Annotated in this window: 206 protein-coding genes, 1 tRNA gene, 1 pseudogene and 1 riboswitch (2 of these 209 running past the window's edge); of the genes and pseudogenes, 106 read left to right on the plus strand and 102 right to left on the minus strand. The window is 61.2% G+C overall.

All coding sequences use genetic code 11. The features are described 5' to 3' along the window. Positions 1–421, plus strand: partial view of a bifunctional diguanylate cyclase/phosphodiesterase gene (locus ACF6ZU_RS10065; protein ID WP_392892008.1) — the end only. Its footprint begins 3,326 nt before the window's first position; only the last 421 of its 3,747 coding nucleotides appear in the window; its start codon lies off the left edge, out of view; it ends in the stop codon at positions 419–421. Positions 422–436: 15 nt separating this feature from the next. Beyond that, a tRNA-Ile gene (locus tag ACF6ZU_RS10070) sits at positions 437–513 on the plus strand. 221 nt (positions 514–734) lie between these two features. Here the strand turns inward: ACF6ZU_RS10070 and ACF6ZU_RS10075 are convergent. Next, a pseudogene (locus ACF6ZU_RS10075) lies at positions 735–1,261 on the minus strand (hypothetical protein). A 555-nt stretch (positions 1,262–1,816) separates the two neighbouring features. Between ACF6ZU_RS10075 and ACF6ZU_RS10080 the strand changes: the two are divergent. Further along, positions 1,817–2,125, plus strand: a complete 309-nt coding sequence (locus ACF6ZU_RS10080; protein WP_392892010.1) for a DUF3077 domain-containing protein — start codon at positions 1,817–1,819, stop codon at positions 2,123–2,125. A 41-nt stretch (positions 2,126–2,166) separates the two neighbouring features. Here ACF6ZU_RS10080 and ACF6ZU_RS10085 read toward each other — a convergent pair whose 3' ends face one another. After that, positions 2,167–2,814 carry a peptidase M41 gene (locus ACF6ZU_RS10085; RefSeq protein WP_392893764.1) on the minus strand — a complete coding sequence of 216 codons (648 nt, stop codon included), beginning with the start codon at positions 2,812–2,814 and terminating at the stop codon, positions 2,167–2,169. A gap of 122 nt (positions 2,815–2,936) precedes the next feature. After that, entirely contained in the window at positions 2,937–5,291 is a 2,355-nt protein-coding gene (locus ACF6ZU_RS10090; RefSeq protein WP_392892011.1) for a glucose/quinate/shikimate family membrane-bound PQQ-dependent dehydrogenase, read from the minus strand. Between the two features lie 177 nt (positions 5,292–5,468). On the opposite strand from ACF6ZU_RS10090, the gene ACF6ZU_RS10095 reads away from it, so the two are divergent. The 10 genes from ACF6ZU_RS10095 to ACF6ZU_RS10140 all read left to right on the plus strand — a co-directional run bounded on the left by ACF6ZU_RS10095 (position 5,469) and on the right by ACF6ZU_RS10140 (position 16,477). Beyond that, positions 5,469–5,930, plus strand: a complete 462-nt coding sequence (locus ACF6ZU_RS10095; RefSeq protein WP_046029956.1) for an Lrp/AsnC family transcriptional regulator — start codon at positions 5,469–5,471, stop codon at positions 5,928–5,930. A 259-nt stretch (positions 5,931–6,189) separates the two neighbouring features. Further along, on the plus strand, positions 6,190–7,872 hold the full coding sequence (locus tag ACF6ZU_RS10100) for a flavin monoamine oxidase family protein (RefSeq protein ID WP_392892013.1): 1,683 nt from the start codon (positions 6,190–6,192) through the stop codon (positions 7,870–7,872). 12 nt (positions 7,873–7,884) lie between these two features. Next, positions 7,885–8,679 (plus strand): carbon-nitrogen hydrolase family protein, encoded by a 795-nt coding sequence (locus ACF6ZU_RS10105; RefSeq protein ID WP_392892015.1) that lies wholly within the window; start codon positions 7,885–7,887, stop codon positions 8,677–8,679. Positions 8,680–8,727: 48 nt separating this feature from the next. Beyond that, positions 8,728–11,154 (plus strand): pyrroloquinoline quinone biosynthesis protein PqqF, encoded by a 2,427-nt coding sequence (gene pqqF, locus ACF6ZU_RS10110; RefSeq protein ID WP_392892017.1) that lies wholly within the window; start codon positions 8,728–8,730, stop codon positions 11,152–11,154. A 155-nt stretch (positions 11,155–11,309) separates the two neighbouring features. After that, the gene (pqqA, locus tag ACF6ZU_RS10115) at positions 11,310–11,384 is read left to right on the plus strand and encodes a pyrroloquinoline quinone precursor peptide PqqA (protein WP_009045898.1); all 75 of its coding nucleotides are present in this window, start codon (positions 11,310–11,312) and stop codon (positions 11,382–11,384) included. 72 nt (positions 11,385–11,456) lie between these two features. After that, a complete protein-coding gene (gene pqqB / locus ACF6ZU_RS10120; protein WP_392892019.1) occupies positions 11,457–12,368 on the plus strand; it encodes a pyrroloquinoline quinone biosynthesis protein PqqB in 912 nt (303 codons plus the stop codon). 145 nt (positions 12,369–12,513) lie between these two features. Then, positions 12,514–13,266: a pyrroloquinoline-quinone synthase PqqC gene (pqqC, locus tag ACF6ZU_RS10125; protein WP_392892021.1), complete on the plus strand. Its 753-nt coding sequence runs from the start codon at positions 12,514–12,516 to the stop codon at positions 13,264–13,266. After that, positions 13,263–13,538 (plus strand): pyrroloquinoline quinone biosynthesis peptide chaperone PqqD, encoded by a 276-nt coding sequence (gene pqqD, locus ACF6ZU_RS10130; protein ID WP_008024193.1) that lies wholly within the window; start codon positions 13,263–13,265, stop codon positions 13,536–13,538. Before pqqC ends, pqqD begins: the two co-directional genes overlap by 4 nt. Then, entirely contained in the window at positions 13,510–14,685 is a 1,176-nt protein-coding gene (gene pqqE, locus ACF6ZU_RS10135) for a pyrroloquinoline quinone biosynthesis protein PqqE (RefSeq protein ID WP_008024195.1), read from the plus strand. The genes pqqD and pqqE overlap by 29 nt, the downstream gene beginning before the upstream one ends. Beyond that, positions 14,651–16,477 (plus strand): prolyl oligopeptidase family serine peptidase, encoded by a 1,827-nt coding sequence (locus ACF6ZU_RS10140; protein ID WP_392892023.1) that lies wholly within the window; start codon positions 14,651–14,653, stop codon positions 16,475–16,477. Before pqqE ends, ACF6ZU_RS10140 begins: the two co-directional genes overlap by 35 nt. A 101-nt stretch (positions 16,478–16,578) precedes the next feature. On the opposite strand, the gene ACF6ZU_RS10145 is transcribed toward ACF6ZU_RS10140, so the two are convergent. From ACF6ZU_RS10145 to ACF6ZU_RS10160, 4 genes are all read right to left on the minus strand, one after another. Beyond that, positions 16,579–16,737, minus strand: a complete 159-nt coding sequence (locus ACF6ZU_RS10145; protein ID WP_007904205.1) for a YqaE/Pmp3 family membrane protein — start codon at positions 16,735–16,737, stop codon at positions 16,579–16,581. An 84-nt stretch (positions 16,738–16,821) separates the two neighbouring features. Continuing rightward, a complete protein-coding gene (locus ACF6ZU_RS10150) occupies positions 16,822–17,142 on the minus strand; it encodes a helix-turn-helix domain-containing protein (protein ID WP_392892024.1) in 321 nt (106 codons plus the stop codon). Next, positions 17,135–17,491 (minus strand): type II toxin-antitoxin system RelE/ParE family toxin, encoded by a 357-nt coding sequence (locus tag ACF6ZU_RS10155; RefSeq protein WP_392893768.1) that lies wholly within the window; start codon positions 17,489–17,491, stop codon positions 17,135–17,137. The genes ACF6ZU_RS10150 and ACF6ZU_RS10155 overlap by 8 nt, the downstream gene beginning before the upstream one ends. A 242-nt stretch (positions 17,492–17,733) precedes the next feature. Continuing rightward, positions 17,734–19,017 (minus strand): aspartate aminotransferase family protein, encoded by a 1,284-nt coding sequence (locus tag ACF6ZU_RS10160; protein ID WP_392892025.1) that lies wholly within the window; start codon positions 19,015–19,017, stop codon positions 17,734–17,736. Between the two features lie 169 nt (positions 19,018–19,186). Between ACF6ZU_RS10160 and ACF6ZU_RS10165 the strand changes: the two genes are divergently transcribed. Further along, positions 19,187–20,098, plus strand: coding sequence for a LysR family transcriptional regulator (locus ACF6ZU_RS10165; RefSeq protein ID WP_392892027.1), 912 nt, complete (start codon positions 19,187–19,189; stop codon positions 20,096–20,098). A gap of 227 nt (positions 20,099–20,325) precedes the next feature. Here ACF6ZU_RS10165 and ACF6ZU_RS10170 read toward each other — a convergent pair whose 3' ends face one another. The 11 genes from ACF6ZU_RS10170 to bioB all read right to left on the minus strand — a co-directional run bounded on the left by ACF6ZU_RS10170 (position 20,326) and on the right by bioB (position 35,179). Then, positions 20,326–22,104, minus strand: coding sequence for an acyl-CoA dehydrogenase C-terminal domain-containing protein (locus tag ACF6ZU_RS10170; RefSeq protein ID WP_392892029.1), 1,779 nt, complete (start codon positions 22,102–22,104; stop codon positions 20,326–20,328). Between the two features lie 266 nt (positions 22,105–22,370). Next, positions 22,371–24,167: an acyl-CoA dehydrogenase C-terminal domain-containing protein gene (locus ACF6ZU_RS10175; RefSeq protein WP_392892031.1), complete on the minus strand. Its 1,797-nt coding sequence runs from the start codon at positions 24,165–24,167 to the stop codon at positions 22,371–22,373. A 90-nt stretch (positions 24,168–24,257) separates the two neighbouring features. Continuing rightward, on the minus strand, positions 24,258–25,544 hold the full coding sequence (locus tag ACF6ZU_RS10180; RefSeq protein WP_392892033.1) for a GGDEF domain-containing protein: 1,287 nt from the start codon (positions 25,542–25,544) through the stop codon (positions 24,258–24,260). 151 nt (positions 25,545–25,695) lie between these two features. After that, positions 25,696–27,810, minus strand: a complete 2,115-nt coding sequence (locus tag ACF6ZU_RS10185; protein ID WP_392892036.1) for a cytochrome-c peroxidase — start codon at positions 27,808–27,810, stop codon at positions 25,696–25,698. 266 nt (positions 27,811–28,076) lie between these two features. After that, the gene (locus ACF6ZU_RS10190; RefSeq protein WP_392892038.1) at positions 28,077–29,882 is read right to left on the minus strand and encodes a phenylacyl-CoA dehydrogenase; all 1,806 of its coding nucleotides are present in this window, start codon (positions 29,880–29,882) and stop codon (positions 28,077–28,079) included. A gap of 277 nt (positions 29,883–30,159) precedes the next feature. Next, positions 30,160–30,456, minus strand: coding sequence for a pyrroloquinoline quinone biosynthesis protein PqqE (locus tag ACF6ZU_RS10195; RefSeq protein ID WP_392892040.1), 297 nt, complete (start codon positions 30,454–30,456; stop codon positions 30,160–30,162). Positions 30,457–30,578: 122 nt separating this feature from the next. After that, the gene (gene bioD, locus ACF6ZU_RS10200) at positions 30,579–31,259 is read right to left on the minus strand and encodes a dethiobiotin synthase (protein ID WP_392892042.1); all 681 of its coding nucleotides are present in this window, start codon (positions 31,257–31,259) and stop codon (positions 30,579–30,581) included. Continuing rightward, complete coding sequence (gene bioC / locus ACF6ZU_RS10205) at positions 31,256–32,068, minus strand: malonyl-ACP O-methyltransferase BioC (protein ID WP_392892043.1); 813 nt, start codon at positions 32,066–32,068, stop codon at positions 31,256–31,258. Before bioC ends, bioD begins: the two co-directional genes overlap by 4 nt. After that, complete coding sequence (locus ACF6ZU_RS10210) at positions 32,061–32,792, minus strand: alpha/beta fold hydrolase (protein ID WP_392892045.1); 732 nt, start codon at positions 32,790–32,792, stop codon at positions 32,061–32,063. The genes bioC and ACF6ZU_RS10210 overlap by 8 nt, the downstream gene beginning before the upstream one ends. Continuing rightward, the gene (gene bioF, locus ACF6ZU_RS10215) at positions 32,785–33,963 is read right to left on the minus strand and encodes an 8-amino-7-oxononanoate synthase (protein ID WP_392892048.1); all 1,179 of its coding nucleotides are present in this window, start codon (positions 33,961–33,963) and stop codon (positions 32,785–32,787) included. The genes ACF6ZU_RS10210 and bioF overlap by 8 nt, the downstream gene beginning before the upstream one ends. A 160-nt stretch (positions 33,964–34,123) precedes the next feature. Further along, complete coding sequence (gene bioB, locus ACF6ZU_RS10220) at positions 34,124–35,179, minus strand: biotin synthase BioB (protein ID WP_392892050.1); 1,056 nt, start codon at positions 35,177–35,179, stop codon at positions 34,124–34,126. A 92-nt stretch (positions 35,180–35,271) separates the two neighbouring features. Between bioB and ACF6ZU_RS10225 the strand changes: the two genes are divergently transcribed. The 5 genes from ACF6ZU_RS10225 to rarD all read left to right on the plus strand — a co-directional run bounded on the left by ACF6ZU_RS10225 (position 35,272) and on the right by rarD (position 41,175). After that, complete coding sequence (locus tag ACF6ZU_RS10225; protein WP_392892051.1) at positions 35,272–36,012, plus strand: ComF family protein; 741 nt, start codon at positions 35,272–35,274, stop codon at positions 36,010–36,012. 196 nt (positions 36,013–36,208) lie between these two features. Next, positions 36,209–36,973 (plus strand): TOBE domain-containing protein, encoded by a 765-nt coding sequence (locus tag ACF6ZU_RS10230; RefSeq protein WP_392892053.1) that lies wholly within the window; start codon positions 36,209–36,211, stop codon positions 36,971–36,973. 58 nt (positions 36,974–37,031) lie between these two features. After that, the gene (locus ACF6ZU_RS10235) at positions 37,032–38,933 is read left to right on the plus strand and encodes a PhoX family protein (protein ID WP_392892055.1); all 1,902 of its coding nucleotides are present in this window, start codon (positions 37,032–37,034) and stop codon (positions 38,931–38,933) included. Positions 38,934–39,146: 213 nt separating this feature from the next. Continuing rightward, positions 39,147–40,121, plus strand: a complete 975-nt coding sequence (locus ACF6ZU_RS10240) for a serine/threonine protein kinase (RefSeq protein ID WP_392892057.1) — start codon at positions 39,147–39,149, stop codon at positions 40,119–40,121. 166 nt (positions 40,122–40,287) lie between these two features. Continuing rightward, the gene (gene rarD, locus ACF6ZU_RS10245; protein ID WP_392892060.1) at positions 40,288–41,175 is read left to right on the plus strand and encodes an EamA family transporter RarD; all 888 of its coding nucleotides are present in this window, start codon (positions 40,288–40,290) and stop codon (positions 41,173–41,175) included. Between the two features lie 215 nt (positions 41,176–41,390). Here rarD and ACF6ZU_RS10250 read toward each other — a convergent pair whose 3' ends face one another. Then, a complete protein-coding gene (locus ACF6ZU_RS10250) occupies positions 41,391–41,909 on the minus strand; it encodes a glycine cleavage system protein R (RefSeq protein WP_007947710.1) in 519 nt (172 codons plus the stop codon). Positions 41,910–42,445: 536 nt separating this feature from the next. On the opposite strand from ACF6ZU_RS10250, the gene ACF6ZU_RS10255 reads away from it, so the two are divergent. Further along, a complete protein-coding gene (locus ACF6ZU_RS10255; RefSeq protein ID WP_392892062.1) occupies positions 42,446–44,623 on the plus strand; it encodes a malate synthase G in 2,178 nt (725 codons plus the stop codon). A gap of 189 nt (positions 44,624–44,812) precedes the next feature. Here the strand turns inward: ACF6ZU_RS10255 and ACF6ZU_RS10260 are convergent, their stop codons facing one another. Next, positions 44,813–45,259: a response regulator gene (locus ACF6ZU_RS10260; RefSeq protein WP_392892064.1), complete on the minus strand. Its 447-nt coding sequence runs from the start codon at positions 45,257–45,259 to the stop codon at positions 44,813–44,815. 254 nt (positions 45,260–45,513) lie between these two features. On the opposite strand from ACF6ZU_RS10260, the gene ACF6ZU_RS10265 reads away from it, so the two are divergent. The 8 genes from ACF6ZU_RS10265 (at position 45,514) to ACF6ZU_RS10300 (ending at position 54,690) form a co-directional block, all read left to right on the plus strand. Further along, a complete protein-coding gene (locus ACF6ZU_RS10265; RefSeq protein ID WP_392892066.1) occupies positions 45,514–47,454 on the plus strand; it encodes a putative nucleotidyltransferase substrate binding domain-containing protein in 1,941 nt (646 codons plus the stop codon). Beyond that, entirely contained in the window at positions 47,451–48,158 is a 708-nt protein-coding gene (locus ACF6ZU_RS10270) for a PolC-type DNA polymerase III (RefSeq protein WP_392892068.1), read from the plus strand. The genes ACF6ZU_RS10265 and ACF6ZU_RS10270 overlap by 4 nt, the downstream gene beginning before the upstream one ends. A gap of 229 nt (positions 48,159–48,387) precedes the next feature. After that, complete coding sequence (locus tag ACF6ZU_RS10275) at positions 48,388–48,906, plus strand: RNA polymerase sigma factor (protein ID WP_392892070.1); 519 nt, start codon at positions 48,388–48,390, stop codon at positions 48,904–48,906. Next, the gene (locus ACF6ZU_RS10280) at positions 48,903–49,874 is read left to right on the plus strand and encodes a FecR domain-containing protein (protein WP_392892071.1); all 972 of its coding nucleotides are present in this window, start codon (positions 48,903–48,905) and stop codon (positions 49,872–49,874) included. Before ACF6ZU_RS10275 ends, ACF6ZU_RS10280 begins: the two co-directional genes overlap by 4 nt. A 232-nt stretch (positions 49,875–50,106) precedes the next feature. Beyond that, positions 50,107–52,515 carry a TonB-dependent siderophore receptor gene (locus tag ACF6ZU_RS10285; protein WP_392892073.1) on the plus strand — a complete coding sequence of 803 codons (2,409 nt, stop codon included), beginning with the start codon at positions 50,107–50,109 and terminating at the stop codon, positions 52,513–52,515. Positions 52,516–52,587: 72 nt separating this feature from the next. Further along, the gene (locus ACF6ZU_RS10290; RefSeq protein ID WP_392892075.1) at positions 52,588–53,718 is read left to right on the plus strand and encodes a PepSY-associated TM helix domain-containing protein; all 1,131 of its coding nucleotides are present in this window, start codon (positions 52,588–52,590) and stop codon (positions 53,716–53,718) included. After that, positions 53,715–53,909 carry a hypothetical protein gene (locus ACF6ZU_RS10295; protein ID WP_392892077.1) on the plus strand — a complete coding sequence of 65 codons (195 nt, stop codon included), beginning with the start codon at positions 53,715–53,717 and terminating at the stop codon, positions 53,907–53,909. Before ACF6ZU_RS10290 ends, ACF6ZU_RS10295 begins: the two co-directional genes overlap by 4 nt. Before the next feature lie 151 nt (positions 53,910–54,060). After that, positions 54,061–54,690, plus strand: coding sequence for a glutathione S-transferase (locus ACF6ZU_RS10300; RefSeq protein WP_392892079.1), 630 nt, complete (start codon positions 54,061–54,063; stop codon positions 54,688–54,690). 211 nt (positions 54,691–54,901) lie between these two features. Here the strand turns inward: ACF6ZU_RS10300 and creD are convergent, their stop codons facing one another. The 4 genes from creD to ACF6ZU_RS10320 form a co-directional block, all read right to left on the minus strand. Further along, a complete protein-coding gene (gene creD, locus ACF6ZU_RS10305) occupies positions 54,902–56,278 on the minus strand; it encodes a cell envelope integrity protein CreD (RefSeq protein ID WP_392892081.1) in 1,377 nt (458 codons plus the stop codon). A gap of 175 nt (positions 56,279–56,453) precedes the next feature. Further along, positions 56,454–57,872, minus strand: coding sequence for a two-component system sensor histidine kinase CreC (gene creC, locus ACF6ZU_RS10310; protein ID WP_392892082.1), 1,419 nt, complete (start codon positions 57,870–57,872; stop codon positions 56,454–56,456). Further along, entirely contained in the window at positions 57,872–58,552 is a 681-nt protein-coding gene (creB, locus tag ACF6ZU_RS10315; protein WP_392892084.1) for a two-component system response regulator CreB, read from the minus strand. Before creB ends, creC begins: the two co-directional genes overlap by 1 nt. A gap of 74 nt (positions 58,553–58,626) precedes the next feature. Then, on the minus strand, positions 58,627–59,133 hold the full coding sequence (locus tag ACF6ZU_RS10320; protein WP_392892086.1) for an ATP-dependent zinc protease: 507 nt from the start codon (positions 59,131–59,133) through the stop codon (positions 58,627–58,629). Positions 59,134–59,438: 305 nt separating this feature from the next. Between ACF6ZU_RS10320 and ACF6ZU_RS10325 the strand changes: the two genes are divergently transcribed. Continuing rightward, a complete protein-coding gene (locus tag ACF6ZU_RS10325; RefSeq protein WP_392892088.1) occupies positions 59,439–60,326 on the plus strand; it encodes an acyltransferase in 888 nt (295 codons plus the stop codon). 1 nt (position 60,327) lies between these two features. Here ACF6ZU_RS10325 and ACF6ZU_RS10330 read toward each other — a convergent pair whose 3' ends face one another. Continuing rightward, positions 60,328–60,876, minus strand: a complete 549-nt coding sequence (locus ACF6ZU_RS10330; protein WP_392892090.1) for a DUF2780 domain-containing protein — start codon at positions 60,874–60,876, stop codon at positions 60,328–60,330. A gap of 149 nt (positions 60,877–61,025) precedes the next feature. Here ACF6ZU_RS10330 and ACF6ZU_RS10335 point away from each other — a divergent pair, with 149 nt between their 5' ends. Beyond that, the gene (locus ACF6ZU_RS10335) at positions 61,026–61,658 is read left to right on the plus strand and encodes a sigma-70 family RNA polymerase sigma factor (RefSeq protein WP_392892092.1); all 633 of its coding nucleotides are present in this window, start codon (positions 61,026–61,028) and stop codon (positions 61,656–61,658) included. Beyond that, on the plus strand, positions 61,655–62,329 hold the full coding sequence (locus ACF6ZU_RS10340) for an anti-sigma factor domain-containing protein (RefSeq protein ID WP_392892094.1): 675 nt from the start codon (positions 61,655–61,657) through the stop codon (positions 62,327–62,329). Before ACF6ZU_RS10335 ends, ACF6ZU_RS10340 begins: the two co-directional genes overlap by 4 nt. 184 nt (positions 62,330–62,513) lie before the next feature. On the opposite strand, the gene fdhA is transcribed toward ACF6ZU_RS10340, so the two are convergent. From fdhA to ACF6ZU_RS10380, 8 genes are all read right to left on the minus strand, one after another. Then, positions 62,514–63,713, minus strand: a complete 1,200-nt coding sequence (fdhA, locus tag ACF6ZU_RS10345) for a formaldehyde dehydrogenase, glutathione-independent (RefSeq protein WP_392892095.1) — start codon at positions 63,711–63,713, stop codon at positions 62,514–62,516. 224 nt (positions 63,714–63,937) lie between these two features. Further along, entirely contained in the window at positions 63,938–64,795 is an 858-nt protein-coding gene (gene purU / locus ACF6ZU_RS10350; RefSeq protein ID WP_392892096.1) for a formyltetrahydrofolate deformylase, read from the minus strand. Between the two features lie 169 nt (positions 64,796–64,964). Beyond that, positions 64,965–65,597, minus strand: a complete 633-nt coding sequence (locus ACF6ZU_RS10355) for a sarcosine oxidase subunit gamma (RefSeq protein WP_392892098.1) — start codon at positions 65,595–65,597, stop codon at positions 64,965–64,967. A gap of 145 nt (positions 65,598–65,742) precedes the next feature. Next, positions 65,743–68,760, minus strand: a complete 3,018-nt coding sequence (locus ACF6ZU_RS10360; RefSeq protein ID WP_392892099.1) for a sarcosine oxidase subunit alpha — start codon at positions 68,758–68,760, stop codon at positions 65,743–65,745. Next, positions 68,757–69,086 (minus strand): sarcosine oxidase subunit delta, encoded by a 330-nt coding sequence (locus tag ACF6ZU_RS10365; RefSeq protein WP_008035036.1) that lies wholly within the window; start codon positions 69,084–69,086, stop codon positions 68,757–68,759. The genes ACF6ZU_RS10360 and ACF6ZU_RS10365 overlap by 4 nt, the downstream gene beginning before the upstream one ends. 14 nt (positions 69,087–69,100) lie before the next feature. Further along, a complete protein-coding gene (locus tag ACF6ZU_RS10370) occupies positions 69,101–70,351 on the minus strand; it encodes a sarcosine oxidase subunit beta (protein ID WP_007947735.1) in 1,251 nt (416 codons plus the stop codon). A 23-nt stretch (positions 70,352–70,374) separates the two neighbouring features. Beyond that, positions 70,375–71,628, minus strand: coding sequence for a serine hydroxymethyltransferase (gene glyA, locus ACF6ZU_RS10375; protein WP_008035038.1), 1,254 nt, complete (start codon positions 71,626–71,628; stop codon positions 70,375–70,377). A gap of 282 nt (positions 71,629–71,910) precedes the next feature. Continuing rightward, on the minus strand, positions 71,911–72,621 hold the full coding sequence (locus tag ACF6ZU_RS10380; protein WP_392893770.1) for a TraX family protein: 711 nt from the start codon (positions 72,619–72,621) through the stop codon (positions 71,911–71,913). Between the two features lie 133 nt (positions 72,622–72,754). Here ACF6ZU_RS10380 and ACF6ZU_RS10385 point away from each other — a divergent pair, with 133 nt between their 5' ends. Continuing rightward, positions 72,755–73,795, plus strand: a complete 1,041-nt coding sequence (locus ACF6ZU_RS10385; RefSeq protein WP_392892103.1) for a low specificity L-threonine aldolase — start codon at positions 72,755–72,757, stop codon at positions 73,793–73,795. Between the two features lie 373 nt (positions 73,796–74,168). After that, the gene (locus ACF6ZU_RS10390; protein WP_392892105.1) at positions 74,169–74,993 is read left to right on the plus strand and encodes an SDR family oxidoreductase; all 825 of its coding nucleotides are present in this window, start codon (positions 74,169–74,171) and stop codon (positions 74,991–74,993) included. A gap of 134 nt (positions 74,994–75,127) precedes the next feature. On the opposite strand, the gene gbcB is transcribed toward ACF6ZU_RS10390, so the two are convergent. Continuing rightward, positions 75,128–76,228 carry a glycine-betaine demethylase subunit GbcB gene (gene gbcB / locus ACF6ZU_RS10395; protein WP_392892107.1) on the minus strand — a complete coding sequence of 367 codons (1,101 nt, stop codon included), beginning with the start codon at positions 76,226–76,228 and terminating at the stop codon, positions 75,128–75,130. A gap of 283 nt (positions 76,229–76,511) precedes the next feature. Here gbcB and gbcA point away from each other — a divergent pair, with 283 nt between their 5' ends. Then, positions 76,512–77,807, plus strand: a complete 1,296-nt coding sequence (gbcA, locus tag ACF6ZU_RS10400; protein WP_392892109.1) for a glycine-betaine demethylase subunit GbcA — start codon at positions 76,512–76,514, stop codon at positions 77,805–77,807. 763 nt (positions 77,808–78,570) lie between these two features. Here the strand turns inward: gbcA and ACF6ZU_RS10405 are convergent. The 8 genes from ACF6ZU_RS10405 to ACF6ZU_RS10440 form a co-directional block, all read right to left on the minus strand. Then, positions 78,571–79,734: a retropepsin-like aspartic protease gene (locus ACF6ZU_RS10405; RefSeq protein ID WP_392892110.1), complete on the minus strand. Its 1,164-nt coding sequence runs from the start codon at positions 79,732–79,734 to the stop codon at positions 78,571–78,573. Between the two features lie 79 nt (positions 79,735–79,813). Next, positions 79,814–80,380 (minus strand): GNAT family N-acetyltransferase, encoded by a 567-nt coding sequence (locus ACF6ZU_RS10410; RefSeq protein WP_392892111.1) that lies wholly within the window; start codon positions 80,378–80,380, stop codon positions 79,814–79,816. Positions 80,381–80,539: 159 nt separating this feature from the next. Beyond that, entirely contained in the window at positions 80,540–81,310 is a 771-nt protein-coding gene (locus tag ACF6ZU_RS10415; RefSeq protein WP_392892113.1) for an electron transfer flavoprotein subunit beta, read from the minus strand. A gap of 15 nt (positions 81,311–81,325) precedes the next feature. Then, positions 81,326–82,546 (minus strand): electron transfer flavoprotein subunit alpha/FixB family protein, encoded by a 1,221-nt coding sequence (locus ACF6ZU_RS10420; RefSeq protein WP_392892115.1) that lies wholly within the window; start codon positions 82,544–82,546, stop codon positions 81,326–81,328. Further along, positions 82,546–84,495, minus strand: a complete 1,950-nt coding sequence (dgcB, locus tag ACF6ZU_RS10425; RefSeq protein WP_392892117.1) for a dimethylglycine demethylation protein DgcB — start codon at positions 84,493–84,495, stop codon at positions 82,546–82,548. The genes ACF6ZU_RS10420 and dgcB overlap by 1 nt, the downstream gene beginning before the upstream one ends. A gap of 155 nt (positions 84,496–84,650) precedes the next feature. Next, positions 84,651–86,711 (minus strand): dimethylglycine demethylation protein DgcA, encoded by a 2,061-nt coding sequence (gene dgcA, locus ACF6ZU_RS10430; RefSeq protein ID WP_392892119.1) that lies wholly within the window; start codon positions 86,709–86,711, stop codon positions 84,651–84,653. A 15-nt stretch (positions 86,712–86,726) separates the two neighbouring features. Next, entirely contained in the window at positions 86,727–87,257 is a 531-nt protein-coding gene (locus ACF6ZU_RS10435; protein WP_008033249.1) for a DUF5943 domain-containing protein, read from the minus strand. Positions 87,258–87,335: 78 nt separating this feature from the next. After that, on the minus strand, positions 87,336–88,313 hold the full coding sequence (locus tag ACF6ZU_RS10440) for a dipeptidase (RefSeq protein ID WP_008033250.1): 978 nt from the start codon (positions 88,311–88,313) through the stop codon (positions 87,336–87,338). 221 nt (positions 88,314–88,534) lie between these two features. Between ACF6ZU_RS10440 and ACF6ZU_RS10445 the strand changes: the two genes are divergently transcribed. The 3 genes from ACF6ZU_RS10445 (at position 88,535) to ACF6ZU_RS10455 (ending at position 89,817) form a co-directional block, all read left to right on the plus strand. Then, positions 88,535–88,936: a lysozyme inhibitor LprI family protein gene (locus ACF6ZU_RS10445; RefSeq protein WP_392892122.1), complete on the plus strand. Its 402-nt coding sequence runs from the start codon at positions 88,535–88,537 to the stop codon at positions 88,934–88,936. Between the two features lie 108 nt (positions 88,937–89,044). Beyond that, positions 89,045–89,368, plus strand: coding sequence for a helix-turn-helix domain-containing protein (locus ACF6ZU_RS10450; RefSeq protein ID WP_392892124.1), 324 nt, complete (start codon positions 89,045–89,047; stop codon positions 89,366–89,368). A gap of 32 nt (positions 89,369–89,400) precedes the next feature. Further along, a complete protein-coding gene (locus tag ACF6ZU_RS10455) occupies positions 89,401–89,817 on the plus strand; it encodes a DUF3010 family protein (protein ID WP_392892126.1) in 417 nt (138 codons plus the stop codon). Positions 89,818–89,927: 110 nt separating this feature from the next. On the opposite strand, the gene ACF6ZU_RS10460 is transcribed toward ACF6ZU_RS10455, so the two are convergent. Then, entirely contained in the window at positions 89,928–90,875 is a 948-nt protein-coding gene (locus ACF6ZU_RS10460) for a GlxA family transcriptional regulator (protein ID WP_392892128.1), read from the minus strand. Positions 90,876–91,084: 209 nt separating this feature from the next. On the opposite strand from ACF6ZU_RS10460, the gene ACF6ZU_RS10465 reads away from it, so the two are divergent. From ACF6ZU_RS10465 to ACF6ZU_RS10490, 6 genes are all read left to right on the plus strand, one after another. Then, positions 91,085–92,029 carry a choline ABC transporter substrate-binding protein gene (locus ACF6ZU_RS10465; protein WP_392892130.1) on the plus strand — a complete coding sequence of 315 codons (945 nt, stop codon included), beginning with the start codon at positions 91,085–91,087 and terminating at the stop codon, positions 92,027–92,029. A 73-nt stretch (positions 92,030–92,102) separates the two neighbouring features. Further along, entirely contained in the window at positions 92,103–92,990 is an 888-nt protein-coding gene (locus tag ACF6ZU_RS10470; RefSeq protein WP_392892132.1) for a 3-keto-5-aminohexanoate cleavage protein, read from the plus strand. 134 nt (positions 92,991–93,124) lie between these two features. After that, complete coding sequence (locus ACF6ZU_RS10475; protein WP_392892133.1) at positions 93,125–94,090, plus strand: L-carnitine dehydrogenase; 966 nt, start codon at positions 93,125–93,127, stop codon at positions 94,088–94,090. A gap of 130 nt (positions 94,091–94,220) precedes the next feature. After that, a complete protein-coding gene (locus tag ACF6ZU_RS10480) occupies positions 94,221–94,697 on the plus strand; it encodes a thioesterase family protein (protein WP_392892135.1) in 477 nt (158 codons plus the stop codon). A gap of 13 nt (positions 94,698–94,710) precedes the next feature. Next, entirely contained in the window at positions 94,711–95,874 is a 1,164-nt protein-coding gene (locus ACF6ZU_RS10485) for a gamma-butyrobetaine dioxygenase (protein WP_392892137.1), read from the plus strand. Positions 95,875–96,255: 381 nt separating this feature from the next. Further along, the gene (locus tag ACF6ZU_RS10490) at positions 96,256–96,522 is read left to right on the plus strand and encodes a hypothetical protein (RefSeq protein ID WP_392892139.1); all 267 of its coding nucleotides are present in this window, start codon (positions 96,256–96,258) and stop codon (positions 96,520–96,522) included. An 84-nt stretch (positions 96,523–96,606) separates the two neighbouring features. Here the strand turns inward: ACF6ZU_RS10490 and ACF6ZU_RS10495 are convergent, their stop codons facing one another. Beyond that, the gene (locus ACF6ZU_RS10495; RefSeq protein WP_008033265.1) at positions 96,607–97,710 is read right to left on the minus strand and encodes a GlxA family transcriptional regulator; all 1,104 of its coding nucleotides are present in this window, start codon (positions 97,708–97,710) and stop codon (positions 96,607–96,609) included. A gap of 513 nt (positions 97,711–98,223) precedes the next feature. Further along, a complete protein-coding gene (locus ACF6ZU_RS10500) occupies positions 98,224–99,600 on the minus strand; it encodes an L-serine ammonia-lyase (RefSeq protein WP_392892141.1) in 1,377 nt (458 codons plus the stop codon). Between the two features lie 435 nt (positions 99,601–100,035). On the opposite strand from ACF6ZU_RS10500, the gene ACF6ZU_RS10505 reads away from it, so the two are divergent. From ACF6ZU_RS10505 to choV, 3 genes are all read left to right on the plus strand, one after another. After that, positions 100,036–100,983: a choline ABC transporter substrate-binding protein gene (locus ACF6ZU_RS10505; RefSeq protein WP_017341206.1), complete on the plus strand. Its 948-nt coding sequence runs from the start codon at positions 100,036–100,038 to the stop codon at positions 100,981–100,983. A gap of 66 nt (positions 100,984–101,049) precedes the next feature. Next, entirely contained in the window at positions 101,050–101,895 is an 846-nt protein-coding gene (gene choW, locus ACF6ZU_RS10510; protein ID WP_392892142.1) for a choline ABC transporter permease subunit, read from the plus strand. After that, the gene (gene choV, locus ACF6ZU_RS10515; RefSeq protein WP_392892143.1) at positions 101,892–103,070 is read left to right on the plus strand and encodes a choline ABC transporter ATP-binding protein; all 1,179 of its coding nucleotides are present in this window, start codon (positions 101,892–101,894) and stop codon (positions 103,068–103,070) included. The genes choW and choV overlap by 4 nt, the downstream gene beginning before the upstream one ends. A gap of 198 nt (positions 103,071–103,268) precedes the next feature. On the opposite strand, the gene ACF6ZU_RS10520 is transcribed toward choV, so the two are convergent. Further along, positions 103,269–105,218 (minus strand): BCCT family transporter, encoded by a 1,950-nt coding sequence (locus tag ACF6ZU_RS10520; protein ID WP_392893772.1) that lies wholly within the window; start codon positions 105,216–105,218, stop codon positions 103,269–103,271. A 378-nt stretch (positions 105,219–105,596) separates the two neighbouring features. On the opposite strand from ACF6ZU_RS10520, the gene betI reads away from it, so the two are divergent. The 9 genes from betI (at position 105,597) to yccS (ending at position 119,310) form a co-directional block, all read left to right on the plus strand. Further along, positions 105,597–106,190: a transcriptional regulator BetI gene (gene betI / locus ACF6ZU_RS10525; protein WP_027926636.1), complete on the plus strand. Its 594-nt coding sequence runs from the start codon at positions 105,597–105,599 to the stop codon at positions 106,188–106,190. 60 nt (positions 106,191–106,250) lie between these two features. Beyond that, on the plus strand, positions 106,251–107,723 hold the full coding sequence (gene betB, locus ACF6ZU_RS10530; protein ID WP_392892146.1) for a betaine-aldehyde dehydrogenase: 1,473 nt from the start codon (positions 106,251–106,253) through the stop codon (positions 107,721–107,723). Positions 107,724–107,874: 151 nt separating this feature from the next. After that, positions 107,875–109,578, plus strand: coding sequence for a choline dehydrogenase (gene betA / locus ACF6ZU_RS10535; RefSeq protein WP_392892147.1), 1,704 nt, complete (start codon positions 107,875–107,877; stop codon positions 109,576–109,578). A 241-nt stretch (positions 109,579–109,819) separates the two neighbouring features. Continuing rightward, positions 109,820–111,262: a TldD/PmbA family protein gene (locus ACF6ZU_RS10540; RefSeq protein ID WP_392892148.1), complete on the plus strand. Its 1,443-nt coding sequence runs from the start codon at positions 109,820–109,822 to the stop codon at positions 111,260–111,262. Then, positions 111,262–112,599: a TldD/PmbA family protein gene (locus ACF6ZU_RS10545; RefSeq protein ID WP_392892149.1), complete on the plus strand. Its 1,338-nt coding sequence runs from the start codon at positions 111,262–111,264 to the stop codon at positions 112,597–112,599. The genes ACF6ZU_RS10540 and ACF6ZU_RS10545 overlap by 1 nt, the downstream gene beginning before the upstream one ends. Before the next feature lie 112 nt (positions 112,600–112,711). Then, positions 112,712–114,139, plus strand: coding sequence for a multidrug transporter subunit MdtD (gene mdtD / locus ACF6ZU_RS10550; RefSeq protein ID WP_392892151.1), 1,428 nt, complete (start codon positions 112,712–112,714; stop codon positions 114,137–114,139). 105 nt (positions 114,140–114,244) lie between these two features. Then, positions 114,245–115,582: an ATP-dependent RNA helicase DbpA gene (dbpA, locus tag ACF6ZU_RS10555; RefSeq protein ID WP_392893774.1), complete on the plus strand. Its 1,338-nt coding sequence runs from the start codon at positions 114,245–114,247 to the stop codon at positions 115,580–115,582. Between the two features lie 142 nt (positions 115,583–115,724). After that, positions 115,725–116,903 (plus strand): NAD(P)/FAD-dependent oxidoreductase, encoded by a 1,179-nt coding sequence (locus tag ACF6ZU_RS10560; protein ID WP_392892152.1) that lies wholly within the window; start codon positions 115,725–115,727, stop codon positions 116,901–116,903. Positions 116,904–117,126: 223 nt separating this feature from the next. Further along, on the plus strand, positions 117,127–119,310 hold the full coding sequence (gene yccS / locus ACF6ZU_RS10565) for a YccS family putative transporter (protein ID WP_392892154.1): 2,184 nt from the start codon (positions 117,127–117,129) through the stop codon (positions 119,308–119,310). A gap of 116 nt (positions 119,311–119,426) precedes the next feature. Here yccS and ACF6ZU_RS10570 read toward each other — a convergent pair whose 3' ends face one another. Continuing rightward, on the minus strand, positions 119,427–120,164 hold the full coding sequence (locus ACF6ZU_RS10570) for a substrate-binding periplasmic protein (RefSeq protein WP_392892155.1): 738 nt from the start codon (positions 120,162–120,164) through the stop codon (positions 119,427–119,429). Positions 120,165–120,420: 256 nt separating this feature from the next. Here ACF6ZU_RS10570 and ACF6ZU_RS10575 point away from each other — a divergent pair, with 256 nt between their 5' ends. Then, a complete protein-coding gene (locus ACF6ZU_RS10575; RefSeq protein WP_392892157.1) occupies positions 120,421–120,873 on the plus strand; it encodes a GNAT family N-acetyltransferase in 453 nt (150 codons plus the stop codon). Between the two features lie 111 nt (positions 120,874–120,984). Here the strand turns inward: ACF6ZU_RS10575 and ACF6ZU_RS10580 are convergent, their stop codons facing one another. The 3 genes from ACF6ZU_RS10580 to ACF6ZU_RS10590 are packed head-to-tail and all read right to left on the minus strand — an operon-like array spanning position 120,985 to position 123,958. Further along, entirely contained in the window at positions 120,985–121,281 is a 297-nt protein-coding gene (locus tag ACF6ZU_RS10580; protein WP_008033286.1) for a helix-turn-helix domain-containing protein, read from the minus strand. Positions 121,282–121,296: 15 nt separating this feature from the next. Continuing rightward, positions 121,297–121,788 (minus strand): M48 family metallopeptidase, encoded by a 492-nt coding sequence (locus tag ACF6ZU_RS10585; protein WP_392892159.1) that lies wholly within the window; start codon positions 121,786–121,788, stop codon positions 121,297–121,299. A 46-nt stretch (positions 121,789–121,834) separates the two neighbouring features. Next, positions 121,835–123,958, minus strand: a complete 2,124-nt coding sequence (locus tag ACF6ZU_RS10590; RefSeq protein ID WP_392892161.1) for a putative bifunctional diguanylate cyclase/phosphodiesterase — start codon at positions 123,956–123,958, stop codon at positions 121,835–121,837. Positions 123,959–124,278: 320 nt separating this feature from the next. Here ACF6ZU_RS10590 and ACF6ZU_RS10595 point away from each other — a divergent pair, with 320 nt between their 5' ends. Continuing rightward, a complete protein-coding gene (locus ACF6ZU_RS10595; RefSeq protein ID WP_392892163.1) occupies positions 124,279–124,947 on the plus strand; it encodes a polysaccharide lyase family 7 protein in 669 nt (222 codons plus the stop codon). Between the two features lie 129 nt (positions 124,948–125,076). Here the strand turns inward: ACF6ZU_RS10595 and fba are convergent, their stop codons facing one another. The 6 genes from fba to tkt form a co-directional block, all read right to left on the minus strand. Then, entirely contained in the window at positions 125,077–126,141 is a 1,065-nt protein-coding gene (gene fba, locus ACF6ZU_RS10600) for a class II fructose-bisphosphate aldolase (RefSeq protein ID WP_008081027.1), read from the minus strand. A gap of 237 nt (positions 126,142–126,378) precedes the next feature. Then, complete coding sequence (locus tag ACF6ZU_RS10605) at positions 126,379–126,711, minus strand: MliC family protein (protein WP_392892166.1); 333 nt, start codon at positions 126,709–126,711, stop codon at positions 126,379–126,381. Between the two features lie 56 nt (positions 126,712–126,767). After that, positions 126,768–126,989 carry a hypothetical protein gene (locus ACF6ZU_RS10610; protein WP_392892168.1) on the minus strand — a complete coding sequence of 74 codons (222 nt, stop codon included), beginning with the start codon at positions 126,987–126,989 and terminating at the stop codon, positions 126,768–126,770. 34 nt (positions 126,990–127,023) lie between these two features. Next, entirely contained in the window at positions 127,024–128,187 is a 1,164-nt protein-coding gene (locus tag ACF6ZU_RS10615) for a phosphoglycerate kinase (RefSeq protein WP_392892170.1), read from the minus strand. A 12-nt stretch (positions 128,188–128,199) separates the two neighbouring features. Then, on the minus strand, positions 128,200–129,252 hold the full coding sequence (gene epd, locus ACF6ZU_RS10620) for an erythrose-4-phosphate dehydrogenase (protein ID WP_392892172.1): 1,053 nt from the start codon (positions 129,250–129,252) through the stop codon (positions 128,200–128,202). Between the two features lie 174 nt (positions 129,253–129,426). Beyond that, positions 129,427–131,424, minus strand: a complete 1,998-nt coding sequence (tkt, locus tag ACF6ZU_RS10625) for a transketolase (protein ID WP_392892174.1) — start codon at positions 131,422–131,424, stop codon at positions 129,427–129,429. A 260-nt stretch (positions 131,425–131,684) separates the two neighbouring features. On the opposite strand from tkt, the gene ACF6ZU_RS10630 reads away from it, so the two are divergent. The 4 genes from ACF6ZU_RS10630 (at position 131,685) to ACF6ZU_RS10645 (ending at position 136,307) form a co-directional block, all read left to right on the plus strand. Next, positions 131,685–132,680 (plus strand): ArsR/SmtB family transcription factor, encoded by a 996-nt coding sequence (locus ACF6ZU_RS10630; protein ID WP_392892176.1) that lies wholly within the window; start codon positions 131,685–131,687, stop codon positions 132,678–132,680. Positions 132,681–132,698: 18 nt separating this feature from the next. Continuing rightward, entirely contained in the window at positions 132,699–133,889 is a 1,191-nt protein-coding gene (metK, locus tag ACF6ZU_RS10635; protein ID WP_008033298.1) for a methionine adenosyltransferase, read from the plus strand. A gap of 258 nt (positions 133,890–134,147) precedes the next feature. Continuing rightward, positions 134,148–135,821 (plus strand): NAD-dependent DNA ligase LigB, encoded by a 1,674-nt coding sequence (gene ligB, locus ACF6ZU_RS10640; protein ID WP_392892179.1) that lies wholly within the window; start codon positions 134,148–134,150, stop codon positions 135,819–135,821. A gap of 90 nt (positions 135,822–135,911) precedes the next feature. Beyond that, complete coding sequence (locus tag ACF6ZU_RS10645) at positions 135,912–136,307, plus strand: DUF1090 domain-containing protein (protein WP_392892181.1); 396 nt, start codon at positions 135,912–135,914, stop codon at positions 136,305–136,307. 128 nt (positions 136,308–136,435) lie between these two features. Here the strand turns inward: ACF6ZU_RS10645 and ACF6ZU_RS10650 are convergent, their stop codons facing one another. After that, entirely contained in the window at positions 136,436–136,885 is a 450-nt protein-coding gene (locus ACF6ZU_RS10650) for a c-type cytochrome (protein WP_392892183.1), read from the minus strand. Positions 136,886–137,013: 128 nt separating this feature from the next. On the opposite strand from ACF6ZU_RS10650, the gene ACF6ZU_RS10655 reads away from it, so the two are divergent. Next, a complete protein-coding gene (locus tag ACF6ZU_RS10655; RefSeq protein ID WP_392892185.1) occupies positions 137,014–138,198 on the plus strand; it encodes a murein transglycosylase A in 1,185 nt (394 codons plus the stop codon). A gap of 130 nt (positions 138,199–138,328) precedes the next feature. Here the strand turns inward: ACF6ZU_RS10655 and ACF6ZU_RS10660 are convergent, their stop codons facing one another. Both ACF6ZU_RS10660 and ACF6ZU_RS10665 read right to left on the minus strand, forming a co-directional pair. After that, a complete protein-coding gene (locus ACF6ZU_RS10660) occupies positions 138,329–138,712 on the minus strand; it encodes an MAPEG family protein (protein ID WP_392892187.1) in 384 nt (127 codons plus the stop codon). 40 nt (positions 138,713–138,752) lie between these two features. Next, positions 138,753–139,586, minus strand: coding sequence for an EamA family transporter (locus ACF6ZU_RS10665; RefSeq protein ID WP_253433134.1), 834 nt, complete (start codon positions 139,584–139,586; stop codon positions 138,753–138,755). Positions 139,587–139,899: 313 nt separating this feature from the next. On the opposite strand from ACF6ZU_RS10665, the gene ACF6ZU_RS10670 reads away from it, so the two are divergent. Further along, on the plus strand, positions 139,900–141,069 hold the full coding sequence (locus ACF6ZU_RS10670) for an MFS transporter (RefSeq protein WP_392892189.1): 1,170 nt from the start codon (positions 139,900–139,902) through the stop codon (positions 141,067–141,069). Positions 141,070–141,244: 175 nt separating this feature from the next. Continuing rightward, positions 141,245–142,510 carry a cation:proton antiporter gene (locus ACF6ZU_RS10675; RefSeq protein WP_392892191.1) on the plus strand — a complete coding sequence of 422 codons (1,266 nt, stop codon included), beginning with the start codon at positions 141,245–141,247 and terminating at the stop codon, positions 142,508–142,510. On the opposite strand, the gene ACF6ZU_RS10680 is transcribed toward ACF6ZU_RS10675, so the two are convergent. Together ACF6ZU_RS10680 and ACF6ZU_RS10685 are read right to left on the minus strand one after the other, a co-directional pair. Further along, positions 142,511–143,392, minus strand: coding sequence for a formate/nitrite transporter family protein (locus ACF6ZU_RS10680; RefSeq protein ID WP_392892193.1), 882 nt, complete (start codon positions 143,390–143,392; stop codon positions 142,511–142,513). A gap of 171 nt (positions 143,393–143,563) precedes the next feature. Beyond that, positions 143,564–143,956, minus strand: coding sequence for an acyl-CoA thioesterase (locus ACF6ZU_RS10685; RefSeq protein WP_008033312.1), 393 nt, complete (start codon positions 143,954–143,956; stop codon positions 143,564–143,566). 198 nt (positions 143,957–144,154) lie between these two features. Next, a riboswitch (S-adenosyl-L-homocysteine riboswitch) is annotated at positions 144,155–144,253 on the plus strand. Positions 144,254–144,276: 23 nt separating this feature from the next. Between ACF6ZU_RS10685 and ahcY the strand changes: the two genes are divergently transcribed. The 4 genes from ahcY (at position 144,277) to ACF6ZU_RS10705 (ending at position 149,821) form a co-directional block, all read left to right on the plus strand. Continuing rightward, positions 144,277–145,686, plus strand: coding sequence for an adenosylhomocysteinase (gene ahcY / locus ACF6ZU_RS10690; protein WP_392892195.1), 1,410 nt, complete (start codon positions 144,277–144,279; stop codon positions 145,684–145,686). A gap of 192 nt (positions 145,687–145,878) precedes the next feature. Then, entirely contained in the window at positions 145,879–146,724 is an 846-nt protein-coding gene (gene metF / locus ACF6ZU_RS10695; RefSeq protein WP_392892198.1) for a methylenetetrahydrofolate reductase [NAD(P)H], read from the plus strand. A gap of 193 nt (positions 146,725–146,917) precedes the next feature. Next, positions 146,918–147,733 (plus strand): substrate-binding periplasmic protein, encoded by an 816-nt coding sequence (locus ACF6ZU_RS10700; protein WP_392892199.1) that lies wholly within the window; start codon positions 146,918–146,920, stop codon positions 147,731–147,733. 222 nt (positions 147,734–147,955) lie between these two features. Beyond that, the gene (locus ACF6ZU_RS10705) at positions 147,956–149,821 is read left to right on the plus strand and encodes a DEAD/DEAH box helicase (protein ID WP_392892201.1); all 1,866 of its coding nucleotides are present in this window, start codon (positions 147,956–147,958) and stop codon (positions 149,819–149,821) included. Between the two features lie 258 nt (positions 149,822–150,079). On the opposite strand, the gene ACF6ZU_RS10710 is transcribed toward ACF6ZU_RS10705, so the two are convergent. The 3 genes from ACF6ZU_RS10710 to ACF6ZU_RS10720 all read right to left on the minus strand — a co-directional run bounded on the left by ACF6ZU_RS10710 (position 150,080) and on the right by ACF6ZU_RS10720 (position 153,267). After that, the gene (locus ACF6ZU_RS10710; RefSeq protein WP_392892203.1) at positions 150,080–150,667 is read right to left on the minus strand and encodes a YceI family protein; all 588 of its coding nucleotides are present in this window, start codon (positions 150,665–150,667) and stop codon (positions 150,080–150,082) included. A 32-nt stretch (positions 150,668–150,699) separates the two neighbouring features. Beyond that, positions 150,700–151,251: a cytochrome b gene (locus ACF6ZU_RS10715; RefSeq protein ID WP_392892204.1), complete on the minus strand. Its 552-nt coding sequence runs from the start codon at positions 151,249–151,251 to the stop codon at positions 150,700–150,702. Positions 151,252–151,503: 252 nt separating this feature from the next. After that, positions 151,504–153,267: a flavin monoamine oxidase family protein gene (locus ACF6ZU_RS10720; protein ID WP_392892205.1), complete on the minus strand. Its 1,764-nt coding sequence runs from the start codon at positions 153,265–153,267 to the stop codon at positions 151,504–151,506. Between the two features lie 222 nt (positions 153,268–153,489). Here ACF6ZU_RS10720 and ACF6ZU_RS10725 point away from each other — a divergent pair, with 222 nt between their 5' ends. Next, positions 153,490–154,896, plus strand: coding sequence for an adenosylmethionine--8-amino-7-oxononanoate transaminase (locus ACF6ZU_RS10725; protein WP_392892207.1), 1,407 nt, complete (start codon positions 153,490–153,492; stop codon positions 154,894–154,896). A 169-nt stretch (positions 154,897–155,065) separates the two neighbouring features. Then, the gene (locus ACF6ZU_RS10730) at positions 155,066–155,785 is read left to right on the plus strand and encodes a 16S rRNA (uracil(1498)-N(3))-methyltransferase (RefSeq protein WP_392892209.1); all 720 of its coding nucleotides are present in this window, start codon (positions 155,066–155,068) and stop codon (positions 155,783–155,785) included. Positions 155,786–155,870: 85 nt separating this feature from the next. Here ACF6ZU_RS10730 and ACF6ZU_RS10735 read toward each other — a convergent pair whose 3' ends face one another. Further along, entirely contained in the window at positions 155,871–156,488 is a 618-nt protein-coding gene (locus ACF6ZU_RS10735) for a hemolysin III family protein (RefSeq protein WP_392892211.1), read from the minus strand. A gap of 221 nt (positions 156,489–156,709) precedes the next feature. On the opposite strand from ACF6ZU_RS10735, the gene ACF6ZU_RS10740 reads away from it, so the two are divergent. Next, entirely contained in the window at positions 156,710–157,624 is a 915-nt protein-coding gene (locus tag ACF6ZU_RS10740) for a LysR substrate-binding domain-containing protein (protein ID WP_392892212.1), read from the plus strand. A gap of 113 nt (positions 157,625–157,737) precedes the next feature. On the opposite strand, the gene madM is transcribed toward ACF6ZU_RS10740, so the two are convergent. The 17 genes from madM to pilG form a co-directional block, all read right to left on the minus strand. Beyond that, the gene (gene madM / locus ACF6ZU_RS10745; RefSeq protein WP_392892214.1) at positions 157,738–158,502 is read right to left on the minus strand and encodes a malonate transporter subunit MadM; all 765 of its coding nucleotides are present in this window, start codon (positions 158,500–158,502) and stop codon (positions 157,738–157,740) included. Position 158,503: 1 nt separating this feature from the next. Then, positions 158,504–158,920 (minus strand): malonate transporter subunit MadL, encoded by a 417-nt coding sequence (gene madL, locus ACF6ZU_RS10750; protein WP_008026228.1) that lies wholly within the window; start codon positions 158,918–158,920, stop codon positions 158,504–158,506. 65 nt (positions 158,921–158,985) lie between these two features. Continuing rightward, on the minus strand, positions 158,986–159,897 hold the full coding sequence (mdcH, locus tag ACF6ZU_RS10755; RefSeq protein ID WP_392892217.1) for a malonate decarboxylase subunit epsilon: 912 nt from the start codon (positions 159,895–159,897) through the stop codon (positions 158,986–158,988). Next, complete coding sequence (locus ACF6ZU_RS10760) at positions 159,894–160,514, minus strand: malonate decarboxylase holo-ACP synthase (RefSeq protein WP_392892218.1); 621 nt, start codon at positions 160,512–160,514, stop codon at positions 159,894–159,896. Before ACF6ZU_RS10760 ends, mdcH begins: the two co-directional genes overlap by 4 nt. Next, positions 160,508–161,311 (minus strand): biotin-independent malonate decarboxylase subunit gamma, encoded by an 804-nt coding sequence (gene mdcE, locus ACF6ZU_RS10765; protein ID WP_392892220.1) that lies wholly within the window; start codon positions 161,309–161,311, stop codon positions 160,508–160,510. The genes ACF6ZU_RS10760 and mdcE overlap by 7 nt, the downstream gene beginning before the upstream one ends. Beyond that, entirely contained in the window at positions 161,308–162,159 is an 852-nt protein-coding gene (locus ACF6ZU_RS10770) for a biotin-independent malonate decarboxylase subunit beta (RefSeq protein WP_392892222.1), read from the minus strand. Before ACF6ZU_RS10770 ends, mdcE begins: the two co-directional genes overlap by 4 nt. Continuing rightward, positions 162,152–162,451: a malonate decarboxylase subunit delta gene (locus ACF6ZU_RS10775; RefSeq protein WP_392892224.1), complete on the minus strand. Its 300-nt coding sequence runs from the start codon at positions 162,449–162,451 to the stop codon at positions 162,152–162,154. Before ACF6ZU_RS10775 ends, ACF6ZU_RS10770 begins: the two co-directional genes overlap by 8 nt. Further along, complete coding sequence (locus ACF6ZU_RS10780) at positions 162,451–163,326, minus strand: triphosphoribosyl-dephospho-CoA synthase (protein WP_392892226.1); 876 nt, start codon at positions 163,324–163,326, stop codon at positions 162,451–162,453. Before ACF6ZU_RS10780 ends, ACF6ZU_RS10775 begins: the two co-directional genes overlap by 1 nt. Next, the gene (mdcA, locus tag ACF6ZU_RS10785; protein ID WP_392892228.1) at positions 163,326–164,996 is read right to left on the minus strand and encodes a malonate decarboxylase subunit alpha; all 1,671 of its coding nucleotides are present in this window, start codon (positions 164,994–164,996) and stop codon (positions 163,326–163,328) included. Before mdcA ends, ACF6ZU_RS10780 begins: the two co-directional genes overlap by 1 nt. A 198-nt stretch (positions 164,997–165,194) precedes the next feature. Then, positions 165,195–165,641 carry a hypothetical protein gene (locus ACF6ZU_RS10790; RefSeq protein WP_392892229.1) on the minus strand — a complete coding sequence of 149 codons (447 nt, stop codon included), beginning with the start codon at positions 165,639–165,641 and terminating at the stop codon, positions 165,195–165,197. Next, positions 165,604–166,233 carry a nucleotidyltransferase domain-containing protein gene (locus ACF6ZU_RS10795; protein WP_392892230.1) on the minus strand — a complete coding sequence of 210 codons (630 nt, stop codon included), beginning with the start codon at positions 166,231–166,233 and terminating at the stop codon, positions 165,604–165,606. The genes ACF6ZU_RS10790 and ACF6ZU_RS10795 overlap by 38 nt, the downstream gene beginning before the upstream one ends. 71 nt (positions 166,234–166,304) lie before the next feature. Next, positions 166,305–166,772: a chemotaxis protein CheW gene (locus ACF6ZU_RS10800; protein WP_392892231.1), complete on the minus strand. Its 468-nt coding sequence runs from the start codon at positions 166,770–166,772 to the stop codon at positions 166,305–166,307. Further along, entirely contained in the window at positions 166,765–172,764 is a 6,000-nt protein-coding gene (locus ACF6ZU_RS10805; protein WP_392892233.1) for an Hpt domain-containing protein, read from the minus strand. The genes ACF6ZU_RS10800 and ACF6ZU_RS10805 overlap by 8 nt, the downstream gene beginning before the upstream one ends. 37 nt (positions 172,765–172,801) lie before the next feature. Next, complete coding sequence (locus ACF6ZU_RS10810) at positions 172,802–174,859, minus strand: methyl-accepting chemotaxis protein (protein ID WP_392892235.1); 2,058 nt, start codon at positions 174,857–174,859, stop codon at positions 172,802–172,804. Positions 174,860–175,006: 147 nt separating this feature from the next. Further along, the gene (locus ACF6ZU_RS10815) at positions 175,007–175,540 is read right to left on the minus strand and encodes a chemotaxis protein CheW (RefSeq protein WP_392892236.1); all 534 of its coding nucleotides are present in this window, start codon (positions 175,538–175,540) and stop codon (positions 175,007–175,009) included. A gap of 10 nt (positions 175,541–175,550) precedes the next feature. Beyond that, positions 175,551–175,916, minus strand: coding sequence for a twitching motility response regulator PilH (gene pilH, locus ACF6ZU_RS10820; RefSeq protein ID WP_007897961.1), 366 nt, complete (start codon positions 175,914–175,916; stop codon positions 175,551–175,553). Between the two features lie 57 nt (positions 175,917–175,973). Continuing rightward, complete coding sequence (gene pilG / locus ACF6ZU_RS10825; protein ID WP_157710352.1) at positions 175,974–176,378, minus strand: twitching motility response regulator PilG; 405 nt, start codon at positions 176,376–176,378, stop codon at positions 175,974–175,976. A gap of 340 nt (positions 176,379–176,718) precedes the next feature. On the opposite strand from pilG, the gene gshB reads away from it, so the two are divergent. The 7 genes from gshB (at position 176,719) to ACF6ZU_RS10860 (ending at position 182,727) form a co-directional block, all read left to right on the plus strand. After that, on the plus strand, positions 176,719–177,672 hold the full coding sequence (gshB, locus tag ACF6ZU_RS10830; protein WP_392892238.1) for a glutathione synthase: 954 nt from the start codon (positions 176,719–176,721) through the stop codon (positions 177,670–177,672). A 77-nt stretch (positions 177,673–177,749) separates the two neighbouring features. Next, positions 177,750–178,649 carry a TonB family protein gene (locus ACF6ZU_RS10835; protein ID WP_392892239.1) on the plus strand — a complete coding sequence of 300 codons (900 nt, stop codon included), beginning with the start codon at positions 177,750–177,752 and terminating at the stop codon, positions 178,647–178,649. A gap of 183 nt (positions 178,650–178,832) precedes the next feature. Next, positions 178,833–179,405 (plus strand): YqgE/AlgH family protein, encoded by a 573-nt coding sequence (locus ACF6ZU_RS10840; RefSeq protein WP_084322404.1) that lies wholly within the window; start codon positions 178,833–178,835, stop codon positions 179,403–179,405. Then, the gene (ruvX, locus tag ACF6ZU_RS10845; RefSeq protein WP_003195067.1) at positions 179,405–179,842 is read left to right on the plus strand and encodes a Holliday junction resolvase RuvX; all 438 of its coding nucleotides are present in this window, start codon (positions 179,405–179,407) and stop codon (positions 179,840–179,842) included. Before ACF6ZU_RS10840 ends, ruvX begins: the two co-directional genes overlap by 1 nt. Before the next feature lie 82 nt (positions 179,843–179,924). Then, positions 179,925–180,428, plus strand: coding sequence for a bifunctional pyr operon transcriptional regulator/uracil phosphoribosyltransferase PyrR (pyrR, locus tag ACF6ZU_RS10850; RefSeq protein WP_392892244.1), 504 nt, complete (start codon positions 179,925–179,927; stop codon positions 180,426–180,428). A gap of 26 nt (positions 180,429–180,454) precedes the next feature. Continuing rightward, positions 180,455–181,459, plus strand: a complete 1,005-nt coding sequence (locus tag ACF6ZU_RS10855; protein WP_095164512.1) for an aspartate carbamoyltransferase catalytic subunit — start codon at positions 180,455–180,457, stop codon at positions 181,457–181,459. Further along, a complete protein-coding gene (locus ACF6ZU_RS10860; protein WP_392892246.1) occupies positions 181,456–182,727 on the plus strand; it encodes a dihydroorotase in 1,272 nt (423 codons plus the stop codon). The genes ACF6ZU_RS10855 and ACF6ZU_RS10860 overlap by 4 nt, the downstream gene beginning before the upstream one ends. 108 nt (positions 182,728–182,835) lie before the next feature. On the opposite strand, the gene ACF6ZU_RS10865 is transcribed toward ACF6ZU_RS10860, so the two are convergent. Next, positions 182,836–183,267, minus strand: coding sequence for an NINE protein (locus ACF6ZU_RS10865; RefSeq protein WP_392892248.1), 432 nt, complete (start codon positions 183,265–183,267; stop codon positions 182,836–182,838). A 250-nt stretch (positions 183,268–183,517) separates the two neighbouring features. On the opposite strand from ACF6ZU_RS10865, the gene ACF6ZU_RS10870 reads away from it, so the two are divergent. Then, on the plus strand, positions 183,518–184,138 hold the full coding sequence (locus ACF6ZU_RS10870; protein ID WP_392892250.1) for a C40 family peptidase: 621 nt from the start codon (positions 183,518–183,520) through the stop codon (positions 184,136–184,138). Between the two features lie 142 nt (positions 184,139–184,280). Here the strand turns inward: ACF6ZU_RS10870 and ACF6ZU_RS10875 are convergent, their stop codons facing one another. Then, entirely contained in the window at positions 184,281–185,315 is a 1,035-nt protein-coding gene (locus tag ACF6ZU_RS10875) for a type IV pilus twitching motility protein PilT (protein ID WP_392892252.1), read from the minus strand. A 57-nt stretch (positions 185,316–185,372) separates the two neighbouring features. Here ACF6ZU_RS10875 and ACF6ZU_RS10880 point away from each other — a divergent pair, with 57 nt between their 5' ends. The 9 genes from ACF6ZU_RS10880 to ACF6ZU_RS10920 all read left to right on the plus strand — a co-directional run bounded on the left by ACF6ZU_RS10880 (position 185,373) and on the right by ACF6ZU_RS10920 (position 192,079). Continuing rightward, entirely contained in the window at positions 185,373–186,059 is a 687-nt protein-coding gene (locus tag ACF6ZU_RS10880; RefSeq protein WP_392892254.1) for a YggS family pyridoxal phosphate-dependent enzyme, read from the plus strand. A 36-nt stretch (positions 186,060–186,095) separates the two neighbouring features. After that, positions 186,096–186,914, plus strand: coding sequence for a pyrroline-5-carboxylate reductase (proC, locus tag ACF6ZU_RS10885; RefSeq protein WP_392892256.1), 819 nt, complete (start codon positions 186,096–186,098; stop codon positions 186,912–186,914). Between the two features lie 24 nt (positions 186,915–186,938). Next, positions 186,939–187,526: a YggT family protein gene (locus ACF6ZU_RS10890; protein WP_392892258.1), complete on the plus strand. Its 588-nt coding sequence runs from the start codon at positions 186,939–186,941 to the stop codon at positions 187,524–187,526. Between the two features lie 183 nt (positions 187,527–187,709). Next, complete coding sequence (locus tag ACF6ZU_RS10895; RefSeq protein WP_392892260.1) at positions 187,710–188,849, plus strand: homoserine O-acetyltransferase; 1,140 nt, start codon at positions 187,710–187,712, stop codon at positions 188,847–188,849. A 7-nt stretch (positions 188,850–188,856) separates the two neighbouring features. Beyond that, entirely contained in the window at positions 188,857–189,477 is a 621-nt protein-coding gene (gene metW / locus ACF6ZU_RS10900; protein WP_392892261.1) for a methionine biosynthesis protein MetW, read from the plus strand. Positions 189,478–189,503: 26 nt separating this feature from the next. After that, the gene (locus ACF6ZU_RS10905) at positions 189,504–189,938 is read left to right on the plus strand and encodes a DUF4426 domain-containing protein (RefSeq protein WP_392892263.1); all 435 of its coding nucleotides are present in this window, start codon (positions 189,504–189,506) and stop codon (positions 189,936–189,938) included. Next, entirely contained in the window at positions 189,935–190,531 is a 597-nt protein-coding gene (rdgB, locus tag ACF6ZU_RS10910) for an RdgB/HAM1 family non-canonical purine NTP pyrophosphatase (RefSeq protein WP_392892265.1), read from the plus strand. Before ACF6ZU_RS10905 ends, rdgB begins: the two co-directional genes overlap by 4 nt. Then, positions 190,528–191,733: a radical SAM family heme chaperone HemW gene (gene hemW, locus ACF6ZU_RS10915; RefSeq protein ID WP_392892267.1), complete on the plus strand. Its 1,206-nt coding sequence runs from the start codon at positions 190,528–190,530 to the stop codon at positions 191,731–191,733. Before rdgB ends, hemW begins: the two co-directional genes overlap by 4 nt. Positions 191,734–191,755: 22 nt before the next feature. Next, positions 191,756–192,079, plus strand: a complete 324-nt coding sequence (locus ACF6ZU_RS10920) for a DUF3392 domain-containing protein (protein ID WP_392892268.1) — start codon at positions 191,756–191,758, stop codon at positions 192,077–192,079. A 129-nt stretch (positions 192,080–192,208) separates the two neighbouring features. Here the strand turns inward: ACF6ZU_RS10920 and ACF6ZU_RS10925 are convergent, their stop codons facing one another. From ACF6ZU_RS10925 to ACF6ZU_RS10945, 5 genes are all read right to left on the minus strand, one after another. Then, entirely contained in the window at positions 192,209–192,991 is a 783-nt protein-coding gene (locus ACF6ZU_RS10925; RefSeq protein WP_392892270.1) for a hypothetical protein, read from the minus strand. Positions 192,992–193,168: 177 nt separating this feature from the next. Continuing rightward, the gene (trmB, locus tag ACF6ZU_RS10930) at positions 193,169–193,894 is read right to left on the minus strand and encodes a tRNA (guanosine(46)-N7)-methyltransferase TrmB (protein ID WP_008026161.1); all 726 of its coding nucleotides are present in this window, start codon (positions 193,892–193,894) and stop codon (positions 193,169–193,171) included. A 9-nt stretch (positions 193,895–193,903) separates the two neighbouring features. Continuing rightward, the gene (locus ACF6ZU_RS10935) at positions 193,904–194,698 is read right to left on the minus strand and encodes a thiazole synthase (RefSeq protein WP_392892271.1); all 795 of its coding nucleotides are present in this window, start codon (positions 194,696–194,698) and stop codon (positions 193,904–193,906) included. A gap of 60 nt (positions 194,699–194,758) precedes the next feature. Then, complete coding sequence (gene thiS, locus ACF6ZU_RS10940) at positions 194,759–194,959, minus strand: sulfur carrier protein ThiS (RefSeq protein WP_392892273.1); 201 nt, start codon at positions 194,957–194,959, stop codon at positions 194,759–194,761. Positions 194,960–195,049: 90 nt separating this feature from the next. Next, complete coding sequence (locus ACF6ZU_RS10945) at positions 195,050–195,421, minus strand: DUF423 domain-containing protein (RefSeq protein ID WP_392892275.1); 372 nt, start codon at positions 195,419–195,421, stop codon at positions 195,050–195,052. Positions 195,422–195,494: 73 nt separating this feature from the next. Here ACF6ZU_RS10945 and mtgA point away from each other — a divergent pair, with 73 nt between their 5' ends. Next, positions 195,495–196,217 (plus strand): monofunctional biosynthetic peptidoglycan transglycosylase, encoded by a 723-nt coding sequence (gene mtgA, locus ACF6ZU_RS10950; RefSeq protein WP_392892277.1) that lies wholly within the window; start codon positions 195,495–195,497, stop codon positions 196,215–196,217. Positions 196,218–196,420: 203 nt separating this feature from the next. Here mtgA and rpoH read toward each other — a convergent pair whose 3' ends face one another. The 4 genes from rpoH to ftsY form a co-directional block, all read right to left on the minus strand. Then, on the minus strand, positions 196,421–197,275 hold the full coding sequence (rpoH, locus tag ACF6ZU_RS10955; RefSeq protein WP_007897890.1) for an RNA polymerase sigma factor RpoH: 855 nt from the start codon (positions 197,273–197,275) through the stop codon (positions 196,421–196,423). 112 nt (positions 197,276–197,387) lie between these two features. After that, complete coding sequence (gene ftsX, locus ACF6ZU_RS10960; RefSeq protein ID WP_392892280.1) at positions 197,388–198,410, minus strand: permease-like cell division protein FtsX; 1,023 nt, start codon at positions 198,408–198,410, stop codon at positions 197,388–197,390. Next, entirely contained in the window at positions 198,407–199,078 is a 672-nt protein-coding gene (ftsE, locus tag ACF6ZU_RS10965; protein ID WP_008026149.1) for a cell division ATP-binding protein FtsE, read from the minus strand. Before ftsE ends, ftsX begins: the two co-directional genes overlap by 4 nt. Then, positions 199,075–200,565: a signal recognition particle-docking protein FtsY gene (ftsY, locus tag ACF6ZU_RS10970; protein ID WP_392892282.1), complete on the minus strand. Its 1,491-nt coding sequence runs from the start codon at positions 200,563–200,565 to the stop codon at positions 199,075–199,077. The genes ftsE and ftsY overlap by 4 nt, the downstream gene beginning before the upstream one ends. A 608-nt stretch (positions 200,566–201,173) precedes the next feature. Between ftsY and ACF6ZU_RS10975 the strand changes: the two genes are divergently transcribed. The 5 genes from ACF6ZU_RS10975 to ACF6ZU_RS10995 are packed head-to-tail and all read left to right on the plus strand — an operon-like array spanning position 201,174 to position 206,521. Then, positions 201,174–202,529 carry a M16 family metallopeptidase gene (locus ACF6ZU_RS10975; RefSeq protein ID WP_392892284.1) on the plus strand — a complete coding sequence of 452 codons (1,356 nt, stop codon included), beginning with the start codon at positions 201,174–201,176 and terminating at the stop codon, positions 202,527–202,529. Continuing rightward, positions 202,522–204,012 carry a M16 family metallopeptidase gene (locus tag ACF6ZU_RS10980; RefSeq protein WP_392892286.1) on the plus strand — a complete coding sequence of 497 codons (1,491 nt, stop codon included), beginning with the start codon at positions 202,522–202,524 and terminating at the stop codon, positions 204,010–204,012. Before ACF6ZU_RS10975 ends, ACF6ZU_RS10980 begins: the two co-directional genes overlap by 8 nt. Then, positions 204,012–204,623 (plus strand): 16S rRNA (guanine(966)-N(2))-methyltransferase RsmD, encoded by a 612-nt coding sequence (gene rsmD, locus ACF6ZU_RS10985; protein ID WP_392892287.1) that lies wholly within the window; start codon positions 204,012–204,014, stop codon positions 204,621–204,623. Before ACF6ZU_RS10980 ends, rsmD begins: the two co-directional genes overlap by 1 nt. 55 nt (positions 204,624–204,678) lie before the next feature. Further along, positions 204,679–205,692 carry a hydrolase gene (locus ACF6ZU_RS10990; RefSeq protein ID WP_392892289.1) on the plus strand — a complete coding sequence of 338 codons (1,014 nt, stop codon included), beginning with the start codon at positions 204,679–204,681 and terminating at the stop codon, positions 205,690–205,692. Beyond that, positions 205,682–206,521, plus strand: a complete 840-nt coding sequence (locus tag ACF6ZU_RS10995; RefSeq protein WP_392892291.1) for an AraC family ligand binding domain-containing protein — start codon at positions 205,682–205,684, stop codon at positions 206,519–206,521. The genes ACF6ZU_RS10990 and ACF6ZU_RS10995 overlap by 11 nt, the downstream gene beginning before the upstream one ends. 121 nt (positions 206,522–206,642) lie before the next feature. Here the strand turns inward: ACF6ZU_RS10995 and ACF6ZU_RS11000 are convergent, their stop codons facing one another. Together ACF6ZU_RS11000 and ACF6ZU_RS11005 are read right to left on the minus strand one after the other, a co-directional pair. Beyond that, the gene (locus ACF6ZU_RS11000) at positions 206,643–207,497 is read right to left on the minus strand and encodes a sulfurtransferase (RefSeq protein ID WP_392892293.1); all 855 of its coding nucleotides are present in this window, start codon (positions 207,495–207,497) and stop codon (positions 206,643–206,645) included. Positions 207,498–207,529: 32 nt separating this feature from the next. Continuing rightward, entirely contained in the window at positions 207,530–208,201 is a 672-nt protein-coding gene (locus tag ACF6ZU_RS11005) for a TetR/AcrR family transcriptional regulator (RefSeq protein WP_392892294.1), read from the minus strand. A gap of 146 nt (positions 208,202–208,347) precedes the next feature. Between ACF6ZU_RS11005 and ACF6ZU_RS11010 the strand changes: the two genes are divergently transcribed. The 5 genes from ACF6ZU_RS11010 (at position 208,348) to ACF6ZU_RS11030 (ending at position 213,104) form a co-directional block, all read left to right on the plus strand. Then, positions 208,348–209,778 carry a coniferyl aldehyde dehydrogenase gene (locus ACF6ZU_RS11010; protein WP_392892296.1) on the plus strand — a complete coding sequence of 477 codons (1,431 nt, stop codon included), beginning with the start codon at positions 208,348–208,350 and terminating at the stop codon, positions 209,776–209,778. 27 nt (positions 209,779–209,805) lie between these two features. After that, a complete protein-coding gene (locus ACF6ZU_RS11015) occupies positions 209,806–210,351 on the plus strand; it encodes a twin-arginine translocation pathway signal protein (protein ID WP_392892298.1) in 546 nt (181 codons plus the stop codon). A gap of 132 nt (positions 210,352–210,483) precedes the next feature. Then, complete coding sequence (locus ACF6ZU_RS11020) at positions 210,484–212,079, plus strand: GMC family oxidoreductase N-terminal domain-containing protein (protein ID WP_392892300.1); 1,596 nt, start codon at positions 210,484–210,486, stop codon at positions 212,077–212,079. A gap of 115 nt (positions 212,080–212,194) precedes the next feature. Continuing rightward, a complete protein-coding gene (coaD, locus tag ACF6ZU_RS11025; protein ID WP_045059801.1) occupies positions 212,195–212,674 on the plus strand; it encodes a pantetheine-phosphate adenylyltransferase in 480 nt (159 codons plus the stop codon). A 178-nt stretch (positions 212,675–212,852) separates the two neighbouring features. Continuing rightward, a complete protein-coding gene (locus ACF6ZU_RS11030) occupies positions 212,853–213,104 on the plus strand; it encodes a YfhL family 4Fe-4S dicluster ferredoxin (protein ID WP_038358877.1) in 252 nt (83 codons plus the stop codon). A gap of 134 nt (positions 213,105–213,238) precedes the next feature. Here ACF6ZU_RS11030 and ACF6ZU_RS11035 read toward each other — a convergent pair whose 3' ends face one another. The 3 genes from ACF6ZU_RS11035 to ACF6ZU_RS11045 are packed head-to-tail and all read right to left on the minus strand — an operon-like array spanning position 213,239 to position 215,272. Next, positions 213,239–213,562 carry a multidrug transporter gene (locus ACF6ZU_RS11035; protein ID WP_392892303.1) on the minus strand — a complete coding sequence of 108 codons (324 nt, stop codon included), beginning with the start codon at positions 213,560–213,562 and terminating at the stop codon, positions 213,239–213,241. A 54-nt stretch (positions 213,563–213,616) separates the two neighbouring features. Further along, entirely contained in the window at positions 213,617–214,429 is an 813-nt protein-coding gene (gene mutM / locus ACF6ZU_RS11040) for a bifunctional DNA-formamidopyrimidine glycosylase/DNA-(apurinic or apyrimidinic site) lyase (RefSeq protein WP_392892304.1), read from the minus strand. Between the two features lie 27 nt (positions 214,430–214,456). Next, on the minus strand, positions 214,457–215,272 hold the full coding sequence (locus ACF6ZU_RS11045; protein ID WP_392893776.1) for an HDOD domain-containing protein: 816 nt from the start codon (positions 215,270–215,272) through the stop codon (positions 214,457–214,459). 313 nt (positions 215,273–215,585) lie between these two features. On the opposite strand from ACF6ZU_RS11045, the gene ACF6ZU_RS11050 reads away from it, so the two are divergent. The 4 genes from ACF6ZU_RS11050 to ilvD all read left to right on the plus strand — a co-directional run bounded on the left by ACF6ZU_RS11050 (position 215,586) and on the right by ilvD (position 221,051). After that, complete coding sequence (locus tag ACF6ZU_RS11050) at positions 215,586–216,782, plus strand: class I SAM-dependent rRNA methyltransferase (RefSeq protein ID WP_392892306.1); 1,197 nt, start codon at positions 215,586–215,588, stop codon at positions 216,780–216,782. A gap of 205 nt (positions 216,783–216,987) precedes the next feature. Next, positions 216,988–218,211 carry an MFS transporter gene (locus tag ACF6ZU_RS11055; RefSeq protein ID WP_392892307.1) on the plus strand — a complete coding sequence of 408 codons (1,224 nt, stop codon included), beginning with the start codon at positions 216,988–216,990 and terminating at the stop codon, positions 218,209–218,211. Positions 218,212–218,364: 153 nt separating this feature from the next. Then, positions 218,365–218,823 (plus strand): transposase, encoded by a 459-nt coding sequence (locus tag ACF6ZU_RS11060; RefSeq protein WP_392893778.1) that lies wholly within the window; start codon positions 218,365–218,367, stop codon positions 218,821–218,823. Positions 218,824–219,209: 386 nt separating this feature from the next. Continuing rightward, positions 219,210–221,051 carry a dihydroxy-acid dehydratase gene (ilvD, locus tag ACF6ZU_RS11065; protein ID WP_392892308.1) on the plus strand — a complete coding sequence of 614 codons (1,842 nt, stop codon included), beginning with the start codon at positions 219,210–219,212 and terminating at the stop codon, positions 221,049–221,051. Positions 221,052–221,253: 202 nt separating this feature from the next. Here ilvD and ACF6ZU_RS11070 read toward each other — a convergent pair whose 3' ends face one another. Then, positions 221,254–222,309 carry a haloacid dehalogenase-like hydrolase gene (locus ACF6ZU_RS11070; protein ID WP_392892310.1) on the minus strand — a complete coding sequence of 352 codons (1,056 nt, stop codon included), beginning with the start codon at positions 222,307–222,309 and terminating at the stop codon, positions 221,254–221,256. A gap of 241 nt (positions 222,310–222,550) precedes the next feature. Here ACF6ZU_RS11070 and ACF6ZU_RS11075 point away from each other — a divergent pair, with 241 nt between their 5' ends. Further along, the gene (locus ACF6ZU_RS11075) at positions 222,551–223,942 is read left to right on the plus strand and encodes an L-cystine transporter (RefSeq protein WP_392892312.1); all 1,392 of its coding nucleotides are present in this window, start codon (positions 222,551–222,553) and stop codon (positions 223,940–223,942) included. Between the two features lie 88 nt (positions 223,943–224,030). Here ACF6ZU_RS11075 and ACF6ZU_RS11080 read toward each other — a convergent pair whose 3' ends face one another. Further along, positions 224,031–224,543, minus strand: a complete 513-nt coding sequence (locus tag ACF6ZU_RS11080) for a dihydrofolate reductase (RefSeq protein ID WP_392892313.1) — start codon at positions 224,541–224,543, stop codon at positions 224,031–224,033. Positions 224,544–224,643: 100 nt separating this feature from the next. Here ACF6ZU_RS11080 and ACF6ZU_RS11085 point away from each other — a divergent pair, with 100 nt between their 5' ends. Continuing rightward, positions 224,644–226,014 (plus strand): DUF2868 domain-containing protein, encoded by a 1,371-nt coding sequence (locus ACF6ZU_RS11085; protein WP_392892315.1) that lies wholly within the window; start codon positions 224,644–224,646, stop codon positions 226,012–226,014. Continuing rightward, positions 226,007–227,383 carry a GTPase/DUF3482 domain-containing protein gene (locus ACF6ZU_RS11090; protein ID WP_392892317.1) on the plus strand — a complete coding sequence of 459 codons (1,377 nt, stop codon included), beginning with the start codon at positions 226,007–226,009 and terminating at the stop codon, positions 227,381–227,383. Before ACF6ZU_RS11085 ends, ACF6ZU_RS11090 begins: the two co-directional genes overlap by 8 nt. A 110-nt stretch (positions 227,384–227,493) precedes the next feature. On the opposite strand, the gene ACF6ZU_RS11095 is transcribed toward ACF6ZU_RS11090, so the two are convergent. Further along, the gene (locus ACF6ZU_RS11095; protein WP_392892319.1) at positions 227,494–227,916 is read right to left on the minus strand and encodes a hypothetical protein; all 423 of its coding nucleotides are present in this window, start codon (positions 227,914–227,916) and stop codon (positions 227,494–227,496) included. A 29-nt stretch (positions 227,917–227,945) separates the two neighbouring features. Continuing rightward, positions 227,946–228,255: the 3' portion of a hypothetical protein gene (locus ACF6ZU_RS11100; protein WP_392892321.1), read on the minus strand. The gene runs 50 nt beyond the window's last position; 310 of the gene's 360 nt are visible here — the last part of the coding sequence; its start codon lies off the right edge, out of view; it ends in the stop codon at positions 227,946–227,948.

Raw genomic sequence — 228,255 nt, forward strand, 5'->3', positions numbered from 1 at the left:
AAACTTCATCATGAGCCAGGCCGAGGAAGCGTTGGCGGTGCTGCATCAACTCAAACACCTGGGCGTTCAGCTGGCCATCGACGACTTCGGCACCGGGTATTCCTCGTTGAGTTACCTCAAACGCCTGCCGTTGGACATCCTCAAGATCGACCAGTCTTTCGTCCGCGGCCTGCCGGATGATCCGCACGATGCAGCAATTGTCCGCGCAATCATCGCGCTGGGTCGCAGCATGCAATTCACCGTGATTGCCGAAGGTGTCGAGACATTGGCTCAGCAGCAATTCCTCGCCGAAGAAGGCTGTGAACAAATACAGGGCTACATCATCAGCCCGCCCTTGCCCGCAGAGGAATTCGCCGCGACGTTTCTTCGTATAGCCGTATCGGATTTTTCGGATAGCACAGCCGAGAAACCGTCGTTATAATCCGCGACCTACTGAGGGCCTATAGCTCAGTTGGTTAGAGCAGAGGACTCATAATCCTTTGGTCCACGGTTCAAGTCCGTGTGGGCCCACCAAACAAAAAAGCCGCGCTGATGACGCGGCTTACGTCACTCACCATGATTGACGTGGATAGCAACTTTCATTAGATTTCACCCATCGAAGCGACTGACCGGATGAGATTGAGCGCTTCCCAGCGGCGAAAGCCGTAACCGCGCAAAGCGGTTCGCAAGTGGTGTCCGGATCTGCTTTACCGTATCGAAGAAGACGCCTATGGCGTCTTTTTTCGTTTCTGTCCCTAGCGCCTGGTCGAACTGGGTTGCCGCAAGTAGACCTTACCGCACAGCAGCATGAAGCTCATTTTTCCGAGTAGCCTCGGCGGTTGCTCGGTTTGGTGATAAGCACTCTCAACCACCAGGTTCAGATCCTGCGGCTTTTCCCTGGCCGCCCGGCGTATCTCGAAGAATATGTGGTAAGGCCCGGCAGGGTCCTGAATCGTCAAGGAGTATGCCCAATTACGCAGGGCTGCTGTCTCTCGGACCTTAGACTGGGGATGGTTCAACCCCTGGATCACCACCGGCAGCCCCAATGACAGCCGATAACGGATTGCACAGAAGGTGCGTGGTCGTCCTGCACTGTCGCTTAGGACTGGCTCACCGGCCGGATGTTTCGCCACCTCATAGCTCTGACTGAAACAATGATTCGTAGATCACGTTTGGCCAATTGACTCGAAACCTTGAAATTGAACGGTTCAAGATGGGAAAAATCATAGGTCTCATCGCCGATGGTCAGAACTGGAAAATAGGCTGTCACTTTAGTCTCCACTCCACCAATCTCGATCCAAGGCTCAACGCCATGAGAAAGAGTCAATGTTCGACAAGAGGCCGCCGCCGTGTATGTCAGGCGCTTCCGAAAATGATGTCCATTACCCGCCCTGAAGCAGATTTCGATCTGATATCGAGACGAGACGTCTAGAACAAGAAAACCGCGTAATACGCGGCTTTTGCATGAGAGGCGTTTGGTTTTGTTTACTTCCGGTGGCGCAATATCGGATGACGCCCGCAGACCTTGTAGGCAAACTCCGAATCGTGTTTTTTGGGCACTTTGATGCCTTGTTGCGCTTTTCTTCGGCGGGATAGTCTCGGGTCGTCGCTGACCATTCAGCGATCGGGCTTGGAAACCCGTCGAACCGAAACGCAACAGCACCCTTCATGAATGCGGGAGCCTTTTCGGCTGCGGTCTTGAATTATGGTGGCTGTGCGTGGGACGCCTTCGGGCGTGCCGGTTTCGTTGGTTCCCGGTTTTCCAACCTGCGCACAGCTGCCACCCATTCGCTTGGAAACGTGTGGGGCAGCTCCTCGAACCGACGGGAGCAACACCATGACAAAAACAGATCCGCTCCACCCTTCAGAACTTCAAACCATCGGCTTCACGCCCTTCCTCTACTGCTCAAACCAGGCACTGTTCCGTGTCAGTCGCGGCGTACCCCTTGCCGATGCTCTCGCCCAAGCCTCAAACCTTCTGTGCCTGACCAAAGAACTGAACATCGACGCTGCCTACGCCAAAGACACCGACCGTTACGCTTGGGCCGCGCATTACCTGGCGTCGATGAGCAAAGCCGTCGTCGATGATGTGATGAAGGTGTTGGAGCGTGGGCCTGACCGGACCGAAACGAAGAGCAAAAAATAACGAGGGATGAGCCCCGGACATTCGGGGCTTTCACATGGTGTTTACATGCAGACACTCAATACTGGAACAGCCCGCACCGCCGGCAACCGCTCAAGCATTTCACGGGTAAAAACGACTTCATACGTATCCGCCGACCTACCCCACTGCTCGACGATGACCATCCGCTCTACCAGCAATAGCGCCAACTCGGTAATCGTATCGGCCAGGTCATCGATGATTTTTTGAGCCCGAGTCCACACGTGATCAGTCATCGCTTTGAGCTCAGCCGCAATACGTTCAGAGGAAGTGGAGTCCGTTTCCTGACAGGTAATGTTGCGCAGCAAATGCTGCAGCTCTTTCACTTTGGCGTAATCCTGTTCCGCGCCTTGCGCGCCTTTCAGGATGGCGACCGCTTTCGACTTGTCGACATGGCTACCGGACACCTGCTTCGAAGACAACGTCTGCCCCATGGCACCCGCCATCAGAACCATCATCCGGGCTTCCAGATACGTGGTCAGCGCTTCCATCGAGGTGATCGGGCGCGCCAACGTGATGGAAGCGCCCCCTTGATGCCGCAGGTCCATGGTCACGGACAGCGTCACGCCGCCCGTTGAAAACCCCAAGGCTCGGGCCATGACGTAGTGCCCCATTTCGTGATGGGCTATCTGCAAGGCGCGGTCTTGTACTGCGGCGGGCATGTTCCTATTCATCTCATCGCCTCGCATCACTCGATTTCGCATTCGACTACGATTGACCATCGCTGTCCATCCCACCCACGCAGCCAAAAAAAACCGCGCAATTGCGCGGTTTTTTCTTGCCCATGATTCAGCCTTTACTTGGGCAAGGCGTACGCAATCACATAATCCCCACGATCAGTCGACTGACGCGCACCGCCCACCGTCAGCAGGATGTACTGCTTGCCGGTTTTCGGTGAAACGTAAGTCATCGGACCCGACTGGCTGCCTACCGGCAAACGCGACTTCCAGATCTCATTACCGTTGCCGGTATCGAACGCTCGCAGGTAGAAATCCTGAGTGCCGGCGAAGAACAACAGGCCGGATTGGGTGGCCAACGAGGCGCCCAGGGTCGGCATGCCAATCGGGATCGGCAAGTGCATGCGGATGCCCAGCGGGCCGGTGTCCTGCACGGTGCCGACCGGGACTTGCCACATCAGTTTGTGGGTCTTGAGGTCGATGGCGGACATGGTGCCAAACGGTGGCTTCTGGCACGGAATGCCGGCCGCCGAGAGGAAGCGTTCACGCATGGCTCCGAACGGCGTGCCTTCCTGCGGCACCACACCCATTTCGATACCACTGGCCCCGGCGCCGATCTTGTCGCGCGGGATCATGTAGTTGGCCAGGCCCAGGCGCATGTCGTTGACGAACATGTAGTTCGTGTTCGGATCAACCGAGACGCTGCCCCAGTTCATCCCGCCCAGCGAACCGGGGAATTGCAGCGCGCGGTCCATGCCCGGCGGGGTGTAGACGCCTTCGTGGCGCATGCCTTTGAACTGGATGCGGCACATCAACTGGTCGAATGGCGTGGCGCCCCACATGTCGGCTTCGGTCAGGGTCTTGTTGCCGATTGACGGCATGTCCACCGAGAACGGCTGGGTAGGCGAGTAACGCTCACCAGGCACGTTACCCTGCGGTACTGGACGCTCTTCGACGCGGGCGATCGGCGCACCGGTTTCTCGGTTGAGCAGGAAGATCTCGCCCTGCTTGGTGACTTGCGCGAGAGCAGGCTGCAGGCCGCCCTTGTCGTCCGGCACGTCGTACAGCAGCGGTTGTGCCGGCAGGTCGAAGTCCCACAGGTCGTGGTGGGTGGTCTGGAAGTGCCAGCGCACCTGACCGGTCTTCACGTCGATGGCGACGATGGAAGAGTTCCATTTGTCATCGAATGCCGTGCGTTGGCCGCCGAAGAAGTCTGGCGTGGCGTTGCCGGTTGGCAGGTAAACCAGGCCGAGTTTGGCGTCGTAGGACATGGCCGACCAGACGTTCGGCGTGCCACGAGTATAAGTCTCGCCAGCCGGTGGGCGTTTGGTGGTGTTCGGGTTGCCCGGATCCCACGCCCACACCAGTTCGCCGCTGCGCACGTCGTAGGCACGGACCACGCCTGGCGGTTCGCCGGTGGAGTAGTTGTCGGCCACGCGGCCGCCAACGATCACCACATCACCTGCGACCAGCGGGGTCGAGGTTTGCTGGTAGTAACCCGGCTTCACTTCGCCCATGTCGGTGGTCAGATCGACCGTGCCTTTGTTGCCGAACGCTTCACACGGCTTGCCGGTTTCAGCATTGATCGCGATCAGGCGCGCATCGCCGGTCGGCAGAAACAGACGTTTCGCACAGGCAGTGGGCTGGTTATCCGACGACACCGGGGTCTCGGAGTAACCCAGGCCACGGCAACGCTGCCAGTTCGGCGCGGTGCCTTGCGGATCGAACTTCCAGCGCTGGGCGCCAGTGTCGGCGTCGAGGGCGAAGACTTTGCCGTAGGCGGTGCAGGTGTAGACCGTATCGCCGATCTGCAGCGGCGTGTTCTGGTCTTCAGCGCCAGCACCGGTGCTTTGCGGGATGTCGCCGGTGCGGAAGGTCCACGCCACCTGCAACTGGTCGATGTTGCCCTTGTTGATCTGGTCCAACGCAGCAAAGCGATTGCCGGCGGTGGTGTTGCCCCAGTGGGCCCAGTCTTTCTGTTCGGTACCCGGCGCGACGGGCGTGACAGCCGGCTCACTGTCGGCCTTGACCACATGGGTCGGCACGAACATGTAGGCCATCGTGGCGACAACGCCCACGCCCAGAATAGCGGCGAGGCCATAGGCGCCACGGCCACCCGTCGCGCCCGAAGCGCGCACCAGCGTCGGATAGATCAGCGCCACGACCAGGCCGATCACGGCAAACGTCAGCACCCGAGAAACCAGCGGCCAGTATTCGAAACCGGTGTCCCAGACGGCCCAGATCGCGGTCAGGATCAGCGCCACGCCATACAGTCGCGCACCTTGCGGGTTACGACGGGCAATCATCAGGCCGGACACCAGCATCGCCAGGCCCATCAGCAGGAAGTACCAGCTGCCGCCGAGCGACACCAGATAACCGCCGCCACCGGCCAGGCCAAGCCCGATCAACGCAATCAGGACACCCAACCCCGCCAGCAACCATTTGCCGCCGCCGGCAGCCCCAGAATTTTTCATGTCGGTATTTATCCCCATTTGTGACAAGCGCGGAATAATGTACGAACTGGTTACTTATGGCAAATTGTCGCAGGCAAAAATGGCATGAACGGTATTGAGCCTAGATCAAACATCCGCTGTTCGAGATGTGCCTGTAACATGCTGAACCATTGATCTGTACCGCTCTGGAGACGCCCCTTGCCCGACATCCGCCCGCCCGTTCTTGACGAAATCGACCGCCAATTGATCGCGGCCCTGCAGATCAATGCCCGCGAAAGCGTGGCCATGCTCGCCCGGCAACTGGGCATCGCCCGCACCACCGTGACGTCGCGGCTGGCGCGGCTGGAAAAGGCCAAGGTGATCACCGGTTACGGCGTGCGGCTGGGTCAGCGGGTTGTGGATGGCGGGTTGCAGGCGTATGTGGGGATTACGGTGCAGCCGCGGTCCGGCAAGGAAGTGTTGCGTCGGCTCAGCGCCATGGCCCAGGTGCAGCAACTGTGTGCGGTGAGTGGCGAATTTGATTATGTGGCGTGGTTGCGCACGGATTCGCCTGAGCAGCTGGATCAGTTGCTGGACCAGATTGGCAGTGTGGATGGTGTGGAGAAGACGACCACGTCGATCATCCTGAGCAGCAAGATAGATCGTGGACAGCCGGTTTAAACACGGATCAAGGTGGGAGCGAGCCTGCTCGCGATGCGATTTACCCATCACTATCAATGTCGACTGACACACCCTCATCGCGAGCAGGCTCGCTCCCACACTGGACGGTGTGCAGCAATGTCTCGTCATTTTGACCAGTTAATTAGCAAAACGACGACACATTGCGTCTTATTAACGTGTTCTACGCTCTCTAGAATGGCTGCCATCTTTTCCTATACTCAGACGCGCACCCCGCGTCCGGTCGCCAGTAAGGTCAGCCATGAACAAGAACAATCGCCATCCTGCAGACGGTAAAAAACCAGTCACCATTTTCGGCCCGGACTTCCCATTCGGCTTTGACGACTGGATCGAGCACCCGGCTGGCCTCGGCAGCATTCCTGCCCACAACCACGGTGCCGAAGTCGCGATCGTCGGCGCGGGGATCGCCGGTCTGGTCGCCGCTTATGAGCTGATGAAACTGGGCCTCAAGCCGGTCGTCTACGAAGCTTCGAAGCTCGGCGGCCGCCTGCGCTCGCAAGCGTTCAACGGGACTGATGGCATCGTCGCCGAACTCGGCGGCATGCGCTTCCCGGTGTCGTCCACGGCGTTCTACCACTACGTCGACAAGCTCGGGCTGGAGACCAAACCCTTCCCCAACCCGCTGACGCCGGCCTCCGGCAGCACCGTGATCGATATCGAAGGCAAAACCCATTACGCGCAGAAACTGGCGGATCTTCCCGCACTGTTTCAGGAAGTCGCTGACGCGTGGGCGGATGCCCTGGAAGCCGGTTCGCAGTTTGCCGATATCCAGCAAGCGATCCGAGACCGTGACGTGCCGCGCCTGAAAGAGTTGTGGAACACCCTGGTTCCGCTGTGGGACGACCGCACCTTCTACGATTTTGTCGCCACTTCCGAAGCCTTCGCCAAGCTGTCGTTTCACCATCGCGAAGTGTTCGGCCAGGTTGGTTTCGGTACCGGTGGCTGGGACTCCGACTTCCCGAACTCGATGCTGGAAATTTTCCGCGTGGTGATGACCAACTGCGACGACCATCAACATCTGGTCGTCGGCGGCGTCGAGCAAGTGCCGCAAGGCATCTGGCGTCATGTGCCGGAACGTTGCGTGCACTGGCCGGAAGGCACCAGCCTCAAGTCGCTGCACCGTGGGGCGCCGCGCTCCGGGGTGAAAAAAATCGCACACGCTGCGGACGGCCGCTTTGCAGTCACCGACAACAACGGCGACACCCGCGAATACGCCGCCGTGCTGACCACCTGCCAGAGCTGGCTGCTGACCACCCAGATCGAATGCGACGAAACCCTGTTCTCGCAAAAGATGTGGATGGCCCTGGACCGCACCCGCTACATGCAATCGTCGAAAACCTTCGTGATGGTCGACCGGCCGTTCTGGAAGGACAAGGACCCGGAAACCGGCCGCGACCTGATGAGCATGACCCTGACCGATCGCCTGACCCGCGGCACTTACCTGTTCGACAACGGCGACGACAAGCCCGGGGTGATTTGCCTGTCGTACTCGTGGATGAGCGACGCGTTGAAAATGCTGCCGCACCCGGTGGAAAAACGCGTTGAATTGGCGCTGAACGCGTTGAAAAAGATCTACCCGAAAGTCGACATCGCCGCGCGGATCATCGGCGACCCGATTACCGTCTCATGGGAAGCCGACCCGTATTTCCTCGGTGCCTTCAAAGGCGCACTGCCCGGCCACTATCGTTACAACCAGCGCATGTACGCGCATTTCATGCAGGACGACATGCCAGCCGAGCAGCGCGGGATTTTCATCGCCGGCGACGACGTTTCGTGGACGCCGGCGTGGGTCGAAGGCGCGGTGCAGACCTCGCTCAATGCGGTGTGGGGGATCATGAAACACTTCGGCGGTGAAACTCACGCCGAGAACCCGGGTCCAGGAGATGTGTTCAACGAGATCGGTCCGATCGCCCTGCCCGAGTAAAAGGAGTTCCAAATGCGCGTAGCCCTTTACCAATGTCCGCCGCTGCCCCTTGACGTCGCCGGCAATCTGCAGCGCCTGCAGCAGCTGGCGCAGGAGGCAAAAGGCGCCGACCTGCTGGTGCTGCCGGAGATGTTCCTGACCGGCTACAACATCGGCGTCGATGCCGTCAGCGTGCTGGCGGAGGTGCACAACGGTGAGTCGGCGCAGCAGATCGCGCGCATCGCCAAAACCGCAGGGATTGCCATTTTGTATGGCTATCCCGAGCGCACCGAGGACGGGCAGATCTACAACGCCGTGCAGTTGATCGACGCCAGCGGCGAGCGGCTGTGCAACTACCGCAAGACGCACTTGTACGGCGACCTCGATCACTCGATGTTCAGCGCCGGACAGGATGATTTTCCGCTGGTGGAGCTCAATGGCTGGAAGCTCGGTTTCCTGATCTGCTACGACGTCGAGTTTCCGGAAAACGCGCGGCGTCTGGCATTGGCCGGCGCCGAGCTGATTCTGGTACCGACGGCGAACATGGTGCCTTACGACTTCGTCGCCGACGTCACCGTTCGCGCCCGCGCGTTCGAAAACCAGTGCTACGTGGCCTACGCCAACTATTGCGGCAATGAAGGTGACATCCACTACTGCGGCCAGAGCAGCATTGCCGCGCCGGATGGCACTCGCATCGCTCAAGCGGGCCTGGATGAAGCACTGATTGTCGGTGAGCTGGATCGCCAGTTGATGGTCGATTCCCGCGCCGCCAATCGCTACTTCATTGATCGTCGCCCCGAGCTTTACGGCGAGCTGAACAAGCGCTGACACCCTGTAATCCGCTAGCATTAGCGCTTCCCTGTTCTGGAAGTGCTCATGCCTGCGCTGAATTCTCCTCGCCCCCACACTGAAACCCTGGCCGACGGTCTGCGAGTGACGCTGCGTCATGCCCCGCATCTGAAGCGTTGCGCGGCGGCGTTACGGGTCGCGGCGGGCAGTCATGATGTGCCATTGGCATGGCCTGGTTTAGCACACTTTCTTGAGCACCTGCTGTTCTTGGGCACTGATCGTTTTCCCACGGAACACGGGCTGATGGCCTACGTGCAAGGTCATGGCGGGCACGTGAACGCGCGGACCAGCGAGCGCACCACGGACTTCTTTTTCGAACTCCCCCTTCAGGCATTCAGCGGTGGGCTGGAGCGCCTGTCAGACATGCTCGCCCATCCACGTATGAATCCGGACGATCAGCAGCGGGAACGGAAAGTGCTGCACGCGGAGTTTGTGGCCTGGTCGCAGGATTCGGCCGCCCAACAGCAATTGGCATTGTTCGATGGGCTTTCGCCAGTCCATCCGTTGCGTGGCTTTCATGCGGGAAACCGTGACAGTCTGCCCGTTGAGCAAGCGGACTTTCAGCAAGCACTGAAGGAGTTTCATCAGCGGTTTTACAAAACCGGGCAGATGACGCTGAGCCTGACGGGCCCGCAGAGCATCGAAGAGTTGAGGCAAATGGCGCTGAGCTTCGGAGCGGCGATTCCTGCAGGAAAAACCGTAGCGCAACAGCCGCCCGTACCGTTGGTGGAAACATCGGAAACAAGTTATCAACAGGCGGGGGAGCGTCGTCTCGATCTGCTGTTCACCTTCGAGTCGTTGCCCCACTCGGCGGCCGAAGCGCTGGCGTTCCTGTGTCATTGGTTGAATTCCGCAAAGCCTGGCGGACTGCTGGCGGAATTGCATGCACAAGGCCTAGCCGAACATTTGAAGGCCGCGCCGCTGTATCAGTTTGCCGGGCAAGCCGTGCTGCACATCGAATTCACAACGACTGAAGCGGGAAGCGTCATCCGCGAGCAACTTCTGGATTGGCTGGGCTTTTTTGCCTCTCGGCAAAATTGGGACAGTCTGCGTGATGAGTACGCCGCCCTGCTCCAGCGCCAGCAACAAGTCAGCGGTGCGCTGCAATTGGCTCGACTGGACAGCGAACAGCTTGAAACCGGGTTATCCGAACAAGGGGTTGCGGCCCTCAAAGACATCCTGAAGCAAATCGGCGCTGTGGATAACTTCAGCGCCGCCTGGCAACTGCCGACGCCCAATCCGTTTTTGCGCGCCGAAGCGCCGCCGCAAAATGCCGGACTGATTCGCGGCCAGACCAGCAAGCACCGTGGCCTGCGCACCTTTGCCCAGGATCGTTCGCGTAGCCGTCGGGAAAGTTCGCCGATGCAATTCAGCCAATCACTGCCGGACAACACGGCGGAAGGGGCGATTTATCTGCGGTGGCGACTCGATGCGGAACCGCATCCCGCGCTTCAACAGCGCCTGGAAAACCGTCTGCAAACACTGCGTGAAGAAGCCCGTCAGGCGGGTGTCGACTGTTCCTTCAGCGCATCGGCCAATGAATGGCTGCTGAAATTGACGGGGCTGCAAGAATCCATGCCCACCGTCCTGGAGCATGCGCTGAAAGAACTGACAGCACCTGACAGCGGCTACTCACAGGATGAACCGAAAAGCCCCACGCTGATTCCAATCAAACACCTGCTGAAGGTGCTGCCCGCTCATTGCCTTGAGCGCACCCGCGTCTCTGATGATGTGCAATCGCTGTGGTCCGACGCGCGTTGGGAAGGTCTGGCGATTGGTCTGTCGGCACAAACTCAAGCGGCCATGGGCCTGGCCCTGAGCCGTGTACCCGGAACAGCGGACACCCAAGCGAACCTGGCGCCCTCGATCAACTCACAGCGCCTGTGGACAAACCTCGACACCGGCGCCAGCGAACACGCGCTGTTGCTGTTCTGTCCGACGGCCACTCAGGAAATCTCTGACGAAGCCGCCTGGCGCTTGCTCGCGCATGTCTGTCAGACACCGTTCTACCAGCGCTTGCGGGTTGAACTGCAACTGGGTTACGCGGTGTTCAGCGCATTGCGCCAGCTCCAGGGTCAGACCGGTATTTTGTTCGGCGTGCAATCACCGAGCGCCGTGCCTCTGAGCTTGCTGGAGCACATCGAACGCTTCCTGGACGACTTGCCCGGGATGATTGACGCCATCGACGAGGCGACATTCATTGCCCAGCGCCAGGCGTTGACAGATCATTTCGACATGGCGGCATTACCCTTCTCTCAAGCCGCAGAACTGCTCTGGCAGGGCAAACAGGGTGGCCGCTCGTCGGATTATCTGACGCAGCTGCCCTTGGCGATTCTGACCATCGACCGCTCGGCCCTGAAGGCCGCTGCCCATCGACTGATCAACGCCGAAGGCGGCTGGCGTTGCCTGGCCAGCGGTTCAGAACCATCAGCGCCCTGGCAAGTGACAAAATGATCATTACCGCTGGTGCAATTAGCTTTTTCCAAGAATGCCGGCCAATCACTTTGAAATTTTGAGTAACATAGCCACCTAACTATCTGAACATCTCCCGCTGGAGGTGGACTATATGTATAGATCTCAACCGTCCCATCACCTGAAGGAGCGCTCAAATGTCCTGGTCCAAACCTGCTTACACCGACCTGCGTATCGGCTTTGAAGTCACCATGTACTTCGCTAGCCGCTAAGCTTGTCCTGCCGTTCAGCGCCTCGGTTTACCGGGGCGTTTTTATTTTCAGCGTTGAAATGATGGAGCGCCCATGTTCGTCCAGATTCTAGGTTCCGCCGCCGGTGGCGGTTTCCCCCAGTGGAACTGCAACTGCGTGAATTGCGCAGGTTTTCGCAGCGGCACCCTGCGGGCCAAGGCGCGGACCCAGTCGTCCATCGCGATTTCCGATGACGGCGTGAACTGGGTGTTGTGCAACGCCTCGCCGGACATCCGTGCCCAGCTCCAGAGCTACGCCCCGATGCAACCGGGCCGTGCCCTGCGCGATACCGGCATCAGCGCGATCATCCTGATGGACAGCCAGATCGACCACACCACCGGTCTGCTCAGCCTGCGCGAGGGTTGCCCGCATAATGTCTGGTGCACCGACATGGTCCATGAAGACCTGAGCACCGGTTTCCCGCTGTTCACCATGCTGACCCACTGGAACGGCGGGCTGAACTGGAACCGCATCGAACTCGACCGCAGCTTCACCATCCCGGCGTGCCCGAGCCTGCGTTTCACCCCGCTGCCGTTGCGCAGCGCTGCGCCGCCGTATTCCCCGCACCGCTTCGACCCGCACCCGGGCGACAACATCGGCCTGATCGTCGAAGACCTGAACACCGGCGGCAAACTGTTCTACGCCCCGGGCCTCGGCAAAGTCGACGCGCCCCTGCTGGAAATCATGGCCGGCAGCGACTGCCTGCTGGTGGACGGAACGCTGTGGGACGACGACGAAATGCAACGCCGTGGCGTCGGCACCCGCACCGGTCGGGAAATGGGCCACCTGGCGCAGAACGGCCCCGGCGGCATGCTGGAAGTGTTGGAGCAACTGCCTAAACAGCGCAAGGTGCTTATCCACATCAACAACACCAACCCGATCCTCGACGAGGATTCGCCGGAGCGTGCCGAGCTGGATCGGCGCCAGGTTGAAGTGGCGTATGACGGCATGAGTATTGTGTTGTAAGACCCGAGACCGCTGCGCGGTCTATCGCGAGCAGGCTCGCTCCCACATTGGATCTGTGTACACCAAACACCTGTGGGAGCGAGCCTGCTCGCGATGAGGCCCGACCAGACAACATCAATTCCGCGGGTGCTCCCGGAGAACCGAAATGACTGACACCGCACTGTCCCCCACCGAATTCGAAGCCGCCCTGCGCGCCAAAGGCGCCTACTACCACATCCATCACCCCTACCACGTGGCGATGTATGAAGGCCGGGCGAGCCGCGAGCAGATTCAGGGCTGGGTGGCCAACCGTTTCTACTACCAGGTGAACATTCCCCTGAAGGACGCGGCCATCCTCGCCAATTGCCCGGACCGCGAGATCCGCCGCGAATGGATTCAACGTCTGCTCGACCATGATGGCGCCCCCGGCGAAGACGGCGGCATCGAAGCCTGGCTGCGCCTCGGTCAAGCGGTCGGCCTCGACCCGGATCAACTGCGCTCCCAGGAACTGGTGCTGCCCGGCGTACGTTTCGCCGTGGACGCCTACGTCAACTTCGCCCGCCGGGCCAGTTGGCAGGAAGCCGCCAGCAGCTCGCTGACCGAACTGTTCGCACCACAGATTCACCAGTCACGTCTCGACAGCTGGCCACAGCATTACCCGTGGATCGACCCCGCCGGCTACGAGTATTTCCGCACCCGCCTGGGCCAGGCGCGCCGCGACGTGGAACATGGTCTGGCGATCACCTTGCAGCACTACACCACGCGCGAAGGCCAGGAGCGCATGCTGGAAATTCTCCAGTTCAAACTGGACATTCTTTGGAGCATGCTCGATGCCATGAGCATGGCCTACGAACTGAAACGCCCGCCGTATCACAGCGTGACCGATCAACGGGTCTGGCATAAAGGAATCACCTTATGAGTTTCGACCGCAGCAAGACCCCGACCTGGCGCCCCGGCTACCGTTTCCAGTACGAACCGGCGCAAAAAGGCCATGTGCTGCTGTACCCGGAAGGCATGATCAAACTGAATGAAAGCGCCGCGCTGATCGGCGGTTTGATCGACGGCGAGCGGGATGTCGCAGCAATCATTGCCGAGCTGGATGCGCAATTCCCCGGCGTGCCGGAGCTCGGTGATGACATCGAGCAATTCATGGAGGTCGCCCGTGCTCAGCACTGGATCGAACTTGCCTGATTCCGTGTCGGACAAGTTACCGCCCAAACCAGAAATCGGCCTGCCGCTGTGGCTGCTGGCCGAGCTGACCTACCGGTGCCCGCTGCAATGCCCGTATTGCTCCAATCCGCTGGATTTCGCCGAGCAAGGCAAGGAGCTGAGCACTGAGCAATGGATCAAGGTATTCCGCGAAGCCCGGGAAATGGGGGCGGCGCAACTGGGCTTTTCCGGTGGCGAGCCGCTGGTGCGCCAGGACCTCGCCGAACTGATCGCCGAGGCGCGCAAGTTGGGTTTCTACACCAACCTGATCACCTCCGGCATCGGCCTGACCGAGCAGAAAATCAGCGATTTCAAAAAGGCCGGCCTGGACCATATTCAGATCAGTTTTCAGGCCAGCGACGAGCAAGTGAACAACTTGCTGGCCGGCTCGAAAAAAGCCTTCGCGCAGAAGCTGGAAATGGCTCGCGCGGTCAAGGCCCATGGCTATCCGATGGTGCTGAACTTCGTTACCCATCGGCACAACATCGACAAGATCGACCGGATCATCGAGCTGTGCATTGCCCTTGAGGCGGATTTCGTCGAGCTCGCCACCTGTCAGTTTTACGGTTGGGCGCAGCTCAATCGGGTCGGGCTGCTGCCGACCAAGGAACAGCTGGTTCGCGCCGAACGCATCACCAACGAATACCGCGCCAAACTCGAAGCCGAAGGGCATCCGTGCAAGCTGATTTTCGTCACCCCGGACTATTACGAAGAACGCCCGAAAGCCTGCATGAACGGCTGGGGCAGTATTTTTCTGACAGTCACCCCGGACGGAACGGCCCTGCCCTGTCACGGCGCCCGACAGATGCCGGTGCAATTTCCCAATGTGCGCGACCACAGCATGCAGCACATCTGGTACGACTCGTTCGGCTTCAACCGCTTTCGCGGATACGACTGGATGCCCGAGCCGTGCCGCTCCTGCGACGAGAAGGAAAAGGACTTCGGCGGCTGCCGCTGCCAGGCCTTCATGCTCACGGGTGACGCGAGCAATGCCGACCCGGTGTGCAGCAAGTCGGAACATCACGGCGTGATCCTCAAGGCCCGCGAAGAAGCCGAGCACGCGACCCAGACCATTGAACAACTGGCCTTTCGCAATGAACGAAACTCACGACTCATCGCTAAAAGCTGAACCTTTCAGCGCTGCCAAAGCCGTCGCGGCCGGTGTCGACTTTGCCGAATTGCAGGTCGGCCGGCATGGCCTGTTCTGGAACGAGTACCGCCCCGAAGACGGCGCCTGCCGGATCTGGCATTGGCGCGAGGGCCAGGCGCATTGCCTGACACCCACGGGTTTCAGTGTGCGCAGCCGGGTGTACGAATATGGCGGCGGAGCGTTTTGCCTGACAGATGACGGCATCGTTTTCGTCAACGAGGCGGATCAGCAGCTGTATTGCCAGTCGCTGCAAGGCGAAACGCCGCAAGCGCTGACGGCCACCGAATGCCGCTATGGCGATCTGCAGTTCGCCCAGGGTCAGGTGCTGGCGGTTGAAGAGCATCGAGACCGGCATCGCCTGGTAGCCATCGATCTGGCGGATGGCGCGCGTCATCTGCTGGCCGAAGGTGCGGATTTTTATGCCGCGCCGACATTAAGCCCTGATGCTCAACGATTGGCCTGGATCGAGTGGAGCCGCCCGCACCAGCCATGGACCGCGACTCGCCTGATGGTCGCAGAACGGCAGCAGGATGGTCGTTACGCTCAAGCGCGCTGCGTGGCCGGTGCCGATGATCGGGAATCGCTGCAACAACCGCGATTCGATGACAGCAATCGTCTGTATTGCCTGACGGATCGAGACGGCTATTGGCAGCCGTGGGTGGAATCCCCGGATGGCCTCAGCCCTTTACCCAGCGTCGCTGCGGACCATGGGCCAGCGCCCTGGCAGTTGGGCGGTTGCACATGGCAGCCTCTCGGCGAAGACGCTTATTTGGCCAGTTGGACCGAACAAGGCTTCGGCCGACTGGGTATTTGCGGAGGTACTGCAGAAGATTTCACCGGGGACTACAGCCGTTTCCGGCATCTCGCACTGGATGAACAGTTCATCTACTGCATCGCAGCGTCGCCGGTCAGTTCGTCCGCCGTGATTGCCATCGACCGCCAGACCCGGCGGGCCAAAGTCCTGGCAGGAGGCATCGCACCGCTGCCCGCCGAGCAGATCAGCGTCCCGCAAACCCTGCGTTACCCGAGCGGTTCGGGGGAGGCCCACGGGTTCTTCTACCCGGCAATGAACGGCGCCGCGAAACCGCCATTGGTGGTGTTTATCCATGGCGGCCCGACATCGGCGTGCTACCCGATGCTCGATCCGCGCATTCAGTACTGGGCGCAACGGGGCTTCGCCGTGGCTGACCTCAACTACCGGGGCAGCAGCGGCTACGGCCGGGCCTATCGCCAGGCGCTGCATCTGAGCTGGGGGGACGTGGATGTGGAGGATGCCTGCGCGGTCGTCGCCCATCTCGCCGAGCGCGGCTTGATCGATAGCGACCAGGCGTTTATTCGCGGCGGCAGTGCCGGCGGCTACACCACGCTTTGCGCGCTGGCATTCCAGAACGTCTTCCGCGCGGGCGCCAGCCTTTACGGTGTCAGCGATCCCGTTGCCCTGGGTCGGGCGACCCACAAGTTCGAGGGTGACTATCTGGATTGGCTGATCGGCGATCCCGACAAAGACGCCGAGCGCTACGCCGCGCGAACGCCGTTGCTCCACGCGAACAACATCAGCGTGCCGGTGATTTTCTTCCAGGGTGAACTCGACGCGGTCGTCGTGCCGCAGCAGACCCGCGACATGGTCGAGGCGTTGCAGGAAAACGGCATTCTGGTTGAAGCGCATTATTACGCGGACGAACGCCATGGCTTCCGCAAGGCCGGGAATCAGGCCCATGCGCTGGAGCAGGAGTGGTTGTTTTATAGGCGGGTGATGGCGCTCGAAGGCTGAAATCGCGTTGCGCCTTTCGCGAGCAGGCTCGCTCCTACAGGTCTGCGTTGCACCTGTGGGAGCGAGCCTGCTCGCGAAGGATTTATCTGACGCCGCGAACCTCAGCGCTTGGCGATGATGTACACCGCATGCACGATCCCCGGGATATAACCGCACAACGTCAGCAGAATATTCAGCCAGAACGCCCCGGCAAAACCGACTTGCAGAAACACACCCAGTGGCGGCAACAGAATGGCGATGATGATGCGAATGAAGTCCATGGGTCAGCTCCTGATTTGAAAGGGGCTCGTGTGAGCCACACAACCAATCGACCTGCGCCGTTCGTCAGGGTTCAGTGCGTTGCTTCAGGCAAGTATTTCCAGACCGTGTTTCTGCACGATGCTTAACAGCTTCAGCGCCATGCCACTGGGGTGTTTGTCCCCTGCTTCCCACTGCTTGACTGTCGACGCGCTGGTGTTCAGATAACGCGCAAAGACTGGTTGGCTGACGTTGTTGCGCTCGCGCAGTGCTTTGATCTGCTCCGCCGGGATCGCTTCGGGCACGGCGGCAAGACAAGATTCGTCGAACTCGCGCATGGTTGCCTTGCTGATTGCGCCGATGGCGTATAAGGCGCTGGCGGACTCATGTACTGATTCCAAGGCCTCGCTTCTGAATTTCTTACTCATGAAATATCTCCAAAAACTCTCTCGTATCCAGTAGGTACTGGACTTGCAACTCCGTCAGTCCCTCGTAAGTTTTCGCCAATTTCCGAAAACCGATCAGATCGTCCTGACTGATATTGCTCTGATCTTTCTTGGCATACAGGAACTGATAAACCCAGTAGCCTCTGCCCTTTGCCACAACAATCGAGCGATGGCGATTGGCATTCAAACGCTTCTTCCAGACACCACCGCCGAGACTCTCCGCCTGGCCCTTGAGCATTTCGCTGAATGCCTCTCGAAGCTCATCATCACCAATCCAGGCCTTACCCGCCTGCATCGCAAAACGCTTGGTCTTGAACAACCTTGGTGGCATCGGCATCCCTTCCAAAAAACATACCACTGAGTGGTATAGAAATCAAAACCAGGAATCCTTCACTGGCACCGGCACTCCCTGCCGGCCTTTTTAAAAAGCCATCGATTTTGCTAACGCTCAAGCGACAAAGTGCATCTGGCAAAACGCCGAGACAAAAAAAACGCCCCACGTCAAAAGAATCAAACGTGAGGCGACGCGTTATACCGCGAGACGGTTCGGAAATTCGTGCAGGAAGCGTCTGATCAGACGGCAATCCCTTTGCGGCATTGCAGCTGCGCGGTGCGCACGCGGGAGAACGCGCGAGCCAGACGCAGGAGCATTTCGTCGATATTGGCATTGCTCACGGTGAGTGCCGGTGTGAAACGCAGGCAATCGGGTTGTGGTGCGTCGAGCAGCAAGCCTTCGTACAGTGCGGCTTTGACGACAGCGTCCGCTGAATCGTCCGACAGGGTCAGTCCCCAGAACAGCCCTTGCCCGCGTAACTCGCCGTGCCCATAGCGGTGCGCCAGGCGCCCCAGGCCTTCGCCCAGGTGTTGACCGGTTTCCCTGACGTGCTGGAGGAAACCCTTGTCCTGCACACTTGCGAGCACCGCAAGACCGGCGGCCGTCATCAGCGCATTGCCATGATGAGTACCCGCCAGTTCGCCGACCTCAAAACAGCAGGCCTTGCCCCGTGCCAGCAATGCCGCCAGGGGTACGCCACCACCCAGGCCTTTGCCGAGCACCACGATATCGGCCCGCACGCCGTAGGACTGTTCCGCAAGCAATGTACCGAGACGGCCGAGGCCGGTTTGCACTTCATCGAAGATCAACAGGATGCCGAGTTCACGGCACAGCCGCTCCACACCCTTGAGGTAATGCTCGGTGGCGGGAATCACCCCCGCTTCGTTTTGAATAGGCTCGAGCATGATCGCGACGGTCTGCGCATCAACCGAGGCGTGCAAGGCGGCAAGATCGTTGAACGGCACGTGGCTGAAACCCGGGAGTTGCGGCTCGAAGCGATTGGTCTGCCGGGAACTGTCTGACGCTGGAATCGTCCCGAGACTACGGCCATGGCAAGCCTGGTTGGCGACGATGATTCGCGATGCACCGCCACGATGTCGCTGCCCCCACTTGCGCGCCAGTTTGATCGCGGCTTCACAGGCCTCGCTGCCGCTGTTTAACAGATACGCCTGATCGCTGCCGGTGCTGGCGCACAGTCGGTCGGCGAGGTTGAGCATGCCGCGGTTATGCAGGCCAAAGCCTGGATTGATCAGCGTTTGAGCTTGCGCGGTAATGGCGTTGACCAGCACCGAAGGGCTGTGCCCGAGGCTATTGGCGCCACCGCCCTGAGAAAAGTCGAGATAAGCGCGGTCGTCACTGTCCCACAACCATGAGCCTTGGCCGCGCACGAAAATCTGTTGTGGCCGCTCGACGCTGGGCATCAGGCACTCGCTGGAGAGTGTGTCGTCCCTGGCAGGCATGAAGGCGTCGGCGGTCAGGTCATCGAGGCAGGGAGCGTGACGCCGTAGACTGAACAGATTCATCCAAAAAAACCTCGTTTCAGGTTTTTTGTCTTGCCTATGCAAACATCCTTCCTGCAAACCGTATTCATCGCGCTTTATGGCCCTGTAAGCCTAGTGAATGCGGTTAGACTAGGCTCAGGCAAGGCCCTGAGCCATTTCGATTTCCAAGCATTTTCGATAAGTAAACCTTATGGATTTCAAACAACTGCGTTATTTCGTCGCGGTCTACGAAGAAGGCCATGTCGGCCGCGCCGCCGAGCGGCTTTCTATCTCCCAGCCGGCACTGTCGCAGCAGATCCGCCAGCTCGAACAACACCTCGATGTCAGCCTGTTCGAGCGCAGCAGTAAACGCCTCTTGCCCACGCTGGCCGCTCACACCCTGTACAACCACGCCCTGCCGCTGCTCGATGGCCTGCAACGAGCGCGCGAAGCCTTGGGCAATTTCAAGGGGCAAGCACTGCGAACCCTGGCCATCGGTGTATTGCAGACGGTTCACACCAGCCTGGTGCCGCAGATGCTTGAACGGGTACGCAAGGCGCAACCGCATCTGGTGGTGCAGATCTATGAACTGACCGGGCTGGAAATCGAGCGACGGTTGCTTAACGGCTCGCTGGACATCGGCATCAGCTACCTGCCACCCCGTCAGCCGGGGTTGCATGGCGTGATGCTGTACGAAGATGAACTGACACTCGTCATCCCGGCTGATCACCCGTTGCGAGAATTCAAGAAAGTCTCCATGAGTCAGGCGGCCGAGCTGCCGATGTTGCTGCTGGGAGAAGAGTTTCAGGTACGACAGATCTGGCAGACGCAACTGGCTAATCTGGGACGACGCCCGCAGGTGCAGGCTGAGCTGAACAACATGGCGGGGATTCTCGACAGTCTGCCTCATACCCGGCTGGCGACGGTCCTGCCCGGTCGCTCGCAGAAGGTGCTGGGCAATGACGAACTGCTCTGGAAGCCGCTGACCGAGCCGCGGGTGCCGTTGAAAGTTGGACTGGTATGTCGCGATGTGCAGCGGCAACAAGCGTCACTCGCCCTGCTGCGCACGTTACTGGAAGAAGTGATGAACGGGCCCGGCGAGCAATCGACCTCCTTGGGCTGATGACTTTTCTGCGGGCAAAAGAAAACCCCGCCGAAGCGGGGCTTTGCAGACTGTTTCCCTGACATCCATTTCACTCCGCCGTCCTGGCAGAATCCTACGTGTCCGTGTTGTTGCTTTGCGCTTCCTGCGCTACGTCCATGAGAAGTAGATTAGCTGTGGATCCAATCTTCATCTATGGGAGAACAGCAGCACGTCATGTAAGCGAATGCTTACATGACGTTACAGTGTCAGAACTGCGCCGCGTCCAGCAGGAATAGCGACTCGCTGCCGGCTTTCACCGACGCACTCAACGAGTGAATACGCGGCAGCAGGCGTGCGAAATAGAACCGCGCGGTGCCCAACTTGCTCGCGTAGAAATCGTCCTGCGCTTCCTTGCCCAACGACGCCTTGGCCATCAGTGCCCACATGTAGGCGTAAGCCACGTAACCGAAGGTTTGCAGGTACTCAACCGAGGCCGCACCGATTTCGTTGGGATTGTTTTTCGCCCGATCCAGCAGCCACGCAGTCAGTTCGTCGAGGGTGGTCACCGCATCGTTCAGCGGCTTGGTGAACTCGGCCAGTTCCGCATTGGCGGTCGCGGTGAAGTGACGAATCTCGTCGGCGAACAGGTTGTAAAACGCCCCGCCGCTGCCGACGATCTTGCGGCCCACAAGGTCCAGCGCCTGAATGCCGTTGGTGCCTTCGTAGATCTGGGTGATCCGCACGTCGCGAACCAGTTGCTCCTGGCCCCACTCACGGATGTAGCCGTGGCCGCCGAACACCTGCTGGCCATGCACGGTGGTTTCCAGACCGAGGTCAGTCAGGAACGCCTTGGCCACCGGAGTCAGCAGCGCTACCAGGTCTTCCGCGCGCTTGCGGGTGGTGGCGTCTTCGCTGAACTTGGCGGTGTCCAGTTGCATGGCCACATAGGTTGAGAACGCACGACCACCTTCGTTCGACGCCTTCATGGTCAACAGCATGCGACGCACGTCCGGGTGGACGATGATCGGGTCGGCCACTTTGTCCTTGTTCTGCGCGCCCGTCGGCGAACGGCTTTGCAGGCGGTCACGGGCGTATTCGACAGCGTTCTGATAAGAGCGCTCGCCCGAAGCCAGGCCCTGGATGCCGACGCCCAGACGTTCGTAGTTCATCATGGTGAACATCGCCGCCAGGCCTTTGTTTGGCTCGCCAACCAGATAACCCACCGCCTCGTCGAAGTTCATCACACAGGTCGCGGACGCCTGGATGCCCATCTTGTGTTCGATCGAACCGCAGGTCGCCGGGTTGCGCGCGCCCAGGCTGCCATCGGCATTGACCATGAACTTCGGCACCAGGAACAGCGAGATGCCTTTCGGCCCGGCCGGCGCGTCCGGCAGTTTCGCCAGCACCAGATGGATGATGTTTTCGGTCAGGTCGTGTTCGCCACCGGTGATGAAGATCTTGGTGCCGCTGACCTTGTAGGAACCGTCGGCCTGAGGCTCGGCCTTGGTGCGGATGATCCCCAGATCAGTACCGGCATGCGGCTCGGTCAGGCACATCGAACCGGCCCAGACGCCGGCGTACATGTTCGGCAGGTAGGCCGCTTTCAGCTCTTCGCTGGCGTGAGCGTTGATCGACAGGCAAGCGCCGGCAGTCAGCATCGGGTACAGACCGAAGGACAGGCTCGCGGAGTTGACCATTTCTTCGACCTGGGCCGAAACGGCTTTCGGCATGCCCATGCCGCCGTAGGCCGGATCGCCACCGACGCCGACCCAACCGCCTTCAGCGTAAGTCTGATAAGCCTGTGGGAAACCTGCCGGCGTGGTGACGGCACCGTCCGCCCAATGGCAACCTTCTTCATCAGCCGCGCGGCTCAGGGGTGCGATGCTTTTACTGGTGACCTTGCCGGCTTCTTCAAGAATGGCTTCAACGGTTTCCGCATCAACGGTGTCAGCCAGCGCAGGCAACTCGGCCCAGAGTTTGGCGACCTCGAACACTTCATTGAGGACGAAGCGCATATCGCGCAGGGGCGCTTTGTAGTCAGCCATGGCAAACCTCGCAGGATCTATACAGTTGAATCGTAGGAAGAGGGAGTTCGTTGGGTCCGAGTGTAACCCAACAACTTTTGCGACACATAGGGTCAGGCTGTGACCGTTTTGTAATTTTTAGTCATTGCGACCAAGAGAGTCGAAACCTGTTTTCTGCTGTAGGAGCGAGCCTGCTCGCGAAAAACCTGAAGACGCCGCCAATATCTGGTTTTACGCGTGATCGTTCACGACCTTCGCGAGCAGGCTCGCTCCTACAGTCTGGTGCGTTATAGCGAGAACAACTCCGCCGGCAACTTCATCAAACAATCGCTACCCGCCTCGATCGCCGCGCGATGGGCTGCCGTGCGCGGCAGCAGGCGCTTGAAGTAAAACTCGCTGGTCGCCAGTTTGCCCCGGCAGAAATCGGCATCGCCGCTGCCCGCATCCAGTTGTGCCTGAGCCACCAGTGCCATGCGCAACCACAGATAGCCGAGGATGATGTAGCCGCTGTACATCAGGTAATCCACCGAAGCCGCGCCGACTTCGTCCGGATTCTTCATCGCTGCCATGCCGACCTGAGTGGTCAACTCGCCCCACTGCTGATTCAACCCGTTGAGCTGCGCCACATAACTGGCGAGCTGCGGATGCCCGGCGTTCGCCGCGCAAAACTTGTGAACGATCTTGGTAAAGCCACGCAGCAATTTGCCCTGACTGCCGAGCACTTTGCGCCCCAGCAAATCCAGCGCCTGAATCCCGTTGGTGCCTTCGTAGATCGGCGCAATCCGGCAATCGCGAACCAGTTGTTCCATGCCCCATTCACGGATGAAACCGTGACCGCCAAACACCTGCATGCCATGGTTGGTCACTTCCAGCCCGGTGTCGGTCATGAAGGCTTTGCAGATCGGCGTCAGGAATGCCAACAGGTCTTCGGCGTCCTGCCGCGTGGTTTCGTCCGGGCTCAGGTGCGCGGTGTCCAGCAGTTGCGCGGTGAAGTAGGTCAGCGCACGGTTGCCCTCGTTGAAGGCCTTCATGGTCAGCAACATCCGGCGTACGTCCGGGTGGACGATGATCGGATCAGCAGCTTTTTCCGGCGCTTTCGGACCGGTCAACGAACGCATTTGCAAACGGTCATTGGCGTATTTGATCGCGCCCTGGAAGCTCGCCTCCCCCAGGCACAAGCCCTGCATCCCGGTGCCGAGACGGGCATGGTTCATCATGGTGAACATGCAGTTCAGGCCCTTGTTCGGCTCGCCGATCAAGAAGCCCTTGGCTTCGTCGAAGTTCAGCACGCAAGTGGCCGAAGCCTTGATGCCCATCTTGTGTTCGATCGAACCGCAGGAAACGCCGTTGCGCTCGCCCGCCTCACCGTCGGCACCCGGCAGGAACTTGGGCACGATGAACAGCGAAATGCCCTTGGTTCCAGCCGGTGCATCCGGCAGTTTCGCCAGCACGAGGTGAATGATGTTGTCGCTCATGTCGTGCTCACCGGCGGAGATGAAGATCTTGCTGCCGGAGATCGCATAGCTGCCGTCCGCCGCAGGCACCGCGCGGGTCTTGATGATGCCCAGGTCGGTGCCGCAATGGGCTTCGGTCAGGCACATGGTGCCGGTCCACTGGCCAGCGGTGAGTTTGCTCAGGTAAGTGTTTTTTTGCTCGTCGGTGCCGTGGGCATGGATGGCCGACATCGCACCGTGGGTCAGGCCGGGGTACATGCCCCAGGAAGTGTTGCTGGACGCGACCATCTCGCTGATCACCAGCCCCAGCGAGCTCGGCAAACCCTGGCCGCCGTAGGCGGGATCGGCCGCCAGGCCATGCCAGCCGCCTTCGACGTACTGTGCGAAGGCTTGCTTGAAGCCAGCCGGCGTTGTCACCACGCCGTTGTCGAAATGGCAGCCTTCTTCGTCGCCGCTGCGATTGAGCGGCGCGAGCACGTTCTCACAGAATTTCGCGCCCTCTTCGAGGATCGCATTGACCATGTCCGGGCTGGCCTCGGTGGCGCCCAGCGCTGCGTAGTTGCTGTGAAAATCGAAGACGTGGTCGATCAGAAAGCGCATGTCGCGCAGGGGAGCTTTGTACTCGGGCATGGCAATTTCTCCGGCAGCAGATCACTTAAACCTACTGCCGCCGACCATGCCTCACAATCACAGTCCAGACGCTGAATGCGCCATCATCACTCAACCCGCAGCCGCCTCGCGCACCGCGCCACGACGGTTCTGCCCGTAAGCGACCACACAGTTTCGCCCGGCACCTTTGGCGGCGTAGAGCGCCTCATCGGCGGACTTGAGCACTTTTTCCGGGTTACGTTGCTCAACGCGCTCGGCGACGCCGATGCTGACGGTGACCGACACACTCGAAGCGGCGGAACCGGAGCGGCGCTGACGCCCCTGCTGATCGTCCTGAGGGCGGTTGTCCTGGTTGCGCAGATGAATGTTGTAGGTCGCGATCGATTCGCGGATCACTTCCAGGTGCGGCATGCACTCTTCGAGGGTCTTGCCCGCAAACACCAGGGCAAACTCCTCACCGCCGTAGCGATAAGCCCTACCGCCACCGCCGATTTTCGACAGTTTGCTGGCCACCAGGCGCAGCACCTGGTCGCCGACGTCGTGACCGTGGGTGTCGTTGAACTTCTTGAAGTGGTCGACATCGCTCATGGCCAGGACGTAATTGCGCCCCAGACGCTGCATGCGCTCGTTCAACGCACGGCGTCCCGGCAGACCGGTCAATTCGTCACGGAAAGCCATTTGATAGGCTTCGTGGGCGACCGCCGCGGCAATCATCAGCATCACTTGGCTGCACATGATGTTGAGGGTGAACGGCAGGATGAAGGTCTTGGGCAAAGCCCAGAACAATCCGAGCAAACCCACCAGCTGCGCGGCATGCAAAGGTCTCGGGTTTCGCCAGTATTGCCAGCTCAGCAGCAGGAACGAAGCGATGAACACCGGGTAGGACAGCTGGATCAAGCTCATCCACGCGCCATGCAGGGCCGGCCAGCGGATTTCCGACAGCCACATCAGCAACGCCTGTGGGTAACTTTGCTCCAGTCCCAGCGCGACACTGCCGACGGCCAGCAACACCGCGAAACGCGCGACCATGTCCTGAAACAGATGGGTGCGTTCCTGCCACGCGGCAAACACCCCGAACAGCAGCGGCAACAGCAGACAACACAGGTGAAAGACCACGGCCGCGTCTTCGCGGACCTTGCCGTTGTCACGGTAATAGTCGGTCTGGGTGTCGAGCAGGAAGTAGGCGATGTACACCGTGACCATCAGAAACAGCTCGCGCTGACGTCGGTAAACCGCGCAATAAGCGCCGCCGAGCAGCAGCACCAGGGTAGGCAGTACGTTGAAGAGCGAGGTGAAAAAGACGTTCAGATCCTTTACGTACGCGGCCGCAAGCCCCGCAATCAACAGAAGAAGTGACGGTAGGAAATGACTGAAACGTACAGCGGAAGAACGCGGCAAGGGTAAAGCTCCGACCCGTCATGTCTATAGATGGCATTGTGCCCACCTCTATAGCGGCAGTCATACTGATTTTCTGAGTGATTCGCCAAGGTTTTTTTGACGCCGCATTACTGACTGCACCCGGACAGCCAGTAATGCACAGCTCATCGCCTCAAAGGTCGTTATAAAACGGTTGCAATGGCCCCTCTGCGGCCGCGCGGCCTTCTGCGCCGACGGGTTTGAGCGTGACCACTGCATCCATGCCTTGGCGAGTGGTGATCTTCGGACTGACCGGTTTTGGCGTCACCGCGTTTTCATCGCCCACATGCCCCTGCGGAATCACCAGCGACGGATGATCGAACGGCGCCTGCTCCCAGGCCACGCGCGGATCGGTCAGGCCGACTTCCATGAACTTGACCAGGGCATCGATCTCATCGGGTGTCAGGTTCAGGTTGGTCATGTCCGGATCAAGGTTCGAAGTGTTGTGCTGATTCACACTGGCATGGTCGAACCCGCTGGTGTTATTGGCCTCCGAGCCCCGCCGGTCGCCGCCGCGGTTGTAGAACTCCATGACCTGTTTGAGCGTGGATCGGCTGCCATTGTGGAAATACGGCCCGGTCAACGCGATGTTGCGCAGGGTCGGCGTCTTGAAGGCGCCATCGACCGCATCGCGAAAGCCGGGATTGGGCTTGAGCGTCGCATCGCAAGGCAAGCCCGCGTTCAGGGGCGCTTCGAAGGTGCACACGTCGACGTCCAGTGGATCCGGGATCTTGCCGCCCTGAATCTGCGAGTTGTATTCACGGGTGAACGCCAGCGGGTTGCCCCAGGCATCGGTCCCACCGAGCGCCAGGTCTTCCGAGGTCGGACGCACGCCGGTGTTGTAGAACCCGTTGTCGTAGAGCGTGGTCAGGTTGTCTGCCATCACCATCCGTTCAATCCGTTCGCGAGGATGGAACAGCAAGCGGCTGCCGGCATTGGTCAGTTCCGCGCCGCCATGGCAACTGACGCATTTACCCTTGCCGAGAAACAGGTTCATGCCCTCGACTTGCTGGGCATTCATCGCTTGGTGATCGCCTTGCAGGTACGCGTCCAGCGGCGCCTGATCGGAAATCAGCGTCGATTCGTACAACTGGATCGCGAGCCCGAAGAACAGCGGAAAGTTGGCCTCCATCTGCGTGTACGGCGCACCACCCAGGGAGACCTGCTGCGTGGCATTCCACAACCGAGGCTGGAAGGCGTTTTTGATCAGCTCACGATAGGTCGGGCGCCGCGCGCCAGACACTGGACCGAGCACCGAATCGGTGGAAGAAATCCGCTGCTGTTTGAGCATCAGCGTGTCGAGCATGCGCCGGCCGATGTCGGCAAAGGTACGCCCGCCGCAGGACATTTCCACCGCGCTGCCCGGCGGGCCCACGGCTTGCGAGGCCGCAGACGCATCGTTGAGCGCCAGCCGCACTTTGGTCGCCACGCCGCTGCGATCACTGGTGACGAAAATCCCGGCATCCGGGTCGCGATTGCCGAAGGGCGAAAAACCGTTGAACACATTGTTGGCCCGGCCGTCCCAGAAATTGCGCACGTTGAAGGCGGCGTTGATCACCGACGGCGCATTACGTCCCGTTGCGCGGCGGACATTGATGCCGCCCACCTGGAAAATGCCGTCCGGTTGCTGGGTGCACTTGTCGAAGCGCGGTTGGTTGGGTTTGACGAAGTTGGCGTCAAACACGCCTTGGGAGCCGATCACGTCATCGCTGGAATAGACGATGGGCGAGTTGCGATCCAGGGGATTGGCCAGCACGTGGGTCGGGAAATCGGTTTTCTTCAGTGTGTAATTCGGGCCGCCCTTGCCGGCGGACAGGGTCGCGTAGGACGCCACATCACCGGGAATATCGGATGCCACGAACGGCTTGTTGAAAATCGACCCCACGTTCGGATTGGTGTGCGCCTGGCCGGGGTTGATCTGGTTGGTGATCCGGTGATCGACGCCGGCGTGAAAGTGGCAGGAGGCGCAGGCGGTGGCGCTGTCGCTGCCGACCTCCATGTCCCAGAACAGCGCTTTGCCCAGGAGGATCGCCGCGCTGCGGTTGAGCACGTAGTCGGTCATCAGGTCGACTTTGCGTCCACCTTCGGTACCAAAGGGATCGGGAGGTGTCATGCCGCGTAGCGATTGCAGCGAGGGGACTTCGGGGACGGGAGGATCCACTTCGGCGGCAGTGGCAGCCATTGCGCTGTGTACGGCCAGCACGATGGGTAAACACAAGGTCAAACGAACGCGTCGACTGAGGTTCATGAGCTTCACCCTGACTGTTGTTATTAAGTTGCCGGGCGTGATGCTTCTTTGAGCAGGACAGTTCTCGTCAGCACCGGTTAATGGGCACGGTGCAATTAATTTGCCACCCCTAATTGAAACATTTTGAATCAATAAACACGGCGACTGGACAGGGCAACTACCCGCATTGCTGGGGAATCGGGCCCGATGTTGGGGAAAAATCGAGCGCAAAAAAAAAACCGCTGCCCCCAAAGGAGCAGCGGTTTTCTGAACGACTGCGTTAAGGCTTAGTAGCCCAGTGCGAAGTCTTCTTCTTTCATGTCCATCAGGTTGTTGGCGCCCGACAGCATGGTTGCAACGTGAGTGCGGGTACGCGGCAGGATGCGCTGGAAGTAGAAGCGCGCGGTCTGCAGCTTGGCGGTGTAAAACGCCGTTTCGGTCGTGCCGGCAGCCAGTTTTTCAGCAGCCAGGCGCGCCATATCAGCCCAGAAGTAGGCCAGGCAGGCGTAACCGGAGTACATCAGGTAGTCCACGGAGGCCGCGCCGACTTCTTCGCGGTCTTTCATGGCAGCCATACCGACCTTCATGGTCAGCTCGCCCCATTCCTTGTTGATGGCAGCCAGCGGCGCGACGAATTCCTGAACGGCTTCGTTGCCTTCGTTGGTCTGGCAGAACTTGTGGACGATCTTGGTGAAGCCTTTCAGAGCCTCGCCTTGAGTCATCAGCACTTTACGGCCCAGCAGGTCGAGTGCCTGGATGCCGGTGGTGCCTTCGTACAGCATCGAAATGCGGCTGTCGCGAACGTTCTGCTCCATGCCCCACTCGGCGATGAAGCCGTGGCCGCCGTAGATTTGCACGCCGTGGTTGGCGGACTCGAAACCGACTTCGGTCATGAAGGCTTTGGCGATTGGCGTCATGAACGCCAGCAGTGCGTCGGCTTTCTTCTTCTCTTCTTCGTCCACGCCGTACTTGACGATGTCGACTTGCTTGGCGGTGAAGTAAACCATTGCGCGGTTGCCTTCGGCGAACGCTTTCATGGTCAACAGCATGCGACGTACATCAGGGTGCACGATGATCGGGTCAGCGGCTTTTTCCGGCGCTTTCGGGCCAGTCAGGGAGCGCATTTGCAGACGATCGCGAGCGTATTTCAGGCCGCCCTGGAAACCGATTTCGGCGTGGGCCAGGCCTTGCAGCGCGGTACCCAGACGTGCGGTGTTCATGAAGGTGAACATGCAGTTCAGGCCTTTGTTCGCCGGGCCGATCAGGAAACCGGTGGCCGCGTCGAAGTTCATCACGCAGGTGGCGTTGCCGTGGATGCCCATTTTGTGTTCCAGGGAGCCACAGGTCACGGCGTTGCGCGCACCGATCGAACCGTCTTCGTTCGGCATGAATTTCGGCACGATGAACAGCGAGATGCCTTTGGTGCCAGCCGGTGCATCCGGCAGGCGGGCCAGCACGATGTGGACGATGTTGTCGGCCATGTCGTGTTCACCGGCCGAGATGAAGATCTTGGTGCCGGAGACTTTGTAGGAACCGTCGGCCTGAGGCTCGGCCTTGGTGCGCAGCATGCCCAGGTCGGTGCCGCAGTGCGGTTCGGTCAGGCACATGGTGCCGGTCCATTCGCCGGAAACCAGTTTGGTCAGGTAGGCGTGTTGCTGCTCTGGCGTACCGTGCTCGGAAATGGTGTTCATCGCACCATGGGACAGGCCTGGGTACATGCCCCACGACCAGTTGGCTTCGCCGACCATTTCGCTGACTGCCAGACCCAGAGACTCCGGCAGGCCCTGGCCGCCGTGCTCGACGTCGTGGGCCAGGCTTGGCCAGCCGCCTTCGACGAATTGCTTGTAGGCTTCTTTGAAACCGGTCGGGGTTTTAACGCCGGACTCGCTCCAGGTGCAGCCTTCGGTGTCACCCACACGGTTCAGCGGAGCCAGTACCTGCTCACAAAACTTGGCGCCTTCTTCGAGAATGGCGTCAACCATGTCCGGAGTTGCGTCTGCACAAGCCGGAAGGCTCTGATAATGCGCTTCGTAGCCGAGCAGTTCGTCACGAACGAAGCGAATATCACGCAAGGGGGCCTTGTAGTCAGGCATAGCGATAAACCTCTGCTGATGTAACCGGGAATGAACGACCGTGTTGATTTGTTGTGACGGTCAAACAGTTGTTTGAAACATACGTTTACGCCTAAATCTTGTCAAGCGCCGATCTTTTGCCGTTCGTCATCGCATTGCACAAATGCAAGACGCACGGCAATACCACGCGGGTGCCCGGGCAACCTGCGGTGTCAGAAAGTTTAGTTGGGGGAGAAGGACTTACACACAAAAACGCCGCGAAAGGTCGCGGCGTTTTGAATGCGGATTCAGCGAAGGATCAGGCGAACGTATCGATCAGCGTACCGAGCATTTCATCGGAAGCCTTCGCGACAGCGACGCCTGCCTCAACCTGAAACTTGCCTTGGGCCATTTCGACCATGTTGCTGGCCAGGTCCGACTGCTGGCTGCGATCCACCGAACGCAGGCGATCGACCTGAGCCTCGGAAGACTGGCTGGTCACCGAACGCTCGATTGTATTGTTGGCGATCTGGCCCGAAGCTTGATCGACACGGTTCTGCCCTGTCTGAATGGTGCTCAGACCGGCATAAAAAGCGGTACTTCCTGAGATTTCCATAGGAGAACTCGTCCCTGCGTAGGATCAATAGCGGCCATTGAACCAGACCGCCCATCAAAAGGCCCGACAAAAACACTAATGGCACAGTGCCTTGTCATAGTTAAAACCATTGTCCCGGCTCTTCAGTCCAGCAAATCCAGTTGAAGATGTTCTGCCACTGCCTCCGCCGTCACCAGCTTCAGTTTCGGCACTCGACCCAGGCATGGCGCGGGGATCCGCTCGGCCAGCGTCGACAGGTTCTCCTCCAGTCGCGAGGTTTTCGAATCGATGATGTTGGCCACCCAACCCGCGAGTTGCAGACCGTCCCGAGCAATCGCTTCAGCGGTCAACAGCGCATGATTGATGCAACCCAAGCGCACGCCGACGACGAGAATCACCGGCAGGTCCAGCGCCATGGCCAGGTCCGACAGGTTGTCCTGATCCGCCAACGGCACGCGCCAGCCGCCAGCGCCTTCGATTAGGGTGAAATCCGCCTGCATCTGCAGAATCTGCTGCATCGGCGCCAAGAGCGACTGCACCGTCAACGCGATGCCCGCCTCACGCGCCGCCAAATGAGGAGCGATGGCGGGTTCGAACGCCACTGGATTGACCTGCGAGTAGGTGAGCGGCACCGAGCATTCGGCCAGCAACGCCAGTGCATCGGCGTTGCGCAGGCCCTTGGGCGTCACATCGCAACCGGAGGCGACCGGCTTGCCCGCCGCCGTGCTCAGCCCCGCCGACCGCGCAGCATGGAGCAAACCGGCGGCGACGGTGGACTTGCCGACATCGGTGTCAGTACCGGTGATGAAATACGCTGCGCTCATAAGGGTTTCTCCAAAACGGCGTACACCACTTGATAAGTCGCCGGCAGGCCTTCGGCCTGACGAAATTGCTCATAGGCCTCGACCAGGCCGAGAATCCGCGCCCGCCCCGTCAAACCGCCCGGCCGACCGGGGTTGAGGTTGTGCGCACCCAGTGCCTTGAGTTCGTGGGTCAGGCTGCGCACGTCAGGGTAATGCAGCACGTGAGGCCGGGTTTGCAGACTCACGACCTGCAAACCGCTGGCCGCACACAACTGCTGATAAGCCCCGAACTCGCGGAAGCGGTTGACGTGCACCATGCCATCCACCTGCCGCCAGCTGTCACGCAGCTCAAACAGCGTGCCCACGCACAGACTAGCAAATGCGAATATTCCACCCGGTTTCAGCACGCGATGGGCTTCGCTGAGCACCGAAGCGAAGTCTGCGCACCACTGCACCGCCAGGCTGGAGAAGATCAGGTCACAGGTCGAATCCTGCAAGGGCAGCCGTTCGGCATCCCCCGCAATGAAATGCGTGGCCCCACCCAATGGGCGCGCGTGATTGAGCATGCCTTCGGCGATGTCCAGCGCCACACCGTGGCTGGCGGGAAAACGCTCGCCCAGCACCCGGCTGAAATGCCCGGTGCCACAGCCCAGGTCCAGCCAGCGACTCGGTACAAAATCGTGCGGCAACCGGCTGGCCAACTGGCTGCCAACGTCACGCTGCAGTTCGGCGACGCTGTCATAGCTGGCGGCCGCACGGGAAAAGGACGCCGCCACCTGGCGCTTGTCCGGCAAACCGCCGGGCAAGGGGGGAAAGGATAAATCAGTCATCACCGGACTCATGCAAAAAGGCCTGGATCGCCCCCGCCACACCGTGAGGGTCTTCCAGAAGAAACGCGTGGCCAGCCTGTTCAATCAGGCCGATTTCGACATCGGGCAGCAACGCCAGCAACTCCCCCGCCGCCTCGGCCGGGACCAACCCGTCGAGCCCGGCGAACAGATGCAGTTGCGGACCACGGAACCCTTGCAACGCCTGACGGGTATCCAGTTGCGCAAGCAGCTCAAGGCCGTTCATCAAGACGGAGGCAGAGGTGTTAGGCGCCCCACCGAGCAACAACCGCGACAACCCGCGCGGGTCTTCGGCACCTTGGGCGCAGAGCAGCGAAAAGCGTTTCAACGTCATGCGCGGATCGGCCTTGCAACCCGCCAGAAATGCGTCGAAGGTCTCGCCCGGCATCGCGCTCGGCCATTGTTCGTGAGCGACGAAGCAAGGATTGCTTGCCAACGTCAGCAAGCCGCAACAACGGTCACCGCGCCGGGCCGCCAACTCGGAAGCGAGCATGCCGCCCAAGGACCAACCACCCAACCACGCATCTTGAGGAATAGTCGCATCGAGTTCATCGAGCCACTCTTCAAGGTCGCTGGATTCCAGCTCCGGCAGCGGCTCGATCTCAACGCGCAGGTGTTCGTCCAGCCCCTGCAGCGCGGCGGCCAAAGGTTCCAGCGGTGAAATACCGAGGCCCCAGCCGGGCAGCAGAATCAGACGATCACGCATGGCTTGGCTCCGCTCCAAGTTGTTGAAAACAATCGGCCAGTCCTTCTAACAATAGCTGCACCTGCGCCTCGCTGTGCGCGGCGGTCAGGGTGACCCGCAGGCGGGCGCTGCCGGCGGGCACGGTCGGTGGTCGAATCGCCGTCACCATCAAGCCGCGCTCGCGCAGCATTTGCGAAAATCGCATTGCACGCCCGGCATCGCCGATCATGATCGGCTGGATCGGCGTGAAACTGTCCATCAGCTCCAGGCCGATCTGTTCCGCGCCCCGGCGGAACTGGCGGATCAGCGTGTTCAGATGCTCCCGTCGCCAATGCTCGGTGCGCAGCAATTCGAGGCTTTTCAGCGTCGCGCAGGCCAGGGCCGGCGGTTGGCTGGTGGTGTAGATGTACGGTCGAGCGAACTGGACCAGGCTCTCGATCAGCTCTTCGCTGCCGGCGACAAAAGCACCCGCCGTGCCGAACGCCTTGCCGAGGGTGCCGACCAACACCGGCACGTCTTCCTGGCTCAGGCCGAAGTGCTCGACGATCCCGCCGCCGTTCGCGCCCAGCGGACCAAAACCGTGGGCATCGTCGACCATCAGCCATGCGCCCTTGGCTTTCGCCGCTCGTGCCAGCGCAGGCAGATCGGCGATGTCGCCGTCCATGCTGAACACGCCGTCGGTGACCACCAGCGTATTGCCGGTGGCCTTCTCCAGACGGCTGGCCAGGCTCGCCGCGTCGTTGTGCAGGTAACGATTGAAACGCGCGCCGGACAGCAAGCCGGCATCGAGCAATGATGCATGGTTGAGGCGGTCTTCCAGCACCGTATCGCCCTGCCCCACCAGCGCGGTGACCGCTCCGAGGTTGGCCATGTAGCCGGTGGTGAACAACAACGCACGCGGGCGGCCGGTCAGATCGGCCAAGGCTTCTTCCAGTGCGTGATGCGGGCCGCTATGGCCGATGACCAGGTGCGAAGCGCCGCCACCGACGCCCCACTTCAAAGCGCCTGCACGCCAGGCTTCGATCACTTGCGGGTGATTGGCCAGACCCAGGTAGTCGTTGTTGCAGAAGGCCAGTAACGGCTGGCCGTCGACCACCACTTCCGGGCCCTGCGGGCTTTCGAGCAGCGGGCGTTGGCGGTAGAGGTTGTCGGCACGACGGGCAGCAAGGCGTGCGGCGAGATCGAAAGACATGCAGGCCTCGACTATCAAATGACACATGACCACTGTGGGAGCGAGCCTGCTCGCGAAGGGTCCATAACATTCAACATTTGTATTGAATGTTAAATTGCATTCGCGAGCAGGCTCGCTCCCACAGTGGCTTTACATTCCAATCAAAGGAATCGGCTTGGTGCTAGACGGCGGCGTTGTAGAACTGCTCGCTGCTCTTCTGCTCCACCAGCGCCTGTTCGATGGCGGCCTGGTGCACTTCGTCGGCGTGCTCTTCGCGCGCTTCCGGCAGGATCCCCAGGCGCCCGAACAGTTGCATGTCCTTGTCGGCCTGCGGGTTGGCGGTGGTCAGCAGTTTGTCGCCGTAGAAAATCGAGTTAGCACCGGCGAAGAACGCCAGGGCCTGCATCTGCTCGTTCATCGCTTCGCGGCCGGCGGATAGGCGCACGTGGGATTTCGGCATCAGGATGCGCGCAACGGCGAGCATGCGGATGAAGTCGAACGGGTCGATGTCTTCGGCGTTTTCCAGCGGCGTACCGGCGACTTTCACCAGCATGTTGATCGGCACCGATTCCGGGTGCTCCGGCAGGTTGGCCAGCTGGATCAGCAGGTTCGCGCGGTCATCGAGGGACTCGCCCATGCCGAGGATTCCGCCGGAGCAGATCTTCATCCCGGAATCACGCACGTACGCCAGGGTTTGCAGGCGCTCGCTGTAGGTGCGGGTGGTGATGATGCTGGTGTAGAAATCCGGCGAAGTGTCGAGGTTGTGGTTGTAGTAATCGAGGCCGGCCTTGGCCAGCGCTTCGGTCTGCTCCTGATCGAGGCGACCGAGGGTCATGCAGGTTTCCAGGCCCAGGGCCTTCACGCCTTCGACCATCTTCAGCACGTAAGGCATGTCTTTGGCCGACGGGTGTTTCCACGCCGCGCCCATGCAGAAACGGGTCGAACCGATGGCCTTGGCGCGAGCGGCCTCTTCAAGGACCTTCTGCACTTCCATCAGCTTTTCTTTTTCCAGGCCCGTGTTGTAGTGACCGGACTGCGGACAATATTTGCAATCTTCCGGGCAGGCGCCGGTCTTGATCGAAAGCAGCGTGGAAACCTGGACGCGGTTGGCATCGAAATGCGCGCGGTGCACGGTCTGCGCCTGGAACAACAGGTCGTTGAACGGCTGAACGAAGAGTGCTTTGACTTCGGCCAAAGCCCAGTCATGACGCAGGGTTGCAGAGGTGCTGGCGCTCATGGGCGTTTCCTTTGTTTTATGCTGGGCAAGCGGTCGGGGGACGGAATACCCACAGACGCGACACGGATGTTCGGCATATTTAAGGAAGAGCGATGCGCTGTCAACCACGATACAAAGGACTGGTTTACATCTGGCTAAAAAACAAACAGTCCTGTTTGCTTTGCAACGAACCCGCCGATGGCACCGCGCCTATCTGCATGGCGTGTGAGACCGAACTGCCCTGGCTCGGTGATCACTGTGAGACCTGCGCCCTGCCGCTACCCGCCGCCGGCCTGACGTGCGGCCAGTGCCTGAAGCAACCGCCGCGCTTCGAAACCGTGATCGCCCCGTGGACCTACGGTTTTCCGGTCGACAGCCTGATCACCCGCTTCAAGCACAGCGCGAAATGGCCATTTGGCCGCCTGCTCGCCGAGCTTCTCGCTCAGTTCCTGCAACATCGCTTCGATGAAGCGCTGGAGCGCCCCGACGCGCTGGTGCCGGTTCCGCTCGCGCTGAAACGCCTGCGCCAACGGGGTTTCAACCAGGCCGCGATGCTGGCCCGCTGGTTGGGCGCCAGCCTGGATATCCCGTGCGAGGAGCAGTTGCTCAAGCGCATTCATGACACCAGCGCGCAGCAAGACCTGAAGGCAGAGGCCCGCAGGAAGAACCTGCGTAATGCTTTTGCCTTGGCACCCGATGCACCGATCAAGGGTCGCCACCTGGCACTGGTGGACGATGTGCTCACCACCGGCGCCACGGCCCAGGCACTGGCCCGGCTGTTGATGGAGGCAGGCGCAGCACGGGTCGACGTTTATTGCCTGGCCCGCACCCCGAAACCCGGTGACGCCACCTGATAAATTCCACACGTAATCCCTGTAGGAGCGAGCTTGCTCGCGAAGGACGTTAACGATGACACGGGGAGCCAGGATAAACGCGGCGCCCCTTAGTCCATCGCGAGCAGGCTCGCTCCTACAGGGTTTCGGTTAACTTGACTCACGGGCCGAGAGCCGCCAACGTCGTGCTCATCGCCACCGCCCAAAGCCTCTCGCCATGTCCTTGCCTACCCTGTTGTCCCAACACATTGTTCGTCGCCCGCAACGCATCGCGCTGCTGCAACACATCGCCGAGCAGGGCTCGATTACCCGTGCCGCGAAAAGCGCCGGGCTGAGTTACAAGGCGGCGTGGGACGCCATCGACGAGCTGAACAACCTCGCGCAAAAACCTCTGGTGGAGCGCAGTGTCGGCGGCAAGGGCGGCGGTGGCGCCAAGCTGTCCAGCGAAGGCGAGCGCGTGTTGCGTCTGTATCAAAAACTGCAAACGCTGCAAGCCCAGGTGCTGGAAGCGGCCGAAGACGCCAGCGACCTCGATCTGCTCGGCCGCTTGATGCTCAGGACCAGTGCGCGCAATCAATTGCACGGCAAGGTCGTGGCGATTGAAGCCCAGGGGCGCAACGACCTGATTCGTCTGGAACTCGCCGAAGGCCTGACCCTCGACGCACAGATCACCCACGACAGCACCGTGCGCCTGGAGCTGGAAATCGGCACCGAAGTCGTGGCCCTGATCAAGGCCGGCTGGCTGGAACTGCTGGCCATCGAGGATGCTGCAACACCAGGACACAATGACCTGACCGGCCGTATCGAAGAAATCCTCGACGCCGACGACGGCCCCAGTGAAGTGCGCATCGGCCTGCCCAATGGCCAGACGCTGTGCGCACTGGCCGAGCCGCTGCACCTGAAAACCCTCGGCCTCGCCGCCGACCAACCGGTGCGGGTGCAGTTCTCGCCTTCCAACGTCTTGCTCGGTACACCGCTCTGAAACATTAGCGTCACTAACGCTCTTTAAGGTGACTGCAAAAACCCGCAGGGAGCCTGATGTGAGCCTATTAGAAGACAACCAATCCACCGACCTCGAGAACATGGTCGGCCTCAGCCGTCGTGGCTTCATCAGCGCGGGCGCCCTGTGCGGTGCCGCGATGTTCCTCGGTGGCAACCTGCTGAGCCGCAGCGTTCTCGCGGCCAGTGTCAGTGCCGGCACCAGCAAACTGCTGGGTTTTGACAGCATCCCCGCCGCCACCAGCGACGCCATCACCCTGCCGCCGGGCTACAAGTCCTCGGTGTTGATCAGCTGGGGCCAGCCTCTGCAGAAGAACGGGCCGGCGTTCGACCCGAGCGGCAACGGCAGCGCCGAGCAGCAGGAAGTGCAGTTCGGCGACAACAACGACGGCATGAGCCTGTTCGAATTTCCCGGTGAAAAAGACCGGGCGCTGATGGCGATCAACAACGAATACACCAACTACCGCTACCTCTACCCTCACGGCGGCATGCCGCAGTCGAAGGAAGAAGTGCGCAAGGCGCTGGCCTGCGAAGGCGTGTCGGTTATTGAAGTGCAGCGCAAGAACGGCCACTGGCAGTTCGTCCAGGGTTCGCGCTACAACCGCCGCATTCACGGCAACGCGCCGATCAGCCTGAGCGGTCCCGCCGCCGGCCACGACCTGCTGAAAACCAGCGCCGATCCGCAGGGCAAGAACGTCCTCGGCACCTTCCAGAACTGCGCCAACGGCAAGACGCCCTGGGGCACCTACCTGACGTGCGAAGAGAACTTCACCGACTGCTTCGGCAGCAGCAATGCCGAGCAGAAGTTCGACGCGGCGCAGAAACGCTACGGCGTGGTGGCCGCCAGTAAAGAGATCAACTGGCACCCGCACGACGAACGTTTTGATATGGCGAAAAACCCCAACGAACTCAACCGTCACGGCTGGGTGGTGGAAATCGATCCGTTCGACCCTCACTCGACCCCGGTCAAGCGCACGGCCCTGGGCCGCTTCAAACATGAAAACGCAGCTCTGGCCGAAACCCATGACGGCCACGCCGTGGTGTACATGGGCGACGATGAGCGCGGTGAGTTCATCTACAAGTTCGTCAGTCGCGACAAGATCAACCACAAGAACCCGAAAGCCAACCGCGACCTGCTGGACCACGGCACCCTGTACGTGGCGCGCTTCGACGCGGGCGACGGCAATGCCGATCACCCGAAAGGCCAGGGCGAGTGGATCGAACTGACCCACGGCAAAAACGGCATCGACGCCAGCAGCGGTTTTGCCAGTCAGGCCGAAGTGCTGATTCACGCGCGCCTCGCCGCCAGCGTGGTGAAGGCCACGCGCATGGACCGCCCGGAGTGGATCGTCGTCAGCCCCAAGGACGGCCAGGTCTATTGCACCCTCACCAACAACGCCAAGCGCGGTGAGGACGGTCAACCGGTCGGCGGGCCTAACCCTCGGGAGAAAAACGTCTACGGGCAGATTCTGCGCTGGCGCACCGACCGTGATGATCACGGTTCGAAAAGCTTTGCCTGGGACCTGTTCGTGGTCGCCGGCAACCCAGGTGTCCACGCCGGCACGCCGAAAGGCGGTTCGTCGAACATCACCCCGCAAAACATGTTCAACAGCCCGGACGGCCTGGGTTTCGACAAGGCCGGGCGCTTGTGGATTCTCACCGATGGCGATTCGAGCAATGCCGGCGATTTTGCCGGCATGGGCAACAACCAGATGCTCTGCGCCGACCCGGTAACCGGCGAGATCCGCCGCTTCATGGTCGGGCCGATTGGTTGCGAGGTGACGGGGATCAGCTTTTCGCCGGATCAGAAGACGTTGTTTGTCGGGATCCAGCATCCGGGCGAGAACGGTGGTTCGACGTTCCCTGAGCACTTGCCTAACGGCAAGCCGCGGTCGTCGGTGATGGCGATTTCCCGCGAAGACGGCGGGATCGTCGGCGCCTGATAAACCCCCATCGCGAGCAGGCTCGCTCCCACAAGGGATCTGGGGTGTTCACAAAATCTGTGATCACATGAGATCCAATGTGGGAGCGAGACCGGCTTGCCGGCGATTGCGCCAGCCCAGACAACACTCATCTCAACCCCAACCACTAAAGACAGCCCGTCTGCGCTACCATGCTTGGCCGGACGCGGCAGCCTGCTGCGCGCAGGAGTCAGCATGGCCCACCCGTTTGCAACCCTTACCCCAGACCTCGTGCTCGATGCCGTCGAAAGCATCGGCTTTCTCAGCGACGCGCGCGTTCTGGCGCTCAACAGCTACGAGAACCGCGTCTATCAGGTCGGCATCGAAGACTCCGAGCCGCTGATCGCCAAGTTCTACCGTCCGCAACGCTGGACCAACGAAGCCATTCTCGAAGAACACCAGTTCACCTTCGAACTCGCCGAGTGCGATGTTCCGGTGGTGGCGCCAATGATTCACAACGGCGCCAGCCTGCACGAACACAACGGTTTCCGTTTCACCCTGTTTCCTCGCCGGGGCGGCCGGGCGCCGGAGCCGGGCAACCTCGATCAGCTGTATCGTCTCGGTCAGTTGCTGGGGCGCTTTCATGCCATGGGTTCGACCAAACCGTTCGAACACCGCGAAGCGCTGGGCGTGAAGAACTTCGGCCATGACTCGCTGACAACCTTGCTGGAAGGCAACTTCATCCCCAAAAGCCTGTTACCGGCCTACGAGTCCGTGGCCCGCGATCTGCTCAAGCGTGTGGAAGACGTTTACAGCGTCACGCCACACCATAACATCCGCATGCACGGCGATTGCCACCCCGGCAACATGATGTGCCGCGACGAGATGTTCCACATCGTCGACCTCGACGACTGCCGCATGGGCCCGGCGGTGCAGGACATCTGGATGATGCTGGCCGGCGACCGCCAGGAATGCCTGGGGCAGTTGTCGGAATTGATGGATGGCTACAACGAGTTTCACGACTTCGACCCGCGGGAGCTGGCGCTGATCGAACCGCTGCGCGCGTTGCGCCTGATGCACTACAGCGCCTGGCTCGCCCGCCGCTGGGACGACCCGGCGTTCCCGCACAGTTTTCCGTGGTTCGGCACCGAGCGGTATTGGGGCGATCAGGTGTTGGCGTTGCGCGAGCAACTCGCCGCCCTCAACGAAGAACCGCTGAAGCTGTTCTAACCCCTGTAGGAACCGGCTTGCTGGCGATGAACGATGACACGGTTCCCCTGAAATACCGCGTTATCGTTCATCGCCAGCAAGCAGGCTCCTACAAAAAGCTCCACGACACATCTATACAACCTCCTTACAATCCCTTCTTTGTTAGCTGCCTAAGCAAGGACTCTGCATGCAAGCCGCCAACCCGCGTCGCGGGTACATCCTGGGCCTGAGTGCCTACATCATCTGGGGCCTTTTCCCTCTCTATTTCAAAGCCATCGCCAGCGTGCCCGCTGTGGAAATCATCATCCACCGCGTGCTCTGGTCTGCACTGTTCGGCGCCTTGCTGCTGCTGGTGTGGAAGCATCCGGGCTGGTGGCGCGAGTTGCGCGACAACCCGAAACGCCTGGCGATCCTCGCCCTCAGCGGCACCCTGATCGCAGCCAACTGGCTGACCTATGTCTGGTCGGTGAACAACGGACGCATGCTCGAAGCCAGCCTCGGTTACTACATCAACCCGCTGGTGAACGTGTTACTGGGGATGTTGATCCTCGGCGAACGGCTGCGGCGCATGCAATGGATCGCCGTGGGTCTGGCGGCGGTCGGCGTGGCGCAACAGGTATGGCAGGTCGGCAGCTTGCCGTGGGTGTCTCTGGTGCTGGCCTTGACCTTCGGTTTCTATGGACTGATCCGCAAGCAGGCGCCGGTCAAGGCGTTGCCGGGCCTGGTGGTGGAAACCTGGATGCTGGTGCCGATTGCGATTGGCTGGCTGCTGTTCAATCAGACGGCCGTCAGTGCTCAGCCTGAGTTCTGGACCACGTCCGAAGCCTGGTGGCTGGTCGCTGCCGGGCCGGTGACGCTGGTGCCGCTGGTATGTTTCAACGCTGCTGCGCGGCATTTGCCCTACACGACCCTCGGATTTCTCCAGTACCTGGCGCCGACGCTGGTGCTGTTGCAGGCGGTGCTGCTGTTTGGCGAGCATTTGTCGTCGAGCACGCTGGTCGCGTTCATCTTCATCTGGGCAGGTCTGGCGGTTTACAGCGTCGATGCGTGGGTAAGTCTGCGCCGCCGCAACTGATCGAAAATTGTACAAACCTCTGCAGACCACGTCCCCCGTGGCCTGCAACCATCCTTCCCAAGGTTATCCACAGCGTGATCCCCGGCGTTTGTGCGCAACTCCTTGAAACTGATGGTTTTTTGATCAGATCCTGAAGAAGCCCGGCCGGCGTGGGCTGGCGGGCTGTCTCTACAGGTTATCCACAGGCAGGTGCACGTTTAACTTGGATAACCCTGTCAGGGTTCGCTGCGCAGGACCAGTTCCACCATCAAATCATCCGCCAGGGTTTCCAGCCGCGATTGCAGCACATCCAGAGACAAGGTCAGCGGCACGGCAAGAATCGCTTCGGCGTGGAACAACGGTTCGCTGCTCATCGGCGCCGGGCGCACTTCCGTCACCAGCCGTTCCAGATTGACCCCCTGCTCACTCAACAGGCGCGTGATGTCGCGCACGATCCCGGGGCGATCATTGCCCACCAGCTCCATCGCAATCGGTTTCCAGGTGCAGGACTGCTCGATACCGCTTTCGGCGATCAGCACGCGGATACCGTGGGCCGACAACGCCTGCAGGGCATCGACCAGTTCGTCGTAGGCCTCGGCCGGCACGCCCACCCGAAGAATCCCGGCAAACTGCCCGGCCATGCGCGACATGCGGCTTTCCAGCCAGTTGCCGCCGTGCTCGGCAATGCACTGGGCGATGCGCTCGACCTGCCCAGGCTTGTCCGGTGCGAAAACAGTGAGTACGAGGTGGTCCATGGCGCAGCCCTCTTTTGTTATAGAAAAAGAAGTATAGGCAAGGGATGTTGCTGCGCTGAATCGGCTGACGCCATCGCGAGCAGGCTCGCTCCCACAAGGGCCTGCGCGATCCTGTGGGAGCGAGCCTGCTCGCGATCGGATCACCGCCGATCAACCTGCGAAAAACAAATCGTGTACAACTTCTTATATTTAACTGGAACAATCTCATGGTTTTTTGAGAACATCCCTATCCCCGACGTGACTGCAATGCGTCACGGGGTCGCAGAACGACGTAATTAGTCTAATTTTCACAACCGCAATTCATCATGTAGTATGCCGCAGCGCGCACTACATAACGTTGGATCGATGTCTGCCACAGGCACGATCGCAGCCCTGAAAGCCCTGTCAGCAAGGCCTCAACGCCGTTGATCGGTTCCATCCCAGCCGCCCGAAATGGCATGTACTGGTGGAAGGGGTTTGTGGTTTAAATAGCCAGAGGCTTCATTGTTAATTTGAAGAGCTGAAAAGCGAAATAGCTGAGCAGAGTGAGGCAAGCAATGACTGAACACGTTCAAGTCGGTGGCCTGCAGGTCGCCAAAGTCCTGTTCGACTTCGTGAACAACGAAGCCATTCCCGGAACCGGCCTCACCGCCGAACAATTCTGGGCCGGTGCCGACAAGGTCATCCATGACCTGGCGCCGAAGAACAAAGCCCTACTCGCCAAACGCGATGATTTCCAGGCTCGTATCGATGGCTGGCACCAATCCCGTGCCGGCCAGGCCCACGACGCCGTGGCTTATAAGGCCTTCCTGCAAGACATCGGTTATCTGCTGCCAGAAGCGGCCGATTTCCAGGCCACGACGCAAAACGTCGATGACGAAATCGCCCGCATGGCCGGCCCGCAGCTCGTGGTGCCGGTGATGAACGCCCGTTTCGCGCTCAACGCTTCGAACGCCCGCTGGGGTTCGCTGTACGACGCGCTCTACGGCACCGACGCCATCAGCGAAGCTGACGGCGCGGAAAAAGGCAAAGGCTACAACAAGGTTCGCGGCGACAAGGTCATCGCCTTCGCCCGTGCCTTCCTCGACGAAGCCGCGCCATTGGCTGCCGGTTCCCACGTCGACTCCATCGGCTACAAGATCGTTGACGGCAAACTGGTGGTCGCCCTCAAAGGCGGCAGCAACAGCGGCCTGCGCAACGACGCCCAGTTGATCGGTTTCCACGGCGATGCCTCGGCACCGACCGCGATCCTGCTGAAGCACAACGGCCTGCATTTCGAAATCCAGGTCGACGCCAGCACCCCGGTCGGCCAGACCGACGCCGCCGGCGTCAAAGACATCCTGATGGAAGCCGCGCTGACCACCATCATGGACTGCGAAGACTCCGTCGCCGCCGTCGATGCCGATGACAAAGTGGTGATCTACCGCAACTGGCTCGGCCTGATGAAGGGCGACCTGTCGGAAGAAGTCTCCAAGGGCGGCAAGACCTTTACCCGTACCATGAACGCCGACCGCACCTACACCGGCGTCGATGGCAGGGAACTGAGCCTGCACGGTCGTTCGCTGTTGTTCGTGCGCAACGTTGGTCACCTGATGACCATCGATGCGATCCTCGACAAAGACGGCAACGAAGTGCCGGAAGGCATTCTCGACGGCCTGGTGACCTGCCTGGCGGCGATCCACAGCCTCAACGGCAACAGCTCGCGCAAGAACAGCCGTACCGGCTCGGTCTACATCGTGAAGCCGAAGATGCACGGTCCGGAAGAAGCGGCGTTCACCAACGAACTGTTCGGCCGCATCGAAGACGTGCTCGGCCTGCCGCGCAACACCCTGAAAGTCGGGATCATGGACGAGGAGCGCCGCACCACGGTCAACCTCAAGGCCTGCATCAAGGCTGCCAGCGAACGCGTGGTGTTCATCAACACCGGCTTCCTCGACCGCACCGGCGACGAAATCCACACCTCCATGGAAGCCGGCCCGATGGTGCGCAAGGCCGACATGAAGGCCGAGAAGTGGATCGGCGCCTACGAGAACTGGAACGTCGATATCGGCCTGAGCACCGGCCTGCAAGGTCGCGCACAGATCGGTAAAGGCATGTGGGCGATGCCGGACCTGATGGCGGCTATGCTCGAACAGAAAATCGCTCACCCGCTGGCCGGTGCCAACACCGCCTGGGTTCCTTCGCCGACCGCCGCCGCGCTGCACGCGCTGCACTATCACAAGGTCGACGTGTTCGCCCGTCAGGCCGAACTGGCCAAGCGTGCACGGGCCTCGGTCGACGACATTCTGACCATCCCGCTGGCGGTCAACCCGCAGTGGACCGCGGAACAGATCAAGAACGAACTGGACAACAACGCCCAGGGCATTCTCGGTTATGTGGTGCGCTGGATCGATCAGGGCGTGGGTTGCTCGAAAGTGCCGGACATCAATGACATCGGCCTGATGGAAGACCGTGCGACGCTGCGTATTTCCAGCCAGCACATCGCCAACTGGCTGCGTCATGGCATCGTCACCGAAGCGCAGGTGATGGAAAGCCTCAAGCGCATGGCGCCGGTGGTTGACCGTCAGAACGCCAACGACGCGCTGTACCGTCCGCTGGCACCGAACTTCGACAGCAACATCGCCTTCCAGGCGGCGGTCGAACTGGTGGTTGAAGGCACCAAGCAGCCGAACGGCTACACCGAGCCGGTTCTGCACCGTCGTCGCCGCGAGTTCAAGGCTGCCAATGGCCTGTAAACGAACGCTGATGCCGTGACAAAAAAAGGCCCTGATCTTCGGATCAGGGCCTTTTTGTTTACGAGTGCAATAACCCTGTGGGAGCGAGCCTGCTCGCGAAGGCGGTGTGTCAGCAAACCACTGTTTCGAATGACACTCCGTCTTCGCGAGCAGGCTCGCTCCCACAGGGGATATGCGAAGCCTGGAGAACTAGGGCTCCATCCCGAGCTCATGCTTGACCAACCCCAGCAACTTGCCGGTATCGATCGGCTTGAGCAGAAAATCCACCACGCTCAAATGCATGGCGGCAATCGCGTCCTTCACGTCGGCATCGCCAGACACAATGATGATCGGCATCGCCGCGCGGACCGATTCGCGCACCTGGCGGATCAAGTCCAGGCCATCCACATGGCCCATCCGCAAATCGGTGATCACCAGGCCGATCGAAGGTTTTTCTTCCAGCATCTTCAGCGCCGTTTCACCGCTGGCCGCGGTCATGCAACGAATGCCATCCAGACCAAGAATTTCCGACAGCAGCTCGCGCGCGTCTTTATCGTCATCGACGATCAGCACCCGTTGCGGCGGCAGGTCGGGTTCCAGCATGACGGCACTCAGCGCCTCGCGCTCGGCGTCACTCAAAATATCGTGGTCGGACATGGCTTTCTCTAAGTGTTCAAATTCATTCCCTAGCACAGTGGTGAGACATCGCTAAGCAGGCACTCAATGTGCACTTCGTCGGATTTATTTCCTATAGGGGAAAGGATAGGTTCTTCCCAAGATTGCGTAAGGTATTTCTGAAGTTTGGCCCCTGACAGGCCCAACCTAGACTTACGTCCAATGGGCACCCAGCGTTCGGGGGCCGACCATGGCTGAGTCATCCGACAACAACAATTCGAAAAAAGACTGCGGTAATGGTTATGAGTAAAGCGGACGCCTTCACACAGGCAGGGAAAACCGCGGTGTTGCAGAACATCCAGGGCACTTTGCAATTCCTTCAGCGTTTCCCGCCCTTCAATCAAATGGAACACGCTCACCTGGCGTATCTGGTTGAACAATGTCAGCTGCGTTTTTATGCGCCCGGCGAGAGCATCATCAAGCCCGCCGACGGTCCGGTCGAGCACTTCTACATCGTCAAGCAGGGCCGCGTGGTGGGCGAACGTCCCCACTCCGCCAAGGGCGGCACCGAAACCACCTTCGAAATCACCACCGGCGAGTGCTTTCCCCTCGCCGCGCTGCTGGGTGAGCGCGCGACCCGCACCGAACACCTGGCGGCCGAAGACACCTTCTGCCTGCAACTGAACAAGCTGGCGTTCATCAAACTGTTCGCGCTGTCCAACGCGTTTCGCGACTTTGCCCTGCGCGGCGTCAGCAGCCTGCTGGATCAGGTCAACCAGCAAGTCCAGCAGAAAGCTGTGGAAACACTCGGCACTCAATATTCACTGAATACGCGCCTGGGCGAATTGGCCATGCGCCATCCGGTGACCTGCAGCCCTATCACGCCATTGCGCGAAGCCGTGACCCTGATGCACGAGCAACAGGTCGGCAGCATCGTGGTGGTCGACGAGCACAAGGCGCCGCTGGGAATTTTCACCCTGCGTGACCTGCGCCATGTCGTGGCCGGCGGCACCAGCGATTTCAATGAAGCCATCGAGCGGCACATGACACGGGCGCCGTTTTTCCTGACGCCGGACCACAGCGCCTTCGATGCGGCGATTGCCATGACCGAGCGACACATCGCCCACGTGTGCCTGGTCAAGGATCAGCGCCTGTGTGGCGTGGTCTCGGAGCGTGATCTGTTTTCCCTGCAACGGGTCGACCTGGTGCACCTGGCGCGGACCATCCGCAGCGCCCAGCGTGTGGAAAACCTGGTGGCGCTGCGCGGCGAAATCGGCCAGCTGGTGGAACGCATGCTGGCCCACGGCGCGTCGTCGACGCAGATCACCCACATCATTACCCTGCTCAACGACCACACCGTGTGCCGGGTGATCGAACTGACCCTCGCGGAGAAAGGTGACCCCGGCGTGCCGTTCAGCTGGTTGTGCTTCGGCAGCGAAGGCCGCCGCGAGCAGACGCTGCACACCGACCAGGACAACGGCATTCTGTTCGAGGCCCGGGATGCGGCCCATGCCGCCGAGATTCGCGGCAAGCTGCTGCCGATCGCGCAACACATCAACCACAGCCTGGCGCTGTGCGGCTTCACCTTGTGCAAGGGCAACATCATGGCCGGCAACCCCGAGCTGTGCCTGTCCCGGGCCGAATGGTCGCGGCGTTTTGCGGCGTTCATTCGTGAAGCGACGCCGGAGAACCTGCTGGGTTCGAGCATCTATTTCGACCTGCGGGTGGTCTGGGGCGACGAGCAAAGTTGCGAGCAGCTGCGTCGGGGCATTCTCGACCAGGTCGCCGACAACCGTCTGTTCCAGCGCATGATGGCCGAGAACGCCTTGCGTAACCGTCCGCCCGTAGGACGTTTCCGCGAGTTCGTGCTGGCGCGCAAGAATGGCGAGAAAGCCACCCTGGACCTGAAAGTCCAGGGCCTGACACCCTTCGTCGACGGCGCCCGGTTGCTGGCGCTGGCTCACGGCATCGAGGCCAACAATACGCTGGAGCGCTTTCGCCAACTGGTGGAAAAAGAAGTCATCGAACGGCTCGACGGTGCGGCATATGAGGAGGCCTACCACTTCATCCAGCAAACCCGCATGCAGCAACATCAGTTGCAGACCCGGGAGAACTTGCCCTACTCCAACCGCGTCGATCCCGACAGCCTCAATCATCTGGACCGACGGATCCTGCGTGAATCCCTGCGTCAGGCCCAACGCCTGCAAAGCAGCCTGACCCTGCGGTATCAGCTATGAGCCTGTTTTCCTGGCTGCGCCCGGCAGGGCCGATGTTGTCCGGCGAATTGCAGCAACGCCTCAAAGACTTGCCGACCGCTGTCGAGCTGGGCGAGTGCAGCCTGCGCGAGCAGCGTTGGGTGGTGCTGGACCTGGAAACCACCGGGCTGAACCTGAACAAGGATCGCGTGCTGTCGATTGGCGCGGTGGTCATTGAAGATGGCGCGATCGACTTCAGTCAGCAGTTCGAGCGCACCCTGCAATGCGCGGACATGAAGCTGGCGCCGAGCGTGCTGATCCATGGCCTGGGCCCGAGCGCGATTGCCGCCGGCAGTGATCCGGCGCAGGCATTGGTCGACTTCATGGAGTTTGTCGGCGACAGCCCGGTGCTGGCCTTTCATGCGCCGTTCGATCAGCACATGCTCGGACGCGCATTGAAAGATCATCTGGGCTACAAGCTGCAGCATCCGTTCCTGGATGTGGCGGACATCGCCCCGCTGCTGTGCCCGCAGGCGCACATCCGCGAGGCGGGGCTGGACGAGTGGATCGACTGGTTCAAGCTTGAGGTGTTCGAACGTCACAACGCCAGTGCCGATGCGCTGGCGACAGCGGAGCTGGCGCTGATCCTGTTCAGCCGAGCGCGGCAGCAGCAGATTCACAGCCCGTTGAACTTGCAACAGCGGGTGAGTCAATGGAAACGCAGGCAGCGGGCGCCGTCCTTCTGAACGACGCACCACCTCCCCTGTAGGAGCGAGCCTGCTCGCGAAAAACTCCCAGACAACACGTTCATTCAGACCGCGCGCGTTATCGTTGACGTTTTTCGCGAGCAGGCTCGCTCCTACAGGTTTTGCGTTAACTTCCGACCTGACCAGTGGCCAATTGCTTAGCTCCCCCGCCTCTGCCACAATCGCGAACAATTCTCGTTAGTTAACACTTCCCAATCGGTGATGCTGCGTGTCGTCAGTCCAAAGCCCCCATAGTGAGCTCGTCGGTGCGTTATATCGTGACCACCGCGGCTGGCTATTGGCCTGGCTTCGACGCAATGTCGCCTGCCCGCAACGGGCCGAAGACCTCAGTCAGGACACCTTCGTGCGTTTGCTGGGCCGCGACCAACTGAACGAACCTCGCGAACCGCGGGCGTTTCTGGTGGCGATTGCCAAGGGCCTGCTGTTCGACTATTTCCGCCGCGCCGCGCTGGAACAGGCCTACCTCACCGAACTGATGCTGATCCCCGAAGGCGAACAACCGTCGGTGGAAGAACAGCAGATGATCCTCGAAGACCTGAAAAACATCGATCGCCTGCTCGGCAAGCTGTCGAGCAAGGCGCGGGCGGCGTTTCTCTACAACCGGCTCGACGGCCTCGGCCACGCGGAAATCGCCCAGCGCCTGGGCGTGTCGGTGCCGCGGGTGCGTCAATACCTGGCCCAGGGCATTCGCCAGTGCTACATCGCCTTGTACGGTGAGCCGGTATGAATCCGGTCAGTTCCAAACCGGTGTCGGCGAGCGTGCTGGACGCGGCGATTGCCTGGCAGTTGTCGCTGGACTCGGCTAATCCGGTGGAGCGCGAAGAGTTCGCCAAGTGGCACGCCGCCCATGAAGAACACGCCCGCGCCTGGCGCCAGTTGGGCATGCTCGACCAACGCTTCAGCGTTGCAAGCGGCCCGGCCCGCACCGCGTTGCTGCAATCGCGCGAAAGCATTCGCCGGCGGGTGCGCAACCTGGGCAGCGGCGTGGCGAGCATCGTCGCAGTGATCGGCCTGGCGCTGTTCGCCGGCGAGCGTTATCTGCCGGTCGATTACTGGCTGGCCGATCAGCGCACCGCCACCGGCGAACAACGCGTCCTGCGCCTGAGCGACGGCACCGTGATCAACCTCAACACCCACAGCGCCGTGGATGTGCGCTTCGATGAGAAGCAGCGGCGGGTGATTCTGCAGGACGGGGAAATCCTCGTCGAAACCGGCCACGGCGATGCCCGGCCATTTATCGTCGAAACCCGCGAAGGCAGCATGCGCGCACTGGGCACGCGGTTCCTGGTCAAGCGCGAGGAAGAAGGCACGCGCCTGAGCGTGTTGCAGTCCGCCGTGGCCGCCCATCCCGAGTCGAGCGCAGAAGAACAGATCCTGCGCGAAGGCCAGCAAGTGCTGATGCGCAGCAATGGCCTGGGGCCCATCGTGGCGACCACCCTCGGTGCCGACGCCTGGACTCGCGGCATGCTGGTGGTGGACAACACGCGCCTGGAAGACCTGGTTCACGAACTCGGTCGTTATCGCCGTGGGCATTTAGGCGTTGCGCCGGAAGTGGCGGACCTGCGGATTACCGGCAGTTTCCCGCTGCACAACACCGACCTGGCGCTGAGCGCCCTGCTGCCGACCTTGCCGGTGCAGATCGAGCAGCACACTCAGTGGTGGGTGACGGTAGCGAAGGCGGATGCCAAGCCCTGACGCGACCACTGTAGGAGCTGGCTTGCCAGCGATGGTCGTGAACGATAACGAGTGCTGACAGGAAAAAAGCGGCGCTTTTGAGTCCATCGCTGGCAAGCCAGCTCCTACAAAGGATCGGCCCGTTCTCATAGGTAATTGCTGAATCGAAATTATTTTCATCCAGCCCTATCACTTTTGGATTTTCGTTCGGCACCTAGGCAATTGAGAAGTATTCCCTTTCAGGAGCCGCTGTATGTCCCGTTCGCTAGACACCTTGTTGCGCCCCAGTTTGCTGGCGGTCGCCATTGCCTTTTGCACTCCCCTGGCCAGCAGCCAACTGATCGCCGCGGAACAGGCATCCAGCGTTCGCGCCTACAACCTGCCCGCCGCGCCATTGGCCAGCACCCTGAACCAGATCGCCAGCCAGTCCGGTCTCGCGCTGTCGTTGAATCCAGCCCTGGCGGCCGGCAAGACCTCCGCGCCGGTCAGCGGCCAGTACGATGCCGTCGGCGCCCTGCGCGCAGCATTGAGCGGCACGGGTTTGCAACTGGAACAGAGCAGCACCGGCACCTACAGCCTGGTTGCCGCGCCTGAGGGCGCCTTGGCCCTGCCGGAAACCAACGTGGTCGGCAGCGCAAATGCTGAAAACGCCTGGGGCCCGGTGGATGGCTACGTTGCCACTCGCACCGCCGCCGGCACCAAGACCGACACGCCGATCGTCGAAGCCCCCCGTTCGATGTCCGTGATCACTCGCGCGCAGATGGAAGATCGCGGCGTTCAAAACCTCGATGACGCCGTGCGTTACATGCCAGGCGTGATCGCCAGCAGCTACGGCAGCGACTCGCGTGCCGACTGGCTGCGCGTGCGTGGCTTCGAACCGACCCAGTTCCTCGACGGCCTGCCACTGCCAAAAGGCTCCTACGCCAACCCGAAGGTTGAAACCTGGAACCTGGAACGCATCACGCTGCTGCGCGGCCCTGCTTCTTCGGTATACGGCCAGACCCCGCCGGGCGGCATGCTCGACATGGTCAGCCGCCGTCCCGATGCGCTCGACAGTCACGAGGTTCGTGCTGAAGTCGGCAGCAACAATCGCAAGCAGATCAGCTTCGACAGCACCGGAAAAATCGATGACGAAGGTCAGTTCCTGTACCGCGTCGACGGCGTGGTGCGTGACAGCGGCATGCCGGTCGACCACAGCGATGACAAGCGTTACAACCTCGCACCGAGCCTGACCTGGAACATCGACGACGACACGCACCTGACCTTCCTCTCGCAGTTCACCCGAGACGATACCGGGGTCAGCGGTCAATTCCTGCCACTGCAAGGCACCAAACTGGCTTCGCCGGCAGGGGCGAAAATCTCGCACCACAAAAATCTCGGCGACCCGGATTCCGATCACTACGATCGCACCTATTACGCACTGGGCTACGCTTTCGACCATCGCCTGAACGATGTCTGGCAGTTCAAGCAAAACCTGCGTTACACCAAAAGTGATCTGGAATTTCAGCAAGCCTATGCCTCGTTCGGTAACTCCGTTTCGGCCGATGGCACACTGGCCCGTCTGGTGGACAAGGTTGACGAAGACATCAGTCAGTTTGCCGTGGACAACAATTTCCAGGCCGACTTCCAGACAGGCCCACTCAGTCACGTCCTGTTGCTCGGGCTGGATCACCAGCGCACCAACACCAACTACCGCTGGCTTGAAGGCAGCGCGCCGCCAAGCAACGTGATCAATCCGGTCCGTGGCGCTGACTTCTCCAACGTCGCCTACGCCACCTTCTATGACTACAACCAGAAGACCAACCAGACCGGTCTTTACGCTCAGGACCAGATATCCCTGGATAAATGGCGCCTGACTCTGGGCGGTCGTGAAGACTGGATTCACACCGGGACGCAATTCAACAACCTGAACGATGCGACCAACACCCAGCGCGACAAGGCATTCAGCGGCAACGCCGGCCTGAGCTACGTGTTCGATTCGGGGATCACGCCTTACATCTCGTACACCGAATCGTTCCAGGCATCGATGGGGGCTGATGCCAGCTCCACCAACTCGTTCAAGCCAACCGAAGGCAAGCAGACCGAAGTGGGCGTGAAATACCAGCCACCGGGCAGCCGTACTCTGCTGACCGCCGCGGCGTTCGATCTGCGCCAGGAAAACGTTTCGGTGACGCAGAACAATGTCACCAGCCAGATCGGTGAGCTGAAAGTACGTGGCGTCGAGCTTGAAGCCGTGTCCGACGTCACCGACAACCTGAAACTGGTCGGTTCCTACACCTACACCGACACCGAAATTCTCAAAGGAGCCGACAAAGGCAACCGGTTCAAACTGATCCCGCGCAACCAGGCTTCGCTGTGGTCTGACTACACCTGGCATTCCGGCTTCCTCGACGGCTTTGGCGTCGGCGCGGGCGTGCGCTACGTGGGCGACACCTACGGCAGCACCAGCAACACGGATAACTCGCATGTGGGTTCATACACCGTGTACGACGCTGCGGTGCATTACGACTTGAGCCGCCTCAATTCGGCATTGGCGGGGGTTTCGGTGGACGTCACCGCGAAGAACCTGTTCGACAAGGACTACATCTCCACGTGCGACGGTTTCTGGTGCTACTACGGCGACGAACGCAACGTGGTCGCCGCTGTGAACTACAAGTGGTAACCGCTTGATTTGATACGCGCTGCAACCAGGCCGTCCTTCGTGGGCGGCTTTGGTATTTCTGAAGGCCTTGAAATGAAAAGCAAAACAATTCGCCGCTGGTCCTTCGTGCACACCTGGACCAGCCTGATCTGCACGGTGTTCCTGCTGATGCTGGCGCTGACCGGCTTGCCGTTGATCTTTCATCACGAGATCGATCACCTGCTGGGCGATGCCGCTGAACTGAAGCAGATGCCGGCCGATACCCCGCAGCTGAATTTGCAGCAGCTGGTGCAGGCGGCGGAAAAGCATCGTCCCGGTGAAGTCATGCAGTATTTCGGCTTCGAAGAAGACGAACCCAACGCCGCGATCGCGATCATGGCGGCCACCGCAGGCACCGAACCGAATTCGTCGCACACCTTCATGCTCGATGCCCGCACCGGCGAAGCGCTGGAGATGCCGTCGGCCAATGGCGGTTTCATGATGGTCATGCTGCGCCTGCACGTGGACATGTTCGCCGGCCTGCCGGGCAAACTGCTGCTGGCCTTCATGGGAATTCTGTTCGTGGTGGCGATCGTGTCCGGGACGGTGCTGTACCTGCCGTTCATGCGCCGCTTGAAATTCGCCACCGTGCGCCAGGACAAATCCACGCGCCTGCGCTGGCTCGACCTGCACAACCTGATCGGCGTGGTCACCCTGACCTGGGCGCTGGTGGTGGGCGTCACCGGCGTGATCAGTGCCTGCGCCGACCTGCTGATCGCCGCATGGCGCAACGACAGTTTGAGCGCGATGGTCGCGCCGTATCGCGATGCGCCGCCGCTGACCCAACGGGCGCCGGCCACCCGTTTGCTCGACATTGCCAAAGACGTTGCACCCGGTATGCAGCCGGACTTCATCGCCTTCCCGGGCACACGGTTTTCCAGCGAGCATCACTACGCAGTGTTCATGAAAGGCAGCACGCACCTGACCTCGCATTTGCTGACGCCGGTGCTGATCGACGCCAGCACGCTGCAGGTCACCGCCGTCGCCGAACGGCCGTGGTACATGGACGCCATGGGCATGTCGCAGCCACTGCACTTCGGTGATTACGGTGGCATGCCGATGAAGATTCTCTGGGCGACCCTGGATGGGCTGACCATCATCGTGCTCGGCAGCGGCGTCTATCTGTGGGTGGTGCGGCGCAAAGCAGCCAAACCTGTGCTGGAAAAAGCGGAGAGCATGGCATGAAGCCCCGGCAGTCGAATTTCTGGAAGGTGTTCGCCGTCCCTGTCGTGATTGGCCTGCTCAGTGCCGCCGGGTTGTTCGCCGCGTTGCTGGGCGATGGTGCGTGGGATGCGTTGAGCTGGCTGGGACTGGGCATCCCGGCCATCCTCGCCCTGCGCGGACTGCTCCAGCGTCGCAAAACCCCTCTCCTGTAGGAGCGAGCTTGCTCGCGATGGAGGTGAACGATAACGCGTAAAACCAGATGCCCAGCGGCGGCCTCGGGTTCTTCGCGAGCAAGCTCGCTCCTACAGGTCGGCGCTTCAACGCGTTATGCTCACGGCACTGTCCATCGACCGAGACGCTGCCATGTCCGCCCCGAGCATGACCCTCTACCACAACCCGCTGTCGCCCTTCGTTCGCAAAGTCATGGTGCTGCTGCACGAGACCGGCCAACAGAACCGCGTTGCGCTGCAAAACTGCGTGCTGACCCCGGTTGACCCGGACCAGGCCCTGATCGACGACAACCCCCTGAGCAAAATCCCGGCCCTGCGCCTGGCCGATGGCAACGTCATCCATGACAGCCGGGTGATCCTCGACTACCTCGACCACCAGCACGTCGGCAACCCGCTGATCCCCCGCGAAGGCCCGGCCCGCTGGCGCCGCCTGACCCTGGCCTCGATGGCCGACGGGATCATGGACGCCGCGGTGCTGGTGCGCTACGAAGTCGCCCTGCGCGCCCCGGAAAAACACTGGGACGCATGGCTCGACGGCCAGCGCGACAAGATTCGCCGCGCGTTGGCGCTGCTGGAGAAAGACGCGATTGCTGAGCTGACCAGCCATTTCGATGTGGCGGCGATCAGCGTGGCGTGTGCGTTGGGATACGTGGATTTGCGCCATCCGGATCTGGAATGGCGCGAGGCGAATCCGCAGTTGGCCGCTTGGTATTTTGAGGTCAGTCAGCGGCCTTCGATGGTGGCGACGATGCCTAAGGTTTAGGTTTTCGCTGACTGGGCTGGCCCCATCGCGAGCAGGCTCGCTCCTATAGTTTGATCTGTGTTGTGCATGAATGTTGTGCTCAACGCAGGTCCCTTGTGGGAGCGAGCCTGCTCGTGAATGCACCCCACCGGATCCATCGGAAACAACCGAAAAATCAGCGTCGCCAACACCTGCCCTTCCCGCTGATCCTCACGCAACCCCAACGACCGGCTCATTCCACCACCCCAAGATCAAACTCCAGCGGCTTGGCAGCCTTCTGCCCGATCCCGATCCCGTACCAGTCCAGCTTGCGGGTCAACACCATGAACACGCCCAACAACCCGAACAGCAGTAACGAGCCCATCAACAGCGCGTAATCCTCGGCACTCAGCAAGCCATAGAGCAGGCCATACAGCGCCGCCAACCCCGCCGAAAAACTCAAGCCGTGACGCACGCTGCGCAGCACGTGGCAGACATAGAAACCGATCAGCAGCACACAACTGCTCGCCGATAACAGATACGCCAGGGCAAAACCGATGTGCTCGGACAACGACAGCAACAACAGGTAGAAGAACGCCAGCGCCACGCCCACCAACGCGTATTGCACCGGGTGCACCGCGAGGCTCTTCAGGACTTCGAAGAGGAAGAAACCGGCGAAGGTCAGGACGATGAACAGCAACGCGTATTTGATCGCCCGGTCGCTCTTCAGGTACTGGTCCACCGGATCGATGAAGCTCACGCCGAAGCTGCGACTGTTGAACGCGTCACAGTCGTTGCCGGCGACGCAACTGCTCAGGGCTTCTTGCAGGTTGGTGGAGAAAAATGTGGTCTGCCAGTTGGCGGCAAAGCCTTGATCGGTCACTTCTCGCTGAGTCGGCAGGTAGTTGCCGATGAAGCTTGGATGCGGCCAGTTGGCTTCCAGCGCCACCTTGCTGGTCTTGCCCACCGGAAGGATTTGCAGTTGGCCGGTGCCTTGCAGACGCAGGTCGAAACCGAAAGCCAGTTCGGTGGCTTGCGCGGTGTTCAACGCCGGCAGCGTCACGTGCACGCCCTCACCCAGCCACCCCACCTGACTGCCGGGAATGAAGTCCAGATGCTGACCATTCAATTCCAGCTTCAGCGCATTCTCGATGCCACGAATGTCGCTGATCCCGACCGCGAGGAACGGCTGGTCGAACTGGTAGTCGGCGAAGTCTTCCTTGATGCCCAGTTGCGCAGGGACCGAGAAGTGTCCGCTGATGCGGTTGTCGGCGTGGAACAAGCGCGCCTCGTAAATGCCCCGGCTGCGCAGCTCGGTGTCGACCTTGCTCTCCAGTTCGAAACGCTCTGGCAGGAAATACAAACGGCCACGTTCCTCACCGACATCCTGGTAACGCTCGTTGGTTTTTTCGTTGAGCTTCCAGGTACGCACCACCTTGCGATACGGCACTACCATCAGCGGCCCGCTCAGTCGCTGGCTGTAGCTGGAACTGCGGGCGATGTCTTCGAGCACACCGTCGCGCAGTTGCTGTCGGTCCTGGATTACGCCGTTGATCATCAGCAACGGGATCAGCAACAACAGAATCAGCAGGGCAATCGCCCCGAGTTTTATGGTCAGATTTCGGTTCATGGGACTCTCCCTGTTTGGATGGGGAGAGTCTGGGGTGGGTGTGTGGGGGTTTTGTGGGGGAAGTATGGAGTTTGTGTGGAGACTGGGCTGGCCCCATCGCGAGCAGGGCTCACTCCTACAGTGGAGCGCGCACCTCTGTAGGAGTGAGCCTGCTCGCGATGGCCGCGACGCGGTCCTAAGCCAGGCGCAATGTCACTTCAACCCCACCCTCGACATTGCCGATGCTCAATGTCCCGCCATGCAACTTCACCACTTCCTCGACAAAATTGAGCCCCAACCCGGTGCTCTTGCGCCCGCTGTCCGGACGCGGCAAGGAGTAGAAGCGCTCACTCAAGCGCGGCAGCGCATAGTCGGGAATGGCCTCGGCCTGGTTGAACAGCTTGAACTCAATCTGCTCCCCGATCGGCTTCGCGCTGAATCGCAGCACGCCATTCGCCGGGGTGAAATCCAGCGCGTTTTCCAACAGATTGCCCAGCGCCTGACGCAACAGAAACGGCTCGCCGGTCAGCACCAAATCCTCCGAAATCGTCTGTTCCACACGCAACCGCTTGCCTTCGATGCGCCCGGCCTGAGCGTTCAGCAACTCATCGACCAGACTCGCCAACGGCACCGCCACCCGTTCTTCCAGACCCTGGCGCTGTTCGACCTGCGCCAGATTCAGCAGACGCTCGATCAACTGCTGCATCCGCGCGCTTTCGCTGTCGATGTTGCTGACGAAACGCTGCCGCTGCGCAGGCGGCATCTCCCCTTGCAGCAATTCCGCCGCACCGCGAATCGCCGCCAGCGGGCTCTTCAATTCATGGGTCAGCGTGTGCACGTAACGCTCGACGTAGGCCTTGCCTTCGAGCTGTGTGCGCATCTGCTCGACGGCACTCGCCAGTTGCTCCAGTTCGCCGCCGCGATAATGCGGCACCTCGACCCGCCGGCCTTCACTCACGGCTTTCGCGTACGCGGTCAAGCGCCGCAACGCCGCGCTCAGCCACCACGACAGCAACGCGCCGAAAAGCAGGCCCAGGCCGATCAGCCCGGCGCCATAAGCCAGTAGTCGTCGCTCCGTGCGATCGACGTAAGGCTGCAGCGAGCTATTGGGTTTGGCCACGGTGACCACGCCGATGATCTGGCCGTTGTCGCGGATCGGCGCGCCAACGTGCATCACGGAAGAGCTGGCATCGTTCGGATCGCTGCGACTGGAACGGGCGCCGTATTCACCGCGCAGGGTCAGCAGCACGTCGTTCCAGCGCGAGTAATCCTGGCCCACCGCCACGCCGCTGGAGTCAAGCACCACGATGCCCTTGGCGTCGGTGACATAGATGCGGTGGTTGACCTGGTTTTTCGGCAATCCCCAGATGTTCGCCTTTGGTTGTCGTTCGCCATAGGCCCTGAGCAATTGTGGCCAGTGGTTCTGGTTGAGGGTGCCGGCCTTGAAATCATCCCGCAGGATCTCGGCCATCAGGTTGGCGGTGTCGACCAGGGTCTCCTCTGTGGACTGGCGCACCCCGGGGCGGATTTCTTCCATCACGGTGCTGAGCACGAAGTAACCCGTCAGGCCGATGAACAGGACATAGACCAGGAAAATCCGGATCCCCAGCGGCATCAGCTGTGCCCCGGGCTGTAGCTGTAACCGAGGCCGCGATGGGTCTGGATCGGCTCGGCGTCGGCCTTCACCAGGCGCAACTTGGCGCGCACGCTCTTGATGTGGCTGTCGATACTGCGCTCGTAACCGGCGTCGGCGGCAACGCCCAGTGCGTCCAGCAACTGCTCGCGGCTGAAGACCCGTTCGGGTTGTTCGAGCAGGCATTGCAGCAGTCGGAATTCGTGGCGTGTGAGGGTCAACCACTGGCTGCGGTAACTGATCTGCACCCGCTCGCTGTCGATGCGAAACAGCGCCGTTTCAACCTCGGCCACGGTGCGCGGCGCCATGCGTTTGAGGATGGCCCGCACCCGCGCTGCCACTTCCCGTGGGCTGAACGGTTTGACCACGTAATCGTCGGCGCCGATTTCCAGACCGACGACCCGATCGATTTCCGCATCCCGGGCACTGAGGAAAATCACCGGCACTTCGCTGAAGCGCCGCAGTTGCTTGCAGGTTTCAAAACCGCTGATGTCCGGCAGGCCGATGTCGAGAATGATCAGGTCGGCCGGCGTCTGCCGCTGATGTTCCAGCGCAGCGGCGCCGAGGCTTAGCCACGTGGTGGTGAACCCTTCGCCCTGCAAGGCAAATATCAGGGTGTCGGCAATCGCCGCTTCGTCTTCGACAATCAGGATGTGAGGCATGGCGTCCGAGCCCGGCAGTTGGGTGGGCGAACGGTGCCCCAAGCCTCACTTCCCGTCAATGCAACGACTTGAAATCAGCAGTCCGGCTTGTCAGCAGTGAAACGCCGCGCCGGGTTCACCGCCGCGCCGAACTCACGCAGGGCCTTGGCGCCGATCAGCAGCGGGTAGTTGAAGCTGCTGCGGTCGGTGAGGTTGACCTCGACGGTGCGCTTGACGTTGCCCAGGCACAGTTCCAGATCGACCACCGGACGCTTGGTCGGCTCGCTCACTTCCTTGTCGTCTTCGTCTTCTTCCGAGCGGGTCTTGATCTTGCTGATCCGCGCGACCTTGTGTTCGTAGACCTTGTTGCTCGCGTCCTTAGTGGCGAGGCGGAAGCGCACCCATTCATCGCCGTCGCGGGTGAAGGTCTCGATGTCCTTGGCCGACAGCGAGGCGGTCAGGGCGCCGGTGTCCATTTTGGCCTTGAGCACTTCACCGCCGATTTCCGGCAGCGCGATGTATTCGTAACGCCCGTACAGGGTCGGCTCGGCGGCCAGGACCGGCAGCGCCACGAGGGAAAGCAGTGCGAGGAGGGATTTCACGTAAAAGGCATCCTGGGAAAGTGGGCAGCGGGATTTTAGACCGTCAGCGGCCAATTCGTTCGTTCTTGAGAGCTTTCGCGAGCAGGCTCGCTCCCACAGTTGATTAAGGTGTACAAAATTTTTGTGGACGGCACAAAACCCTGTGGGAGCGGCGGTGCGACGATTCGGCTTGCCGGCGAAGAGGCCAGAACAATCACCACAGCCTCAGGATACTCAAGCAAAGGTGAAACATTCGTCACCCCCGATTTGGCCTCTCGCCCGAAGCTGCTTATCATGGCGCGCCCAGACGCTTTCAAGAGTTTCTTATGCGCCGCCTGCTCACCGGCTGTCTCGTTACCCTGCTGCTGTTGCTCAACACCCTGGTCCTGTTCGGGCCGCTGATGGTGTTTGCCTTGCTCAAACTGGTCCTGCCCGGCCGCTTTCGCGACTACGCCTCGCAGTCAGTGATGTGGATCGCCGAGACCTGGTCCGAAGTCAACAAGCTGATCTTTCGCCTGTGCATCCCCACGCAATGGGATATTCGCGGCGACGCCGACCTGCGGGTCGACACGTCCTATCTGGTGATCAGCAACCATCAAACCTGGGTGGATATCCCGGCGCTGATCCAGACGCTCAACCGACGCACGCCGTTTTTCAAATTCTTCCTCAAGAAAGAACTGATCTGGGTGCCGTTCCTGGGCCTGGCGTGGTGGGCGTTGGATTACCCGTTCATGAAGCGCTACAGCAAGGCATTCCTGGCGAAAAACCCGGAACTGGCCGGCAAGGACCTGGAGATCACCAAAGCCGCGTGCGAGCTGTACAAGCGCCAGCCGGTGACCGTGGTCAATTACCTCGAAGGCACCCGCTACACCCCGGCGAAAAGCACCCAGCAACAATCGCCGTTCGCTCACCTGCTCAAGCCAAAAGCCGGCGGCGTGGCCTTTGTGCTGGCGGCCATGGGTGAACAGCTGGACGCCATTCTCGATGTGACGGTGGTGTATCCGCAGGAGAAGATTCCGGGGTTCTGGGATTTGCTCAGCGGCAACGTGCCGAGAATCATCATCGACATCCACACCCGCGAACTCGACCCCGCGCTGTGGCAGGGCGATTACGAGAACGATCCGGTGTTTCGCGAAAGGGTCCAAAACTGGGTCAACCAGCTCTGGACCGAGAAAAACCAGCGCATCGACGCCTTGCGCGCCGAGCGCCGCTGAATCAGCTGCCGGTGCCCCAGATGCCGCCCAGGCTCTGCAGCAGCGAACCGCCGACGCCTTGCTGACCGAGGTATTGCAGAAGCACCGGGGCAAACTGGCCGATCATGCCGCTGTCCATGCCCAGTGCGCCGAACGCACTGTTCAGATCGTCGGTGTCCTTGACGTTGCCGAGGGCGTTATCCAGACCAGCCGCCTTGCCGCTGGAACCGAGCAGACCGGCAAGCGCCCCCAGCTCTCCGACGCCGGACAACTTGTCGATGCCCGGTACGCTTTTGGCCAGTTCCGCATAATCGGTCGAGCTCAATTGATTCTTGGCCAGCCCGAGCATCGCCCCGGCGCCGCCGACGGCTTGTTGCGGCGTCACGTCCAGTTGGCTGAGCGCGCCCAACAGATCGGCGGTCTCCGACGTCGGCGCTGCCGCTGTGGCGGCGTTGTCGCCCTTCATCCCGGAGATGGCGTTGGCCGCATCGCCCAGGCTGAACTGTGCAAAGGCCGGGCTGGCAGCCAGGGTCATGAGCGATGCCAGTGCAAAACCGCGTGAAATCTTCATCCAGACATCCTCTTGTGCCATGAAAACCGCCCGGTGACAGGCGGAAAAATCTGCCGTTTTGACTCGGCTTCTGCCGGCATGTTCCTCAGGCGCGCATCCATTTTTGTCGCGCCCACGTATATAAAACGTGAAATCCCGGATGCCGCGCGATGAATGGCACGACTGCTTGCGCTGAACTAGCCTGTGAACAACCCGACAGCCCGCGCTGCCGCCGTTCGATCGCCTGGAGAACCGTTATTTCCGCCGACACCGATCAACTCAGGCAGCTTTTGGCCCAGTGTTCACTGGGTGACCGCCGCGCATTCGAGACGCTTTACCGCAGTGTCGGCCCGCGTTTGCATGGCGTTGCCCTGCGCTTCATGGGGCGCGCCGACCTGGCGGAAGAAGTGTTGCAGGAAAGTTTCGTGCGCATCTGGAACAACGCGTCGCGCTATGAGGCGCACCTCTCGGCGCCGATGACCTGGATGATCAACATCACGCGTAACCAGGCCATCGACCAGTTGCGCAAACACCGTGACAGGCCGCTGAGCGATCTCGAAGAACAGGCACTGGTGGATGAAAGTCCTTCGGCCCACGAACAATTGAACAGCGCCCGCGAGGCCAGCGCCTTGAACCGCTGCCTGGACAGCCTCGAAGGCATGCAGCGTCAATCGATCACCGTGGCGTACTTTCAGGGCCTGTCGTGCTCGGAACTGGCGGAACACCTGGCCGCGCCGCTGGGCTCGGTGAAATCCTGGATCCGCCGGGGCATGGAGCGCCTGCGCAGGTGCCTTGAATCATGAACTATCAAACCACGACCCTGCGCCGCGCCTTGGCCGCCGATTACGCGATCGGTTTGATGTCGTCTGCCGCCCGTCGGCGTTTCGAGCAGTTGTTGCTGGACGATGCGGCGTTGCGCGGGGAGCTGGCGCAGTGGCAGGAGAGCCTCGCCAGCCTGACCGACAACCTGCCCGAGCAGCCTGTGCCGGATCGCGTGTGGCACGGGATTACGGCACGGATCGAACCGCAAGTGCTGCATATGCCTGAGAAACGTCCGTTCTGGAACTGGCTGCGGATTACCGCGGCCGTGTGTTCGCTGGTGATCGCGGTGACCCTGGGCGTGTTCTATACCCGCGACACTGCGCGCTACAGCGCGACGCTGCTGACGGTCGACGCGCAACCGGCGTTGAAGGTCGAGGCGCATGAGGATTATCTCGACGTCGAGCCGCTGGCGCTGGCCGCGGTGGATCCGCAGCGCAGCCTGGAGTTGTGGGCGATTCCGGCGGATGGCAAGCCGATTTCCCTCGGGGTGATTCCGGTGGGCGGCAAGGGCCGTGTCGAGCTGAGCGATGCGCAGAAGGCGTTGATCGGCAAGCCGGTTGCGCTGGCGGTGAGTCTTGAGCCGAAGGGTGGTTCGCCGACGGGGCAACCGACGGGGCCGGTTCTCTATCAGGGAGCGCTCGCCGCACGTTGACCTGTAAGAGCCGGCTTGCTGGCGATGGCGGTGCATCTGGCACACCGCGTTGCCTGGATCGCCAGCAAGCCGGCTCCTACAGAGGCATGTTTAGCGTTGGAACAATGAAACAGGAACGCAGGGGCGATGTAGATGCCATAAAAAACGGCGACCCGAAGGTCGCCGTTTTGCATTGCTTGAAGCGTTACGCAGCGCTGAACAGTTTGTGCGGGTCGATCACAAACTTCTTCGGTACGCCCGCATCGAACTCGCCATAACCTTCCGGCGCCTGGTCCAGGCTGATCACCTGCACTCCCACCACTTCAGCGATGTTGATGCGGTCCCACATGATCGCCTGCATCAGCTGGCGGTTGTACTTCATCACAGGCGTCTGGCCGGTGTGGAAGCTGTGGGATTTGGCCCAGCCCAGGCCGAAGCGAATGCTCAGGCTGCCCATTTTCGCGGCGGCGTCCACGGCACCCGGGTCCTCGGTCACGTACAGGCCAGGGATACCGATTTTGCCGGCGACCCGAACCACGCCCATCAACGAGTTGAGCACGGTGGCCGGAGCCTCGTGCTTCACGCCGTCATGGCCGTGACCGCGCGCTTCGAAGCCTACGGCGTCGACGGCGCAATCTACTTCAGGTTCGCCCAGCAGTGCGGCGATCTGTTCGTGCAACGGTGTGTCCAGGGACAGGTCGGCGATTTCGAAACCCTGGGCCTTGGCGTGCGCCAGGCGAACAGTGTTGACGTCACCGACGATCACGACCGCAGCGCCCAGCAGGCGAGCGGAAGCGGCAGCGGCCAGGCCGACCGGGCCGGCACCGGCGATGTATACGGTGCTGCCTGGGCCAACGCCGGCAGTCACTGCGCCGTGGTAACCGGTCGGCAGGATGTCGGAGAGGCAGGTCAGGTCGCGGATTTTTTCCATCGCGCGATCGCGATCAGGCAGTTTCAGCAGGTTGAAGTCCGCGTACGGCACCATCGCGTACTCAGCCTGGCCACCGGTCCAGTCGCCCATGTCGACGTAACCGTAAGCACCGCCCGGACGCGCCGGGTTAACGCTCAGGCAGACGCCGGTGTGCATTTCCTTGCAGGAACGGCAGCGCCCGCAAGCCACGTTGAAAGGAACGGACACCAGGTCGCCGATTTGCAGGTTCTCGACGTCGCTGCCCTTCTCGATCACTTCACCGGTGATTTCGTGACCCAGTACCAGACCGGTTTGAGCAGTGGTACGACCGCGCACCATGTGCTGGTCGGAACCACAGATGTTGGTGGAAACCACACGCAGGATGACGGCGTGGTTAATCTTCCTGCCACGCGGGTCCTGCATTTTCGGATAGTCGATTTTCTGTACTTCGACCTTGCCAGCGCCGAGATACACCACACCACGATTGCCAGACATGCTTTCACCTCGCTGTTGTTTTTATGTAGCGGACGCGTCGCCAGGGATCGGCGGCGCGTTGATTGCTCGGGTTATTGCCTGTGTGTCTTGTGTTGTCTGTTATGGCCTCATCGCCAGCAAGCTGGCTCCTACAGGGGATCGCGGCGTCCCCATTTTTCGCTACCGACCGCGATCTACTGTAGGAGCCGGCTTGCCGGCGATAGGCTGCGAAGCAGCCTCAAAATCTAAAGAACAACCGTGCGATTGGCGTTGAGGAACACCCGTCGCTCGATGTGATACCCAACCGCCCGCGCCAACGTCAGCCCTTCGATATCCCGCCCTTTGGCGATCAAATCTTCCGGGTAATGACTGTGATCCACCACCTCGACGCCCTGGGCGATGATCGGGCCTTCGTCCAGGTCGTTGTTGATGTAGTGCGCCGTGGCGCCGACCAGTTTCACGCCTTTGTTGTAGGCCTGGTGATACGGCTTGGCGCCCTTGAAACCGGGCAGCAGCGAGTGATGAATGTTGATCGCCTTGCCATCGAGCTTGCGGCACAGCTCCGGCGACAGCACCTGCATGTAGCGCGCAAGAATCACCAGCTCGGCGCCGGACTCTTCGATCACCTGCAACACCTGGCGCTCTTGCGACGGTTTGTCGTTCGGGTCGAGCGGAAAATGGTAGTACGGAATCTGGTGCCAGTCGGCCAACGGCTTGAGGTCCGGGTGGTTGGAGACCACGGCGGCGACGTCCATCGACAACTGGCCGATGCGCTGGCGGTAGAGCAAATCGTTGAGGCAGTGATCGGCCTTGGAGACCATGATCACCACTTTCGGCCGGTAGTTCGGCGGTGTCAGCTCGAAGATCATGCCAAAGGCTCTGCCGCGCTCTTCGAGGCCGGCGCGGAAGGCTTGCTCGTCGAAGCCGTCAGGCTGGCGGAACTCCACGCGAATGAAGAAGCGGCCCGAGAGCCGGTCATCGAACGAGTGGTGCTCGGTGACGTAGCAGCCCTGCTCGAACAGAAAGCGGGTCACCGCGTCCACGGTGCCGAGCACGCTGGGGCAGTCGGCGGTCAGAATCCATGTGTCTGGGGCGCGGCTCATAGTGCGGTGACTCCTGCTGAATCGGTAATGAAAACACCCTCCTGTGGGAGCGAGCCTGCTCGCGATGGACGTGAACGATGACGCGTAATTCCTGATTTAACGCGTCGCCCTCAAGTCCATCGCGAGCAGGCTCGCTCCCACAGGTGATCGCCTCCATGGCGGGTGGTGATCAAGCCTGAACGCTAAGCCCGTACTCGGCCGAAGCGTCCTGCAACCACAACCACCAGTAATCCGAGAAGCTGCGACGGATCAGCAGTTCCCAGGTGTCCTCGGCCGTGTGGCGGATGACCAGTTGCGACTTGGCGAACACCGTGCCCACGGCCTTGCCGACCGGGAAGCTGTTCGGGTGCACGTCGTAGCTGGTGGATTTCATCAACACCTGGCGCACGTTCGGACCGCTCAGTTCGAGGATCTGCTGGCCACCGCTGACGTTGACGATCTGGATGTGCAGGTCGCCCAGCGCTTCACGGAGTTTTTTCTCGGCGGCGAATTCTTCGCCGGTCGGCACGATCAGCAAGTACTCATCCGGCCCCATCCATTGCAGGCTGGTTTCGCCCTTGACGATGACGGTCAGCGCGCTCGGCAATTCGATGCCCAGGGCCTTGTGTACGCCAGCGGCGAACGCAGCGTCGTGGCCATCGCCACGGATGGTCAGGTGACCGAGGAGTTTTTTCTCGCGCACGATCACGCCGGCGCTCTTGCGACCCTTGCCCACCAAGCTGGCGAGGTCGGCATGATGCAGCGACGACTCGGCCTTGGCCCCGGTGGTTGGGCGTTGTTGGTAAACATTGGCTGCGGTCATAAAGCACCTTTCCTGAATTCTGTTGTGAGGCTTGTGGTGACTGATCTGGCGTCATCGCCGGCAAGCCGGCTCCTACAAATCGCGTACATCCTGTAGGAGCCGGCTTGCCGGCGATGCGGTGCATCAGATGCACCACATCCGGCAATCACACGTTCTGGCGATCGCCTTTCGGATCGAAGAACACCGAAGAAACGATTTCCGCCTCGATCACGCTGCCGTCGGCCAGCGGTGCGAATACACGCTCGCCGATCCGCTTCAAGCCGCCCTTGACCACGCCCATGGCAAACGAATAGCCGAGGGAGTTGTGCAGGTAGCTGGAGGTGACGTGACCGACCATCGACATCGGGATCGCCTGCTTGGTGTTGAACACCAGTTGCGCACCTTCCGGCAGCCATTTGGTCGGATCGATCGGCTTCAGGCCCACCAGCTGTTTGCGTTGATCACGCACACAGTCTTCGCGGTTCATGCCACGCCAGCCGATCCACGAGAACGGTTTGGTGCGACCGACACACCAGCCCATGTTCAGGTCGTCCGGAGTCATCGAGCCGTCGGTGTCCTGACCGACGATGATGAAGCCCTTCTCGGCCCGCAGGATGTGCATGGTTTCGGTGCCGTACGGCGTCAGGTTGTACTGCTTGCCGGCCTCGACGATTTTCTCGAGCACGCCCATGGCGTAGTCGGCTTGCACGTTGACTTCGTACGACAGCTCACCGGTAAACGAAATCCGGAACACCCGCGCCGGCACACCGCCGACCAGACCTTCTTTCCAGGTCATGAACGGGAACGCTTCGTTGCTCAGGTCGATGTCGGTGACTTCGCTGAGCAGCTTGCGGCTGTTCGGCCCGGACAGGGTCATGGTTGCCCAGTGATCCGTCACGGAGGTGAAGTACACCTTCAGCTCAGGCCATTCGGTCTGCGAGTAGATTTCCAGCCATTGCAGCACGCGTGCCGCGCCGCCAGTGGTGGTGGTCATGACGAAATGGTTGTCGGCGAGACAGGCGGTAACGCCGTCGTCGAAGACCATGCCGTCTTCCTTGCACATCAGGCCGTAACGGGCCTTGCCCACGTCGAGCTTGGTCCAGGCGTTGGTGTAGATGCGGTTGAGGAACTCACGCGCATCCGGGCCCTGAATGTCGATCTTGCCGAGGGTCGACGCGTCCAGCAGGCCGACGCTGTCGCGCACGGCTTTGCATTCGCGTTTCACCGCGGTGTGAATGTCTTCACCGTTTTTCGGGAAGTACCAAGGACGCTTCCATTGACCGACGTCTTCGAACTCGGCGCCGTTCTTCACGTGCCAGTGATGCAGCGCGGTGTGACGGACCGGTTCGAAGATGTGCCCACAGTGACGGCCAGCTACCGCACCGAACGTCACCGGCGTGTAGTTCGGACGGAACATGGTGGTGCCCATCTGCGGGATGGTCACGTTCAGCGAACGGGCGGCGATGGCCAGGCCGTTGACGTTGCCGAGCTTGCCCTGGTCCGTACCGAAGCCCAGTGCGGTGTAGCGCTTGACGTGCTCGACCGACTCGAAGCCTTCGCGAGTCGCCAGTTCGATGGCGGCGGCGGTGACGTCGTTTTGCAGGTCGACGAATTGCTTCGGCGCACGTGCAGTGTTCTTTTCGTGCGGCACCTGGAACAGCGCCAGGGTCGGCTCTTCCAGACGGCTCAGGGCTTTCGGCAAGGTGCCTTCGACCACGCTGAAACCGGCTTCGCTGGCCGCGCGAGCGCCGCCTTCAAAACCATCGGCCAGCGAATCGCCGAGGCCGTAGACGCCGTTGATGCCACCGACGCACACGCGTTTCTGCGGTGCTTCGCCCGGTACGAAACCGAGGATGTCTTCACGCCAGATCGGCTTGCCACCCAAGTGCGAAGCCAGGTGAACCACCGGGCTGTAACCGCCGGAACTGGCGACCAGGTCGCAATCGAGCCATTCGCCCGGGCTGGTCACGGCGTGCGCTTTGACGTCGATCGCGGCAACGCGGGCAGCGGTCACGTGCTTGCTGCCACGGGCTTCGACCACGGCGCTGCCGGTCAGGATGCGGATACCTTTGGCGCGCGCTTCTTCAACCAGTGCGCCGCGCGGATTGCTGCGGGCATCGGCGATGGCCACGACTTGCAGGCTGGCGTCGAGCCAGTCCAGCGCAACGCGATAAGCGTGGTCGTTGTTGGTCGACAGCACCAGCTTCTTGCCCGGTGCCACGCCATAACGACGAACGTAAGTCGACACCGCGCCGGCGAGCATGTTGCCCGGTACGTCGTTGTTGCCGTAGACCAGTGGACGCTCGTGAGCGCCGGTCGCCAGCACCACGCGCTTGGCGCGAACCCGGTGGATGCGCTGACGCACCTGGCCAATCGGAGCGCGGTCGCCGAGGTGATCGGTGAGGCGTTCGTGAATGGTCAGGAAGTTGTGGTCGTGGTAACCGTTGACCGTGGCGCGCGGCAACAGCAGCACGTCCGGGGTGTTTTTCAGCTCGTCGATGACGGCCGCAACCCATTCCACGGCAGGCTTGCCGTCGAGGCTTTCGCGGGAGTCGAGCAGGCTGCCGCCGAACTCTTCCTGTTCATCGGCGAGGATCACCCGGGCACCGCTGCGTGCAGCGGCCAGTGCAGCGGCCAGGCCGGCAGGGCCGGCGCCGACGATCAGCACGTCGCAGTGCTGGTTCATGTAGTCGTAGGTGTCCGGATCGTTCTCGGTCGGCGAGCGGCCAAGACCGGCGGCCTTACGAATGTACTTCTCGTAGGTCATCCAGAACGATTGCGGGTACATGAAGGTTTTGTAGTAGAAGCCCGGCGGCATCAGCTTGCCACCGACCTTGCCGAGAATCCCCATCATGTCGTTGTTCACGCTTGGCCAGCCGTTGGTGCTGGTGGCGACCAGGCCCTGGTACAGCGCTTGTTGCGTGGCGCGGACGTTCGGAATCTGCGTGGCTTCAGTCGCGCCGATCTGCAGCACGGCGTTCGGCTCTTCGGCACCGGCGGCGAAGATGCCGCGCGGACGGGAGTACTTGAAGCTGCGACCGATGATGTCGACGCCGTTGGCCAGCAATGCAGCGGCCAGGGAGTCGCCTTCGAAGCCTTTGTAGCTCTGGCCGTTGAAGGTGAAGCTCAGCACTTTGTTGCGGTCGATCCGTCCGCCGTTGGACAGGCGATTGATCTGGCTCATACCTTCTCTCCCAGAGCCGTCGTAGCCGCTTTCGAGCTATCGGTCTTGTCGGTGAATTGTGGCTTGGTGCCGATCTTGTAAGTCTCGAGAATCTCGTAGGTCACGGTGTCGCGGGTGACGTTGAAGTACTGACGGCAACCGGCGACGTGATCCCACAGCTCGTGGTGCAGGCCGCGAGGGTTATCGCGGAAGAACATGTAGTCGCCCCACTCCTCGTCGGTGCAGGTGTTCGGATCCAGTGGACGCGGGATATGCGCCTGGCCGGATGCGTGGAATTCCTCTTCAGAGCGCAGCTCGCCGCAGTGAGGACAGAAGATATGCAACATGGGGATTTCTCCTGTTAGTGGGCAACCGCAGCAGCGCCGTGTTCATCGATCAACGCACCGTTGTGGAAACGGTCGATGGAGAAAGGTGCGGCCAACGGGTGCATTTCACCCTTGGCCAGGCTCGCGGCAAATACGTTGCCCGAACCAGGTGTTGCCTTGAAGCCGCCGGTGCCCCAACCGCAGTTGAAGAACATATTCGGTACCGGGGTTTTCGAGATGATCGGGCACGCATCCGGCGTGGTGTCGACGATGCCGCCCCACTGACGGTTCATGCGTACGCGGGACAGCACCGGGAACATCTCGACGATGGCCTGGATGGTGTGCTCGATCACCGGGTACGAACCACGCTGGCCGTAGCCGTTGTAGCCGTCGATACCGGCGCCGATCACCAGGTCGCCCTTGTCGGACTGACTGATGTAACCGTGTACGGCGTTGGACATGATCACGCTGTCGATAATCGGCTTGATCGGCTCGGACACCAGCGCCTGCAGCGGGTGGGATTCGATCGGCAGACGGAAACCGGCGAGCTTGGCCATGTGCCCGGAGTTACCGGCCGTGACCACGCCGACGCGCTTGGCGCCGATGAAACCCTTGTTGGTTTCAACGCCGATGCACACGCCGTTTTCCTTGCGGAAACCGATCACTTCGGTCTGCTGGATCAGGTCCACGCCGAGTGCGTCAGCCGCACGGGCAAAGCCCCAGGCCACGGCATCGTGACGGGCCACGCCGCCGCGACGCTGGACGGTAGCGCCCATGACCGGGTAGCGAGTGTTCTTCGAGCAGTCGAGGTACGGAATCTCGTCCGCCACTTGCTTGGCATCGAGCAGTTCGCCGTCCACGCCGTTGAGGCGGTTGGCGCTGACCCGACGCTCGGAATCACGGATGTCCTGCAGGGTGTGGCACAGGTTGTAGACGCCGCGCTGGGAGAACATCACGTTGTAGTTCAGGTCCTGGGACAGGCCTTCCCACAGTTTCATCGCGTGTTCGTACAGGTGCGCCGACTCGTCCCACAGGTAGTTGGAGCGAACGATGGTGGTGTTGCGCGCGGTGTTACCGCCGCCCAGCCAGCCTTTCTCGACCACGGCCACGTTGGTGATGCCGTGCTCTTTCGCCAGGTAGTAAGCGGTGGCGAGACCATGCCCGCCGCCGCCGACGATGACCACGTCATAGACCTTTTTAGGGGTCGGCGTGCGCCACATTTTCTGCCAGTTTTCGTGATGGCTGAGGGAGTGTTTGAAGAGGCCGAAGCCCGAGTAGCGTTGCATAGTCATTTACTCCAAAACCGCGCTCAGCGATAAACCGGGAAGTCCGCGCACAGGGCCGATACTTGCTGCGCGACGTTCGCTTCGACATCGGCGTCGCCGAGGTTGTCGAGGATGTCGCAGATCCAGCCGGCCAGCGTGACGCACTGGGTCACCTTGAAGCCGCGCGTGGTCACCGCCGGGGTGCCGATGCGCAGGCCGGAAGTGACGAACGGCGACTGTGGATCGTTCGGGACAGCGTTCTTGTTCACGGTGATGTGGGCGCGACCGAGTGCTGCATCCGCCTCTTTGCCGGTGAGGCCCTGACGGATCAGGCTGACCAGGAACAGGTGGTTATCGGTGCCGCCGGACACTACATCGTAGCCGCGTTTGATAAATACGCCGGCCATGGCCTGGGCGTTATCGATCACTTGTTGCTGATACGCCTTGAAGCCTGGTTCCAGCGCTTCCTTGAAGCACACCGCCTTACCGGCGATCACGTGCATCAGCGGGCCGCCCTGGGCACCCGGGAAGACGGCTGCGTTGAGCTTCTTCTCGATTTCTTCGTTGGCCTTGGCCAGGATCAGGCCACCACGTGGACCGCGCAGGGTTTTGTGGGTGGTGGTGGTGACCACGTCGGCGTATGGCAGCGGGTTCGGGTACAGGCCGGCAGCGACCAGACCGGCGACGTGCGCCATGTCGACGAACAGCAGCGCGCCCACTTTGTCAGCGATCTGACGGAAGCGCGGGAAGTCGAGGGTCTTGGAGTAAGCCGAGAAACCGGCCACGATCATTTTCGGTTTGCATTCGACGGCCAGACGCTCGACTTCGTCGTAATCGATCAGCCCGGTCTTGGTGTCGATGCCGTACTGCACGGCGTTGTACAGCTTGCCCGAGGACGACACCTTGGCGCCGTGGGTCAGGTGACCGCCGTGGGCCAGGCTCATGCCCAGAATGGTGTCGCCGGCTTGCAGCAGGGCCAGGTACACGGCGCTGTTGGCTGACGAACCGGAGTGCGGTTGCACGTTGGCGTAATCGGCGCCGAACAGTTGCTTGGCGCGCTCGATAGCCAGGGCTTCAACCTTGTCCACGTGCTCGCAGCCGCCGTAGTAACGCTTGCCCGGATAGCCTTCGGCGTATTTGTTGGTCAGGCCACTGCCCTGCGCTTCCATGACGCGTTTGCTGGTGTAGTTTTCTGACGCGATCAGCTCGATGTGATCTTCCTGGCGTTGCTCCTCGGCATTCATCGCCGCCAGCAGTGCATCGTCGTAACCCTTGATCTGGTCTTGCTTGCTGAACATCGCGTCTCTCCCAGCGGCATCTGTGCGCCATTCGTCTCGGTAAGGCACGCGTTTCGGCAGTGCCCTTTGATAGCGATGGTATGACCGGCGCAGACAGGTCAAATGCCTACGGACGCCACGCAAAGGTGCGTTTACGACATGGCGGGAAATGGCATGACTGGCACGACCGTCGAACCCGCGAAGATCCCCTGTAGGAGCGAGCCTGCTCGCGATAGCGATGGAGCTGCGACATTGATGTCGCCTGACACGCCGCCTTCGCGAGCAGGCTCGCTCCTACAGGGGTTATGCGGCGATCTGGCGGACGAGCAGCAGCAAGAGGAAATGCAGCGGATAAAGGGCATACGCCCAACGCCGCATTGGCGGTGGCTTGATATGTCGCGCATGTCGCAACAGGAACATTCCCGACAATGGCGCGATCAGGCACGTGGCAATGCCGAAGATGGCCGCCTTGTTGCCAAGCCGTGCGGAGTAATACAGCACCTCCCATTGATTGGCCGCCAGACAGACCAGCCCCGGCAACAGGCTGAAATACCAGGGTCGCCGAAACACCAGCAACATGACCAACGGCAGAAGCACTCCGAAGAAACCGAACATCAGTCGCTCCGGAAACAGCGCCGCCAGGATCAGCGCGCCCGCCGCGAGCAGTCGTGATTGCAGCATCGGGTGCTGCCAGCCGCGCGCGACCAGCAGTCCGAGCGCCAGCGTCGGCATGACGTTCAGGGTATCGGGATCGGGAATGAACATCCGGTAAGGGATTTCGCTGATGACGCTGAACAGCAGCAACCAGCCCAGATACCGCCACAGGTGTGTTACTTCCCGTGAACGAGCGAGGTTCGCCGCCATCGCCAGGCAGAACCACGGAAACGCCAGTCGCCCCGGCACATACAGCAGATCGAGGGAATAGCCGACATATCGCAGGTGATCGAGCACCATGCTCAGCAGCGCCAGCCACTTGAGCAGATCCAGTGCCCCATCCCTTTGCGTCATGTGCATAATTGCCCGTCGTCTTTGTGTTGTTCTGTCAGACGCATCCCGTGTGCTCGCCGGATGATCTTCGGTAAAGTGCGCACCATCATTGACCACGAGGCGCTTCACCATAAGCGTCCCGATCACGGAAAGCAGGGCCATGACCGATAAGAGCCAACAATTCGCCAGCGACAACTATTCCGGTATCTGCCCTGAAGCCTGGGCCGCCATGGAACAGGCCAACCACGGCCACCAACGCGCTTACGGCGACGATGAGTGGACCGCCCGCGCGTCCGATCAATTCCGTAAATTGTTCGAAACCGACTGCGAAGTGTTCTTCGCCTTCAACGGCACCGCCGCCAACTCGCTGGCCCTGTCGTCGTTGTGCCAGAGTTACCACAGCGTGATCTGCTCGGAAACCGCCCACGTCGAAACCGACGAATGCGGCGCCCCGGAGTTCTTTTCCAACGGTTCCAAGTTGCTCGTTGCCCGCACTGAAAACGGCAAGCTGACCCCGGATTCGATCCGCGAAATCGCCCTCAAGCGCCAGGACATCCACTACCCGAAACCCCGCGTCGTGACCCTGACCCAGGCCACCGAAGTCGGCAGCGTCTACACCCCGGAAGAAATCCGCGCCATCAGCGTCACCTGCAAAGAGCTGGGCCTGAACCTGCACATGGACGGCGCGCGGTTCTCCAATGCCTGCGCCTACCTCGGCTGCTCGCCTGCGGACCTGACCTGGAAGGCCGGCGTCGACGTGCTGTGCTTCGGCGGCACCAAAAACGGAATGGCGGTGGGTGAAGCGATCCTGTTCTTCAACCACAAACTGGCGGAAGACTTCGACTATCGCTGCAAACAGGCCGGACAGCTGGCCTCGAAGATGCGCTTCCTATCGGCCCCGTGGGTCGGGATCCTGGAAAACGACGCCTGGCTCAAATACGCCCGCCACGCCAACCACTGCGCGCAGTTGCTGGCCGAGCTGGTCAGCGACATCCCGGGCGTGGAACTGATGTTCCCGGTGCAGGCCAACGGCGTGTTCCTGCAACTCTCGGAACCGGCCATCGCCGCCCTGACCGCCAAGGGCTGGCGCTTCTACACCTTCATCGGCAACGGCGGCGCACGCTTCATGTGCTCATGGGACACCGAAGAAGAACGCGTCCGTGAACTGGCCGCGGATATCCGCGAAGTCATGTCCCGCTAACACCCCAAGCCTTGTAGGAGCCAGCTTGCTGGCGATCGATACAACGCGGTTAGCCAGACAAACCGCGTGATCGTTCATCGCCAGCAAGCCGGCTCCTACAAATTCGTGCCCTCCCCCCATTCTGTACACGACACAAAACCCGTAGGAGCCAGCTTGCTGGCGATCCAGACGACGCGGTGCACCTGACACACCGCCATCGCCGGCAAGCCGGCTCCTACAAATTCGTGCCCTGCCTCCCATTCCGTACACGCCCCAAAACCTGTAGGAGCCGGCTTGCTGGCGATCCAGGCGACGCGGTGCACCTGAGGCAAGCCGGCCCCTGCGCCTTGGTCTACATTGAAACGCTCCAATAACAATAATCAGGAGCGTACCCATGTCATTGAAAGGCAAAACCCTGTTCATCACCGGCGCCAGCCGCGGCATCGGCCGCGAAATCGCACTGCGAGCCGCGCGGGATGGGGCCAACATCGTAATTGCGGCAAAAAGTGCGGAGCCTCACGTCAAGTTGCCGGGCACGATTTTCAGTGTCGCCAAGGAAGTCGAGAACGCAGGCGGCAAAGCCCTGGCCCTGCAGGTGGACGTACGTGACGAAGTCGCGGTTCGGGACGCACTGGCCCAGGCCAACGAACATTTCGGCGGTATCGATGGGCTGGTCAACAACGCCGGCGCGATCAAGCTGACCGGGGTTCAGCACATCGAACTGAAACGCTTCGACCTGATGCACCAGATCAACACCCGCGCCGTCTTGCTCTGCAGCCAGGCGGCACTGCCGTATTTGAAGAAATCCGGCGGACACATCCTCAACCTGTCGCCGCCGCTCAACCTGGCAACCCAATGGTTCGCCCAATACAGCCCGTATACCGTCACCAAATACGGCATGAGCATGCTCACCTTGGGCATGAGCGAAGAGTTCAGGAACTACGGCATCAGCGTCAACTCGCTGTGGCCGCAGACGATGATCGCGACGGCCGCCATCGAATTTCAGCTGGGTTCACGCGAATCCTTCAAGCATGCGCGCACGCCGGAAATCATGGCGGATGCTGCCCACATCATTTTGAGCAGCACAGGGCGCAGCCTGACCGGGCGGTTGTTGATCGACGAGGAAATATTGCGGGAAAGCGGCGTCACCGAATTCGAACACTATCGGTTCGCCCCTGACAGCAACGAGCCGCTGATGCCGGATCTGTTTATCGGCTGAGATATCCACAACCCCTGTAGGAGCGAGCCCCGCTCGCGATGAACTTAAAGACGCCGCGTTTATCCAGAATGCACGCGTTATCGTTAACATCCATCGCGAGCAGGGCTCGCTCCTACAGGGTCATTCGACAGCTTTTAGAACTCGATTCGAACGTCGCCCTTCGGCACGCTGCAGCACGACAGGATGTACCCCTCGGCTTCGTCTTCCTCGGTGATCCCGCCGTTGTGGTCCATTTCGACCTCGCCCCCCAGCTTCAACACCTTGCACGTACCGCAGATGCCCATGCCGCAAGCCTTTGGAATCAGCAGACCCACCTTGGCCGCCGCCGCGTGGACAGTTTCGCCCGGCGCCACGCGAATGCTCTTGCCGGAGGAAATGAACTCGACCTGATGCAGGTCGGCGGCATCGACTTCCGGCGCATCAGCCGCCTGCTCGGCTTGCTCCACCGCATCGGCACGGGCTTCCGGCGGTGTCGCGCCGAAGGATTCTTCGTGATAACGCTTCATGTCGAAGCCCGCGGCCTCGAGCATGCGCTTGACCGCGTTCATGTACGGCGTCGGGCCGCAACAGAACACTTCGCGCTCCATGAAGTCCGGCGTCATCAGTTCGAGCATCTTGTGGTTCAGGTAACCGCGATAACCGGCCCAGGGTTCGCCCAGACCATGCTTCTCGCAGATCAGGTGCAGGCTGAAGTTATCGATCCGCGACGCCATGTGTTCCAGTTCGCGGTGGTAGATGATGTCTTTCGGTGAACGGGCGCTGTGGATAAACACCATGTCGACGTTGCCGTTGGTGTCGTAGAACCAGCGCGCCATGGACATGCACGGTGTGATGCCGACGCCGCCGCTGAGGTACAGGACCTTCGGCGCAGGGAAATCCATGGCGTTGAACAGCCCGACCGGGCCGTGCACGGCCAGTTCCTGGCCTTCATGCAGGGTGTCGTGCAGCCAGTTGGACACTTTGCCGCCCGGCACACGCTTGATCGTCACCGAAAAGCTGTAAGGCACCGATGGCGAGCTGGAAATGGTGTAGGAGCGCATGATCGGCACGCCTTCGATTTCCAGTTCCAGGGTGACAAACTGACCCGGTTTGAAGAAGAACAGGATCGGCTGGTCGGCCATGAAACAGAAGGTGCGCACGTCCCAGGTTTCCTGGATGACTTTGACGCAACGGACGATGTGTCGGCCATTGGCCCAGGTCTGGGTGGTTACCGGATTCAGGAAGCTGTTGGACATGCTGTTCTCCACCGCCGATGGTCGGCCTTATGTTGGCGATTCTGCGTATAGCGCCGATCACCCATTTACCTATCTGCGACATTCACATACTTATCGCGACCAGCCCACAAGTACCGGGGGTTGCGCGTCGGGAACAGATTGGGCCATGTCGCCCATGGATAAGGTTCCGCGCAACGGCGGCCCCACACTCGCCCCATACCAAGACACATTCTTTACACCTTGCGTAGCAACCCTGATTAGCCACTTTCGCCGGCCACACAGAATGGCCTTGAGGATCACATCGATGGACGTCACCGCAAAAATCAGCCTGGGCGATCCGCTGGAACCCGCACGCAAGGCCACCGCGCAGATGCTGCAAGAGCGCGAACGCACCTACTCGCTGCCGCAGCCGTTTTACTCTGACGAGCGCCTGTTTGATATCGACATGCAGGAAATCTTCCAGAAAGAGTGGTTGATCGCCGGCATGACCTGCGAGATTCCGGCCAAGGGCAACTACCTGACCCTGCAAGTCGGCAAGAACCCGATCATCGTCATTCGCGGCGCCGAAGGCGTGGTGCATGCGTTCCACAACGTCTGCCGCCACCGCGGCTCCCGTCTGTGCACCAGTGAAAAAGGCAAAGTGGCCAAGCTGGTCTGCCACTACCACCAGTGGACGTACGAACTGGACGGTCGCCTGCTGTTCGCCGGCACCGAAATGGGCGCCGACTTCGACATGAAGCAATACGGCCTGAAACCGGTGAACGTGAAGACCGCCGGCGGCTACATCTTCATCAGCCTGTCGGAGAACCCGCCGGCCATTGATGACTTCCTGTCGACACTGAACCATTACATGGAACCGTATGACATGGAGAACACCAAGGTGGCTATCACCACCACCTTGATGGAAAAAGCCAACTGGAAACTGGTGCTGGAAAACAACCGCGAGTGCTACCACTGCAACGCGTCGCACCCGGAACTGCTGAAAACCCTGCTGGAATGGGATGACGTCACCGACCCGCGCGCCGACCAGGCGTTCAAGGACCACGTCGCCGCTTCCGCCGCTGCCTGGGAAGCCGAGAAGATCCCTTACGCCCACGCCAGCTTCGGCCTGCGTAACCGCATCGTGCGCATGCCGCTGCTCAAGGGCACCGTGTCGATGACCATGGACGGCAAACAGGGCTGCGCCAAACTCATGGGCCGCATCAAGAACCCGGACCTGGGCTCGATGCGCATCCTGCACCTGCCGCACTCGTGGAACCACTGCATGGGCGACCACATCATCGTGTTCACCGTGTGGCCGATCAGCGCACAGGAAACCATGGTCACCACCAAGTGGATCGTGCACAAGGACGCGGTTGAAGGCGTGGACTACGACGTGGAGCGCATGCGCCAGGTCTGGGACGCCACCAACGACCAGGACCGTCGCCTGGCCGAAGAGAACCAGCGCGGCATCAACTCCACCGCGTACCAGCCTGGGCCTTACTCCAAGACCTATGAGTTTGGCGTGGTGAACTTTGTGGACTGGTACAGCGAGCGCCTGCTGAACAACCTCGGCGCCGAGCCTGCGCCATACCTCAAAGGCGTTCCGGTTCAAGGCTAAACACAACTCCCTGTAGGAGCGAGCTCGCTCGCGAAAAACTCGAATGCGCCACGGGCCATCTGGTTTTACGCGTTATCGTTCACGTTCATCGCGAGCAAGCTCGCTCCTACAAGGTTCTCCTCCATAGAGCTGTACGAAATATGATCTATTCCGTTCAGCGCTATGCCCTCTGCGGCTCCCAGCCTTCCGCAAACAAGTTATCCACATCTCCACCCACAGCTAATGGGGACAACTGTGGATGCTCTGCAAATTTCCTCCACAGAAACTGAAGAAAATCCGTGACTTATCCAAAAGCACGGTTTCAATCGGTGATTGGTTGTTTTTTAATCAACACCTTGAAAGCCACGTACTACATGGTCTGTAGCGGATGGCAAACACCTTATCCACAGAAGCGCCAACAGACTTTGGGGGCAACTTCAAGCGATCTGTGGAAAACCGCTCAAACCCACGATAAATCGGGGTTCCAGCGATCTTTCCTGCTCAAAAACAGCAGATTGATCATTTTTCAACCAAGCTCCTGAAAACCCCGTTCTATAAGGCCTGTAGCGGACAGCAAACATCTTATCCACAGAAGCGCCAACAGAGATTGGGGGCAAGTATTGGCGAGCCAACACACTTATCCTCAGAAAAAAGCTCGTAAAAACCGCAAGTTAGGCTGATCGTTTTTTGTACGAAGGCTTGCAGGGCTTGTTCCGTATGGCTCGCAGCGATGGGTGAACATGTTATCCACAGAACCGCCAACAGGGATTGTGGGTAACCCCTCTCAAACCCGGTTAAAACAGGAAAGGCCCGAGGCGATATCCAGATTCAACTCATAGTCATTGAATGCTCGCCATCCAAACAAAATCGAAGGCACGTACTGCCCGAGCAGCAGCGACGGCGGGATCGTAAAGCCCGGGTAGTACTTGTAGGCGACCCATCGAACCCGCCCGGAAAGGCTCAACTCACCCTTGAAGATCTGGTGGGGCGGCCTGTCGATGACATGAACGGGTGAAGCGCCAGGCGTAGACGAGGTCAGGTAATCCACATTGCCGGTGTCGATAATCGCCACGGTCGCGCGCCGGTCCAGTCGCGCTGCAAGGGTCAGTCGCTGATTGATGTCGAGGCGTACGAAGTTGACCGGCGAATCACAGCGTGTGGGCGCTGCGGCGTTGATCTCCAGGGTCTTTTTCGTGACATTCAGACGCCCCAGCTTACCGATCAGGTCCAGTCCCAATAAGTTGTCCCGGTCACTGACAAACACCAGGACGTTCCTGAACTCGCTTGTACCGATCGTCAGGGACTCAAGGATTCCCAACTTGGCCGCCAGGTCTCTCTCGCCGTAGAAGGTGCTGTAGCCGTATTCAGAGTCGCTCAGCAGCCTGATGCCCATCCGCTTCGCGGTGTCGCTGTTGACCCGGGTTTGCGGCGCGCCCGTGTCGAGAATGAACCGCTCCGACACGCCGTTGGCCGCTTGGACATCGAGGTACGGCAGCACGTCAGTCGCCACATGGCCTTCATTGGGATAAGGGTGGATCGGCAGCACCTCGCGTTGCTGCGCTCTTGTCAGCGAGAAATCGGCGACCTGGCGCAAGGTCGCGATCGATTCACTGCCGAACATGGAGAACAACGCCTTGAGCTCAGGGTCATTGGCGATGGCCTGAGCGTGGCGGCGCTTGATTGCCAGGTAGTAATCGGGCAGCTGGTTGGCAGCCTTGGCCTCGAACATTCGGGCCAGGACGGTGACTGAACAATCGAGGTGTTTACCCGGCGCCAACACTTGATCGCAGTGTTGCCTCATCTGCGTCAGGGACGCCTGCCGGCCCTGCGCGGAATCGATCCAGTGATAAAAGTCCGGCCCGTCCTTGCGGGGATCAGCGACCACAGCCATTGCGACAAGCATTACGCCACAGATCAGACAGGTCTCACGTCGACTGACCGCGTTCATCTGTAACCCATTCCTGAAAACGAGTTTTAGGAATCAGCGCTGCTGCCGTCTCGGGCCGCTCATCAAGAAATGTAGCTCACTAAGGCCATTGCATCAGGTAGGCATCGCCGGTCACCCGAATCATCGGGTGGGGCGTGATCTGGCAGGTGTCGACGATGCGGAAGCCGTGTCGCTCATAGAATCGGCGAGCGCCGGTGTTCACTGCGTAGTCGATCAGGCTCAGGCCCTTGAGCCCTAACTGGCTGACACGTTCATGAGCGTGGGCGAGGAACTGCTTGCCCAGGCCCTGGTTGCGCCAGCCCTCATGCAGCGCGAGGCTGGAGATGTACAGCGTGTCGGGGATTTCCATGTCTGCGTACGGCGCCAGCACCGGGTCGGTGGTGGGTTCGGCCAGCGGGTCGTGACGCATCACGTAGCTGTGCATCATGCCTATGACCTGGCCTTCTGCTTCGGCGATGAGGCAGTTCTGGTAGGAGAAATCCACGTCGTCACGGGCGTAACGCAGGGCGCCGACGTCCAACAGATCCTGGCCTGGCTCGGCGAGTTGGCTCCAGATGTAATCTGAGGCGCCCTCTGAGGAAATCTGGAACAAACGGGCAATTTCCCGCGCATCACTGCGCAAGGCCGAACGAAATTCAACGGTCATTGTTTCCTCATGAATTCTGGTAACCGACGATCAAAACTGTAGGAGCGAGCTTGCTCGCGAAAAACCTGAGGACACCAAGGTGATTCAGGCATCCCGCGTCATCGTTGACGACCATCGCGAGCAAGCTCGCTCCTACAGGGGATTGGTGCGGAAGCTGAGTTAGCGGACCACGCCTTCTTCGATCAGCAATTTGAGAATCGCCTCGGCACCGGCTTGCGCCGTAACGCCCTTGAGCACCTGCCCACCGCCGCCACTGGCCTTGGCCGTCGCGGCTTTCATGCGGTCCGCGCCGCTCTTGGCCTTGATCACTTTTAGGCGTTTAGGTCGTGGCTTGGCCGGTTGCAACGTGGCCACCGCCAGCAGTTCATCGTCGATCACTTCGACGTCATTGGCCTGCAACACACCCCGCCGCGCCGGGCCGTAAGCACTCTGACGAGGCTTAGGCGCTGCGTTATCCACCGTCGCCAGGAACGGCAGCCGCACTTTCAAACGACGCCGCTGGCCACGGGGCAACGCTTGCAGAACCAGGGCCGAACCGCCGTCGATGGACTCCACCTGTGCCAGCCCGACCACCAGCGGCCAGCCGAGGTTTTCCGCCAGCAGGAACGGCAACATGCCCGAACCTTCGCCGGTTTCCGCCTGGCTGCCGGTCAGCACGACCTGTGCACCGGCATCGCGCAAATAGGCGGTCAACGCCGGCAAGGCGTCGGCGCCTTCCGGCTGTTCCAGCACATGCAGTTGCTCCAGGCCCATGCCGAGATAGGCACGCAGCGCCGGTTCCGCGACGTCGCCGGCATGCAGCACTTGCAGGTTATCCCCAGCCAGTTGCAGCCCAAGTTCCACCGCCCGCGCATCCTGCTCCGCGCGACGTGGCCGGCCGGAGGTCGGGTGGGCGCCGATGGACACCAGGCTGATGATTTTCGTGCTCATAACCCTTTCCTTCCCTTAAGCCGCATCGCGCTTGGCGTCGTTGCGGTAAGCCGCTACCGCATCGATCAAGGCTTGAAGAATCTCGGCGCTCTCGCCGATCACCGACAGGTCGGCCCGTTTGATCATGTCGCAACCTGGGTCGAGGTTGATCGCCACCACCTTGTCGCAAGCACCGATGCCTTGCAGGTGCTGGATCGCCCCGGAAATCCCCACCGCCACGTAGACCCGCGCAGTGACCCAGGTGCCGGACGCGCCGACCTGACGATCACGGGCCATGAAGCCGTCGTCCACCGCCACCCGGGACGCGCCTTCGGTCGCGCCGAGTGCTTCGGCGGTCCTGTGGAAAAGTCCCCAGTCCTTGACCCCGTTGCCGCCGGAGAAGATGAATTCGGCTTCGGCCATCGGAATCGCCGCCGGGTCCACCGCCACCGCGCCCAAATCTTCGATGCGTGACAGGCTGCGCGCGACGCTTGTGGATAACTCCACCGGCAACGCTTCGTGACGGGTTTCGCTGACCGGTTCGGCACATTCGACCGCCGCCAGAATCAGGCGCGCGACCGGACGTGCAAGGTCTTGCAGCCCGGCACCGGCACGGCCGATGCACTCCTGATCCTTGACCTGCCAGACCCGCGTGGCCGGGCGCTCGCCCAGGGCGGCGGCAAAGCGCCGACCGAGTTCGCCGCCACCGCTGCGGCTGTCCGGCAGCAACCAGTGACGCGGACTGAACTGGTTATCCACAGCCCGCAGACCCTGGACTCGTTGTTCCGGTGCATAACCGCTGAATGCTTCGCCCTCCAGCACCAGCAAGCGATCGACGCCCGCGGTGGCGAAGGCATTTTCTTTGTGTTCGCCGAAGACCACGGCCAACACCGCGCCGTCCTTGCCGGCCAACTGGTGAGCCAGCCCCAGCAAGTCCTTGTCGTGGCTGCTCAAGCGGCCGCCGACCATGTCCGGCACCACGCTGATGTAGAACGCTGGCGCAGGCACTTGATGCAGCGGCAATTGCACTTCCACGGCGGCCGAGCGCTTGGTGGCCCCGCCCTGTTGCGCGCCGCTGCGGTCGATTCGCTTGAGGCCGTTGGGGCCGATGAAACCAATTCCGTGCGGGTTCTTGCGGATGACGCCGTTCGGCCCCATCCAGCTGTGTTGCGCCGGTTGCATGGCCGCGTGCAGCGGGTGCAGGCGGTTACGGGCAATCCATTCGGCGCGGGGGTCGCGGCGGATAATGTCGCTCATCAGTGGGCCTCCGCGGGTTCACGTTGGGCCGGCGCGCTCGGCTTGCTCGGGGCTGCGTCTTCGAGCAACGCGTCGGCCACCAGTTCGGCGATGTCCTTGATCAATGGCCGTGGTTCGACCACGCCTTCGAGCATCGCGGTGCACTGCGGGCAACCCACGGCCACCAGTTCGGCGCCGGTTTCGCGAATGTCTTCCATGCGCATGTCGGGAATCCGCTGCTTGCCCGGAATGTCGGTGATCGGCGCACCGCCGCCACCGCCGCAGCAGCGCGAACGGAAACCGGAACGTTGCATCTCTTTCACTTCGATCCCGAGGGCGCGCAACACTTCGCGCGGCGCCTCGTATTCACCGTTGTAGCGGCCGAGGTAGCAAGGGTCGTGATAGGTCACGCTGCTGCCTTTGTGCTGGCCGAGATTGAGCGCGCCGGCACCGATGATTTCCGCCATGTAGGTGCTGTGGTGCTGCACCAGGTAGTTGCCGTCGAAGGCGCCGTATTCGTTTTTCAGCACATGGAAGCTGTGCGGGTCGCAGGTGACGATGCGGTTGAAGCTGTACTTGGCCAGGGTCTGGATGTTGCGCTTGGCCAGCAACTGGAAGGTCGCTTCGTCGCCCAGGCGTCGGGCCACGTCACCGCTGTCGCGCTCTTCGAGACCGAGTACCGCGAAGTCGATTTTCGCCGCTTTCAGCACTTTGACGAACGCGCGCAAGGTGCGCTGGTTGCGCATGTCGAAAGCTCCGTCGCCGACCCAGAACAGAACGTCGGTGGACTTCTTCTCGCTCATCAGATTGAGGTTCAAGTCCGCCGCCCAGTTCATCCGCCCACCCGGTGCGAAACCGCCCGGGTTGTCGGTGGCGATCAGGTTTTCCAGGACCTCGGCGCCCTTGTTCGGGGTCGCGCCTTTTTCCAGGGTCAGATGGCGACGCATGTCGACGATGGCGTCGACGTGCTCGATCATCATCGGGCATTCCTCGACGCAGGCACGGCAGGTGGTGCAGGACCACAGGGTTTCGGCGTCCACCAGACCGTTGACGATCGGTTGATGCGGATTGCCGGCGTGCTCACCAATCGCCTTGCCCGGGTACGGGCTGCCGGCGAACTTGGCATCGGTGCCGCCGGCGAGGCCGACGACCATGTCCTGAATCAGCTTTTTCGGGTTCAGCGGCTGGCCGGCGGCGAAGGCCGGGCACGCGGCTTCGCACTTGCCGCACTGCACGCAGGCGTCAAAACCGAGCAACTGGTTCCAAGTGAAATCCTTAGGTTTTTCCACGCCCAGCGGCGCGGTGGGATCGTTGAGGTCCAGCGGTTTCAAACCGGTGGAACGGCCGCCGCCGAAACGCTCGGCGCGACGGTGCCAGGCCAGATGCAGGGCACCAGCGAAGGCGTGTTTCATCGGCCCGCCCCAGGTCATGCCGAAGAACAATTCCGAGACGCCCCACAGCACGCCGATCCCGAGGATCACCGCCACCAGCCAGCCACCGAAGTTTTCCGGGAGGATGCCCGCCACCGGCAGGGTCACCAGGAAGAACGACGCCGAGAACGCCAGCAGGCTTTTCGGCAGGCGCATCCACGGGCCTTTCGACAGGCGCGAAGGCGGGTTGCGCCGACGCAGGTAAACAAAGATTGCGCCGACGAACATCACCGTCGACATCAGCAACAACGCATAGCCGAGGAAGCGGTTATGCAGGCCGAAGCCGTGCACCAGAATCGCCAGCACCACCGACGCCACCGCACCGCCGGCCGTAGCCACGTGGGTGTTGGCGATGTATTTGTCCCGCGCGACGACGTGGTGCAAATCGACCATGTAGCGCTTGGGCATGGCGAACAGGCCGCCGATCAGGTCGACTTTCGAAGCACGACCTCGGCGCCACATGGCCACCCGCCGCAACGCGCCCAGAACCGCAAGGCCCAGGGCAGCGAACAACAGGATTGGAAGAAGGGTGTTCAACATGGTGAAGCTCCCACCAGTACAACTTGGAGAATCTCAGTCTGCGACGTCTGTGGGAGCGAGCCTGCTCGCGAAAGCGGTGGGTCAGTCGACATCAATGTCGGCAGACAGATTGCATTCGCGAGCAGGCTCGCTCCCACAGGGTTTACTGCAAGCCGTTAGAAATCCTTGCACAGCCGCAGCGCGTCGTAGATCGCCGCGTGCACGTTACGCTGGGCCACGCAGTCGCCGATGCGGAACAGCAGGTAGCCGTCGCCGCTCTGTTCCAGGCATGGCTGCGGCTTGATCGCGAACAAGGCTTCGACGTCGATCTGGCCTTTGTTGCGCGAGCCTTCCTTCAGCGCGTAGTAGATTTCTTCGTCCGGGCGCACGCCGTTTTCCACGACCACCTGGTCGACCACCCGCTCCTCTTTGGCGCCGGTGTATTCGTTTTCCAGCACCGCCACCAGCTTGTCGCCTTCGCGGTAGACCTTCTCCAGCATCATGTCCCCGGTCATGATCACTTCTTTCGGGTACATGCTGCGGTAGTAAGTCGGGAACGACGTACCGCCAATCGCGACGCCCGGCTTGATGTCGTCGGTGACGATCTCGACCTGGCTGCCCTTGTCGGCGAGGAAGTCGGCGGTGGACATGCCGGTGAATTCGCAGATGGTGTCGTAGACCAGCACGTTCTTGCCCGGTGCGACCTTGCCATCGAGCACGTCCCAGCTGCTGACCACCAGGCCTTCGGCCGCGCCCCAGTGTTCGTTCTGCTCCAGGAACGGATGACCGCCAACCGCCAGCACCACCACATCCGGACGCAGGTCCATGATGGTCGGCGCATCCGCCGCGGTGCCCAGGCGCAGGTCGACTTTCAACCGTGCCAGCTCCAGCTGATACCAGCGGGTGATGCCAGCGATCTGGTCACGCTGCGGCGCTTTCGACGCCGTGGTGATCTGCCCGCCGATGAATTCCTTTTTCTCGAACAGGGTCACGTCGTGGCCACGCTCGGCCGCCACGCGGGCGGCTTCCATACCGGCAGGACCGGCACCGACCACCACCACCTTGCGCTTCACGCCGGTGGTTTTTTCGATGATGTGCGGCAGGCCCATGTATTCACGGGAGGTCGCCGCGTTCTGGATGCACAGCACATCCAGGCCTTGGTACTGACGGTCGATGCAGTAGTTCGCGCCGACGCATTGCTTGATCTGGTCGATCTGGCCCATCTTGATCTTGGCGATCAGGTGCGGGTCAGCGATGTGCGCACGGGTCATGCCGACCATGTCGACGTAACCGCCTTCCAGAATACGGGTCGCCTGGTTTGGGTCCTTGATGTTCTGTGCGTGCAGCACCGGAACCTTGACCACTTCCTTGATACCGGCCGCCAGGTGCAGGAACGGCTCCGGCGGGTAGCTCATGTTCGGGATCACGTTGGCCAGGGTGTTGTGGGTGTCGCAACCAGAACCCACGACGCCGATGAAATCGAGCATGCCGGTGTCGTCGTAATACTTGGCGATCTGTTTCATGTCCTCGTGGGACAGGCCATCCGGGTGGAACTCGTCACCGCACAGGCGTATGCCCACGCAGAAATCGTCACCGACCTCGGCGCGCACGGCTTTCAACACTTCCAGGCCGAACTTCATGCGGCCTTCGAAGCTGCCACCCCATTCGTCGGTACGTTTGTTGACCCGCGGGCTCCAGAACTGGTCGATCATGTGCTGGTGCACGGCCGACAGTTCAACGCCGTCCAGGCCACCGGCCTTGGCGCGGCGGGCCGCTTGCGCGTAGTTACCGATCACCCGCCAGATCTCTTCCGGCTCGATGGTTTTGCAGGTGGCGCGGTGCACCGGTTCACGGATGCCGGACGGCGACATCAGCGTCGGCCAGTTGAAACCGTCCCAACGTGAGCGGCGGCCCATGTGGGTAATCTGGATCATGATCTTGGCGCCGTGCTTGTGCATGGCGTCGGCCAGGTTCTGGAAGTGCGGAATGATCCGGTCGGTGGACAGGTTCACCGAGCTCCACCATTCCTGCGGGCTGTCGATCGCCACCACGGACGAACCGCCGCAAATCGCCAGGCCGATCCCGCCCTTGGCTTTCTCTTCGTAATACTTGACGTACCGGTCGGTGGTCATGCCGCCGTCGGTCGCGTAGACCTCAGCGTGCGCGGTGCTGAGCACGCGGTTACGGATGGTCAGTTTGCCGATCTGGATCGGCTGGAACATTGCTTCGAAAGCCATGGCGGGTTCCTCGACTTACAACGGCTTGACGGTGAACAAACCGTCGTCGTGGCCTTCTTCGGAGCCACCGTAAACCTGTTCGGCTACGGTGCGGATCTTGCTGCCGCGGGCCTGCAGGATCTGGTCCATGGCACCGGCAAACCAGCCAGTGAACATGTAGTCGACCTTGCGCCCGACCTTGCCGTACACGTAGACGAAAGCGGAGTGTTCGAGCTTGACGCTGGCGGTGCCTTTGTCGAGGTCGATGTCCTGGATCTTGAACAGGCCCCAGCCGCGTTGCGACAGGCGCTTCATGTAGTGCTCGAACACCGCGACGCCTTCCAGGCCGTGGCATTCGGCTTCTTTTTCACACCAGTGCCAGGCGGATTTGTAGCCGGCCTTGTACAGGATCTCGGCGTAAGCGTCGGCGCCCAGAACCTCTTCGATGCCCATGTGGTTGTTGACGAAGAAGTGACGCGGCACGTACAGCATCGGCAGGGCGTCGGAGGTCCAGACACCGGTTTCGCTGTCGACTTCGATTGGCAATTGCGGGGCGATCTTGGCCATGGAAACTTAACTCCAGAAGAATTTTGGTGATGCCCCCGGCGCGGACGGCCGGGGGGAAAGATTCAGAGGTGCGGTGGCTTATTCGCCCCAGACGTCCTTGAGGACGTTGACCCAGTTCTCGCCCATGATCTTGCGGACCACGCGCTCGGAGTGGCCGCGCTTGAGCAGGGTTTCGGTCAGGTTCGGGAACTCGCCGACGGTGCGGATGCCCAGCGGGTTGATGATCTTGCCGAAGCTGGTCAGGCGGCGGGCGTAGCCCTTGTCATGGGTCAGGTATTCGAAGAAGTCCTGGCCATGGCCCTGGGTGAAGTCGGTGCCGATGCCGATGGCGTCTTCGCCGACGATGTTCATGGTGTATTCGATGGCTTCGGCGTAGTCGTCGATGGTCGAATCGATGCCCTTGGCGAGGAACGGCGCGAACATGGTCACGCCAACGAAACCGCCATGATCAGCGATGAACTTCAGCTCTTCATCGGACTTGTTGCGCGGGTGGATTTTCAGACCCGACGGCAGGCAGTGGGAGTAGCACACCGGTTTCTTCGATTCGAGGATGACTTCTTCCGACGTCTTGGAACCAACGTGGGACAGGTCGCACATGACGCCGACGCGGTTCATCTCGGCGACGATCTCACGACCGAAGCCGGACAGGCCGCCATCGCGCTCGTAGCAGCCGGTGCCCACCAGGTTCTGGGTGTTGTAGCACATCTGCACGATACCGACGCCGAGCTGCTTGAACACCTCGACATAGCCGATCTGGTCTTCAAAGGCGTGGGCATTCTGGAAGCCGAAGAGGATGCCGGTCTTGCCCTGCTCCTTCGCCTTGCGGATGTCAGCGGTGGTGCGCACCGGAATCACCAGGTCGCTGTTCTCGCGAATCAGTTTCTGGCTGGCGGCGATGTTGTTGACGGTGGCCTGGAAGCCCTCCCACACCGACACGGTGCAGTTGGCCGCGGTCAGACCGCCCTTGCGCATGTCTTCAAACAGCTCGCGGTTCCACTTGGCGATAATCAGCCCGTCGATAACGATGCTGTCGGCGTGCAATTCGGCTGGGCTCATCAGGCTGTCCCCTATTAGCGATTCATGCGCCGAATCGTGTGCCGGCGCTTTGGGGCCAGCATATGCCTGAGGGCCTTGGCGACCGGGTGCAAAAACGACAGGGGAATTGCCGAAAGCGTCAATCCGCGACAAAGGGTCGTCGCCGAGCGTCATGGGCCACCTGTTCAAGGGCGTCCGCATGGGCCAGAATTCGCCGCATTACGGAATGTGGGGTGGAACAAATGAAATCGATCTTCCTGGCTTTGGCACTGATCGCGACCGGCGTACAGGCGGCTGAAGAGTCCGACACCAACCCCTGCGATGCGGTCGAAAACGACGTCCAGACCCTGGAATGCTCGGCCTACAGCAAAACCACCGCCGAAGACCTGCTCAAAGACAACTACCAGAGCCTGACCGAGCGCATGCAAACGCTCTACGGCAAGAACCCGACGCAACTGACCGACATCACCGCCAAAATCAAGACCGCCCAGCAACAGTGGCTGAAAACCCGCGACGCGGACTGCGCCGTCGAAGCATTCCCGGCGACCAGCGGCAGCAAGGCCTTCACCATCGCGCAGAACGACTGCGTGGCGCGGATGAGTGATGAGCGTTCGGAGTTTTTGGAGTCGATTGGGCAGGAGTGATGTTGAGGTCGGGCAACATCCCGACTCGCTTTGTTGATTGGCCGCGAGGGAAATATAAGTAAAGATTAGAAGTCTTATAAAAGACTTATATTTCGCGAGCCAAAACTAATGAAAGCGCCTTCCGACGTCCAGCTTATCTATGACGCAGATGGTAATCCTGCCTTTGTGGTCATTCCCTATGCGCAATATATGGCGCAGAACATCGAGCCCGATTTGATTCCCCATGAAGTCGTCAGCCGTATCGTCGATGGGGCAACGCCCATCCGTGCCTGGCGCGAACACTTGAACCTTACACAGGACGAAGTGGCCAAACGTATGGGCATTTCTCAACCGGCTTTTGCCCAACAAGAGACTGTCGCGAAGCCTCGCAAGGCCACTCGTGAGAAAATTGCCGCGGCGTTTGGCATCACGGCCAATCAACTTGAGCTGTAGGCTCCACACAACCATTGGTGAAAGGGATCGAAATGAAAATCTGCGGCATCGAAATCAAAGGCAGTGAAGCGATCATCGCCGTGGCCTCCCTCGACGATCAGGTGTTGAGCCACGTCGCGCTGAACACCAAGAAAATCGCCCTCGACGATGACGACGAGGCCGCCAACGTCAAACTCTTTGCCGCTCAGGTCGCTTCGTTTGTCCGTGAGAATTCCATCGACCGGATCGCGATCAAGAAGCGCAGCAAGAAAGGCGAGTTCGCCGGTGGGCCGACCACGTTCAAGATCGAGGGTGTTTTTCAGTTGCTGGAGAGTTGCGAGGTGACGTTGCTTTCGCCGCAGACGATCAATGCGCAGGCTAAAAAGCACAACTTCGAACTGCCTGGGACGCTGAACAAGTATCAGCATGAGGCTTACAAAGCCGCGTGTTCGGCCCTGATGAAAAAATAACACTACACACCTTTGTAGGAGCCAGCTTGCTGGCGATAGCGGCCTTAAGATCTGCATATATTTTGAGGGCCTCATCGCCAGCAAGCTGGCTCCTACAGAGGGTGAGCTTGTCAGGCCTTTTGGGTTTGGCGCCGATCCTCCCGCGGACACCGCTCAAACCGCGCCCGATAGCTGCGGGTGAAATACGACGGCGATTCAAACCCGCACGCAATACTCACTTCCAGCACACTCATGTCCGTCTGCCGCAACAACTGCCGCGCCTTCTCCAGCCTTAGCCGCAGGTAGAAATTGCTCGGTGTGTCGTTCAAATGCAGCCTGAACAACCGCTCCAGCTGTCGCCGCGTCACCTTGATCGATTCCGCCAGTTCCAGTGTGCTCAGCGGCGGTTCGCTGTGTTGTTCCATCTCGCCGATCACGTGCACGAGTTTCTTGTTGCTGATGCCGTAGCGCGTGGCGACTTCCATGCGCTGGTGGTCTTTGCGCGGGCGGATGCGGCCGAGCACGAATTGTTCGCTGACCTGGATCGCCAGCTCCGGACCGTGGGCCTGGGCGATGAGGTCGAGCATCAGGTCGATGGACGCGGTGCCGCCGGCGGAGGTGATGCGGCGGCGGTCGATTTCGAACAGTTCCTGGGTGACGCTGAGCTGTGGATAAGATTCCTTGAAGGCGTCGATGGCTTCCCAGTGCAGGGTCAGGCGATGGCCGTCGAGCAGGCCGGCTTCGGCGAGGACGAAACTGCCGGTGTCGATGGCGCCGAGGGTCACGCCTTCGTTATCGAGGCGGCGCAGCCAGTGTTCCAGCGCCGGGGTGGCGAATTTCAGCGGCTCGAACCCGGCGACCACCAATAACGTCGCGCCTTTCTTCAGCGGCTCCAGCGCCGCGTCGGCGTTGACCGACATGCCATTGCTGGCCAGCACCGCCCCGCCATCCGCACTCAGCACGTGCCAGCGATACAACTCGCCGCGAAAGCGATTGGCGACCCGCAACGGCTCGATGGCCGAGATAAAACCGATGGCCGAGAAACCCGGCATCAACATGAAGTAGAAATCCTGGGACATGGAGCGCACTCGATTCGCGGGTAACGAGAGGGAGGGGAGCGTGTGATGTTGATACGCCACTTGCGAGCGGCATTCAAGAGCACAGGTCGCTGCAGTGCAAGAGCTGGTCGCCGCAGTGCGCTTTCACCGGGCCTTAGCTGCGTAACTTGGCATCACCGGCGCACAAAGACGACCGGACCCACAATAACGAACTGCCGAGGAAACCTGAGATGAAACGACTGATCAGCAGCTGTGTTCTTGCACTCAGCGGTACCGCTTTCCTGAGCGCCAGTGTCATGGCCGCCGAACCCGCATCGTGCCAGAACGTACGCATGGGCGTCGTGAACTGGACCGACGTGATCGCTACCAGCGCCATGACCCAGGTCTTGCTCGACGGCCTCGGCTACAACACCAAACAAACCAGCGCCTCCCAGCAAATCATCTTCGCCGGGATCCGCGACCAGCGCCTGGACCTGTTCCTGGGCTACTGGAACCCGCTGATGACCCAGACCATCACGCCGTTCGTCGACGCCAACCAGGTCAAGGTCCTTGAAGCGCCGAGCCTGAAAGATGCCCGCGCCACCCTCGCCGTGCCGACCTACCTCTACGACAAGGGCCTGAAAACCTTCGCCGACATCGCCAAGTTCGAAAAAGAGTTGGGCGGCAAGATCTACGGCATCGAGCCAGGCTCGGGCGCCAATACCCAGATCAAGGCGATGATCACCAAGAACCAGTTCGGCCTCGGCAAGTTCCAGCTGGTCGAATCCAGCGAAGCCGGCATGCTCGCGGCGGTGGATCGCGCGGTGCGCCGCAAGGAAGCCGTGGTGTTCTTCGGCTGGGCGCCGCACCCGATGAACGTCAACGTGCAAATGACTTACCTGACCGGCAGTGAAGACGCCCTCGGCCCGAACGAAGGCATGGCCACGGTCTGGACCGTCACCGCTCCGACCTACGCCCAGCAGTGCCCGAACATCGGCAAGCTGTTGAGCAACCTGACCTTCACCGCCGAAGACGAGAGCCGGATGATGCAGCCGCTGCTGGATCACAAGGACGCGTTCGAATCGGCCAAGCAATGGCTGAAAGATCACCCGCAAGACAAGCAACGCTGGCTCGAAGGCGTCACCACCTTCGACGGCAAACCGGCGGCCGAGAATCTGAAGCTCACCAGCAAATAACCCAAACCGAACCACCGATTCGCAGCCCGACCGGGCTGCGAACGGCACCACCACGCCTGCAAGGAACCATCAAATGAACCACGACGTCATCATCACCTGCGCACTCACCGGTGCTGGCGACACGACCGCCAAGAGCCCACATGTGCCGGTCACCCCGAAACAAATCGCCGCTGCCGCCGTGGAAGCCGCCAAGGCCGGCGCCACCGTGGTCCACTGCCACGTGCGCAACCCGGAAACCGGCAAGTTCAGCCGTGACGTGGCGCTGTACCGCGAGGTAATGGAGCGCATCCGCGAGGCCGACGTCGACATCATCGTCAACCTCACCGCCGGCATGGGCGGCGACCTGGAAATCGGTGCCGGCGAGAACCCGATGGAGTTCGGCCCGAACACTGACCTGGTCGGCCCGCTGACCCGTCTGGCCCACGTCGAAGAACTGCTGCCGGAAATCTGCACCCTCGATTGCGGCACCCTGAACTTCGGCGACGGCGACACCATTTACGTGTCCACCCCGGCGCAACTGCGGGCTGGCGCCAAACGCATTCAAGAGCTGGGCGTAAAGGCCGAGCTGGAAATTTTCGACACCGGTCATCTGTGGTTCGCCAAGCAGATGATCAAGGAAGGCCTGCTCGACGACCCGCTGTTCCAGCTGTGCCTGGGCATCCCATGGGGCGCGCCGGCTGACACCACCACCATGAAAGCCATGGTCGACAACCTGCCGGCCAATGCGGTCTGGGCCGGGTTCGGCATCGGTCGCATGCAGATGCCGATGGCGGCGCAAGCGGTGCTGCTGGGCGGCAACGTGCGGGTTGGCCTGGAAGACAACATCTGGCTGGACAAGGGCGTGCTGGCGACCAACGGCCAACTGGTGGAACGCGCCTCGGAAATCCTCAGCCGCCTCGGCGCGCGGGTTCTGACGCCGGCGGAAGGCCGGGCAAAAATGGGCCTGACCAAACGCGTCTAACCACCACACCGTCCCCCCTGTAGGAGCGAGCTTGCTCGCGAAAAAGGTACAGCCGACGCCACTCAGCGCCTGGAATACCATCGCAAGCAAGCTCGCTCCTACAGGGGATCACCGAATTTCTTTAGGAAGTTGCCATGACCTTCATCACCAACATCAAAACCTTCGCCGCCCTCGGCAGCGGTGTCATCGGCAGCGGCTGGGTGTCCCGCGCCCTAGCCCACGGCCTCGACGTGGTGGCCTGGGACCCGGCGCCCGGTGCTGAAGCCGCCCTGCGCAAACGCGTCGCCAATGCCTGGGGCGCGCTGGAGAAACAAGGCCTGGCACCCGGCGCGTCGCAGGATCGCCTGCGCTTTGTCGCGACCATCGAAGAGTGTGTTCGCGACGCCGATTTCATCCAGGAAAGCGCCCCGGAACGCCTCGACCTGAAACTGGAACTGCACAGCAAAATCAGCGCCGCGGCCAAGCCGAATGCCTTGATCGGTTCCAGCACCTCGGGCCTGTTGCCCAGCGAGTTCTACGAGAGCTCGACTCACCCGGAACGCTGCGTCGTCGGCCACCCGTTCAACCCGGTTTACCTGCTGCCACTGGTGGAAGTGGTCGGCGGTAAAAACACTGCGCCGGAAGCGATTCAAGCGGCGATCAAAGTCTACGAATCCTTGGGAATGCGCCCACTGCACGTGCGCAAGGAAGTGCCAGGCTTCATCGCCGACCGTTTGCTCGAAGCCCTGTGGCGCGAGGCGCTGCACCTGGTGAACGACGGCGTGGCGACCACCGGCGAAATCGACGATGCGATCCGTTTTGGCGCCGGTCTGCGCTGGTCGTTCATGGGCACCTTCCTGACCTACACCCTGGCGGGTGGCGATGCCGGCATGCGGCACTTCATGGCGCAGTTCGGTCCGGCGCTGCAATTGCCATGGACCTACCTGCCGGCACCGGAACTAACCGACAAGCTGATCGATGACGTGGTGGATGGCACCAGTGATCAGTTGGGCAAACACAGCATTTCGGCGCTGGAGCGCTATCGTGATGATTGCCTGCTGGCGGTGCTGGAGGCGGTGAAAACCACCAAAGAGAAGCACGGGATGGCGTTCGCCGAGTAACACCCGCCGCCCATTGTAGGAGCCGGCTTGCTGGCGATAGGATCAACGCGGTCTCACTGGAACACCGCGTTGCCTGCATCGCCAGCAAGCCGGCTCCTACAAAGGTTCTCGTTATTTCAGGACTGACGACATGCCCGCACTGACCACTTACCAAACCCGAATCATCCCCGACTGGGTCGACTACAACGGCCACCTGCGCGACGCCTTCTACCTGCTGATTTTCAGCTACGCCACCGACGCGCTGATGGACCGCCTGGGCATGGACAGCAACAACCGCGAAGCCAGCGGCAACTCGCTGTTCACCCTCGAATTGCACCTCAACTACCTGCACGAAGTGAAGCTCGACACCGACGTTGAAGTGCACACCCAGATCATTGCCCACGACAGCAAACGCCTGCACCTCTATCACAGCCTGCACCTGGTCGGCGGCGACAAGGAACTGGCCGGCAACGAGCAAATGTTGCTCCACGTCGACCTCGCCGGGCCGCGTTCCGCACCGTTCAGCGAAGAAACCCTGGTCAAGCTGCAAGCCATCGTCGCCGAACAGACCGACCTGCCCACCCCGGAATACATTGGCCGAGTGATCGCGTTACCGACAAAAAAATAACAAGGAGATCGCCATGAACACCGCCGCAGCATTTGCCGACTTTCGTACTTATCCGTTGATCAGCGCGCTGAGTGGCGTGCAGGCGCTGGCGGATCGCGTTCTGGTGACATGGGCCGACCAGCGGGTCAGCCCCTTCCATCATCAATGGCTGCGGGACAACTGCCCGTGCGCGCAATGTGTCTACACGGTGACCCGCGAACAAGTGCTGGAAATCGTCGATGTGGCCGAGGACCTGACGGCGACACAGACCCGTGTCGATACCGAAGGCTGCCTGTGCGTGGATTGGCAGGATGGCCACCGGAGCCGCTTTGATCCGGGCTGGTTGCGCGCCCACGCCTATGACGACGAATCCCGCGCCGAACGCCAGGCCGGCAAGCCGAAAGCGAGCCTTTGGCGCAGTGATTTACAGCTGCCAGTGTTCGACTATCAGGCGTTGATGAATGACAACGATGCCTTGCTGCAGTGGCTGTTGGCGGTGCGTGATACTGGCCTGACGCAGGTGCGCGGCGTGCCCACGGAACCGGGCTCGCTGAAGCTGATCGCCCAGCGAATTTCCTTCATCCGCGAGAGCAATTTCGGCGTGCTGTTCAACGTGCAATCCAAGGCCGATGCCGACAGCAATGCCTACACCGCTTTCAACCTGCCATTGCACAGCGACCTGCCCACCCGGGAGCTGCAACCGGGGCTGCAATTCCTGCATTGCCTGGTCAATGACGCCGACGGTGGCGAGAGCATTTTCGTCGACGGTTTTGCCATCGCCCAGGCGTTGCGTGAGGAAGATCCGGAGTCGTTCAAGGCCCTGTGTGAAATCCCCGTGGAGTTCCGCAACAAGGACCGCCACAGCGACTACCGCTGCCTCGCGCCCATCATCGCGCTGGATGCACTGGGGCAGGTGTCGGAGATTCGCATGGCGAACTTTCTGCGCGGGCCGTTTGATGCGTCGGTGGAGGAAATGCCCCGGTTGTATCGGGCCTATCGGCGCTTTATCGCGATGACTCGCGAGGCGCGGTTCAGGCTGATGCAACGGCTCAATCCCGGGGAGCTGTGGTGCTTCGATAACCGGCGCACGCTGCATGCGCGCAATGCGTTTGACCCGGCCAGCGGCGCCCGGCATTTCCAGGGATGTTATGTCGATCGGGATGAGTTGCTGTCGCGGATTCTCGTGCTGCAGCGCTAGACCGCGTTATCGTTCATCGCGAGCAGGCTCGCTCCTACAGTTGATTTGTGCACGACGCAAAACCACTGTGGGAGCGAGCCTGCTCGCGATGGCGCCCGCCCGGACACCACAAAAACCAGGCTTCTCAGGCAAAAAAAAGCCCCGATCAAGCCGTGACAGGATCGAGGCAGAGGTGGGTACTGTTGAGGAGCCGTCGCGCGAGGGTGACCAAACCTTCGTGAAGCCAGCTGAATCCAGTGTGCCTACTCGCTCACACAGCAAGTTAGCCGAAAACGACCTGTTCATAGGTATTGCGGCCATTGCGACAAATCGTCCTTGCCGCCACTCCACACCCCTACGAGAATCGAACCACGACACCGTTCCCTGAAGAAGGATTGCGTCATGATGTACGCCGATTTGATTGACCAGGAAGACCTGTTGGGCCAGCTGAAATCGTTGGGTTTTCAAGTGCCGAGCGGCTCCACCGCCGAGCAGGCTTGCGAGTGTGCGGTGCGGGGTTTGAACAACGAACGAGCCATAGTGCTGCGCACCATGGTCAAGCAGATGTACACCAGTAGCGCGACGATCCTGCCGGCCGTACGCCAGGCCATCGACAAGCAGTTGCTGCCTGCATTAGCGGAATACCAACAGAGCCACGTCGCCCGTTAAATCGCTATCGCGAGCAGGCTCGCTCCCACAGGTTGTTTGCCATCCTGTGGGAGCGAGCCTGCTCGCGAATGAAGGCGCCTCGGTCTAGAGCCGGACGCTGGCGAAAGTCGACTCGTTGCGCGCCTGACTCAACGCCGACAACGGCCCGGACAACGGCGACAGCACCAACGCTTGCGGCAGCGGCATCATCGCCACCTGCTGCGTGGTATTGGAGCCTACGCGCTCGTCACGCGGCGGAATGCCGAAGTATTCGCGGTAGCACTTGGAGAAGTGCGGCGTGGACACGAAGCCACACACCGACGCCACTTCGATGATCGACATCGGCGTTTGCTTGAGCAACTGCCGGGCGCGGATCAGGCGCAGCTTCAGGTAGTAACGCGACGGCGAGCAGTGCAGGTATTTCTGGAACAGCCGCTCGAGCTGGCGACGGGACACGGCGACGTACACCGCCAGTTCGTCGAGGTCGATCGGCTCTTCGAGGTTGGCTTCCATCAGCGCGACGATTTCCTGCAACTTCGGCTGGTTGGTGCCGAGCATGTGCTTGAGCGGTACGCGCTGGTGATCCTGTTCGTTGCGGATACGCTCGTAGACGAACATCTCCGAAATCGCGGCGGACAGTTCACGCCCGTGATCGCGGCTGATCAGGTGCAGCATCATGTCCAGCGGCGCGGTGCCGCCGGAGCTGGTGAAACGGTTACGGTCGAGGGTGAACAGGCGGGTGCTCATCGCCACGCGCGGGAAGGCTTCCTGCATCGAAGCCAGGCATTCCCAGTGCACGCTGCAATCGAAGCCGTCCAGCAGGCCGGCGCACGCCAGGGCCCAACTGCCGGTGCAGACCGCACCCAGGCGCTTGGATTGACGCGCCTGGCTTTGCAGCCATGAAACGTGTTCGCGAGTGACGGTGCGCTGAATACCGATACCGCCGCAGACAATGATGGTGTCCATGGACGGGGCTTTGTGCATCGAGGCGTCGGGGGTGATTTGCAGACCGTCACTGGCCCAGACCTGACCGCCATCGACGGTGAGCGTGGTCCAGCGATACAGCTCGCGACCGGACAATTGGTTGGCCATACGCAGGGGTTCTACGGCGGAGGCCAGAGAAATCAGCGTGAAATTGTCCAGCAGCAGAAAGCCGATGGATTGAGGCGCACGGTTCTGGGGTTGAGCCCCGGAGTTGAACGTCGTCATCGCGGTATCTCCTCACACAAAGCGGGTGATGGCCTCAGGCGGAGGCTCTTGTTATTGCCATCGTTCTCGCGTGGGAGACGGGCTTTGTAATGACAGAGCAATTGCCATGCCTAAAATTGAATACGCGTTCAATAACTCCTGAAAACGACGTCGCGGCCTGTCTATATAAGCCGCGTTGCGAGTGGGGGTTATAAGTGGCATTCACAGGGGCAAACGCGCTGTTCCGTTGCGTGTGAGCAAATCGGTAGCACTTGTGGGAACAGGCTTGCAGCGACGCCCGAAAGAGTGTCACCGCAGGCACAGGGGACGAACGGTCAGGGCCGGGCTGGCTCCCTGACTTGTTGCTACGGGCTTATCTGTAAGCGACGCGCCAAAACGTGGCGTGTTTTGAATCCGGTGTTCACTTTGCGCGCAGTTTTGACTGGTCTGGCGCTATCGCGAGCAGGCTCGCTCCCACATTTGATCGCGTTCCCCTGTGGGAGCGAACCTGCTCGCGATGCAGCCCACTCGGTTTCAGCACTCCACCGCGCTGACCGCCAGGCCGCCCCGCGAGGTCTCTTTATATTTGTCATGCATATCGGCCCCGGTATCACGCATGGTGCGGATCACCCGGTCCAGCGAAATGAAGTGCTGGCCGTCCCCGCGCAACGCCATCTGCGCCGCGTTGATAGCCTTCACCGCGGCAATCGCATTGCGCTCGATGCACGGCACCTGAACCAGCCCGCCCACCGGGTCGCAGGTCAGGCCGAGGTTGTGTTCCAGGCCGATTTCCGCCGCGTTGCACAACTGCTCCGGGCTGGCGCCGAGAATCTCCGCCAACCCCGCCGCCGCCATGGCACACGCCGAACCGACTTCGCCCTGACAACCGACTTCCGCACCGGAGATCGACGCGTTCTTCTTGCACAGGATCCCCACCGCCGCGGCGCCGAGGAAATAGTCGACCACGTTGGCGTCCGTCACCGCCTCACTGAATTTCATGAAGTAATGCAGCACCGCCGGAATGATTCCCGCCGCGCCGTTGGTCGGCGCCGTGACCATGCGACCACCGGCGGCGTTTTCTTCGTTGACCGCCAGGGCGAACAGGTTGACCCACTCCATCGCACTCAGGGTCGAGCCGATGACATTGGGCTTGTTCAACTCTTGCAGGCTGCGGTGCAACTTGGCCGCGCGGCGACGTACGTTCAGGCCGCCAGGCAATATGCCTTCGTGCTTCAGGCCTTGCTCGACGCAATCCTGCATCGCCCGCCAAAGCTTCATCAGGCCGGCGCGGATTTCTTCTTCGCTGCGCCAGACCTTTTCGTTGGCCATCATCAGTTCGGCCACGCGCAGGTTGTGCTGTTTGCAGAGGCTGAGCAGCTCGGCGGCGCTGGAGAAGTCGTACGGCAACTCGGTACGGTCCAGATCCACCACGCCGCTGGAGGCTTGCGCTTCATCGACGACAAAACCGCCGCCGACGGAATAGTAGGTGTCGCGATGCAACTCACCGTCATCGCCCTCGGCGACCAGAGTCATGGCGTTGGGGTGGAACGGCAGGTTTTCGTCGATCAGGCGCATGTCCCGCGCCCATATGAACGGTACCGACAAACGTCCATCAAGCAACAGGGTGTGGGTTTCGCGCAGGGTGGCAATGCGGATGCCGATTTGCGACGGATCGATCGCGTCCGGCCATTCGCCCATCAGGCCCATGATCACTGCGTTGTCGCTGCCGTGACCGATGCCGGTGGCCGACAACGAGCCATACAGCTGAACTTCGACGCGCCGCACTTGCTCCAAAAGACCCTGCTCGCGCAAACCTTGCACGAACAGCGCCGCGGCGCGCATCGGCCCCACGGTGTGCGAACTGGAAGGGCCGATGCCGATTTTGAACAGGTCGAAAACGCTGATAGCCATTACTGCCGAACTCCTGGAGATGCCAACTCCGGGCGCAAAAGCACCCGGTGACGGAGCTGCTACGCTCAAGCTGCAATCCGCCGGTCTGGCTGCATCATCAGGCTTTTATCGTGTCGTTCGACGTCTGGTACCGACGCACTCTTGTCCACCAGCGCCGTGTGCGTTTTACGCTGTGTTTGCGCCGTTTTTTCGTGGTTCAAAGCGGCAAACAGGGCTGAAAAAATCTGTAAACGACGTCACCGACACTGGATGCGACCATCCCTGTACTGGTTACGACGCCCCCTGTAGGCGTCAGATTTTCACTGGTACATGATCGTATCGACTCGATTGCAAGGCGCCGTGGTAGAGCTGTCTCCAAAACGCCATCCAACCGCAACCTATAAGTGCGGTGGTCCAGTCGGAACACTGCCAAAAAAAACACCAAGGAGTCCATCCATGAAAGGTTCCCCGTCGTTGTTGTTGGCCGCCATGCTGAGTCTGCCGTTACTGGCTCAAGCCGCAGAACCCGCTCAGTGCAGTACCGTGAATTTCTCCGATGTCGGCTGGACCGACATCACCGCGACAACCGCCACCACCAGCGTCGTTCTGGATGCACTGGGCTACAAGACCAAGACCACCATGATTTCCGTACCGGTGACCTACAAGTCCCTGGCCGACGGCAAGAACATGGACATCTTCCTCGGCAACTGGATGCCGACCATGGAAAACGACATCAAGGCCTACCGCGATGCCGGGACCGTGGATGTCGTGCGCACCAACCTGACCGGCGCCAAGTACACCCTGGCCGTACCGCAAGCGCTGTACGACAAAGGGCTGCATGACTTCGCCGATATCGCCAAATTCAAGAAAGAACTCGATGGCAAGATCTATGGCATCGAGCCAGGCAACGATGGCAACCGTCTGATCCAGAGCATGATCGACAAGAACGCCTTCGGCCTGAAAGACGCCGGTTTCAAGATGGTCGAATCCAGCGAAGCGGGCATGCTGTCGCAAGTTGACCGCGCGCAGAAACGCGACACCGCCGTGGTGTTCCTCGGCTGGGCGCCGCATCCGATGAATAAGCGCTTCAAGATCCAATACCTGACCGGCGGTGACGACTTCTTCGGTCCGGACTTCGGTGCCGCCACCGTGGCAACCAATACCCGCAAGGGGTATGTGCAGGAATGCAGCAACGTGGGTCAGTTGCTGAAAAACCTGGAGTTTACCGTCGACATGGAAAGCTCTCTGATGGGCAACATCCTGGACGACAAGATGAAGCCTGAAGCGGCCGCCAAGGCCTGGCTCAAAAAGAATCCACAGGTCCTCGATACCTGGCTCGCTGGCGTGACCACCATTGACGGTAAACCAGGCCTGGAGGCCGTGAAAGCCAAGCTCGCGCAGTAAATCGTTTATGCCGGGCGGGTTCGCTCGCCCGGGCTGTTTATTCCTTGCATGCGGACGTTCACTACCATGCTGATTGATCAGAAAATCCCTTTAGGCCAGTACATCGCGGGCTTCGTTGAATGGTTGACGCAACACGGCGCCAACACCTTCGACGCAATTGCCGTGTCACTGGAAACGATGATCCACGGCGTGACTTTTGCGCTGACCTGGTTCAACCCGCTGGCATTGATCGGCCTCATCGCGCTACTGGCACACTTCATTCAACGAAAATGGGGATTGACCGTTTTCGTCATCGCCTCCTTTCTGCTGATCCTCAACCTGGGGTACTGGCAGGAAACCATGGAAACCCTCGCCCAGGTGTTGTTCGCCACCCTGGTCTGCGTGGTCATCGGCGTGCCGTTGGGTATCGTCGCCGCGCACAAGCCGATGTTCTACACCATGATGCGTCCGGTGCTCGATCTGATGCAGACCGTACCGACCTTCGTTTACCTCATTCCTACCCTGACCCTCTTCGGCCTGGGTGTGGTCCCGGGCCTGATCTCCACGGTGGTGTTCGCGATTGCCGCGCCCATCCGCCTGACTTACCTGGGCATTCGCGATGTACCCGCAGAATTGATGGACGCCGGCAAAGCCTTCGGCTGCTCGCGTCGCCAACTGCTCACAAGGATCGAACTGCCCCACGCCATGCCGAGCATCGCGGCCGGCATTACCCAGTGCATCATGCTGTCGCTGTCGATGGTGGTGATCGCGGCACTGGTGGGCGCCGACGGACTGGGCAAACCGGTGGTCAACGCACTGAACACTGCTGATATCGCCCTGGGCTTCGAAGCGGGCCTGGCGATCGTACTGCTGGCGATCATGCTCGACCGTATCTGCAAACAACCCGACGCTAAAGTAGGGGGTGACGCATGAGCATTATTCGCTTCGAAGACGTCGACGTAATCTTCACCAAAGATCCGCGCGAGGCACTGAAACTTCTCGATCAAGGCTTGACCCGCAGCGAGATCCTGAAAAAGACCGGGCAGATCGTTGGCGTTGAAAAGGCCAGCCTGGACATCGAAAAAGGTGAAATCTGCGTGCTGATGGGCCTGTCCGGCTCCGGCAAATCCAGCCTGCTGCGTTGCATCAACGGCCTCAACACCGTCAGCCGCGGCAAGCTGTTCGTCGAGCACGAAGGCAAGCAGATCAACATTGCCGCCTGCACAGCCGCCGAACTGAAAATGATGCGCACCAAGCGCATTGCGATGGTGTTCCAGAAGTTCGCCCTGATGCCGTGGCTGACGGTGCGCGAGAACATCAGTTTCGGCCTGGAAATGCAGGGACGTCCCGAAAAAGAACGCCGCAAGCTGGTGGACGAAAAGCTCGAGCTGGTGGGCCTGACCCAGTGGCGCAACAAGAAACCCGACGAGCTTTCCGGCGGCATGCAGCAACGTGTGGGCCTGGCCCGCGCGCTGGCGATGGACGCCGACATTCTGCTGATGGACGAACCGTTCTCGGCCCTCGACCCGCTGATCCGCCAAGGCCTGCAAGACGAACTGCTCGAGCTGCAACGCAAACTCAGCAAAACCATCGTCTTCGTGAGCCATGACCTCGATGAAGCACTGAAACTCGGCAGCCGAATCGCGATCATGAAAGATGGCCGGATCATTCAGTACAGCAAGCCTGAAGAAATCGTCTTGAACCCGGCGGATGACTATGTGCGGACCTTCGTCGCGCACACCAACCCCCTGAACGTGTTGTGCGGTCGCAGCCTGATGCGCACCCTGGACAACTGCAAACGCATCAACGGTTCGGTATGCCTCGATCCGGGCGGCGATTCGTGGCTGGACCTGGCCGAAGGCAACACCATCAAGGGCGCCCGCCAGAACGGCGCGAACCTGGACCTGCAGAACTGGATCCCGGGACAAGCAGTGGAAGGCCTGGGTCGTCGGCCAACGCTGGTGGACTCCAACATCGGCATGCGCGACGCGCTGCAGATTCGTTACCAGACCGGCAACAAGCTGGTGCTGCACGACAACAACAAGGTGGTCGGAATTCTCGGCGACAGCGAGCTGTATCACGCGCTGCTCGGCAAGAACCTGGGCTAAGGCAACAGACACAAAAACGCCGCGAGAGGATCGCGGCGTTTTTGTTTGCGGGACACCAGGGTGAGCAGCTTTGAAGCTGATGGCCCTATCGCGAGCAGGCTCGCTCCTACATTGGAATGCGGTCAACTGTGGGAGCCAGCCTGCTGGCGATGATGCTGACGCGGTGCCTCAGACAGAAGCACCGCATCAATTCACAACTCAGCTATAAACCCGGCCAAGGAGTTGCCGATGGCTTTCGAACTGATCGAGCACGTCACGGGTGATCTGATCCTGAGTGAAGCCCATCAGGTCGTAATCCTGGCTGCCATTGTGCAGGTACACCTCGGCGCGGTAGTAACGGGCGCGGGGCTCATCGGGACTTTCCGCCGAGACCGTTTCGCTCGCCGCCGCCAGATAGCCGTCCAGGCTCACTTCGTAGACAAAAGGGTTGCCCTCTTCCATCTCGATCCGCAGGCCCATGCAGCGCTTGGCCTTGCCCAGCAACGTTTGCACGTCCAGGCCTTTACCGCGCAGTTGCACCACGGCCTCTTCCAGCGCCGGGCTGACTTGCTTGTCCATGAAGCGCTGAACGATCGACTGGTTCGGTTGCAGGTCCAGCTGCGTCAGACGCTCGCTGAAACCACGACGCCCTCGGGCAGCCAGTTCCGCTTGCTCCTGTTCGATCTGCACGTCCTGGCGCATGGCCTTGTGCAAGCCGAACATGAAGCACACCAACACTACGGAGAACGGCAGACCGGCCAGCACCACCATGGTTTGCATGGCTTCGAAGTTACCGGCGAACAGCAGGCCGATGGTCACCAGGGTGATCACTACCGACCAGAAGATCCGCAGCCAGTGCGGCGCGTCTTCGTCGACGTTGCCGCCCTTGCACGAAAGGTTGGCCATCATCACCGCGCCGGAATCCGCCGGGGTCAGGAACAGCACGAAACCGACGAAAATCGACACGCCGATCACCACTTTCGATGCCGGGTAATGCTCCAGCAACTGGTAGATCGCCATGGACGGCTGTTCCAGCGCCGTCTTCCCGAGCTCTACCGCCCCATGGTTCATCACCAGGTCCAGGGCCGAGTTACCGAAGATCGACAGCCATGCCAGGGTGAAACCCAGCGGGATCAGGAGCACGCCGGCCACCAGTTCACGCACGGTACGACCACGGGAAATACGCGCGATGAACATGCCTACGAATGGCGCCCAGGAAATCCACCAGGCCCAGTAGAACAGGGTCCACAGGCCCAGCCAACGGTCAGACTTCTCGCTGTCGCCTTCGTAGACGTACAGGTCGAAGGTCTTCAGCACCACGCCGTTCAGGTAGTCGCCGACGTTCTGCACAAAACCGTTGAGCAGGTGCAGCGTCGGGCCGAACAGCAGCACGAAAATCAGCAGGCCGCTGAACAGCACGATATTCAGGTTGGACAGGCGACGAATGCCGTTTTCCACGCCGGACACGGCGGCGATGGTCGCCACAGTGCTCATCACGATGATCACGATCAGCAGGTTGGTGTTGCTGTGTTCCATGCCGAACAGGTTTTCCAGCCCGGACGACACCTGCAGCGAACCAATCCCCAGGTTCGTCACCAGCCCCAGCAGCGTCACGAACATGCCGAAGCCGTCCACCGCGTGACCGGCCGCGCCTTTGACCCAACGCTCGCCCACCAGCGGATACAGCGCCGAACGCAACGCCAGCGGCTGGTTATGACGGTAGGCAAAATACGCCACGGCCAGGCCGACCAGTGCGTAGATCGCCCAGCCATGCAGACCCCAATGCAGGAACGTCAGCTGTACCGCCTGACGCGCCGCGAGGTTGCTGGCCGATGCGCCTTCCGGCGGGTTGAAGTAATGATCCAGCGGCTCGGAAGCGCCAAAGTACAGGAGCGAGATGCCGATACCCGAGGAGAACAGCATCCCCGCCCAGGCGCCGTAGCTGAAGTCCGGCGTGTCGTCCTTGCTGCCCAGTTTCAGTTTGCCGTAGGACGAAAACGCCAGGCCGACCACGAACACCAGGTAAGCGGCGATCACCACAATGTAGTACCAGCCGAAGCTGCGGGACAACCAGGCCTGGGCAATACCGAGCAGTCTGCCGGCCTCTTGCGGGGCGATGATCAGAATGGCGGTCAACAACAGAATCAACGCGGTAGAGGTGTAGAACACCCAACCGTTGACCGTCACCTTCTCGGGCGGGGTCTTTATTAGCGAGGCAGAACTCATGGCACAGATGCTCCGGGCAGTGCGGGAGAAGAACGCAAGGCAATGGGTACCCGACCAATCGGTTAGTGGGCAGCCGACCGGCGGGTGATATAAAGACAACCCGAAAAACGCCCGAAGCCCGGGAGCGCCAGTGCGCGTGGGTTTCGAGCGTTTTTGGATGTCGTTTTTCCGCCATCTACACGTAGGAAAAACCTGTAGGCAGCGACGATTTGTCGCAGATCTTATTCTTTGTTGATTGAACGTTCAATCAAAACAAAATAGACTGGCCCTCAATCCGATAGACGTTTTGCGTCTGCCGGAAGGCCTAAGGAGATGTGCAAGATGCCCAAGGTCGGTATGCAACCCATCCGCCGCCAGCAATTGATCGAAGCCACGTTGCTGGCCGTCGATCAGGTCGGAATGGGGGACGCCAGCATTGCGCTGATCGCCCGTTTGGCCGGTGTCTCGAACGGCATCATCAGTCATTACTTTCAGGACAAGAACGGCCTGATCGCTGCCACGGCGCAGTACCTGATGAGTGTCCTCAGCGAGAACGTCACCGCGCGCCGTCAGGCGCTGACAGATGACAGCCCGCGGGCGCATCTGCAGGTGATCATCGAAGGCAACTTCGACGCCAGCCAGGTCAATGGCCCGGCAATGAAAACCTGGCTGGCCTTCTGGGCCACCAGCATGCACCACCCGTCTTTGCACAGGTTGCAGCGGATCAACGATCACCGTCTGTATTCCAACCTGTGCTGCCAGTTCCGCCGCGTATTGCCGCTCGATGACGCGCGCAGTGCAGCCCGGGGCCTGGCAGCCCTCATTGACGGTTTGTGGTTGCGCGGCGCGCTGTCGGGAGATGCCTTCGACACCGAGCAGGCGCACCGGATCGCTTACGAATACATGGATTTCCAACTGGCCAAGCGGGTGAGTTAGAGCACACAGAACGCTCAACCCCCGGACCGAGCCAACCACTGATGCACTTGCGAGGACAATATGGCCCGTTTCGAACTGCAAAAACTCTACATCGATGGCGGTTACTCCGACGCTGGCAGCGATGCCACCTTCGAAGCCATCAACCCGGCTAACGGTGAAGTCCTCGCAAAAGTACAACGTGCGACCAAGGAAGACGTCGAGCGCGCTGTCGTCAGCGCCGAAAAGGGCCAGAAGATCTGGGCCGCGATGACTGCCATGGAGCGTTCGCGCATCCTGCGTCGCGCCGTCGACATTCTGCGCGAGCGCAACGATGAGCTGGCCGCCCTGGAAACCCTGGACACCGGCAAGTCGTTCTCCGAAACCAAGTACGTCGACATCGTCACCGGTGCTGACGTGCTGGAATACTACGCCGGCCTGGTGCCTGCCATCGAAGGCGAGCAGATCCCGTTGCGCACCACCTCGTTCGTCTACACCCGTCGCGAGCCGCTGGGCGTCGTGGCCGGTATCGGCGCATGGAACTACCCGATCCAGATCGCCCTGTGGAAATCCGCCCCGGCCCTGGCGGCCGGTAACGCGATGATCTTCAAGCCGAGCGAAGTCACCTCGCTGACCACCCTCAAACTGGCCGAGATCTACACCGAAGCAGGCCTGCCAGCCGGCGTGTTCAACGTATTGACCGGCAGCGGCCGTGAAGTCGGCACCTGGCTGACCGAGCACCCGCGCATCGAGAAAGTCTCGTTCACCGGCGGCACCGACACCGGCAAGAAAGTCATGGCCAGCGCTTCCAGCTCGTCGCTGAAAGACGTGACCATGGAACTGGGCGGCAAGTCCCCGCTGATCATTTTCGACGACGCCGACCTCGATCGCGCCGCCGACACCGCAATGATGGCCAACTTCTACAGCTCCGGCCAGGTCTGCACCAACGGTACCCGCGTGTTCGTACCGAGCCACCTGAAAGCCGCATTCGAAGCCAAGATTGCCGAGCGCGTTGCGCGCATCCGCATCGGCAACCCGGAAGACGAAAACACCAACTTCGGCCCGCTGGTCAGCTTCGCCCACATGGAAAGCGTGCTGGGCTACATCGCCAAAGGTAAAGAAGAAGGCGCTCGCGTACTGTGCGGCGGCAGCCGTCTGACCGAAGGCGACCTGGCCAAAGGCGCCTTTGTGGCACCGACCGTGTTCACCGACTGCACCGACGACATGACCATCGTTCGTGAAGAAATCTTCGGCCCGGTGATGGCGATCCTGACCTACGAAACCGAAGAAGAAGTGATCCGTCGCGCCAACGACACCGACTTCGGCCTGGCCGCCGGTATCGTCACCAAGGACCTGAACCGCGCTCACCGCGTGATTCATCAACTGGAAGCCGGTATCTGCTGGATCAACGCCTGGGGCGAGTCCGACGCGAAGATGCCGGTTGGCGGCTACAAGCAGTCGGGCGTGGGCCGTGAGAACGGCATCAGCTCGCTGAACAACTTCACGCGCATCAAATCGGTACAGGTCGAGCTGGGCGATTACGCCTCGGTGTTCTAAGGCGGCATCTGCCTCGCCTGCGAGGCCGCTTCGCGAGCAGGCTCGCTCCCACAGGAGTACGCATTCCACTGTGGGAGCGAGCCTGCTCGCGATCGAGTGCGCAGCACTCGCCTTGGCCTGACCTGAACCAACTTCAAAGAGGGTGCATTCAATGTCCCAAGAATTCGATTACATCATCATCGGTGCCGGCTCGGCTGGTAACACCCTGGCGACCCGTCTGACCGAAGACGCCGGCGTCACCGTCCTGCTGCTTGAAGCAGGCGGCCCGGACTACCGTTTCGACTTCCGCACACAAATGCCGGCCGCCCTGGCGTTCCCGCTGCAAGGCCGTCGCTACAACTGGGCGTACGAAACCGATCCAGAGCCACACATGGACGGCCGCCGGATGGAATGCGGTCGCGGCAAGGGCCTCGGCGGCTCTTCGCTGATCAACGGCATGTGCTACATCCGCGGCAACGCGATGGACTACGACAACTGGTCGAAACTGCCAGGCCTGGAAGATTGGGATTACCTGAACTGCCTGCCGTATTTCCGCAAGGCGGAAACCCGTGACATCGGCCCGAACGACTACCACGGTGGCGATGGTCCGGTCAGCGTGACCACGCCGAAAGCGGGCAATAACCCGCTGTTCCACGCCATGGTGGAAGCCGGCGTGCAAGCCGGTTACCCGCGCACCGAAGACCTCAACGGTTACCAGCAGGAAGGCTTCGGCCCGATGGACCGCACCGTGACGCCGAAAGGCCGCCGCGCTTCCACCGCTCGCGGTTACCTGGACGTCGCCAAGAAGCGCTCGACCCTGACCATCGTCACCCACGCCCTGACCGACAAGATCCTGTTCGAAGGCAAGCGTGCCGTTGGCGTGCGCTACCTGATCGGCGCCGCTGAAGAGCGCGTTGAAGTGCGTGCACGCAAGGAAGTGCTGCTGTGCTCCGGCGCCATCGCTTCGCCGCAGATCCTGCAACGTTCCGGCGTCGGCCCGGCCGAACTGCTGAGCAAGCTCGATATCCCGGTGGTCCACGACCTGCCAGGCGTCGGCGAAAACCTGCAGGACCACCTTGAGCTGTACCTGCAATACGCCTGCACCCAACCGGTCTCGCTGTACCCGTCGCTGCTCTGGTACAACCAGCCGGCCATCGGTGCCGAGTGGCTGTTCAACGGCACCGGCATCGGCGCCAGCAACCAGTTCGAAGCCGGCGGTTTCATCCGTACCCGTCCGGAATTCGATTGGCCGAACATCCAGTACCACTTCCTGCCGGTGGCGATTAACTACAACGGCAGCAACGGCGTGAAAGAACACGGCTTCCAGGCGCACATGGGTTCCATGCGCTCGCCGAGCCGTGGTCGCATCCAGGCCAAATCCAAGGATCCGCGCGAGTACCCGAGCATCCTGTTCAACTACATGGCCACCGAGCAGGACTGGCAGGAATTCCGCGACGGCATCCGCCTGACCCGCGAAATCATGCAGCAGCCGGCACTGGACGCCTTCCGCGGCCGCGAAATCAGCCCGGGCATCGACGTGCAAACCGATGAGCAGCTCGACAAGTTCATCCGCGAACACGCCGAAACCGCGTTCCACCCGTCCTGCTCGTGCAAGATGGGCACCGATGACATGGCCGTGGTTGACGCCGAAGGTCGTGTGCATGGCCTCCAAGCCCTGCGCGTGGTCGATGCCTCGATCATGCCGATCATCACCACCGGCAACCTGAACGCGCCGACGATCATGATCGCCGAGAAAATCGCCGACAAGATCCGTGGCCGCCAGCCATTGCCGCGCAGCAAGGCCGATTACTACGTGGCCGGTGATGCACCGGTGCGTGGCAAGCCGTTGCGGGATGTGAGCCCTACTGCCCAGTAAGGCTTAGTACCGAGGCGCGACCATCGCGAGCAGGCTCGCTCCCACACCGGTTTTGTGAACGACACAGATCCAGTGTGGGAGCGAGCCTGCTCGCGAATGGGCCCGACCAAACACCACACCTCTCCAAAGACTTCACCCTTGATCCTCCCCCCGCACAGGCCTAATCTAGCGCCACGCAAACGTTTCACCCCCCCCTTCGCAACACCGCTGCACCGCCACTCCATTCCAGGGAGGTTCCCGAATGTTCGATTTCCACCCCCAGCTCAAGCAGCGCTTTGCTGCTTTGCGCACGGGCGCTGAATTCTTTTCGCTGCGTTATGTGCGCGAGTCCGGCCAGTACCTGTCGGTGCGCAAGAATGTCGCCGAACCTCCGAGCCTGAGCCGTGACGAAGGCGCGATGCTCACCGTTCGCGTCAACGGCGTCGAAGCCTACGCCGCGACCAACGACCTGTCGCAACAAGGCCTGCAATCGGCGCTGAACCGGGCAGAGCAGCAAGCCCGTCAACTCAAGCCCCACGCCCTGCTGGATCTGCGCGAGCAAGCCGTTTCCAGCGACCGCGCCGATTACTTTTCGCCCAACCTCGACCAGCCCTTCCCGTCCCTGAGCGATTGCTACCAGTTGCTCGGCGCCGAATCCGCGTCCGTGCCCAAGGACGAACGGCTGGTGAACTGGCAGGTGAGCATCGGCATTACCAACGTCGAGCAGATCTACCTCAACAGCGCCGGTGCCGAACTGCGCCAGGCCCAGCGATTCGTCTACCCGGGCCTCGATGTCACCGCCTACGACGGCAACGACAGCCAGACCCGTAGCCTTGGTCGCGAGAACTTCGGCCAGCAGGGCGGCGCCGATGTCATCAGCCGCTGCGGCCTGATCGGCGCCGGCCCGACCATCGCCGATCAGGCGCTGCAATTGCTGCTGGCACCGAACACCCCGCAAGGCCCGCGGGACCTGCTGCTGATGCCGGACCAGATGATGCTGCAGATCCACGAATCCATCGGCCACCCGCTGGAACTGGACCGAATCCTCGGTGACGAGCGCAATTACGCCGGCACCAGCTTCGTCAAGGCCGAAGACTTCGGCCACCTGCAATACGGCTCGAAACTGCTCAACGTGACGTTCGACCCGGACATTCCCGAACAGCTCGCCAGCTACGGGCATGACGACGACGGCACCGCCGCGAGCAAACAATTCCTGATCAAGGAAGGCTTGCTGCTGAAGCCCTTGGGCGGTGCGTTGTCGCAATTCCGTGCCGACATGGACGGCGTCGCCAACAGCCGCGCCTGCGGCTGGAACCGGCCGCCGATCGACCGCATGGCCAACCTCAATATCGAGCCCGGCGATCAGCCGCTGGAGCAGTTGATCGGCAACATCGAGCACGGGATTTTGATGAGCACCAACCGCTCGTGGTCAATCGATGACGCGCGCAACAAGTTCCAGTTCGGCTGCGAATGGGCGCAACTGATCGAAAACGGCGAACTCAAGGGCGTGGTGAAAAACCCGAACTACCGAGCGATTTCCGCGCACTTCTGGAAGAGCCTCCGCGCCGTCGGTGACGCCAGCACCTTCAAGGTATTGGGCACGCCGAACTGCGGCAAAGGCGAACCGAATCAGGTGATCCGCGTCGGCCATGCCTCGCCGGCCTGCGTGTTCAGCAACGTGGATGTGTTTGGGGGAGACGCCTGATGAGTACGTCAAATAATCAGGCCGACGGGTTCAAGGCCCTGGTCAACGGGCTGCGCGAAGCGATTCGCGAGCCCGAGCAATTCACCCTCAGCTATGCCGCCGAGTCGTCGGCCTTCGTGCGCTTCAACCATGGCAAGGTGCGTCAGGCCGGTCAGGTCCAGCAAGCGAGCCTGGGGCTCAAACTGATCAACGAAGGCCGGCATGCCGACCTCGACATCACGCTGTCCAGCGATGCCGAAACCGATCGCCAACGCCTCGCAGAAGGGCTGCAACAACTGCGCGACACCTTGCCGCTGCTGCCGCAGGATCCTTACCTGCTGCTCAACCACAACGGCTGGCAGAGCAAGAACGTACAGGCGCATCCGCTGCCGGACACCGAACAGGTGGTCGCCGAAATCACCCGGGCCGCCGAGGGCCTGGACCTGGTCGGTTTCTACGCGGCCGGGCCGATCAGTCGTGGTTTCGCCAGTTCTTCCGGTGCGTTCGGCTGGCACCAGGCCAATAGCTTCAACTTCGATTTCAGCCTGTTTCATGCCAACGGCCAGGCGGTGAAAGCCAGCTATGCCGGGCATGACTGGAACAGCGAAGGGTTTGCCCGACGCTTCCAGCAGGCGCGTGAGCAGCTCGAGTTCCTCGGCCGACCATTGCGGACACTGGCGCCAGGTCAGTACCGCGCCTACCTGGCGCCGGCCGCGCTGGAAGAAGTCATGAGCATGCTGTCCTGGGGCGGCTTTTCGGCGCAGTCGGTGGCGAGCAAGAGCAGTCCGTTGCAGAAGCTCTACGCAGGCGACCAGACGTTCAGCCCGCTGGTGTCCCTCGATGAAAACGTCAGCGGTTCGTTGAGCCCGGCGTTTTCCGGCGAAGGTTATCCGCGCAGCGATCTGAAGCTGATCGTCGAGGGCCAGGCCGGTGAGCAACTGGTCGGCTCGCGCAGTGCCGCCGAATATGGCCTGACCGCCAACGGCGCCAGTGGCGGCGAATCGCCGACCGCGCTGAACATGGCGCCCGGCACGCTGGCGGATGCCGAGATCCTCAAGCAACTGGGCACCGGTTTGTACATCAGCAATCTCTGGTACCTGAACTACTCGGACCAACCGATGGCCCGCATGACCGGCATGACCCGGTTCGCGACCTTCTGGGTCGAGAATGGCGAGATCCAGGCACCGGTGAGCACCATGCGTTTTGACGACAGCGCCTACAGCTTGCTGGGTTCGCAGCTGGAAGCGTTGACCGAGGAACGCGAGTTGTTGCTGTCGGCGAGCACCTACAGCCAGCGGGCCACGGCTTCGGCGTTGTTGCCCGGCGCGCTGATCAGCAAGCTGACCCTGACCCTGTAAAAAGCTTCGCGAGCAGGCTCGCTCCCACAGGTATGTCGCTGTCCATGTGGGAGCGAGCCTGCTCGCGATGAAGCCATCACGGATTACCTGATTCACACTGACAAGAGGTCCCATGCCCAACCGCCCACCTCTCGACGCTGTCACCGCCCGCTGGTTGCCGTGGGTCGTCGCCATTGCCTTTTTCATGCAGTCCCTCGACGGGACCATCCTCAACACCGCCCTGCCGGCCATGGCCCGCGACCTGGCGGAAGACCCCTTGCGCATGCAAGGCGTGATCATCGCCTACATGCTCACCGTCGCCCTGCTGATCCCCGCCTCGGGCTGGATCGCCGACCGCTTCGGCACCAAGAAAATCTTCTTCGGCGCGATCCTGTTGTTCAGCATCGGCTCGTTGCTCTGCGCCCTGTCGAGCAGCCTGAGCATGCTGATCGGCGCCCGGATCATTCAAGGCCTGGGCGGTGCGCTGATGCTGCCGGTCGGGCGTCTGGTGGTGCTGCGTGCCTACCCGCGTTCGGAACTGGTGCGGATCATGGGCTTCATCACCATCCCCGGCCTGCTCGGTCCGTTGATCGGCCCGACCATGGGCGGCTGGATGGTCGAATACCTGACCTGGCACTGGATCTTCCTGATCAACCTGCCGGTGGGCGCCATCGGTTGCTACGCGGTGTGGAAATTCATCCCCGACCTGCGCGGCAGCGAGCGCACGCGCTTCGACAGCCTCGGCTTTGTGCTGTTTGGCGCCGCGATGGTGTTGATCACCATCGCCATGGAAGGCCTCGGCGAGTTGCACCTGCCGCACTTGCGCGTGATGTTGCTGCTGTTCGGCGGCATGGCGTGTCTGGCGGCGTACTGGCTGCGGGCCGGGCACATCGAAAATCCGCTGTTCGCGCCGTCGCTGTTCAAGACCCGCACGTTCGCCGTGGGCATTCTCGGCAACCTGTTCGCCCGTCTGGGCAGCGGGGCACTGCCGTTCCTCGTACCGTTGCTGCTGCAAGTGGCGCTGGGTTATTCGCCGTCACAGGCCGGGATGAGCATGTTGCCGCTGGCGGCTGCGGCGATGTTCGCCAAGTGGTACGCCCGCCCCCTGATCGAACGCCTGGGTTATCGCATCGTGCTCACCGGCAACACCCTCGCGCTGGGCATCATGCTCGCAAGCATGGGCCTGGTCAGCGAGCAGACGCCGTACTGGCTGCTGCTGGGCATGCTGGCGGTTCTCGGTGCGATCAACTCCTTGCAGTTCACCGCGATGAACACCGTGACCCTGATCGACCTCGACGACGCCAGCGCCAGCAGCGGCAACAGCCTGCTGTCGGTGGTCGCGCAATTGTCCTTGAGCCTCGGGGTTGCTTGTGCCGGCGCCCTCCTCGGCGGGTTCACCGCAGAAGTCGGAAATGATGGCGTGGACACGATTCTGGGCGCGTTCCAGCTGACCTTCGTAACCGTCGGAATCATGGCGATGCTGGCCGCAACCATCTTCTCGCAGCTGTCGAGAGAAGACGGACGGCGCGTCAAGCGTCCGGAAGAGCACATAGAGCCTTAGGGCGAATGGCCACTGGGCTGGTACACTGCGCGACATTTTGTTTTGCAGGCCAGTCCCGTGACCACCATCGCCACCGCTTTTAATACTTTGCCGCTGTCCGCCGCCATGCTGGCTAACCTCGACTCCCTCGGTTATGCCCAGATGACGCCGATCCAGGCGCAAAGCTTGCCGGTGATCCTCAAGGGGATGGACCTGATCGCCCAGGCCAAGACCGGCAGCGGCAAGACCGCCGCGTTCGGTATCGGCCTGCTGAACCCGATCAATCCGCGCTTCTTCGGTTGCCAGGCACTGGTCATTTGCCCGACGCGTGAACTGGCCGACCAGGTCGCCAAGGAAATCCGTCGCCTGGCCCGCTCCGAAGACAACATCAAAGTCCTGACCCTGTGCGGCGGCGTGTCCTTCGGCCCGCAGATCGGTTCGCTGGAGCACGGCGCGCACATCATCGTCGGCACGCCGGGTCGTATTCAGCAGCATCTGCGCAAGGGTTCGCTGGTCCTTCACGGCCTGAACACCCTGATCCTCGACGAAGCCGACCGCATGCTCGACATGGGTTTCTACGATTCCATCGAAGAAATCATTGCCCAGTGCCCGGAACGCCGCCAGACCCTGCTGTTCTCCGCCACCTACCCGGTGGGCATCAAGCAGCTGGCCTCGAAATTCATGCGCAACCCGCAGCAAGTGAAGGCTGAAGCGTTCCACGACGACACGCAGATCGAACAGCGCTTCTACGAGATTTCTCCGGAAGAGCGTATGGACGCAGTGGTCAAGGTCCTCGCCCATCACCGTCCAGCTTCTTGCGTGGCCTTCTGCTTCACCAAGCAGCAGGTTCAGGAAACCGTCGATCACCTGACCGCCAAGGGCATCTCCGCCGTCGGCCTGCACGGCGATCTGGAACAGCGTGATCGTGACCAGGTGCTGGCCATGTTCGCCAACCGCAGTACTTCGGTACTGGTCGCCACCGACGTCGCCGCCCGCGGCCTGGACATCGATGCGCTGGACATGGTGATCAACGTCGAGCTGGCCCGCGATTCGGAAATCCACATTCACCGCGTGGGCCGTACCGGTCGCGCCGGCGAAAAAGGCATCGCGATCAGTCTGGTCGCGCCGTCCGAAGCGAACCGCGCCCAGGCCATCGAGCAACTGCAGAAGTCGCCGTTGAGCTGGGATCAACTGGACAACCTCAAGTCTCAGGGCGGCGGTCCGCTGCTGCCGCAAATGAGCACCCTGGTCATCGGTGCCGGCCGTAAAGACAAAGTGCGTCCGGGCGACATTCTGGGTGCGTTGACCGGCGATGCCGGGATTCCGGGCGCGCAGGTCGGCAAGATCGCGATTTTCGATTTCCAGGCGTATGTGGCCGTGGAACGCGGGGTTGCCAAACAGGCTATGCAGCGCCTGAACGACGGCAAGATCAAAGGCCGCTCGCTGCGCGTGCGTATTTTGTAAGAACAACGCACTTCCCCTGTGGGAGCGAGCCTGCTCGCGATGGCGTAGTGTCAGATAACATTGAGGTGTCTGACACTACGCCATCGCGAGCAGGCTCGCTCCCACAGTTAGTTTTGTGGTGAGACAATTGGAGGACACCGTTTTGCGCTCTACCGAAGTCGTGATCATTGGCGCTGGCGCCGCAGGGTTGATGTGTGCGCTGACCGCCGCCGGGCGCGGGCGCAAAGTGCTGTTGCTCGACCACGCGAACAAGGCCGGCAAGAAAATCCTGATGTCGGGCGGTGGCCGCTGCAATTTCACCAACATGTACACCGAACCGGGCAATTTTCTCTCGCAGAACGAACATTTCTGCAAATCCGCACTGGCGCGTTATACCCAGTGGGATTTCATCGGCATGGTCGCCAAACACGGCGTGCCGTACCACGAGAAAAAACTCGGCCAGCTGTTCTGCGATAACAAGTCCAGCGACATCCTCGAGATGCTGCTCACCGAGTGCGATCAGGTCGGCGTCAGCCTGCACCTGGACACGTCGATCCAGACCATCGAGAAGCTCGAGAGCGGTTATCTGCTGGACACCACGCTGGGCCAGATCACCTGTGAATCGCTGGTGATCGCCACCGGCGGCCTGTCGATCCCGACCCTCGGCGCCACCGGTTTCGGTTATCAGGTCGCCAAGCAGTTTGGCCACGACTTGTTGCCGACCCGCGCCGGCCTGGTGCCGTTCACCATCACCGATCAGCTCAAGGAGCTTTGCACCGAGCTGTCCGGCACCTCCGTGGATTGCCTGGTGAGCTGCAACGACCAGAGCTTCCGCGAGAACATCCTGTTCACCCATCGCGGCCTCAGCGGCCCGGCAATCCTGCAGATTTCCTCCTTCTGGGAGTCCGGCGACGCGGTCGACATCAACCTGATGCCGGACCACGACGTGCCGGGCTGGCTGCAACAGCAGCAGGCCGAGCGCCCGAACAGCGAATTGAAAACCCTGCTCGGCGAGATCTTCACCAAGAAGATGGCCAACCTGCTGGCGGACAACTGGTTCGTCTCCAAACCGATGAAGCAGTACACCCACGCGGAAATCGCCGACATCGCCGAGAAACTGGCAAGCTGGAAAGTGGTGCCCGCCGGCACCGAAGGCTATCGCACGGCCGAGGTGACGCTGGGTGGCGTCGATACCCGCGAGGTGTCGTCCAAGACCATGGAATCGCTGAAGAGCCCCGGCTTGTACTTCATCGGTGAAGTGCTTGATGTCACCGGGCACCTGGGGGGCTTCAACTTCCAGTGGGCGTGGGCGTCGGGTTACGCGGCAGCTCAATACGTCTGATACCCCGCTGTACCTGTAGGAGCGAGCCTGCTCGCGATGAGGCCATTACATTCAACAGAATCGTTGACTGACAGTCCGCTATCGCGAGCAGGCTCACTCCTACAGTTGTGATGCGTTGTTCGGTAAAGGAACAGATTTTGCTGTCAGATGTGATCGGCGCCATTGCGTCGGCGTCATTACTGGCTCAATTTAGCGGCATTGCCTCGGAAGGCCTTCGCACTTCATGTCATCGACCCCTTTTCGTCAGTCTCTGCGTCGCCTCTGGGCGCTGGATAAATTCAGTTACAGCGTACGGGTATTCATCGCCCTGACCGGCAGCATGGCGCTGTGTTGGTATCAGGACGAAATGGGGCTGCTGATCCCGCTGTTCCTGGGGATCATCGCCAGCGCCCTGGCCGAGACCGACGACAGTTGGCAGGGCCGCCTCAATTCGCTGGCCGTGACGCTGGTGTGTTTCCTGGTCGCCGCGCTGTCGGTCGAGTTGCTGTTCCCCTACCCCGTCTTTTTCATCATCGCCTTCGCCCTCGCGGCTTTCTGCCTGACCATGCTCGGCGCCCTCGGCGAACGCTACGGCGCGATTGCTTCGGCGACGTTGATCCTGTCGGTCTACACCATGATCGGCGTGGACCAGCGCGGCGGCGCAGTGACCGATTTCTGGCACGAGCCGGTGCTGCTGGTGGCCGGCGCGGCGTGGTACGGCTTGCTCTCGGTGTTGTGGCAGGCGATGTTTTCCAACCAGCCGGTGCAGCAGAGCCTGGCGCGGTTGTTCCGTGAACTGGGTTTTTACCTGAAGCTGAAATCGTCGCTGTTCGAACCGGTCCGGCAGATGGACGTGGAAGCCCGCCGACTGGAACTGGCCCAGCAGAACGGCCGGGTCGTGGCAGCACTGAATGCCGCCAAGGAAATCATCCTGCATCGGGTCGGCAACGGACGGCCGGGGTCGAAAGTCAGCCGCTACCTGAAACTCTATTTCCTCGCCCAGGACATCCACGAGCGCGCCAGTTCCTCGCACTATCCGTACAACGCCCTGGCCGAAGCCTTTTTCCACAGCGACGTGCTGTTCCGCTGCCAGCGCCTGCTGCGCCAGCAAGGCAAGGCCTGTCGGGCGCTGGCGGAATCGATCCAGATGCGCCAGCCTTTCATCTATGACGCCAGCTTCGCCGAAGCCCTCAGCGACCTGCACGCCTCCCTCGAACACCTGCGCATCCAGAGCAACCCGGCCTGGCGCGGACTGCTGCGATCCTTGCGCGCACTGGCCGCCAACCTCGGCACCCTCGACCGCCTGCTCAGCGATGCGAGCAACCCTGATGCCCTCGCCGACGCCACCGACAGCAGCTTGCTCGATCGCTCGCCGCGCAGCCTCAAGGATGTGTGGGTTCGCTTGCGCACGCAGCTGACGCCGACCTCGCTGCTGTTCCGCCACGCCCTGCGTTTGCCCCTCGCCCTGAGCATCGGCTACGGCATGGTGCATTTGATTCACCCGTCGCAGGGTTACTGGATCATCCTCACCACGCTGTTTGTCTGCCAGCCGAACTATGGCGCGACACGGCGCAAGCTCGGTCAGCGGATCATCGGCACCGCCATCGGCCTGACCCTGGCCTGGGCGCTGTTCGATCTGTTCCCGAACCCGCTGATCCAGTCCTGCTTCGCCATCGCCGCCGGGGTGGTGTTCTTTACCAACCGCACCACCCGCTACACCTTGGCGACGGCCGCGATTACGTTGATGGTGCTGTTCTGCTTCAACCAGGTCGGCGACGGTTACGGGCTGTTCCTGCCGCGATTGCTCGATACCTTGCTCGGCAGTCTGATCGCTGGCCTGGCGGTGTTCCTGTTCCTGCCGGACTGGCAGGGTCGACGCCTGAATAAAGTCCTGGCGAATACCCTGACCTGCAACAGCATTTACCTGCGCCAGATCATGCAGCAATACGCCGCCGGCAAGAGCGACGACCTCGCTTATCGCCTGGCCCGGCGCAATGCGCACAACGCCGATGCGGCGCTGTCGACGACGCTGGCCAACATGCTGATGGAACCGGGGCATTTCCGTAAGGAAGCGGATGTCGGGTTCCGCTTCCTGGTGCTGTCGCACACCTTGCTCAGTTATTTGTCAGGGCTGGGCGCACACCGCGAGACCCAGCTGCCGACGGATGTGCGTGAGTACCTGATCGAAGGGGCCGGCGTGAAGCTTGCGGCGAGCATCGATGAAATCGCTCAGGGCCTGGCGAGCAAAACGCCGATTGCGATTCAGAGTGATGAGGAAGAGGCGTTGGCCAACGAACTGGAGCAGATGCCGGATGAAATCGATGAGGGCCAGCGGCTGGTGCAGACGCAGTTGGCGTTGATCTGCCGGCAGCTGGGACCGCTGCGGACGCTGGCGGCGCATCTGATCAAGGACACCAGCGAAGATTGAGAGGTGTGCTGGCTGTCAGGGCCTCATCGCGAGCAGGCTCGCTCCCACAGGGGAATGCATTTCAACTGTGGGAGCGAGCCTGCTCGCGATGGGGCCATCAGCCGCACCACAAAAACTCACATCCCATGCTGCTTCAGCAACCGCTCATAACTCCCGTCCGCCTTCATCTCCGCAATCTCCCGATCGAACCCCGCCACGATCTGTTCATGCTGCGGATTCTTCAGGCTCACCAGGATATGCAGGCTGTTCTCGCTCAGCGGCTTGGGCAGGAATTCCACGGCATTACGCACCTTGGCCGATTCCCGGGCGAGGTAATAACGCGCAACATATTCGTCTTCAAGGGTCAGTTTGACGCGGTCGGCGGCAACCATGCGCACCGCCATGGCAAAGCTGTGCACGGGGATTTTCTGTAGCGAAACGTCCTCATCGAACGCTGGCGAATAGGCGTAACCGCGAACCACTGCAATCGGGTAGGTGTGCAGTTGCTGCAGGTTATTGAATTCGATGGGCGCGTCTTTGCGCTTGAGAAAGCGCACGCGGTTGAGCAGGTATTCGCCGGAAAACTGGCCGAGCTTGGTGCGCTCTTCGGTGTACCAGGCGTTCACCAGCACATCGTATCGCCCCTCGCCGACGCCCATCAGCGCACGCGCCCAGGGCACCTGCTCGAAATCGCTGGCATAGCCTGCGCGGGCCAGCGCGGTGCTGACGATGTCGGTGGCCAGGCCGCCGTTGACCAGCGTGGCGTCGGTAAAGGGTGGCCATGAATCGGCGACCAGCCGCAGCTTTTCCGCTGCCGCACTCTGGGCCAGCAACAGCAACCCGATCAAGGCCAACGCTCGATGCAATCGCGGCATGCTCGAAAATCCTTAGCGGGCGGGCCGCCCGGCGTGTTTTCAGCCAAAACTCCAAGGCCCCTTACCGGCAAAACCCAGGTACTAACATTAGCTCATCGAAGCCACTGCATTGCGCTCCATCTCAGATTACACAAAGAAGACAACGCCGCGAGAAATGAATGATGGCATTTTGGCCTTTGTCACAGATTTCTTCGCCATCAAGACAACTTCCGCCCGGACGCTTAGTATCGGCGTCACTGGATAAAGGAACGTGAAGATGACAATCGATTGGGTCTGCAAACACCACAGCGATCTGGGCAAGGAGCAGCTGTACGCCATTCTGCAACTGCGCACCGAGGTGTTCGTGGTCGAGCAGAAATGTGTGTATCAGGACGTGGATGGCCAGGATCTGGAAGGTGACACCTGCCACCTGATGGCTTGGGATGGTGATCGGCTGGTGGCGTACCTGCGATTGCTCGACCCTGAATTACAGGGCGGTGATGTGGTGATCGGGCGAGTGCTTACCGCGCCCGAGGCTCGCGGCAAAGGTCTGGGTCATGAGCTGATGGTTCAGGCGTTGAAGCAGGCCGGGAAGCGTTGGCCGGAAACGCCGGTTTATCTGTCGGCCCAGGCGCATTTGCAGGGGTATTACGGGCGGTACGGGTTTGTCGTAGCGGGCGAGGAATATGTGGAGGATGGTATTCCGCATATAGGCATGCGTCGTTCCTGAAGCCCCCATCGTCGGAACGCCGCCCGGAGCCGGCTCGCTCCCACATTGGAATGAGTTTCAACTGTGGGAGCGAGCCTGCTCGCGATGGCGTCGGATCAAACACCGCAGGAGCTAGGGGTATTCCAGCACCGCTTTGATCTGCCGCAAATTCCGCTCGATCCACCCCCGATCTATCGCCCCCCACTCGCGAATCCGATAGCGCCCGGCATGGTTGCGCGCGCCTTCTTCCTGTTCGAACTCGCACACGATATCCAGATCCGCCAGCGCCGCAATGGTGTCCTGTGCCGTGCGCCGGGGCATGCCGGTCACGTCGGTCAACGCCGGGACGCTGCTGGCCAGCCCGCTGTCGATCAGGTACGCCACGTACAAACGGCGATAGAAGCTGCTCTTGGTCTTGCTCACGTCCATCCACACACTCCTTGGCTACTGCATTTCCCGCCACGTCAGGTACACCCGCAAATCGAACTCGACCTGGTGATACCCCGGCAACATGTGTTCACACAGCTTGTAGAACGCCTTGTTGTGATCCGACTCCTTGAAGTGCGCCAGCTCATGCACCACGATCATTTTCAGAAAATCGGCGGGCGCCTCCTTGAACAAGGCTGCGACGCGGATTTCCTTCTTGGCCTTGAGCTTGCCGCCCTGCACCCGCGAGATCGTGGTGTGCAGGCCGAGGGCGCGATGGGTCAGGTCCAGGCGATTGTCGAACAACACCTTGTCGATGGCCGGGGCGTTCCGCAGGTATTCCTGCTTCAGGTCCAGGGCATAGGTGTAGAGCGCCTTGTCGCTTTGCACGTCGTGCTGTTGCGGGTAGCGCTTCTCAAGGTATTCGCCCAGCCGACCGTCGGTGATCAGCTGGCGCACCTGGTTCTGCAGCTCAACGGGATAGGCCTGAAGGTATTTCAACGCGGTCATCGGGACGGGCAACATCGGCTACTGAAAGGCCGCCAGTGTAGCGAATTCAGCCGGTCAGCGTGCTCCAGTCGAACGGCTGCACAAAGTCGCCGACGTCCTCGGCCATCATCGGCCGCGCCACCAGGAACCCTTGCACATACTCGCAGCCATTGGCTTGCAGCCACTCATACTGCTCGATGGTTTCCACCCCTTCGGCAATCACCAGCATGCCGTATTGCTTGCACAGGTCGATCACGGTGCGCACCAGCGCCGCATCCCGCGAGGAGGCTGGCAACCGGGCGATCATATGCCGGTCGAGCTTGAGCGTATCCAGCTCCAGGTCCCGCAGATGGGCCAGCGAACACTGCCCCGAACCGAAATCATCCAGCGCCACCCGCACGCCCAGGTTGCGCAGCAGGCGCAGCTGTTTGCGGGTTTCCTCGGGGTTGTGCATCAAGGCGTCTTCCGTGACCTCGACTTCCAGGTGATGCGCCTGCAAGCCATGGCGCTCCAGCACCTGACGCAACTCGGTGACCAGGTTGGGCATGCCGAACTGCGTGCTGCTCAGGCTGACGCCCAGCACCAGGTCTTCGGCAAACAGGGTTTCCCAGGCTTTGCGCTGCCCGGCGCCACGCTGATAAATCCAGCTGCCGAGGCGACTGATCAACCGCGCTTCTTCCAGCAACGGCAAAAACAGCCCTGGCGGCACATCGCCGACACTTGGATGCTGCCAGCGCAGCAACGCTTCGAACCCACGGATCTGTCCGCTGCCGATCGCCACCTGAGGCTGGTACACCAGGTTGAAGTCACGGTTTTCGATGGCGGTGCGTACGCTTTCTTCGAGCATCAGCCGCGAACGCGCCCGGCCATTCATGTCGTGATCATAAAAACGGTATTGCTGACGGCCCGCCCGCTTGGCTTCGTACATGGCGATGTCGGACGCGCGCATCAAGCCGTCGAGGTTGGAGCCGCAATCCGGGTACGTGGCGATGCCGATGCTGGCCCCCAGCGCGATGTCCAAACCATCGATCTGCTGACAGATCGACACCCGCTCAATCAGCTTTTCCGCAATCTTCGCCGCTTGTTCGGGGAACTCCAGGTCGAGCAGCGCCGTAAACTCATCGCCGCCCATGCGCGCCAGAATGTCGAAGGGCCGTAGGCAGGCTTTCAACTGCTCGGACACCCAACGCAACACCCGGTCGCCGGCATCGTGGCCGAGGGAATCGTTGACCCGCTTGAACCCGTCCAGGTCGAGGTACAGCAGCACCCAGGCGCTGTCAGACCGCTCGCCACGCAGCAGCAGGTTTTCCACGGTTTGATGGAACCCCCGGCGATTGAGCAACCCGGTCAACGGGTCGGTCACCGCCTGGAATTCCAGTTGCTGATGCAGGTGGCGCACCACCGACATGTCCAGCACCGTCACCACCATCGCCCGTTGTTCGGCGGGCAGCGGCGCGCAGGACAGCGCCACGGGCACCTGCTGGCCCGGCGCAGTACGCAGCAACGCATCATGCAGACGCAAGGTTTCGCCGCGCTTGTAACCGGCGAGCAGCTCGGAATCGGCCCATACCGGAATATGCGGCTTTTGCAGGTAATCCAGAAACTCCGTGCCCTGCAGTTCTTGCACCGTGGCATTGAGCAAGCGCGACATCGCCGGGTTGGCGAAGCGAACCAAACCATCCTCACCGACCACCAGGATGCCTTCGGCGGCGTTATCCAGCACCGAGGCATTGAAAGCGCGCGCGACCTCCAGATCGTGGCTCAGGCGCTGCAATGCCCGGCGATTGCGCTGGTGCTCAAGCAACGCCTGGACCTTGGGCTTGAGGATTTGCGGGTCGAACGGTTTGAACAGGTAATCCACCGCACCACTGGCATAGCCCTTGATCACGGCGTCCTGTGACTGTTCGTTAGCGGTGAGGAAAATGATCGGCGTGAGGCGGGTTCGCTGGCTGCCACGCATCAGGCGCGCCACTTCAAAACCATCCATGCCCGGCATCTGCACATCCAGCAGCACCAGATCGATCTCGTGTTCGAGTAAAAGACTGAGGGCTTCAAAACCGGACGCAGCCGTTATGACCCGCCAATCCTGGCGCTGCAACAACGCGCGCATGCTGATCAGGTTTTCGGGGTAATCATCGACGATTAATAGGGTTGAGCTGCCGTCGGCTGGCGTTGGGTGCGCGCATTCCATGCTGCTTCTCTTGTCGGGGCGTCAGGCCGGCTTCTTGTGAAAACCGGACAAATACTACGCCTTCACTCTAGACCGGGATTGGCAAAAGCAGAAGATATCAGTAAGCCATCATTTAACTAATGAGTTCATTTGCCGACTAACGGTCGCCCCTGCAGCCCGCTAAAACCGGGAAAGATGGCCATTTAACAGGATTTTGACGTCATCCATTTGTCAGGCCAGCATTAACAAAAAAGCCTTCTACGCTTATAAAGGCCGCCCTCCAAGGCGCGTGCTAGAGCTTCTGGTACGTCCGTGCTGCAAAATTTGTGGAAGCTTTTCCTATGATCGATCTCGCATCCTGGAACCTCAGTGTTCCCGTCGGCAACCCGCCGTACACCGTTGAAACAACCAAACTGGTGAACGGGTTCAAGGATCAATACTTCCACTCCGATACCGGAACGCTGTTTTTCTGGTCCCCGGTGACCGGCACCAAAACCGAAAACGCCAAATACCCGCGCACCGAACTGCGGGAAACCTACAGCAACGGCACCCTGAAAAACTGGTATTACCCGGACGCCGACAACTCTCTGCGCGCCACCCTGGCGGTGAACCAGGTGCCAAGCTCGGGCAAGATCGTCATCGGCCAGATCCACGCCTATGAAAGCCAGAAACCCATGGTCAAGGTCGAGTATCAGTACAAGACCGCCACCAAGACCGGCAACATCGTCGCCAAGGTACGCATGCACCCCGATGACGGTGAAGGCCGGGTGATCACCATCGCCACCGGCGTGAAGCTGGATCAGCAGTTTTCCTACCTCATCCACCTCAGCCCCGGTGGTGCGCTGGGCATCAGCGCGGCGGGCTACCAGTGGGACACTAATATCAGCGCGACATGGCGGGTCAAACCGCTGTACTTCAAGGCCGGGGTCTATGTGCAGGACAACACCGGGTACACCAGCGAAGGCGGGAAGGTGACGTTCAGCAAGCTGGATATCGATCACGACAAGTGATGTGAATCACGGCTGAACCTGTGGGAGCGAGCAGGCTCACTCCTACAATGACCGCATTCAACCAAGAGTCATCGCCCATAAAAAACCCGCCTCTCGGCGGGTTTTTTGTGCAACTCAAACGCTGGAGGCTTAATTGACCTTGGCGTTCAACTCACCTTTCAGGTAACGCTGGTACATCGCTTCCAGGGAGATCGGCTTGATCTTCGAAGCGTTGCCGGCAGTACCGAAGGCTTCGTAGCGAGCGATACACACGTCGCGCATCGCCGTCACGGTCGCACCGAAGAATTTACGCGGGTCGAATTCGCTCGGGTTGGTGGCCATCAGGCGACGCATCGCACCGGTGGATGCCAGGCGCAGGTCGGTGTCGATGTTGACCTTGCGCACGCCGTGTTTGATGCCTTCGACGATTTCTTCAACCGGTACACCGTAGGTTTCTTTGATGTCGCCGCCGTACTGGTTGATGATCGCCAGCCACTCTTGCGGAACCGAAGACGAACCGTGCATCACCAGGTGGGTGTTCGGGATGCGCTTGTGGATCTCTTTGATGCGGTCGATGGCCAGCACGTCGCCGGTAGGCGGCTTGGTGAACTTGTAAGCGCCGTGGCTGGTGCCGATGGCGATGGCCAGGGCATCGACCTGGGTGCGCTTGACGAAGTCAGCAGCTTCTTCCGGGTCGGTCAGCATCTGGCTGTGGTCCAGAACGCCTTCGGCGCCGATGCCGTCTTCTTCACCGGCCATGCCGGTTTCCAGCGAACCCAGGCAGCCCAGCTCGCCTTCTACCGAAACGCCGCAGGCGTGAGCCATGGCCACGGTCTGTTGGGTCACGCGGACGTTGTAGTCGTAGTCGGTCGGGGTCTTGCCGTCTTCGCCCAGGGAACCGTCCATCATCACCGAGCTGAAGCCCAGTTGGATGGAACGCTGGCAGACGTCAGGGCTGGTGCCGTGGTCCTGGTGCATGCACACCGGGATGTGCGGGAATTCTTCGATTGCCGCGAGGATCAGGTGACGCAGGAACGGCGCGCCGGCGTATTTGCGAGCACCGGCCGAAGCCTGGACGATCACCGGGGAGTCAGTCTTGTCAGCGGCTTCCATGATGGCGCGCATCTGCTCAAGGTTGTTGACGTTGAAGGCTGGAACGCCGTAGCCGAACTCGGCTGCGTGGTCCAGCATCTGGCGCATGCTGATAAGTGCCATTGTGTGTGTCTCTCCCGGTTTGGGTCGTTAATCGTGCCAGCCTGCCGGAGCGGCGGCGGCTATTCAAGTTTTTGCAGATCGGGGGTTGGCCCTGCCTGCCAATACGGTAATGCTTTCACAGGCGACACAGCACCTGTAGGAGCCGGCTTGCCGGCGATGGCGTCCGCACAGACACCACACACCTCAAGGGCCTCATCGCCGGCAAGCCAGCTCCTACAGAGTTTGCGTCGGCCGTTGTTATTCGGCTTTACATCCGCGGCCGATCAAATCGTTGGTGGCGACCCAGTAAACCAGGCCTTCCTCACCTTTTACGTGAAACGCCAGCATGTCGTTGCTGTACAGCGAACCTTCGGCGCCCGGCTCAAGCTTCAGGCGATAAACCTGATCGGCCCCGCCGAGGCGCACATCGACGGCCTTGCGGCTGTCGTCGGTGTAGCGCCAGACCACTTTGGCCTGGCTGTCACACGTCCAGGTCGTCCAGCTGTCCGTCGTTTCGGCCGGCTTGAACAGGTTGAAATTCGAGCAACCTGCCAGCAGTGCCAGCGCCGTAATGGCGATAAAACCTTTCATCCGTGTTCCTCGACCGACAGCACACGCCGCCGGCCCTGAGTAAGGAGTCAGACCCGTCAAGGGCAACCATGTTCCTTGGCGGGTGTCTGCGTTTCGTATTTGTCCAGGCCATCCGGCCCTGAACGCTTGTTGAGCACCGGGTTGGTTTCCGCCTGCCAGTCAGCCTGGTAGCAGCTCTTTTCCACGGTTTGCGGGGCAGGTTCCGGCTGGGCTTTCGGGTTACTCCCGCAAGCCGCCAGCGAACCCGCAACGATCAACAGCACAAGCATCTTGACCATCTGAACACTCCCTTGCCTGGTCAAATCAGCGACCTCAGGCCTTGGCCCGGCTTTCCAGGACTTCTACCGCTGGCAGCACTTTGCCTTCGACGAACTCGAGGAACGCGCCGCCGCCGGTGGAAATGTAGGAGATCTGCTCGGCAACGCCATATTTGTCGATGGCCGCCAGGGTGTCGCCGCCGCCCGCGATGGAGAATGCCGGGCTTTCAGCGATGGCCTGGGCCAGCACTTTGGTGCCGTTACCGAACTGGTCGAACTCGAACACGCCGACCGGGCCGTTCCACAGGATGGTCTTGGACGACTTCAGCAGCTCGGCGAAATTCGCCGCGGTCTGTGGGCCGATGTCCAGGATCATGTCGTCGGCCGCCACATCGGCGATCAGCTTGACGGTGGCGGTCGCGCTTTCAGCGAATTCCTTGGCAACAACGACGTCGACCGGCAGCGGCACGCTGACTTTCGCGGCGATTTCGCGAGCGGTGTCCAGCAGGTCCGGCTCGTACAGGGATTTGCCGACCGGGTGACCGGCGGCCGCCAGGAAGGTGTTGGCAATGCCGCCGCCGACGATCAGCTGGTTGCAGATCTGGCTCAGGCTGTTCAACACGTCGAGTTTGGTCGATACCTTGGAACCGGCAACGATAGCGGCCATTGGTTGAGCCGGCGAACCCAGAGCTTTGCCCAGTGCGTCCAGTTCAGCAGCCAGCAGCGGGCCAGCGGCCGCGACTTTGGCGAACTTGGCCACGCCGTGGGTCGAACCCTCGGCACGGTGAGCGGTACCGAAGGCGTCCATCACGAACACGTCGCACAGGGCGGCATATTGCTGGGCCAATTCGTCAGCGTTCTTTTTCTCGCCCTTGTTGAAGCGCACGTTTTCGAACAGGACGATGTCGCCGGCCTTGACGTCGACGCCGCCCAGGTAATCGGCGACCAGCGGCACTTCGCGGCCCAGGGCCTTGCTCAGGTAGTCAGCGACAGGCTTGAGGCTGTTCTCGGCCGAGAACTCGCCTTCGGTCGGACGGCCAAGGTGCGAGCAGACCATCACGGCCGCGCCTTTTTCCAGGGCCAGCTTGATGGTCGGCAGCGAGGCCAGGATTCGCGCATCGCTGGTGACAACACCGTCCTTGACTGGGACGTTGAGGTCTTCGCGGATCAATACGCGCTTACCTTGCAGATCGAGGTCGGACATCTTCAACACGGTCATGGGTCGCACTTCCTACGGTTTTTTTGAAGTTGCTGTTTGCAGATAGTGTTCTGCAACGTCCAGCATTCGGTTGGCAAAACCCCATTCGTTGTCGAACCAGGCCAGGATGTTCACCAGCCGCGGGCCGGAAACTCGGGTCTGACTGGCATCGACGATCGCCGAATGTGGGTCATGGTTGAAATCACAGCTTGCGTGAGGCAACTCGGTGTAGGCCAGCAGGCCTTTGAGCGGGCCGCTGGTGGCCGCCTCGCGCAGAATCCGGTTGACCTCGGTGGCGTCGGTGTCGCTGACGGTCTGCATCGTGATATCGAGGCAAGACACGTTCACCGTCGGCACCCGCACGGCTTTGGCCTGAATTCGCCCGGCAAGTTCCGGCAGCAGGCGTTCGATGCCGCGCGCCAGACCAGTGGACACCGGGATCACCGACTGGAACGCCGAACGGGTGCGGCGCAGATCTTCATGATGATAGGCGTCGATCACCGGCTGATCGTTCATCGCCGAGTGGATAGTGGTGATCGACACGTATTCCAGACCGATGGCCTGGTCCAGCAGGCGCAACAGCGGCACGCCGCAGTTGGTGGTGCAGGACGCGTTGGACACCAGCAACTCGTCGCCGCTCAGGCAATCCTGGTTCACGCCGTAGACGATGGTGGCGTCGACATCCGCCTCGCTGGCCATCGGCTGGGAGAACAGCACACGCGGCGCGCCGGCGTCGAGGAATCGCTGGCCATCTTCACGGGTGTGGTAAGCGCCGGAGCACTCCAGCACCAGATCGACGTCCAGCGACGCCCAATCGATGCCTTCGGGGGTGGCACTGCGCAGGACCTTCACGCAGTCGCCATTAATATGCAGACAGTCGCCGTCGACTTTCACTTCGCCGGGAAAACGCCCATGCGTGGAGTCGAAGCGTGTCAGGTATTCGATACTGGCCATGTCCGCCAGATCGTTGATCGCGACAATCTCGAACCCGGCCTTCTCGCCTCGCTCGAACAACGCACGCAAGACGCAACGACCAATCCGGCCGTAGCCGTTGAGTGCAACTTTGTAGGGACGCGGTTGAGGCATGGGGGTTCTCGATTAAGGCGCAAGTACGGCACACCCCTGGTAGGAGCGAGCCTGCTCGCGATGGACTTAAGGACGACGCATTTATCCAGATAGCCAGCGTTATCGTTAACGACCATCGCGAGCAGGCTCGCTCCTACAGGAGTTCGCGGTGGTCATGAGACCACCGCGTCGTGCTTAGTCTTCCAGCAGCTCTTCAGCCTGACCCAGGATGTTTTCCAGGGTGAAGCCGAACTCTTCGAACAACGCTGGCGCCGGCGCCGACTCACCGTAGGTGGTCATGCCGATGACGCGGCCTTCCAGGCCCACGTACTTGTACCAGTAGTCCGCGTGAGCGGCTTCGATGGCGATACGCGCGCTGACCTGCAACGGCAGGACCGCTTGCTTGTAGCCGGCGTCCTGGGCATCGAACACGCTGGTGCACGGCATCGAGACGACGCGCACGTTGCGACCCTGTTCGGTCAGCTTGTCGTAAGCCTGAACCGCCAGGCCGACTTCGGAACCGGTGGCGATCAGGATCAGCTCAGGCTCGCCTGCGCAATCCTTCAACACGTAGCCGCCACGGCTGATGTCGGCGATCTGCAGAGCATTGCGGGTTTGGTGCTGCAGGTTCTGACGCGAGAAGATCAGGGCCGACGGACCGTCCTTGCGCTCCAGTGCGTACTTCCAGCTCACTGCCGATTCCACGGCGTCGGCTGGACGCCAGGTGTCGAGGTTCGGCGTGCAGCGCAGGCTGGCCAGTTGCTCGATAGGCTGGTGAGTCGGACCGTCTTCGCCCAGACCGATGGAGTCGTGGGTGTAGACGTGGATCACGCGCTGCTTCATCAGGGCCGACATGCGCACCGCGTTGCGGGCGTATTCCATGAACATCAGGAAGGTCGCGCCGTAAGGCACCAGGCCGCCGTGCAGGGCAACGCCGTTCATGATGGCGGTCATGCCGAACTCGCGCACGCCGTAGTACATGTAGTTGCCGCTGGCGTCTTCAGCCGTGACGCCTTTGCAGCCTTTCCACAGGGTCAGGTTGGAGCCGGCGAGGTCAGCGGAGCCGCCGAGGAACTCAGGCAGCAGCGGGCCGAATGCGTTCAGGGCGTTCTGGCTGGCTTTACGGCTGGCGATGGTTTCGCCTTTGGCCGCCACTTCAGCGATGTAGGCATCGGCCTTCTCGGCGAAGTCGGCAGGCAGATCGCCGCTCAGGCGACGGATCAGCTCATTGGCTTCGGTTGGGAAAGCGGCAGAGTAGGCAGCGAAACGCTGATCCCACTCGGCTTCGGCGGCGCGGCCGGCTTCCTTGGCGTCCCACTCGGCATAAATGTCAGCCGGGATTTCGAACGGGCCGTGGTTCCACTTCAGCGCAGCACGGGTCAGGGCGATTTCCGCGTCACCCAACGGGGCGCCGTGGCAGTCTTCCTTGCCTTGCTTGTTCGGCGAACCGAAACCGATGGTGGTCTTGCAGCAGATCAGGGTTGGCTGCGCGCTTTTGCGGGCAGTCTCGATGGCGGTCTTGATCTCTTCAGGGTCGTGACCGTCGACGTTGCGGATCACCTGCCAGTTGTAGGCTTCGAAACGCTTCGGGGTGTCGTCGGTGAACCAGCCTTCGACTTCGCCGTCGATGGAGATGCCGTTGTCATCATAGAAGGCGATCAGCTTGCCCAGGCCCAAAGTACCGGCGAGCGAGCCGACTTCGTGGGAAATGCCTTCCATCATGCAGCCATCACCCAGGAACACGTAGGTGTGGTGGTCGACGATGTTGTGGCCTGGACGGTTGAACTGCGCCGCCAGGACTTTTTCAGCCAGGGCAAAACCCACGGCGTTGGCCAGACCCTGGCCCAACGGACCGGTGGTGGTTTCAACGCCCGGGGTGTAGCCGAGCTCCGGGTGACCCGGGGTGCGGCTGTGCAGTTGGCGGAATTGCTTCAGGTCATCGATCGACAGGTCGTAGCCGGTCAGGTGCAGCAGCGAGTAGATCAGCATCGAGCCATGGCCGTTGGACAGCACGAAGCGGTCACGGTCGGCGAACGATGGATTGCTCGGGTTGTGCTTCAGGTAGTCACGCCACAGTACTTCGGCGATATCCGCCATACCCATCGGGGCACCGGGATGGCCGCTGTTGGCTTTTTGCACGGCATCCATGCTGAGGGCACGAATGGCGTTGGCACGCTCACGACGGCTGGGCATCGCTGATCTCCTAGGGTTTGAATAAAACGAAACGGAAAAAAGGCGAGCATTTTCCCTCACCCACCCGCCTCGGGGCAATGACAGATAGTCATCTGAAGGCGTTTTTCCAATGGATAAAGACGGTTTCGGTTGGTGAAACCTTTCCGCTGTTCGTTTGTAGAGTGAATCAAACGCCGAGAAGTGCCATCTATCGAGCAATATCAAAACTTTTTGATATTGCTCTTGCGATGCTTTCGGAGCATCACTAGACTGCTGGCCCTATGAATTTACGCGTGCCTTCCATTCAACATGATGATTGCGACGAGCTGGCGGCCCTGTGCAAGGCCGGCGGTGATCCTCTGCGACTGAATGTATTGCGCGCACTGGCCAACGATTCGTTTGGCGTGCTGGAACTGGCGCAGATCTTCGGTATTGGTCAGTCAGGCATGAGTCATCACCTCAAGGTACTGGCCCAGGCCGACCTGGTGGCGACACGCCGTGAAGGCAACGCGATTTTCTACCGCCGCGCCCTGCCCCACACCGAGCTGCTCGGCGGCAAGTTGCACGCCGCGTTGCTCGAAGAAGTGGACAACCTGACCCTGCCTGCCGATGTGCAGTCGCGGATCGGTCAGGTCCATGGGCAACGCGCGGCGGCCAGCCAGGACTTTTTCTCACGGGTCGCGGAGAAGTTTCGCGCCCAGCAGGACCTGATTGCCGGCCTGCCGCAGTACCGCGAAAGCGTGGTGGCCCTGCTCGACAAACTGAGTTTCAGTGAAGGTGCCACGGCCATCGAAGTCGGCCCTGGCGACGGTGCTTTTCTGCCGGAACTGGCGCACCGCTTCACTCACGTCACCGCGCTGGACAACAGCCCGGCGATGCTCGAGCTGGCGCGTCAGGTCTGCGAACGTGAAACGCTGGCTAACGTCAGCCTGCAACTGGCCGATGCATTGAATGGCGTCAGCCTCAAGGCCGACTGCGTTGTACTGAACATGGTGCTGCACCACTTTGCCGCGCCGGCCGATGCGCTCAGGCACATGGCCGATTTGCTGCAACCAGGCGGTAGCCTGCTCGTGACAGAGTTATGTAGCCACAACCAGAGTTGGGCCAGGGAGGCCTGCGGTGATCTGTGGTTGGGGTTTGAACAGGACGATTTGGCCCGTTGGGCCACCGCTGCGGGACTCGTTCCCGGGGAAAGCCTCTATGTAGGCTTACGTAATGGTTTCCAGATCCAGGTCCGCCACTTTCAGCGACCGACTGGCGACACTCACCATCGGTAAATTCAGGAAAAAATCGAGATGAGCGAATACTCCCTCTTCACCTCCGAGTCCGTGTCCGAAGGGCATCCGGACAAAATCGCCGACCAGATTTCCGATGCGGTGCTGGACGCCATCATCGCTGAAGACAAGTTCGCCCGTGTGGCGTGCGAGACTTTGGTAAAAACCGGCGTGGCAATCATCGCAGGTGAAGTCACCACGTCGGCCTGGGTCGATCTGGAAGAGATCGTGCGTAACGTGATTCTCGACATCGGCTATAACAGCTCCGACGTCGGCTTCGACGGCGCTACTTGCGGCGTGATGAACATCATCGGCAAGCAGTCCCCTGACATCAACCAGGGTGTTGACCGTGCCAAGCCTGAAGATCAGGGCGCCGGCGACCAGGGCCTGATGTTTGGCTACGCCAGCAACGAAACCGACGTGCTGATGCCAGCACCTATCACCTTCTCGCACCAGCTGGTTCAGCGCCAGGCCGAAGCCCGTAAATCCGGCCTGCTGCCTTGGCTGCGCCCGGACGCCAAGTCGCAAGTGACTTGCCGTTACGAAGGCGGCAAGGTTGTCGGTATCGACGCCGTTGTACTGTCGACCCAGCACAACCCTGAAGTGTCGTACAAAGACCTGCGCGAAGGCGTGATGGAGCTGATCGTCAAGCACGTGTTGCCTGCCGAACTGCTGACCAAGGACACCCAGTTCCACATCAACCCGACTGGCCAGTTCATCATCGGTGGCCCGGTAGGTGACTGCGGTCTGACCGGTCGCAAGATCATCGTCGACAGCTACGGCGGCATGGCCCGTCATGGCGGCGGCGCGTTCTCCGGCAAGGATCCATCGAAGGTTGACCGTTCGGCCGCCTACGCCGGTCGTTACGTGGCCAAGAACATCGTTGCGGCCGGCCTGGCCGAGCGTTGCGAGATCCAGGTTTCCTACGCGATCGGTGTTGCCCAGCCTACGTCGATCTCGCTGAACACCTTCGGCACCGGCAAAATCAGCGACGACAAAATCGTCAAACTGGTTCGCGAAGTGTTCGACCTGCGTCCATACGCAATCACCACCATGCTTGACCTGCTGCACCCGATGTACCAGGAAACCGCAGCGTACGGCCACTTCGGTCGTACCCCGGCGACCAAGACTGTGGGCGAAGACACCTTCACCACTTTCACCTGGGAAAAAACCGACCGCGCCGACGACCTGCGTTCGGCTGCCGGCCTGTAAGACCTCCCCGGCGGTACCAAAAGCCCCACACGGTTCGCCGTGCGGGGCTTTTTATTGTCTTTCGCTTGAGACCGAGCCGCCCTCATCGCGAGCAGGCTCACTCCTACAGGACGAATGCATTTCAATGTGGGAGCGAGACCGGCTTGCCGGCGATAGGGCCAGCCCAGCCACCTGGAAATACCAGGCAAAACACCCACTTCGCCCGCCCAAAAATACTGGCTAGCCTTCAAGCATTCCATTTGAGCAAGGACGCTCACGATGCTTCTGCGCCTGTTTTCCGCTTTTCTCCTGAGTTTGATTTGCCTCACTGCAGCCGCAGCCGATTGTCCGGACTGGCCATCCGCCAGGGCCCTGGGCGAAATTACAGCGCTGCAAAAACAAATCGATACCTGGGACGACAGTTATCACCGTGATGGACGCTCGCTGGTTGCCGACGAACTTTATGACCAGGCCCTCGCTCGGCTGACCGAATGGCGCCGATGCTTTGACTTGAGCCTGACGCCCGAGCCATTACGCACGGCTGGCGGAAAAATTGCCCACCCCATTGCTCACACAGGCCTGGAAAAACTGCGCGATAGCCGTGCCGTGGAGCACTGGTTGCGCGGCCGAGAGGATCTCTGGATTCAACCCAAGGTCGACGGTGTGGCGGTGACGCTGATTTATCGCAAGGGTGTGCTTGATCAGGCGATCAGTCGCGGTGACGGCCTGAGCGGACAAGACTGGACAAATTCGGCGCAGCAGGTACCCGCTATCCCCCGACAACTGTCACAACCGCTGGACCTGCTGGTGCAAGGCGAACTCTTCTGGCGCCTGACCGATCATGCGCAAGCCAAGGCCGGCAGCCTCAATGCCCGAGCCACGGTCGCGGGCTTGATGGCTCGCAGGGAGCTCGCTCCCGCGCAAGCCGCCGGTATTGGTTTGTTCGTCTGGGACTGGCCGCAAGGCCCGGTGAACTTGTCTGCGCGCAACGCTGCTCTGGATGAACTGGGCCTGCCGAGCGTCGCGCCGTACAGCCAGCCGATCCAGACGCTCGCCGATGCCGAACGCTGGCGCGAGCACTGGTATCGCACGCCGCTACCCTTCGCCAGCGACGGCGTAGTCCTGCGCCAAAGCGCACGTCCCTCGGCCGAACGCTGGCAGGCGAAAGCACCCTACTGGGCCGTCGCGTGGAAATACCCTTTTGCCAAAGCGCTGGCCGAGGTGCGGAAAGTCGACTTCAAGGTAGGCCGGACCGGAAGGATAACGCCTGTACTGGAACTGAAACCGGTGACGCTCGATGACCGGCAGATCAAGCGCGTCAGCGTGAGTTCACTGCGGCGCTGGGAGGAACTTGATATCCGTCCCGGAGACCAGGTGTCCATCAGCCTGGCCGGGCTGACCATTCCTCGGCTCGACGACGTCGTTCTGCGCGCCGCCGAACGTGTCGAACTGAACGCACCGTCTGCCGCCGACTATCATCCCTTGAGTTGCTGGCAGCCGACGGCGGGATGCGAAAGCCAGTTTCTAGCGCGGCTGTCCTGGCTCAGCGGCAGACAGGGGCTGGCATTGCCTCACGTCGGTCCTGGCACCTGGGAGAAACTTTTCGAAACAGGCCATCTGAATGGCCTGCTGGATTGGTTGACCCTCGACGCTCAAGAGCTTGCTAACATTAACGGCTTCGGCGAACGCAGCAGTGCTCGTCTTTCAAACAGTTTCCAGAGTGCCCGCCAACGCCCGTTCACTCACTGGCTCAAAGCCCTGGGTTTACCGCCGACCGGACAGGCAAGACTGGCTGATTCATGGCAGGAACTGGCACAACGAAACACCGAACAATGGCAAGCCGAGGCTGGTATCGGCCCGGGACGCGCTGCGCAATTGAGCGCTTTTTTCCGCGACCCGCAGGTCCTGGCCTTGAGCGAAAAATTACGTGCGGCAGGGATCGACGGTTTTTAGTGATCGCGATGGCTTGCCCACCCGGGAACCCCAAGGGGCCGACGCGCTCAAACGCCCGTCGCCACGATTGCACTCGCACATGGAGCTACTATGAAATTTCTGTCACCGCTCGCCCTGCTGACCCTTTGCAGCGTGATGGCCGCTCCGCTGATGGCAGCCGAAGAGGCTCCAGGCCTGACCGGCTGTGCGGCCAAGAAACAAGGCATCATCAACCAGATCGAACTGGCCAAGTCCCACGGCAACGCAGAACAGCAAGCCGGCCTGGAAAAGGCGCTGAGCGAAGTCGCCGCCAACTGCACTGACGCTTCTCTGAAGAAGGAGCGGGAAAACAAAGTCCTCGATGCCAAGCACGAAGTCAGCAAGCGCCAGGCCGATCTCGACAAAGCCATGAAGAAAGGCGATCCCGAGAAGATCAACAAGCGTAAAGACAAACTGGCCGAGTCGCGCAAGGAACTGCAGGACGCGCTCGACGAGCTGGATAAGTAAGAAAGGGAAAAGTCAGGAACCTGTTGCGATCTTCAGGCAGCTTCGCGAGCAGGCTCGCTCCCACAGGTGAAGGCATTTCAATGTGGGAGCGAGCCTGCTCGCGAAAGCGTCAACAAGAGCGCTGCAAATCAATGATCCCGAAATTCCTTATGGCACGCACTGCAGGCATCCTCGACTTTCTGCACCGCCGGCCCCAGGTTACTGGCCTTGTAAGGCTGAACCTTGCTGGCAACCACCAGCTCACCGGTGGCGGACTCAAGGGTGCGGGCCATTTCCTGAAAGCGTGCCTGCTTCTGCCAGACATCGTCCTTGGCGCTGGTGTGATCTTCTTCGCGCACCTGCGGGAAATGTTTCCACGGTTCATGGGACAGCGCATCGAGCTTCACCGCGCCATCCGCGAATTTCGCACCGTCGAACGCAATGCGGCCGCGCAACATGCCGCCCAGGTCTTCACCGGTCTTGAGCATTTGCTTGAAGATCGCCTTGCGCTGGCCCAATGGCGAGTTCGGATCGACACCGCCGCACGCGGACAACGTCAGGCAGGCCAGCAATACAACGGAAAGTCTTTTAAAAGTCATGGTGGCTTCAGGTCACGGGAAACGGCGGCCAGTATCCTCGCGTCACCGAGAAAGACCAATAGCCCTATTATCAATAAGGGTTGTTCGAGTGCAGGGAGCACTCAGGCAACCGGCACAGGAATGACTTCATGAACAGCCGTTTCAAGGCATGGCATCACCCCCTCGTGTGGACGCTCCCGATGGTGGCCGTGCTCGCAGGCTGCACCGGCGGAGACAGCAGCAAACCGAAAACCCACGCGCTGGCGACGTATTCCAGCGCCACGTGGGAAGCCCTGCCGGCCGTGTCCGACAGCGACCTGGTCGCGGGCTTTGGCTCATGGCGCAGCGCCTGCACCCGGCTCAAGGCCGATGCGGTCTGGGGCCCGACCTGCGCCGCTGCCGCCAATGTGCCGCAGACCGCCAATGACATTCGCGGTTTCCTCAAACAGAACCTCGACGTCTACGGCCTGCGTGCCGCCAACGACAATCCGAACGGCTTGATCACCGGTTACTACGAACCGGTCTACCCCGGCAGCCTGACCCAGACGACCGTGGCGAACATCCCGGTGTACGGCGTGCCCGAGGACATGATCATCGTTTCCCTGGACAGCATTTACCCGGAACTCAAGGGCAAGCGCCTGCGCGGGCGGCTCGAAGGTCGGGTGCTCAAGCCTTACGACGACGCGGCGACCATCGAAACCAAAGGGGTCAAGGCGCCGGTCGTGGCGTGGCTGACCGACCCGATGAACCTGCAATTCCTGCAAATCCAGGGTTCCGGCCGCATCCAGCTCGACAATGGTCGCCAGTTGCGTATCGCCTACGCCGACCAGAACGGCCATCCGTATCGCCCCATCGGTCGCTGGCTGGTGGAACAAGGCGAGCTGAAGAAAGAAGACGTGACCATGGGCGCGATCAGCAACTGGGCCAAGGCCAATCCGACGCGTATTCCGGAATTGCTCGGCAGCAACCCCAGCTACGTGTTTTTCACCCGCAACCCGGACAGCAACGAAGGTCCTCGCGGCTCGCTGAACGTTCCGCTGACGGCGGGTTACAGCGCGGCAGTAGATCGCAAGGTTATTCCACTGGGCAGTCTGTTGTGGTTATCGACGACCAAACCCGACGGGACGGCGCTGGTTCGTCCAGTGGCGGCCCAGGACACTGGCGGCGCGATTGCCGGCGAAGTGCGCGCGGATTTGTTCTGGGGCACCGGTGAAGCGGCGGGACAATTGGCGGGCGACATGAAACAACAGGGGCAGATCTGGATGTTGTGGCCTAAAGGCGCGGCATTGCCGCAAGTGCCTCAGGTGGCGGATGCAGTTAAAACCAATCCTTGATTACCGTGGCGACAGGTAAATAGCTATCGTCGGAACGCCGCCCGGAGCCGGCTCACCCCTACATTGGAATGCATTTCCCTGTGGGAGCGAGCCTGCTCGCGAATATTCCATCACTTGCACTGCGCATCCGTCAGACAGACACCACAAAGAAACTCACGATCAACCCCATCCCCACAAACCACACCAACGACCGCAGAATCGCCCAGTCCGCCAGGTAGCAAATGATGTAAAGCAGACGACTGGTGATGAACAACACCGCCAGCACATTGATCGTCACCAGCTCGGCGTTGCCGGCCAGGTGGGCCACAATCACCGCCGCCGCGAACGCCGGGGTCACTTCGAAGCTGTTGAGTTGTGCCGCATAGGCACGTCGGCCCAAGCCATTCAGCGACTCGAGAAAGTCCCGAGGATCATGGTTGTCTTTCAGTCCAAAACGGCCACTGGCCTTGGCAATGCCCACGCAGAGATAAGGCAGGAAGATCGCGATCAAAATGCACCACAGAGCAACCGTCATATCGCAGTCCCTTTCTTCAAGTTAAAAAACCGTATTCCGCTCAAAACTTCATCACCAGCATGCCGATCAGCACCAGTCCACAGGCTAAGAGCCGTGGCCGGCCGAAAGGTTCTTTCAGATAGCGCATGCCGAACAGTACTACCAGGATCACGCTGATCTCACGCAGCGCCGCCGCTTCGGCAATCGAACCCAGCTGCATCGCCCACAGCACCAGAGCGTAGCTGAACAATACGCAGAACCCGACCGCCAGCCCCAACCGCCACTGTTCACGCCAGAACAGCATGAACGCCGGGCGCTTGCGCACCAGCGCCAGCAACGGAAACGGCCAGGCGCTGAGCAGCGTGACCCAGACCAGGTAATCCAGCGGATGCGACCAGCGCCGCAACGCCTGGCCATCGATGAAGGTGTAGCAGCCGATGCACAGACCGATCAGCGCCACCACCGGCAGCATCGACCAGGGCAGACGCGCCCCGCCACCGCCCTGCCACAGCAGGCACAGCATGCCGAACGGGATCAGCAGGATGCCGAAGATCTGCTGATGGGTCAGCACCTCTCCGGCGAAGATCAGCGTCAGGGCCAGCACCACCAGGGGCGACAGGCCGCGCATCAACGGATAGACCAACCCCAGGTCACCGACCCGATAGGCCTGGATCAGCAGATAGCGATAAAGCAATTCGAACGCCGCCGACGCCAGGATCCACGGCCAGATTTCAATCGGCGGCAACGCCACGAACGGCAGCATCAGCGCGACAAACAACATCGCCACGCTGTCCATGCAGGCCACGACCAACAAACGTTCAGCGCTGAACTTGATCAGCGTATTCCACGCCGCATGCAACAACGCCGCCACCAACACCAAAGCCGTCGCAAGCACGGCACACTCCTTTTATTGCCCACATATCCTGTAGGAGCGAGCTTGCTCGCGAAGAACGTCGAGACACCGCGATTAATCAGGACGCACGCGTTATCGTTGACGACCATCGCGAGCAAGCTCGCTCCTACAGCGATCGGGGAGAATTGATTCGCCATATGTCAGCAGCTGTTTATACTGCAAGCGACCACGCCGCACTCAGTTGCGCACAGACTAATTCCAATAATTTCTGCCTGGGTCCGTTTTTCTTCGAGAACGGCCTTCGGCATGCGTATGCCTGATCACAGCGTCAAGACTACCGACAGAGACCTTGCGCATGCCTCTCGCCTTGCTTGCCCTCGCTGTTGCCGCGTTCGGCATCGGCACCACTGAATTCGTCATCATGGGTTTGCTGCCCGACGTCGCTCGCGACCTGGCCGTGAGCATTCCCCACGCCGGCCTGCTGATCACCGGCTACGCCCTGGGCGTGGTGTTCGGCGCACCGATCCTCGCGGTCGGCACTGCCAACATGCCGCGCAAAGCCACGTTGCTGGGCATGACGCTGATGTTCATCCTCGGCAACGTGCTGTGTGCGCTGGCGCCCAACTACGCGACGCTGATGGCCGCCCGAGTGGTCACCGCGCTGTGCCATGGAGCGTTCTTCGGCATCGGCTCGGTGGTTGCCGCCGGCCTGGTCGCACCGAACAAACGGGCCCAGGCGATTGCCATGATGTTTACCGGGCTGACCCTGGCCAACGTGCTCGGTGTACCGCTGGGAACTGCACTCGGGCAGTACGCCGGCTGGCGTTCGACGTTCTGGGCGGTGTCGGTGATCGGCGTGATCGCTGCGATTGCACAGTGGGTCTGGTTGCCGAAGGACATCGCCATGGACAAGGCCAACCTGGCCAGCGAGTTCAAAGTGCTGGGCAAGATCAATGTGCTGCTGGCCTTGGGCATGAGCGTGCTGGCGTCGATCAGCCTGTTCAGCGTGTTCACCTACATCGCGCCGATCCTGCAGGACATCACCGGCGTCAGCCCCCATGGCGTGACCATCATGTTGCTGTTGTTCGGCGTGGGCCTGACGGCGGGCAGCATGCTCGGCGGCCGCCTGGCTGACAGTCGCCTGCTCCCTTCGCTGGTGGGCATGGCGCTGGCGGTGGTGGTCGTGTTGGCGGCTTTTACCCAGACCAGTCACTCGGTAATTCCGGCGGCAATCACGCTGGTGTTGTGGGGCATCTTCGCCTTCGCGCTGTGCCCGATCCTGCAACTGCTGATCATCGATCAGGCCCACGAAGCGCCGAACCTGGGCTCGACGTTAAATCAGAGCGCATTCAACCTGGGCAACGCGGCGGGCGCGTGGATTGGCGGACTGGTGGTCGCCAGTGGCGCTGACCTCGCGGACTTGCCGTGGACCGGAGCGCTAGTCAGTGGCTTGACGGTGCTGACGGCACTTTTCTTCATTTACCTGCAACGTCGCGGTGCAGCTGCGGTCAATGTGACCGGCTGAATAATGCGTCGCTGCCAATACCGCTATCGCGAGCAGGCTCGCTCCCACAGGGATCTCTGGTGAACACAAGCGTTGTGTACAGCCGGGATCAAATGTGGGGCGGGCATGTCCGCGAAGAAGCCGACTCGATGCGCCTGCCTGAAAACCAATCCCTCCCCTCATCCAAGGACCCCGGATGCTTGAACTTGTCGCTGCGTTTATCTGCCTCACGTCCCTCCTCACCTACGTGAATTTCCGCTTCATCGGCCTGCCTCCGACCATCGGCGTCATGGTCACCGCGTTGATGTTTTCCCTGCTGTTGCAAGGCCTGAGTTTCATCGGCTACCCCGGCCTGGAAGAACGCGTGCAACAGCTGATCGGCCAGATCGACTTTGGTGATCTGCTGATGAACTGGATGCTGTCCTTCCTGCTGTTCGCCGGCGCGTTGCACGTCAATCTCAACGACCTGCGCAGCTACCGTTGGCCCATCGGTTTACTGGCCACCTTCGGCGTATTGATCGCCACCGCCGTGATCGGCAGCCTCGCCTATTACATTTTCGCCCTGTTCGGCTGGCACGTGAGTTTCCTGTACTGCCTGCTGTTTGGCGCGCTGATTTCTCCCACTGACCCGATCGCTGTACTCGGCGTGTTGCGAACGGCCAACGCGTCCAAGCCGCTGAAAACCACGATCGTCGGCGAGAGCCTGTTCAACGACGGCACGGCGGTCGTGGTGTTCACCGTATTGCTGGGTATCGCGCAACTCGGTGAAACCCCGACCCTCGGCGCCACGGCCATGCTGTTCGCGCACGAAGCGATAGGCGGCGTTCTGTTCGGCGGGCTGATCGGCTATCTGGTGTACCTGATGATCAAAAGCATCGAGCAGCATCAGATCGAAGTGATGCTGACGCTGGCATTGGTGATCGGCGGCTCGGCCATGGCGTCGGAGCTGCACGTATCCGCGCCGATCGCGATGGTGGTTGCCGGCCTGATCATCGGCAACCTGGGCCGCAACCTGGCGATGAATGACATGACTCGAAAGTACCTGGACGGCTTCTGGGAACTGCTCGACGACATGCTCAACGCGCTGCTGTTTGCCCTGATCGGCATGGAGCTGTTGCTGCTGCCGTTCAACTGGCTGCATGTGCTGGCCGCGAGTCTGCTGGCGCTGGCGATTCTGCTGTCGCGCCTGTTGACGGTGGCACCGGCCATCGTACTGCTCCGGCGCTGGCGCACGGTCCCGCGCGGAACGATCCGGATCCTGACCTGGGGCGGTTTGCGCGGCGGCGTTTCAGTCGCGCTGGCGTTGGCACTGCCGTTGGGCCCTGAACGTGATTTGCTGCTGAGCATCACCTACATCGTGGTGCTGTCATCAATCCTGTTGCAGGGCTTGAGCATCGGCAAGCTGGTGAAGCACGTGACCCGAAATGAACCGGCACCTGCCACGCCGGTCGAGCATCACTGATCACTCGTCGGACTTGCGCGGATCGGGCTCCTGATCCGCGCTCTTCTTCGGCGGCCCGCTCTCACTGCGAATTTGCGCATGACTCAACAGCGCAAAGATGAAGCTGCCGCCAATGATGTTGCCCGCCAGCGTCGGCCCGGCGAACACCAGCCAGAAATCCTTCCACGGCAACTCGCCGGCAAACACCAGGTACGAAACCTCGGCCGAGCCCACCACGATGTGCGTGAAATCCCCCAGCGCCATGAGGTAGGTGATGAGGATGATGATCCACATCTTGGCGCTCTCCATGGACGGGATCATCCAGACCATGGTGGCGATCATCCAGCCCGAGACGATGCCTTTGGCGAACATTTTGCCGACGTCATTCTCCATGACCTTGCGCCCGATCTCGAGGAAAGCCAGGTCGGTCTTGGTGTCGAAAATCGGCAGATGCAGCATCACGTAGGCCACGAGCAATGTGCCGCAAAGGTTGCCCACCAGCACGACCGACCACAGGCGCAGCAAGCGCCCGAAGTTGTTCAACGTGGGTTTGGTCATGACCGGCAATACGGCCGTCAGCGTGTTCTCGGTGAACAACTGCTGCCGGGCCAGGATGACCGCGAGGAACCCGGCGCAGTAACCGAAACTGGCAATCACCTTGAAATGCTCGCCATCCGGCAGGCGCGAGTTGAGCAACCCCATGGCCATCAGCGACAGGCCCATGGTCAGGCCGGCAGCCAGCGCCGACCACCATAACGCTGCAACGCTGCGTTCCAGCTCCTGATCGCCCTGGGTGCGGATGATCTCGTGCAGCACCGCGGCGCGCGGTGGCTGGTTCTTGTCGACCTCATGCTTCTCTTGCTCAGAGAGGTTCGGAGTCTTGCCGTCTTTTTGCGTGTCCATAAAGCTCCGGAACCGGTGGCGGGCGATGTAGGTACGACACGCGGGGGTTGGCGCTGTTCACTGCATGGAGAGGTTTCTGTAGGAGCCAGCTTGCTGGCGATGGGACCGACTCGGTTTCTGCGCTGTCGCTGATTACGCCATCGCCGGCAAGCCGGCTCCTACGGACTCGCATTACTCGTCCTTGAATTGATCTTTAACGTACTTGATTTCGGTGCGGCCGTGGGGCGCGGGCAGGCCGTCTTCACCGAGGTTGACGAAGACCATCTTCTCCACCGTCAGGATGCTTTTGCGGGTGATCTTGTTGCGCACTTCACACGTCAGGGTGATCGAGGTGCGACCGAACTCGGTGGCGGTGATGCCCAGTTCGATGATGTCGCCCTGGCGCGAGGCGCTGACGAAGTTGATTTCGGAAATGTATTTGGTGACCACGCGCTGGTTACCCAGCTGGACGATGGCGTAGATCGCCGCTTCTTCATCGATCCAGCGCAACAGGCTGCCGCCGAACAGCGTGCCGTTGGGGTTGAGGTCTTCGGGTTTTACCCATTTGCGGGTGTGGAAGTTCATATTCACTCCTGAGCGTCTTGCCGAATGATGGGTGTCATCATGGCAGAGCCCGGACTAGAGCTCTATTAAGCATCGACTATGGTCTCGATTACCGTTCGGACATTGACCAACAGAAAGGCTTTGGAAGATCAGCATAGCCCGCTATAATCGCCACCGTTTCAAAACGGTAACGTTCCATTGATACCGTTTTCCCGCCACCTGTCCGAGGGGCGCTGCAGCAGGCTAGACCTGTCAGGCTCGGATGGGGCGTTGACTGGCCACGGCCAGACACTAAACGCACAACGGCGCCCATTCGCATACATTACGAATGGAGGCTCATCATGAGCGCTGTTATCACGCCTGCAGATTTTAACGATTACAAAGTCGCCGACATGTCCCTGGCTGCCTGGGGCCGTCGCGAAACCATCATCGCTGAGTCCGAAATGCCAGCCCTGATGGGTCTGCGCCGCAAGTACGTCGGTGAGCAGCCGCTCAAGGGCGCCAAGATTCTCGGCTGCATCCACATGACCATTCAGACTGCCGTGCTGATCGAAACCCTGGTTGCCCTGGGTGCCGAAGTGCGCTGGTCGTCCTGCAACATTTTCTCGACTCAGGACCAGGCCGCTGCCGCTATCGCTGCTGCCGGCATCCCGGTTTTCGCCTGGAAAGGCGAGACTGAAGAAGAGTACGAGTGGTGCCTGGAGCAGACCATCCTGAAAGATGGCGCGCCATGGGATGCCAACATGATCCTCGACGACGGCGGCGACCTGACCCAGCTGCTGCACGACAAGTACCCACAGGTTCTGGATCGCGTTCACGGCGTGACCGAAGAAACCACCACCGGCGTTCACCGTCTGCTGGACATGCTGGCCAAGGGCGAGCTGAAAATCCCGGCCATCAACGTCAACGACTCGGTGACCAAGTCCAAGAACGACAACAAGTACGGCTGCCGTCACAGCCTGAACGACGCGATCAAGCGCGGCACCGACCACCTGTTGTCCGGCAAGCAAGCGCTGGTCATCGGTTACGGCGACGTGGGCAAGGGCTCCGCTCAGTCCCTGCGTCAGGAAGGCATGATCGTTAAAGTCTCCGAAGTCGACCCGATCTGCGCCATGCAAGCCTGCATGGACGGTTTCGAACTGGTTTCGCCGTTCATCGACGGTATCAACAACGGTACCGAAGCAAGCATCGACAAAGCGCTGCTGGGCAAGATCGACCTGATCGTGACCACCACCGGCAACGTCAATGTTTGCGACGCGAACATGCTCAAAGCCCTGAAGAAGCGCGCTGTTGTCTGCAACATCGGCCACTTCGACAACGAAATCGACACCGCTTTCATGCGCAAGAACTGGGCATGGGAAGAAGTGAAGCCACAGGTTCACAAGATCCACCGTACCGGCGCTGGCGCATTCGATGCCCAGAACGACGACTACCTGATCCTGCTGGCCGAAGGCCGTCTGGTTAACCTGGGTAACGCCACTGGCCACCCAAGCCGCATCATGGACGGTTCGTTCGCCAACCAGGTTCTGGCTCAGATCTTCCTGTTCGGCCAGAAGTACGCCGACCTGTCGCCAGCCCAGAAAGCCGAGCGCCTGACCGTAGAAGTACTGCCGAAGAAACTCGACGAAGAAGTGGCCCTGGAAATGGTCCGCGGTTTCGGCGGCGTCGTGACTCAACTGACCAAGACCCAGGCCGACTACATCGGCGTGACCGTCGAAGGTCCGTTCAAGCCGCACGCTTACCGCTACTGATCTGCTGACCGTCTGCGCGGTGTTTCGATACACCGCGTCGCCTGCTCCCCTGTAGGAGCGAGCCCTGCTCGCGATGGACGTCAACGATAACGCGTGCTGTCTGGATACACGCGCTGCCCTTACGTTTTTCGCGAGCAAGCCCGCTCCTACAGAGGATCAGCGTTCGCCTTACGCGTTTCCAAGGATATGACCATGTCCCAAGACCGTCGCTACAGCTTTGAGTTCTTCCCTACGAAGACCGACGCTGGGCATGAAAAGCTGCTCGCCACTGCTCGTCAGCTGGCTACGTACAACCCCGATTTCTTCTCCTGCACCTATGGCGCTGGCGGCTCGACCCGAGATCGAACCCTCAACACCGTGTTGCAGCTCGAAAGCGAAGTCAAAGTCCCTGCCGCACCGCATCTGTCTTGCGTGGGCGACAGCAAGGACGACTTGCGCGGCCTGCTGGCGCAATACAAGGCCGCCGGCATCAAGCGTATCGTCGCCCTGCGCGGTGACCTGCCGTCGGGCATGGGCATGGCCAGCGGTGAACTGCGCCACGCCAATGACCTGGTTGAATTCATTCGTGAAGAAACCGCCGATCATTTCCACATCGAAGTCGCCGCTTACCCGGAAATGCATCCGCAAGCGCGCAATTTCGAAGACGATATCGCCAACTTCGTGCGCAAGGCCAACGCCGGTGCCGACAGCGCGATCACCCAGTACTTCTTCAACGCCGACAGCTACTTCTACTTTGTCGAGCGTGTGCGTGCGCTGGGCGTGAACATCCCGATCGTGCCGGGCATCATGCCGATCACCAACTACAGCAAGCTCGCGCGCTTCTCCGACGCCTGCGGTGCGGAAATCCCGCGCTGGATCCGCAAGCAACTGGAAGCCTACGGCGACGACACCCAGAGCATTCAACGCTTTGGTGAACAAGTCATCACCGAGATGTGCGAACGCCTGCTGCAAGGTGGCGCACCAGGGCTGCACTTCTACACGCTGAACCAGGCTGAAGCGAGCCTGGCGGTGTGGAACAACCTGAAGCTGCCGCGCTAATAGTTGTCACACGCAACAACAAAAGATCGCAGCTTGCGGCAGCTCCTACAACGGATTGTTTAGTCCCTGTAGGAGCTGTCGCAAGCTGCGATCTTTTGCTTTCCACGCAGTTTTTTGTGAAGCAACCCACGGAGATAGAGCATCTGCAGCCGGTTTCTGGCTCTTTCCCGTTTCTCGTCGTAATCTCAAGCCCATGCCTTCGATTACCCAGTTACTGACCGTGTTGCTTTTCACTTGCCTGAGCTTTGCCGCTCGGGGCGAGAAACTGCGCATTGTCACTGAACCGTGGGCACCTTACGTCTACGAGGAAAACGGTAAATCCCTGGGCCTGGACTACGAAACCACTGCCATTGTCTTCAAAAGGCTGGGCATCGAAGTGGAGTGGCAATTCCTGCCATGGAAACGCTGCCTGTCGATGCTCGAAACAGGCCAGGCCGATGGCGCGCTGGACATTTTTCACAGCGACGAGCGCGACGCCACCCTGCTCTATCCCAGCGAACCGCTCTCGGAAGTCGAGTTCGTGCTGTTCTACGCCAACGAGCGACCGCATCCGTTCCGCACCCTCGAAGATTTGAAAGGCCTGACGATCGGCACGTCTCCGGGTTACCTGTACAGCCCGGACTTCAGCCAGTCGACGCTGTTCACCCGTGAACCGGCGCCCACCCATGAAGCCAACTTCGGCAAACTGGTGCGCGGGCGGATCGACCTGTTGATCACCGACCGCCGGGTGGGCCAGCATTTGCTCGACGAATTGAAAATCCGCGGCCAGATCAGCGAAAACCCGACCGTCATCAGCCAGCAAAGCCAGTTCCTCGCCGTGCGCCGCAATGCCGGGATGGACTTGCTGGTGCAACGTTTCGGTGCCGAACTCAAACGCTTCAAGCGCGAGCCTGCCTATGCCGAACTGAGCGCCCGCTATGGCGCCGATCCGACGATCAGCACCAACGCCGCCGGGGCCACCGCCATCCGCGAAAAAACCGTTGAGCAGCAGGAAAGCGGCGCGCAGTGATTGCTCTGTTATACTCCGGCCTTCCCGCCAGGCTCACGCCCGGACGCTCGGACTTGTTCAAGGCATCTCGACCCCGCTACAGCGCAGCTTTCAGCCCGCGCGAGCGCTCCAGACGAGCTTTCAAGGCCCAGCAGGACCGGACGGGATTGCGTTCCTCTTAAACGCCATTCGCGCCAGGCAAGACTCCCATTGGGCCAAGCCCTAACTAAAACAGGATTACTCATGTCCTTTGCTTCCCTCGGTCTCTCCGAGGCTTTAGTCCGTGCCATCGAAGATGCGGGCTATACCGAGCCTACTCCGGTGCAACAGCGGGCCATTCCCGCCGTGTTGCAAGGTCGCGACCTGATGGTCGCGGCACAGACAGGTACTGGTAAAACCGGCGGTTTCGCCCTTCCGATCCTGGAGCGGTTGTTCCCCAACGGTCACCCGGACAAGTCCCAGCGCCATGGCCCGCGCCAACCGCGCGTACTGGTCCTGACGCCGACCCGCGAACTCGCGGCCCAGGTACACGAGAGCTTCAAGGTCTACGCCCGTGACCTGAAGTTCGTCAGCGCCTGCATCTTCGGCGGCGTCGGCATGAACCCGCAGGTTCAGGCCATGTCCCGCGGTGTTGACGTGCTGGTGGCCTGCCCTGGCCGCCTGCTCGACCTCGCCGGCCAAGGCAGCGTCGACCTGTCCCACGTGGAAATCCTCGTGCTGGACGAAGCCGACCGCATGCTCGACATGGGCTTCGTCCATGACGTGAAGAAAGTCCTGGCCCGCCTGCCGGCCAAGCGTCAGAATCTGCTGTTCTCCGCGACCTTCTCCAAAGACATCACCGACCTCGCCGGCAAGCTGCTGCACAACCCGGAACGCATCGAAGTCACGCCGCCGAACACCACGGTCGAGCGTATCGAACAGCGTGTATTCCGCCTGGCCGCCAGCCACAAGCGTTCGCTGCTGGCGCACCTGATCACCGCCGGCGCCTGGGAACAGGTGCTGGTGTTCACCCGCACCAAGCACGGCGCCAACCGCCTGGCCGAGTACCTGGACAAACACGGCCTGAGCGCCGTGGCGATCCACGGCAACAAGAGCCAGAACGCGCGCACCAAAGCCCTGGCCGACTTCAAGGCCGGCGAAGTGCGTATCCTGGTCGCCACCGACATCGCCGCCCGCGGCCTCGACATCGACCAGCTGCCACACGTGGTCAACTTCGAATTGCCGAACGTCGACGAAGACTACGTTCACCGCATCGGTCGTACCGGCCGTGCCGGTCGTTCGGGCGAGGCGATCTCGCTGGTCGCTCCGGACGAAGAAAAGCTGCTGAAAAGCATCGAGCGCATGACCAAGCAGAAAATCGCCGACGGCGACCTGATGGGCTTCGATTCCAGCGCTGTGGAAGCCGAGAAACCGGAAGTGCGCGAGCGTCCGGATGTGCGTAACCCGCGCAACCCACGTGGCCCGCGCGGCGACGGTCCGAATGGCAGCGGCGGTGGCGGCGGTCGTAAAGACAAGGGCAAGGACAAGGGTGGCAAGGAAAAACCGGCCAGCGGCCGTGGCGAACGTCCGGCACGTGAGCAGAAGCCACGTGAAGGCACGCCTGCCCGCGAGCAACAGCGCCCGGCGCCTCGTGCGGCGGCTGATCGTGCTCCGGACGAGTTCCTGGACGACGATATCGATAACTTCGGTAACCGCGTCGACTACGTACCTCAGGCCAAACCGGCCCAGGGTCGCGGTCGCCGTCCGGGTGCTCCGGCACAAGGTCAGGCTGCTGGCACTCCGCGCACCGGCGGCAAACCTCAGGGTCGTCAAAGCGGCCCGCGCAGCAGCGACGGCGCCACCACTGGCACGCCACCCGCCAAGCGCAGCGGTCCACGCAACGGTGCGCCACGTGACGGTCAGGCCCGTCGCGAAGAAGGCCGCAACCGTCGCCCGGCACGTGACGAGCAGTCACGCTCGGAACCGGCCGTGCAGAACCCGCGCGGTCCGGCACCGAAGATCATTCACAAGGAGTCGAAAACCGATCGTTTCCCGACACCTGAGCAACTTGATCAACTGCCAGGCCGTCCGCGCGGCGAGAAACCAGCCTTGCTGACTCGCAATCGCTGATTTGACGCTGCCCTGAAAAAAGCCCCGGACCTCACGATCCGGGGCTTTTTTATGCCTGACAACAATCCACTGTAGGAGCGAGCTTGCTCGCGAAAAACGTACGGGCAACGCGTTTATCCAGACAGCCTGCGTTTTCGTTAACGTCCATCGCGAGCAAGCTCGCTCCTACAGTGGATCTGTGGCCGGGGAGATTGTGGCAGGCAATAAAAAACGCCCCCGACCGCAAGGTCGGGGGCGTTTTGGTGTCGGGGGCGAATGTTACTTCGCTTTCACACCTTCAAACGTCACGTACAGCTCGACCGCGTCGGACGATGGGCCCAGGTCTTTCTGCTTGCCGAAGTCGGAACGCTTGATGCTGGTGGTGCCTTCGAAGCCGGCACGGTAGCCGCCCCATGGATCCTTGCCTTCACCCAGGAAGGTGGCCTTGACCACGACTGGCTTGGTCACGCCCAGAATGGTCAGGTCGCCGGTCACATCGGCAGTGTCTTTGCCAGCGGCGTTTTTGCCGGTGGATTTGACGCTGGTGGACACGAAGGTGGCTTTGCTGGCGTTCAGGAAGTCTTTGCTGGAGATGTGCTTGTCACGCTCAGCATTGTTGGTGAACACGCTGGCGGTGTTCACGTTGAACTCGATCTTGGCGTCTTCAGGCTTGGCAGCGTCGAAGCTGAACTTGCCGTCGATGTCCTTGAAGGTACCGGTGATGAAGCTGTAGCCCAGGTGGCTGATCTTGAAGTCAACGAAGGCGTGCTGGCCTTCTTTGTCGACGACGTAGTCAGCGGCCATTACGTTACCGGCGGACAGCAGCGCGGAACCGATTGCCAGAGCGGCGAGGGTCTTTTTCAACATGCTTTCTATTCCTTTGGAGTCGAGGTTGAACTTCAGGCTTTGCGACCGAGCATTCGAGTGAGGGTCGCATCACGATCGATAAAGTGGTGCTTCAATGCTGCCAACGCATGGAGGCCGGAAAAAATTACCAGCACCCACGCCAGATACAGATGAATCACACCGGCGGTGTCTGCCTGGTCCGGTAGCCCGGATACCAATGCAGGAACTTCGAACAGGCCAAACACCGGAATCCCGACACCATCTGCGGTGGAAATCAGGTAACCGGCAATCATCACAGCAAACAGACCGAAGTACAGAAACCCATGGCCGAACTTCGCGCCGATGCGCGTCAGGCGGCTATAGCTTTCCAGCGAGGGCGGCGGCGGGCTGACAAAGCGCCACAGCACGCGAAGGACCATGACGGCCAGTAACACCAGGCCAATGCTCTTGTGCAACTCCGGCGCGTCTTTGCGCCAGGTGCTGTAGTAGTCGAGACCGACCATCCACAACCCCAGTGCGAACAGGCCGAAGACCGCCAGCGCCACGCCCCAGTGCATGAAGATGCTGACCCAACCGTAGCGGGAAGTAGAGTTACGTAGCTGCATGCCCAAATCCTGTGAGAATTGCGACCAAGACTAACGAGTTATCTATCGAATTAAAGCGGAAAATTTCGCTTTGAAATATCGAGAAATACGATCAAGAGTCTGAAATCCGTGCGTTAAGGAAAGATTAAAGACCAATGTGTGAGAAAAAATGACATCCAATTCAAGAACACCTTCATCACAGTATTTATTCAGTTCTTTTTTTCAGGCATAAAAAAACGCGGCATTTCTGCCGCGTTTCTTTAGTCTCGACGCTTACTGCGCCTTGGTCTCCGTTGCCGGGGTCGCTGGCTTCTTCGCCGGTTCAGCTTTTTTCGCTGGCGCTTTGGCCGGGGCTTTCTTGGTCTCGGCCTTCGCTACCGGCTTCTTCACCGCCGCTTTGGCCGGGGCCTTTTTGGCTGGCTCGGCTTTCACCGGTGCCGCAGGCTTCGGCGCTTCGACCGCTGCGGGTGCAGGTGTCGGTGCCGGGGCTGGAGCCGGTGCAGGAGCAACCGGTGCGACAGGCTCTGGTGCCTTCGCCGGTTCCGGTTTCTTGTCGTCGTCGGAAGAGCCACCGAACAGGTTGCTGAAGAAGTTGCCTTTCTTCGCGGCTACCGCGCCGGCCGCCGCAGCGGTCGCTGCCGGTACAACTTTCTCCGGTTCAAACGACTTGCCCGCCGCCAGGTCTTCAACCTGACCAGCCGCACGCTGACCGGTGCGCAATGCGCCTTCCAGGGTGCCCGGGTACAAGGTGTCGGTGTGTTCGCCGGCAAATGCTACGCGTTGCAGCGGACGTTCCCACAGGCGCCAGTACTTGCTGATCTGGCCCGGGCCGAAGGCCAGGTAAGCGCCGCCCATCGACGGGTCGGTGCTGTAGCGACGAATTTCATAACCGGTGAACGAGCCGCGCGCCTGTGGATAAAACGCGTGCAGGCGAATCAGCACCTGATCGGCCATCTGCTTGTCGCCGAACGCTTGCATCACCCGGGCATTGTCGCCGGACAGGTTGATCACCACGTTGGCACCACCCTTCAGCGCCGGCTCGACCCACAACATGCCAAGACCGGTGTTGCTGTAGATTTCGCCGGACATGCGCGCCTTGCTTTCCCACACTGGCGTCTTGAACTTCAGCATGATCTGGTCGCGCCAGCCGTAGTTGGTGCCTTTGATCGCGCCCAGGTGCTGGGCATCCAGCGCCGGGGTCATCTGGATCTTGGCCAGTGCGCGCAACGGCACGGCGACGACAACGTAGTCCGCCTGGTAGCCAACGCTGCCGACCTTGACGTTCACGCCGTCCTTGTCCTGGGTGATGGACGACACCGGGGAGCTGGTCTTGATGGTTTTCAGTTGCTTGACGAACGCCTGGGCCAGCACCGGACTGCCACCGAGCAGGCGCGAGGCGCGCAGGTCACGGTCGGACACGCCACGGTAGACGCGGCTCTGTTGGGCGAAGTACAGCAGCGACAGGCGCGAAGGCTCGTCATAACGGGTACGAATCTGTTGATTGACCAGCTGACGGGCTGTCGGCGGCAACGTCAAGCGATCCAGCCAGTTGGACACATTGATCTGGTCCAGCGCATGCAGCGTGGCGTTGGCCGACGGGTTCTGCGGGTCCTCGATGGAGCGCGCCAGGTCGTCCAGGGTCTTTTCGTAGCGCTTGAGTGCTTCGGCGGTGGCCGGCTCCTTGGTGGCCAGGTCGGCAGCGGTGTAATACACGCCGTCGATCAGGTAGCTCGGCGTACGCACGAACTCCGGTGCCGGCTGGGTGCTCAGCTTGAAGGTCGAAACGTATTTGTTCAGCACCGGCTGGGTCTTGTCGTTGCCGATCCACTCGCTGGTGGCCATGCCGGAACGACCGCCGAGGCTCGGCTTGGCTTCCAGCAGGGTGACCTGCCAGCCTTTGTTCTGCAGTTCGTAGGCCGCCGTCAGGCCCGCGAGCCCGCCGCCGATCACGATCGCCGTTTTATCCTTGGCCAGCGCAGACACGCTGAACAGCCCCAACATCACCAGCGCACAGGCGCGCAGCCAACCAGCAGACATTCAGCGAACTCCGGAAATACACGAGGAAAAAGCAGTTTTACGAGTCAGGCGACTCAAAGAACCGCGAAGAATACGTTAGCCATCAATAGGCCGCCAGCGACGTCTATCGCCCCATACAAAGTAGCTCAATCGACACAATGGGTTGTTCCCGCGCGACGCATTGCATAGGCTTGCGCGATTGTATGTCCGCGCGTGTCACGGACCGCCTCGAGGAGACTGAACATGGGCCTGAACAATCAGTGGATGCAACGCGATCTCGCGGTGTTGTGGCATCCCTGCACCCAGATGAAAGATCACGAACAGCTGCCGCTGATCCCGATCAAGCGCGGCGAAGGCGTGTGGCTCGAGGACTTCGAAGGCAAACGCTACCTCGACGCGGTCAGCTCCTGGTGGGTCAACGTGTTCGGCCACGCCAACCCGCGCATCAACCAGCGCATCAAGGATCAGGTCGATCAGCTGGAGCATGTGATTCTGGCCGGTTTCAGCCATCAGCCGGTGATCGAGCTGTCCGAGCGCCTGGTGAAGATGACACCGGAAGGCCTGACCCGGTGCTTCTACGCCGATAACGGTTCCTCCTGCATCGAAGTCGCGCTGAAAATGAGCTTTCACTACTGGCTCAACCGCGGCCAGCCGAACAAGAAGCGCTTCGTCACCCTGACCAACAGCTACCACGGCGAAACCATGGCGGCGATGTCGGTGGGCGACGTGCCGCTGTTCACCGAAACCTACAAGGCGCTGCTGCTCGACACCCTCAAGGTGCCGAGCCCCGATTGCTACCTGCGCCCCGAAGGCATGAGCTGGGAAGAGCATTCGCGCAACATGTTCGCCGCGATGGAACAGACCCTGGCGGAAAACCATGACACCGTTGCGGCAGTGATCGTCGAGCCGCTGATCCAGGGCGCCGGCGGCATGCGCATGTATCACCCGGTTTACCTGAAACTGCTGCGTGAAGCCTGCGACCGTTACGGCGTGCACCTGATCCACGACGAAATCGCCGTCGGTTTCGGCCGCACCGGGACGATGTTCGCCTGCGAACAGGCCGGCATCCGTCCGGACTTCCTCTGTCTGTCCAAGGCCCTGACCGGCGGCTACCTGCCGCTGGCGGCCTGCGTGACGACCGAAGACGTCTACAGCGCGTTCTACGACGACTACCCGACCCTGCGCGCCTTCCTCCATTCCCACAGCTACACCGGCAATCCGCTGGCGTGCGCGGCGGCGTTGGCGACGCTGGATATCTTCGAAGAAGACAATGTGATCGAGAACAACAAGGCGCTGGCCCAGCGCATGGCCTCCTCCACCGCCCATCTGGTCGATCACCCGAACGTGTCGGAAGTGCGCCAGACCGGCATGGTGCTGGCCATCGAGATGGTCAAGGACAAGGCGACCAGGGAAGCCTACCCGTGGCAGGAACGTCGCGGCCTGAAGGTGTTCCAGCATGCCTTGGAGCGCGGTGCTTTACTTCGACCGCTGGGCAGCGTGGTGTATTTCCTGCCGCCTTACGTGATCACGCCGGAGCAGATCGATTTCCTGGCCGAGGTGGCCAGCGAAGGGATCGACATTGCAACCCGCGACAGCGTGAGCGTGTCGGTGCCGCAGGACTTCCACCCCGGGTTCCGTGATCCGGGGTGATTGATTTCACTTGATTCTGTGGGGGTCTGGCCTGGCGCCATCGCCAGCAAGCTGGCTCCTACAGGGATTTGTGGCTGCCAAAAATTTTGTGTACGACATCCAACCTGTAGGAGCCGGCTTGCCGGCGATAGCAGCCTCAAGAACTACACATGAATTACAGAGACCCCGCATGAGACTGTCCCGCTTCTTTATCGACGCCCCCCTGAGCACCGGCCAACACGAGTTGCCCGAGGCCCAGGCCCACTACATCAGCCGTGTGCTGCGCATGGCCGAGGGCGATGCGTTGCAGCTGTTCGATGGCTCGGGCCATGAGTTTCGCGCCACGCTGGTGGAGGTCGGCAAGAAACGTGTGGTGGTGCAGATCGATGAAAGCTTCCCCGGCCAGGTCGAATCGCCCCTGCAGATCCATCTCGGCCAGGGCCTGTCCCGCGGCGAGCGGATGGATTGGGCGATTCAGAAAGCCACGGAGCTGGGCGTGACCGAAATCACCCCGATCTTCAGCGACCGCTGTGAAGTCCGCCTGAAGGACGAACGCGCCGACAAACGCCTGCTGCACTGGCGCCAGGTGGCGATCAGCGCCTGCGAGCAATGCGGGCGCTCACGGGTGCCGGTGATTCACCCGCCGCTGCTGCTGGCGGACTGGCTGAAGCAGACTGAGGCAGAGTTGAAGCTGGTGCTGCATCCGGTGGCCGAGCCGTTGGTGAGCCATGCCAAACCGGCGACGCTGGCATTCCTGATCGGGCCGGAAGGTGGGTTGTCGGATGCCGAGGTGGATCAGGCCAAAGGGGCGGGTTTTCATGCGGCGCGACTTGGGCCGCGGGTGTTGCGCACCGAGACCGCGCCGGTAGTGGCGTTGGCGGTGGCCCAGCAACTTTGGGGTGATTTCTAGGGCCCCATCGCGAGCAGGCTCGCTCCCACATTGGAACGCGTATCCCTGTGGGAGCGAGCCTGCTCGCGAATAGCCGCGACGCGGTTTACAGGACGTAAAACATGATCGCGACGAAGTGCAGCAAACTCCCCGCGATCACAAACAGATGCCAGATCCCGTGCGCATGCCGCAGCCGGTGATCCAGGGCAAAAAAGATGATCCCGACGGTGTACAGAATCCCGCCCGAGGCCAGCCACGCAAACCCGGCCGTGCCCAGCGCCGCAAGCAACGGTTTGACCGCCACCAGTACGATCCAGCCCATCACCGCGTAAATCACGATCGACAGGATCCGCGCTTCCGAACGCGGCTTGATCTCCTGCAGGATGCCGATCAACGCCAGCCCCCAGACAATCCCGAACAACGTCCAGCCCCACGGCCCGCGCAGGGTCACCAGGCAGAACGGCGTGTAGCTGCCGGCAATCAACAGGTAGATCGAAAAGTGATCGACCTTCTGCATGATCGCTTTCTTGCGCCCGCGCACGCTGTGGTACACGGTTGACGCGCTGTAGAGCACCATCAAGGTGAAACCGTAAATCGCCACGCTGACGATCTTCCACGGGCTGCCGTCCATGCCGGCGATCACCAGCATCCACACAGCCCCGACCGTCGCCGCCACCGCCCCGACCAGATGCGTCCAGGCGTTCAATCTTTCCCCGTGATACATGTGTTGCTCACCTCACAATCCCGTACAGCGTTGCGCAAGGCTCAGGCCTCAAGCGTAAAAGCGCAATGTTTCAAATCCGTAGGAGCCGGCTTGCCGGCGATTGGCCCGCAAAATTTATATTGATCTTGAGGCCGCCATCGCCAGCAAGCTGGCTCCTACAAAGGTCTGCGGTGCTTTGAAGAATTGGGCACAATCGGGTCATTCCAAAAAGAGTCTGCGCGATGCTGATCGACGAAGAGTTGACCCTGAAAAAACTCGAGGTGTTCCTGGCCTTCATGCGCACCGGCAACCTGGCCCGGGCCGCCGCCGAGTTGCAGACCAGCAACGTCAGCGTGCACCGCGCCATTCACTCCCTGGAAAGCGCACTGCGTTGTCCGCTGTTCAAGCATGAAGGCCGCAACCTGACGCCGCTGGAAAGTGCGTATGTGCTGGAAGAACGGGCGCAGAAGCTGATTCAGGACGTGGTCGAAAGCGTGCGCCTGACCCGCGAAGCCGCCGGGTTTTCCGCTGAGCGCTTCAAGCTCGGCTCGCTGTATTCGCTGACGGTGAAGACCGTGCCGCAGCTGATCATGGGCCTGAAAATCCGTCGAAGCGAGCTCAACATCGACCTGATTCTCGGCTCGAATTTCGACCTGCTGTACAAGCTCAAGAACATGGAAGTCGATGCGATCCTGGTGTCGCTGGATGACAGCATCATCGACCCCGACCTGGAACATATCCCGCTGTTCTCCGATGACATCTTCCTGGCCACACCGGCCGACTCCAAGTTTGCGCAAAGAAGCGAAGTGGACCTGGCCGAAGTTCGCGACGAGACCTTCATCACCCTGACCCAGGGCTTCGCCACGCATCAGGACGGCAACCGCGTCTTCAAACAGGCAGGCTTCGAGCCGAAGGTGGCGATGCAGGTCAACGACATCTTCACCCTGCTGAGCATGGTCAGTTCCGGGGTGGGTTACGCGTTGCTGCCGGGGCGGATTGCGGCGGTGTACGAGAACCGGGTGAAGCTGATCCCGTTGCAGGAAAAGTACCGGTTGCAGCAGCACATTGGCGTGGTGTTTTTGAAAGCCAAGGAGCGCGATCCGAATTTGCTGGCGTTGCTGGCGGAGTGTCGGATGTATGCCAATCGCCAGGCTTGAAACCGAGGCGCGGCCATCGCGAGCAGGCTCGCTCCCACAGTTGGAATGCAATCCCCCTGTGGGAGCGAGCCTGCTCGCGATGGCGTCAGCTCATTCAACAATGATCTATCGGGTCAACCGACAATCCCGCGAACAATGAAGTACAACAACGACGGCCCAAGCAGACACCCAAGCCCGGTGTGGAAGGTCGCCGTCAACGCCCCATAAGGCACCAATCGCCGATCCGTCGCCGCCAACCCGGCAGTCACACCGCTGACAGTCCCGGCCAAGCCGCCAAACACCATCGCCGAACGCGGATTATCCAGCCCCATCCAGCGTGCAGCCATCGGCGTACCGACCATCACCAGAATCGCCTTGATCAATCCGGTGGCAATCGACAGCGCCACCACATCCGAACTCGCGCCGATCGCCGCACCGGTCACCGGCCCGACGATGTACGTCACCGCGCCCGCGCCGATGGTGGTCATGCTGATCGCATCGCGATACCCGAACGCCCAGGCAATGCTCGCCCCGACAATGAACGGCAGCACCGTACCCAGCAACAGCGCAATCACGCCGATCAACCCGGCCTTCTTCGCTTCGGTGGCCTGCACTTCGAACGCCGTGGCGACGATGGCGAAGTCGCGCAACATCGCGCCGCCCATCAGGCCGATGCCGGAAAACAGCGTCAGGTCCGCCAGGCCTTTTTGCCCGCCGGTCATGGTGCCGCCGACCCAGGCCAGTACCAGACCGATGACGATGGCAATCGCCGAGCCGTGAATCCGTCCGAACGTCAGGCGCTTGGACAACACCACCGACACCCACATGATCACACCGACGAACGCGAACGCCGTGACCAGACCGTTGGTTGCCAGGCCTTTCTCGATGACTTCCAACATATCAGCGACCTCCTACTGGCGTGCCGACCGGCGTGAGTTCCGCAGGCTCATCGGGCAACGGTTCGCCCTTGTGGGTCCGGCTGATCAAAGCAATGGTGCAGCCGCAGAGCACCACCGAACCGATGGCCGCGAGCACCGCCACCGGGCCGCCGTGCAACGCGGTCACAACGTTCTGTTGCGCGGCCATCGCCACCACCACCGGAATGTACATGGCACCCCAAAAGCCGACGCCCATCTCGCAATCCTTGGTCATGCCGCCGCGCTTTTGCATCCACAACCGCGCGCAGATCAGCAGGATCATCGCGATCCCGACCCCGCCGACATTGGATTTCACGCCGAGCAATACGCCCAGCGCATCGCCCAGAATCACCCCTGCCAGCGTACAGATCGCCAACAGCGCCACACCGTAAATAATCATTGTTGTTGTCCTCAAAGTGCATCGTCGAATGTTGTTTTTGTTGTTCGAAGGCCTGAGTCGGAGGTCTAGAGTTGGCGGCTTCCCTCCTCACGCAACAGCGCCTGTAAGGTGTCGAGCCGCGCGCCGTCGAAAGCAATCACGGTGCCCTGCTCGAACACCCGGCGCGCCAGCCCGGTGAGTACCGCACCGGGCGGCAGTTCGATCTGTAGACGTACACCGCGCTCATAAGCGCTTTGCACGGTGCCGCGCCAATCGACGACACGGCACATGTTGAAAGCGAGGTCGTCGCGCAATGCGTCCGTGTTGATGACCGGTCGCGCGCGGCTGCCACTCAAGTAGCCCGTCGTCGGCGTTTTCAACGGCACGCTGGCGAAGGCTTCGGCCAGGGTTTTTGCCGGTGTTTCCAGTAGCGGGCAGTGGGACGGCACGCTGACCGCCAGACGTTTTGCCAGACCGGCACCGCGACCTTTTGCCAACTCGGCGACTGCCTTCATGGCCGCATCGCTGCCGGCGATCACCACCTGGTTATCGGCATTGATGTTGGCCAGGTAAACCGGCGTATCGATGCTGTGAACCTGCGCCAGCAAACCCTCCACTGTGGACAACTCCAGACCGATGATCGCGGTCATGCCGTAGCCTTGTGGATAAGCCTGCTGCATCAATTCACCGCGCAGGCTGACCAGGTGCAGCGCATCGCTGAAGCTCAAGGCGCCCGCCACCACCGCCGCCGGATAGGCGCCGATGGACAAGCCGGCCACGTAATCTGCCGTCATTGCTAACTGGCGCGACGCCGCGACACCGGCGATCAACAGGCAAAGCTGAACGGCCCGGGTCGACTTCAAAGCATCGGCCGTATCCAGCAGCAATACATCTTCGCCGAGCACATCACTGGCCTCGATCAGCGTTTCCCGAGGCAAACGATGGAGCATGCCCGGTTGCTGCGCGCCCTGGCCGGGGAACACCAGCAAACTGCTCACGCCGCTTGCTCCAGCGGGTTCCACGGATCAACCACCAGACAGGCTTCGCGGGCGCTTTTCAGCAAAACCCGGCGCGCGGGGCTGGCCCATTCGCGCAGGGCGACGGCGCCGAAAGGCGTCTGCAATTGCATGTCCACCTGGCACGCGGCGCGGTCCAGAATCTTCAGCAACTGGTGCGCCTGAGCACGTTCCAGCGGCTGCGGCGTGCGCAAGATCAAGTCGAGGTCGCTGCCCTCGTGCAACGCAACAAAACCACTGGCCAATTCAAACCCGGCGCTGCCGCTGACACCCCACACCCAGCCGCAATCATCGAGCAGCGGCCGCAACTGGTTGAGGGCCTGCACGGCGGGCAGATCCCGGTCGATCGAGACATGACACAGCGCTTCCGGTGCGACGCGACGCTGAACCGCATCGACCGGCATCAGCGTCGCAAAACGCTGTTCCCGCAAGCGACCGCGAACCCCGACCGCGATGAGATCCGGCGCGCTCAGGGCTCGCCGAACCACCACCGGCTGGCCGGCGCGGATGGACTCGGCCACCCACACAGGCGCATCCGCAGGCAGCTGCTCCGGGGTCATGCCCCAGAGCAGGTCGTGAGCCAGAAACGTGCTCACCACTGCGCTCTCAGCAGTTGGCGAACCTGGCTCGATGCCGCGCGGTTACTGGCGCCCAGCCGGCTGCTCAAGTCGCGACCGCTTGCCGCGACATCCGCAATCGCCTGGCCCAGGCATTCAGTCACTCGCGCCAGATCAGCCGCCGTCGGCTGTTCAATCTGTTCAACCGACAAGGTTTCCCACAACAGACCCAGGCTCGCGTAGCTGTCGATGTCATACGCCATCGGCGGCACGCTGGCCGCCAGCGCTTCCAGTTCTTCGACGCTGCGCAACGTCACCCGCGCCGCCGACGCCTTGCCCATCGCATGCACCATCACGCCCGGATCGCGTAGGGCGATCAAGCGGTTGGCCTGGTAACCATGCGCCAGGAACGCACCGGACATCGCCTTGCCCACCAGCAAGCCAATCACGGCGTGGCCGGCCAGCCGGGCGCGGGCATAACTGTCGGCAGCACCCGCCAACGCCTGATGAATGCCGAGGGCTTCTTCGCGTCGACCGTAAGCCTGACTCGGCACATCGACGATGGCGATCAAGGCGCGCTTATGGGATTTATCCGCGTCAGCTGCAATGACGTCATCCACCGCTTTGGCCAGGCCCCAACCTTCCAGCAAGCCGACTTCGCCGTTACGAGCGCGAACGAAGCGATTGTCGGGATCAGCCACCACGGCGATAAACCGCACCGGCTGATCGCCCAACTCACCATCGGCGACTTTCAGCGACGCCGGCAAACCTTCCACCAGTTTCGCGCCTGTGCTCAAGGCGTTGAACCAGTTCAAACCACGCAGGGAATACGAACTCATGAGCGCTCTCCTTGATACAGATCGCGAACCGTCGCCGCATCTATTTGCGGCTCGGCGTCCAGTCGGGCCAGGCGTTGCAGGAACAGATCGGCCTGCTGGCTGCGTGGTTGTTCCGGCAAGCCTTGCTTGAGCAATTCACTGACCTGCTGCTGGATCTGCGCCACGTCGTCAGCGACAAAACGGTCCACCAGACCGCTGGCAAAACGTTGCTCGCCACCGGTCAGGCTCCAGATGAAGGGGCGGTCGCGGGAGTCGTATTCTTCGAGCCCGGCTTCCTGCTCGATCACCTGCGGACCGTTCAAGCCGAGCCGGGCTTCCTGGGTCACCAGCAGATAACTGCACAACCCGGCGGCAATCGACATCCCGCCAAAGCAGCCAACGCTGCCCGCCACCACACCGACCACCGGTTGGTACTGGCGCAGGTCGACAATCGCCGCATGGATATCGGCAATCGCCGCCAGTCCGAGGTTGGCTTCCTGCAAGCGCACGCCGCCGGTTTCCAGCAGCAGCACCGCGCGGGTCGGAATGCCGTTGCGGTTGTCTTCGGCCGCCAGTTCCAGGGCGCCGGCAATCTTTGCCCCGCCGACTTCACCGAGGCTGCCGCCCTGGAACGCGCCTTCGATCGCCGCGATCACCACCGGCAAACCGCCGAGGCTGCCCTTGGCGATCACCACGCCGTCATCGGCTTGCGGCACCACGCCCTGGCGCGACAGCCACGGCGACATGACGCGTTGAAACGGATCGAGCAATTCACGGTAGGTGCCGGCGTCGAGCAAGGCTTTCGCCCGTTGCCGGGCGCCGAGTTCGACAAAACTGTGTTTGTTGAGGAGCGCTGCACTGTCAGTCATGGCCGATCTCCTCGAAGCCTTGTTCCAGACGCAAGCGCACCACGCCGGGGGTGGCGCCGAAGTCGTGGATATCGATGGCCATCGCCGGCGGCGTCTGGCCGTCGAACATCCGCGCAAACAGATGCTGCCAGCGTTGTTCACTGCCATTGACCGAGGTCTGCACCTTGATGGTCAAGGTGCCCGCCTGACCCGGTTCGATCAGCACTTCCAGATCGCCCGAGCCGACACAACCCACCAGCGTACGACCGCGAGGCGGCTGCCCGGCGGGGAATTCAAAGGATAAGGTTTCCATCAAAACGCTCCCTGGATAACGGCGTCGCCCGACTCGATGCGGTCGATGAACAGGCAGGCTGCGAGCAAGTCCGCAGCGCCACCGGGCGAGGCATTCAACGCGATTAATTGTTGGTCCAGCTCATGCAGGCAACGACGACCGGCGAGGCTAGCGCTGCCGCCGGCATCGAGCACGGCCTGGGCGCCGAGTTGCATGGTGTGCAGGCCTTGTTCGCCGGCGCGGTAGAGCACGCAGGTGTCGGCCAGCTGCGTCATGATCGCCAGCAAGGCATCGAGGCGCGCGTTCTGTTCGCCATGGCCGGCAGCGCGGCTGCGCTTGAGTTGCGGCAGTGCGCGTTGAGTCACGGCCGGGAAACCGAGCTGGGCTTCTTCGCGGGCTCCGCGGGCGCCGTAACGCTGGGCGACTTGCGCGCCGTGGCTCATCGAGCGCGGCGCGTAACGGTCGTCGAGCAACGCCAGGCGCGCCGCGCGCAGGGTGATCGAACCGGCCGCCGTTGCGCGGGACTCCAGCGCGACAGCGGCAACCAGCAGACCCAAGGCCCAGATCGCGCCGCGATGGGTGTTCACACCATTGGTGGTGGCGAGCATCGCTTGCTCACCTTCCCGGCCAATCCGCCCCACCGCTTCACGCAGCGGCAAACCGACTTCGCCCAATTCGATGGCCGCTTCCGCCATCTCCTTGAACGTCGGCCACAACGACAGCGCCGAGGCGTGCATCAGCCCGAGGTGCAAATCGGTGTGTGCGCCATTGCCGCGACGATCCACCAGCGCCGGCTTCGGCGACAGGTCGGCTTCGTCGATCAGCGCGTCCACCGCCAGGTCCGCCAGCCGTTCGGCCAGCGACAGAGGTTTCGGTTGCAGGTTGAATGCGTGCATTACCAGCTCCTGAATTTGGCGGGCGGGTTGTAGAGGCCACCGGACCATTCCACCAGATCGGCCACGCTTTTCGCGGCGAGCAATTCGCGGGTGGCGTCGGTGCGGCGGATGCCGAGGTCTTCAGGCAAGGCGATCAAGCCTTCGCGGCGCATGCGCGCGGTGTCTTTGGGGTTGTGACGCAGGCCGATGGCGGTCACGCCGGCGACAGCGGCGATCATCGCCTGGCGTTCTTCCAGCGAGCGCGCCTTGTACAGATAGGCGATGCCTTCTTCGGTCAGCAGGTGGGTGACGTCGTCCCCGTAGATCATGATCGGCGCCAGCGGCATGCCGCTTTTCTTCGCCACTTCCACGGCATCGAGGGTTTCGACGAAGGTCGGTTTGCCGCCCTCCTGGAAGGTCTCGACCATTTGCACCACGAGTTTCTTGCCGCGTTCGAGCATCGGTTCGGGCCCGTCGGTGTGGCGCATGTCGAGCCAGGCTGGGGTGCCGTGACGGCGACCGCGCGGGTCGTGGCCCATGTTCGGCGCGCCACCGAAACCGGCCAGACGCCCGCGGGTAACGGTGGAAGAATGGCCATCGCCATCGACTTGCAGGGTCGCGCCGATGAACAGGTCCACCGCGTATTGCCCGGCCAGTTGGCTGAACATCCGGTTGGACCGCAGCGAGCCGTCGCGCCCGGTGAAGAACACGTCGGGCCGCGCGGCGATATAGTTTTCCATGCCCAGCTCGGTGCCGAAGCAATGCACGCTTTCGACCCAGCCGCTCTCGATGGCCGGGATCAAGGTCGGGTGCGGATTGAGCGTCCAGTTGCGGCAGATCTTGCCTTTGAGGCCGAGGGATTCGCCGTAGGTCGGCAGGATCAGTTCGATGGCGGCGGTGTTGAAGCCGATGCCGTGGTTCAGCGACTGGACGTTGTGTTTTTCGTAGATCCCGCGGATCGCCATCATCGCCATCAGCACGTGCACCGGTTTGATGTGGCGCGGGTCGCGGGTGAACAACGGCTCGATGTAGAACGGCTTGTCGGCCACCACCACGAAATCGACCCAGGACGCTGGAATGTCTACGCGCGGCAGGTCGGTCACGTCGTCCACCAACTGGTTGACCTGGACGATGACGATGCCATCGCTGAAGGCCGCCGGCTCGATCAGTGCCGGGGTGTCTTCGGTGCTTGGGCCGGTGTAGATATTACCGGCGCGGTCGGCCATGAAACCGGCCGAAAGCACGACGTTGGGAATCAGGTCCACCACCAGCCGCGCATAGAGTTCGATGTAAGTGTGGATCGCGCCGATTTCCAGCAGGCCGTCTTCCAGCAGCTGGCTGATGCGCAGGCTCTGGGTGCCGGCGAACGAAAAGTCGAGCTTGCGGGCGATGCCGCGTTCAAACAGATCGAGGTGCTCGGAGCGCCCGACACTCGGCATGATCATGTGCAGGTCATGCAGTTTGGCGGGATCAGCCTTGGCCAGGGAGCGCGAAAGAAAATCCGCCTGCTTCTGGTTGTTGCCCTCCAGCACTACACGGTCGCCGGGCAGGATCAGCGCTTCGAGCGCCGCGATGATGTTCTCGGTCGGCAGGACCACACCATCAGCCAGGTCCTTGACCAACTCGAGACGCCGCTGCTTTTCACTGCGCCGCCGCGTCCATCGCGAGTCGGGGGATATTGTTGTTGTCATGACCACTCCACGGGTTCGCTGTCGTGGGGGTCACCTTAGGAGTGTCGGACGGGGGCATCAATCAAGCAGAGCGGTGAATCGTTACGGTCAGGGTAATGGTCGCTGAATGTTCCGGCCCCATCGCGAGCAGGCTCGCTCCCACAATGGAATGCGATCCCTGTAGGAGCGAGCCTGCTCGCGATGGGGCCAGAAGCATCTCTACAGATTCAATGTCGAGCAGTACAGCCCTGTCATCTGATGTTGCACCCGAATTTGACGCTGCTCGGTGCTTTCCAACAGCTGCGCCAACAATGCCTGATCCTCATCCATATAGCCTTCGTACTCCGCCAGGTTCCGTCGCTCGTGACACAGCGCGAAAAGCCGAACCTGTACTTTGCCAATGTCAGCGGTGTGAACCAGGCACTGGAACACCAGATATCGTTTGTCTGACCGATAGCCACACAAGCGAAGTGCCGTCAGTGCGAGGGCGTGAGCAGCGTTGTAAGCCAGATCGAACCGGCTCGCGAACGAGAGTGAAGTGGCTTGCGCATCCTTCAATCTATCCACAGCCGAACGCATTAACCCTTCGCACTCCTTGCGATCCGGCGGCTCGGCTTTTAGTCCACCGCTACGTAACAGGTTTTCCAGATTTTCGTTGCTGCCCATCCTTGGACTCCAAAGGGTTTGCCCCCATCAGATTGATCTTTTCCTGCTGTGCCACGCGCACGACGAAACTGTTTTCTGCCTCCAGTTTTGCTGCCCAGTCGTCAGGGGTGTAGAGCGTAGGGTTGAGAACGCGGCCAAGCTGTTCCTCCAGCGGTACAAGCCGTTCCATCACTTCACTGTAGTGCAGGGCTTCGCCGATCAGCATGAGATCAATGTCACTGGATGCGTTTGCCTGATCCTTCGCGATAGAGCCGTACACAAATGCCCACGTGACCTGTTCGGCAAAGGGTTGGAGTGCCTGGCGCAAAGGCTCGGCAATACCAAAGGTTTTGCGGGCGATGCCCAGCAGTTCGGTATAGATGGGGCATTCGGGATTGGCTTGATAGTGGGTCTGGTTGCCCTGACGGCTCAGGGTCAGCACACCGGCCTGCTGCAACCGGTCCAGCTCGCGCATAAGGCTGCCTTTACCCACCTGAGCCCAGCGGGCGATCTCGTTGGCGTAAAAACTTCGATCGGGCTTACCAAACAGCAAGCCCAGCACTTTTTGCTGGGTGGTGGTAAACAAGGCCTCGCTCAATGACAGGTTTTTCACGGCAGCGCCCGACAAGTCCCAAAAAGGGAACGATAGGTCCCTTTTTGGGAATCTTCAACTTTTGGATGTCTTCATGTCAGTCCGGCACTCACAAGCAGTTCCTCCAACGCCAGCAAATCCGGCACCTTGGCTACCTGGTCCCCCACCTGCACCGCCGCCTGTTCCAGCGCGCACAACGGCACATCCACATAGCTGAGCTGACTGTCGAGCTTGTACGAGCGCGGAATTCCCTGCACCAGCAATGCGATGAATTTCAGTTCAGGCCGGCCGCCCAGGGCATTGAGGATCACGATCCGCGCGCGCTCGCCGATGACGATTTTATCGCCGCACGCTGACTCGAAACTGAGCAGCGGAATCTGCCGCTCCCGCCAGCTCACCCGTCCCAGGTACCACGGCGGCGTATCGAGGTCGAACGCGGCCGGCTGGTAGTCGATCAGTTCGGCCACCGCGACGTTGGGCAAAATCAGGTTGCGGTCCGCCAGGGGCAGCAGCAGCCCGGTGAGGTTGCTGGTGCGCTGGTTGATGCGCGAATCAAGCATGGGTTTTGCTCCACAACGCGATGCTTTCGAGCAGCACCGATTCCTGGTACGGCTTGCCGAGGTAGTCGTTGACGCCGATGGCCATGGCACGGTCGCGGTGCTTCTGGCCGGTGCGCGAAGTGATCATGATGATCGGCAGGTGCTGCAGGCGTTCGTCGGCGCGCACCTGGGTGGCGACTTCGAACCCGTCCATGCGCGGCATTTCGATGTCCAGCAGCATCAGGTCCGGCATGTGTTCTTCGAGCAGCAACATGGCATCAACACCGTCCTTGGCCGTCAGCACGTTCATGCCGTGGCGTTCGAGCAAGCGGCTGGTGACCTTGCGCACGGTGACCGAATCGTCCACCACCAACACCAGCAGAGGTTTGTGCGGTTCGGCTTCAGCCTCCTGGATCAGCGGCCGCTGAGGCGCCTGCATCGCACGGATCGGTGCGAGCAGATCGAGAATCAGCACCACCCGGCCATCGCCGAGAATCGTCGCCCCGGACAAGCCTTGCACCGCCGCGAATTGCGGACCGAGGCTTTTCACCACGATCTCCCGGGTGCCGGCCATCGAATCGACCTGCACCGCGATGTGCCGCTCGTTGCATTGCACCAGCAACACTGGCAACGGCAGGCTCTGGCCCAGCAGTTTCGGGCGTGTGCTGGTTTTCAGCAGTTCGCCGAGGTAGCACAGTTCATAGTGCTGCCCGGCGTATTTGTACGTCGGCGGGTCGAGCCGGTAATGCCCTTCGAGTTCGTTGGGCAGAACCCGCACGATGCCGTCGATGGTGTTCAGCGGGATCGCATATTGATCCTCCGCGCACTGCACCATCAGCGCCCGATTGACCGACACGGTGAACGGCAGGCGAATGCGGAAATGCACGCCCTGCCCCGGCACCGAGTCGATGCTCATGCTGCCGCCCAGTTGCCGGACCTCTTCGTGGACCACGTCCATGCCCACGCCGCGCCCGGAAATCTGAGTGATTTTTTCGGCGGTGGAGAATCCCGGCTGCAAGATGAACTGCAGCACGTCGCGGTCGCTGATGTCGCTGTCCGGCGCGAGCAATCCGCGCTTGATTGCCTTGCGCCGCACCGCGTCCAGCGGCACGCCGGCGCCGTCGTCGCGGATGTCGAAAATGATGTCGCCGCCCTCGCGGGACAGGTCCAGGGTGATGCGACCCTGCGCCGGTTTGCCGGCCGCAACGCGCACTTCTGCGGATTCGAGCCCGTGGTCCACCGCGTTGCGCAACATGTGTTCCAGCGGCGCGGCCATGCGTTCGAGGACGTTGCGGTCCATCTCGCCTTCGGCGTTGCCGACCACGAATTCCACGTCTTTGCCCAGCTCGCTGGAGACCTGGCGGACGATGCGTTTCAGGCGCGGCAGCATCCGCTCGAACGGCACCATGCGCGTGCGCATCAGGCCTTCCTGCAATTCGGTGTTGATGCGGCCCTGTTGCTGCAACAGGTTCTCCGCATCCTGATTGCGCCGGTCGAGGGTTTCCTTGAGGTCGAGCAGGTCGGAAGCCGATTCGAACAACGCCCGCGACAGTTGCTGCAACTGCGAGTGACGGTCCATTTCCAGCGGGTCGAAGTCTTCGTAGCCCGAGCGCTCGGCGTCGATTTGCTGGCGGCTGAGAATCCGTCCCTGGGTTTCGGTATCGAGCCGGCGCAACTGATCACGCATGCGCTCGATGGTGGTTTCCATCTCGTTCAGCGCCACCTGAGCATCGTTGACCTGCTGTTCGATACGGCCACGGAAGATCGACGTTTCACCGGCCAGGTTGACCAGATCGTCGAGCAGCTCGGCCGAGACCTTGACCATGTCGGCGCCGGCCTCGGCTTGTGGCGCAGGCGTCTCGATCTTGGGTGTCGCGGGCGCGGCAACCGGCGCGTCCAGCACTTCCGGATGGCTGAAGTTCCTGATCGCGTGGATCAGCCGGTCAGCCGGTGGCAGCGGTTGACCGGCACGTGCGGCGTCGAGCATCTGCGCCAATCGGTCATGGCTACTTTGCAACAGCCCGAACAGCGCCGCCGTGGGTTTCAGCACGCCGGCGGACAAGCCTTCGTAGAGAAATTCCAGCTCATGGGCGAGGTCGCCGATGGCGGCGATTTCCACCATCCGCGCACCGCCCTTGAGGGTGTGCAGATCTCGCAGCAAGGTTTCCACTTCCTGGCGATTCGACGGTTCGGCCTGCCAGCGCACCAGCGCCGCGCCGGAGTTTTCGATGATGTCGAAGCCTTCCTCGAGGAAGATCTCCAGCAACTCCGGATCATGCCCCGGTGATGCCTGCGCCCGTGACGGTTCGACGGCTTCGGAAGCACCGACGTTGCCTTGGCGGAATTCGCGGATGGCCGCGATCAGCTCGCCCGGATCGCTCAGCGGATGCTGGTTCTGCAGTTGCTCAAGCAACTGCGCCAGTCGGTCATGGCTTCGCTGCAGCAGCTGCGCCAGCGTCTCGTTGTGGTTGTAGCGACGATCGACCAGGCCTTCGTACAGGCTCTCCAGCTCATGGGCGAGGTCACCGACCGGCTCGACCTCGGACATCCGCGCCCCGCCCTTGAGCGTGTGCAAGTCGCGATGCAATGACAGCAGCGGCGCGGCGTTTTCCGGGTCTTTCAGCCAGCGTTGCAAGGCCTGGCCGGCGCTTTCAAGGATGTCGACCGCTTCTTCGAGGAAGATCGAGACGATCTCGTCATCCAGATCGACAGCACGATTCTCTGTAGGAGCGAGCTCGCTCGCGATGGGCGTTAACGATGACGCGTCTTCATTGGAAATATGTGGTGCCTGTGAGTCCATCGCGAGCAGGCTCGCTCCTACAGGGGTTTGTTCCAATTCGGCGGTGGCATCACCTAATTCGCGAATGCTCAGCGTGCGGCTGCCGTCACTGCGGATCAGGCCCATGGCCGAGGGGTCGAGGCCTTCATCGAGCAAGTCGCGCAAGGCCTGGATGCGTTCCGGTTGCGGGCTGACTTCCTGGCCGGCAGCCAGCTCGTCGAGCATATTGATCAAAGCTTCGTGGGCGCCTTGCGCCTCATGGAAAAACCGGTCGCTGACCGCCAGGCTGCTTTCCTCCACCGCGCCATACAGGTCCAGCAACGCTTCGCAAAGCTCGTCCACCGGGTGCAGGTCGGCGAGGTGCGCGCCTTCACCCAGGGTGGTCAATTCGTCCAGCAGCGCACTCAGTTCCTGACGCTCGCCGGGGTGCTGCTGCCAGCGCTGCAGCAGGCTTTCGGCATCCAGCAGGATGTCCATGCCCTGGGCCAGGAAGTTGTTGATCAGTTGCGGATCGCGCTTGGTGCGAAGCGCTGTGCTCGGAGCGCTCAAGAGTGTTTCCAAACGCTCGGCCAGCAGCGTCTGTGTTCGTTCGATCAGCGAACGCGCGCCGGGAATCTCGGCCAGCGGATCGGTCTTGAGCTGACGCAGGCCGAGGCGGAACACGCCTTCGGCCTCCAGCAGCAGTTCGACTTCGTCCAGGTCCAGGGCAATGAGGTGCGCCTTGTACTCGCGGGCCAGTTGGTCCAGCGGCGTCGCCAGCTCGGCAATCGGCAACACGCCAGCCATCGAGGCGCTGCCCTTGAGCGTGTGCAAGGCGCGCTGCAACTCGTCGCTGGCCTGCAACGGCACATGTTCGGCGGCCTGATCGAGGAAGCGGTTGAGGCTGGCCAGATGGGTTTCGGCTTCGTTGCGGAAGATCTCCAGCAGCAACGGATCGAGGGCCGCGACATCCTGCACGTCCTCATCGGCCAGCGGCTCGTGGCCCTTGGCGAGGGTGTGGGCGCGTGCGGCCAGTTGATCGACATCGTTGCGCTGACGCTGGGCATTGCCGGCGAACTCAGCCACCAGCTCAGGCAGCAAATTCAGCACATCGCCGAGCAGTTGCTGCACCGCCGGCCCCGGTTGAACACTGCGCTCCAGCACCCGGTTGAGCAGGTTTTCCACGGCCCACGCCAGTTCACCCAACACCAGCGCGCGAACCATGCGACCACTGCCTTTGAGCGTGTGGAAAGCGCGACGCAATTCGGTCAGGGCCGATTGATTTTCGGGGTTGGCGGACCAGCGCGGCAGGTACTCCCGGAGGACTTCCAGGACTTCATCGGTTTCTTCGAGGAAGACTTCGCGCAACTCGTCGTCCACCGGCGCCTCGCCTGTCGGCGGCGGCAACAGACTGCCCGGGGTGTTCAATGCAGGTGGATTGACGGCGGAGACCGGGTTGGCCAGCACATCGGCCAAGGTCTGCACGACCTGCGGATCGTCCAGCTCCTGCATGTCCTGCATGACCAGGGCTTCGCTCGGGCTGAGCGCATCCTCCAGCACCGGCACATCGTGTTCGCTGGGGAAAAACCCGAGTGTCGCGAGGCTTTTTTCCGCGACGTCGAGCAGCTGTTCACCGGCGGCCTCGGGGTCGTCGCTGAGGCGCTCAAGGTAATACTCGATGCTGGTGATGACGTCGGCCAGGCTGTCCAGTTCTTCCCAACCCGGCTGGCCCGGTTCCAGCAGCAAGTGCTCGCGGATGAAGTGGTTGCAGGCGTCGATCAGGCTTGCCGCGCGACTCAGCGGAATCATCGCCAGCGCGCCGCGCACCTGGGTCAGCAAGGCCGGCAACGGTTGCAGGTGCTGGCGGTCCCAGTCGGCGTCGATGTAGTCGACGATCATGTCCTTGGCCTGTTGCAGGCAGATGCGGGCTTCCTTGATCACGATCTGGTGGATCTGCGTCAGGTCGGTGGTCGGCAGACGGCTGTCTTCCTGGCTTTCCGGCTCCACGGTACCGACCATGCCGGCCAGCGTCGCCTCGACGTAAAGCAGGGCGCCGGCGACGTCCATGAGGATCGCGTCGTTGGGTTGGCGCTGCCCCTGAGCCAGGCTCAGCACCACCGCCAGTTGGTCGATGATGACCTTGCGCGGCTGGCCGAAGCCGAGCACCGCCAGGGTGTCGGCGATCTGCCGCAGCGGGGCGAGCAGGCTTTCGAGGTCCGAGGTGTGCTGACGGTCACTGCGCACGAACAGGTCGAGGCGTTCTTTCACCCGCACCAGTTCTTCGCACAGCGCCGCCAGCACCGAGCGCATGGCATCGCGGTCAGGGCCGGCGAGCCGCGCCCGTTCTTCATCGACCATTGCGCTGTCAGGCAACGCATCGTCCAGTCCGTAGCGATCTTTCATGGTCAGCATCTGCCCGGTGGAGTGTTCAGCCTTGGCTATGTAGAACAGCAAACTCTTGAGCAGCTCCGGCGGTGCCGGTTGATTGATCGCTGGCATGCCGTGTTCGAGCAGGCGCTTGAGTTCTTTGTCGGCGTCCTTGAACAGGCTGCGCAGGGCCGGGCTGTTGGCGATCGAGCCGCCACGCATGCCTTCGACCAGCGCCGAAGCGATTTGCCACAACGGGCTCAGGGGCGCGTTGCCGCACAAGCCTTCGAGGCGGGAAAACACCTTGGCCAGGTAACCGAGGTGGGTCTCGTCATCCTGTTCGCGCAGCAGCCCGACCAGGGCCATCTGCAACATCTGGCGCAATTTGCGCAGGACGCTCGGCAGGTCCGCCGGTTCCAGCAGCGCCAGTGATTCTTCGTCCAGCGGCGGCAGGTCCGGCAACTGCGGGCTGAACAGGCTGGTTTCCGACAACAGGCTTTCGCCACGCGCGCTGCGCAAGTCGTTGATCAGCGGCAGCACCACCAGCGGCAGGTCGCGACGGGCGCCTTGTACGCGGTCGAGATAGATCGGCAGCTGACCGAGGGCTTGCATCAACAGGTGAATCGCCTCGTCCCGATGGCTGACGCGGTTCTGCTGCAAGGCGCTGGTCAGGTGTTCCATTTCCTCGGCCAGCAGGGCCGCGCCGTAGAACTCGACCATCTGCAAACTGCCGTGAACCTGATGGATGCACGCCAGGCACTCGCCGAGGGCGTGCGTCGCCTGCGGGTCATCCAGCAGCGTTTCAATCGCCTGGTGAGCCACTTTCAGCGTTTCGGCAATCTCGCCTTTGACCCACTCGAGGGCCACATAGTCGTGCCGATCACCCATAACCACTCCGTTCATCGTTCGAACGCCCTCGGGCGCCTCACACTTTATCCACAGTCTGCGCCTTGGCAGCCGGCAAGGTGAAACCCGACACCGAGCGCCGCAACTGGCTGGCCATTTTCGCCAGGTTGCCGATGCTTTCCGCCGTGGCGGTGGAGCCGGACGAGGTCTGCGTGGTGATCTGCTGGATCACGTTCATCGTCAGGGAAATCTGCCCGGCCGACGACGTCTGCTGCTGCGCCGCATTGGAAATGCTCTGAATCAGCGCCGCGAGGGTCTTCGACACGCCTTCGATTTCTTCCAGGGCCACACCGGCATCCTGCGCCAGACGCGCGCCACGCACCACTTCGGTGGTGGTCTGTTCCATGGAAATCACCGCTTCGTTGGTGTCCGCCTGAATCGCCCGCACCAGGGTCTCGATCTGCCGGGTCGCGGCGGACGAACGCTCGGCCAGGCGCTGGACTTCGTCCGCCACCACTGCAAAACCGCGTCCGGCGTCACCGGCCATCGAGGCCTGGATCGCCGCGTTGAGCGCGAGGATGTTGGTCTGGTCGGCAATGTCATCGATCAGGCTGACAATGTCGCCAATTTCCTGGGAAGACTCGCCCAGACGCTTGATGCGCTTGGCGGTGTCCTGAATCTGTTCGCGAATGTTGTCCATGCCGTGGATGGTGTTATGCACCACCTCGTTGCCCTTGTTGGCGATCTCCACCGAACGCTCTGCCACCGCCGACGATTCGGCGGCGTTGGCCGAGACCTGGTCGATGGACTGCGCCATGTCGTTGATCGCGGTGGACGCTTCACTGATCTGTTGCGCCTGATGCTCCGAAGCCTGCGCCAGGTGCATGGCCGTGGCCTGGGTTTCCTGCACGGCGGCGGCGACCTGGCCGGCGGTGAGGTTGATAGTGGCCACGAGGTCGCGCAACTGGTCTACGGAATAGTTGATCGAGTCGGCGATGGTTCCGGTGAAGTCTTCGGTCACCGACGCCGTCACGGTCAGGTCGCCGTCCGCCAGGTCTTCGATTTCATCGAGCAGGCGCATGATCGCGTTCTGGTTGCGCTCGTTTTTCTCGGCAGTTTCCCGTAGCTGACGGTTGGTTTCGCGGACCATCACCAGGCCGATGAGGATAATCGACATCAACGCCAGCAGGCCCAGCACGTAGCCGCCAATGGTGTCAGTGTCGCGCCCGCCGGCGAGGTTTTCAAACCCGGTGGCCAGGTGCGAGGCTTCGTCGAGCAGGGTTTGCGAGAGGGTGAAAATGTTGCTCGCCGATTCGCGGACCTTGAACAGCTCCGGCGAGGTTTCCAGAATTTCATCCACCGAGCCGGAAACGAATTCGAACAGCTCGGAAATCTCGACCAACCGGGCCCGGGCATCCTGGTCTTCGACCTGGCTGACTTTCAGCGCCGGGTTGCCCTGCAACATGCCCGTGAGCACCTGGCCGAAGCGCGCGGCATCGCGACCGAACGCATCGGCGGCCTGTTGCGAGCTTTCGTCACCGGACAGCACGGTGTTCACCGCGCCGAGAATTCGCTCGGCCAGCAGCGACTGACGCTGGGCCATCGCCACCTGGGCGGCCGGTGCGCCACGCTGCAGAAGGATCTCGACGACTTTTTCGTACTCGACCTGCAATTGCGGCACGGTTTCCGCCAGGGTGGCAGCAACCTGGTGCAGGGACAGCACGGTCTGCTCGCTCGACAGGATCGCATCGGTGTTTTTCAGCAGGCGTTCCCAGTCCTGCTGCACGGCGCGCATTTCCGGGCGCACCGTCGCCGGGGCTGGCGGCAGGCCGGTGGTCGGGTCGCCTTTCTTCAGATAACCCCAGCGCTGGGCGAAATCGTTGCGCGCATCGCTGAGCAACTTGAACGCGGCAGCCTTGCCGGCGGCGGCTTCGGTGGCGTTTTTGGCAATGCGCTGGGACAGCACGCGCAGCTCGCCGGCGTGGCCGATGTACTGTTTGTCGTACGTGGCTTGGGTGTTGAGGTAAGCGAAGTTGGCGAACAGCAGCATGATGAAGACAATCAGCGCGATGAACAGCGCGATGATCTGCGAACGGCTGCGCGATCCTTCTGGCTTGCCTGTTTTAGCTTTTATCATCGGTCCTCGCCTGTTAACCAACATCCTGAACCCACCGAAGGTCTCCTGTGGGAGCGAGCCTGCTCGCGATTCAGGCGCCGCGGTGTATCAGGTACATCGCGTTTTCGTTCAATCGCGAGCAGACTCGCTCCCACAAGGGATCCGGGGTTATAGCGCTACATGCATGAAGCTTTGCGACTTTGCCAACGTAAACGGGCTGAACACCTGCCAACCCTGCTCACGCTCGAACCGACCCTTGATGAACGGTGCCATCGGGCCGTTCACGTCGTCCATCGGTTGCAGACTGTCCTGGGCGAAATGCTGCAAGCCGAAGACTTCATCGACCATCAACCCGGCGAACACGTCGTCATGCTCAACCACCAGCACCCGCCGCTGCTTGCGCGCCGCCGACAATTCATGCCCGAAGAAGGCACACAAATCCATCATCGGCAGCAGGCGCCCGCGCAGGTTGGCCACGCCCTTGACCCAGGGCTTGACCCCCGGCAGTTGCGTGAAACGCGGTTCATGCAGGACTTCGCTGACTTCGCCCATGGGCGCGACGTACCACTGCTCGCCCAGGCGAAAACCGATACCGCTCCAGCTGTCCTGCCGGGTCGGCTGGGACGGCAAGTCCGCCGCCAGCAGACGGCAGCGCTGGTCGATCTGCAGCAGCAGTTCGAAGGCAGTCAGCGACTCGGTCATGGCCGGAAGATCAACCGGCCAGCACGTTGTTCAGGGTTTTGATCAGGGTGTCTTCGTCGACGGGCTTGGTCAGGTAATCCTTGGCGCCCTGACGGGTGCCCCAGACCTTGTCGGTTTCCTGATCCTTGGTGGTGATGATGATCACCGGAATGTGCCCGGTTTCCGGGTCTTTGGTCAGCTGGCGGGTCGCCTGGAAGCCGTTCAGACCGGGCATGACGATGTCCATCAGCACCGCGTCAGGTTTTTCCTGACGGGCCAGGGCCACGCCGTCGGCGCCGTTTTCGGCTTTCAACACTTCATGACCGTGCTTTTCCAGCATGCCGGTCAGTTTGTACATTTCAGTCGGCGAATCATCGACGATCAGAATACGTGCCATGGTTTTCCCCATTCTTGTCGACGCCGGGCCCGTTGGCCGAGCGTCACTGTGCGTGTCCTACTGCGGCAAAACAGCGGCGAAGCCCGGTACATGGGCCTGGATCGCGTTCAGCAGTTCTTCCTTGCTGAAAGGCTTGGTCAAAAACTGGTCGGAGCCGACGATGCGCCCCTTGGCCTTGTCGAACAGCCCGTCCTTGGACGACAGCATGATCACTGGCGTGGACTTGAACGCACTGTTGTTCTTGATCAGGGCGCAGGTCTGATAACCATCCAGACGCGGCATCATGATGTCGACAAAGATGATGCCGGGATGATGGTCGGCAATCTTGGCCAGGGCATCGAAACCGTCGATGGCCGTGATGACCTCACACCCCACGTTCTTCAACAGCGTTTCGGCGGTGCGGCGAATCGTCTTCGAATCGTCGATCACCATGACCTTCAAGGCGCTGGAATGCTGGTCCATAAATGCTCTGCCGTCGCCTTTGCGAATCAATATGTCCGTTTTCCGGATAACGAGGGCTCGAAACCCTTGATGTTCAAGGGCCAGCACACCTTGGCAGTCTTTTTAGCACAGTCTCCAACACCAATCTATCGGCCGACCTGCGCGGTGGTTTTTCCTTGACCGGGAACACACTCGGCGCCACTCTGACGCCACATTTTTCTGGCCTTTTACTGTAGGAGCGAGCTTGCTCGCGATGATTGTCAGGGCACCGCGGGGTGTCAGACTGCGAGCGTCATCGTTGGCCTCCATCGCGAGCAGGCTCGCTCCTACATAGACCGCCCCCATTTTCGAGGAATACCCCATGAGCGTTCGCGTCGGGATTGTCATGGATCCCATTGCCAGCATTTCCTATAAAAAGGACAGCTCGCTGGCCATGCTGCTGGCCGCACAGAAGCGCGGCTGGGAACTGTTCTATATGGAACAGCAGGATTTGTACCAGGGCGAAGGTGAAGCACGGGTGCGGATGCGGCCGCTGAAAGTCTTCGCCAACCCGGAAAAATGGTTCGAACTGGAAGCCGAGACCGACGCGCTGCTGAGCGATCTGGACGTGATCCTGATGCGCAAGGACCCGCCGTTCGACATGGAATTCGTCTACTCCACGTACCTGCTCGAACAAGCCGAGCGCGCTGGCGTGCTGGTGGTCAACAAGCCGCAGAGCCTGCGTGACTGCAACGAAAAACTGTTTGCCACGCTGTTCCCGCAGTGCACGCCGCCGACCGTGGTCAGCCGCCGCGCCGACGTGCTGCGCGAATTCGCCGCCAAACATGGCGACGTGATCCTCAAGCCGCTGGACGGCATGGGCGGCACTTCGATCTTCCGTCACCGTGCGGGCGATCCGAACCTGTCGGTGATCCTCGAGACCCTGACCGCGCTCGGCACCCAGCAGATCATGGGCCAGGCGTACCTGCCGGCGATCAAGGACGGCGACAAGCGCATCCTGATGATCGACGGCGAACCGGTTGATTACTGCCTGGCGCGGATTCCTGCCGCTGGCGAAACCCGTGGCAACCTCGCGGCCGGCGGCCGTGGCGAAGCCCGTCCGCTGAGCGACAAGGATCGCTGGATCGCCGCCCAGGTCGGCCCGACCCTGCGCGAGAAAGGCCTGCTGTTCGTGGGTCTGGACGTGATTGGCGAGCACCTGACGGAAATCAACGTCACCAGCCCGACCTGCATTCGCGAGATTGATAATGCGTTCGGCACCGACATCGGCGGCCTGCTGATGGATGCCATCGATCAGAAGCTCAAGGCTCGTTGATATAGAACACCCAAGGTGCGACCAACATTGCGTTATCATCCGCGGCCTGTGAAAAACGCGATGTTGGTTTTCTTGTCATGACACTCCCGTCCGATCTGCCCGCTGAACTCGCCCATCGTGGCGTGCGCCCGGCTGATCGCCTCGGATTTACCCTGTTCCTCGCGGCGCTGGTTCACCTGGCATTGCTGCTGGGCGTCGGGTTCACCATGGTTGAACCCCAGCAGATCAGCAAAACCCTGGAAATCACCCTCGCCACCTTCAAAAGCGAAAAGAAGCCGGCCAAGGCTGATTTCCTCGCCCAGGAAAATCAGGAAGGCAGCGGCACCCTGGATAAAAAGGCGATTCCCAAGACCACCGAGGTCGCGCCGTTCCAGGACAATCAGGTAAAGAAAGTCACGCCCCCGCCGGCCGCCAAGCCTGAAGTGCAGGAAGCCGCACCCAAGGCTGCCGTGACCACCGTTGCGCCGAAGCCGAAAAAAGCGCCGACCAAGACCGAAGAAACCAAGCCCGAGACCAAGCCCGCCGTCGCCGCGCCGACGTTCGACACCGAACAGCTGTCCAGCGACATCGCCAGCCTCGAAGCGGAACTGGCCAACGAACAGCAGCTGTACGCCAAGCGCCCGCGCATCCACCGCCTGAGCGCGGCCTCGACCATGCGCGACAAAGGCGCCTGGTATAAAGACGAGTGGCGCAAGAAGGTCGAGCGCATCGGCAACCTCAATTATCCGGACGAAGCCCGGCGCAAGCAGATCTACGGCAATTTGCGGCTGATGGTCTCGATCAATCGCGACGGTTCTTTGTATGAAGTGCTGGTGCTGGAGTCGTCGGGGCAGCCGTTGCTGGACCAGGCGGCGCAGCGGATCGTCAGGCTGGCCGCGCCCTTTGCACCGTTTACCGGGGATTTGTCGGATATCGACCGGCTGGAAATCATCCGGACGTGGAAGTTTGCGCGCGGGGACAGACTCTCCAGCAACTGACGGGCATATGACCTGTAGGAGCCGGCTTGCCGGCGATGGCGTCCTTGAGATCGCTATCGCCGGCAAGCCGGCTCCTACAGGGTCGTGTTACAGCCTTTCGAGCTGGTGAACCCGCGATCAATCTAAGGCAAACATTGATTCCCCAGCTTGTCAGTTCGCCCCTCCAACGCCACACTAGCGCTCATGAAAAACGTCAGCCCCAGCTACCTCAAGCATCACTTCCTGATCGCCATGCCTCACATGGCCGACCCGAACTTTGCGCACACCTTGACCTACATCGTCGAGCACACGGCCAATGGTGCCATGGGGCTGGTGGTCAACCGTCCGCAAGACCTGAACCTCGCCGATATCCTCGAGCAACTGCGCCCCGATATCGAACCGCCATTGCTCTGCCAGCATGTGCCGATCTTCATCGGCGGCCCGGTGCAGACCGATCGCGGTTTCGTCCTGCACCCCTCGGGCAAGAAGTTTCAGGCGACCGTTGATCTGGAAGGCGACCTGTCCCTGTCCACGTCCCAGGATGTGCTGTTCGCCATCGCTGACGGCGTCGGCCCGGCCAAGAGCGTGATTACCCTGGGATACGCCGGCTGGGAAGCCGGGCAGCTTGAGGCCGAACTGGCGCAAAACGCCTGGCTGACCTGCCCGTTCGACGCCGACATCCTGTTCAACACCAGCAGCGAGCTGCGCCTCGAAGCGGCGGCCAAACACCTCGGCGTCAATCTCAGCCTGTTGACCAGCCAGGCGGGACACGCCTGATGGCTCTGCGTCTGATCCTGGGTTTCGACTACGGCACCAAACAGATCGGCGTGGCGGTCGGCCAGGTGATTACCGGCCAGGCCCGCGAGCTGTGCACCCTGAAAGCGCAAAACGGCGTTCCCGACTGGAATCAGGTCGAAGCCCTGATCAAGGAATGGAAACCCGACGCCGTGGTGGTCGGCCTGCCCTTGAACATGGACGGCACGCCCAGCGACATGTGCCTGCGCGCCGAGAAATTCGCCCGCCGCCTCAACGGCCGCTACAACCTGCCCTTCTATACCCACGATGAACGCCTGACCACCTTCGAAGCCAAAGGCGAACGGCGTGATCGTGGCGGGCAAAAAGGCAGTTACCGCGACAACCCGGTCGACGCCATCGCCGCCGCCCTGCTGCTGCAAGGCTGGCTCGACGAAAACACCGCACTGTTCGAATCCTGAAGAGCCGTAACAAGCGACTCTCTATAGCGACAACCCGAGCCACCTCCAGCACCACCCGGCTCGGGCCCAAGAAGGAGCAACCATGAGCCTGCCCAATCCCGCCGAACTGATCAGCCAGATGGCCATCAGTCTCAAGGCCCATCTGGAACACCGTGGCATCAGCGAACCGCGCTACATCGGGATTCGTACCGGTGGCGTCTGGGTCGCCCAGGCGTTGCTCGAAGAACTGGGCAGCGACGCGCCGCTCGGCACCCTGGACGTATCTTTCTACCGTGACGATTTCAGCCAGAACGGCCTGCACCCGCAGGTGCGCCCTTCGGCGCTGCCGTTCGAGATCGAAGGCCAGGACCTGGTGCTGATCGACGATGTGCTGATGAGCGGTCGCACCATCCGCGCCGCGATGAACGAACTGTTCGACTACGGCCGCCCGGCCAGCGTGACGCTGGTGTGCCTGCTGGACCTGGACGCCGGCGAACTGCCGATCCGCCCGAACGTGGTCGGCGCGACCCTGTCGCTGGCCGCCCACGAGCGCGTGAAGTTGTCCGGTCCGGAACTCCAGCTCGAACTGCAAGACCTCGCCCTTTAATTCGCCCTATTGAGAGTCCCCTCGCGATGACGCCTCTAGACACCAAGCGCCCGCTGCAGCTCAATGATCAGGGCCAGCTGCGCCACTTCCTCTCGCTCGACGGTTTGCGCCGCGAGCTGCTGACGGAAATCCTCGACACCGCCGACTCGTTCCTCGAAGTCGGCGCCCGGGCGGTGAAGAAAGTCCCGTTGCTGCGCGGCAAGACCGTGTGCAACGTGTTCTTCGAGAACTCCACCCGTACCCGCACCACCTTCGAACTGGCGGCCCAGCGCCTGTCGGCCGACGTGATCACGCTGAACGTGTCGACCTCGTCGGCGAGCAAGGGCGAAACCCTGCTCGACACCCTGCGCAACCTGGAAGCCATGGCCGCCGACATGTTCGTCGTGCGCCACGGTGATTCCGGCGCCGCGCACTTCATCGCCGAGCACGTGTGCCCGCAAGTGGCGATCATCAACGGCGGCGACGGCCGTCACGCGCACCCGACCCAGGGCATGCTCGACATGCTGACGATCCGTCGGCACAAAGGCAGCTTCGAAAACCTTTCCGTGGCCATCGTCGGCGACATCCTGCACTCGCGGGTCGCGCGCTCGAACATGCTCGCGCTGAAAACCCTCGGCTGCCCGGACATCCGCGTGATCGCGCCGAAAACCCTGCTGCCGATCGGCATCGAGCAATACGGCGTGAAGGTCTACACCGACATGACCGAAGGCCTGAAAGACGTCGACGTGGTGATCATGCTGCGCCTGCAACGCGAACGCATGACCGGCGGCCTGCTGCCGAGCGAAGGCGAGTTCTATCGCCTGTTCGGCCTGACCACCGCGCGCCTGGCCGGTGCCAAACCGGATTGCATCGTCATGCACCCGGGCCCGATCAACCGCGGGGTGGAGATTGAGTCGGCGGTGGCCGACGGCCCGCACTCGGTGATTCTCAACCAGGTGACCTACGGCATCGCCATTCGTATGGCCGTTTTGTCCATGGCCATGAGCGGGCAGACTGCCCAGCGCCAATTCGAGCAGGAGAACGCCCAGTGAAGCTCAGCATTCTCGGCGCACGCGTGATCGATCCAGTCAGCGGGCTGGATCAAGTGACAGATATCCACATCGAAGCCTGCAAGATCGTCGCCCTGGGCGCCGCGCCAGCCGGTTTCGTTGCCGTCGATACCATCGACGCCCAAGGCCTGGTGGCCGCTCCCGGTCTGGTCGACCTGAACGTCGCCCTGCGCGAGCCGGGTTACAGCCGCAAGGGTTCGATCGTCAGCGAAACCCGCGCCGCCGCAGCCGGTGGCGTGACCAGCCTGTGCTGCCCGCCAAAGACCAAACCGGTGCTGGACACCTCGGCCGTGGCCGAACTGATCCTCGACCGCGCCCGTGAGGCCGGCAACACCAAGGTCTTCCCGATCGGGGCCCTGAGCAAAGGCCTGGATGGTGAACAACTGGCAGAACTCGTTGCCCTGCGCGATGCCGGTTGCGTGGCCTTCGGCAACGGCCTGGAAAGCTTCCGCAACACCCGCACCCTTTGCCGGGCGCTGGAATACGCGGCGACTTTCGACCTGACGGTGATTTTCAACTCCCAGGACCATGACCTGGCCGAAGGTGGCCTGGCGCATGAAGGCCCGACCGCCAGTTTCCTCGGTTTGCCGGGCATTCCGGAAACCGCGGAAACCGTGGCCCTCGCCCGTGACCTGCTGCTGGTCGAGCAAAGCGGCGTGCGCGCGCACTTCAGCCAGCTCACCAGCGCTCGTGGCGTGGCCTTGATCGCTCAGGCCCAGGCCCGTGGGTTGCCGGTGACGGCCGATGTGGCGCTGTATCAGTTGATCCTGACCGATGAAGCACTGATCGACTTCAGCAGCCTCTATCACGTGCAACCGCCGCTGCGCACCCGCGCTGACCGCGATGGCCTGCGGGCGGCCGTGAAGTCCGGTGTGGTCTCGGCGATATCCAGCCATCACCAGCCTCACGAGCGGGACGCCAAGCTGGCGCCGTTCGGCGCGACCGAGCCGGGCATCAGCAGCGTCGAGCTGTTGCTGCCGCTGGCAATGACGCTGGTGGAAGATGGCTTGCTGGATCTGCCGACGCTGCTGGCGCGACTGAGTGCCGGGCCTGCGCAAGCATTGCGCTTGCCGGCGGGGAAACTGGCGGTGGGTGGCGCGGCGGACATCGTGTTGTTCGACCCTGCGGCGTCGACCGTGGCCGGTGAGACCTGGTTGTCCAAGGGTGAGAACTGCCCGTTCATTGGGCATAGCTTGCCGGGTGTGGTGCGTTACACCCTGGTGGATGGGCGGATTAGCCACCAGGCGTAAGACCGCGTCGCTCCCATCGCCGGCAAGCCGGCTCCTACAATGTTGCGTGTGGCCACAAATTTTGCGGTCGACCGATAACCCTGTGGGAGCTGGCTTGCCAGCGATGGCTTACTGGAAGGTGCCGCGATTCTGCGCGTTTCGCACCGACACCTGGTCATTCAGCGTCCAGAAGTCATACAAAACCCCCAGGAAGAACAACCCGCCCGTCACCAGGTACAGCAATCCGCTGATCCACTTCCCCTGATACATCCGGTGCACGCCAAACACCCCGAGAAACGTCAGCAGAATCCACGCAACGTTGTATTCGATAGGCCCGGCGGTGAAACGCAGGTCCGCCTCACGGTCCATGGCCGGGATCAGGAACACGTCGATCAGCCAGCCAATGCCCAACAAACCGAAGGTGAAAAACCAGATCGTCCCGGTCACCGGCTTGCCGTAATAAAAGCGGTGAGCGCCGGTAAAACCGAAAATCCACAGTAGGTAACCGATCACCTTGCTGTGCGTATCCTGATGTGGAACGGGGTGTTGATAGGTGTTCATGAAGGACCTCGAATCACACGATAGATAAATATTCTTGAATTCTTTGTGACTTTTTTACAGGTAGCCGACGTATGGCAAATGCTACCGTGTCTCCCGTCAAACCCTTATAGCACCTGACTTCTGTCGGACAATTGCGTCTATTTGCCGCGTATTTGGTTCCGTTACCCCCCGGATTGAATCGACCAACGGCCTCGGAATGACAAAAAAAGCTGTTATAAAGTTTCGCGCTAACCTTTATGAGCCTTGCCTAATGCGTCCATTTTTCAAGACATGGCTAACCATTTGCCTTTTGATGCCACTGGCCGCCCACGCCACCAATCGTGAGCAACGTCTTCCTAACGTTAATGGTTACACCCCGAAATCCCATGTTTCTGCTCCATCGAGCAAAAACAAGCAAACGTCCAAACCAACGACTTCGCTGAGCAAAGCCAACAGCAACCTTGTGCCGCCGATGGCGACCAAGGAAAGCAGCAATGTGCTGAGCCGCGCGGTCAACGTCCTCGGTACACCATACCGTTGGGGCGGCAGCAGCCCAAGTAAAGGGTTCGATTGCAGTGGCCTGGTGAAATACGCGTTCAACGACGCCACCTTCGACCTGCCGCGCACCTCGAACGCCATGGCCAGCGGTCACGGCGAGAAAGTCGATCGCAAGGACCTGAAACCGGGCGACCTGATTTTCTTCAACATCAAGAGCCGCCGGGTCAACCACGTTGCCATCTACCTGGGCAACGACCGCTTCATCCACGCACCGCGCCGTGGCAAGTCGGTGACCATCGACACCTTGAAGAAACCGTACTGGGAAAGCCACTATGTGGTTGCCAAGCGGGTTCTGCCGAAAGAGAAGAACAGCCTGCAGGTTGTTCAGCGCTGATCTGAAATCCCGGGCCTGTTCCGGGATTTTTTTTGACCATGTTGGCCCCATCGCGAGCAGGCTCGCTCCTACATTGGAATGCGATCAACTGTGGGAGCGAGCCTGCTCGCGATAGGGTCTATGAAAGCGCTACATATCCCCCTCAGAAATTATCCGGCGACCGCGCCTTCTCCCGGGCATGCTCGCGACTGATCAAGCCCTTGTTCACCAGCTCCTTCAAACACATGTCCAGCGTCTGCATCCCCAGATTCCCGCCGGTCTGAATCGACGAGTACATCTGCGCCACCTTGTCCTCGCGGATCAGGTTACGGATCGCCGACGTGCCCAGCATGATTTCATGCGCGGCAATGCGCCCGCCGCCAATCTTCTTCACCAGCGTCTGCGACACCACCGCCAGCAACGACTCGGACAGCATCGAACGCACCATCGACTTCTCGTCCCCCGGAAACACATCCACGATCCGGTCGATGGTTTTCGCCGCGGAGGTGGTGTGCAGCGTGCCGAACACCAGGTGACCGGTCTCGGCCGCCGTCAGCGCCAGGCGGATGGTCTCCAGGTCGCGCATCTCGCCCACCAGGATCACATCCGGGTCTTCCCGCAGCGCCGAACGCAGGGCGGTGGCGAAGCTGCGGGTATCGCGGTGGACTTCACGCTGATTGATCAGGCATTTGCGCGATTCGTGGACGAATTCGATCGGGTCTTCAATGGTCAGGATGTGATGGTGGCGATGGTTGTTCAGGTAATCGATCATCGCCGCCAGCGTGGTGGACTTGCCCGAACCGGTCGGGCCGGTCACCAGCACCAGGCCACGGGGGGATTCGGTAATCTTGCGAAACACTTCCCCCATGCCCAGATCGTCCATGCTCAGGACCTTCGACGGAATGGTCCGGAACACCGCGCCCGCGCCGCGGTTCTGGTTGAACGCATTGACCCGGAAGCGCGCCACGCCCGGCACTTCGAAGGAAAAGTCGGTTTCCAGGTGCTTTTCGAAGTCCACCCGCTGGGTGTCGTTCATGATGTCGTAGATCAGCTCCTGGACCGCCTTGTGGTCCAGCGCCGGCAGGTTGATGCGCCGCACATCGCCGTCGACACGAATCATCGGTGGCAGGCCGGCAGACAGGTGCAAGTCGGACGCGCCCTGTTTCGCGCTGAAGGCCAGCAGTTCAGTGATATCCATAGCACTCCTCAATTCCAGTAGAATGCCGCCAACCTCAGACCCGCTGGCGCCTCTTGAATGTCCACGATAGCAGACAACATTGCCCTGGTTAGTTCACGTATCCGCGCTGCGGCCCTCGCCGCCCACCGCGACGAGCACAGCGTTCAACTGCTGGCCGTGAGCAAGACCAAGCCCGCCGAGGCGGTGCGTGAAGCGCATGCCGCCGGCCTGCGCGACTTTGGCGAGAACTACCTGCAGGAAGCCTTGGGCAAACAGCTCGAATTGGCCGACCTGCCCTTGATCTGGCACTTCATCGGCCCCATTCAGTCGAACAAGACTCGCGCCATTGCCGAGCATTTCGCCTGGGTGCACTCCGTGGATCGTCTGAAAATTGCACAACGCCTGTCGGAACAACGCCCTGCCGATCTGCCGCCCCTGAACATCTGCATCCAGGTCAACGTCAGCGGTGAAGCCAGCAAGTCCGGCTGCACCCCGGCCGACCTGCCCGCCCTGGCCAAGGCCATCAGCGAACTGCCGCGCCTCACGCTGCGCGGGTTGATGGCAATCCCCGAGCCGACTGAAGATCGCGCCGCCCAGGACGCCGCTTTTGCTGCCGTGCAAAGCCTGCAAGCCAGCCTGAACCTGCCGCTCGACACACTTTCCATGGGCATGAGCCACGACCTCGAGTCGGCCATCGCCATGGGCGCCACCTGGGTCCGCATCGGTACAGCCCTGTTCGGCGCCCGCGACTACAGTCAGCCTTGACCCCGTGGCCGACTCTTCTATTTATAAGGACCTGACATGAGCAAGACTCGTATTGCCTTTATCGGTGCCGGCAACATGGCCGCCAGCCTGATCGGCGGCCTGCGCGCCAAAGGTCTGGACGCTGCGCAGATCCGCGCCAGCGATCCGGGCGCTGAAACCCGCGCCAAAGTGAACGCCGAGCACGGCATCGACGTATTCGCCGACAACGCCGAGGCCATTCAAGGTGCGGACGTGGTCGTTCTGGCGGTCAAACCCCAGGCAATGAAAGCCGTGTGTGAAGCGATTCGCCCGAGCCTGAAACCCAATCAACTGGTGGTGTCGATCGCTGCCGGGATCACCTGCGCCAGCATGAACAACTGGCTCGGCGCGCAGCCGATCGTGCGCTGTATGCCTAACACTCCGTCTCTGCTTCGTCAGGGCGTAAGCGGCTTGTTCGCCACCGCCGAAGTGTCCGCCGAGCAACGCCAGCAAGCGCAAGAGCTGCTGTCGGCGGTGGGCATCGCCCTGTGGTTGAACGAGGAACAGCAACTGGACGCCGTCACCGCTGTTTCCGGATCCGGCCCTGCGTACTTCTTCCTGCTGATCGAAGCGATGACGGCCGCTGGCGTGAAACTCGGCCTGCCGGCCGACATCGCCGCGCAACTGACCCTGCAAACCGCATTGGGCGCCGCGCACATGGCGGTTTCCAGCGATGTCGACGCCGCGGAATTGCGTCGCCGTGTAACGTCGCCGGCGGGCACTACAGAAGCTGCAATCAAATCGTTCCAGGCTGATGGCTTCGAAGCCCTGGTGGAAAAAGCACTCGGCGCCGCTGCGCACCGTTCGGCCGAGATGGCCGAGCAGCTCGGTCGCTAATCAGCTCTCATAAAGGAATCAATGATGCTCGGACTCAATGACGCTGCCATTTTCATCATCAAAACCCTGGGCAGCCTGTACCTGCTGATCGTGCTGTTGCGCTTCATCCTGCAACTGGTCCGGGCGAACTTCTACAACCCGCTCTGCCAGTTCATCGTCAAGGCCACCCAACCGTTGCTCAAACCGCTGCGCCGGGTCATCCCGAGCATGTTCGGGCTGGACATGTCGTCGCTGGTGCTGGCGCTGATCGTGCAGATGCTGCTGATCGCGGTGATCGTGTCGCTCAAGGGCTTCATGGTCGACTGGGTGCTACTGGTGCCGTGGGCGCTGATTGCGCTGTTCTCGCTGTTCCTGAACATCCTGTTCTACGCGATGATCATCAGCGTGATCCTGTCCTGGGTCGCGCCGGGCAGCCACAATCCGGGCGCCGAGCTGGTCGCGCAGATTACCGAACCGGTACTGGCCCCGTTCCGCCGGATCATCCCGAACCTGGGCGGTCTCGACATCTCGCCGATCTTCGCGTTTATCGTGATCCAGTTGCTGCAAAGCTGGCTGATTCCGCGGCTGGCATACTTTGCCTTCATGCCTCAAGGTCTGCTTGGTTTGATCTGATACCGCGTCATCGTTCATCGCGAGCAGGCTCGCTCCCACAGGGATATGCGTTCCCCTGTGGGAGTGAGCCTGCTCGCGATGAAGGCAACCCGATTTGACTGAATCAAATCAGGCCCGGCCATTGCTTGCCGCTTACCCCACCGGTCTTTAGACTTACGCCTCATTTCAACGAGAGCAGGGTCGATGCCAGCTGCCTTTCCCCCCGATTCTGTTGGCCTGGTGACGCCCCAAGTGGCGCACTTCAGCGAGCCCCTGGCGTTAGCCTGCGGTCGATCGCTACCGGCCTATGACCTGATTTACGAAACCTACGGCACGCTGAACGCCACGGCGAGCAACGCCGTGCTGATCTGCCACGCCCTGTCCGGGCACCACCACGCCGCCGGCTTCCACAGCCCCGACGACCGCAAGCCCGGTTGGTGGGACAGCTGCATCGGCCCCGGCAAGCCCATCGACACCAACAAGTTCTTCGTGGTCAGCCTGAACAACCTCGGCGGTTGCAACGGCTCCACCGGCCCGAGCAGCATCAACCCGGAGACCGGCAAGCCGTTTGGCGCCGACTTCCCAGTGCTGACCGTCGAAGACTGGGTGCACAGCCAGGCGCGCCTGGCCGATCTGCTCGGCATCGGCCAATGGGCCGCCGTGATTGGCGGCAGTCTCGGCGGCATGCAGGCCATGCAGTGGAGCATCACCTACCCCGATCGCATTCGTCACTGCCTGGCCATCGCCTCGGCACCGAAGCTGTCGGCGCAGAACATCGCCTTCAACGAAGTGGCGCGCCAGGCGATCCTCACCGACCCCGAATTCCACGGCGGTTCGTTCCAGGAAGCGGGCGTGATCCCCAAGCGCGGCCTGATGCTGGCGCGGATGGTCGGGCACATCACCTACCTGTCCGACGACTCCATGGGCGAAAAATTCGGTCGCGGCCTGAAGAGTGAAAAGCTCAACTACGACTTCCACAGCGTCGAGTTCCAGGTGGAAAGCTACCTGCGTTATCAGGGGGAAGAGTTCTCCGGGCGTTTCGACGCCAACACCTACCTGCTGATGACCAAGGCGCTGGACTACTTCGACCCGGCGGCGAACTTCGACGATGACCTGGCGAAAACCTTCGCCGGCGCCTCGGCCAAGTTCTGCGTGATGTCCTTCACCACCGACTGGCGCTTCTCCCCTGCCCGCTCGCGGGAACTGGTGGACGCGTTGATGGCGGCCAAGAAAGACGTCTGCTACCTCGAGATCGACGCTCCGCAAGGCCACGACGCCTTCCTGATTCCGATCCCGCGCTACCTGCAGGCATTCAGCAATTACATGAACCGCATTACGTTGTGAGAAAGCCATGAGAGCTGATCTGGAAATCATCCAGGAATGGATCCCCGCCGGCAGCCGCGTGCTCGACCTCGGTTGCGGTGACGGCGAGCTGCTGACGTGGCTGCGCGACCACAAGCAAGTGACCGGCTATGGCCTGGAAAACGACCCGGACAACATCGCCGAGTGCGTGGCCAAGGGCATCAACGTGATCGAACAGGACCTGGACAAGGGCCTGGGCAACTTTGCCAGCAACAGCTTCGACGTCGTGGTCATGACCCAGGCGCTGCAAGCCGTGCATTACCCGGACAAGATCCTCGACGAAATGCTCCGCGTCGGTCGCCAGTGCATCATTACCTTCCCAAACTTCGGTCACTGGCGCTGCCGCTGGTACCTGGCGAGCAAGGGCCGGATGCCGGTCTCCGACTTCCTGCCGTACACCTGGTACAACACGCCGAACATTCACTTCTGCACCTTCGAGGACTTTGAAGCGTTATGTCGCGAACGTGACGCCAAGGTCATTGATCGGCTGGCCGTGGATCAACAGCATCGGCACGGGTGGGCGAGCAAGGTATGGCCTAATCTGTTAGGTGAGATCGGTATCTATCGCGTCAGCAGCCCGATGCTGCAGGATCACAGGATCGCGGTCTGAACCACGTTATTCCAAGGAGAACGATCATGGGTCGTCTAGCACTGTTTTTACTCACAGCTTGCCTGAGCGTCACCGCCATGGCCGCGGACGTCATCAAAGGTGACCGCCAGGAAAAATTCGGCGATGTGACGGTGCATTACAACACCTTCAATTCCACTTTCCTGACACCCGATATCGCCAAGGCCGCGGAACTCACCCGCAGCAAGAACCAGGGCGTGATCAACATTTCGGTGCTCAAGAATGGCAAGCCACAGATGGCTCAGGTGAGCGGCACGGTCAAAGACCTGACCAGCCAGAGCGTGGCACTGAAATTCAAACAGATCACCGAACAGGGCGCGATCTACTACATCGCGCAGTACCCGGTCGAACAACAGGAAGTACGCACCTTTGAGATCAAGGTGCAGAACGGTGACAAGATCAACACCATCAATTTCAACCAAGAGCTTTTCCCCGGCGAATGATGAACTTCACGCAACTCGTATTGGCCAGCCATAACGCCGGCAAACTCAAGGAACTCCAGGCCATGCTCGGCGACTCGGTGCAACTGCGCTCGATCGGTGAGTTCAGCAGCGTCGAGCCTGAAGAAACCGGCCTGTCGTTCGTCGAGAACGCCATCCTCAAGGCCCGCAATGCCGCGCGTATTTCCGGTTTGCCGGCACTGGCCGACGATTCCGGCCTGGCGGTGGATTTCCTCGGCGGTGCGCCGGGGATCTACTCGGCCCGTTACGCCGACGGTAAAGGCGATGCGGCGAACAACGCCAAGCTGCTCGATGCCTTGAAAGAGGTGCCGGAAGCCGAGCGCGGTGCGCAGTTCGTTTGCGTGCTGGCGCTGGTACGCCACGCTGATGATCCGCTGCCGATCCTCTGCGAAGGCCTGTGGCACGGCCGCATCCTGACCCAGGCCAGCGGTGAGCACGGCTTTGGTTACGATCCGCTGTTCTGGGTGCCCGAGCGTGATTGCTCCAGCGCCGAACTGAGCCCGAGCGACAAGAACCGGATCAGCCACCGCGCCCGTGCAATGGATCTGCTGCGCCAGCGTCTGGGACTGAAATGACCCGTGACTCCTCCGCGTCACCGCTGATCTTCGGCGGTGCCGCACAATCGCCTCGGGCCGCGCTCCCTGTGCTACCGCCCCTGGCGCTGTACATCCACATCCCGTGGTGTGTGCGCAAATGCCCTTATTGCGACTTCAACTCCCACACCGCCAGCCCGGTGCTGCCGGAAGAAGAGTACGTCGATGCCTTGCTGGCGGACCTCGATCAGGATTTGCATGCGGTCTACGGCCGTGAGTTGAGCTCGATCTTCTTCGGTGGCGGCACGCCGAGCCTGTTCAGCGCCGAGGCACTGGGCCGTTTGCTCAAAGGCGTCGAGCAGCGCATCCCGTTTGCCAGCGATATCGAAATCACCCTGGAAGCCAATCCGGGGACGTTCGAGCAAGAGAAGTTCGTCGCCTACCGCGCATTGGGCATCAATCGCCTGTCGATCGGCATCCAGAGCTTCCAGGAAGACAAACTCAAGGCCCTGGGGCGGATTCACAACGGCGATGAAGCCGTGCGCGCCGCCGGCATGGCGCGTCAGGCCGGGTTCGATAACTTCAACCTCGACTTGATGCACGGTCTGCCCGACCAGACGCTGGACGATGCGCTGAACGACCTGCGCCAGGCCATCGCCCTGAAACCGACGCACCTGTCCTGGTATCAACTGACGCTGGAGCCGAACACAGTGTTCTGGAACCAGCCGCCGACGCTGCCGGAAGACGACACGCTGTGGGACATTCAGGAAGCCGGCCAGGCGTTGCTCGCCGAACACGGTTACGCGCAATACGAAGTCTCGGCGTATGCCCAGCCCGGTCGTCCGGCGCGGCATAACCTCAACTACTGGAGTTTCGGCGACTTCATCGGCATCGGCGCCGGCGCCCATGGCAAGCTCAGTCATCCGGACGGGCGCATCGTGCGCACCTGGAAGACGCGCCTGCCAAAGGACTACCTGAACCCGAAGAAAAGCTTCAAGGCCGGCGAAAAAGCCCTGACCAATGATGAATTACCGTTCGATTTCCTGATGAACGCTTTGCGCCTGACCGATGGCGTGGAATCGCGGCTGTACCCGGAACGTACCGGGCTGAGCCTGGAAAGCCTCGCCGAAGGACGCCGCGACGCCGAACAAAGCGGCCTGTTGCAGGTCGAACCGTCACGCCTGGCGGCCACCGAACGCGGGCAGCTGTTCCTCAACGACTTGCTGCAAAAATTTCTGAACTGATTTCAGCCTTAAGGGAAAACCAATGGATTTGATATTCGACCTGCTCGCCACCGCCTCCCGCTGGAGCCGCAGCAACCTGTCGGAAATCTCTCTGGCACTGGTGGGCTGCCTGCTGGTGCTGTTCGGCGCGGACATCAAAGCCTGGATCGATCAACGCCTGGGCAGCATCGCCGGCGCTTTGCGCGTGCCGTTGCTGGCGCTGGTGTGCATGATCGGCAGCGGCGCCGCGCTGATCTACGCCACGCCGTGGATCGTCCGTGGTCTGAGTCAGTTCAACAACTACAGCCTGGCGCCGGTGTTGTTGGTGGTGCTGGTGCTCATCGGCGTAGTCGCTGACCGCCGCTGATTTGCGGGCACAAAAAAACCTGTAGGAGCCGGCTTGCTGGCGATGGAGTGTCAGTCAACATTGAGGTGACTGACACTCCATCGCCAGCAAGCTGGCTCCTACACTGGTATGCATCCAGGCTAATCAGGCTCACTTCACCTTCACTGCATTGCGCATCATGGCGCTCAGCCCGTGAAAATCATTGCACCCCAGCGCTTCAGCCTTATCCAGATAAGCGATATTTTGACTGTCAGGCCGGTCATGTTCATTCTCACGCGTCAGCGCAAGAATGTAATTGGCCTCGGCACGAAACTGTTCTTCCGACAGTGTCAGCGCGACGGCCTGGGCACGCATGGCCGCCAACGCACCCTGCTGCGGCAATGGCGCAGCTTCGTCGAAGAAACACAGGGAATGCTTGGCCGGTAACGGATAGGAGTCAACATGAGCGTCGGGCTTTTGCAGCAACTGCTCCAGCGCTTGCAGGTACTTCAGGTGATCCGGGTTACGCAGTTCGAACCTTTCGTATGCCTTATCGCATAAGTGGTAATAGCTGACAGCACCCGCCAGCAAACCTTGGTCCATGGTTTTCTGGTACAGACCACAGGTCTCTTTGCGCGTCCTCTCAGAGAACATCGAGTTGTCCTGCAGGTTAGCCAAAAAGTACGTGGCAAGTATGTGGCCGCCATCAGACGCGCGTTTCAAGTTGTCTACGAGTGCTTCGATATCACCTTGCGCATTGCGTAGCTGCTCCGGGGTGAACTCGAAAGCAGTTTCTCCCGCGGCCTCACGCTTGAGCCTTTCATCGGCCTCACGCTTGATTTTATCGGCCGCTCTCTGGGCGATTGCAAAGTATTCTTCAGGCGTGACTACGCGCTCGCAAGCTGCGGAAAACAGCAGACTTAAAAACAGCGTACAAGCGAGGATGGTTTTCAAAACTTGTCTTCCTTTACAAGTGGGGACGAGAGGCTCTCGGCGGATGAACGCCGCTCTTTAGTACCACACAAAAAAAATGTAGGAGCCGGCTTGCTGGCGATGGAGTGTCAGTCAACATTGAGGTGACTGACACTCCATCGCCAGCAAGCCGGCTCCTACAGGTTTATTGCGTAGGGCTCAGGACTGCTTTTCGAACTTCAGGTCCCACACGCCATGCCCAAGACGTTCGCCGCGGCGTTCGAACTTGGTGATCGGGCGCTCGGCCGGGCGCGGTACGCACTTGCCGTCTTCGGCGAGGTTGCGATAACCCGGCGCGACATTCATCACTTCCAGCATGTACTCAGCATACGGTTCCCAGTCGGTGGCCATGTGCAGGATCCCGCCGACCTTCAACTTGCTGCGCACCAGTTCAGCGAACGACGCCTGAACGATACGACGCTTGTGATGGCGGCTCTTGTGCCACGGGTCCGGGAAAAACAGCATCAGGCGATCGAGGCTGTTGTCGGCCACGCAACGGTTGAGCACTTCGATCGCGTCGCAATCGTAGACCCGCAGGTTGGTCAGGCCTTGAGTCAGTACGCCATTGAGCAGCGCACCGACACCCGGGCGGTGCACTTCCACGCCAATGAAATCCTGTTCCGGCGAAGCGGCGGCCATTTCCAGCAGCGAATGGCCCATGCCGAAACCGATTTCCAGCGAACGCGGTGCCGAGCGACCGAACACCTGGTCGAAGTCCACCGGCGCGTCGGCCAAAGGCAGCACGAACAGCGGCGTGCCCTGTTCCAGACCTTTTTGCTGGCCTTCGGTCATGCGCCCGGCGCGCATCACGAAACTCTTGATGCGGCGGTGTTGGCGCTCGTCGCCTTCTTCCGTCTGGATTGGCGTGTCGTTTGATTCAGTCATCAATGGCTCTTACTTGATCAGACCATCCAGCGGCGAAGAGGCGCTGGCATAGAGTTTTTTCGGCATACGGCCGGCGAGGTAGGCCAGGCGGCCCGCGACGATCGCGTGTTTCATGGCTTCAGCCATCATGACCGGTTGCTGGGCGTGAGCGATGGCCGAGTTCATCAGCACCGCTTCGCAACCCAGCTCCATCGCGATGGTGGCGTCGGAAGCGGTACCGACACCGGCATCCACCAGCACCGGAATCTTGGCTTCTTCGAGGATGATCTGCAGGTTGTACGGGTTGCAGATCCCCAGGCCCGTGCCGATCAGACCGGCCAGCGGCATGACCGCGATGCAGCCGATTTCCGCCAGTTGACGGGCGATGATCGGGTCATCGCTGGTGTAGACCATCACGTCGAAGCCTTCTTTGACCAGCACTTCGGCGGCCTTGAGGGTTTCGATCACGTTGGGGAACAGGGTTTTCTGGTCCGCCAGCACTTCCAGCTTCACCAGGTTGTGGCCGTCGAGCAGCTCACGGGCCAGGCGACAGGTGCGCACGGCTTCGATCGCGTCGAAGCAACCGGCGGTGTTCGGCAGGAAGGTGTAGCGGTCCGGCGACAGGACTTCGAGCAGGTTCGGTTCGCCCGGGTTCTGGCCGAGGTTGGTACGGCGCACGGCGAAGGTGACGATCTCGGCACCCGAGGCCTCGATGGCCAGGCGGGTTTCTTCCATGTCACGGTACTTGCCGGTGCCTACCAGCAAACGGGACTGGTAAGTACGACCGGCCAGGACGAAGGGCTTGTCGCTACGAACGATGCTCATGGGAAATCCTCTGTAGGGGTGAGGTTCTTGCAGAATTCTGTGCCCTTGCGGGCCGGGCGACTAGCCGCCGCCGATGGCGTGCACCACTTCGACGGAATCGCCGTCGTTCAATGGGGTGTCCGCATGCAGGCTGCGCGGGACGATATCCAGATTGAGCTCGACCGCCACCCGGCGTCCGGTCAGTTCCAGACGGGTCAGCAGGGCCGCAACGGTTTCACCGTCGGGCAGTTCAAGGGATTCGCCGTTCAACTGAATGCGCATGCCGGATGCCGCCATCATTTTTAGGGGCTGGCATTCTAGCCCGATCAGTCTTGGCGACCCAAGCCATTCGTCATGAAATGGACCACCCGGTCAGGCCAACCGCCAGGCGGCGAGGCCGAGGCAGAGCCAGCCGACCAGAAACGCCAGCCCGCCGAAGGGCGTGATGATCCCGAGCTTGCTGATGCCGGTCATGGTCAACACGTACAGGCTGCCGGAAAACAGCAGGATGCCGATGGCAAAGGACGCACCGGCCCAAGTGACCAGTCGCCCCGGAATCTGCGTGGCCAGCAGCGCAACTCCCAGCAAGGCCAGGGTGTGCACCAGTTGGTAAGTGACGCCCGTGTGGAAAATCGCCAGGTATTCGGGGGTCAGCCGGCTTTTCAAGCCGTGGGCGGCGAACGCACCAAGGGCAACGCCGGTGAAACCGAAGAAAGCGGCCAGCATCAGAAAGCCACGCAGCATGAGAACTCCAGTCAGACTCGATCAACAGGGTCTGTATAATGGCCCGCTCAACGGGTTCGGCCAAGCCATCTCTATGCTGCGTTTATTTTTGCGACGATTCACGAAGGCCCTGCTCTGGTTCGCGGGTGGCAGCGTATTGCTGGTGCTGATTTTTCGCGTGGTGCCACCACCGGGCACGGCGCTGATGGTCGAGCGCAAGATCGAATCCTGGTTCGACGGCGAGCCCATCGACCTGCAACGCACCTGGAAACCCTGGGATGAAATCTCCGACGACCTGAAAGTCGCGGTGATTGCCGGCGAGGATCAGAAATTCCCGGAGCATTGGGGTTTCGACCTGGGTGCGATCCGCGCCGCACTGGCCCACAACGAACTGGGCGGTTCGGTTCGCGGCGCCAGCACCTTGAGTCAGCAAGTGTCGAAGAACCTGTTTCTGTGGTCCGGACGCAGCTGGCTGCGCAAAGGCCTGGAAGCCTGGTTTACCGGGCTGATCGAAGTGTTCTGGCCCAAACAGCGGATTCTTGAGGTCTATCTGAACAGCGTCGAGTGGGACGACGGCGTGTTTGGCGCGGAAGCCGCCGCTCGGCATCACTTTGGCGTGAGCGCCAAGTCGCTGTCCCGGCAGCAGGCGAGCTATCTGGCGGCGGTGTTGCCGAACCCACGAGTGTGGAGCGCCAGCCATCCGACCAATTATGTTTCACGCCGGGCCGGGTGGATTCGGCAGCAGATGAGTCAGCTGGGCGGCGACAGCTATCTGCTGGGCCTCAACGATTCGCGACGGGCGCCTTGGGCGCAATAGCAATCTCTCCAACCCTGAAAATCCCCTGTGGGAGCGAGCCTGCTCGCGATAGCGTTGGGTCAGTCGCTATGAATGCCGGCTGATCAACCGCTATCGCGAGCAGGCTCGCTCCCACAGGAGTTTCGTGTAGATCCAAGAACAGTGCGCACAAACAAAAACGCCCCGATCAATGATCGGGGCGTTTTTTATTGCCTTCGCGCAGCTTAGGCCGCGATCGACAACTTGAGCTTGTTCATCGCGCTCTTCTCGAGCTGGCGAATACGCTCGGCCGACACGTTGTACTTCTGCGCCAGGTCGTGCAGCGTGGCTTTCTCTTCAGCCAACCAGCGCTGATAGAGGATGTCACGGCTACGGTCGTCCAGCACTTCCAGCGCTTCGTGCAGGTTGTGGTTGGAGTTATCGCTCCAGTCGGCATCTTCCAGTTGACGGGCCGGGTCGTACCGGTGGTCTTCCAGATAGTTGGCCGGCGACTGGAAAGCGCTGTCGTCGTCCGCTTCCGCGGCCGGGTCGAAGGCCATGTCATGGCCGGTCAGGCGACTTTCCATCTCGCGCACTTCCCGCGGCTCTACGCCGAGGCTTTCCGCCACACGGTGGACTTCCTCGTTGTTCAGCCATGCCAGGCGTTTCTTCTGGCTGCGCAGGTTGAAGAACAGTTTGCGCTGGGCCTTGGTGGTCGCGACTTTCACAATGCGCCAGTTGCGCAGGATGAACTCGTGGATTTCCGCCTTGATCCAGTGCACAGCGAACGACACCAGACGCACACCCATTTCCGGGTTGAAGCGCTTCACAGCCTTCATCAGGCCGACGTTGCCTTCCTGGATCAGGTCAGCCTGAGCCAGACCGTAGCCGGAATAGCTACGGGCGATATGTACGACAAAACGCAGGTGGGCGAGCACCATCTGCCGAGCCGCCCCCAAATCCTGCTCATAATAGAGACTCTCGGCCAGTTCACGCTCCTGCTCCGGCGTCAGCAATGGAATGCTGTTCACGGTGTGCACATAGGCCTCCAGGTTCGCACCCGGGACCAGAGCATATGCAGGTTGCAAAGAATTGGTCATACGAAAAAACCTCCGACTTACAAACTCGTGCAGTTCAGCACTGCGAAAATTGACCGGAAACCGAAAGACAAGTTCCCAAAAACGCTGAAAGGTCAATACGAGCAAAATGATACTACTTAGGCGCAAGCTCCCTCAGGTGGCGTGCGACTGCAATCCATGCACCGATATACCCCAACAGCACCGCGCCAAGCAAGAGCGACAGACCGTCGGCAACCGGCACGCCGGCCAGTGCAAAATTACTGCCGTACAAACCGGCCAGCCCGACTACCGCTTCGTTCAGCCAGTTCAGGCCAAACGCCAATACGCCCCAGGAAAGTATCCCCGCACCGAAGCCATACAGCGCACCCATATAAAGAAAGGGCCTGCGCACATAACTGTCAGTGCCGCCGACGAGTTTAATCACTTCTATCTCTGTGCGGCGGTTTTCAATATGAAGACGAATGGTATTGCCTATCACCAAAAGTAATGCAGAAACCAGAAGCACGGTCAGACCGAAGACAAAACGGTCACCCAGCTTGAGGATGGCTGCCAGACGCTCGACCCAGACTAGATCAAGTTGCGCCTGTTGTACCTTGGGCAGTTCGGAAAGTTTTTGTCGTAATGCTTCAAGCGCGGGCTTGTCGACCTCGTTGGGGGTCACCAGCACCACGCCGGGCAGCGGGTTTTCCGGCAGTTCCTTCAGGGCATCGCCCAACCCGGACTGCTGCTGAAATTCTTCCAGCGCCTGATCGCGGCCGACATATTCGGCATCAGCTACGCCCGGAATGCCTTTGATCTGATCCCGCAACGATTCGCCTTCGGCCAGGCTGGCTTCAAGCTGCAGGTACAGGGAAATCTGCGCAGCACGCTGCCACGAACCGCCAAGACGTTCGACATTACTTAGCAAAAGTGACAGGCCCATCGGCAAGCTCAGGGCCACCGCCATCACCATGCACGTGAAGAAGCTGCCGATAGGCTGCTTGCCCAGGCGACGCAAACTGTCCAGCAAACTGGCGCGATGGCTTTCAACCCAGGCGCGGAACAACGTGGCGAAGTCCGGGCCGTCGTCATCGTCGTGTTTTTTCTTTTGCGGCTGCGGGTCGGCGGCTTTCGGTGCCACGCGTTCGGAGACCTTGGGGCTGCGGGTCGCACTCATTCGCCAGCCTCCCCGTCGCCGATCAGTCGCCCGCGTTGCAGGGTCAGCATGCGATGGCGCATGCGGGCGATCAGCGCCAGGTCGTGACTGGCGATCAGCACGCTGGTGCCCAGGCGGTTGATGTCTTCGAACACGCCCATGATCTCGGCCGCCAGCCGCGGGTCGAGGTTACCGGTCGGTTCATCCGCCAACAGCAAGGCCGGGCGGTGCACGATGGCGCGGGCAATGCCGACGCGCTGTTGCTGGCCGGTGGACAGATCGCCGGGGTACAGATCGGTTTTATCCGACAGCGCCACACGTTCCAGGGCCGAATCCACGCGCTTGGCGATCTCGGCCTTGGACAGGCCCAGGATCTGCAACGGCAGCGCGACGTTATTGAACACGGTGCGATCGAACAACAACTGGTGGTTCTGGAATACCACGCCGATCTGCCGGCGCAGGTACGGAATCTGCGCATTGCTGATGGTGCCGAGGTCCTGGCCGGCCAGCAGCAGTTTGCCGGTGGTCGGACGCTCCATCGCCAGCAACAGGCGCAACAGGGTGCTTTTACCGGCGCCGGAATGGCCGGTTACAAACAAGAATTCGCCCCGACGGACTCGAAAGCTCAGCTCATGCAAGCCGACGTGACCGTTCGGGTAGCGTTTACCGACCTGTTCGAAACGAATCATGAACGCTCCCGCTCGGCAAACAGTGCCTGGACAAAGGGTTCTGCTTCAAAGGTACGCAAATCATCGATGCCTTCGCCGACGCCAATGTAGCGAATCGGCAGGCCGAACTGCTTGGCCAGGGCGAAAATCACCCCGCCCTTGGCGGTGCCGTCGAGCTTGGTCAGCGCCAGGCCGGTCAGTTCGACGGTCTGGTTGAATTGCTTGGCCTGGTTGATCGCGTTCTGCCCGGTACCGGCATCGAGTACCAGCAGCACTTCATGCGGCGCGTCGGCGTCGAGCTTGCCGATGACCCGGCGAACCTTCTTCAACTCTTCCATCAGGTTGTCTTTGGTGTGCAAGCGACCGGCGGTGTCGGCGATCAGCACATCGATGCCACGGGCCTTGGCGGCCTGTACGGCGTCGAAGATCACCGAAGCCGAGTCGGCGCCGGTGTGCTGGGCGATGACCGGGATCTTGTTGCGCTCACCCCAGACCTGCAACTGCTCGACCGCCGCCGCGCGGAAGGTATCACCGGCCGCGAGCATGACTTTCTTGCCTTCGAGTTGCAGTTTCTTCGCCAGCTTGCCGATGGTGGTGGTCTTGCCGGCGCCGTTGACGCCAACGACCAGGATCACGAACGGCTTGTTCTGCGAGGTGATTTTCAGCGGCTGCTCGACGGGCTTGAGCATTGCCGCCAGTTCCGCTTGCAGGGACTTGTACAGCGCGTCGGCATCGGCCAGCTCTTTGCGGGCAACCTTCTGGGTCAGGCGCTGGATGATCACCGAGGTCGCTTCGACGCCGACGTCGGCCGTCAACAGACGGGTCTCGATGTCTTCGAGCAGCTCGTCATCGATGATTTTCTTGCCGAGGAACAGGCTGGCCATGCCTTCGCCGATACTGGCGCTGGTCTTGGACAGGCCCTGCTTCAGTCGGGCGAAGAAACCGGCTTTGGTTTCTTCGGTGCGCGGCGGTTCGGCAGGGGTTTCGACCGGAACGACAGGTACAGCAACAACCGGGGTGGGCTCTGGCGCCTGAACAACCGGAGCAACCGGTGCGACCGGTGCGACGGCGGCTGGAATCACCGGCTCTGGAGTAAAAGGCTCAGGCTCGGCCACCACAACCGGCTCAATCACCGGCACCTGAACCGGCGCAGGAGAAAACGCGTTCGGCGCAGGAATCGGCGGCGTGATGTGTGGCGCCAACTCGTCCTCGACCAACGACACCGGCTCTTCCGCCACCGGCAACGTCAGCCACGGCTCGGCGGCGGGTGACGGCTGTGCAGCCACGACTTCAGGCGCGGCCTCGACCATCGGTTGCAGCACCGGCTCGGCGTTCGGCAGGACAACTGGTGCCGGCGCTTCTTCTATAACCGGCGCAGGCGCTGGCTCAGGGAGTGGCTGTGACTGTTCGACGACGGTTTCCTGCGGCTTTTTGCGCAGCCATCCGAACAGGCTTTTCTTCTCGCCAGCCGCAGCTGGGGCTTTCTTGTCGTCGTTGGAACCAAACATGGAGGACGGCTATCTCACGGTAGCGACGCGCCAGAGGGCGCCTCGGCAAATAAATATTCGATGCAGAACAGACTGCGATTGACCCAGCTTGTTCACGCGCAACATTTTGTAGAGACGCGAACAGCGCCTCAAAGGTCGACTAATACGAAGGACTGGAACGGCATCGTCGGCGAAAACGCAGAGTTTAGCTGACAAACTCAAAGCTTCCGGCGAAAACCCAAACAACCTGCTGACCGATCAAAGGCCTGATAGGCGTGGCCGCCAGTAAAACGGATCAGTATCCTAGGGCGTGTCATCAATCATTACCAGTACCGCGTGGCCGCCTGAAAACGGGCCAGGCAAGGCGCAGGCCGCCGGGAATGTGCTTTCCTTCCCAAGGACTGCAACGCAGCATGGCCCGTTTTCAGGCGCCACCCGGAGGGCCGGGCCTGATAGTGCGCAGGGCTGCGTTGCTCGGAGTTTATTTGGAATGACCAAACTACACTCCTCGCGCCTTGCCCTGCGCACTATCAGGCTCCGGCGCGGTACTGGTAATGATTGATGACACGCCCTACCTCTCGCCCGCTGACGCTAAGAACAAGCGGGCAGCCCCAAAGGTTTAAAAACGAATGAATGCTCTAGCCCGCCGCGCTGCAGGCCTGCTGCTCAGCACAGTTTGCCTGCCACTTTCAGCCTTGGCTGCCGATCCGCAACCCACCCACGAATTCACCCTCGACAACGGCCTGAAGGTCGTCGTGCGCGAAGACCATCGTGCGCCAGTGGTGGTTTCCCAGGTCTGGTACAAGGTTGGCTCCAGCTACGAAACGCCGGGCCAGACCGGTCTGTCCCACGCCCTGGAACACATGATGTTCAAGGGCAGCGAGAAAGTCGGCCCCGGCGAAGCTTCGCTGATCCTGCGCGACCTCGGCGCCGAAGAGAACGCCTTCACCAGCGACGACTTCACCGCTTATTACCAGGTGCTGGCCCGCGACCGCCTGGGCGTGGCCTTCGAGCTGGAAGCCGACCGCATGGCCAGCCTGCGCCTGCCGGCCGACGAGTTCGCCCGTGAAATTGAAGTGATTAAAGAAGAACGTCGTCTGCGCACCGACGACAAGCCGATGTCCAAGGCCTACGAGCGCTTCAAGGCCATGGCCTACCCGGCCAGCGGTTACCACACCCCGACCATCGGCTGGATGGCGGACCTGGACCGCATGAAAGTCGAAGAGCTGCGTCACTGGTACCAATCCTGGTACGTGCCGAACAACGCCACGCTGGTGGTGGTCGGCGACGTGACCCCGGACGAGGTCAAAGCCCTGGCCCAACGCTACTTCGGCCCGATCGCCAAGCGTGACGTGCCACCGGCAAAAATCCCGATGGAACTGGCCGAGCCCGGCGAACGGCAAATCACCCTGCACGTGCAGACGCAATTGCCGAGCCTGATGCTGGGCTTCAACGTGCCGAGCATCGCCACTGCTGAAGACAAGCGTTCGGTCCACGCGCTGCGCCTGATCTCGGCCCTGCTCGACGGCGGCTACAGCGGACGCATCCCGACACAACTGGAGCGCGGCGAAGAGCTGGTCTCCGGCGGCTCGTCGAGCTACGACGCCTACACCCGCGGCGACAGCCTGTTCACCTTGTCTGCCACGCCGAACAGCCAGAAAAACAAAACCATGGAGCAGGCTGAAGCCGGCCTGTGGAAGTTGCTCGAACAACTGAAAACCACCGCGCCGTCCGCCGAAGAGCTCGAGCGTGTGCGGGCGCAAGTGATCGCCGGTCTGGTCTACGAGCGCGACTCGATCACCAGCCAGGCCACCGCCATCGGCCAACTGGAAACGGTCGGCCTGTCGTGGAAGCTGATGGACACCGAGCTGGCCGAGCTGGAAAGCGTCACCCCTGAAGACATCCAGAAAGCCGCCAAGCTGTATTTCACCCGCGAACGTCTCAGCGTCGCCCATGTCCTGCCACTGGAGACGACTCATGAGTGAGCGTAAAAAACCACGTCTGGCCCTGATCGGCCTGATCGCTGTTGCCCTGATCGGCTCGGCTGCCTTCTATTTCTCGAAGACCGACGATTCCGTTGCCAGCGAAGCCCTCGACAAAGCCAAGTCCAGCCAGAAGCTGCAATCGCTGGCCGAACTCGACGGCAAGGCACCGAGCCGCCGCACGCTCAACGTGCAGACCTGGAGCACCGCCGAAGGCGCCAAGGTGTTGTTCGTCGAAGCCCGCGAGCTGCCGATGTTCGACATGCGCCTGATCTTCGCCGCCGGCAGCAGCCAGGACGGCGATGCGCCGGGCCTGGCCGTGCTGACCAACGCCATGCTTAATGAAGGGGTGGCCGGCAAAGATGTCGGCGCCATCGCTCAGGGCTTTGAAGGCCTGGGTGCCGATTTCGGCAACGGCGCGTTCAAGGACATGGCCCTCGCCTCGTTGCGCAGCCTCAGTGCCGCGGACAAGCGTGAACCGGCTTTGAAGCTGTTCTCCGACGTCGTCGGCAAACCGACCTTCCCGGCCGATTCGTTTGCCCGCATCAAGAACCAGATGCTTGCCGGCTTCGAATACCAGAAACAGAACCCGGGCAAACTGGCCAGTATCGAACTGATGAACCGCTTGTACGGCGATCATCCTTACGCGCACGCCAGCGATGGCACGGCGAAAACCATTCCAGCCATTACCCTCGACCAGCTGAAGGCGTTCCATGAGAAAGCCTACGCCGCCGGCAACGTGGTGATTGCGCTGGTGGGCGACCTGTCCCGTGCCGAAGCCGAAGCGATTGCCACTCAGGTTTCCAGCGCGCTGCCAAAAGGCCCGGCGCTGGCGAAGCTGGCGCAACCGGTCGAACCGAAAGCCAGCATCGGCCACATCGAGTTCCCATCGAAGCAGACCAACCTGATGCTCGCGCAACTGGGCATCGACCGTGACGATCCGGACTACGCAGCCCTGTCCATGGGCAACCAGATCCTCGGCGGCGGTGGCTTCGGCACCCGTTTGATGAGCGAAGTGCGCGAGAAGCGCGGCCTGACCTATGGCGTGTATTCGGGCTTCACCCCGATGCAGGCGCGCGGCCCGTTCATGATCAACCTGCAAACCCGCGCCGAAATGAGCGAAGGCACGCTGAAACTGGTGCAGGACGTTCTCGCCGACTACCTTAAAACCGGTCCGACCGAGAAAGAACTCGACGACGCCAAGCGTGAACTGGCCGGCAGCTTCCCGCTGTCCACCGCCAGCAACGCCGACATCGTCGGTCAGCTCGGCGCGATGGGTTTCTACAACCTGCCGTTGAGCTATCTGGAGGACTTCATGCAACAGTCCCAGAGCCTGACCGTCGAGCAGGTCAAAGCCGCACTGAACAAACACCTGAGCACGGACAAAATGGTCATCGTCAGCGCTGGCCCGACCGTGCCGCAAAAGCCGTTACCGGCCCCTACTGATAAACCTGCCGAGCAACCGCTCGGGGTTCCGGAGCATTAATGGCCACTCGTCCAAAAAAACCTGTTCACAACGTGCACAACGGCGTGAACCAACTGCGCATCATCGGCGGTGAATGGGGCAGCCGGAAGCTGAGCTTCCCGGATGCGCCCGGCCTGCGTCCGACCCCGGACCGGGTACGCGAAACCCTGTTCAACTGGCTCGCGCCGTATGTGCCCGGGGCCAAGGTGTTCGACCCGTTCGCCGGCAGCGGCGCGCTGTTTCTCGAAGCCTTGTCCCGTGGCGCGGCGATGGGCCAGGCACTGGATGCAAGCAACATCGCGGTCTCCAGCATCAAGGAACATCTGGGCACGCTGCGTTGCACCACCGGCCAGGTTCAAACCGCCGACGCGCTGCGTTATCTGGAAACCCAGCCCGCAATCGCCTACGACCTGGTGTTCCTCGACCCGCCGTTCAACCAGAACCTGTTGCCGGCCGTGTGCACCCTGCTCGAAGAGCGCCAGTGGCTGGCCGACGACGCCTGGGTCTACACCGAAAGCGAAACCGCCCCTTCGACGCTCGGCTTGCCAGGCAACTGGCGCCTGCACCGCGAGCAGAAATCCGGGCGCGTCTACTACTCGTTGTGGCAACGTATGGCAGAGATCGCCGGTTAACCGACCGGCCTGAAAAGGTGCGCACAGGTTGCGCACCGCTGCATCGAGAGCAATCGTGTCCCTTCCGTCAGAACGTTTCATTCCCGCCTTCGGCCTCGGCAACCCGCACTTGCAGACCTTGTGGGGACCGCTCTGGCGCAAAACCACGCACATCGAACGCGAGCGCGAACGCTTGTGGCTTGAGGATGGCGACTTTCTCGACCTCGACTGGCACGGCCCGCACAACGCCGACACGCCGCTGGTGCTGGTGTTGCACGGTTTGACCGGCTCTTCCAACTCGCCTTATGTGGCCGGTGTGCAAAAGGCGTTGGGCGAACAGGGCTGGGCCAGCGTCGCGCTGAACTGGCGCGGTTGTTCCGGGGAACCGAACCTGTTGCCGCGCAGCTACCATTCCGGCGCCAGTGAAGACCTCGCCGAAACCATCAGGCACCTGCGGGCCAAGCGTCCGTTGGCGCCGCTGTACGCGGTCGGTTATTCCCTGGGCGGCAACGTGCTGCTCAAACATCTGGGCGAAACCGGCAGCGACAGTGGCGTGCTCGGTGCCGTGGCGGTGTCGGTGCCATTCCGACTCGACCAATGCGCCGACCGCATCGGCCAAGGGTTCTCGAAGGTGTACCAGGCGCACTTCATGCGCGAGATGGTCGCCTACATCAAGAACAAGCAGCGGCAGTTCCAGCATGACGGCCGCGAGGATGGCCTGGCGAAACTGGCGGCCCTGGGTTCCCTGGAAAACATGCGCACCTTCTGGGACTTCGATGGCCGGGTCACTGCGCCGCTGCACGGTTTCACCGATGCACAGGATTATTATCGCCGCGCTTCGAGCCGCTACTTTCTCGGAGAGATTCGCACTCCGACGCTGATCATCCAGGCCGCCGACGATCCGTTCGTGTTCCCCCACAGCCTGCCGCAAGCCGAGGAGTTGTCCGCCACGACCCAGTTCGAGCTGCAAGCGAGGGGTGGGCATGTCGGCTTCGTCGATGGCTCGTTCCGGCAACCGGGTTATTACCTGGAGCGGCGTATCCCGCAATGGCTGGCCAACGCAGGTCGCGAGTCGGTCGATGGACGCTGATCAGGGCGAGTCGATCCGGTTCTGGCAAACGCCGCCGTTGGCCGGGGTCGAGTTGTTGTCCGCGCGCTACATCGAACACCGTTTCGCTCCCCATGTGCATGACGGCTTCGTGATCGGCATGATCATGGCCGGCGCCCAGCGTTACCGTTATCGCGGCGCCGAGCACCTGGCGGGCAGCGGCACTTTGGTGCTGATCAACCCCGATGAATTGCACACCGGCCACAAGGGCACGGAAGACGGCTGGCTGTACCGGGCGTTTTATCCAGACAGCGAGCAGATTCTCTCGCTGTTGCGCGAACTGGAATTGCCGACCGACAGCCTGCCGGCATTCGGCGCCACGCTCTATCGCGATCCGGACCTGGTGAAGGGGTTCTGCCAACTGCATCGCCTGCTGGAAAATCAGTCGACCGCGTTGCAACAGCAAACGGCGTGGCGGGAAATGATGCTGTCGTTGCTGCAACGTCACGCGGCCGTCCCGGACGCCGGCAAACCCGGCAAGGAGCACCGGGCGGTGACCCTGGCCAAGGAACTGCTGCAAGCGCAATTGGCCGCGCCGCCGTCGCTGGAAGAACTCGCGGCTGCAGTGAACCTGTCGCCCTTCCACTTCGCCCGGGTATTCCGCCGCGCCACCGGCATGCCGCCGCACACCTGGCTGATGCAGCAGCGCATCGCTCGGGCGCGGGGGTTGTTGCAGAGTGGCTGTTTGCCGCTGGAAGTGGCGACGCAACTGGGCTTTGCCGACCAGAGTCACCTGAGCCGGCAGTTCAAGCAGGTTTACGGGGTTGGGCCGGGCACCTATCGCAGAGCCCGGCAGTTAACGGGATATTGATAGCGATGAAGATCCAAATGTAGGAGTGAGCCTGCTCGCGATAGCGGAGTGTCAGCCGACGAAGAGGTGGACTGATACGCCGCTATCGCCAGCAAGCCGGCTCCTACACAGGGGATCGTGTTTATTCGCCGGTGGCGATGGCTCGCGCGGGGTCGGTAATCCACTCGCTCCACGAGCCGGCGTACAACGAGCCCAACGGATAACCGGCGAGGCAGAGGGCGAACAGGTTATGGCACGCCGTCACGCCCGAACCGCAATACGCCACCAGCTCAGTCGGCGAGCGATCGCCCAGTTTCACCGCGAACCGCTGCTTGAGTTGATCGGCCGGCAGGAAACGCCCGTCGCTGCCCAGATTGTCGGTGAACGCCGCGCATTGTGCGCCGGGAATGTGCCCCGCAACCGGATCGATCGGTTCCACTTCGCCCTTGAACCGCGGCAAGGCACGGGCATCGAGCAAGGTCAGCGCGGGTTGGCCGATGCGCTGCTGAAGCTGTTCGGCGCTCAAGATCAGCGCGTTGTCTGGCGTCCCGTTGAACGTACCGCGCTCGATGTGCGGCGCATCCAGGCTCAGCGGCAAACCCGCCGCATGCCAGGCCTTGAGCCCGCCATCGAGGATCGACACGCCTTCACGCTTGCCCAGCCAGGCCAGCAACCACCAAGCCCGCGCCGCAAAGGCACCGGGGCCGTCGTCATACAAAACCACTTCGCTGTCGGCATTGACGCCCCAGGCTTGCAGACGCTCGTTCAGGTCTTCTGGCTTGGGCAACGGATGACGCCCGGTCACACCCTTGACCACAGGCCCGCTCAAATCACGCTCAAGATCGGCAAAACTCGACCCGGCGATATGCCCTTCGGCATAGCTGCGCTGGCCGTAATCCGGGTCTTCGAGGGCAAAACGACAATCCAGAATCACCAGCCCCGGCTGATCCTTTTTCAGGTCCAGTGCTTGCGGGCTGATCAGTTGCGCGATGGGCATAACGGGCTCCAGTGATTAGGCGATGTCTGATCCTACTGCACTTCTTCCAGGGCTTGCGCCAACGGCACGTAAAACTCCTCGAACAAGGCGTTGACCTCATCGCGGGACTGATCCGTGACAAACCCGGCCTCCAGCACCAGCACCTGGTAAACCCCGCGCTTGATCGCCTGTTCGCTCAGGTGATTGGAGTTCTCGCGCGTGGTGCACAGGAAGCGCACCCAGGAGGTCAGGATGATCCAGGCATTGATCGTCAGGGATTCGATTTGCACCCGGTCCATCTTCAGGATGCCGGCCTCGACGAAGCCTTTGTAGATCGCCGTGCCCTGGATCACGCAACGTTGGGAAAAACGCCGGTAACGCGCGGCCAGTTCCGGATCGCTGTCGAGCAAGTGCTCGAGATCACGGTGCAGAAACCGGTAGCGCCACATGGCCGCCAGCAGTTCCTTGAGGTAGTAACGCTTGTCTTCGACCGTGGCGGCGCGCCCCTGGGGCGGGCGCAGGAAGCTGTCCACCAGGCTTTCGTACTCACTGAACAACACGGCGATGATCGCCTGCTTGTTGGGGAAGTGGTAGTACAGGTTGCCCGGGGAAATTTCCATGTGGGCAGCAATGTGGTTGGTGCTGATGCTGCGCTCGCCCTGCTGGTTGAACAGCTCCAGGCTGTTCTGCACGATGCGCTCGCTGGTTTTGATCCGTGGGGCCATGGCTTGAGCTTTAATTCAGAGTGCGTTGAGCGGCATCTTACGACCTATCCGCGGGTGGATAAAACAAAGCTGCGCCAGGATGTGATTTGACTTTATAGAGCATAGACTCTAAAAAGCTCTTCATTACAATAAATCCGGAGATGACCATGACTGCTGAAATTGCCTACCTGCAAAACCTGCAGCAGCCACTGGACGAGCTCCAAACCCGGTTCGACGCCCAGCGCGCCGCCTATGCCGCGAACCCGATGCCGCCCGCCGCGCAGCGCCAGCAATGGCTCAAAGCGCTGCGCGACCTGTTGAGCACCGAGCGCCAGGCATTGATCGATGCCATCAGCCAGGACTTCAGCCACCGCAGCGCCGATGAAACCCTGCTCGCAGAACTGATGCCGAGCCTGCACGGCATTCACTACGCCCGCCAACACCTCGCCGGCTGGATGAAGCCTTCGCGGCGCAAGGTCGGCGTGGCGTTCCAGCCCGCTTCGGCCAAAGTGGTGTATCAGCCGCTGGGCGTGGTCGGGGTGATCGTGCCGTGGAATTACCCGTTGTACCTGGCCATCGGCCCCTTGGTCGGCGCGTTGTCGGCGGGTAATCGGGTGATGCTCAAACTCAGCGAATCTACGCCCGCCACCGGGCTGCTGCTCAAGGAATTGCTGGGCCGGATCTTTCCCGAAGACCTGGTCTGCGTGGTGCTCGGCGAAGCCGATATCGGCGTGGCGTTTTCCAGACTGCGTTTCGATCACCTGCTGTTCACCGGCGCCACCAGCATCGGCAAGCATGTGATGCGTGCGGCGGCCGAGAACCTGACGCCGGTGACACTGGAACTGGGCGGCAAGTCCCCGGCGATCGTGTCCCAGGATGTGCCGCTGAAGGATGCCGCCGAGCGCATCGCTTTCGGCAAGACGCTCAACGCCGGACAAACCTGCGTGGCCCCGGACTACGTGCTGGTGCCGGAAGACCGCGTGGGTTCTTTCGTCGAAGCCTATCGCCAGGCGGTTCGCGGATTTTATCCGACCCTGGCCGACAACCCGGACTACACCGCGATCATCAACGACCGACAACTGACCCGGCTCAGCGGCTACATCAGCGACGCCACCAGCAAAGGCGCGCTGCTGATTCCGCTGTTCGACCAGGGCCAGGGCCGGCGCATGAGCCATAGCCTGCTGCTCAATGTCACCGACGAGATGATGGTGATGCAGGACGAAATCTTCGGTCCTCTGCTGCCGATAGTCCCGTACAAGAATCTGGATGAGGCCTTTGCCTACATCAATCAGCGACCTCGCCCGCTGGCGCTGTATTACTTCGGCTACGACAAGCGCGAACAGCAGCGCGTGCTGCACGAAACCCATTCCGGCGGCGTGTGCCTGAACGACACCTTGCTGCACGTGGCCCAGGACGATATGCCGTTCGGTGGCATCGGCGCTTCAGGCATGGGCCATTACCACGGCCACGAAGGTTTCCTGACGTTCAGCAAGGCCAAGGGCGTGTTGGTCAAACAGCGTTTCAACGCGGCGAAACTGATCTACCCGCCGTACGGCACTGCCATCCAGAAACTGATCCAGAAACTGTTTATCCGCTAACGATCATCCTTCCGGGTAATAACAATAATGAGCCCAGGCCTGACCGATACACCCGCGCTGTCACGGCGCGGCTTGCTTAAATTCAGCCTCGGGGCGAGCGCATTCTTGGCCACGGCCGGGTTGGGCGCGAGCCTCAGCGGCTGCTCGTCGAGCATTCCGGCCAACGGTTTTGCGGCATTGCGTGGCGGTGACCTGCTGTTTTTGCGGGCGCTGGTGCCGGTGATGCTCGAGGGCGCCGTGGCCCTCGAGAAAATGCCGGACGCTGTCGAGGGCACCCTGAAATGCCTGGATAACGCCCTTGATCACTTGTCGCCGGAAATGCTCAAGCTGACCCGGCAGTTGTTTGATGTGCTGGGAATGGCCGTGACCCGAGGGCCTTTGACCGGGATCTGGGGTAGCTGGGAAAACGCCAGCGCCGAGGCGATCAGGGATTTTCTGCATCGCTGGGAAAACAGCTCGTTGGGCCTGTTGCGCATGGGCCACAGCTCGTTGCAGCAGATGGTGATGATGGCGTGGTACAGCCGGCGGGAATCGTGGGTGCATTGCGGGTATCCCGGGCCGCCGACCGTCTGAGACCGGGTCGCCCCCTTCGCGAGCAGGCTCGCTCCTACAGGGATCGCGTTCCCCTGTAGGAGCGAGCCTGCTCGCGATGGCGTCAGCCGCATCACCACTGCATCCAGACCATAACAATAAGAGACCCCGAATATGCCCGTACCCGACCCGTTCCGCGAAGGCATGGCCCGAGGCTGGAAAACCTACAACGGCGCAGAACTGACCGACGACCTGACCCTCGAAGCCGACGTGGCGATCATCGGCAGCGGCGCAGGCGGCGGTACCACCGCGGAAATCCTCAGCGCCGCCGGCTACAAGGTGTTGCTGATAGAAGAAGGCCCGCTCAAGACCAGCAGCGACTTCAAGATGCTCGAAGACCAGGCCTACACCAGCCTCTACCAGGAAGGCATCGGCCGCATGAGCAAGGACGGCGCGATCACCATTCTCCAGGGCCGCGCGGTGGGCGGCACCACGCTGATCAACTGGACATCGAGCTTTCGCACTCCGGACCCGACCCTCGAACACTGGGCGAAAGAACACAACGTCAAAGGCCACAGCCCGGCGGACATGGCGCCCTGGTTCGAGCAAATGGAACAACGCCTGGGCGTCGCGCCCTGGAGGGTTCCGCCCAACGCCAACAACGACGTGATTCGCAAGGGCTGCGAGCAGCTCGGCTACAGCTGGCACGTCATCCCGCGCAACGTGCGCGGTTGCTGGAACCTGGGCTACTGCGGCATGGGCTGCCCGACCAACGCCAAGCAATCGATGATGGTCACGACGATCCCGGCGACCCTGGAAAAGGGTGGCGAGTTGCTTTACCTGGTCCGCGCGGAGCAACTGCTGATCAAGGACGGCAAGGTCACGGGCTTGCAGTGCGTGGCAATGGACGAGCGTTGCGTCGCGCCCACGGGCAAGTCGATCACGGTCAAGGCGCGGCATTACGTGCTGGCCGGCGGCGGCATCAACAGCCCCGCCCTGCTCCTGCGCTCCGACGCGCCGGACCCGCACAAGCGCCTGGGAAAACGGACGTTCCTGCACCTGGTGAACATGTCTGCCGGGCTGTTCGATGAAGTGATCAATCCGTTTTACGGCGCGCCGCAGTCGATTTATTCCGACCATTTCCAATGGCAGGACGGCGCCACCGGCAAGATGTCCTACAAACTCGAAGTCCCCCCGCTGCACCCGGCGCTGGCGGCCACCCTGCTCGGCGGTTACGGCAAGGACAACGCGCAACACATGGAAAACCTGCCCCACACCCACGCCATGCTGGCGTTGCTGCGGGACGGTTTTCACCCCGACAGCCCCGGCGGCAGCGTCGAGTTGCGCGGCGACAACACGCCGGTGCTCGACTACCAGGTTTCACCCTATGCCTGGGATGGATTGCGCCGCGCGTTCCACAGCATGGCCGAGATCCAGTTCGCCGGTGGCGCCAGCGCCGTCATGCCGATGCACGCCGACGCGCGTTATGTGAAAACCCTGGCCGAAGCGCGCACGCTGATCGACGGTTTGAGCCTTGAGCTGTACCGCACGCGCCTGGGCAGTGCCCATGTGATGGGCGGTTGCGCCATGGGCGAGGACCCGACACTCGCGGTGACCGACAGCCTGGGCCGCCATCATCAACTGGCCAATCTGTCGATCCACGACGGTTCGCTGTTCCCCACCAGCATTGGTGCCAACCCGCAATTGTCGGTCTACGGGCTGACGGCGCAACTGGCGACTTCACTGGCCGAACGTTTGAAAAACCCATGAAAAGAGCGAATATTCCTATCGTCTATAGTGCTTTCTTACCCAACAGGCGACTTGGCCGACCGGGAAGGCTGCGATACCATCCGACTCCCCAACGGACTCCCGCCAGGACGACGCGATGAACCGAGTGTTGTACCCAGGTACCTTCGACCCTATTACCAAGGGCCATGGCGACTTGGTCGAACGCGCCTCGCGCCTGTTCGATCATGTGATCATCGCCGTTGCCGCCAGCCCGAAGAAAAACCCGTTGTTTCCCCTGGAACAACGTGTGGAACTGGCCCGCGAGGTCACTAAACATCTGCCGAACGTAGAAGTCGTCGGCTTCTCGACGCTGTTGGCGCATTTCGCCAAAGAGAAGAACGCCAACGTGTTCCTGCGTGGTTTGCGCGCGGTGTCGGACTTCGAATACGAATTCCAGCTGGCCAACATGAACCGCCAGCTGGCGCCGGATGTGGAAAGCCTGTTTCTTACGCCATCCGAGCGTTATTCGTTCATTTCTTCGACGCTGGTCCGTGAAATCGCGGCGTTGGGCGGCGATATCACCAAGTTCGTCCACCCCGCGGTGGCGGACGCCCTCACCGAACGCTTCAAGAAATAACGCAGAACTTGTAGGAGCCAGCTTGCTGGCGATGGACGTTAACGGTGACGTGGGCAGCCTGAATAAACGCGGCGCCCTCTCGTTCATCGCCAGCAAGCTGGCTCCTACAGTGCCAATGCGGCACAATTGCGCGCATTGGTTTATTGCGCCCGGGCCTGTCGCCTTGGCTGGAGTTAGCATGTCCCTGATCATCACCGACGATTGCATCAACTGCGACGTCTGCGAACCCGAGTGCCCGAACGCCGCCATTTCCCAGGGCGAAGAGATCTACGTGATCGACCCGAACCTGTGCACACAGTGTGTCGGCCACTACGACGAACCTCAGTGCCAGCAAGTCTGCCCGGTGGATTGCATTCCACTGGACGAGGCGCATCCGGAGACTGAAGAACAGTTGATGGAGAAGTACCGGATCATTACCGGCAAGGCTTGAACCAGATAGTTTTGTAGCGTTTATGTGGGCCTCTTCGCCGGCAAGCCGGTCTCGCTCCCACATTGGAATGTATTCCGCTGTGGGAGCGAGCCTGCTCGCGAAAGGCCATCAGCCACACTGAAGATCTTTCTGGCTCACTCCCGCTGCTCAAACCCCTCCCCGATACACCCCAGACACCGCACGAACGCCGCTTTCGCCGGGTCAACCACCAGCGCCTGCCCCGCATCGCCGACATTGCCGCCCAGCGCGGTAAACGGCAGCGACACCACAAACGCCCCCGCGCCGATCACCGTGGCCGCGACCAGCAAGGGTCGGGCAATCAGCAAATCACCGAGCATGGCGTACGCCGGGGGATTCTGGATGGTGTAGCGCGGGTCGCCGCTGCCGGTGTTTGCCGCCAGCGCTGACGTACCGACACTCAGCAGCAAAACGACGGCAAGGGTTCGAAACAGGTTCATGGCGCGGTCCTTCGACTAGGCAGTAAGAACACTGACTATAGACCGTAGGACGTGTCAGCTCTGGCAGCGTGGGCAGAAGACACTGGCGCGTTGCCCGAGCTTGACCTCTCGCAGCTCCGTTCCGCAGACCTTGCACGGCTCGCTGCCGCGGCCATACACGAACAATTCCTGCTGGAAATAACCGGGCTGGCCGTCACCACCGATGAAGTCACGCAATGTGGTGCCGCCGCGCTCGATAGCGGCCGCCAAAATCCGTTTGATCTCGATCGCCAGCTTCAGGTAACGCGCCCGGGAGATGCTTTTGGCCTCGCGGCGCGGGTCGATCCCGGCGGCAAACAGCGCTTCGGTCGCGTAGATATTGCCGACGCCGACCACCACGGCGTTGTCCATGATGAACGGCTTGACCGCCATCGAACGCCCGCGGGACTGCTGGAACAGACGCTCGCCGTCGAACAGGTCGGTCAACGGCTCCGGCCCCAGGCGAATCAACAATTCGTGGTTGAGCGGGTCGAGGCTCCAAAGCATCGCGCCAAAGCGGCGCGGGTCCGTGTAACGCAGGGCCAGGCCCGACTCGAGCTCGATATCCACATGCTCATGCTTGGCTGCCGGCATGCCGACCTCCACCAGGCGCAGGTTGCCCGACATGCCCAGATGGCTGATCAGCGTGCCCACTTCGGCATTGATCAACAGGTACTTGGCGCGGCGTTCCACCAGCACAATCCGCTGGCCGGAGAGGCGCACATCCAGGTCTTCGGGAATCGGCCAGCGCAGGCGGCGGTCACGCACGATCACCCGGCTGACGCGCTGGCCTTCCAGGTGCGGCGCAATCCCGCGGCGGGTGGTTTCGACTTCCGGCAGTTCAGGCATGGCGCTCTCGAATCAGGCTCTCGATGCTCAGCGGTGAGCGCCGAGGTCGCGAATCGTTTGTTTGAGGGTTTCGAAGTCGTAATCCGACAGGCCGACGTAATCCAGCACCAACGCGGAAATGCTGTTCCATTCGTGGTCCTCGTTCTGGTTGCCCAGTACCCGGTAGGACGCGCAGATGTGCTCGGCCATTTTCAGGATCGCCAGCAGGTTTTTCAGCTGGCTGTTGCGCGAGGACTCATCGCTGAAAATCGCCAGCGCATTGTGGTGATTGGCGATCGCAGCACTGACATGCTCCGGCAGGCGCCAGGATTTGGCCGTGTAGTAACCGACCACCGCATGGTTGGTATTGAACACCCGATTCTCGGTGTCCACCACCCGGCACTCGGCGCTCGCATTGGCGTAAGCCTCTTCGAGTGTCGTCATGTAGGCGGGGAAACGCTGCAACATCAGCGGCACGCCGCAGTCATGGAACAGACCGAGGGCATACGCTTCATCGCCGGCCTGGACACCGATGCGCTTGGCCAGGCTCAGGCAGGTCATTGCTACGTCCTGGGCGGTGTCCCAGAAACGGTTCAGGGTGACGATGGTGTCATCGTTCATTTCACCCTTGATCGACTGGGCGTTGATCAGGTTGATGATCGAGCGGCTGCCCAGCAGGTTCACCGCGCGCTGGATCGAGGTGATCTTGTTGGTCAGCCCGTAATACGGCGAGTTGACGATTTTCAACAAAGAGCCAGAAAGGCCCGGGTCCTGGGAGATCAGCTTGGCGATCGTCTCCAGATCCGGGTCGGGCATGTACTGCTCCATCTGCAGATCCACCATGATCTGCGGTTGCGCCGGCACGCTGATGCCTTGCAGGGACTGTTGGATCTGTTCGGTGGTCAGCTCTTGGGACATAAGTACACACTCTTGGACAGGCGCCGATTCTAACCTTTATAAAGTTGGATCCGACAGGCCGGCAGTTACATCGGTGGAAGTTTCATTATCGGCGCAGCATTCAAAATCGCCTTCGCGAGCAGGCTCACTCCTACATTTGGAATGCATTCCCCTGTGGGAGTGAGCCTGCTCGCGATGGCGTCATCAGTGTTTCATCGCCTTCAAACCCGCCACCACACTCAACACGCTATACTCCCGCTCTTTTTTCCGGAGCGACGTCATGTCCCTGCCTAGCCTGCGCCTCAAAGCCAACGCCGACCGTCGCCTGCGAAACGGCCACCTGTGGGTCTACAGCAACGAAATCGACGTGGCCGCCACCCCGTTGCACGGCTTCAAGGCCGGTGACCAGGCGATCCTCGAAGCCGCCGGCGGCAAGCTGCTGGGCATCGTCGCCATGAGCCCGAACAACCTGATCTGCGCCCGCCTGCTGTCGCGCGACATCAAGTTGCCGCTGGACAAGTCGCTGCTGGTGCACCGCCTGAACGTCGCCCTGTCCCTGCGCGATCGCCTGTTCGACAAGCCGTTCTACCGCCTGGTCTACGGCGATTCCGACCTGCTGCCGGGCCTGGTGGTCGACCGTTTCGGCGACATCCTCGTGGTGCAGATCGCTTCGGCGACCATGGAAGCGCATAAAGACGACGTGATCGCAGCGCTGACCCAAGTGCTCAAGCCAAGCGGCATCCTGTTCAAGAACGACTCTGCCGCCCGTGACGCCGAAGGCCTCAACCGCTACGTCGAAACCGTGTTCGGCCTGGTGCCGGAGTGGGTCGCGCTGGAAGAGAACGGCGTGAAATTCGAAGCCCCGGTCATCCAAGGCCAAAAAACCGGCTGGTTCTACGACCACCGCATGAACCGCGCACGCCTGGCCCCGTACGCCAAAGGCAAACGCGTCCTCGACCTTTACAGCTACATCGGCGGCTGGGGCGTGCAAGCCGCAGCGTTCGGCGCCAGTGAAGTGTTCTGCGTCGATGCCTCGTCCTTCGCCCTCGACGGCGTCGAGCGCAATGCCGCGCTGAACGGTTTCGCCGAAAAAATAACCTGCCTTGAAGGCGACGTATTCGAAGCGCTGAAAGAACTGAAAGCCAACGAAGAGCGTTTCGACGTGATCGTGGCCGACCCGCCGGCGTTCATCAAACGCAAGAAAGACATGAAAAACGGCGAAGGCGCCTACCGCCGCCTGAACGAGCAAGCCATGCGCCTGCTCAGCAAGGACGGCATCCTGATCAGCGCATCCTGCTCGATGCACCTGCCGGAAGACGACCTGCAGAACATCCTGCTCACCAGCGCCCGCCACCTGGACCGCAACATCCAGATGCTCGAACGCGGCGGCCAGGGCCCGGACCATCCGGTGCACCCGGCGATTGCTGAAACCCGCTACATCAAGAGCATCACCTGCCGGTTGCTGCCAAACAGCTAACACCGCAAAACCCTTGTAGGAGCGAGCCTGCTCGCGATGGTCGCCAACGATAACGCTGGCTGCCTGATACCCGCGTAGCCTGCTCGTTTATCGCGAGCAGGCTCGCTCCTACAATAGATTCGGAACAGTCCTGCACCTTCCGCATTGACTTCCCTCCTCATCAAGCCAACCCTCGATCACCCCTCACGGATCGAGAGTGTTGTTGATGCCCCCTTCCCCACACGCCGCGAAAAAATCGTCGCTCGTCCTGCTTTTGATGACGATGACGTTACTGGGTGTTTTCCCGCTGGACGTGGTGCTCCCGTCCTTTCCCGCGCTCTCTGATTACTTCCTGACCTCAGCTTCCGACATAGCCTTATCCGTCAGCCTGTTCGCCATTGGCCTCGGGCTATCCGTGGTGTTGGTCGGACCGCTGTCGGATTTGTGGGGGCGTAAAACCCTTTTGCTGACGGGCATCGGCATCTCGATCGTCGGTGCAACGGGCTGCCTGATTGCCAGCGAATACGGCTGGTTCCTGGTGTTTCGCGTCATTCAGGCCGTGGGTTGTGGCGCTTTCGTACTGTCGCAGGCTCTGATTCAGGATCTGTTCGTCGGCAAGGAACAGGAACGGATGAGGATCTGGATGACCACCGGCGGCGGAGTGTTCATTTCCCTATCTCCGCTGCTTGGAACCTGGTTGCAGATGCATCTGGATTGGCAGGGCAGCTTCTATGTCTACATCGCGCTGGCCGTCATCGTCTGGATCAAGGCCGGCGTCTTGCTCAGGAACCATCCACGCAGTCGCAATCCTTCGCCAGGGCATTTTTTCAGCGCCTACTGGCGGCTCTGCTCCGATCTACGCTTCATGGGTTACTGGCTGATTTCAGCGCTGGCCTTTGCCTGCCATTTTTCGTTCATCGTCATTTCGCCAATCATTTTCATGGAGCGCCTCGCCCTCTCGCCTTACGAGTTCGCCTGGGCATTGTTGCTGTATGGCGTGGCATATGTAATCGGCGGAATAGTCGCCAGCGCTCTGCATCGGCGGTTGCCGGCCCATTCACAGATAGTGATCGGCCTCGGCCTGATCGCATTGTCGGGACTGGTCATGCTGTGGCTGGCAAATCAGTTCGGGCTCACTGCCGCGGCCGTGCTGATCCCCATGCTCATCTGCACCGCCGGCACCACCATTGCCAGGCCTGTCGCCAACTCCAAAGCCATGACCCTCCATCCACAGGATGCGGGCACGTCCTCCTCGGTCGGCGGCGTGATGATCTTCCTGTGCGGCGGCGTGATCAGCGTGGTGATCAACGTCGCATCCGAAGACCTGGTCACGGCCCTTTCCTTGTGCTTCCTGACCTTGAGCGTCGCAGGTCTTGGTTTGAATGCATTAATCATGCGCCGGACGCCCTCCTGTAGGAGCGAGCTTGCTCGCGATGGTCGCCAACGATAACGCTGGCAGCCTGACACCCCGCGTAACCTATTCGTTTTTCGCGAGCGAGCTCGCTCCTACAGGTCCGTGACATATTCGGAACTATTGTTGCAACGACAACTGCCGATTCCGCACCTACCGTTTCTAATTCACATCAAAGAAGAGGACAACGGAATGTCCAAACCCCCACACGCTCATCGCTTGCGCGCGGGCCGTCACTCTGAACCTGGCCGAGCCTATCTTTTGACCGCTGTTACCCATGAGAGGCAGCCCATCTTCAAGGACTGGCGCATGGGTCGGTTAGCGGTGAGCGAGTTCAGGAGAGCTGAAGAAGAGGGTAATGCCAGCTCCTTGGCCTGGGTCGTAATGCCTGACCACATCCATTGGTTGGTTGAACTGCATAACGGTGATTTGCCGAAACTTATGCAAGTCACTAAATCCCGCTGTGCACGACTCATCAATCAGCAACGAGGATTTTCGGCTCCCGTATGGCAAAAGGGTTACTTCGACCGCGCGCTGCGTCGCGAAGATGACCTGAGAGCGATGGCTCGTTACATCGTTGCCAATCCCTTGCGAGCCAGGCTGGTCGAACACATCGGCGATTATCCGTTGTGGGATGCCATCTGGATCTGACGCCCCGCCCTGTAGGAGCGAGCTTGCTCCGGGCGGCGTTCCGACGAAAAACGTCAACGATAACGCTGGCAACCTGGAGCTCCGCGGCACCCTCAGGTTTTTCGCGAGCGAGCTCGCTCCTACAGTAGGCTGCGTTGTTTGTGCGTCCGCACGTCTCGTAAGCGCTATCTCCATACAGCCCGGCATTCCCTCCAGCCGCCAGCCGTGTAGAATCGCGACATTCATCGCCAGTCATCCCCCGGCGGGTTTATGAGCTCAAGCTGAAGCGCGCGGCGATCCCGCAAAGTTATCGGCAACTTCCGGACACACGGCCATTTCTGAGTGTTCCAGACGTCAATAGAAGCTCACTTCCCTTTTGATACCTGATTAGCCGCCCGGAGTGCTTCATGCCTGATTACCGCTCGAAAACATCCACCCACGGCCGCAACATGGCCGGTGCCCGCGCACTGTGGCGCGCCACGGGGATGAAAGATGACGACTTCAAAAAGCCGATCATCGCCATTGCCAACTCGTTCACCCAGTTCGTACCGGGCCACGTCCACCTCAAGGACCTTGGCCAGCTGGTCGCCCGTGAAATCGAACGCGCCGGTGGCGTGGCAAAAGAATTCAACACCATCGCGGTCGACGACGGCATCGCCATGGGCCACGACGGCATGCTGTATTCGCTGCCGAGCCGCGAGATCATCGCCGACTCCGTCGAGTACATGGTCAACGCCCACTGTGCCGACGCCATTGTCTGCATCTCCAACTGCGACAAGATCACCCCCGGCATGCTGATGGCTGCCCTGCGCCTGAACATCCCGGTGATCTTCGTCTCCGGCGGCCCGATGGAAGCCGGCAAGACCAAACTGGCCAGCCACGGTCTCGACCTGGTCGACGCCATGGTGATCGCCGCCGACTCCAGCGCTTCTGACGAGAAGGTTGCCGAGTACGAGCGCAGCGCCTGCCCGACCTGCGGTTCGTGCTCCGGCATGTTCACCGCCAACTCGATGAACTGCCTGGTTGAAGCCCTGGGCCTGGCCTTGCCGGGCAACGGTTCGACCCTCGCGACCCACAGCGACCGCGAGCAGCTGTTCCTGCAGGCCGGCCGCACCATCGTCGAGCTGTGCAAGCGTTACTACGGCGAGAACGACGAGTCGGTTCTGCCGCGCAACATCGCCAACTTCAAGGCGTTCGAAAACGCCATGACCCTGGACATCGCCATGGGCGGTTCCACCAACACCATCCTGCACTTGCTGGCCGCCGCCCAGGAAGCCGAGATCGATTTCGACCTGCGCGACATCGACCGTCTTTCCCGTCACGTGCCGCAACTGTGCAAAGTCGCGCCGAACATCCAGAAGTACCACATGGAAGACGTGCACCGCGCCGGCGGGATCTTCAGCATCCTCGGTTCGCTGGCCCGTGGCGGCCTGCTGCACACCGAACTGCCGACCGTGCACAGCAAGACGTTGGCCGAAGGCATCGCCAAGTGGGACATCACCCAGACCGACGACGAAGCGGTGCATCACTTCTTCAAGGCCGGTCCGGCGGGCATCCCGACGCAAACCGCATTCAGCCAGTCGACCCGTTGGGAAACCCTCGACGACGACCGTGAAAACGGCTGCATCCGCAGTGTCGAGCACGCCTACTCGAAAGAAGGCGGCCTGGCCGTTCTCTACGGCAACATCGCGCTGGACGGCTGCGTGGTGAAAACCGCCGGCGTCGACGAGTCGATCCACGTGTTCGAAGGCAACGCGAAGATCTTCGAAAGCCAGGACAGCGCCGTGCGCGGCATCCTCGCCGACGAAGTGAAGGCCGGCGACATCGTGATCATCCGTTACGAAGGCCCGAAAGGCGGCCCGGGCATGCAGGAAATGCTGTACCCGACGTCGTACCTGAAATCCAAAGGCCTGGGCAAAGCCTGCGCCCTGCTTACCGACGGCCGTTTCTCCGGCGGCACTTCGGGTCTGTCCATCGGCCACGCTTCGCCGGAAGCGGCAGCGGGCGGCGCGATTGGCCTGGTGCAGGACGGCGACAAAGTGCTGATCGACATTCCGAACCGCTCGATCAACCTGTTGGTCAGCGATGAAGAACTGGCCGGCCGCCGCGCCGAACAGGATCAGAAAGGCTGGAAGCCTGTGGAAAAACGTCCACGCAAGGTGACCACCGCACTGAAGGCCTACGCCCTGCTGGCGACCAGCGCCGACAAAGGTGCCGTGCGCAACAAGGCGATGCTTGACGGGCTGTAAGCGTCAGTCGCAACAATAAAAATGCCCCGCCAAGTGCGGGGCATTTTTTTGGACAGTGCTCGGTCAACTGTAGGAGCGAGCCTGCTCGCGATGGTCGTTAACGATGACGCGGGTTGTCTGACTTAACGCGTCATCGTTCACGTCCATCGCGAGCAGGCTCGCTCCTACAGGGGATTGCGGCGATCGCTGATCCAATTCGCGGTTACTGGATTTCTTCAGGCTTCACGATCACCCAGTTCTTGTCCGCCGTCACCGGCAACCCTTCCTTGGCCTGGGCCGCGGCGTGCTTGGCCATCATGCCGTTGATCTGGGTCATGTACTTGTCTTTGCGGTTGACCCACAGGTGGATGCCGCCCTTGGCCACGTCGACATCGTGGAACAGCATGTAGCCGTCGCTGGTCGGGGTGTCGCCGCCGACGAGGACCGGTTTTTTCCACTCATCGATGTAGGTCAGGATCGCCGCGTGCTTGCCGGCCATCCAGGTTGCGGGGGTCCAGAGGTACGGGGTCAGTTCAAGGCCGAGGTTGGCCTTCTCGTCATACTTGCCGGCGGTGATCTGCTTGCGCGCGGTGGTCAGCTCGCCGGTCTTGCGGTCCTTGAGCATCGTGGTCACGCCGATCACGTTCTGCGGTTTGACGTTGTAGCCATACTTCGGATCGGCCGCAACCATGCGCACCAGCTCTTCGGAAGCGGCAGTCATCACGTAGACCTCGATGCCGTTCTCCATCAGCTTGTTGTAGAGCTCTTTCTGGCCGGTGAAGATTTTCGGCGGGTTGACGTCGAGGTTCTTGACCACGTCGCCCTCGTAATACGTGGCCGGCACCGGTTTGCCGGAAGCCATCAGCTCGTCGACATAGCCCTTCAGCTCCTGCAGCGTGAACCCGGAGAACACCTGGGCGACCCACGGGTAGCAAACCATGTCGTCGATTTCGCAGAGTCGGTAGTAGTAGCTGAACAGGCTTTCCTTGTGGTCGGCGGTGTCCTTGAACGGAATCAGTTTCAGGGAGGGATCGAGTTTGTCGCGGGTGATCAGGCCTTTGTTCTCCATGAACGGCAGCAACGACTCTTCGAGGTCGTAGCGGTAACTGGTGTTGTCCATGTCGAACACCGCGTAGTTACCCTTGTTGGCGTTGGCCGCGATCATCGCGTCCAGCGCCTTGGCCTGATCGGCTGGCCAGTGTTTCAAATCCGTAGCGAAGGCCTGGCCGGCGAGGCCAATGCAGAGTGCGGCGAGCAGAAATTTCGGTGCGAACTTCATCGATAGATCTCCCTGAATGAAAGACATCGACGCTAACAAATCAGTGTGACAGTCCTCGTCTGTCAGCGACTGCCAACGTACCTATCGCGCCAGCTGCATCCCTGTAAGCGACATCGGCTTATTCCAAAAACGACAGTCAACCAACTTTTTTGATATTAATTCATTGAAAATCAAGCTGTTAGGCTTGCCGGTTCGCAGCTGCCCCGGAAGGTGGCTGGCACAAGTCACTTTCGGAGTCCTTATGAATCTGCCGCTGATTCTCAATCTGCTGGTGTTCCTCGCCCTGCTCTTCGGCTTGGCGCAAACCCGCCATACGACGTGGAGCCTGGCAAAAAAAGTTCTGCTCGCGCTGGTTCTGGGCGTGGCGTTCGGTGTTGCCTTACACACGATTTACGGTGCCGGCAACCCGGTACTGAAAGCCTCGATCGGCTGGTTCGATCTGGTGGGTAACGGTTACGTGCAGTTGCTGCAAATGATCGTGATCCCGCTGGTGTTCGCCTCGATCCTCAGCGCCGTGGCCCGCCTGCACAACGCGTCGTCCCTAGGCAAGATCAGCTTCCTGACCATCGGCACGTTGCTGTTCACCACCGCCATTGCGGCGCTGATCGGGATCGGCCTAACCAACCTGTTCGGCCTGACCGCTGAAGGGCTGGTCGCCGGCACCCAGGAAATGGCCCGTCTGCAAACCATTCAGACCGACTACGCGGGCAAGGTCGCCGACCTGAATGTGCCGCAGTTGCTGCTGTCGTTCATCCCGCAAAACCCGTTCGCCGACCTTGCGCGAGCGAAGCCGACCTCGATCATCAGCGTGGTGATTTTCGCCGCGTTCCTCGGCGTCGCCGCGCTGCAACTGCTGAAGGACGATGTCGAGAAAGGTCAGAAAGTGATCAACGCCATCGACACCCTGCAAGCCTGGGTGATGCGCCTGGTGCGTCTGGTGATGAAGCTGACCCCGTATGGCGTGCTGGCGCTGATGACCAAAGTGGTCGCCGCCTCCAACCTGCAAGACATCATCAAGCTCGGCAGTTTTGTCGTGGTGTCCTACATCGGCCTGGGCCTGATGTTTGTGGTCCATGGCGTACTGGTGTCGGCGGCCGGGATCAACCCGCTGCGGTTCTTCCGCAAGATCTGGCCGGTGCTGACGTTTGCCTTCACCAGCCGTTCGAGCGCGGCGACCATTCCGTTGAGCATCGAAGCGCAGACCAGCCGACTGGGCATTCCGCAATCCGTTGCCAGTTTCGCCGCGTCGTTCGGCGCGACCATTGGCCAGAACGGTTGCGCCGGCCTGTACCCGGCGATGTTGGCAGTGATGGTGGCGCCGACCGTGGGCATCAACCCGCTGGACCCGCTGTGGATCGCGACGCTGGTGGCGATTGTGACCCTGAGTTCGGCCGGTGTGGCCGGCGTGGGCGGTGGCGCGACGTTCGCGGCGCTGATCGTACTGCCGGCGATGGGCTTGCCGGTGTCATTGGTGGCGTTGCTGATTTCGGTCGAGCCGCTAATTGATATGGGGCGTACGGCGTTGAACGTCAGCGGTTCGATCACGGCCGGGGCGATTACCAGCCAGATCATGCAGCAGACCGATAAAACGCTGCTGGAGGCGGATGAGCATTCGGAGTTGGCGCACGCTTAAGTAGCGCCTGTCAGACCGCTATCGCGAGCAGGCTCGCTCCTACATTGGAATGCGTTCCCCTGTAGGAGTGAGCCTGCTCGCGATGCTTTTAAGCCTTCTCCCAAACCTCAAAGCTGTACGCAGGTTTGTCGCCTTCCGCCGGATTCGGCACATTCGACACCAGCTTCCACTGGTTCAAATCAAACTCCGGAAACCAAGCATCCCCTTCCGGGCTCAACGCCACGCGCGTCAAATACAACCGATCCGCCTGCGCCAACCCCTGCGCATACAACTGCGCCCCGCCAATCAGCATCAGCTCATCGACGCCCTGGGCCTTCGCCCATTCCTCGGCGCGAGCCACCGCAGCCTCCAGCGACGAATAGACTTCCGCGCCTTCCAGCACCAGGTCCGCTTGACGGCTGACCACGATGTTCAAGCGCCCCGGCAGCGGACGGCCAAGGGAATCCCAGGTCTTGCGCCCCATGATGATCGGCTTGCCCAGGGTGGTGGCCTTGAAGTATTTGAAGTCCCCCGGCAAGTGCCAGGGCATGCTGTTGTCGACGCCGATCACACGGTTTTCACCGAGGGCTGCGATCAGGCTGAGGGGGAGTGATTTAGTCATGCCGGCGAGGATACCAGAGGCTCGGCTTCTCGCAACGTGGCCCCCCCGACAAGCGCCACAGCGGTTATGCTCACAGCTCAATTGAGCGACGGGATGCCGCGTGACTGAACTGAATAACCTCTGGCTGACGGAAACCATTCGCCTGCGTGAAGAACATGCCGGCCCGCTGGAAGATCTGGAAGCCAACCGACTGGCCCGCACCGCGGGCGGCGACCTGCCGGCACGGATTCAACGCCGCGCCTTGTGGCTGGCCGAGCGCGATGGCCTGAGCGAAGCCCTCAGGCACTGGCTGCAAGGCACGCGACTGGCGTTGCTCGTCATGGCGCTGCTGGCCGTGGTCAGTGGCGCCGGGCTGGCGTTTGCCGCATTGGGCGACGGGCAAACCCCGGTCAATGTGTTCTGGGCCCTGGGCAGTCTGCTCGGGCTGAACCTGATTCTGTTGCTGAGCTGGGCCCTGGGCCTGGTGTTTGCCGGCGAGCACGGCGCAACGCTCGGACGCTTGTGGTTGTGGCTCAGCGAGAAACTCGCCCGCGATGCCAAGGCCGTGCAACTGGCACCGGCCCTTTTGCTGTTGCTGCAACGACAGAAACTCAATCGCTGGGCACTCGGCGTGCTGGTCAACGGCTTGTGGTTGCTGGCGATGCTCAGCGCACTGGTCATCCTGCTGATGCTGATGGCGACCCGGCGCTACGGCTTCGTCTGGGAAACCACCCTGCTCAGCGCCGACACCTTTGTCGCCATGACTCAGGCACTGGGCGCCCTGCCCGCCTTGCTCGGTTTCAACGTGCCCACGGTGGAGATGATCCGCGCCAGTGGCGATGCCGCGCTTAACATCGAAAGCGCCCGTCAGGCCTGGGCCACATGGCTGGTCGGCGTGTTGGTGGTGTACGGCGTTGTGCCGCGCCTGCTGCTGGCGCTGTTTTGCCTGTGGCGCTGGAAACGCGGTCGCGCCCATCTGCATCTGGACCTGAACCTGCCCGGCTACGCGCAACTGCGCGAACGGCTGATGCCGACCAGCGAACGCCTTGGCATCAGCGATGCCGCCCCCGCGCAGCTTCATCGCGTGGAAAGCGGCGTCACTGAATTGCAAAGCGACGGCGCGCTGCTGGTGGCCATCGAGCTCGACGGTCAACGGCCATGGCCGCCGCCCCTGCCGAAGAACGTCAGCGATGCGGGCATCCTCGACAGCCGCGAATCACGCCACAAACTCCTCGAGCAGCTCAGCCGGTTTCCGCCAGCGCGCCTGGCCATCGCCTGCGACCCACGGCGCTCGCCGGACCGTGGCAGCCTGGCGCTGATAGCCGAACTGGCCCGCAGCGCCAGCGCCACCCGGGTCTGGTTGCTGCAAGCGCCGCCCGGCGAAGCGCTGGATGCCGAGCGCCTCGGTGACTGGCACGTGGCGCTGCAACAGCTTGAACTTCCTTTCGCCGATTGCGCGCCGCTGAACTGGCTGGAGACAGGCCATGACTAATCCGTGGAAAGCGCCGCTGAAGCTCGCCGTCGTCGGCCACACCAACGTAGGTAAAACCTCGTTGCTGCGCACATTGACCCGGGACGTCGGTTTCGGCGAAGTCTCCCATCGGCCGAGCACCACGCGGCACGTCGAAGGCGCGCGGTTGTCGGTAGACGGCGAGCCTTTGCTGGACCTGTTCGACACCCCCGGCCTGGAAGACGCCATCGCCCTGCTCGACTACCTCGAACGCCTGGAACGACCCGGTGAACGCCTCGACGGCCCGGCGCGGCTGGCGCGTTTTCTCGACGGCAGCGAAGCGCGGCAGCGTTTCGAACAGGAAGCCAAAGTGCTGCGGCAACTGCTGACCTGTGATGCCGGCCTGTACGTGATCGACGCCCGCGAACCGGTGCTGGCCAAGTACCGCGACGAACTGGAAGTGCTGGCCAGCTGCGGCAAACCGCTGCTGCCGGTGCTGAATTTCGTCAGCAGCGCTAACCACCGCGAGCCGGACTGGCGCGAAGCCTTGGCACGGTTGGGGTTGCACGCCCTGGTGCGGTTCGACAGCGTGGCGCCTCCGGAAGATGGCGAGCGGCGGCTGTACGAAAGCCTCGCGTTGCTGCTGGAAAATTCCCGCGAGCAACTGGAACGGCTGATCGCCGATCAGCAAGCCCAGCGTCTCGCCCGACAGCAAAGTGCAGCGCGTTTGATTGCCGACTTGTTGATCGATTGCGCGGCATGCCGGCGCAGCGTGGTCAGCGATGCCGAACAGGAACAGCAGGCCATCAGCGAACTGCGCAAAGCGGTTCGGCAACGCGAGCAGCGCTGTGTCGAAGCCTTGCTCAAGCTCTACGCCTTTCGCCCGCAGGACGCGGCGGCCAGTGATCTGCCGCTGCTCGATGGCCGCTGGGGCGATGACTTGTTCAACCCGGAAACCCTCAAGCAACTGGGCGTGCGGGTCGGCGGCGGTATCGCGGCCGGCGCGGCAGCGGGAGCCGGTGTGGATTTGCTGGTAGGCGGGATTACCCTCGGCGTGGCGGCACTGGCCGGGGCGATTGTCGGCGGCACCCTGCAAACCGCGCGCAGTTATGGCAGCCGGTTGCTGGGCAAGCTCAAGGGGCAACGGGAATTGACGGTGGATGACAGCGTGTTGCGGCTGTTGGCGTTGCGGCAGCGGCAGTTGTTGCAGGCGCTGAATGCGCGCGGGCATGCGGCGATGGACAGCATCCAGGTCGCCACACCGCAGGACAAGACCTGGCGCGAAGGCAAACTACCTGAGGCCCTGAACAAAGCCCGGGCGCATCCGCAGTGGTCGTCGCTCAATCCGCAGGCGAAGTTGAGTCAGGCGGAGCGGCAGGAGCAGGTTGAAGAATTGGCGCAGCAGCTTTAGATCTGCGGTGCCCTGGCGGTCCCCATCGCGAGCAGGCTCGCTCCCACAAGGAGTCAGCGTTCCCCTGTGGGAGCGAGCCTGCTCGCGAAGGCCGCAACTCGGTATCGGGGTTAAAAGCCGATCTTCAAAAACTCCCGCACCAGCGCCGCCACTCGCCGCCGGTCCGTGCGATCCGCCCGCCCGTCATTGTCCACATCCGAACTCAAAATCACTTCCAGCTCACCGTCACCATCAACATCATGAGCCGCCGCTTTGTAGACAATCACCGGCCCCTCATGAAAATGCAGCCGCACCGATTCAGGCGTGCCATCAGCCGAGGGATTCAGCGAGAAGATGCGCAAGTGCCGCGCCTCCTCCTCACCGGAGTTGAACCAGGCGCATTTCAAATAGGTGTTGCCGAAAGCCTTGAGCCGCTGGCGATCCGCCTCCGTTGCCTTGCGCTGCAACCGGCCATCTTCATAAAACTCAAAATGAAGCGTATCGGCCACACCCTTACCGCTTCGGTCCTGCGCAACCACTTTCAAATAACGCATCCGTGCGCCCATCAACACTTCAAGATCAATCACTTCCAGCGGAATTTGAGGAAATGCTCAGCCAAGGATTGCACCAACTGTCCATCCACTGCGTCGATGACACCATCCTTGTTGATATCCTGGTGGATGTTCCAATCAAGCTTGTTGTCATTGTCCAGGTCATACGCGACATGCCATGAAACGAGCGTACGCGCCACCGCTGGTCCACCTTCGTGAAGGTGTAGCCGAACGGTGTCCGGCGCGCCATCCGCGTAAAAATCTTCGGCGTAAACCTTCAGATATCGCTTCCAGGTCGCTCCGATGTTGGACCAGTTCAGTTGCAGATAAGCATTGGCGAAG

This window comes from Pseudomonas migulae (assembly GCF_043225285.1).
GTDB classification, from domain to species: domain Bacteria; phylum Pseudomonadota; class Gammaproteobacteria; order Pseudomonadales; family Pseudomonadaceae; genus Aquipseudomonas; species Aquipseudomonas migulae_C.

Excerpts from the sequence above, each read along its gene's own strand:
- metF (WP_392892198.1), top strand. The coding sequence starts at position 145,879 with ATGTCCCAAGACCGTCGCTACAGCTTTGAGTTCTTCCCTACGAAGACC.
- ACF6ZU_RS10250 (WP_007947710.1), bottom strand. The coding sequence starts at position 41,909 with ATGGACCACCTCGTACTCACTGTTTTCGCACCGGACAAGCCTGGGCAG.
- ACF6ZU_RS10470 (WP_392892132.1), top strand. The coding sequence starts at position 92,103 with ATGAACCACGACGTCATCATCACCTGCGCACTCACCGGTGCTGGCGAC.
- ACF6ZU_RS10715 (WP_392892204.1), bottom strand. The coding sequence starts at position 151,251 with ATGCAGCTACGTAACTCTACTTCCCGCTACGGTTGGGTCAGCATCTTC.
- ACF6ZU_RS11000 (WP_392892293.1), bottom strand. The coding sequence starts at position 207,497 with ATGCCCATCGCGCAACTGATCAGCCCGCAAGCACTGGACCTGAAAAAG.
- ACF6ZU_RS11060 (WP_392893778.1), top strand. The coding sequence starts at position 218,365 with ATGTCCAAACCCCCACACGCTCATCGCTTGCGCGCGGGCCGTCACTCT.
- pqqB (WP_392892019.1), top strand. The coding sequence starts at position 11,457 with ATGTTCGTCCAGATTCTAGGTTCCGCCGCCGGTGGCGGTTTCCCCCAG.
- ACF6ZU_RS10895 (WP_392892260.1), top strand. The coding sequence starts at position 187,710 with ATGCCAGCTGCCTTTCCCCCCGATTCTGTTGGCCTGGTGACGCCCCAA.
- ACF6ZU_RS10480 (WP_392892135.1), top strand. The coding sequence starts at position 94,221 with ATGCCCGCACTGACCACTTACCAAACCCGAATCATCCCCGACTGGGTC.
- ACF6ZU_RS10210 (WP_392892045.1), bottom strand. The coding sequence starts at position 32,792 with ATGCGTGATCGTCTGATTCTGCTGCCCGGCTGGGGCCTCGGTATTTCA.
- ACF6ZU_RS10165 (WP_392892027.1), top strand. The coding sequence starts at position 19,187 with ATGGATTTCAAACAACTGCGTTATTTCGTCGCGGTCTACGAAGAAGGC.
- ACF6ZU_RS10290 (WP_392892075.1), top strand. The coding sequence starts at position 52,588 with ATGAAAAGCAAAACAATTCGCCGCTGGTCCTTCGTGCACACCTGGACC.
- gshB (WP_392892238.1), top strand. The coding sequence starts at position 176,719 with ATGAGCGTTCGCGTCGGGATTGTCATGGATCCCATTGCCAGCATTTCC.
- coaD (WP_045059801.1), top strand. The coding sequence starts at position 212,195 with ATGAACCGAGTGTTGTACCCAGGTACCTTCGACCCTATTACCAAGGGC.
- rdgB (WP_392892265.1), top strand. The coding sequence starts at position 189,935 with ATGATGAACTTCACGCAACTCGTATTGGCCAGCCATAACGCCGGCAAA.
- ACF6ZU_RS10295 (WP_392892077.1), top strand. The coding sequence starts at position 53,715 with ATGAAGCCCCGGCAGTCGAATTTCTGGAAGGTGTTCGCCGTCCCTGTC.
- ACF6ZU_RS11080 (WP_392892313.1), bottom strand. The coding sequence starts at position 224,543 with ATGACTAAATCACTCCCCCTCAGCCTGATCGCAGCCCTCGGTGAAAAC.
- ACF6ZU_RS10735 (WP_392892211.1), bottom strand. The coding sequence starts at position 156,488 with ATGTATCACGGGGAAAGATTGAACGCCTGGACGCATCTGGTCGGGGCG.
- fdhA (WP_392892095.1), bottom strand. The coding sequence starts at position 63,713 with ATGTCTGGCAATCGTGGTGTGGTGTATCTCGGCGCTGGCAAGGTCGAA.
- mdtD (WP_392892151.1), top strand. The coding sequence starts at position 112,712 with ATGCCCAACCGCCCACCTCTCGACGCTGTCACCGCCCGCTGGTTGCCG.
- ACF6ZU_RS10420 (WP_392892115.1), bottom strand. The coding sequence starts at position 82,546 with ATGAGCGACATTATCCGCCGCGACCCCCGCGCCGAATGGATTGCCCGT.
- ACF6ZU_RS10980 (WP_392892286.1), top strand. The coding sequence starts at position 202,522 with ATGAGTGAGCGTAAAAAACCACGTCTGGCCCTGATCGGCCTGATCGCT.
- rpoH (WP_007897890.1), bottom strand. The coding sequence starts at position 197,275 with ATGACCAATTCTTTGCAACCTGCATATGCTCTGGTCCCGGGTGCGAAC.
- ACF6ZU_RS10255 (WP_392892062.1), top strand. The coding sequence starts at position 42,446 with ATGACTGAACACGTTCAAGTCGGTGGCCTGCAGGTCGCCAAAGTCCTG.
- ACF6ZU_RS10340 (WP_392892094.1), top strand. The coding sequence starts at position 61,655 with ATGAACTATCAAACCACGACCCTGCGCCGCGCCTTGGCCGCCGATTAC.
- choW (WP_392892142.1), top strand. The coding sequence starts at position 101,050 with ATGCTGATTGATCAGAAAATCCCTTTAGGCCAGTACATCGCGGGCTTC.
- ACF6ZU_RS11070 (WP_392892310.1), bottom strand. The coding sequence starts at position 222,309 with ATGAAGTTCGCACCGAAATTTCTGCTCGCCGCACTCTGCATTGGCCTC.
- dgcB (WP_392892117.1), bottom strand. The coding sequence starts at position 84,495 with ATGTTGAACACCCTTCTTCCAATCCTGTTGTTCGCTGCCCTGGGCCTT.
- ACF6ZU_RS10650 (WP_392892183.1), bottom strand. The coding sequence starts at position 136,885 with ATGACTTTTAAAAGACTTTCCGTTGTATTGCTGGCCTGCCTGACGTTG.
- ACF6ZU_RS10175 (WP_392892031.1), bottom strand. The coding sequence starts at position 24,167 with ATGCCCGAGTACAAAGCTCCCCTGCGCGACATGCGCTTTCTGATCGAC.
- creB (WP_392892084.1), bottom strand. The coding sequence starts at position 58,552 with ATGCCTCACATCCTGATTGTCGAAGACGAAGCGGCGATTGCCGACACC.
- ACF6ZU_RS10935 (WP_392892271.1), bottom strand. The coding sequence starts at position 194,698 with ATGAGCATCGTTCGTAGCGACAAGCCCTTCGTCCTGGCCGGTCGTACT.
- ACF6ZU_RS10725 (WP_392892207.1), top strand. The coding sequence starts at position 153,490 with ATGGGCCTGAACAATCAGTGGATGCAACGCGATCTCGCGGTGTTGTGG.
- ACF6ZU_RS10390 (WP_392892105.1), top strand. The coding sequence starts at position 74,169 with ATGTCATTGAAAGGCAAAACCCTGTTCATCACCGGCGCCAGCCGCGGC.
- ACF6ZU_RS10590 (WP_392892161.1), bottom strand. The coding sequence starts at position 123,958 with ATGGAATGCGCGCACCCAACGCCAGCCGACGGCAGCTCAACCCTATTA.
- ACF6ZU_RS10570 (WP_392892155.1), bottom strand. The coding sequence starts at position 120,164 with ATGCCGCGATTGCATCGAGCGTTGGCCTTGATCGGGTTGCTGTTGCTG.
- madL (WP_008026228.1), bottom strand. The coding sequence starts at position 158,920 with ATGATTATTTACGGTGTGGCGCTGTTGGCGATCTGTACGCTGGCAGGG.
- ACF6ZU_RS10285 (WP_392892073.1), top strand. The coding sequence starts at position 50,107 with ATGTCCCGTTCGCTAGACACCTTGTTGCGCCCCAGTTTGCTGGCGGTC.
- ACF6ZU_RS10840 (WP_084322404.1), top strand. The coding sequence starts at position 178,833 with ATGAAAAACGTCAGCCCCAGCTACCTCAAGCATCACTTCCTGATCGCC.
- purU (WP_392892096.1), bottom strand. The coding sequence starts at position 64,795 with ATGAGCCGCGCCCCAGACACATGGATTCTGACCGCCGACTGCCCCAGC.
- ACF6ZU_RS10280 (WP_392892071.1), top strand. The coding sequence starts at position 48,903 with ATGAATCCGGTCAGTTCCAAACCGGTGTCGGCGAGCGTGCTGGACGCG.
- ACF6ZU_RS10705 (WP_392892201.1), top strand. The coding sequence starts at position 147,956 with ATGTCCTTTGCTTCCCTCGGTCTCTCCGAGGCTTTAGTCCGTGCCATC.
- ACF6ZU_RS10410 (WP_392892111.1), bottom strand. The coding sequence starts at position 80,380 with ATGACCGTTGAATTTCGTTCGGCCTTGCGCAGTGATGCGCGGGAAATT.
- thiS (WP_392892273.1), bottom strand. The coding sequence starts at position 194,959 with ATGCGCATTCAGTTGAACGGCGAATCCCTTGAACTGCCCGACGGTGAA.
- ACF6ZU_RS10185 (WP_392892036.1), bottom strand. The coding sequence starts at position 27,810 with ATGAACCTCAGTCGACGCGTTCGTTTGACCTTGTGTTTACCCATCGTG.
- ACF6ZU_RS10685 (WP_008033312.1), bottom strand. The coding sequence starts at position 143,956 with ATGAACTTCCACACCCGCAAATGGGTAAAACCCGAAGACCTCAACCCC.
- ACF6ZU_RS10155 (WP_392893768.1), bottom strand. The coding sequence starts at position 17,491 with ATGCCACCAAGGTTGTTCAAGACCAAGCGTTTTGCGATGCAGGCGGGT.
- ACF6ZU_RS10780 (WP_392892226.1), bottom strand. The coding sequence starts at position 163,326 with ATGCACGCATTCAACCTGCAACCGAAACCTCTGTCGCTGGCCGAACGG.
- pqqC (WP_392892021.1), top strand. The coding sequence starts at position 12,514 with ATGACTGACACCGCACTGTCCCCCACCGAATTCGAAGCCGCCCTGCGC.
- ACF6ZU_RS10145 (WP_007904205.1), bottom strand. The coding sequence starts at position 16,737 with ATGGACTTCATTCGCATCATCATCGCCATTCTGTTGCCGCCACTGGGT.
- ACF6ZU_RS10330 (WP_392892090.1), bottom strand. The coding sequence starts at position 60,876 with ATGAAGATTTCACGCGGTTTTGCACTGGCATCGCTCATGACCCTGGCT.
- ACF6ZU_RS10140 (WP_392892023.1), top strand. The coding sequence starts at position 14,651 with ATGAACGAAACTCACGACTCATCGCTAAAAGCTGAACCTTTCAGCGCT.
- ACF6ZU_RS11015 (WP_392892298.1), top strand. The coding sequence starts at position 209,806 with ATGAGCCCAGGCCTGACCGATACACCCGCGCTGTCACGGCGCGGCTTG.
- ACF6ZU_RS11095 (WP_392892319.1), bottom strand. The coding sequence starts at position 227,916 with ATGCGTTATTTGAAAGTGGTTGCGCAGGACCGAAGCGGTAAGGGTGTG.
- ACF6ZU_RS10770 (WP_392892222.1), bottom strand. The coding sequence starts at position 162,159 with ATGACTGACAGTGCAGCGCTCCTCAACAAACACAGTTTTGTCGAACTC.
- ACF6ZU_RS10670 (WP_392892189.1), top strand. The coding sequence starts at position 139,900 with ATGCCTCTCGCCTTGCTTGCCCTCGCTGTTGCCGCGTTCGGCATCGGC.
- ACF6ZU_RS11010 (WP_392892296.1), top strand. The coding sequence starts at position 208,348 with ATGACTGCTGAAATTGCCTACCTGCAAAACCTGCAGCAGCCACTGGAC.
- ACF6ZU_RS10655 (WP_392892185.1), top strand. The coding sequence starts at position 137,014 with ATGAACAGCCGTTTCAAGGCATGGCATCACCCCCTCGTGTGGACGCTC.
- ilvD (WP_392892308.1), top strand. The coding sequence starts at position 219,210 with ATGCCTGATTACCGCTCGAAAACATCCACCCACGGCCGCAACATGGCC.
- ftsY (WP_392892282.1), bottom strand. The coding sequence starts at position 200,565 with ATGTTTGGTTCCAACGACGACAAGAAAGCCCCAGCTGCGGCTGGCGAG.
- ACF6ZU_RS10360 (WP_392892099.1), bottom strand. The coding sequence starts at position 68,760 with ATGAGCCAGATCAATCGCCTGTCCAACGGCGGACGGATCGACCGCAAC.
- proC (WP_392892256.1), top strand. The coding sequence starts at position 186,096 with ATGAGCAAGACTCGTATTGCCTTTATCGGTGCCGGCAACATGGCCGCC.
- ACF6ZU_RS10730 (WP_392892209.1), top strand. The coding sequence starts at position 155,066 with ATGAGACTGTCCCGCTTCTTTATCGACGCCCCCCTGAGCACCGGCCAA.
- ACF6ZU_RS10975 (WP_392892284.1), top strand. The coding sequence starts at position 201,174 with ATGAATGCTCTAGCCCGCCGCGCTGCAGGCCTGCTGCTCAGCACAGTT.
- ACF6ZU_RS10355 (WP_392892098.1), bottom strand. The coding sequence starts at position 65,597 with ATGACCGCAGCCAATGTTTACCAACAACGCCCAACCACCGGGGCCAAG.
- ACF6ZU_RS10775 (WP_392892224.1), bottom strand. The coding sequence starts at position 162,451 with ATGGAAACCTTATCCTTTGAATTCCCCGCCGGGCAGCCGCCTCGCGGT.
- ftsX (WP_392892280.1), bottom strand. The coding sequence starts at position 198,410 with ATGAGTGCGACCCGCAGCCCCAAGGTCTCCGAACGCGTGGCACCGAAA.
- ACF6ZU_RS10300 (WP_392892079.1), top strand. The coding sequence starts at position 54,061 with ATGTCCGCCCCGAGCATGACCCTCTACCACAACCCGCTGTCGCCCTTC.
- ACF6ZU_RS10720 (WP_392892205.1), bottom strand. The coding sequence starts at position 153,267 with ATGTCTGCTGGTTGGCTGCGCGCCTGTGCGCTGGTGATGTTGGGGCTG.
- ACF6ZU_RS10815 (WP_392892236.1), bottom strand. The coding sequence starts at position 175,540 with ATGACCGAGTCGCTGACTGCCTTCGAACTGCTGCTGCAGATCGACCAG.
- ACF6ZU_RS10495 (WP_008033265.1), bottom strand. The coding sequence starts at position 97,710 with ATGACGACGTTCAACTCCGGGGCTCAACCCCAGAACCGTGCGCCTCAA.
- ftsE (WP_008026149.1), bottom strand. The coding sequence starts at position 199,078 with ATGATTCGTTTCGAACAGGTCGGTAAACGCTACCCGAACGGTCACGTC.
- ACF6ZU_RS10575 (WP_392892157.1), top strand. The coding sequence starts at position 120,421 with ATGACAATCGATTGGGTCTGCAAACACCACAGCGATCTGGGCAAGGAG.
- pqqF (WP_392892017.1), top strand. The coding sequence starts at position 8,728 with ATGCCTGCGCTGAATTCTCCTCGCCCCCACACTGAAACCCTGGCCGAC.
- ACF6ZU_RS10875 (WP_392892252.1), bottom strand. The coding sequence starts at position 185,315 with ATGGATATCACTGAACTGCTGGCCTTCAGCGCGAAACAGGGCGCGTCC.
- bioB (WP_392892050.1), bottom strand. The coding sequence starts at position 35,179 with ATGAGCGCCAGCACCTCTGCAACCCTGCGTCATGACTGGGCTTTGGCC.
- ACF6ZU_RS10080 (WP_392892010.1), top strand. The coding sequence starts at position 1,817 with ATGACAAAAACAGATCCGCTCCACCCTTCAGAACTTCAAACCATCGGC.
- ACF6ZU_RS10545 (WP_392892149.1), top strand. The coding sequence starts at position 111,262 with ATGAGTACGTCAAATAATCAGGCCGACGGGTTCAAGGCCCTGGTCAAC.
- ACF6ZU_RS10090 (WP_392892011.1), bottom strand. The coding sequence starts at position 5,291 with ATGAAAAATTCTGGGGCTGCCGGCGGCGGCAAATGGTTGCTGGCGGGG.
- ACF6ZU_RS10455 (WP_392892126.1), top strand. The coding sequence starts at position 89,401 with ATGAAAATCTGCGGCATCGAAATCAAAGGCAGTGAAGCGATCATCGCC.
- mutM (WP_392892304.1), bottom strand. The coding sequence starts at position 214,429 with ATGCCTGAACTGCCGGAAGTCGAAACCACCCGCCGCGGGATTGCGCCG.
- ACF6ZU_RS10605 (WP_392892166.1), bottom strand. The coding sequence starts at position 126,711 with ATGAAAGGTTTTATCGCCATTACGGCGCTGGCACTGCTGGCAGGTTGC.
- ACF6ZU_RS10865 (WP_392892248.1), bottom strand. The coding sequence starts at position 183,267 with ATGAACACCTATCAACACCCCGTTCCACATCAGGATACGCACAGCAAG.
- ACF6ZU_RS10805 (WP_392892233.1), bottom strand. The coding sequence starts at position 172,764 with ATGGGTGATCGGCACGACTATGTGGCCCTCGAGTGGGTCAAAGGCGAG.
- trmB (WP_008026161.1), bottom strand. The coding sequence starts at position 193,894 with ATGACTGAATCAAACGACACGCCAATCCAGACGGAAGAAGGCGACGAG.
- ACF6ZU_RS10085 (WP_392893764.1), bottom strand. The coding sequence starts at position 2,814 with ATGAATAGGAACATGCCCGCCGCAGTACAAGACCGCGCCTTGCAGATA.
- ACF6ZU_RS10810 (WP_392892235.1), bottom strand. The coding sequence starts at position 174,859 with ATGATAAAAGCTAAAACAGGCAAGCCAGAAGGATCGCGCAGCCGTTCG.
- ACF6ZU_RS10190 (WP_392892038.1), bottom strand. The coding sequence starts at position 29,882 with ATGCCTGACTACAAGGCCCCCTTGCGTGATATTCGCTTCGTTCGTGAC.
- fba (WP_008081027.1), bottom strand. The coding sequence starts at position 126,141 with ATGGCACTTATCAGCATGCGCCAGATGCTGGACCACGCAGCCGAGTTC.
- madM (WP_392892214.1), bottom strand. The coding sequence starts at position 158,502 with ATGTTGGAAGTCATCGAGAAAGGCCTGGCAACCAACGGTCTGGTCACG.
- ACF6ZU_RS10740 (WP_392892212.1), top strand. The coding sequence starts at position 156,710 with ATGCTGATCGACGAAGAGTTGACCCTGAAAAAACTCGAGGTGTTCCTG.
- ACF6ZU_RS10160 (WP_392892025.1), bottom strand. The coding sequence starts at position 19,017 with ATGAATCTGTTCAGTCTACGGCGTCACGCTCCCTGCCTCGATGACCTG.
- gbcA (WP_392892109.1), top strand. The coding sequence starts at position 76,512 with ATGGACGTCACCGCAAAAATCAGCCTGGGCGATCCGCTGGAACCCGCA.
- ACF6ZU_RS10615 (WP_392892170.1), bottom strand. The coding sequence starts at position 128,187 with ATGACCGTGTTGAAGATGTCCGACCTCGATCTGCAAGGTAAGCGCGTA.
- ACF6ZU_RS10150 (WP_392892024.1), bottom strand. The coding sequence starts at position 17,142 with ATGAGTAAGAAATTCAGAAGCGAGGCCTTGGAATCAGTACATGAGTCC.
- ACF6ZU_RS10855 (WP_095164512.1), top strand. The coding sequence starts at position 180,455 with ATGACGCCTCTAGACACCAAGCGCCCGCTGCAGCTCAATGATCAGGGC.
- ACF6ZU_RS11055 (WP_392892307.1), top strand. The coding sequence starts at position 216,988 with ATGCCCCCTTCCCCACACGCCGCGAAAAAATCGTCGCTCGTCCTGCTT.
- pilH (WP_007897961.1), bottom strand. The coding sequence starts at position 175,916 with ATGGCACGTATTCTGATCGTCGATGATTCGCCGACTGAAATGTACAAA.
- ACF6ZU_RS10645 (WP_392892181.1), top strand. The coding sequence starts at position 135,912 with ATGAAATTTCTGTCACCGCTCGCCCTGCTGACCCTTTGCAGCGTGATG.
- ACF6ZU_RS10440 (WP_008033250.1), bottom strand. The coding sequence starts at position 88,313 with ATGAGCCCAGCCGAATTGCACGCCGACAGCATCGTTATCGACGGGCTG.
- gbcB (WP_392892107.1), bottom strand. The coding sequence starts at position 76,228 with ATGTCCAACAGCTTCCTGAATCCGGTAACCACCCAGACCTGGGCCAAT.
- mdcE (WP_392892220.1), bottom strand. The coding sequence starts at position 161,311 with ATGAGTTCGTATTCCCTGCGTGGTTTGAACTGGTTCAACGCCTTGAGC.
- betB (WP_392892146.1), top strand. The coding sequence starts at position 106,251 with ATGGCCCGTTTCGAACTGCAAAAACTCTACATCGATGGCGGTTACTCC.
- ACF6ZU_RS10880 (WP_392892254.1), top strand. The coding sequence starts at position 185,373 with ATGTCCACGATAGCAGACAACATTGCCCTGGTTAGTTCACGTATCCGC.
- glyA (WP_008035038.1), bottom strand. The coding sequence starts at position 71,628 with ATGTTCAGCAAGCAAGACCAGATCAAGGGTTACGACGATGCACTGCTG.
- pilG (WP_157710352.1), bottom strand. The coding sequence starts at position 176,378 with ATGGACCAGCATTCCAGCGCCTTGAAGGTCATGGTGATCGACGATTCG.
- mdcA (WP_392892228.1), bottom strand. The coding sequence starts at position 164,996 with ATGACAACAACAATATCCCCCGACTCGCGATGGACGCGGCGGCGCAGT.
- ACF6ZU_RS10225 (WP_392892051.1), top strand. The coding sequence starts at position 35,272 with ATGCGCTGTCAACCACGATACAAAGGACTGGTTTACATCTGGCTAAAA.
- ACF6ZU_RS10450 (WP_392892124.1), top strand. The coding sequence starts at position 89,045 with ATGAAAGCGCCTTCCGACGTCCAGCTTATCTATGACGCAGATGGTAAT.
- ACF6ZU_RS10585 (WP_392892159.1), bottom strand. The coding sequence starts at position 121,788 with ATGACCGCGTTGAAATACCTTCAGGCCTATCCCGTTGAGCTGCAGAAC.
- ACF6ZU_RS10580 (WP_008033286.1), bottom strand. The coding sequence starts at position 121,281 with ATGGACGTGAGCAAGACCAAGAGCAGCTTCTATCGCCGTTTGTACGTG.
- ACF6ZU_RS10415 (WP_392892113.1), bottom strand. The coding sequence starts at position 81,310 with ATGAGCACGAAAATCATCAGCCTGGTGTCCATCGGCGCCCACCCGACC.
- ACF6ZU_RS10460 (WP_392892128.1), bottom strand. The coding sequence starts at position 90,875 with ATGTCCCAGGATTTCTACTTCATGTTGATGCCGGGTTTCTCGGCCATC.
- ACF6ZU_RS10505 (WP_017341206.1), top strand. The coding sequence starts at position 100,036 with ATGAAAGGTTCCCCGTCGTTGTTGTTGGCCGCCATGCTGAGTCTGCCG.
- ACF6ZU_RS10630 (WP_392892176.1), top strand. The coding sequence starts at position 131,685 with ATGAATTTACGCGTGCCTTCCATTCAACATGATGATTGCGACGAGCTG.
- betA (WP_392892147.1), top strand. The coding sequence starts at position 107,875 with ATGTCCCAAGAATTCGATTACATCATCATCGGTGCCGGCTCGGCTGGT.
- ACF6ZU_RS10170 (WP_392892029.1), bottom strand. The coding sequence starts at position 22,104 with ATGGCTGACTACAAAGCGCCCCTGCGCGATATGCGCTTCGTCCTCAAT.
- dgcA (WP_392892119.1), bottom strand. The coding sequence starts at position 86,711 with ATGGCTTTCGAAGCAATGTTCCAGCCGATCCAGATCGGCAAACTGACC.
- ACF6ZU_RS11030 (WP_038358877.1), top strand. The coding sequence starts at position 212,853 with ATGTCCCTGATCATCACCGACGATTGCATCAACTGCGACGTCTGCGAA.
- ACF6ZU_RS10490 (WP_392892139.1), top strand. The coding sequence starts at position 96,256 with ATGATGTACGCCGATTTGATTGACCAGGAAGACCTGTTGGGCCAGCTG.
- ACF6ZU_RS10230 (WP_392892053.1), top strand. The coding sequence starts at position 36,209 with ATGTCCTTGCCTACCCTGTTGTCCCAACACATTGTTCGTCGCCCGCAA.
- ahcY (WP_392892195.1), top strand. The coding sequence starts at position 144,277 with ATGAGCGCTGTTATCACGCCTGCAGATTTTAACGATTACAAAGTCGCC.
- epd (WP_392892172.1), bottom strand. The coding sequence starts at position 129,252 with ATGCCTCAACCGCGTCCCTACAAAGTTGCACTCAACGGCTACGGCCGG.
- ACF6ZU_RS10445 (WP_392892122.1), top strand. The coding sequence starts at position 88,535 with ATGAAATCGATCTTCCTGGCTTTGGCACTGATCGCGACCGGCGTACAG.
- dbpA (WP_392893774.1), top strand. The coding sequence starts at position 114,245 with ATGCTGGCTAACCTCGACTCCCTCGGTTATGCCCAGATGACGCCGATC.
- bioF (WP_392892048.1), bottom strand. The coding sequence starts at position 33,963 with ATGTCTTTCGATCTCGCCGCACGCCTTGCTGCCCGTCGTGCCGACAAC.
- ACF6ZU_RS10485 (WP_392892137.1), top strand. The coding sequence starts at position 94,711 with ATGAACACCGCCGCAGCATTTGCCGACTTTCGTACTTATCCGTTGATC.
- ACF6ZU_RS10335 (WP_392892092.1), top strand. The coding sequence starts at position 61,026 with ATGAATGGCACGACTGCTTGCGCTGAACTAGCCTGTGAACAACCCGAC.
- ACF6ZU_RS10105 (WP_392892015.1), top strand. The coding sequence starts at position 7,885 with ATGCGCGTAGCCCTTTACCAATGTCCGCCGCTGCCCCTTGACGTCGCC.
- ACF6ZU_RS10995 (WP_392892291.1), top strand. The coding sequence starts at position 205,682 with ATGGACGCTGATCAGGGCGAGTCGATCCGGTTCTGGCAAACGCCGCCG.
- ACF6ZU_RS10325 (WP_392892088.1), top strand. The coding sequence starts at position 59,439 with ATGCGCCGCCTGCTCACCGGCTGTCTCGTTACCCTGCTGCTGTTGCTC.
- ACF6ZU_RS10100 (WP_392892013.1), top strand. The coding sequence starts at position 6,190 with ATGAACAAGAACAATCGCCATCCTGCAGACGGTAAAAAACCAGTCACC.
- ruvX (WP_003195067.1), top strand. The coding sequence starts at position 179,405 with ATGGCTCTGCGTCTGATCCTGGGTTTCGACTACGGCACCAAACAGATC.
- ACF6ZU_RS10435 (WP_008033249.1), bottom strand. The coding sequence starts at position 87,257 with ATGGCCAAGATCGCCCCGCAATTGCCAATCGAAGTCGACAGCGAAACC.
- tkt (WP_392892174.1), bottom strand. The coding sequence starts at position 131,424 with ATGCCCAGCCGTCGTGAGCGTGCCAACGCCATTCGTGCCCTCAGCATG.
- ACF6ZU_RS11050 (WP_392892306.1), top strand. The coding sequence starts at position 215,586 with ATGTCCCTGCCTAGCCTGCGCCTCAAAGCCAACGCCGACCGTCGCCTG.
- ACF6ZU_RS10890 (WP_392892258.1), top strand. The coding sequence starts at position 186,939 with ATGCTCGGACTCAATGACGCTGCCATTTTCATCATCAAAACCCTGGGC.
- ACF6ZU_RS10385 (WP_392892103.1), top strand. The coding sequence starts at position 72,755 with ATGACCGATAAGAGCCAACAATTCGCCAGCGACAACTATTCCGGTATC.
- ACF6ZU_RS11020 (WP_392892300.1), top strand. The coding sequence starts at position 210,484 with ATGCCCGTACCCGACCCGTTCCGCGAAGGCATGGCCCGAGGCTGGAAA.
- ACF6ZU_RS10405 (WP_392892110.1), bottom strand. The coding sequence starts at position 79,734 with ATGAACGCGGTCAGTCGACGTGAGACCTGTCTGATCTGTGGCGTAATG.
- creD (WP_392892081.1), bottom strand. The coding sequence starts at position 56,278 with ATGAACCGAAATCTGACCATAAAACTCGGGGCGATTGCCCTGCTGATT.
- ACF6ZU_RS10365 (WP_008035036.1), bottom strand. The coding sequence starts at position 69,086 with ATGTTGCATATCTTCTGTCCTCACTGCGGCGAGCTGCGCTCTGAAGAG.
- ACF6ZU_RS10540 (WP_392892148.1), top strand. The coding sequence starts at position 109,820 with ATGTTCGATTTCCACCCCCAGCTCAAGCAGCGCTTTGCTGCTTTGCGC.
- choV (WP_392892143.1), top strand. The coding sequence starts at position 101,892 with ATGAGCATTATTCGCTTCGAAGACGTCGACGTAATCTTCACCAAAGAT.
- ACF6ZU_RS10800 (WP_392892231.1), bottom strand. The coding sequence starts at position 166,772 with ATGCTTGATTCGCGCATCAACCAGCGCACCAGCAACCTCACCGGGCTG.
- ACF6ZU_RS10660 (WP_392892187.1), bottom strand. The coding sequence starts at position 138,712 with ATGACGGTTGCTCTGTGGTGCATTTTGATCGCGATCTTCCTGCCTTAT.
- ACF6ZU_RS10240 (WP_392892057.1), top strand. The coding sequence starts at position 39,147 with ATGGCCCACCCGTTTGCAACCCTTACCCCAGACCTCGTGCTCGATGCC.
- ACF6ZU_RS10905 (WP_392892263.1), top strand. The coding sequence starts at position 189,504 with ATGGGTCGTCTAGCACTGTTTTTACTCACAGCTTGCCTGAGCGTCACC.
- ACF6ZU_RS10700 (WP_392892199.1), top strand. The coding sequence starts at position 146,918 with ATGCCTTCGATTACCCAGTTACTGACCGTGTTGCTTTTCACTTGCCTG.
- pqqD (WP_008024193.1), top strand. The coding sequence starts at position 13,263 with ATGAGTTTCGACCGCAGCAAGACCCCGACCTGGCGCCCCGGCTACCGT.
- ACF6ZU_RS10710 (WP_392892203.1), bottom strand. The coding sequence starts at position 150,667 with ATGTTGAAAAAGACCCTCGCCGCTCTGGCAATCGGTTCCGCGCTGCTG.
- betI (WP_027926636.1), top strand. The coding sequence starts at position 105,597 with ATGCCCAAGGTCGGTATGCAACCCATCCGCCGCCAGCAATTGATCGAA.
- bioD (WP_392892042.1), bottom strand. The coding sequence starts at position 31,259 with ATGAGCGCAGCGTATTTCATCACCGGTACTGACACCGATGTCGGCAAG.
- ACF6ZU_RS10920 (WP_392892268.1), top strand. The coding sequence starts at position 191,756 with ATGGATTTGATATTCGACCTGCTCGCCACCGCCTCCCGCTGGAGCCGC.
- ACF6ZU_RS10595 (WP_392892163.1), top strand. The coding sequence starts at position 124,279 with ATGATCGATCTCGCATCCTGGAACCTCAGTGTTCCCGTCGGCAACCCG.
- rarD (WP_392892060.1), top strand. The coding sequence starts at position 40,288 with ATGCAAGCCGCCAACCCGCGTCGCGGGTACATCCTGGGCCTGAGTGCC.
- ACF6ZU_RS11035 (WP_392892303.1), bottom strand. The coding sequence starts at position 213,562 with ATGAACCTGTTTCGAACCCTTGCCGTCGTTTTGCTGCTGAGTGTCGGT.
- ACF6ZU_RS10465 (WP_392892130.1), top strand. The coding sequence starts at position 91,085 with ATGAAACGACTGATCAGCAGCTGTGTTCTTGCACTCAGCGGTACCGCT.
- creC (WP_392892082.1), bottom strand. The coding sequence starts at position 57,872 with ATGCCGCTGGGGATCCGGATTTTCCTGGTCTATGTCCTGTTCATCGGC.
- ACF6ZU_RS10270 (WP_392892068.1), top strand. The coding sequence starts at position 47,451 with ATGAGCCTGTTTTCCTGGCTGCGCCCGGCAGGGCCGATGTTGTCCGGC.
- pyrR (WP_392892244.1), top strand. The coding sequence starts at position 179,925 with ATGAGCCTGCCCAATCCCGCCGAACTGATCAGCCAGATGGCCATCAGT.
- rsmD (WP_392892287.1), top strand. The coding sequence starts at position 204,012 with ATGGCCACTCGTCCAAAAAAACCTGTTCACAACGTGCACAACGGCGTG.
- ACF6ZU_RS10380 (WP_392893770.1), bottom strand. The coding sequence starts at position 72,621 with ATGCACATGACGCAAAGGGATGGGGCACTGGATCTGCTCAAGTGGCTG.
- ACF6ZU_RS10675 (WP_392892191.1), top strand. The coding sequence starts at position 141,245 with ATGCTTGAACTTGTCGCTGCGTTTATCTGCCTCACGTCCCTCCTCACC.
- ACF6ZU_RS10265 (WP_392892066.1), top strand. The coding sequence starts at position 45,514 with ATGGTTATGAGTAAAGCGGACGCCTTCACACAGGCAGGGAAAACCGCG.
- ACF6ZU_RS10790 (WP_392892229.1), bottom strand. The coding sequence starts at position 165,641 with ATGGGCAGCAACGAAAATCTGGAAAACCTGTTACGTAGCGGTGGACTA.
- ACF6ZU_RS10500 (WP_392892141.1), bottom strand. The coding sequence starts at position 99,600 with ATGGCTATCAGCGTTTTCGACCTGTTCAAAATCGGCATCGGCCCTTCC.
- ACF6ZU_RS11090 (WP_392892317.1), top strand. The coding sequence starts at position 226,007 with ATGACTAATCCGTGGAAAGCGCCGCTGAAGCTCGCCGTCGTCGGCCAC.
- ACF6ZU_RS10870 (WP_392892250.1), top strand. The coding sequence starts at position 183,518 with ATGCGTCCATTTTTCAAGACATGGCTAACCATTTGCCTTTTGATGCCA.
- ACF6ZU_RS10945 (WP_392892275.1), bottom strand. The coding sequence starts at position 195,421 with ATGCTGCGTGGCTTTCTGATGCTGGCCGCTTTCTTCGGTTTCACCGGC.
- bioC (WP_392892043.1), bottom strand. The coding sequence starts at position 32,068 with ATGACTGATTTATCCTTTCCCCCCTTGCCCGGCGGTTTGCCGGACAAG.
- mtgA (WP_392892277.1), top strand. The coding sequence starts at position 195,495 with ATGCTGCGTTTATTTTTGCGACGATTCACGAAGGCCCTGCTCTGGTTC.
- ACF6ZU_RS11075 (WP_392892312.1), top strand. The coding sequence starts at position 222,551 with ATGAATCTGCCGCTGATTCTCAATCTGCTGGTGTTCCTCGCCCTGCTC.
- ACF6ZU_RS10260 (WP_392892064.1), bottom strand. The coding sequence starts at position 45,259 with ATGTCCGACCACGATATTTTGAGTGACGCCGAGCGCGAGGCGCTGAGT.
- metK (WP_008033298.1), top strand. The coding sequence starts at position 132,699 with ATGAGCGAATACTCCCTCTTCACCTCCGAGTCCGTGTCCGAAGGGCAT.
- ACF6ZU_RS11005 (WP_392892294.1), bottom strand. The coding sequence starts at position 208,201 with ATGGCCCCACGGATCAAAACCAGCGAGCGCATCGTGCAGAACAGCCTG.
- ACF6ZU_RS10370 (WP_007947735.1), bottom strand. The coding sequence starts at position 70,351 with ATGCAACGCTACTCGGGCTTCGGCCTCTTCAAACACTCCCTCAGCCAT.
- ligB (WP_392892179.1), top strand. The coding sequence starts at position 134,148 with ATGCTTCTGCGCCTGTTTTCCGCTTTTCTCCTGAGTTTGATTTGCCTC.
- ACF6ZU_RS10475 (WP_392892133.1), top strand. The coding sequence starts at position 93,125 with ATGACCTTCATCACCAACATCAAAACCTTCGCCGCCCTCGGCAGCGGT.
- ACF6ZU_RS10610 (WP_392892168.1), bottom strand. The coding sequence starts at position 126,989 with ATGGTCAAGATGCTTGTGCTGTTGATCGTTGCGGGTTCGCTGGCGGCT.
- yccS (WP_392892154.1), top strand. The coding sequence starts at position 117,127 with ATGTCATCGACCCCTTTTCGTCAGTCTCTGCGTCGCCTCTGGGCGCTG.
- metW (WP_392892261.1), top strand. The coding sequence starts at position 188,857 with ATGAGAGCTGATCTGGAAATCATCCAGGAATGGATCCCCGCCGGCAGC.
- ACF6ZU_RS10195 (WP_392892040.1), bottom strand. The coding sequence starts at position 30,456 with ATGGAAATCTCAGGAAGTACCGCTTTTTATGCCGGTCTGAGCACCATT.
- hemW (WP_392892267.1), top strand. The coding sequence starts at position 190,528 with ATGACCCGTGACTCCTCCGCGTCACCGCTGATCTTCGGCGGTGCCGCA.
- ACF6ZU_RS10680 (WP_392892193.1), bottom strand. The coding sequence starts at position 143,392 with ATGGACACGCAAAAAGACGGCAAGACTCCGAACCTCTCTGAGCAAGAG.
- ACF6ZU_RS10835 (WP_392892239.1), top strand. The coding sequence starts at position 177,750 with ATGACACTCCCGTCCGATCTGCCCGCTGAACTCGCCCATCGTGGCGTG.